Annotated in this window: 206 protein-coding genes and 3 tRNA genes (2 of these 209 cut by a window edge); 77 read left to right on the top strand and 132 right to left on the bottom strand. The window is 38.2% G+C overall.

Translation table 11 applies throughout. From position 1 onward, the window contains the following. From FEDK69T_RS11245 to FEDK69T_RS11185, 13 genes are all read right to left on the bottom strand, one after another. A protein-coding gene (locus tag FEDK69T_RS11245; RefSeq protein WP_023574291.1) for a competence/damage-inducible protein A crosses the window boundary here: on the bottom strand, window positions 1-1046 show its 5' portion. Its footprint begins 202 nt before the window's first position; only the first 1046 of its 1248 coding nucleotides appear in the window; the start codon lies at window positions 1044-1046; its stop codon lies off the left edge, out of view. Window positions 1047-1177: 131 nt separating this feature from the next. Next, window positions 1178-1528, bottom strand: a complete 351-nt coding sequence (locus FEDK69T_RS11240; RefSeq protein WP_023574290.1) for a hypothetical protein — start codon at window positions 1526-1528, stop codon at window positions 1178-1180. Between the two features lie 11 nt (window positions 1529-1539). Continuing rightward, window positions 1540-1884: an Hpt domain-containing protein gene (locus FEDK69T_RS11235; protein WP_023574289.1), complete on the bottom strand. Its 345-nt coding sequence runs from the start codon at window positions 1882-1884 to the stop codon at window positions 1540-1542. A 5-nt stretch (window positions 1885-1889) separates the two neighbouring features. Continuing rightward, window positions 1890-2501, bottom strand: coding sequence for a fumarylacetoacetate hydrolase family protein (locus FEDK69T_RS11230; RefSeq protein WP_023574288.1), 612 nt, complete (start codon window positions 2499-2501; stop codon window positions 1890-1892). A gap of 46 nt (window positions 2502-2547) precedes the next feature. Beyond that, complete coding sequence (locus FEDK69T_RS11225; protein WP_023574287.1) at window positions 2548-3321, bottom strand: 3'-5' exonuclease; 774 nt, start codon at window positions 3319-3321, stop codon at window positions 2548-2550. Window positions 3322-3435: 114 nt separating this feature from the next. Further along, window positions 3436-5079, bottom strand: a complete 1644-nt coding sequence (locus tag FEDK69T_RS11220; RefSeq protein WP_023574286.1) for a T9SS type A sorting domain-containing protein — start codon at window positions 5077-5079, stop codon at window positions 3436-3438. 72 nt (window positions 5080-5151) lie between these two features. Further along, the gene (locus FEDK69T_RS11215; protein WP_035656368.1) at window positions 5152-6432 is read right to left on the bottom strand and encodes an NHL repeat-containing protein; all 1281 of its coding nucleotides are present in this window, start codon (window positions 6430-6432) and stop codon (window positions 5152-5154) included. A gap of 507 nt (window positions 6433-6939) precedes the next feature. Further along, entirely contained in the window at window positions 6940-8511 is a 1572-nt protein-coding gene (locus FEDK69T_RS11210) for a T9SS type A sorting domain-containing protein (RefSeq protein ID WP_162147247.1), read from the bottom strand. Between the two features lie 201 nt (window positions 8512-8712). Next, on the bottom strand, window positions 8713-10320 hold the full coding sequence (locus FEDK69T_RS11205; protein WP_035629675.1) for a T9SS type A sorting domain-containing protein: 1608 nt from the start codon (window positions 10318-10320) through the stop codon (window positions 8713-8715). 149 nt (window positions 10321-10469) lie between these two features. Then, window positions 10470-11666 carry a hypothetical protein gene (locus tag FEDK69T_RS11200; RefSeq protein ID WP_023574282.1) on the bottom strand — a complete coding sequence of 399 codons (1197 nt, stop codon included), beginning with the start codon at window positions 11664-11666 and terminating at the stop codon, window positions 10470-10472. A 239-nt stretch (window positions 11667-11905) separates the two neighbouring features. Further along, a complete protein-coding gene (locus tag FEDK69T_RS11195; RefSeq protein ID WP_023574280.1) occupies window positions 11906-13201 on the bottom strand; it encodes a dihydrolipoamide acetyltransferase family protein in 1296 nt (431 codons plus the stop codon). Between the two features lie 110 nt (window positions 13202-13311). After that, window positions 13312-14493, bottom strand: coding sequence for a glycosyltransferase family 2 protein (locus FEDK69T_RS11190; protein WP_023574279.1), 1182 nt, complete (start codon window positions 14491-14493; stop codon window positions 13312-13314). A gap of 37 nt (window positions 14494-14530) precedes the next feature. Next, complete coding sequence (locus FEDK69T_RS11185) at window positions 14531-15718, bottom strand: BamA/TamA family outer membrane protein (RefSeq protein WP_023574278.1); 1188 nt, start codon at window positions 15716-15718, stop codon at window positions 14531-14533. Window positions 15719-15925: 207 nt separating this feature from the next. On the opposite strand from FEDK69T_RS11185, the gene abc-f reads away from it, so the two are divergent. The 10 genes from abc-f (at window position 15926) to FEDK69T_RS11135 (ending at window position 26974) form a co-directional block, all read left to right on the top strand. Further along, a complete protein-coding gene (gene abc-f, locus FEDK69T_RS11180; protein ID WP_023574277.1) occupies window positions 15926-17785 on the top strand; it encodes a ribosomal protection-like ABC-F family protein in 1860 nt (619 codons plus the stop codon). Window positions 17786-17865: 80 nt separating this feature from the next. Then, on the top strand, window positions 17866-18636 hold the full coding sequence (locus FEDK69T_RS15520; RefSeq protein WP_023574276.1) for a hypothetical protein: 771 nt from the start codon (window positions 17866-17868) through the stop codon (window positions 18634-18636). A 6-nt stretch (window positions 18637-18642) separates the two neighbouring features. Beyond that, window positions 18643-19032 (top strand): hypothetical protein, encoded by a 390-nt coding sequence (locus tag FEDK69T_RS11170; protein WP_023574275.1) that lies wholly within the window; start codon window positions 18643-18645, stop codon window positions 19030-19032. An 81-nt stretch (window positions 19033-19113) separates the two neighbouring features. Next, window positions 19114-19890 carry an O-methyltransferase gene (locus FEDK69T_RS11165; RefSeq protein WP_023574274.1) on the top strand — a complete coding sequence of 259 codons (777 nt, stop codon included), beginning with the start codon at window positions 19114-19116 and terminating at the stop codon, window positions 19888-19890. A gap of 34 nt (window positions 19891-19924) precedes the next feature. After that, a complete protein-coding gene (locus FEDK69T_RS11160) occupies window positions 19925-20554 on the top strand; it encodes a carbonic anhydrase (protein WP_023574273.1) in 630 nt (209 codons plus the stop codon). Window positions 20555-20801: 247 nt separating this feature from the next. Beyond that, window positions 20802-21491 carry an ABC transporter ATP-binding protein gene (locus FEDK69T_RS11155; RefSeq protein WP_023574272.1) on the top strand — a complete coding sequence of 230 codons (690 nt, stop codon included), beginning with the start codon at window positions 20802-20804 and terminating at the stop codon, window positions 21489-21491. Between the two features lie 410 nt (window positions 21492-21901). Further along, a complete protein-coding gene (locus FEDK69T_RS11150) occupies window positions 21902-22474 on the top strand; it encodes a cob(I)yrinic acid a,c-diamide adenosyltransferase (protein ID WP_023574271.1) in 573 nt (190 codons plus the stop codon). A gap of 166 nt (window positions 22475-22640) precedes the next feature. After that, on the top strand, window positions 22641-22862 hold the full coding sequence (locus FEDK69T_RS11145) for a DUF2795 domain-containing protein (protein ID WP_002986941.1): 222 nt from the start codon (window positions 22641-22643) through the stop codon (window positions 22860-22862). Window positions 22863-22951: 89 nt separating this feature from the next. Then, window positions 22952-26317, top strand: a complete 3366-nt coding sequence (secA, locus tag FEDK69T_RS11140) for a preprotein translocase subunit SecA (RefSeq protein ID WP_023574270.1) — start codon at window positions 22952-22954, stop codon at window positions 26315-26317. 78 nt (window positions 26318-26395) lie between these two features. Continuing rightward, entirely contained in the window at window positions 26396-26974 is a 579-nt protein-coding gene (locus FEDK69T_RS11135; RefSeq protein ID WP_023574269.1) for a hypothetical protein, read from the top strand. Between the two features lie 91 nt (window positions 26975-27065). Here the strand turns inward: FEDK69T_RS11135 and FEDK69T_RS11130 are convergent, their stop codons facing one another. The 3 genes from FEDK69T_RS11130 to FEDK69T_RS11120 form a co-directional block, all read right to left on the bottom strand. Further along, the gene (locus FEDK69T_RS11130; protein WP_131494726.1) at window positions 27066-28340 is read right to left on the bottom strand and encodes a sialidase family protein; all 1275 of its coding nucleotides are present in this window, start codon (window positions 28338-28340) and stop codon (window positions 27066-27068) included. Next, entirely contained in the window at window positions 28327-30495 is a 2169-nt protein-coding gene (locus FEDK69T_RS11125; RefSeq protein WP_023574268.1) for a TonB-dependent receptor, read from the bottom strand. Before FEDK69T_RS11125 ends, FEDK69T_RS11130 begins: the two co-directional genes overlap by 14 nt. Window positions 30496-30712: 217 nt before the next feature. Further along, window positions 30713-31081 (bottom strand): hypothetical protein, encoded by a 369-nt coding sequence (locus FEDK69T_RS11120; RefSeq protein ID WP_051385127.1) that lies wholly within the window; start codon window positions 31079-31081, stop codon window positions 30713-30715. 166 nt (window positions 31082-31247) lie between these two features. On the opposite strand from FEDK69T_RS11120, the gene FEDK69T_RS11115 reads away from it, so the two are divergent. Continuing rightward, a complete protein-coding gene (locus tag FEDK69T_RS11115; protein ID WP_023574266.1) occupies window positions 31248-31649 on the top strand; it encodes a hypothetical protein in 402 nt (133 codons plus the stop codon). A gap of 61 nt (window positions 31650-31710) precedes the next feature. Here the strand turns inward: FEDK69T_RS11115 and FEDK69T_RS11110 are convergent, their stop codons facing one another. The 5 genes from FEDK69T_RS11110 to FEDK69T_RS11090 form a co-directional block, all read right to left on the bottom strand. Continuing rightward, the gene (locus FEDK69T_RS11110) at window positions 31711-35037 is read right to left on the bottom strand and encodes a T9SS type A sorting domain-containing protein (protein ID WP_023574265.1); all 3327 of its coding nucleotides are present in this window, start codon (window positions 35035-35037) and stop codon (window positions 31711-31713) included. 309 nt (window positions 35038-35346) lie between these two features. Beyond that, window positions 35347-38664 carry a T9SS type A sorting domain-containing protein gene (locus tag FEDK69T_RS11105; RefSeq protein ID WP_023574264.1) on the bottom strand — a complete coding sequence of 1106 codons (3318 nt, stop codon included), beginning with the start codon at window positions 38662-38664 and terminating at the stop codon, window positions 35347-35349. A gap of 280 nt (window positions 38665-38944) precedes the next feature. After that, window positions 38945-40354, bottom strand: coding sequence for an FAD-binding oxidoreductase (locus FEDK69T_RS11100; protein WP_023574263.1), 1410 nt, complete (start codon window positions 40352-40354; stop codon window positions 38945-38947). A gap of 148 nt (window positions 40355-40502) precedes the next feature. After that, complete coding sequence (locus FEDK69T_RS11095; RefSeq protein ID WP_035629671.1) at window positions 40503-41714, bottom strand: MFS transporter; 1212 nt, start codon at window positions 41712-41714, stop codon at window positions 40503-40505. Next, a complete protein-coding gene (locus tag FEDK69T_RS11090) occupies window positions 41714-42625 on the bottom strand; it encodes an AEC family transporter (RefSeq protein WP_023574261.1) in 912 nt (303 codons plus the stop codon). Before FEDK69T_RS11090 ends, FEDK69T_RS11095 begins: the two co-directional genes overlap by 1 nt. 181 nt (window positions 42626-42806) lie before the next feature. On the opposite strand from FEDK69T_RS11090, the gene meaB reads away from it, so the two are divergent. After that, on the top strand, window positions 42807-43898 hold the full coding sequence (gene meaB, locus FEDK69T_RS11085) for a methylmalonyl Co-A mutase-associated GTPase MeaB (RefSeq protein ID WP_023574260.1): 1092 nt from the start codon (window positions 42807-42809) through the stop codon (window positions 43896-43898). A gap of 35 nt (window positions 43899-43933) precedes the next feature. Here meaB and FEDK69T_RS11080 read toward each other — a convergent pair whose 3' ends face one another. The 7 genes from FEDK69T_RS11080 to FEDK69T_RS11050 form a co-directional block, all read right to left on the bottom strand. Beyond that, window positions 43934-45175, bottom strand: coding sequence for a hypothetical protein (locus FEDK69T_RS11080; protein WP_023574259.1), 1242 nt, complete (start codon window positions 45173-45175; stop codon window positions 43934-43936). Window positions 45176-45182: 7 nt separating this feature from the next. Then, a complete protein-coding gene (locus FEDK69T_RS11075; protein ID WP_023574258.1) occupies window positions 45183-46865 on the bottom strand; it encodes a S8 family serine peptidase in 1683 nt (560 codons plus the stop codon). Window positions 46866-46876: 11 nt separating this feature from the next. After that, window positions 46877-47257, bottom strand: coding sequence for a hypothetical protein (locus FEDK69T_RS11070; protein WP_023574257.1), 381 nt, complete (start codon window positions 47255-47257; stop codon window positions 46877-46879). Between the two features lie 3 nt (window positions 47258-47260). Beyond that, a complete protein-coding gene (locus tag FEDK69T_RS11065; RefSeq protein WP_035629668.1) occupies window positions 47261-47617 on the bottom strand; it encodes a hypothetical protein in 357 nt (118 codons plus the stop codon). 227 nt (window positions 47618-47844) lie between these two features. Then, on the bottom strand, window positions 47845-48564 hold the full coding sequence (locus FEDK69T_RS11060) for a hypothetical protein (protein ID WP_023574255.1): 720 nt from the start codon (window positions 48562-48564) through the stop codon (window positions 47845-47847). 23 nt (window positions 48565-48587) lie between these two features. After that, window positions 48588-48986, bottom strand: a complete 399-nt coding sequence (locus tag FEDK69T_RS11055) for a hypothetical protein (RefSeq protein ID WP_023574254.1) — start codon at window positions 48984-48986, stop codon at window positions 48588-48590. 11 nt (window positions 48987-48997) lie between these two features. Continuing rightward, window positions 48998-49849: a DUF1269 domain-containing protein gene (locus FEDK69T_RS11050; RefSeq protein ID WP_023574253.1), complete on the bottom strand. Its 852-nt coding sequence runs from the start codon at window positions 49847-49849 to the stop codon at window positions 48998-49000. Window positions 49850-50333: 484 nt separating this feature from the next. On the opposite strand from FEDK69T_RS11050, the gene FEDK69T_RS11045 reads away from it, so the two are divergent. Together FEDK69T_RS11045 and FEDK69T_RS11040 are read left to right on the top strand one after the other, a co-directional pair. Beyond that, window positions 50334-51092, top strand: a complete 759-nt coding sequence (locus tag FEDK69T_RS11045; RefSeq protein WP_023574251.1) for a sensor histidine kinase — start codon at window positions 50334-50336, stop codon at window positions 51090-51092. Between the two features lie 5 nt (window positions 51093-51097). Then, a complete protein-coding gene (locus FEDK69T_RS11040; protein WP_023574250.1) occupies window positions 51098-51739 on the top strand; it encodes a response regulator in 642 nt (213 codons plus the stop codon). Here the strand turns inward: FEDK69T_RS11040 and FEDK69T_RS11035 are convergent, their stop codons facing one another. Next, window positions 51740-51967, bottom strand: a complete 228-nt coding sequence (locus FEDK69T_RS11035) for a hypothetical protein (protein ID WP_023574249.1) — start codon at window positions 51965-51967, stop codon at window positions 51740-51742. A gap of 394 nt (window positions 51968-52361) precedes the next feature. Between FEDK69T_RS11035 and FEDK69T_RS15515 the strand changes: the two genes are divergently transcribed. After that, a complete protein-coding gene (locus FEDK69T_RS15515; protein WP_023574248.1) occupies window positions 52362-53858 on the top strand; it encodes a TlpA family protein disulfide reductase in 1497 nt (498 codons plus the stop codon). Window positions 53859-53945: 87 nt separating this feature from the next. Here the strand turns inward: FEDK69T_RS15515 and FEDK69T_RS11025 are convergent, their stop codons facing one another. Continuing rightward, window positions 53946-55322 (bottom strand): MATE family efflux transporter, encoded by a 1377-nt coding sequence (locus FEDK69T_RS11025; protein ID WP_035629665.1) that lies wholly within the window; start codon window positions 55320-55322, stop codon window positions 53946-53948. 217 nt (window positions 55323-55539) lie between these two features. On the opposite strand from FEDK69T_RS11025, the gene FEDK69T_RS11020 reads away from it, so the two are divergent. Next, window positions 55540-56109, top strand: coding sequence for a hypothetical protein (locus FEDK69T_RS11020; protein WP_023574246.1), 570 nt, complete (start codon window positions 55540-55542; stop codon window positions 56107-56109). 135 nt (window positions 56110-56244) lie between these two features. Here FEDK69T_RS11020 and FEDK69T_RS11015 read toward each other — a convergent pair whose 3' ends face one another. Further along, entirely contained in the window at window positions 56245-57120 is an 876-nt protein-coding gene (locus tag FEDK69T_RS11015) for a PPK2 family polyphosphate kinase (RefSeq protein ID WP_023574245.1), read from the bottom strand. A 156-nt stretch (window positions 57121-57276) separates the two neighbouring features. On the opposite strand from FEDK69T_RS11015, the gene FEDK69T_RS11010 reads away from it, so the two are divergent. Both FEDK69T_RS11010 and FEDK69T_RS11005 read left to right on the top strand, forming a co-directional pair. After that, the gene (locus FEDK69T_RS11010; protein WP_023574244.1) at window positions 57277-58113 is read left to right on the top strand and encodes a DUF6929 family protein; all 837 of its coding nucleotides are present in this window, start codon (window positions 57277-57279) and stop codon (window positions 58111-58113) included. Between the two features lie 175 nt (window positions 58114-58288). Continuing rightward, window positions 58289-58777, top strand: a complete 489-nt coding sequence (locus tag FEDK69T_RS11005) for a YybH family protein (protein WP_023574242.1) — start codon at window positions 58289-58291, stop codon at window positions 58775-58777. Between the two features lie 78 nt (window positions 58778-58855). Here FEDK69T_RS11005 and FEDK69T_RS11000 read toward each other — a convergent pair whose 3' ends face one another. The 3 genes from FEDK69T_RS11000 to FEDK69T_RS10990 all read right to left on the bottom strand — a co-directional run bounded on the left by FEDK69T_RS11000 (window position 58856) and on the right by FEDK69T_RS10990 (window position 65792). Next, window positions 58856-60061, bottom strand: coding sequence for a hypothetical protein (locus FEDK69T_RS11000; RefSeq protein ID WP_023574241.1), 1206 nt, complete (start codon window positions 60059-60061; stop codon window positions 58856-58858). A 260-nt stretch (window positions 60062-60321) separates the two neighbouring features. Then, the gene (locus FEDK69T_RS10995) at window positions 60322-63804 is read right to left on the bottom strand and encodes a T9SS type A sorting domain-containing protein (protein WP_023574240.1); all 3483 of its coding nucleotides are present in this window, start codon (window positions 63802-63804) and stop codon (window positions 60322-60324) included. 353 nt (window positions 63805-64157) lie between these two features. Then, complete coding sequence (locus FEDK69T_RS10990) at window positions 64158-65792, bottom strand: ABC-F family ATP-binding cassette domain-containing protein (protein ID WP_023574239.1); 1635 nt, start codon at window positions 65790-65792, stop codon at window positions 64158-64160. Window positions 65793-65936: 144 nt separating this feature from the next. Here FEDK69T_RS10990 and FEDK69T_RS10985 point away from each other — a divergent pair, with 144 nt between their 5' ends. From FEDK69T_RS10985 to FEDK69T_RS10970, 4 genes are all read left to right on the top strand, one after another. Continuing rightward, complete coding sequence (locus tag FEDK69T_RS10985; protein WP_023574238.1) at window positions 65937-66374, top strand: SRPBCC domain-containing protein; 438 nt, start codon at window positions 65937-65939, stop codon at window positions 66372-66374. 140 nt (window positions 66375-66514) lie between these two features. Next, window positions 66515-68404: a PKD-like domain-containing protein gene (locus tag FEDK69T_RS10980; protein ID WP_023574237.1), complete on the top strand. Its 1890-nt coding sequence runs from the start codon at window positions 66515-66517 to the stop codon at window positions 68402-68404. 326 nt (window positions 68405-68730) lie between these two features. Further along, window positions 68731-70539 (top strand): T9SS type A sorting domain-containing protein, encoded by a 1809-nt coding sequence (locus FEDK69T_RS10975; RefSeq protein ID WP_023574236.1) that lies wholly within the window; start codon window positions 68731-68733, stop codon window positions 70537-70539. 162 nt (window positions 70540-70701) lie between these two features. After that, on the top strand, window positions 70702-71859 hold the full coding sequence (locus FEDK69T_RS10970; protein ID WP_023574235.1) for a DmpA family aminopeptidase: 1158 nt from the start codon (window positions 70702-70704) through the stop codon (window positions 71857-71859). A gap of 63 nt (window positions 71860-71922) precedes the next feature. On the opposite strand, the gene trxB is transcribed toward FEDK69T_RS10970, so the two are convergent. Continuing rightward, window positions 71923-72897, bottom strand: a complete 975-nt coding sequence (gene trxB, locus FEDK69T_RS10965; protein ID WP_023574234.1) for a thioredoxin-disulfide reductase — start codon at window positions 72895-72897, stop codon at window positions 71923-71925. A gap of 165 nt (window positions 72898-73062) precedes the next feature. On the opposite strand from trxB, the gene FEDK69T_RS10960 reads away from it, so the two are divergent. The 3 genes from FEDK69T_RS10960 to FEDK69T_RS10950 all read left to right on the top strand — a co-directional run bounded on the left by FEDK69T_RS10960 (window position 73063) and on the right by FEDK69T_RS10950 (window position 76545). Continuing rightward, a tRNA-Pro gene (locus FEDK69T_RS10960) sits at window positions 73063-73137 on the top strand. A 511-nt stretch (window positions 73138-73648) separates the two neighbouring features. After that, window positions 73649-75991 carry an arylsulfatase gene (locus FEDK69T_RS10955; RefSeq protein ID WP_023574233.1) on the top strand — a complete coding sequence of 781 codons (2343 nt, stop codon included), beginning with the start codon at window positions 73649-73651 and terminating at the stop codon, window positions 75989-75991. Window positions 75992-76185: 194 nt separating this feature from the next. Next, window positions 76186-76545 (top strand): heavy-metal-associated domain-containing protein, encoded by a 360-nt coding sequence (locus FEDK69T_RS10950; RefSeq protein ID WP_023574232.1) that lies wholly within the window; start codon window positions 76186-76188, stop codon window positions 76543-76545. A 74-nt stretch (window positions 76546-76619) separates the two neighbouring features. On the opposite strand, the gene FEDK69T_RS10945 is transcribed toward FEDK69T_RS10950, so the two are convergent. Continuing rightward, window positions 76620-78236 (bottom strand): NAD-dependent malic enzyme, encoded by a 1617-nt coding sequence (locus FEDK69T_RS10945; protein ID WP_035629663.1) that lies wholly within the window; start codon window positions 78234-78236, stop codon window positions 76620-76622. A gap of 413 nt (window positions 78237-78649) precedes the next feature. On the opposite strand from FEDK69T_RS10945, the gene udk reads away from it, so the two are divergent. Genes udk through scpA form a run of 4 tightly spaced genes read left to right on the top strand, consistent with a single transcriptional unit; the run spans window position 78650 to window position 83158 of the window. Continuing rightward, the gene (udk, locus tag FEDK69T_RS10935; protein WP_023574228.1) at window positions 78650-79258 is read left to right on the top strand and encodes a uridine kinase; all 609 of its coding nucleotides are present in this window, start codon (window positions 78650-78652) and stop codon (window positions 79256-79258) included. Window positions 79259-79276: 18 nt separating this feature from the next. Beyond that, the gene (locus FEDK69T_RS15855; protein ID WP_023574227.1) at window positions 79277-79618 is read left to right on the top strand and encodes an FtsB family cell division protein; all 342 of its coding nucleotides are present in this window, start codon (window positions 79277-79279) and stop codon (window positions 79616-79618) included. Between the two features lie 15 nt (window positions 79619-79633). After that, window positions 79634-80998: a methylmalonyl-CoA mutase subunit beta gene (locus FEDK69T_RS10925; protein ID WP_023574226.1), complete on the top strand. Its 1365-nt coding sequence runs from the start codon at window positions 79634-79636 to the stop codon at window positions 80996-80998. A gap of 18 nt (window positions 80999-81016) precedes the next feature. Beyond that, window positions 81017-83158 carry a methylmalonyl-CoA mutase gene (scpA, locus tag FEDK69T_RS10920; protein WP_023574225.1) on the top strand — a complete coding sequence of 714 codons (2142 nt, stop codon included), beginning with the start codon at window positions 81017-81019 and terminating at the stop codon, window positions 83156-83158. A gap of 43 nt (window positions 83159-83201) precedes the next feature. Here scpA and FEDK69T_RS10915 read toward each other — a convergent pair whose 3' ends face one another. Genes FEDK69T_RS10915 through FEDK69T_RS10905 form a run of 3 tightly spaced genes read right to left on the bottom strand, consistent with a single transcriptional unit; the run spans window position 83202 to window position 85826 of the window. Continuing rightward, window positions 83202-83756 carry a hypothetical protein gene (locus FEDK69T_RS10915; RefSeq protein ID WP_035629661.1) on the bottom strand — a complete coding sequence of 185 codons (555 nt, stop codon included), beginning with the start codon at window positions 83754-83756 and terminating at the stop codon, window positions 83202-83204. Continuing rightward, entirely contained in the window at window positions 83740-84432 is a 693-nt protein-coding gene (gene prfH, locus FEDK69T_RS10910) for a peptide chain release factor H (protein ID WP_023574224.1), read from the bottom strand. Before prfH ends, FEDK69T_RS10915 begins: the two co-directional genes overlap by 17 nt. 2 nt (window positions 84433-84434) lie before the next feature. Beyond that, on the bottom strand, window positions 84435-85826 hold the full coding sequence (locus FEDK69T_RS10905; protein WP_023574223.1) for an RtcB family protein: 1392 nt from the start codon (window positions 85824-85826) through the stop codon (window positions 84435-84437). A gap of 741 nt (window positions 85827-86567) precedes the next feature. On the opposite strand from FEDK69T_RS10905, the gene FEDK69T_RS10900 reads away from it, so the two are divergent. Next, complete coding sequence (locus FEDK69T_RS10900; RefSeq protein WP_023574221.1) at window positions 86568-87098, top strand: GNAT family N-acetyltransferase; 531 nt, start codon at window positions 86568-86570, stop codon at window positions 87096-87098. Between the two features lie 82 nt (window positions 87099-87180). On the opposite strand, the gene FEDK69T_RS10895 is transcribed toward FEDK69T_RS10900, so the two are convergent. Then, window positions 87181-87501 carry a panthothenate synthetase gene (locus FEDK69T_RS10895; RefSeq protein WP_035629657.1) on the bottom strand — a complete coding sequence of 107 codons (321 nt, stop codon included), beginning with the start codon at window positions 87499-87501 and terminating at the stop codon, window positions 87181-87183. A 189-nt stretch (window positions 87502-87690) separates the two neighbouring features. Between FEDK69T_RS10895 and FEDK69T_RS10890 the strand changes: the two genes are divergently transcribed. The 10 genes from FEDK69T_RS10890 to FEDK69T_RS10845 all read left to right on the top strand — a co-directional run bounded on the left by FEDK69T_RS10890 (window position 87691) and on the right by FEDK69T_RS10845 (window position 97446). After that, on the top strand, window positions 87691-88917 hold the full coding sequence (locus FEDK69T_RS10890; RefSeq protein WP_023574219.1) for a BamA/TamA family outer membrane protein: 1227 nt from the start codon (window positions 87691-87693) through the stop codon (window positions 88915-88917). Between the two features lie 137 nt (window positions 88918-89054). After that, entirely contained in the window at window positions 89055-90185 is a 1131-nt protein-coding gene (locus FEDK69T_RS10885; protein ID WP_262488010.1) for a methionine aminotransferase, read from the top strand. 68 nt (window positions 90186-90253) lie between these two features. Continuing rightward, entirely contained in the window at window positions 90254-90763 is a 510-nt protein-coding gene (locus FEDK69T_RS10880; RefSeq protein ID WP_023574217.1) for an SRPBCC family protein, read from the top strand. 60 nt (window positions 90764-90823) lie between these two features. Beyond that, complete coding sequence (locus FEDK69T_RS10875; RefSeq protein WP_023574216.1) at window positions 90824-91705, top strand: SDR family oxidoreductase; 882 nt, start codon at window positions 90824-90826, stop codon at window positions 91703-91705. Between the two features lie 422 nt (window positions 91706-92127). Then, window positions 92128-92895: a ParA family protein gene (locus FEDK69T_RS10870; RefSeq protein ID WP_023574214.1), complete on the top strand. Its 768-nt coding sequence runs from the start codon at window positions 92128-92130 to the stop codon at window positions 92893-92895. Between the two features lie 9 nt (window positions 92896-92904). Continuing rightward, entirely contained in the window at window positions 92905-93804 is a 900-nt protein-coding gene (locus tag FEDK69T_RS10865) for a ParB/RepB/Spo0J family partition protein (RefSeq protein WP_023574213.1), read from the top strand. Continuing rightward, window positions 93804-94376, top strand: coding sequence for a DUF5683 domain-containing protein (locus tag FEDK69T_RS10860; RefSeq protein WP_051385126.1), 573 nt, complete (start codon window positions 93804-93806; stop codon window positions 94374-94376). The genes FEDK69T_RS10865 and FEDK69T_RS10860 overlap by 1 nt, the downstream gene beginning before the upstream one ends. 10 nt (window positions 94377-94386) lie before the next feature. Further along, entirely contained in the window at window positions 94387-95088 is a 702-nt protein-coding gene (gene dapB, locus FEDK69T_RS10855) for a 4-hydroxy-tetrahydrodipicolinate reductase (protein WP_023574211.1), read from the top strand. A gap of 128 nt (window positions 95089-95216) precedes the next feature. Beyond that, on the top strand, window positions 95217-96761 hold the full coding sequence (gene lepB, locus FEDK69T_RS10850) for a signal peptidase I (protein ID WP_023574210.1): 1545 nt from the start codon (window positions 95217-95219) through the stop codon (window positions 96759-96761). Window positions 96762-96834: 73 nt separating this feature from the next. Beyond that, window positions 96835-97446, top strand: coding sequence for a WbqC family protein (locus FEDK69T_RS10845; RefSeq protein WP_035629655.1), 612 nt, complete (start codon window positions 96835-96837; stop codon window positions 97444-97446). On the opposite strand, the gene FEDK69T_RS10840 is transcribed toward FEDK69T_RS10845, so the two are convergent. The 6 genes from FEDK69T_RS10840 to FEDK69T_RS10815 form a co-directional block, all read right to left on the bottom strand. Continuing rightward, on the bottom strand, window positions 97447-98484 hold the full coding sequence (locus tag FEDK69T_RS10840; RefSeq protein ID WP_023574208.1) for an endonuclease/exonuclease/phosphatase family protein: 1038 nt from the start codon (window positions 98482-98484) through the stop codon (window positions 97447-97449). It lies immediately after the preceding gene. A 37-nt stretch (window positions 98485-98521) separates the two neighbouring features. Next, complete coding sequence (locus FEDK69T_RS10835) at window positions 98522-99391, bottom strand: rhomboid family protein (protein ID WP_023574207.1); 870 nt, start codon at window positions 99389-99391, stop codon at window positions 98522-98524. A 67-nt stretch (window positions 99392-99458) separates the two neighbouring features. Further along, window positions 99459-100211: a rhomboid family intramembrane serine protease gene (locus FEDK69T_RS10830; protein WP_117612536.1), complete on the bottom strand. Its 753-nt coding sequence runs from the start codon at window positions 100209-100211 to the stop codon at window positions 99459-99461. Continuing rightward, the gene (gene mutL / locus FEDK69T_RS10825) at window positions 100208-102115 is read right to left on the bottom strand and encodes a DNA mismatch repair endonuclease MutL (protein WP_023574205.1); all 1908 of its coding nucleotides are present in this window, start codon (window positions 102113-102115) and stop codon (window positions 100208-100210) included. The genes FEDK69T_RS10830 and mutL overlap by 4 nt, the downstream gene beginning before the upstream one ends. Before the next feature lie 194 nt (window positions 102116-102309). Continuing rightward, window positions 102310-102804 (bottom strand): 6,7-dimethyl-8-ribityllumazine synthase, encoded by a 495-nt coding sequence (gene ribH, locus FEDK69T_RS10820; protein ID WP_023574204.1) that lies wholly within the window; start codon window positions 102802-102804, stop codon window positions 102310-102312. Window positions 102805-102866: 62 nt separating this feature from the next. Further along, window positions 102867-103658 carry a tetratricopeptide repeat protein gene (locus FEDK69T_RS10815; protein ID WP_023574203.1) on the bottom strand — a complete coding sequence of 264 codons (792 nt, stop codon included), beginning with the start codon at window positions 103656-103658 and terminating at the stop codon, window positions 102867-102869. 132 nt (window positions 103659-103790) lie between these two features. Between FEDK69T_RS10815 and recF the strand changes: the two genes are divergently transcribed. From recF to FEDK69T_RS10775, 8 genes are all read left to right on the top strand, one after another. Then, entirely contained in the window at window positions 103791-104870 is a 1080-nt protein-coding gene (gene recF / locus FEDK69T_RS10810; protein WP_023574202.1) for a DNA replication/repair protein RecF, read from the top strand. Window positions 104871-104896: 26 nt separating this feature from the next. After that, window positions 104897-105589: a thioredoxin domain-containing protein gene (locus tag FEDK69T_RS10805; protein ID WP_023574201.1), complete on the top strand. Its 693-nt coding sequence runs from the start codon at window positions 104897-104899 to the stop codon at window positions 105587-105589. Between the two features lie 141 nt (window positions 105590-105730). Then, on the top strand, window positions 105731-106774 hold the full coding sequence (gene murB, locus FEDK69T_RS10800; RefSeq protein ID WP_023574200.1) for a UDP-N-acetylmuramate dehydrogenase: 1044 nt from the start codon (window positions 105731-105733) through the stop codon (window positions 106772-106774). 6 nt (window positions 106775-106780) lie between these two features. Next, window positions 106781-107503, top strand: coding sequence for a phytanoyl-CoA dioxygenase family protein (locus FEDK69T_RS10795; RefSeq protein ID WP_023574199.1), 723 nt, complete (start codon window positions 106781-106783; stop codon window positions 107501-107503). Window positions 107504-107510: 7 nt separating this feature from the next. Beyond that, complete coding sequence (locus tag FEDK69T_RS10790; protein WP_023574198.1) at window positions 107511-108128, top strand: FMN-binding negative transcriptional regulator; 618 nt, start codon at window positions 107511-107513, stop codon at window positions 108126-108128. A 135-nt stretch (window positions 108129-108263) separates the two neighbouring features. Beyond that, window positions 108264-109370, top strand: coding sequence for a glycosyltransferase (locus FEDK69T_RS10785; protein WP_023574197.1), 1107 nt, complete (start codon window positions 108264-108266; stop codon window positions 109368-109370). Beyond that, window positions 109361-109930 (top strand): RNA polymerase sigma factor, encoded by a 570-nt coding sequence (locus tag FEDK69T_RS10780; protein ID WP_035629654.1) that lies wholly within the window; start codon window positions 109361-109363, stop codon window positions 109928-109930. Before FEDK69T_RS10785 ends, FEDK69T_RS10780 begins: the two co-directional genes overlap by 10 nt. A gap of 161 nt (window positions 109931-110091) precedes the next feature. Then, window positions 110092-110928 carry an energy transducer TonB gene (locus FEDK69T_RS10775; protein ID WP_023574195.1) on the top strand — a complete coding sequence of 279 codons (837 nt, stop codon included), beginning with the start codon at window positions 110092-110094 and terminating at the stop codon, window positions 110926-110928. A 28-nt stretch (window positions 110929-110956) separates the two neighbouring features. Here FEDK69T_RS10775 and nhaA read toward each other — a convergent pair whose 3' ends face one another. Beyond that, the gene (nhaA, locus tag FEDK69T_RS10770) at window positions 110957-112117 is read right to left on the bottom strand and encodes a Na+/H+ antiporter NhaA (protein WP_023574194.1); all 1161 of its coding nucleotides are present in this window, start codon (window positions 112115-112117) and stop codon (window positions 110957-110959) included. A gap of 157 nt (window positions 112118-112274) precedes the next feature. On the opposite strand from nhaA, the gene lipA reads away from it, so the two are divergent. The 3 genes from lipA to FEDK69T_RS10755 are packed head-to-tail and all read left to right on the top strand — an operon-like array spanning window position 112275 to window position 116388. Continuing rightward, window positions 112275-113147, top strand: coding sequence for a lipoyl synthase (lipA, locus tag FEDK69T_RS10765; protein ID WP_023574193.1), 873 nt, complete (start codon window positions 112275-112277; stop codon window positions 113145-113147). 6 nt (window positions 113148-113153) lie between these two features. Continuing rightward, window positions 113154-114155 carry a type I glyceraldehyde-3-phosphate dehydrogenase gene (gene gap / locus FEDK69T_RS10760; RefSeq protein ID WP_023574192.1) on the top strand — a complete coding sequence of 334 codons (1002 nt, stop codon included), beginning with the start codon at window positions 113154-113156 and terminating at the stop codon, window positions 114153-114155. A gap of 37 nt (window positions 114156-114192) precedes the next feature. Then, complete coding sequence (locus FEDK69T_RS10755) at window positions 114193-116388, top strand: tetratricopeptide repeat-containing hybrid sensor histidine kinase/response regulator (RefSeq protein ID WP_023574191.1); 2196 nt, start codon at window positions 114193-114195, stop codon at window positions 116386-116388. Here FEDK69T_RS10755 and FEDK69T_RS10750 read toward each other — a convergent pair. Both FEDK69T_RS10750 and lpxK read right to left on the bottom strand, forming a co-directional pair. Next, window positions 116375-117187, bottom strand: coding sequence for a purine-nucleoside phosphorylase (locus FEDK69T_RS10750; RefSeq protein WP_035629651.1), 813 nt, complete (start codon window positions 117185-117187; stop codon window positions 116375-116377). The two genes, FEDK69T_RS10755 and FEDK69T_RS10750, sit on opposite strands and share 14 nt — an antisense overlap. Continuing rightward, complete coding sequence (gene lpxK, locus FEDK69T_RS10745) at window positions 117159-118184, bottom strand: tetraacyldisaccharide 4'-kinase (protein ID WP_035629758.1); 1026 nt, start codon at window positions 118182-118184, stop codon at window positions 117159-117161. Before lpxK ends, FEDK69T_RS10750 begins: the two co-directional genes overlap by 29 nt. Before the next feature lie 82 nt (window positions 118185-118266). On the opposite strand from lpxK, the gene FEDK69T_RS10740 reads away from it, so the two are divergent. Genes FEDK69T_RS10740 through FEDK69T_RS10730 form a run of 3 tightly spaced genes read left to right on the top strand, consistent with a single transcriptional unit; the run spans window position 118267 to window position 121033 of the window. Next, entirely contained in the window at window positions 118267-119361 is a 1095-nt protein-coding gene (locus FEDK69T_RS10740; protein ID WP_023574189.1) for a Nif3-like dinuclear metal center hexameric protein, read from the top strand. Between the two features lie 3 nt (window positions 119362-119364). Next, window positions 119365-120144 (top strand): zinc ribbon domain-containing protein, encoded by a 780-nt coding sequence (locus tag FEDK69T_RS10735; RefSeq protein WP_023574187.1) that lies wholly within the window; start codon window positions 119365-119367, stop codon window positions 120142-120144. A gap of 34 nt (window positions 120145-120178) precedes the next feature. Beyond that, window positions 120179-121033 carry an alpha/beta hydrolase gene (locus FEDK69T_RS10730; protein WP_023574186.1) on the top strand — a complete coding sequence of 285 codons (855 nt, stop codon included), beginning with the start codon at window positions 120179-120181 and terminating at the stop codon, window positions 121031-121033. A gap of 2 nt (window positions 121034-121035) precedes the next feature. On the opposite strand, the gene FEDK69T_RS15510 is transcribed toward FEDK69T_RS10730, so the two are convergent. Further along, window positions 121036-122697, bottom strand: a complete 1662-nt coding sequence (locus FEDK69T_RS15510) for a S8 family peptidase (protein WP_051385125.1) — start codon at window positions 122695-122697, stop codon at window positions 121036-121038. Window positions 122698-122789: 92 nt separating this feature from the next. Here FEDK69T_RS15510 and rluF point away from each other — a divergent pair, with 92 nt between their 5' ends. Beyond that, window positions 122790-123611, top strand: a complete 822-nt coding sequence (gene rluF / locus FEDK69T_RS10720) for a 23S rRNA pseudouridine(2604) synthase RluF (RefSeq protein ID WP_023574184.1) — start codon at window positions 122790-122792, stop codon at window positions 123609-123611. A gap of 92 nt (window positions 123612-123703) precedes the next feature. Here rluF and FEDK69T_RS10715 read toward each other — a convergent pair whose 3' ends face one another. From FEDK69T_RS10715 to argS, 10 genes are all read right to left on the bottom strand, one after another. After that, window positions 123704-124195, bottom strand: coding sequence for a GNAT family N-acetyltransferase (locus tag FEDK69T_RS10715; RefSeq protein WP_023574183.1), 492 nt, complete (start codon window positions 124193-124195; stop codon window positions 123704-123706). Beyond that, a complete protein-coding gene (locus FEDK69T_RS10710; protein ID WP_023574182.1) occupies window positions 124196-125077 on the bottom strand; it encodes a bifunctional 5,10-methylenetetrahydrofolate dehydrogenase/5,10-methenyltetrahydrofolate cyclohydrolase in 882 nt (293 codons plus the stop codon). A gap of 61 nt (window positions 125078-125138) precedes the next feature. Then, a complete protein-coding gene (gene ffh, locus FEDK69T_RS10705) occupies window positions 125139-126476 on the bottom strand; it encodes a signal recognition particle protein (protein ID WP_023574181.1) in 1338 nt (445 codons plus the stop codon). Between the two features lie 120 nt (window positions 126477-126596). Then, a complete protein-coding gene (locus tag FEDK69T_RS10700) occupies window positions 126597-127064 on the bottom strand; it encodes a hypothetical protein (RefSeq protein WP_023574180.1) in 468 nt (155 codons plus the stop codon). A 110-nt stretch (window positions 127065-127174) separates the two neighbouring features. Then, window positions 127175-127366: a hypothetical protein gene (locus FEDK69T_RS10695; RefSeq protein ID WP_023574179.1), complete on the bottom strand. Its 192-nt coding sequence runs from the start codon at window positions 127364-127366 to the stop codon at window positions 127175-127177. 67 nt (window positions 127367-127433) lie between these two features. Continuing rightward, entirely contained in the window at window positions 127434-127766 is a 333-nt protein-coding gene (locus FEDK69T_RS10690) for a hypothetical protein (RefSeq protein ID WP_035629649.1), read from the bottom strand. A 65-nt stretch (window positions 127767-127831) separates the two neighbouring features. Further along, window positions 127832-129517: an MBOAT family O-acyltransferase gene (locus FEDK69T_RS10685; protein ID WP_023574177.1), complete on the bottom strand. Its 1686-nt coding sequence runs from the start codon at window positions 129515-129517 to the stop codon at window positions 127832-127834. 1 nt (window position 129518) lies between these two features. Then, complete coding sequence (locus FEDK69T_RS10680) at window positions 129519-130940, bottom strand: GDSL-type esterase/lipase family protein (protein WP_035629647.1); 1422 nt, start codon at window positions 130938-130940, stop codon at window positions 129519-129521. Further along, window positions 130930-132384, bottom strand: a complete 1455-nt coding sequence (locus FEDK69T_RS10675) for an SGNH/GDSL hydrolase family protein (protein ID WP_023574175.1) — start codon at window positions 132382-132384, stop codon at window positions 130930-130932. The genes FEDK69T_RS10680 and FEDK69T_RS10675 overlap by 11 nt, the downstream gene beginning before the upstream one ends. Window positions 132385-132486: 102 nt before the next feature. Further along, window positions 132487-134262 carry an arginine--tRNA ligase gene (gene argS, locus FEDK69T_RS10670; protein WP_023574174.1) on the bottom strand — a complete coding sequence of 592 codons (1776 nt, stop codon included), beginning with the start codon at window positions 134260-134262 and terminating at the stop codon, window positions 132487-132489. Window positions 134263-134514: 252 nt separating this feature from the next. On the opposite strand from argS, the gene FEDK69T_RS10665 reads away from it, so the two are divergent. Next, the gene (locus FEDK69T_RS10665; RefSeq protein ID WP_023574173.1) at window positions 134515-137007 is read left to right on the top strand and encodes a TonB-dependent receptor domain-containing protein; all 2493 of its coding nucleotides are present in this window, start codon (window positions 134515-134517) and stop codon (window positions 137005-137007) included. 80 nt (window positions 137008-137087) lie between these two features. Here the strand turns inward: FEDK69T_RS10665 and FEDK69T_RS10660 are convergent, their stop codons facing one another. Both FEDK69T_RS10660 and FEDK69T_RS10655 read right to left on the bottom strand, forming a co-directional pair. Then, window positions 137088-137753, bottom strand: coding sequence for a sterol desaturase family protein (locus tag FEDK69T_RS10660; protein ID WP_023574172.1), 666 nt, complete (start codon window positions 137751-137753; stop codon window positions 137088-137090). Window positions 137754-137843: 90 nt separating this feature from the next. Continuing rightward, entirely contained in the window at window positions 137844-138851 is a 1008-nt protein-coding gene (locus FEDK69T_RS10655) for a 3-oxoacyl-ACP synthase III family protein (RefSeq protein WP_035629753.1), read from the bottom strand. Between the two features lie 192 nt (window positions 138852-139043). Between FEDK69T_RS10655 and FEDK69T_RS10650 the strand changes: the two genes are divergently transcribed. Continuing rightward, the gene (locus tag FEDK69T_RS10650) at window positions 139044-141458 is read left to right on the top strand and encodes a S9 family peptidase (RefSeq protein ID WP_023574169.1); all 2415 of its coding nucleotides are present in this window, start codon (window positions 139044-139046) and stop codon (window positions 141456-141458) included. Window positions 141459-141498: 40 nt separating this feature from the next. Here FEDK69T_RS10650 and FEDK69T_RS10645 read toward each other — a convergent pair whose 3' ends face one another. Next, window positions 141499-141885 (bottom strand): hypothetical protein, encoded by a 387-nt coding sequence (locus FEDK69T_RS10645; protein ID WP_023574168.1) that lies wholly within the window; start codon window positions 141883-141885, stop codon window positions 141499-141501. Between the two features lie 2 nt (window positions 141886-141887). After that, window positions 141888-142832, bottom strand: coding sequence for an ABC transporter ATP-binding protein (locus FEDK69T_RS10640; protein WP_023574167.1), 945 nt, complete (start codon window positions 142830-142832; stop codon window positions 141888-141890). Window positions 142833-142973: 141 nt separating this feature from the next. On the opposite strand from FEDK69T_RS10640, the gene FEDK69T_RS10635 reads away from it, so the two are divergent. Then, window positions 142974-143600, top strand: coding sequence for an outer membrane beta-barrel protein (locus FEDK69T_RS10635; RefSeq protein WP_023574166.1), 627 nt, complete (start codon window positions 142974-142976; stop codon window positions 143598-143600). Window positions 143601-143676: 76 nt separating this feature from the next. On the opposite strand, the gene FEDK69T_RS10630 is transcribed toward FEDK69T_RS10635, so the two are convergent. Together FEDK69T_RS10630 and FEDK69T_RS10625 are read right to left on the bottom strand one after the other, a co-directional pair. Further along, window positions 143677-144363, bottom strand: a complete 687-nt coding sequence (locus FEDK69T_RS10630) for an OmpA family protein (protein WP_023574165.1) — start codon at window positions 144361-144363, stop codon at window positions 143677-143679. Window positions 144364-144382: 19 nt separating this feature from the next. Then, window positions 144383-144898 carry a lipocalin family protein gene (locus tag FEDK69T_RS10625; protein WP_023574164.1) on the bottom strand — a complete coding sequence of 172 codons (516 nt, stop codon included), beginning with the start codon at window positions 144896-144898 and terminating at the stop codon, window positions 144383-144385. 155 nt (window positions 144899-145053) lie between these two features. On the opposite strand from FEDK69T_RS10625, the gene htpG reads away from it, so the two are divergent. Next, complete coding sequence (gene htpG, locus FEDK69T_RS10620) at window positions 145054-146934, top strand: molecular chaperone HtpG (RefSeq protein WP_023574163.1); 1881 nt, start codon at window positions 145054-145056, stop codon at window positions 146932-146934. Window positions 146935-146967: 33 nt separating this feature from the next. Here the strand turns inward: htpG and FEDK69T_RS10615 are convergent, their stop codons facing one another. After that, window positions 146968-147555, bottom strand: a complete 588-nt coding sequence (locus FEDK69T_RS10615) for a murein L,D-transpeptidase catalytic domain-containing protein (protein ID WP_035629751.1) — start codon at window positions 147553-147555, stop codon at window positions 146968-146970. A 208-nt stretch (window positions 147556-147763) separates the two neighbouring features. Here FEDK69T_RS10615 and FEDK69T_RS10610 point away from each other — a divergent pair, with 208 nt between their 5' ends. From FEDK69T_RS10610 to FEDK69T_RS10590, 5 genes are all read left to right on the top strand, one after another. Further along, window positions 147764-148657: an EamA family transporter gene (locus tag FEDK69T_RS10610; protein ID WP_023574160.1), complete on the top strand. Its 894-nt coding sequence runs from the start codon at window positions 147764-147766 to the stop codon at window positions 148655-148657. A gap of 30 nt (window positions 148658-148687) precedes the next feature. Continuing rightward, window positions 148688-149287, top strand: a complete 600-nt coding sequence (locus FEDK69T_RS10605; RefSeq protein WP_023574159.1) for an alpha-ketoglutarate-dependent dioxygenase AlkB family protein — start codon at window positions 148688-148690, stop codon at window positions 149285-149287. 153 nt (window positions 149288-149440) lie between these two features. Further along, complete coding sequence (locus tag FEDK69T_RS10600; protein ID WP_023574158.1) at window positions 149441-149722, top strand: TIGR03643 family protein; 282 nt, start codon at window positions 149441-149443, stop codon at window positions 149720-149722. A gap of 96 nt (window positions 149723-149818) precedes the next feature. Next, window positions 149819-151675 (top strand): M61 family metallopeptidase, encoded by a 1857-nt coding sequence (locus FEDK69T_RS10595; RefSeq protein ID WP_023574157.1) that lies wholly within the window; start codon window positions 149819-149821, stop codon window positions 151673-151675. 147 nt (window positions 151676-151822) lie between these two features. Beyond that, window positions 151823-152545, top strand: coding sequence for a DUF4369 domain-containing protein (locus FEDK69T_RS10590; RefSeq protein ID WP_023574156.1), 723 nt, complete (start codon window positions 151823-151825; stop codon window positions 152543-152545). A gap of 159 nt (window positions 152546-152704) precedes the next feature. Here the strand turns inward: FEDK69T_RS10590 and FEDK69T_RS10585 are convergent. From FEDK69T_RS10585 to FEDK69T_RS10545, 9 genes are all read right to left on the bottom strand, one after another. Then, window positions 152705-152778 (bottom strand) — tRNA-Thr (locus FEDK69T_RS10585). A gap of 59 nt (window positions 152779-152837) precedes the next feature. Continuing rightward, a tRNA-Thr gene (locus FEDK69T_RS10580) sits at window positions 152838-152911 on the bottom strand. A gap of 79 nt (window positions 152912-152990) precedes the next feature. Continuing rightward, the gene (locus tag FEDK69T_RS10575) at window positions 152991-153257 is read right to left on the bottom strand and encodes a hypothetical protein (protein WP_023574155.1); all 267 of its coding nucleotides are present in this window, start codon (window positions 153255-153257) and stop codon (window positions 152991-152993) included. A 57-nt stretch (window positions 153258-153314) separates the two neighbouring features. Further along, on the bottom strand, window positions 153315-154286 hold the full coding sequence (locus FEDK69T_RS10570; RefSeq protein ID WP_023574154.1) for a type I phosphomannose isomerase catalytic subunit: 972 nt from the start codon (window positions 154284-154286) through the stop codon (window positions 153315-153317). After that, entirely contained in the window at window positions 154287-154745 is a 459-nt protein-coding gene (locus FEDK69T_RS10565) for a peroxiredoxin (protein ID WP_035629646.1), read from the bottom strand. After that, window positions 154745-155155 (bottom strand): 6-pyruvoyl trahydropterin synthase family protein, encoded by a 411-nt coding sequence (locus tag FEDK69T_RS10560; protein ID WP_035629645.1) that lies wholly within the window; start codon window positions 155153-155155, stop codon window positions 154745-154747. The genes FEDK69T_RS10565 and FEDK69T_RS10560 overlap by 1 nt, the downstream gene beginning before the upstream one ends. After that, window positions 155155-155682 (bottom strand): isopentenyl-diphosphate Delta-isomerase, encoded by a 528-nt coding sequence (idi, locus tag FEDK69T_RS10555; RefSeq protein WP_035629644.1) that lies wholly within the window; start codon window positions 155680-155682, stop codon window positions 155155-155157. Before idi ends, FEDK69T_RS10560 begins: the two co-directional genes overlap by 1 nt. Window positions 155683-155926: 244 nt before the next feature. Continuing rightward, complete coding sequence (locus tag FEDK69T_RS10550; RefSeq protein ID WP_023574150.1) at window positions 155927-157486, bottom strand: NAD(P)/FAD-dependent oxidoreductase; 1560 nt, start codon at window positions 157484-157486, stop codon at window positions 155927-155929. A gap of 62 nt (window positions 157487-157548) precedes the next feature. Further along, window positions 157549-158616: a DUF2891 domain-containing protein gene (locus FEDK69T_RS10545; RefSeq protein WP_023574149.1), complete on the bottom strand. Its 1068-nt coding sequence runs from the start codon at window positions 158614-158616 to the stop codon at window positions 157549-157551. Between the two features lie 98 nt (window positions 158617-158714). On the opposite strand from FEDK69T_RS10545, the gene FEDK69T_RS10540 reads away from it, so the two are divergent. Continuing rightward, window positions 158715-158951, top strand: a complete 237-nt coding sequence (locus tag FEDK69T_RS10540) for a hypothetical protein (protein ID WP_023574148.1) — start codon at window positions 158715-158717, stop codon at window positions 158949-158951. 158 nt (window positions 158952-159109) lie between these two features. Here the strand turns inward: FEDK69T_RS10540 and FEDK69T_RS10535 are convergent, their stop codons facing one another. After that, complete coding sequence (locus FEDK69T_RS10535; protein WP_023574147.1) at window positions 159110-161308, bottom strand: RecQ family ATP-dependent DNA helicase; 2199 nt, start codon at window positions 161306-161308, stop codon at window positions 159110-159112. Window positions 161309-161395: 87 nt separating this feature from the next. Here FEDK69T_RS10535 and FEDK69T_RS10530 point away from each other — a divergent pair, with 87 nt between their 5' ends. The 5 genes from FEDK69T_RS10530 (at window position 161396) to FEDK69T_RS10510 (ending at window position 164644) form a co-directional block, all read left to right on the top strand. Beyond that, window positions 161396-162361, top strand: a complete 966-nt coding sequence (locus FEDK69T_RS10530; protein WP_023574146.1) for a KpsF/GutQ family sugar-phosphate isomerase — start codon at window positions 161396-161398, stop codon at window positions 162359-162361. Then, window positions 162361-163179 (top strand): twin-arginine translocase subunit TatC, encoded by an 819-nt coding sequence (gene tatC, locus FEDK69T_RS10525; protein WP_240473155.1) that lies wholly within the window; start codon window positions 162361-162363, stop codon window positions 163177-163179. Before FEDK69T_RS10530 ends, tatC begins: the two co-directional genes overlap by 1 nt. A gap of 2 nt (window positions 163180-163181) precedes the next feature. Beyond that, entirely contained in the window at window positions 163182-163529 is a 348-nt protein-coding gene (locus FEDK69T_RS10520) for a carboxymuconolactone decarboxylase family protein (protein ID WP_023574144.1), read from the top strand. Between the two features lie 102 nt (window positions 163530-163631). Beyond that, window positions 163632-164372, top strand: a complete 741-nt coding sequence (gene lptB / locus FEDK69T_RS10515; RefSeq protein WP_023574143.1) for an LPS export ABC transporter ATP-binding protein — start codon at window positions 163632-163634, stop codon at window positions 164370-164372. A 41-nt stretch (window positions 164373-164413) separates the two neighbouring features. After that, window positions 164414-164644, top strand: a complete 231-nt coding sequence (locus FEDK69T_RS10510) for a DUF5808 domain-containing protein (RefSeq protein ID WP_023574142.1) — start codon at window positions 164414-164416, stop codon at window positions 164642-164644. 21 nt (window positions 164645-164665) lie between these two features. On the opposite strand, the gene FEDK69T_RS10505 is transcribed toward FEDK69T_RS10510, so the two are convergent. Both FEDK69T_RS10505 and FEDK69T_RS10500 read right to left on the bottom strand, forming a co-directional pair. Beyond that, a complete protein-coding gene (locus tag FEDK69T_RS10505; protein WP_023574141.1) occupies window positions 164666-165541 on the bottom strand; it encodes a glycoside hydrolase family 25 protein in 876 nt (291 codons plus the stop codon). Window positions 165542-165544: 3 nt separating this feature from the next. Continuing rightward, complete coding sequence (locus FEDK69T_RS10500; protein WP_023574140.1) at window positions 165545-166288, bottom strand: CDP-alcohol phosphatidyltransferase family protein; 744 nt, start codon at window positions 166286-166288, stop codon at window positions 165545-165547. Window positions 166289-166560: 272 nt separating this feature from the next. Between FEDK69T_RS10500 and FEDK69T_RS10495 the strand changes: the two genes are divergently transcribed. Together FEDK69T_RS10495 and FEDK69T_RS10490 are read left to right on the top strand one after the other, a co-directional pair. Then, the gene (locus FEDK69T_RS10495) at window positions 166561-167631 is read left to right on the top strand and encodes a putative type IX sorting system protein PorV2 (RefSeq protein WP_023574139.1); all 1071 of its coding nucleotides are present in this window, start codon (window positions 166561-166563) and stop codon (window positions 167629-167631) included. Then, on the top strand, window positions 167631-168764 hold the full coding sequence (locus FEDK69T_RS10490; protein WP_051385124.1) for a lipoprotein N-acyltransferase Lnb domain-containing protein: 1134 nt from the start codon (window positions 167631-167633) through the stop codon (window positions 168762-168764). The genes FEDK69T_RS10495 and FEDK69T_RS10490 overlap by 1 nt, the downstream gene beginning before the upstream one ends. Before the next feature lie 320 nt (window positions 168765-169084). Here FEDK69T_RS10490 and FEDK69T_RS10485 read toward each other — a convergent pair whose 3' ends face one another. The 27 genes from FEDK69T_RS10485 to FEDK69T_RS10355 form a co-directional block, all read right to left on the bottom strand. Beyond that, window positions 169085-170470: an exopolysaccharide biosynthesis polyprenyl glycosylphosphotransferase gene (locus FEDK69T_RS10485; RefSeq protein WP_023574138.1), complete on the bottom strand. Its 1386-nt coding sequence runs from the start codon at window positions 170468-170470 to the stop codon at window positions 169085-169087. Between the two features lie 149 nt (window positions 170471-170619). After that, window positions 170620-171630, bottom strand: a complete 1011-nt coding sequence (locus FEDK69T_RS10480; protein WP_035629642.1) for a glycosyltransferase family 4 protein — start codon at window positions 171628-171630, stop codon at window positions 170620-170622. Continuing rightward, window positions 171578-172945, bottom strand: coding sequence for an O-antigen ligase family protein (locus FEDK69T_RS10475; RefSeq protein WP_035629639.1), 1368 nt, complete (start codon window positions 172943-172945; stop codon window positions 171578-171580). The genes FEDK69T_RS10480 and FEDK69T_RS10475 overlap by 53 nt, the downstream gene beginning before the upstream one ends. Continuing rightward, the gene (locus FEDK69T_RS10470; RefSeq protein ID WP_023574135.1) at window positions 172935-174005 is read right to left on the bottom strand and encodes a glycosyltransferase family 4 protein; all 1071 of its coding nucleotides are present in this window, start codon (window positions 174003-174005) and stop codon (window positions 172935-172937) included. The genes FEDK69T_RS10475 and FEDK69T_RS10470 overlap by 11 nt, the downstream gene beginning before the upstream one ends. A 37-nt stretch (window positions 174006-174042) precedes the next feature. Then, window positions 174043-175194: a glycosyltransferase gene (locus tag FEDK69T_RS10465; RefSeq protein ID WP_035629636.1), complete on the bottom strand. Its 1152-nt coding sequence runs from the start codon at window positions 175192-175194 to the stop codon at window positions 174043-174045. Then, window positions 175194-176192 carry a glycosyltransferase family 2 protein gene (locus FEDK69T_RS10460; RefSeq protein ID WP_035629633.1) on the bottom strand — a complete coding sequence of 333 codons (999 nt, stop codon included), beginning with the start codon at window positions 176190-176192 and terminating at the stop codon, window positions 175194-175196. Before FEDK69T_RS10460 ends, FEDK69T_RS10465 begins: the two co-directional genes overlap by 1 nt. After that, on the bottom strand, window positions 176189-177733 hold the full coding sequence (locus tag FEDK69T_RS10455) for a glycosyltransferase family 2 protein (protein WP_035629631.1): 1545 nt from the start codon (window positions 177731-177733) through the stop codon (window positions 176189-176191). Before FEDK69T_RS10455 ends, FEDK69T_RS10460 begins: the two co-directional genes overlap by 4 nt. Beyond that, window positions 177714-178871, bottom strand: a complete 1158-nt coding sequence (locus FEDK69T_RS10450) for a glycosyltransferase family 4 protein (RefSeq protein ID WP_035629629.1) — start codon at window positions 178869-178871, stop codon at window positions 177714-177716. The genes FEDK69T_RS10455 and FEDK69T_RS10450 overlap by 20 nt, the downstream gene beginning before the upstream one ends. Beyond that, window positions 178868-180262 (bottom strand): UDP-N-acetyl glucosamine 2-epimerase, encoded by a 1395-nt coding sequence (locus tag FEDK69T_RS10445; RefSeq protein WP_035629627.1) that lies wholly within the window; start codon window positions 180260-180262, stop codon window positions 178868-178870. Before FEDK69T_RS10445 ends, FEDK69T_RS10450 begins: the two co-directional genes overlap by 4 nt. Then, window positions 180249-180989, bottom strand: coding sequence for a hypothetical protein (locus FEDK69T_RS10440; RefSeq protein WP_131494724.1), 741 nt, complete (start codon window positions 180987-180989; stop codon window positions 180249-180251). The genes FEDK69T_RS10445 and FEDK69T_RS10440 overlap by 14 nt, the downstream gene beginning before the upstream one ends. 146 nt (window positions 180990-181135) lie before the next feature. Then, on the bottom strand, window positions 181136-182572 hold the full coding sequence (locus tag FEDK69T_RS10435; RefSeq protein WP_035629621.1) for an MBOAT family O-acyltransferase: 1437 nt from the start codon (window positions 182570-182572) through the stop codon (window positions 181136-181138). Beyond that, entirely contained in the window at window positions 182572-183696 is a 1125-nt protein-coding gene (gene neuC, locus FEDK69T_RS10430; RefSeq protein WP_023574128.1) for a UDP-N-acetylglucosamine 2-epimerase, read from the bottom strand. Before neuC ends, FEDK69T_RS10435 begins: the two co-directional genes overlap by 1 nt. Before the next feature lie 2 nt (window positions 183697-183698). Next, window positions 183699-184739, bottom strand: a complete 1041-nt coding sequence (locus FEDK69T_RS10425; RefSeq protein WP_035629618.1) for an N-acetylneuraminate synthase family protein — start codon at window positions 184737-184739, stop codon at window positions 183699-183701. Window positions 184740-184765: 26 nt separating this feature from the next. Beyond that, window positions 184766-185422, bottom strand: coding sequence for an acylneuraminate cytidylyltransferase family protein (locus FEDK69T_RS10420; protein ID WP_023574126.1), 657 nt, complete (start codon window positions 185420-185422; stop codon window positions 184766-184768). Window positions 185423-185424: 2 nt separating this feature from the next. Next, complete coding sequence (locus FEDK69T_RS10415) at window positions 185425-186441, bottom strand: glycosyltransferase family A protein (RefSeq protein ID WP_023574125.1); 1017 nt, start codon at window positions 186439-186441, stop codon at window positions 185425-185427. A gap of 20 nt (window positions 186442-186461) precedes the next feature. Next, window positions 186462-187292, bottom strand: coding sequence for a polysaccharide pyruvyl transferase family protein (locus FEDK69T_RS10410; protein ID WP_244875460.1), 831 nt, complete (start codon window positions 187290-187292; stop codon window positions 186462-186464). Beyond that, a complete protein-coding gene (locus tag FEDK69T_RS10405) occupies window positions 187285-188202 on the bottom strand; it encodes a glycosyltransferase family 2 protein (protein ID WP_023574123.1) in 918 nt (305 codons plus the stop codon). The genes FEDK69T_RS10410 and FEDK69T_RS10405 overlap by 8 nt, the downstream gene beginning before the upstream one ends. Before the next feature lies 1 nt (window position 188203). Next, window positions 188204-189166, bottom strand: coding sequence for a glycosyltransferase family 2 protein (locus tag FEDK69T_RS15505; RefSeq protein ID WP_023574122.1), 963 nt, complete (start codon window positions 189164-189166; stop codon window positions 188204-188206). A 2-nt stretch (window positions 189167-189168) separates the two neighbouring features. Further along, on the bottom strand, window positions 189169-190584 hold the full coding sequence (locus FEDK69T_RS10395; protein WP_035629616.1) for a hypothetical protein: 1416 nt from the start codon (window positions 190582-190584) through the stop codon (window positions 189169-189171). After that, window positions 190584-191078 carry a KdsC family phosphatase gene (locus FEDK69T_RS10390; RefSeq protein ID WP_023574121.1) on the bottom strand — a complete coding sequence of 165 codons (495 nt, stop codon included), beginning with the start codon at window positions 191076-191078 and terminating at the stop codon, window positions 190584-190586. Before FEDK69T_RS10390 ends, FEDK69T_RS10395 begins: the two co-directional genes overlap by 1 nt. Further along, window positions 191075-191824: a crotonobetainyl-CoA--carnitine CoA-transferase gene (locus FEDK69T_RS10385; RefSeq protein WP_035629613.1), complete on the bottom strand. Its 750-nt coding sequence runs from the start codon at window positions 191822-191824 to the stop codon at window positions 191075-191077. The genes FEDK69T_RS10390 and FEDK69T_RS10385 overlap by 4 nt, the downstream gene beginning before the upstream one ends. Beyond that, window positions 191818-192855 carry an N-acetylneuraminate synthase family protein gene (locus FEDK69T_RS10380; RefSeq protein ID WP_035629610.1) on the bottom strand — a complete coding sequence of 346 codons (1038 nt, stop codon included), beginning with the start codon at window positions 192853-192855 and terminating at the stop codon, window positions 191818-191820. Before FEDK69T_RS10380 ends, FEDK69T_RS10385 begins: the two co-directional genes overlap by 7 nt. After that, window positions 192852-193616, bottom strand: coding sequence for a cytidylyltransferase domain-containing protein (locus FEDK69T_RS10375; RefSeq protein ID WP_051385122.1), 765 nt, complete (start codon window positions 193614-193616; stop codon window positions 192852-192854). Before FEDK69T_RS10375 ends, FEDK69T_RS10380 begins: the two co-directional genes overlap by 4 nt. Then, the gene (locus FEDK69T_RS16170) at window positions 193607-194242 is read right to left on the bottom strand and encodes an acyltransferase (RefSeq protein ID WP_035629608.1); all 636 of its coding nucleotides are present in this window, start codon (window positions 194240-194242) and stop codon (window positions 193607-193609) included. Before FEDK69T_RS16170 ends, FEDK69T_RS10375 begins: the two co-directional genes overlap by 10 nt. Further along, entirely contained in the window at window positions 194223-194786 is a 564-nt protein-coding gene (locus FEDK69T_RS10365; protein WP_023574117.1) for an acyltransferase, read from the bottom strand. Before FEDK69T_RS10365 ends, FEDK69T_RS16170 begins: the two co-directional genes overlap by 20 nt. Before the next feature lies 1 nt (window position 194787). Beyond that, window positions 194788-196071, bottom strand: a complete 1284-nt coding sequence (locus FEDK69T_RS10360) for an ABC transporter ATP-binding protein (protein ID WP_023574116.1) — start codon at window positions 196069-196071, stop codon at window positions 194788-194790. Between the two features lie 44 nt (window positions 196072-196115). Next, window positions 196116-196988 (bottom strand): ABC transporter permease, encoded by an 873-nt coding sequence (locus FEDK69T_RS10355; RefSeq protein ID WP_023574115.1) that lies wholly within the window; start codon window positions 196986-196988, stop codon window positions 196116-196118. A gap of 273 nt (window positions 196989-197261) precedes the next feature. On the opposite strand from FEDK69T_RS10355, the gene FEDK69T_RS15850 reads away from it, so the two are divergent. Further along, window positions 197262-197438, top strand: coding sequence for a hypothetical protein (locus FEDK69T_RS15850; RefSeq protein ID WP_155959279.1), 177 nt, complete (start codon window positions 197262-197264; stop codon window positions 197436-197438). A 260-nt stretch (window positions 197439-197698) separates the two neighbouring features. Continuing rightward, on the top strand, window positions 197699-198433 hold the full coding sequence (locus FEDK69T_RS10345) for a tyrosine-protein phosphatase (RefSeq protein ID WP_023574113.1): 735 nt from the start codon (window positions 197699-197701) through the stop codon (window positions 198431-198433). A gap of 47 nt (window positions 198434-198480) precedes the next feature. On the opposite strand, the gene FEDK69T_RS10340 is transcribed toward FEDK69T_RS10345, so the two are convergent. From FEDK69T_RS10340 to recR, 23 genes are all read right to left on the bottom strand, one after another. Next, a complete protein-coding gene (locus tag FEDK69T_RS10340; protein ID WP_023574112.1) occupies window positions 198481-200874 on the bottom strand; it encodes a GumC family protein in 2394 nt (797 codons plus the stop codon). Window positions 200875-200878: 4 nt separating this feature from the next. Further along, window positions 200879-201610: a polysaccharide biosynthesis/export family protein gene (locus tag FEDK69T_RS10335; RefSeq protein WP_240473154.1), complete on the bottom strand. Its 732-nt coding sequence runs from the start codon at window positions 201608-201610 to the stop codon at window positions 200879-200881. A gap of 142 nt (window positions 201611-201752) precedes the next feature. Continuing rightward, window positions 201753-203507: a polysaccharide biosynthesis protein gene (locus FEDK69T_RS10330; RefSeq protein WP_023574110.1), complete on the bottom strand. Its 1755-nt coding sequence runs from the start codon at window positions 203505-203507 to the stop codon at window positions 201753-201755. Window positions 203508-203731: 224 nt separating this feature from the next. Further along, window positions 203732-204874, bottom strand: coding sequence for a DegT/DnrJ/EryC1/StrS family aminotransferase (locus FEDK69T_RS10325; RefSeq protein ID WP_035629603.1), 1143 nt, complete (start codon window positions 204872-204874; stop codon window positions 203732-203734). A gap of 84 nt (window positions 204875-204958) precedes the next feature. Further along, entirely contained in the window at window positions 204959-205522 is a 564-nt protein-coding gene (locus tag FEDK69T_RS10320) for a sugar transferase (RefSeq protein ID WP_023574108.1), read from the bottom strand. 1 nt (window position 205523) lies between these two features. Further along, the gene (locus FEDK69T_RS10315; protein ID WP_023574107.1) at window positions 205524-206129 is read right to left on the bottom strand and encodes an acetyltransferase; all 606 of its coding nucleotides are present in this window, start codon (window positions 206127-206129) and stop codon (window positions 205524-205526) included. A 1-nt stretch (window position 206130) separates the two neighbouring features. After that, window positions 206131-206733 (bottom strand): sugar transferase, encoded by a 603-nt coding sequence (locus tag FEDK69T_RS10310; protein ID WP_035629601.1) that lies wholly within the window; start codon window positions 206731-206733, stop codon window positions 206131-206133. Then, complete coding sequence (locus tag FEDK69T_RS10305) at window positions 206723-207874, bottom strand: glycosyltransferase family 4 protein (protein WP_023574105.1); 1152 nt, start codon at window positions 207872-207874, stop codon at window positions 206723-206725. Before FEDK69T_RS10305 ends, FEDK69T_RS10310 begins: the two co-directional genes overlap by 11 nt. Further along, on the bottom strand, window positions 207871-208968 hold the full coding sequence (locus FEDK69T_RS10300; RefSeq protein WP_035629599.1) for a hypothetical protein: 1098 nt from the start codon (window positions 208966-208968) through the stop codon (window positions 207871-207873). The genes FEDK69T_RS10305 and FEDK69T_RS10300 overlap by 4 nt, the downstream gene beginning before the upstream one ends. After that, window positions 208965-210113, bottom strand: a complete 1149-nt coding sequence (locus FEDK69T_RS10295; RefSeq protein WP_131494723.1) for a hypothetical protein — start codon at window positions 210111-210113, stop codon at window positions 208965-208967. The genes FEDK69T_RS10300 and FEDK69T_RS10295 overlap by 4 nt, the downstream gene beginning before the upstream one ends. A gap of 65 nt (window positions 210114-210178) precedes the next feature. Then, the gene (locus FEDK69T_RS10290; protein ID WP_035629593.1) at window positions 210179-211228 is read right to left on the bottom strand and encodes a glycosyltransferase family 4 protein; all 1050 of its coding nucleotides are present in this window, start codon (window positions 211226-211228) and stop codon (window positions 210179-210181) included. Continuing rightward, window positions 211225-212418 (bottom strand): glycosyltransferase, encoded by a 1194-nt coding sequence (locus FEDK69T_RS10285; RefSeq protein ID WP_023574103.1) that lies wholly within the window; start codon window positions 212416-212418, stop codon window positions 211225-211227. Before FEDK69T_RS10285 ends, FEDK69T_RS10290 begins: the two co-directional genes overlap by 4 nt. Before the next feature lies 1 nt (window position 212419). Further along, a complete protein-coding gene (locus FEDK69T_RS10280; protein WP_023574102.1) occupies window positions 212420-213481 on the bottom strand; it encodes a glycosyltransferase in 1062 nt (353 codons plus the stop codon). Window position 213482: 1 nt separating this feature from the next. After that, complete coding sequence (locus FEDK69T_RS10275; protein WP_035629590.1) at window positions 213483-214511, bottom strand: ATP-grasp domain-containing protein; 1029 nt, start codon at window positions 214509-214511, stop codon at window positions 213483-213485. A gap of 1 nt (window position 214512) precedes the next feature. Beyond that, window positions 214513-215100 carry an acyltransferase gene (locus FEDK69T_RS10270; RefSeq protein WP_051385120.1) on the bottom strand — a complete coding sequence of 196 codons (588 nt, stop codon included), beginning with the start codon at window positions 215098-215100 and terminating at the stop codon, window positions 214513-214515. Window position 215101: 1 nt separating this feature from the next. Further along, window positions 215102-216235: a glycosyltransferase gene (locus FEDK69T_RS10265; protein ID WP_035629587.1), complete on the bottom strand. Its 1134-nt coding sequence runs from the start codon at window positions 216233-216235 to the stop codon at window positions 215102-215104. 75 nt (window positions 216236-216310) lie between these two features. Next, window positions 216311-217753 carry a lipopolysaccharide biosynthesis protein gene (locus FEDK69T_RS10260; protein WP_023574097.1) on the bottom strand — a complete coding sequence of 481 codons (1443 nt, stop codon included), beginning with the start codon at window positions 217751-217753 and terminating at the stop codon, window positions 216311-216313. Between the two features lie 93 nt (window positions 217754-217846). Beyond that, window positions 217847-219124, bottom strand: a complete 1278-nt coding sequence (locus FEDK69T_RS10255; RefSeq protein ID WP_023574096.1) for a nucleotide sugar dehydrogenase — start codon at window positions 219122-219124, stop codon at window positions 217847-217849. 15 nt (window positions 219125-219139) lie between these two features. Next, window positions 219140-220528: a UDP-glucose 6-dehydrogenase gene (locus FEDK69T_RS10250; protein ID WP_023574095.1), complete on the bottom strand. Its 1389-nt coding sequence runs from the start codon at window positions 220526-220528 to the stop codon at window positions 219140-219142. 4 nt (window positions 220529-220532) lie between these two features. Further along, window positions 220533-221513: an SDR family oxidoreductase gene (locus tag FEDK69T_RS10245; protein ID WP_023574094.1), complete on the bottom strand. Its 981-nt coding sequence runs from the start codon at window positions 221511-221513 to the stop codon at window positions 220533-220535. A gap of 89 nt (window positions 221514-221602) precedes the next feature. After that, window positions 221603-224062, bottom strand: coding sequence for an exopolysaccharide transport family protein (locus FEDK69T_RS10240; protein ID WP_023574093.1), 2460 nt, complete (start codon window positions 224060-224062; stop codon window positions 221603-221605). A 3-nt stretch (window positions 224063-224065) separates the two neighbouring features. Next, on the bottom strand, window positions 224066-224860 hold the full coding sequence (locus tag FEDK69T_RS10235) for a polysaccharide biosynthesis/export family protein (protein WP_035629730.1): 795 nt from the start codon (window positions 224858-224860) through the stop codon (window positions 224066-224068). Between the two features lie 84 nt (window positions 224861-224944). Continuing rightward, on the bottom strand, window positions 224945-225565 hold the full coding sequence (gene recR, locus FEDK69T_RS10230; protein WP_023574091.1) for a recombination mediator RecR: 621 nt from the start codon (window positions 225563-225565) through the stop codon (window positions 224945-224947). Between the two features lie 84 nt (window positions 225566-225649). On the opposite strand from recR, the gene FEDK69T_RS10225 reads away from it, so the two are divergent. Continuing rightward, complete coding sequence (locus FEDK69T_RS10225) at window positions 225650-227146, top strand: sodium:solute symporter (RefSeq protein ID WP_023574090.1); 1497 nt, start codon at window positions 225650-225652, stop codon at window positions 227144-227146. Here the strand turns inward: FEDK69T_RS10225 and FEDK69T_RS10220 are convergent. Continuing rightward, window positions 227143-227499 (bottom strand): CoA-binding protein, encoded by a 357-nt coding sequence (locus FEDK69T_RS10220; protein ID WP_023574089.1) that lies wholly within the window; start codon window positions 227497-227499, stop codon window positions 227143-227145. The two genes, FEDK69T_RS10225 and FEDK69T_RS10220, sit on opposite strands and share 4 nt — an antisense overlap. A 144-nt stretch (window positions 227500-227643) precedes the next feature. Here FEDK69T_RS10220 and FEDK69T_RS10215 point away from each other — a divergent pair, with 144 nt between their 5' ends. Continuing rightward, window positions 227644-228267, top strand: coding sequence for a MarC family NAAT transporter (locus FEDK69T_RS10215; RefSeq protein WP_023574088.1), 624 nt, complete (start codon window positions 227644-227646; stop codon window positions 228265-228267). A 55-nt stretch (window positions 228268-228322) separates the two neighbouring features. On the opposite strand, the gene ctlX is transcribed toward FEDK69T_RS10215, so the two are convergent. Next, window positions 228323-229279: a citrulline utilization hydrolase CtlX gene (ctlX, locus tag FEDK69T_RS10210; RefSeq protein WP_035629585.1), complete on the bottom strand. Its 957-nt coding sequence runs from the start codon at window positions 229277-229279 to the stop codon at window positions 228323-228325. 4 nt (window positions 229280-229283) lie between these two features. Then, the gene (locus tag FEDK69T_RS10205) at window positions 229284-230255 is read right to left on the bottom strand and encodes an arginase (protein WP_023574086.1); all 972 of its coding nucleotides are present in this window, start codon (window positions 230253-230255) and stop codon (window positions 229284-229286) included. A gap of 248 nt (window positions 230256-230503) precedes the next feature. Here FEDK69T_RS10205 and FEDK69T_RS10200 point away from each other — a divergent pair, with 248 nt between their 5' ends. After that, window positions 230504-230686, top strand: partial view of a hypothetical protein gene (locus FEDK69T_RS10200; RefSeq protein WP_023574085.1) — the beginning only. It continues 267 nt past the right edge of the window; the window shows 183 of its 450 coding nt (coding positions 1-183); the start codon lies at window positions 230504-230506; its stop codon lies off the right edge, out of view.

The raw sequence follows: 230686 nt of genomic DNA, 5'->3' as shown, positions 1-230686 counted from the left end.
TCGGTTTTCATAATTTTCTGAATATTCAGCGCCATTGCTTCGGCCACTTCCTTACTCACCACCGAATAATCGTCAATCGTTTTTTGAGAGATTCCAAGTACATTTACCTTAGTTTCGGTTGCATAACTTACCACACTGCCTTTAAAATAATTCGACGAACCTGAAACAGATGTCAATGTTGCAGCTATTTTCCCACCGGTACAACTTTCTGCCGTAGAAATCGTAAGTCCTTTTTCTGTAAACAATTTCCCTAAAACCACTTCGATGCTTTCATCGTCGTCATAACCAATGATAGCCTCGCCGATAATCATATCTAATTTCGCCACCTCATCCGAAATCGCCTTATGCAACATTGCTTCATCTGTTCCACGGGCAGTAAGACGCAAACGCACCTGCCCCGCATGTGGCAGATAGGCTAATTTGATAAATTCCGGCAGATTACCCTCCCAGGATTCAATTTTTTCAGCCAAAAGGCTTTCCCCAATCCCGTAAGTACGAATGGTTTTATGGACAATATAAGGGCGTTTAAACTTTTCCACAAGCCTTGGAATCACCTCGTTTTCAACAAGATGCTTCATTTCAAACGGTACGCCAGGCAAGGAAATAAAAACAGTATTTTCGTTCTCCATCCACATGCCGGGGGCTGTTCCGACAGGGTTAAACAACACCGTACATTTCGAAGGAACCAACGCCTGATCTTTATTGATTTGGGTTATGGGACGTTTAAAATAATTTTCAATCAGATTGGTAACGTGCGCCAAAACCGTTTCATCGGTAACCAACTCGTCCCGAAAATAGTCACAAAATGTTTTTTTGGTAATATCGTCTTTGGTAGGGCCCAATCCACCCGTCATGATAACAACATCCGAATGGTTTTGAAGTTTGGAAAACGTATCCAGAATATGCTGCTTATCATCTGTTATGGACAGCATTTCATAAACACCGATACCAATTTTATCTAAGGCCTTGGCAATAAACCCCGAATTAGTATCGATTATTTGTCCGATGAGTATTTCATCGCCTATAGTCACAATAGTTGCTTTCATTTTGTCTTTAGCAGATAAGCAACAAATATACTATGCTTTACGCACAATAATGCATGGAAAAAACAATCATTAACATTATATTAGGAATCACCAATAATTTTGGATTTTCGCATGATAATGCATTGAAAAAACTAAGGTTTTACGATAGCGTCTACCACTTTAAGCATTACAAGCAAAACGATAAATACACCAACCAATTTAATATAAAGCCCCATAAAATTTTTCTGTTCGCTCAAATTAGCAAATTGGAGTGTTTCATAATTGGCGACAATCTCGTTTTCCTGAAGCAAATCATCAACTGCGGATCTGTCTTTTTCGAACAAATAATAAGACACTAAAGAACATTGTGAAGACTCGTCCTTACAATTTAAATAAAAATCCAATCCTTTATTGTTCAATTCGTTCTCGAATGAAACAACGTCTTTGTATTGAACCGCTACTTTAAAATGTTTTCCTAATTTTACTCTAATGGTTTTAGGCATTTCTCTGAAAGTTAAATATTGTACTCTTTCTTAACTTCTTTCAGGGCGTTTTCAATGTGTTCTTTTAAGCTTTTAAAAACTTCTTTTATTTCTTTTTTCTTGCCTTCGGATTTTGTCCATTCCATAACCTGTAGGTTTTCTTCATAGGCAGCATCCATTCCCAATAAATCCAGGGTAGGTTTGATTTTATGGGAAGAGGCATATGTTTTTGCATAATCTTTTTCTTCAATACCTTCTTTGATGGATTTTAATTCCACAGGCACTTCTTCAACAAAAAGATTTATGATTTGTTGAGCGAATTCGGTATCATTATCCGAAATTTCGTAGACTTTTGATAAGTTATAATGTAATGGCATCTGCTTTACTTTACCTGAATTTTAAAAAGTTGTTTTCCTTCTATAAAACCTTCCAAAACGTCATCCGGCTGCACTTTCGCTACTCCGGCAGGTGTCCCTGTAAAAATAACATCTCCAGTTTTCAAGGTAAAATATTGTGAGGCGTAGGCAATCAATTCGTCTATTTTCCACAACATCTGACTGGTATTTCCACTCTGAACGACCTTACCGTTATTTGTTAATTCAAAGTTAATATTTTCGAGTGAACTGAAATTTTTTTTCGATAAAAAGTCACTTATTATCGCTGAATGGTCGAATGCCTTCGCTTTTTCCCACGGAAGTCCTTTGCTTTTTAACTCAGCCTGTAAATCACGAGCGGTAAAATCGATACCCAATCCGATTTGATCATAGTATTTATGAGCAAATTTCGGATCGATATACTTCCCCACCTTATTGATTTTTACCAAAATCTCAACTTCGTGATGCACATCATTACTAAACTCAGGAATCACAAATGGTGTTTGTTTCGGCAAAACAGCAGTATCCGGTTTCATGAAGATTACCGGTTCGCTCGGGCGTTCGTTTTGCAATTCGGAAATGTGGTCGGCGTAATTCCTCCCTATGCAGATTATTTTCATTTTTTTTTAGTGGCTAAGTTACTCGGTCGCTGAGTTACTAAGTTTTCTACAGTTTTGTATTAAGTTTTCGAAGCTTGATTGCGGTTAACACCTTTTTGGTATATAATGGGAAATCAGCGTTTTGAATCCATCCAAAATAACCGGGTTCTTTTTCCAATACTTCATCTACCAAAGCACCTTTGTGCTTTCCGAAAGTAAAAATTTCCTTTCCTTCATTATTCAAAGCGATAAAGCCGGCAAAATCAACAGATTTTTTTCTGGTCGTAAATTCCGACAAGGTTTTCATATCGTTTTCCAGTTCCGGATATCGCTCTAATTGGGCTTTAAGAATTTCGTAAGTAGCCATAGTATCAGCTTCCGCGCTATGGGCATTGTTTAGGCTCTCACCACAGTAAAATTTATAGGCAGCACTTAAGGTACGCTCTTCCATCTTATGGAAAATGGTCTGCACATCCACCGAAACACGGTTTTTCATATCAAAATCAACCTCAGCACGAAGTAATTCTTCTGCCAAAAGCGGAATATCAAAACGATCCGAATTGAAACCGGCCAAATCCGAATCCTTAATCATATTGTGGATCTGAGAAGCCAACTCCTTAAAAGTAGGTTCATTGGCTACCTTTTCGTTGGTAATCCCGTGAACTGCCGTGGCATGCGCCGGAATAGGAATTGTAGGGTTTACCAACCAAGTCTTACTTTCTTTATTTCCGTTGGGATATATTTTTACGATTGCAATTTCAACTATTCGATCCTTACCCACATCAATACCAGTGGTTTCCAAATCGAAAAAACAAATCGGTCTGTTTAATTTGAGTTCCATTTTTACATTTTGAATCGGTACAAATGTAATTTTTAAACCCAAATATTACTAATTTATTTCTGTAAAAAAAGAAAGGCGGTATTTGTAAAACCGCCTCTCATTTCCTTTAATTTGCTATCTGTTCACGGTGATACACCGAACCTCTCTTTTCCCTTCATTTTGAAATTGAATAAAATAAACCCCGGTATTAAAATCTTGAGTATCCATGACCAGCATATTATTGGTTACGGAAGAATAACGGATATTCATTTTTTGCCCTAGGGAATTATACATTGAAACCTCATACTGGTTAATTCCTTCCAATTCTACAATTAGTTTATCATTGGCAGGTACAGGATACAGTTTGATGTTTGAGGCCACGTTTCCGTAAGTCCCCAAGGAAGACTGAACCCCAACGGTGTGTAACAAATTATTGTATCCGGTAGTATTCTCCCAAATAGACTCGTTGGAAAGACGTACTGAATATTCGGGACGCAGTGCTAAACTCCCTTTTTTATCAGGAAGATACAGGTACATTTTATAATTCCCGGCGACCATATTGGATGGTAGCACTACCGCTTCATTAATGACCTGTTCCGTTTTACTCGACCAAAATCTAGGGTCGGTATTCAACGGAATACGATACTCCTGACTATTGGAAGTATTCCTTAAAACCAAAAACACCGTTCTCGAATTATATAATGAGGAAAAACCTGAATTTTTCACTCTAAAAGCAATAGTCATTGGAGCGTTGGCGCGGGCCGTTTGCGGATAAGTACCACTAACCAATTCATAACGGTATCCCAACCTTTTTTCTACATCGGGAAAACATCCTCCAGACTGAAAACCACTGAGTACTGAACGATTGTAATCAATATTCAAATAGGCCCAGTGAAATTTCTCCATTTCAGCCAATGCTGTGGGACATTTCGTTCTTGGTTCGTATACAGCACAGGTTTCTCCTCCCATTGCCAAATATTTGGTTTCCTGTTCCAGATAAGGATATTCGGTAGATGTATTTTCATACGTCCCATAATCTGAGGCACTAGCTAAAAAACAATCATTATGATGGCCAACTCTTGCCAAAGTCGTCCCATTATAAGCCTGATCCTGAGACAAAGGAGTAGAGGTATTATAAACTCTCTGTTTTAACTTAGGAGTCCTGATCTGAACCATTTTTGTACTAGGCAACGAAGCCAATATTGCATCAACTACCTCTCTTCGATTGGCATAATCTGCAGAAGAAGGCGGCATTCCAAAGTGATCTGTATAATACCATTCGCCCCACGAACCTATAAAACCAGCTTGCATCGCACAAATAACATCCTCATTTGAAGTTAATACGTTTTTCAATTGGGAAATATGCTGCAAAACAATGGCTTTGGGAGCATCTAAAACCCCTACCTTTTCGTCGGAATAAGCAAAACGGATAATGCATTTCAACCCTGCATTTCTGATTTTATTAAAATCGGCCTGCATATTACTTAAATAAGAATCCGATATGGGCCCATTTACAAAATTTTCCAGGTAAAAAACCCGCAATATCAAAGTGATGTTATTAGCTCTGTAACCATTTAATGTTGATTCACTTAAACCTGTATAACTAGGAGAATGCACCTCAGTATGTTTATAAAACCCTCTTTCCGGATTAGCAATAACCGCCAAAGACGAAGTATAATTTACCGTAGCTGTTGTTTGAGCAATTCCCACAAAGGGCAAATGTAGCAAGGCCAGAACAACTCCTTTGAAATATCTCTTAAATATGGTTGTATTTCTCATTTCTAAATCGTTTAATTCTACTTTTTAGCATATCATCATTACATTCTGAAAAACTTCATGATTTTTTTGCTACTATCTTCCTGATCCTGAGTCATATCGCTGTATCACAAAATGAGGGTGGTATGACATGAGCCCTTCCCCGGACTCACCTCCAATTAAAATCTTCCCGTCCGGCTGTATCAGAACACAATTAGCCTGACTGCTGGTTTCCGGGCCATCAGTAGTGACTACAACACCGTTAGTCCCAAATGTGGTGTCCGGGCTGCCATTGGGCAGCAAACGAATTATTGCAACATCATAAGCGCTAGTTGTTGCTACTGCACCCACAACCAGTATTTTAGCATCGCTCTGAATCTGAATAAGTTGTTCATGTGAATTAAATATAATTGGCGAACTGAACACCCCTGATTCACCGAAAGCAGTATCGATATCGCCATTTGGAAAAAGCCGAATTACCTGAAAGGAAGTCGTTTGTCCCGAAATGGAAGAAGACCATCCGCTGAATACTATTTTACCGTCAGACTGCACTTTTACAGATTGTGCTTCATCCATTTCATCAATATTTATTATCTTGATTCCGTTGGTTCCAAAAGAAGTATCCAGATTTCCGTCGCCAAAATATCGGACAATAGCAAAATCACTGTGATATTCTCCATCACTATTTTTAACCGCTCCGGCCAACACTATTTTTCCATCAGCTTGTAATGTAATGTCATGCGCAAAATCTTTTGCCCCTATTGATGTGGTCACCACGCCGTTAGTCCCAAAACTGTTGTCAACGCTTCCGTTGGGATTGAATCGAAGCAATACAAAATCCCTGTCCGGTGTGGCAATCGAAAAGCCGGCTACCAGAATTTTCTCGTCCGGCTGTGCAATTATCGATTTTATATTCAGAAAATTTCGCAAAACAAGCCCAGCTGTTCCAAAAGAGTTATCAAAACTACCGTCGTTGTTAAAACGAGTTAAGACAAATTGTGAATCCAGATAATCATTATATACAATCCCACCGGTTACTATCTTCCCGCTTGACTGTAATAATGCGGAGCTCAATGAAATCTGAGCGGTTGAAAAATTTCCGATCACTAACCCCCCGGTTCCAAATGTTGGATCGGGAGTGCCGTCGCTAAAGAATCTGGCTAATCCGAATTGGGAAAAAAGACCATGATTTGATACGGTTCCTCCTGCAATTATCTTTCCATCCGGCTGTAGAAGCATGGAATGTACTGCAGAATCAAATACATTAAACGTAGCCAAAACCCTTCCGTTACCATTAAAAGTAGCATCAAGAGTCCCACCCTGCGCGACCATTATTTCTGTTACCAGAAACAGCAGTAAAAAAAAACAATATTTCATCTTTCTTACAATTTAATTTACCGATCGATTTATGTTATGCTGTGATAACCTGCATCTGTAGGTAATAATTAATAAACTACTTCAAATATTATTTCCGTTCACAGGTTCAAAAAAGGATTTATGTTCAAAAAGCATCAGGCATTAATTAACCTATCTCTTGTAATAAAGTATCCGAATTATCGCAATTTTCAATACTCATCCTATTTACATCTGAACCAAAACACTCACTTGAAAACCATTAATAACTAATCAAAAACAGTCTCAATTACACCGCTTAGTTTCAAAAGAAAACACTCTGAATTTGGGGGATCACTATCGTTACGATGTACAGTTACATCACCGTGATTGGGGGCTTGTTTGAAAGATATGAGTTGAATCCTTTATCATAAACAACTCTATTGAGGGCAAAATCCCTAAGAATGGTTCGTTATCGAATCCGTTATAAGGAGTATTAAATCCATTTTCAATATAAGATGAAAGGTAATTTATAGCTTCATTTCTCTATGCTTATTTTTTTACAATCCTGAAATTTTTAGTTTCGTTCTCACCGGAAACCTTTAAGAAATAAATCCCGGCAGCCACCGTTTCCGGAAAATCCAGTTGCTGAGAATTGAATCCAGCCTGAAAATCCTTATCCTTCATTATATTGGCCACTTTTCTACCATCATTACTGTACAAATCGATTGACAACACTTCGGATTGTCCGAGTTCGAAATCTATATTTACTTTTTCCTTCACCGGATTAGGATAAACAACAAACTCTTTTTTAGCCAAGCCAAATTCAGATTGCCCCAAAAGCCGTGAATTATATCTTAACAATAAGGTAGCTGGATAAGATGCACCACCTGCTGACGTAAATGTGGCTCCTGCAATGATTTTTCCATCAGATTGCAATGCAATACTATTAGTATACGCTACCGTGCCGTCCCCTGCTGAAGTGGCAGCAGTCCCGTTAACCCCAAAAGCAGTGTCCAAGCTCCCATCGGTATAATATCGAGTAATCCCTACGTAAACAGGATTATGAGAAATTCCCGAATCGTATTGCACACCAGCAAGAATCTTCCCGTCGGACTGCAATTCCAGGGCATCAATGGTCTCTTCCTGATCTAATCGCCCGTTAACGCCAAAATCTGCATCATATTCACCATTGGAAAGAAGCATTATCAATTTTCTATGCACAATAGGCAAAGAATTCTCATAATGGTAAGATGTTACGTAAAATAAAATCCTGCCATTACTGAGAATCTTCAATAAAGAACAATCATCGGTAATATCCTCGTCAAACAGCCGAAAACCATAATTTCCAAAACTAGTATCCAACACCCCATTGCTTCCAAATCTTGCAATAGCTACATCTTTTGCATCATCGGTTCCAAATTGGCCAATGATTGTTAACCTCCCATTTGAATCTGACTTAACACCAGTTACCAGTAAGCCGGATACAACTGGCTCGGTACTAACAACTCCATTTGAGCCAAAGCCCGTGTCGACTTTCCCATCGGTCTTGTACCGTATTAATCCACTGTTATTAAAAGCATTAGTCAATTGATAACGCGCTACAACTATTTTTCCGTCAGCTTGCAAACAAGCAGTGCTAGTCCTGAAATCATCATTAAGCACCAAGCCGTCTTCCCCAAAATCAGCATCAGGCGTTCCGTCGGCATTATACCTTGCTAAAAAGGATTGAGTATCATAATTTGGTGTATTAAAAGAAATATAACCCGCAACAATTATCTTATTATCCGGCTGTAAAATCATAGTTCTTAGGAAAGGTGTACCCGTAAAGTTAGTTTCAACCTTACCGTTCGCACCAAAACTGCCGTCCGGTGTACCATCGCCTTTATAGCGCACTATGAAAATCTGCTGATCGATACCATGGTTATGAAGCACTCCTGCTGCCACGATTTTATCGTCCGGCTGGACAAGTACTGTACCCATTTTCGATTCGGAATAGCCATTAAAGTGAAGGTACAGTTTTCCGTCTTCATCAAATGTTGTATCAAGTACGCCATCTTGGGAATAGGAAACCGAAAAAGCTAAAATCAGAACCCCGAAAAAAAGGAAAGTAATTTCACTCATGATTCCTAACTTTTTGATTGCCATAAAGTTACAAAAATAAAACCCTCCCTAAATTCGTTTTGGTGTTAAAAAAAAGACCTCAATAATGAGGTCTTTTACAAAGCTATTAATGTCATCATGGGATTTGGATAGTAACTAATATTTGAGATGTCAAATTCTGCAGAATCCTAAAAAGTACCTTAAATAAACATTACTTTCGTCCTACTTCACAATTTTAATCGTAACAGCGTCATTTCCGTTGAAAACCTTCAAAAAATAAACGCCATCCGCCAGAGTTCTCGGAAAATCCAGTTGCTGCGAATTGAATCCAGCCTGAAAATCCCTGTTCTCCATTAAATTGGCTACTTTTCTTCCATCATTGCTGTACAAATCCATCGAAAGTACTTCAGGCTGATCAAGAGTAAAATCTATTGTTACTGACTCTTTGAAAGGGTTTGGGTAAACCAGAAAAGCATTCTTTTTATCAAATTCTGTAGCTGCAAGTCTTTCTCCCGAATCATATCTTAAAACCACAGTATACGGATGACAGGACATCCAGGCTTCGCAAAAAGTAGCCCCGACAAGAATTTTATCATCACGCTGAATAACTAATTGGCCGCGTAAGGCCCTGCTATTGATCAACGTGGTGGTTATGTGACCATTTTGACCAAAAGTCGTATCCAAATCTCCATTCCAATTATAGCGTGAGATTACTATGCCATCCGGTTCCTGAGTATTTTCCGGAGTCGGATTTTCAATTGTCTGATAAGTTCCGATAGTCATTAGTTTTCCGTTTTCAAGTTCTTCAAACGACGAAAATAAAGGGGGATATTCCATTATTCTAATTCCGTCTGTACCGAAAGTACTATCTAAATCTCCATCCGCATTAAGACGTATTAGTCTTATTACACGTTCACTACTGTCTGACGGTAACCCATAACTCAAAGTTAAAAACACCATTTTTCCATCGGAGTTAACCAAAACTTTTGAAGCATAATCAGCATCGTCAAAATTAAAACCCCTCAACCCTTCTTCACCGAAAGTTGCATCGAAACTGCCATCCTCATTTAATCTCACAAAAAGAATGTCAGTTCGATAGTCATCCGGACTGGCAGCTTTAACAAGAACATTTAGCAAGATTTTTCTATCCGCCTGGCTTACAATACCCAACAACGACACATTCGCCTGAGGCAGTGAAAAATCAATTGCTCCATTATTTCCGAAATCAGTATCCGGCGTTCCGTCCGGTTTGCATCTTTCGACTGTAAAACTCGGGTAAACCCAGTCATATCCAATGGTTTTACCAACCAAAATTTTATCGTCTGACTGAATTGTTAATAACCGCAGAGGGTTTAACGTATCTGTTACGATTCCATTAGTTCCGAAAGAGTTATCAGGCGAACCATCGGCATTGTAACGGAATAAATAAGGAGTTATAGGGGGATAAATTCCTTCCGTGGCTAAACCAATAATCTTTCCGCCCGATTGCAGTTCGATAGCACCAACACTAGTATTCACAGCACTGATAACAAAACCGTATTCTCCAAATGTCGGATCTAAAATTCCATCTTTATTGTACCGGATTAATGCATATCTGTTATCTGCACCGTGATGATGAAAATTTGTAGCCGTAATAAACATACCATCTGGCTGCAAAACAATTGATGTAAAGCCAGACTCCACACCTAAATCAATCGAACCTGTATAGTTTCCCCCCTGCCAAATGATTCCATTTGTACCGAAAGTTGGGTCAAGAAATTCATTTTGGCTAAACAACCAAAAAGGATTAAAAAAAAGGTTGACAAGCAAACATAAAGTAATTCTACCCATGATTAATAACTTTTTGACTACCATAAAGTTACAAAAATAAAACCCTCTCTAAATTCGCTTCAGGTAAAAAAAAAGACCTCAAAATTGAGGCCTTTATAAAGCTATTACTTTCTTGCTCCATTAAAAAGCGTTCATGAATTATCATTTACTTAAAATCTCCTTACCTGCCAAGCCACATTTGAGTAATATTTATCGGTAGTACTAACCGTACCATTAGCTGCATTCAAAACAAAACACAGTGAATTGGAGGATTGGGAAGAACTCAACAAATAACTTGAATCCATATTTACAAGACCTATTGCATCCAATTTATACAATTGTTTCAACTCATCAATTGAAGGTAAAAACCAATCCGTAAATCCGTTTAAAGACGTTACTCTGCACATTGTAGCCCCTACATTAGTATAATTACAACTTGTAAGAATCAGATTAGAGTTGTTATAACCATCGCCAATGGCATTTCCTAACCCGGAAACAAATGAATAACCACAGGTAGAATTAGTCCATCTAAACAAGCTGTAATTTGTTGTTTCTAATCTGGATGGCGCTGCTTCCAAATATCTCCAGCCGTTTGTGGTTTCACCCTTATCGAAAAACACATAACCTCCTGAACCGCCAACGTATCCGGCAGTTTTAAACGAAACCTGATTTCCATAATAAGTAAATCCGTTTATAACAACAAAACTTCTCAAGTAATAAGTTGTATTAGGAGAAACGTAGTAATCAGGATAAAATGTATTAATACCATCTACCGAAACAGAAAAATTCCCAGAACCTGATGTAGGATCATGAATCACTTCATTGTCTGTAGTTGGGTTTTGACTTGTACTGTAACAAACCCCTCTATTGTCGTTGGAAGACAACGAACTTCCAACATTAACATCTACCGAAAACCCTGTCGGGGAGATATTTTTCACGATACCGGTAGACAACGACATTGGAATATTTACAGAAACCTGGTTGCCATATTTAACTTCACCAGTTGTATGTTTTTGCATGTAAGCCCTAACATAATAAGTTTGCCCGAATACCAAATTACTTACTTGATTTCTAAATTCACTACCGGTTATATCGTAGGATTGCATTGAACCACCTGCTATAGTCGGATTAGTATTTGTATCATAACACACTCCAACAGAGTATTCAGAATTTGAAATAGTTGCAGAAGACTTCCCTCCTGTAGTGAAACTCAAATAATCACTGCTTAAGACTGGCTGCTTAGTGGTTATGGTTATCGAATTAAAATCGGGTGGTGTATTTGTATTTGTTTCCGGATCATCTTTACTACAAGATACCAGCACAACTAAGGCACAGCATAAAGAAAAAAATGCTTTAAAATTTTTCATACTTATTTTTACAGTTTAGGATTATACTCTCTTGATATTCTATTTATTTCTTAAACTTTTGCACAATAACAACCTGTTATCAGGCTTTGTCTATCCCGGCCATATTTCATTTCTATACAGATTCACTGGAGAAAGAAATAGAAAATAATTTAACAAAATATTTCTTTCACGTTCCAAATATAAAAAAAACCCGATTAGAAGTATCTAACCGGGTTTTTATAATTTATTAACAATTTATTTTAGAAATCTCTATTGATATCCCAAGCTTCCAAATATTCTGCGACACGTTTCACAAAACTTCCTCCTAATGCACCGTCCACAACTCTGTGATCGTAAGAGTGCGACAAGAACATTTTCTGACGGATTCCGATGAAATCACCATCCGGAGTCTCAATAACCGCCGGTACTTTTCTGATGGCACCTAAAGCCAAAATACCTACTTGTGGCTGGTTGATGATAGGGGTTCCGAAAACAGAACCGAAAGTCCCAACGTTAGTAACCGTATATGTTCCGCCTTGCGTATCGTCTGGTTTCAATTTACCAGCTTTAGCACGGTTTCCTAAATCGTTTACCGCTTTAGCCATACCTACAAGGTTTAACTGGTCTGCATTTTTGATTACCGGAACGATTAAGTTTCCGTTTGGTAACGCGGCAGCCATACCTAAATTGATATTTTTACGCTTGATGATGTAATCACCATCAACAGAAATATTCATTCCAGGGAAATCTTTTAACGCTTTGGCAACAGCTTCCATGAAGATTGGCGTAAACGTTAATTTTTCTCCTTCTCTCTTTTCGAAAGCATTTTTCACTTTATCTCTCCATTTTACGATGTTGGTAACATCCACTTCAATGAACGACTGAACGTGAGCCGAAGTTTGTATCGATTCAACCATGTATTTGGAAATCAGCTTACGCATTCTGTCCATTTCCACGATTTCGTCACCACCGTTAACAGAAACAGGAGCTGCTTTTGAAACCTCAACTGCAGGAGCTGCAACTTTTGGAGCCGTAGGAGCTGTAACCGGAGCCGGTTGGCTTCCTCTATTTTTAACGTAATTTAAGATATCTTCTTTATTTACACGACCGTCTTTTCCGGTCCCTTGAATCGATTCTAATTCAGCTAATGAAATTCCTTCTTCTTTAGCAATGTTTTTCACTAGTGGAGAGAAGAATTTATCAGAACCTGAAAAATCTGCAGGAGCTGCAGCTTCTTTCGCTGCCTCAACCGTTTTAGCTACTTCTGCAACAGGAGCCGCTACAGCTTCTGCTTTTGGAGCTTCCACGGCACCACCTTCAGTTTCGATGATAGCAATGGTTTGTCCTACTTGTACCACATCATCTGTGTTGAAAAGAATTTCAACAAGTGTTCCCGCCACTTCAGAAGGCACTTCACTGTCTACTTTATCGGTAGCAATTTCAAGTACTGCTTCGTCCATTTCAATTTTATCTCCAACCTTTTTTAACCAGTTGGTAACGGTTGCTTCAGCAACACTTTCTCCCATTTTGGGTAATTTCAATTCAAACTTTGCCATATCTTTAAACTAAAGTTGTGTTTTCGTCTTTGGTTTGCAAAATTAATAAATATTTTGAGCCTTAGCGACGAATTAAACAAATTTGCGCGATTTTTTTATATTTTTCAGAATTACGAATCTTTTAAATCCGAATTTTGCAACACAATAATCTCTCCCCTGTCGTTGCTGCTGTTGCTTCCAATCATAAAACGAGCCTTATCAGGAATGATTTTAAAGGTAAACCCTTTGTTTTTATTTTTCTCCAGAAAGCCGATGATTTCCTTAAACGAAAAACTACTGTTATCCAATACTATTTCCCTTCGGTCTCCTTTCGAATTTTCCTGCGAAAATAAGGCATTTTCATTAATATCAGCAGCCTGAGACACCTTTTTTTGCAACTGTTTTTCCAATTTACCCTTCATACTTTCATTGAAAGAAAACAACATGTATTCATCTGGTTTGGAAACGATTTGTTGCTGTTGCTGTTTTTTTAATATCGCAAACAGGAAAGCCCCGATTCGCATGAAAACGTCAAAAACAAAAGAACCTCCGAAATGCTTTTTATAGAAAAAGTGCATGGCTTCGCGGAAACGCTTCATGTAGGTTCCGTCGCGCACTGTGCTTTCTCCTTTATAATGTATTACCGAAGTTTCGTGGAAATAATAATTCGATTTTCCGGATTTTAAAACCGTATAACTCAAATCGATATCATCCGAATACATAAAACAGTTTTCGTCAAACCCTCCGACTTCAAGGTACAAATCGCGCTTCATCACCATGAAAGCTCCGACGAGTATATCTACTTTCCCGGTTTGGTTTTCGGATAAATGCTGGGCATAATATTTATTGAAAAAACCTGATTTTGGAAAGAGTTTATACAATCCGAAAATTTTGGTAAAAGCCACCCAAGGTGTTGGGGTTCCGCGTTTGCATTCCGGAAGAAAATTTCCCGTACCGTCAATAAGTTTGCATCCTACAATCCCCAAATCGGATTTTGATTCGGCGAAGGCCAGAACTTTTTGAAATGTATCTTCAGCTACGACGGTATCCGGATTTAAAATGCAGATATATTTCCCTTTTGCTTCGTCCACGCCTATATTATTTCCTTTTGGAAAACCGAGATTGGCTTTGTTTTCGATCAGTCTTACATTGGGGAATCGCAGCTTCATCATGTCGCAGCTGCTATCCGCAGAAAAATTATCCACGACGATAATTTCGCCTTCAATACCCACAAGTGCTTTCTGAACACTCAAAACACATTGCTCGAGAAAATAGCGGACGTTGTAATTAAGTATGATTACCGATAGTTGCATCGGACAAATATAATGCGAAATTCGTCGATTCTGAAAATTAGAAATTCTCAGCCAGACTCACACGCAATGACCAGTCGTTTTTACTCACCCCAAAATCCAGGGTCACATTGTTATTGTTTTTCTTATTCCATTTCACACGCAATCCCGTCCCCACGGCAGGGTGCCATTTGGTAAATTCAGAAGTATACAATTTTGAAACTGAAGAAACATTCGCAAAAAAAACGGCTCCAAAAAAACCATCTCTGGTAATATCTGTCCTGTATTCACTCTCAAAATACAACAAACCATTACTTCTGAATCTGTTTCGTGTAAAACCTCTACCAGTTTTCCCAAAACGGTCCCAACCGATACTCGGCAAATCCAGATAATGCGGATCACCCCAAAAGGTAGACCAGTAAAAGAACCTGCCTGCCAATACTCTATGAAGTTTTTTATGCAATGAATAATACTTTCTCAAGTCAACATATATGGATTTCCACTCCTGATTATCCAAACCACCATTAAAATTATTACGATAATCGAGCTCTGCATAAAACCCTTGCTCCGGATTGATTACATTGATTCTTGAATCGTATAAAAGCTGAAGCGCAATGCCAAAAGAACTCACATTAGAGAAATCCCCTTTCATGTATTTAACGTAATCGGTTTCTTCCTCAATAAACGATTCCTCTGAAATACCTTCATAACTATCAAATAAAACCCCGAGCCCCATCCTGAAATTCCCGGCAACTTTTCGGGTAGCAAACTGATAAAAACGCCACTGTTTGTACTCTAATCTTGATATTTCCGTTTCCGAATTATTATTTCCTAAACCATACGTAGGTTGAGGATAGATCATATAACGGTAGTCACCGGTAAAATTGTAAATGTTTTTATTGGTATATAAATAAGTTGTAATCGGAAAAACATATTGGCCATCCAAACTGAAATAAGGAGTGAAAATCACCTCAGACATCCTGGTATTTTTGGTGTCTTCACCGAGGTAAAAGGTTGTCAAAAATGAAATTACAAATCCACCGCCAGCATCTGATCCTGCCGGAGAAGGAAACAAGGAAAATGCAATTCTTTTATCTTTAAACTTGTTAATCGAGTCGCTTTTTACAAAAATCTTTTTGTAAATATCCCGAATATCTTTACTGTTATACTTAATTGAATCGCTTTGCGAATAACCAATATCCGTAGAAAAAAGAAATATCGCCAGTATCGCAACAAATAAATGATTCATCTTTTCTTTTTTTACAACAGCGTTATTACAAATTTAAGCTATTTATTGAACTGTACGTAAACACTTAATAACCCAAATCAAAATTATCTGTAACCGCAATCGTAATTTGCCTATAGAAACATAAACACTTCTTAATAGCTGTTATTTGATTACTTTTGCACCCAAGACCCTTTTAGGTCGAATTGTACGAAGTAAAAAATATACCACGTGAATTATCTATCAGTCGAAAATATATCAAAGTCATTCGGAGAGCGTACGCTGTTTGAAAACATTTCATTTGGGATTAACAAAGACCAGAAAATAGCTTTTATTGCCAAAAACGGTTCAGGAAAAACCTGCATCATGAAGATTATCAATGGTGAGGATGAACCAGATACGGGGCAGGTTGTGGTGCGCAAAGACATTAAAATGGCATTTTTGTCGCAGGATCATAATCTGCAGGATGAACTTACGATTGAGGAAAGTATTTTCGCTTCGGACAACGAGATTCTGAAGGTGATTGAGCAATATGAAAAAGCATTGGAACATCCGGAAGACGAAGAAGCCTATCAAAAGGCATTCGATAATATGGATCGTCATAATGCCTGGGATTTTGAGACGCAATTCAAGCAGATTCTCTTCAAACTGAAGCTGGAAGATTTCAAACTGAAGGTAAAAAACCTTTCGGGAGGACAGAAAAAACGCCTGTCATTGGCCATTATCCTAATTAACCGCCCGGATTTATTGATTTTGGACGAGCCTACGAATCACTTGGATCTGGAGATGATCGAATGGCTTGAAAGTTATTTTGCAAAAGAAAACATCACGTTGTTTATGGTGACGCACGACCGTTTCTTTTTGGAGCGCGTTTGTAACGAAATCATCGAATTGGACAACGGAAAATTATACCAATACAAAGGAAATTATTCCTATTATCTGGAGAAAAAAGAAGAGCGTATCGCTTCGGAAAATGCCACTATCGACAAGGCGCAGAACCTTTTCGTGAAGGAATTGGCCTGGATGCGCCGCCAACCAAAAGCGCGTACGACCAAATCGAAATCGCGCCAGGATGATTTTTACAAAATTAAAGAAGTAGCCGAAAGCCGCAGAAAAGAAAACGTGGTCGAACTGGAAATCAACATGGAACGTATGGGAAGCAAGATTATCGAGCTTCACAAAATCTCTAAAAAATTCGGCGATAAGGTAATTTTAAATGATTTTACTTTTGATTTTCAACGTGGAGCCCGAATCGGAATCATCGGGAAAAACGGAACCGGAAAATCGACTTTCCTGAATTTGTTAACCGGAACGATTCCTGCCGATAGTGGAAAAGTCGTTGTGGGTGATACAATTAAAATAGGCTACTACACTCAAAGCGGTATCAACCCGAAACCGGGACAACGTGTCATTGATATCATTAAAGAATACGGAGAATATATACCGTTGGCAAAAGGAAGGATTATTTCGGCTTCGCAATTGTTGGAACGATTTTTATTCGATGCTAAAAAACAATACGATTATGTTGAAAAACTAAGCGGTGGCGAACTGAAACGTTTGTACTTGTGTACCGTTTTAATTCAAAACCCGAACTTTTTGATTCTCGATGAGCCTACGAACGATTTGGATATCGTAACACTCAACGTTCTGGAAAGCTTCCTTTTGGATTATCCGGGCTGTTTATTGGTGGTAAGTCACGACCGCTACTTCATGGATAAAATTGTAGATCATTTGTTTGTTTTCAGAGGTCAGGGGGAGATTGAAAACTTCCCTGGAAATTACTCAGATTTCAGAGCGTATGAAGACAGCATAGAACCTGTAAAAGAAGAACCGAAGGAAAAAGTCAACTGGAAACAGAACAACACAGCTTCTTCAGGTTTATCGTTTAATGAGCAGAAAGAATTCCAAAAAATTGAACGTGAAATCAAAGATCTGGAATTCAAGAAAAAGGAAATCGAGCAATTGTTTTCGGACGGGAAAGTAGCCGATGCTGACATTGAGAAAAAAGCCAACGAATTGCAGAACGTTATCAAAAAAATAGAAGAGAAAGAAGAACGCTGGTTTGAACTGTCGGCTAAGATGGAAGAATAATCTTAGTCGAAGCAGACAGCCGTGTATCAAACACAATTTAATAAGGAGGCTGTCGTTTTTATTGCAAAAAACGCTACAAAATGAATTGTATAAACCAACTTTGCTTTTTTCTTTTTTTTCTACTGTCAACGCTGAAAGTTAGCGCCACAGGACAAGTCCCTGATTATTTAATTCAGGGGAAAGACACCCTGGCCATCCATGCCAATCCCTTAGAACCTTATTTTAAAAAGAACCCAATAAAAGACGGTTTAATAACTTCTTTTAGCACAGGTAATTGGAGAGGATATATTGCCTATTTCAAAATAGAAAACAACAAGTTAGTGGTTCATGATCTGTATAAAGAAGAATATATAGAAGATGAAAAAGGCAGTACTCAAAGAAAGTTAATTTCAATTTACAATGATATTTTTGGAGAAATCAAAGATTTTGAATGCAATTTCTACAATGGGGTTTTGATTTGCCCTTATGGAAAATTAATCAACTATGTCCACATGGGATACAGTTCCACTTACGAGAATTACCATTTAATTGAAATCAGTCAAGGAAATTTCATTAAAGAAGTTAAGGTTACTGCAGAAGAGTTTACCCAATTAAAATTCAAGCATTTCGAAAAATTCAAGCAAACCGAAGAATACAAAAAAATGCTTGAGGAAACCATCAATCTAGTTAAAGAATCAGACACATATCTTCAGTCTGAGTTTAAAGATTTGGAAAAAGAAGAGAAAAAAAGAAAAAAACAGAATAAGTATCTTTATGAGAAGGAAAAAGAAATGGAGCGCTTAAAATCTGCAGAGAATTTCATTTTTATTTTCACTACTGACAATATAAAAACAATAGATATCCCTAATTAATAAATCATGAAAGCAATTAAAATATTTGCAGCTGTTATAGTGCTGATTCTCACAACTTCAGCTACGACGAATAAAATTTCAGCAAACGACAAAAAACTGGTAGGAATTTGGAAAGGTTTTGAAATCGAAAAACAGATTAAGGGAATTGAAAAACATTGGATTGTTCAAAGATTCAGCAACGGAACATATACAATTATGTTTACTACCAAGGAAAACTGTGAAATTGAAACTTTTACAGAAAAAGGAAAATGGTGGACAAAAGGGGATACATTTTACGAACAACAGGAGGACAGTGAAACTTTTGAATCCTATAAGTATAGCATAAAAGAAGGATTGGTAGTTCACTTTAAAAGCATTACAAGCGAATACGAATTCGATGATTATAAACTAGATTAGTAAATTAGAAGAATCTTTAATCGGAATTCACCGGACTGTAAACGGAGACAACAAGAAAACTGTAAACTGAGACCGTAAACTGTGACTATACTAAAAGCTTATCTGAAATTCCTTTGGCACTCCAAAAATCAGCATGGTGTACATTCGCCGTTTGTATATTCTTTGGTAACCAAGTGCTTTTATGATAAAAAACCGAAAGCGGAATATAAAATACTGAAACAATACCGAAACGATCTGCTTCAAAACAAAAACACAATTGAAGTAACCGATTTCGGAGCCGGATCCCGTGTTTTCAAGTCAAATAACCGTCAGATTTCCAAAATTGCACAAACAGCCGGAATTACTGAAAAACGAGCCGAATTATTATACCGAATCGTAAATTACTTCCAGCCTGAAAGCATTTTAGAAATCGGAACTTCTTTAGGATTGGCCACTTCTGCCCTTTCTTTAGGAAATCCGAAAGCAAAAATCACAACTTTGGAAGGCTGTCCGGAAACTTCGGGTGTTGCACAAGGGCAATTCAAAAAATTCAACTTCAACAATATAGAAAGCGTTGTAACCGAATTTAAAGACCATTTCTCAAAAACCTCTCCTGAAAACAACAGTTGGAAACTCATCTACTTCGACGGTAATCATTCCAAAAATGCCACTTTGGAGTATTTCGAATTGCTTTTACCAACCATAACTAACGATACGGTTTGGATTTTCGACGACATACATTGGTCAGCCGAAATGGACGAAGCCTGGGAAGCCATCAAAAATCATCCTAAAGTAAAAGTAACTATTGATACTTTCCAATGGGGACTGGTATTCTTCCGCTACGAACAGGAAAGGGAAGATTTTATTATCCGAATCTAAGTTTTTAGTAATTTTGATGTTCAAAACTACGCACATGGACATCAATCAGATTTTCGAAAACAACCGCTCCTGGATTGCCAAACAATTACAAAACGACGAACACTATTTTGAAAAATTGTCCGAAGGACAAGCACCCGAATTTCTTTACATCGGATGTTCCGACAGTCGTGTTTCAACTGAAGAATTAATGGGCGCGGCACCTGGTCAGGTCTTCGTTCACCGCAACATTGCCAATATGGTTCCGAATACCGATTTGAATTCGATGTCCGTCATCAATTACGCCGTAGAGCACCTGAAGGTCAATCATATAATCGTTTGTGGCCATTACGGTTGTGGAGGTATAAAAGCGGCCATGCAACAATTGGATTTAGGAATTTTGAATCCCTGGTTACGAAACATTCGCGACGTATACCGAATCCACAAAAAAGAACTTAACGCTATAAAAAACGAAGAAAGTCGATATCGCAGGCTGACCGAACTAAACGTTCAGGAACAGTGCATTAACATCATCAAAACCGCCGACGTTCAGAAAGCAAACTACGAAAGAGGCCTAAAAGTACACGGGTGGATATTCGACATTCATACCGGAAAACTCATCGATTTAAAAATTGATTTTCCAAGAATCCTTGAAGTAATAAAGGAAATTTACAAGGTTTCGCCATAACTATTTAAAAATCAGAATTTTAACAAACAAATAACACTAATGGAAATCGTAACTGTCTAAAAATCAATATATTTGTATCGCGTTAAAATCACATCTGCAGATGATTAACTGCAATCATACTTTTTTGGAACTCCTCATCTTAACAATGGGGAGTTTTTTTATGTTTTATTGTAACAATATTCTGCATTTAACTACTTATATCCTATCCAATTCGTTTTTGGACTTCTAAAACCGAAAAACTACGAAAATGTCAAAACCTATCATTGAAATAAAAGGTATTACACGAGACTTCCCACTTGGAAATGAAACCGTTTACGTGTTGAAAGGTATCGATTTACACATCAATAAAGGCGAGTATGTTGCCTTAATGGGACCATCTGGTTCAGGAAAATCAACACTGATGAACCTCTTGGGGTGTTTGGACACGCCTACAGCAGGTTCGTATGTTTTAAACGGAAAAGACGTAAGTAAAATGAAAGACGACGAACTGGCCGAAATCCGAAACAAGGAAATCGGGTTCGTTTTTCAAACCTTTAATCTCATGCCGCGTACGACTGCTTTGGACAATGTCGCACTACCCATGATTTATGCCGGGTACGACAAAAACAGCCGAAATAAACGAGCCACTACTGTTTTGTCGCAAGTCGGGCTGTCAGATCGCATGGACCACAAACCCAACCAGCTTTCCGGAGGACAACGCCAACGTGTAGCTGTTGCAAGAGCTTTAGTAAACCATCCTTCAATCATCCTTGCGGATGAGCCTACAGGTAACTTAGACAGTAAAACTTCCGTGGAAATCATGAACCTTTTTGACGAAATTCATGCCAACGGAAATACTGTAATTCTGGTTACACACGAGGAAGATATCGCCAAACACGCCCACCGTATCATCCGTTTGAAAGACGGTATGATTGAAAGCGATAATCCGAACAGGTAGCAGGAGACAGTATTCGGTGATCAGATTGCAGAAAGCAGTTAACAGTGGTCACTTAGCAGTAAACAGATTGCAGTATTCAGTGGTCAGTCAAAAGAAAATTCTAAATAAAAATCAATAATAGCCCACATAGCTACATTTTTTTGGAGCGAATGGCTCTAGCTTTATTAACAGTCCTCATTCCCGCTTTCCACTTTACTTCGTGCCATCCCAAATGCAAAGCATTCACTGAGCTCCTATGAAAAACAAAAGTTTAGTGAAGTAATCGGGGCTAGTCAGGAATTGTATTTAATTTTTGTAAACTTCTGAAAAAACCTCAGTAACTTAGCGACTCACTAACTCAGAAACTCTAAAGATGAAACGAGCTTTCGGCGAGTTCCATCGAATACCAATAACTAATAAACCATAATGAGATGAAAGTATATACCAAAACCGGAGATAAAGGAACCACGGCACTTTTTGGCGGAACACGCGTTCCCAAACACCATATCCGCATCGAAAGTTACGGAACCGTAGACGAATTAAACTCCTACATCGGACTTATCCGTGATCAGGACATCAACCCTCTTTACAAAAATGTATTGATCGAAATACAGGACCGACTTTTTACCGTTGGAGCGATTTTAGCCACGCCGCCGGAAAAAGAAGTACTCAAAAACGGGCAACAGCGCCTGAACATCAACCGTATTTCAGAAGAAGATGTGAATTTTCTTGAAAACGAAATAGATACTATGGACAGTTCATTGCCACAAATGACACATTTTGTGCTTCCGGGTGGTCACACAACTGTGTCATATTGTCATATAGCCCGCTGCGTTTGCCGCCGCGCCGAGCGTTTAGCCACACATCTTCACGAATTAGAGCCGACAGATATGCAGGTTCTTACCTATTTAAACCGACTTTCTGACTACCTTTTTGTATTGGCACGAAAGTTGTCCAATGACCTGAACGCTGACGAAGTGAAATGGATTCCCAGAAAACAGTAATCAGTCGCAGTATTCAGCTGGAACACACAGTGTAAGAAAATGCCAACCATTACTGAAAACTGAACAAAAAAAATGACGTTCTTAACTTTTTTTAAAATAAAAGAAATTTTACTTGATTTTTTCAGTATAAAATTTATTTTTGCATAAAACTATAAATCAATCAAAGATGTATTGGACATTAGAATTGGCATCATATTTAAGCGATGCCCCGTGGCCAGCCACAAAGGATGAACTTATCGACTATGCTATCCGAACTGGAGCTCCTCTTGAAGTAGTGGAAAACTTACAGTCGATAGAAGACGAAGGTGAAATCTACGAATCAATGGAAGAGATATGGCCAGATTATCCGACCGACGAAGATTACCTTTGGAACGAGGATGAATATTAAAAAATAAAGCACAGCGAAAAAGTCTCTCACGAGGCTTTTTTTTTGTGTAAATTTGCACACTATTATCAGAATATAAACCAAACCAGATTATGAGTTTCATAAACAGCATATTAAAAGCTTTTGTGGGTGACAAATCCCAAAAGGACGTAAAAGCAATTCAACCGATTATTGCCAAAATCAGATCATTTGAACCTGCTTTATCAGCCTTATCAAATGACGAACTGAGAGCGAAAACAACCTATTTTAAAGAGCAGATCAAAGCCGCTCGTGCTGAAAAAGATGCTAAAATAGAAACATTAAGACAAGAAGTTGAAGCTACGGAAGACATCGACAAAAGAGAAGATATCTATGCTACTATCGATGCTATCGAGAAAGAAGCTTATGAAATCTCTGAAAAGGTATTAAACGATATACTGCCGGAAGCGTTTGCAGTGGTTAAGGAAACGGCTCGTCGTTTCAAGGAAAACACGCAAATCACCGTTACAGCAACTCCTAAAGACCGCGAATTATCAGCAGCAAAATCATACATCACCATAGAAGGAGACAACGCCATTTGGGCAAACTCATGGGATGCTGCCGGAAAAGCCATCACTTGGGACATGATCCACTATGACGTACAGTTAATTGGTGGTACTGTTTTACATCAAGGTAAAATTTCAGAGATGCAAACGGGAGAAGGTAAAACATTGGTAGCAACCCTGCCAATCTATTTAAATGCCTTGACCGGAAACGGAGTACACTTAGTAACCGTGAATGACTACCTTGCAAAACGTGACAGCACCTGGAAAGCGCCTTTATTCGAATTCCACGGATTGACTGTTGACTGTATCGACAACCACCAACCGAACACCGACGCAAGACGTCGCGCTTACGAGGCTGATATCACTTACGGAACCAACAACGAATTCGGTTTCGATTATTTGAGAGATAACATGGCCCATACGCCTGGTGAATTGGTACAAAGAAAACACAACTACGCGATTGTCGATGAGGTGGATTCCGTATTGATTGACGACGCACGTACGCCGTTGATTATTTCCGGTCCGGTTCCGCAAGGTGACCGTCACGAATTCAACGAATTAAAACCGAAAATCGAAAACTTATACAACCTTCAACGTCAATTAGCCAACGGTTTCCTTACCGAGGCAAAACGTTTGATGAAAGAAGGAAATGGTAAAGATGCCGGATTCCAATTATTAAGAGCGTTCCGTGCTTTACCGAAAAACAAAGCATTGATCAAATTCTTATCTGAAGAAGGCGTTAAACAATTACTTCAGAAAACGGAAAACGAATACATGCAGGACAACAACCGTAAAATGCCGATTGTTGACGAAGCTTTGTATTTCGTAATCGAAGAAAAAAACAATCAGGTTGAATTGACAGATAATGGAATCAAATTCCTTTCTCAGGATACTTCCGATGATTTCTTCGTCCTTCCGGATATCGGAACCGAAATCGCCAACATCGAAAAACAAAAACTTTCAAAAGAAGCCGAGGCGGAAGTTAAAGAACAACTATTCCAGGATTTCTCTGTAAAAAGTGAGCGCATCCACACGTTAACGCAGCTTTTAAAAGCTTATACCTTATTCGAAAAAGATACGGAATACGTTATCATGGATAACAAAATCCTTATCGTAGACGAGCAAACGGGACGTATCATGGATGGCCGTCGTTATTCTGACGGTTTGCACCAGGCGATTGAAGCGAAAGAAAACGTAAAAATCGAAGCTGCTACCCAAACGTTTGCTACTATTACTTTGCAGAACTACTTCCGTATGTACAGCAAATTAGCAGGTATGACCGGTACAGCAGTTACAGAAGCAGGCGAATTCTGGGAAATCTACAAATTAGACGTAGTAGAAATTCCAACCAACAGAGGAATTGCCCGTAAAGATAAAGAAGATTTAATTTATCGTACAGTTCGTGAGAAATTCAACGCAGTTGCGGAAGATGTTCAGCAATTGGTTGCCGAAGGCCGTCCGGTATTGATCGGTACGACTTCGGTTGAGATTTCCGAATTATTGAGCCGTATGCTTAAAATGAAAGGCATCCAGCACAACGTATTGAACGCGAAATTACACAAACAGGAAGCACAGATTGTTGCTGAAGCAGGTAATGCCGGGGTAGTAACCATTGCAACAAACATGGCAGGCCGTGGTACCGATATCAAATTATCTCCAGAAGTAAAAGCAGCAGGTGGTTTGGCTATCATTGGTACAGAACGTCACGATTCACGTCGTGTAGACCGTCAGTTACGTGGACGTGCGGGACGTCAGGGAGATCCGGGAAGTTCTCAGTTCTATGTATCTTTGGAAGACAACCTTATGCGTTTGTTCGGTTCTGAAAGAGTAGCAAAAATCATGGACCGTATGGGAATCAAAGAAGGTGAAGTAATTCAGCACTCAATGATGACCAAATCCATCGAAAGAGCTCAGAAAAAAGTAGAAGAAAACAACTTCGGCACACGTAAACGTTTATTGGAATACGATGACGTAATGAACGCACAACGTGAAGTAGTTTACAAACGTCGTCGCCATGCATTGCACGGAGAACGCTTAAAAGTGGATTTGGCAAACATGATGTATGACTTGGCTGAATTGGTTGTGGAAAACAATAAAATTGCCAAAGATTTCAAAAATTTCGAATTCGAGTTAATCCGTTACTTTGCTATTGAGTCTCCGGTTTCCGAAAGTGATTTCAACAGACTTTCCGATATGGAATTGGCTGGTAAAGTATACAAAGCGGCATTAAAACATTATGACGAAAAACAGGATCGCAATGCCAGAGACGCTTATGCTGTAATCAAAAATGTATATGAAAACAACAATGGTCAGTTTGAACGTATTGTTGTTCCGTTTACTGATGGCATCAAGACACTTAATGTAGTGACCGATTTGGAGAAATCTTATATTTCACAAGGAAAAACGCTTTTGACTGATTTCGAAAAGAACATCACTTTAGCCATTGTTGATGAAGCATGGAAGAAACACTTGCGTAAAATGGATGAACTGAAACAATCGGTTCAGTTAGCTGTTCACGAACAAAAAGATCCGTTGCTGATTTACAAATTTGAAGCATTTAACCTGTTCAAGAAAATGTTGGACGGTATCAATAAAGAAGTAATTTCATTCTTGCTTAAAGGTGATTTACCTTCACAAAATCCTGACAATATTCAGGAAGCACACGAAGAGCCAATACAAGAAGATTATACTATTTCAAAAGAAGAAGTGTTAAACACTGACGAAATGGCTGCCAAACAACGTGAAGCTGCTCAAATGCAACAACAGCAACATCATCATCACGTCACTGAAACCATCGTGCGTGATCAACCTAAAATCAACCGCAACGACAATGTTACAATTAAACACGTTATGAGCGGAAAAACAGAAACCATGAAATTCAAAAAAGCAGAACCTATGTTAGCTTCAGGAGAATGGATTGTCGTTAGCGAGTAAGTAAAATCTTAAAAAATATTAATCCCCAATTACAATGTAGTTGGGGATTTTTTTTATATTTATCCAAAATTTCCCCCAATGAAATTAAAAATTACATTCTTAACGCTATTTATTGTCACGGGTATTTTCGCACAATCAATAGAAGATTTAAAACGTGACAACGAAGCGCTTTATGAAGCTACCTATAACATGTCATTTGACACAATGCTCGATTTTACCTACCCGCTTGTTTTTAGATTTGTGGAGAGAGCAGATATGTATGCAGCCTTAGACAGTTCTTTCGATAACGACACTTACAGTATTCAATACCTGTATACCACACCTCATTTTTCATATTCTAACATTCAAATGAGGGAAAATGGTCTATATTGTGTCATAAGTTATGAAAATTCAATGGTTATGACCTATAAGCAACCCATAAACAATGAAGCCACATTAAAAAGGATTATGGAAACGTTGCATAAAAACTTTCCGAATTCGACCATCCGCTTTTCAAAAGAAATCAATGCCTTTAACATCATTAAAATAGACAAGTTGGTTGCCATTTCTGATGATTTTACTGAAGGCAGATGGAAATTCGTAAGCTTCGACCCTAATTACAAGGAATTACTTGACGCTGTTATTACTGAAAAAGTACGCAAACAATTAGGTTTATAAATGGGTTCAGATTTTGACAAGTTAAATCATTCAATCCAAAAAAAATCCCCAACTACAAACGTAATTGGGGATTTTTTATAGCGACTATATATTATCTTTCCACTACACTTTTATTTTTTACTGATTTACTGCTTTTCTGATTCCCAATACGAACTGTCTTATAACCCACTTTCGCTTCTTTCCCGCCCTGGCTCCATGCTATCAAAACTTCAGTTTCGCTCAAAGCTTTCACGATGGGAAATGTAGACATACCTTCGGCAGATGAAGTTACGAATTCGGTTTCCATAACTTTACCATTTTTAGCTCTGTGCTGCAGACCGATTCTGTTGAAATAATTACCGTTAATTTCAGCACTTTCGTCCCATACGATAACAACATTACTATTTTTTAAAGCAGAAATTTGCGGATGTTTTGCAGAGGCATTTGCGCTGACATTATCCCTTTTCGAAAAGCTCTTTCCGTTATCGGATGAATTGGCATAAAACACCCCTGCTCCTCCTCCCATGGTAAACCAGGCAAAGTGCAATCCGTTTTCGTTATGCGTCATGGTCGGACCCGTATGAGGACAGCCGTTTATTTTCCAATCATCTGCGCTTATTCTTTTTGGCTTTGAAAATGTTTTTCCGTTATCCGAAGAATAACTGAGTACCATATCGCGGATTTCTTCGTTGATAATATCCCTGTAAGCCGCATAAATAACACCGTTTTTCCCCACAAATAAATCCGTACGACAGCACTGGCATGTAGTTTCCCCTATGACTTTTTCATTTTGAAAACCTTTCTTCCCTTTGGTAACCGCATAATACAATGTAGAACCATCCAAATCCGTTTTAGTGCGGTTATCCAACCAGATAATAGCCACTTCTCCACTAGGAAGCAGGTCAATATCAAAATAGCGCTGATCGATTCCGTTTTGATCATTCACTAACCGTTTTGCCGGTGTCCAGTTTTTTCCGCCATCAAACGACTGGGAATACTGAATCAAACCGCCGTATTTTTTCTTAGGTGTCGGGTTATCGATTCCCCAAACTGCAATGATTTCACCATTGGGTTTGAATACCATCTTCGGCATATTCTCCCCATGAAGTTCCACTCCTTTACTAGATGGGATTTCAATTGGGGCACCGAAACTTTTTGTTTTAGCATTGAAAACCGCATAGTTAAGAACAGCATCCTTTCCTGTAGTTTCTTTTCCGTAGGTCATCACAGTCCGTCCTTTTCTGTCAGAAGTGAAAAAAGGACAGCTTGTTGTAGACCCATTTTCTGAAGAAATATATTTTGTTTCGGTTTCTTTGATTTGGGAATTACTGTTTTGCACAGCAAACAATGCCATTGCAAATACCAAAAGAAGTTTATTTTTCATCATTTTTTTTCTTGTTAAGTTGTAAATGATACTGCAAACCAAAAACGAAAGTGCGTGGTGCTGCAGGGCTATAACTAGGTGTGGATGTAGGCGTATTGCCTCTGGTCACATTATAAGCATACAATTTATCGGTGAAATTCATCACATTAGTATAAAATTCAAACCCCTTATACTGATAACCGATACGTCCGTTAAACACATTATATCCATCATATTTTACGGTATTGATCTGGTCCTGATACCAACTGGAAACCAATTGCCATTCTACTCCTGCTCTTAAATTTGGCAACCATTTCGGATAATAAGTTACTTCCGAATTCGCTACCCAATGGGGAGCCGATGGCATTTCCTTTCCATCTAAATTCTGAATCGGATCAGTTGGCTTGTCGGACAATTTAAAATCGACAAACTCATGTATCGCATAGGTTCCACCTGCTCTGATTTTAAATTGGGAATTCGGAATATAATTAACAGCCAGCTCAACTCCTTTGTGAAGCGTTTCTCCGACAGAACGATAATCAGTTGAATTGTCAGGAAGGCGAACATTCAGCAGTTCGTTTTTTCCCTCCATATAGTAAACTGAATACTCAATATTCATCTTTTTCTCAAGACAGCCTATCCATCCTCCAACTTCATAATTATCAAATTCTGCCGGCTTTAAATTATAATAAAATTCTGCTGGAGTACCTGTACTCCCACCAGTTCCCGGTTTAGCCCTGAAAATGGAAGTCAGTCCCGGAGGCGCAAATCCCTGCGAATAATTGGCATAAAACCCTGCACAACTGAATGGATTGTAATTAACTCCTCCCTTAAACGTAAATTGGTCGTATACTTTACTTCCTGTAGAATGGTCAATATTATTGTTGTAGTCGAAACTCATATTATCGTAGCGTGCACCACCAGTAATAATCAGGTTACTTACTGGGCGGAAAGTCAACTGCGCGAAACCGGCTGTATTGTAAATTCTGGCATTATAGTCTGCCAACTTAATATCAGGACGTTCTGCAATAATTTCATAACTGCTTACTGTTTGCCCTCCCGGATTTAAATTGGCTTTCAAATCCAACTGATGGGCATTATAATCCACTGGGGAATTGTCGTACAAACCGCCTGCAACCAAGGAACCGTCAAGAAAATCAAACTTCTGATTGTGCTGAGCCAATACGCCATAACTCTTAAAATTATTGGAGTTGATTTCCCCTTTGGCAGTGGTCTGCCCCGGCGTCCATTTAATGCCTCCAGTATATGCCGGGCTTTGCCCTAATTCATTGTCTCTCGTGAAAACCGTTAGCGATGATTGTGCATTAGGATTCCATTCCTTTTCAAAAGTTACTTTGCTTCGCAAAGCATCCGATTTTCTATAGGTGAAATCGGTAGTGCTTTTATAGGTTCTGTTGTAAAAATCGGCTTCATTAAGAGGGCTGCTCATATCTGAATAATATCTACCTGAGAACAAAGTCCAGATTAAACGGGTGCTTTTATTAATGTTGTAGTCAATTCTCGCGTTGATGTTGTCTTTGTTGTAATCAGAGTATGTCATCCAGGAATCGCGTTGTGCACTGGTCAAACCGGCAACGTACACTCCGACCTTTCCAACGGTCGCTCCTGCAGCAGCCTGTAACCTTATATACCCCCATTGATCAGCCTGAATCCCCACTTTCATTTCCGGCTGCAGTGATGGTTTTAGCGAAATCAAATTCACTGCACCGCCGACTGCTTCCGGGCCGTAAAGAGATGAAACAGGTCCTCTGACCACTTCGATGTTCTGCAGGTTGAACTGATTAATCTCTAAAAGCGCATTGTGATTGAAAACCCCCATCGGACGAATCGACAAACCGTCTTCCAGATACAAATAATAAGGATTGGTGGTCATCGGCTGACGAATAGCCATCGAATGCTGTTCATTCCCCAGGTTAACCATTAAAACACCCGGCACTTTGTTCACGATTTCATAAACTGCAGTGGCTTTGGTTTCATTTATTGTTTTTTGTGTTACTTTCGAAATCGCTACAGGCACTTCTCTTTTCAGACTAGCGCCTCTGTTAGCCGTAATCACAACATTATCAAGTTGTTTTGCATTTAACGAATCTTTATTAACCGGATTTTGACCGTACAGTATTTGTCCCAAAACCAATACGGCAAAGAGGATCTTTTTCATTTTTCTGTATAATTATTACGTAATGTACCCCATCGGTTTTAACCAGAGGAAACAGTTTCCTGGCTACAACAACGGAATTAAAAAGGTTAAATGATTATCGGGGTATCTGAACCAAATACAGTCAGAGCTAAATCTATCTGAAACAGATATTAATTCGTAAAGCTGTGACTGAAAAGACAGACCTAACGCAGATAAACATTAAAGGGTAAAGCAATAATTAAACGGCTGGCGGATGAAAAACAACAATGGTGTTTTCGTAAAAGTACAAATCGGAGTATTTCATGTTGATTTCTTTCTGAACAGGAAAATTCAGATTTGCGATTTCAAATGAAGGCGATTTTTCTAAAAAGAGGATTTCAAATTCGGCATGTGACGTTTTTTTATCCTGAGAAACCGGATTATCCGTATCGGAAGCTTTTGCCAATTCCTTCATCAAGTGGCATTTACCGTTACATTTCATTTCCGGCTTAGCTTTGTTCTCACAAAGTTCTTTAACAATATAATCGTAATTGAAAACGTATTCCAAAACCGGAAGGATCGGTTTAAGGAAGAAAAGGAATACAACTATTACAATTACTTTTTTCATGAAGTAAAGATAGTTCATAATTCTTTTTATAAAACTGATTTTTATCAGATTTCTATAAATTCAACATGGTAATCTATTTAAAAAGAAACAAAACCACTTTGACCAAGATCAAAAAAGTTATTTTTGCAATACAATTACCATTACAAATCCATACAGAAAGTAAAAAATGATAAGCAATCCGACCTATACCGAATTTTTCGACAGCGTAAAAGCCAGCATTCAGGATGGGACTTTTGCAAAACTGACATTGACCAAAACCATTGGCCGTCCCGAACTGCAAAACATTTATGTGAGAACTGCGGTAGAAAACGGCGTTTTAAAATTATCCGTGATCCACAAAATCTATAAGGAAGGTTTGCAGGAAATCGAAAAGATTGTGGAACTGGACGCAATGGAATCCGAGCTGATACCCTACATCAACAATCCGTTCATGTGGGTTTTACTTTTTACGACCGAAGCCGACATTACAATGAAACTAAACAAAAAGCGAATTGCCAACATTACAGAACATCCGCCCACTTTTAAGCATCCGGATGCAGTTTTGGAGGAATTCAGAAGCAATAATTAAAAAGAAAGAGGCTGTCTTTTGAAACAGCCTCTTTTTTTTATTTCAACATATGAAAGCATCACTATTTTTTGATCAATTTGAACTGTTTGGTTTTCTCTCCGTTTTGTAAACGAACAAAGTAAATGCCGCTGGCAACTCCGTCCAGAGAAAATCTTGCTTCCTGCTGTCCTTTGTACTGCATTGATTTTATGGTTTTGCCCAATATGTCTGTAACCACAATCGCTACATCCTCCATTGAATCAGCCCAGCTGATGGTAAGATTACCCGTTGTCGGATTAGGATATAGCTTCACTGATGCCATTTCTTCCTCCCTGACGCCCAATACCGTTTGACAGGCCGAAGTGCTTTGGCAGCCTCCCATTGTTAACACCACGGCATAATTTCCGCTCACCACAGGAGTGAACGACTGGCTTGTTGCGTTTGGAACCGGTGTATTTCCGTTATTACAATCAATCCACTGATATACATCTGCAGTACTGTTTGAAGTCAAGGTAGTACCTGTTAGCGTTATTGTAGGTATCGTAGTGGTAGTGCACTCAAGATACTTAGCCAGGAACATGTCCCCAGAACCCAACGTAGTCAGACTACCGCTTGTATTTGAAGGTTCAAAATCGCATGTACCTTCAAATTCCCCCGTAACATACACCTGCTTATCGTTCACCACAAGGGCAGTAGCACCATCTTGACCTCCTCCCCCAACAGCTTTCGCCCAAAGGTAATTACCACTACTGCTGTATTTCGCTATGAAAATATCGTCACTCCCAACCGAAGTGAAATTGGCCACTGCTGCAGACGGATCAAAATCGTCGGTCCCTCGAAACATCCCGGCCATATACACCTCCCCTCCACTGTTTAGTGCAAGGGAATTGCGGGTATAATCTAAATCAAACTCATGATCTATCACTCCCAGAGCTTTTGCCCAAATATAATTACCGCTACTATTGTATTTCGCAAGAAATACATTTGACACTCCTTCTGATGTCAAATTAGCTGTGGCAGCCGAAGGATCAAAATCGACTGTACTGGCAAAATACCCCGTTACATACAAGTCTCCACTGCCGTTCACAGCAATGAAATTGACCATATCATTACCTGTTCCGCCCACTGCTTTTGCCCAAAGGTAATTACCACTGCTGTCGTATTTGGCAATGAAAATATCGAAAACTCCAACAGAAGTTAAATTGGCAACATTTGCCGAAGGATCAAAATCAGCAGTTTCCTCAAAAGATCCCGTAATGTATACTTGACCACTACTGTTTACCGCGAGGTTCGCCACACGATCATACCTTGATCCTACAATGGATTTTACCCAAAGATAGTTGCCGTTACTATCATATTTCGCAATAAATATATCAGAAAAAGAAAAAGTTTGAGAAAGATACGCTGTAGCTCCCGAAGGATCAAAATCTATATTCCCAATAGAACCACCAACTCCTGTGAGATATAGCTCCCCACTGCTGTTGGCAGCCATAGAATGGACACCTAGGTCAGCATCGGGCCCTCCAATGGCTTTCGCCCACAGATAGTTCCCGTTACTGTCGTATTTTGCAATGAAAATATCGCTCCTTCCTGATGAGTTCAAATTGGCCACGGCGGCCGAAGGATCAAAATCGGCAATCTGATCAAAATAACCCGTTATATACACCTCCCCACCACTATTTACCACGAGCGACCCAACATTGTCAAAACCCGGTCCTGCAACAGCTTTCGACCAAAGATAGTTTCCGTTGCTGTCATATTTCGCAATGAAAATATCTCGAGATCCGGCAGAAGTCCAATAGGCCGTATTTGCTGATGGATCAAAATCAACCGTACCATAGAAAATACCGGCAACATAAACATTCCCAAAAGCATCTTTGGCCATACAATTTCCTTGTCCTCTAAAACTATTACTTGAATATCCTCCTATAGCAAATGCATTTATGTAACTGCCCGATGTAGTATAGGTTGAAACAAAACAATTCAAACCACCTCCAGTTGTTAAATTGGCCGTTCCCGCTGAAGGATCAAAATCCGCAGTCCCGCAAAAATCCCCCGTGGCACTAATCCGACCGTTATTGTCTACTACCACAGAAAAACCGCTTTCGTCACATTCCCCTCCCATACCTGCCGCCCAAAGGTAACCGCCGTTACTGTTGTATTTCGCAATAAAAATATCTCTGCTTTGATTCACTGAGGTCAGAGTAGAGGTGGCAGCCGAAGGGTCAAAATCAACTGTCCATGAAAAAGTTCCCGTAATGATTACTTCCCCACTGCTGTTTACGGCAAGGGAAAAGCCCAAATCACTTTCGAACCCGCCCATAGCTTTCGCCCAAAGGTAACTGCCGTTATTGGTGTATTTCGCAATAAAAATATCATTATACCCAGCTGAAGTTAAATTGGCCGTAGCGGCAGAAGGATCAAAATCAACTGTATTTGAAAAATCTCCCGTAATATATACCTCACCAATGCTGTTTACAACAAGAGAACGCGCCGAATCACTGGCAGCCCCCCCCATAGCTTTTGCCCAAAGGTAACTGCCGTTGTTGGTGTATTTCGCAATAAAAATATCACTATACTCAGCTGAAGTTAAATTGGCCGTAGAGGCAGAAGGATCAAAATCAACCGTATTTGAAAAATATCCCGTAATATGTACCTCTCCACTGCTGTTCAAGGTTATGTCATTACTAGCATCAAATCCTGTCCCTCCTATACCTTTGACCCAAATGTAACTACCGCTGCTACTGTATTTTGCGATGAAAATATCGTCATATCCAGCCGAAGTTAGATTGGCCGTGGCAACTGAAGGATCAAAATCGGCAGTATCCCAAAAAGACCCTGTGAGGTACACCTCCCCATCGGTGTTTACGACAATCGAATTAACATAATCACTATTGGTCCCCCCAAAAGCCTTCGCCCAAATATAGTTGCCGTTACTGTCGTATTTTGCTATGAAAATATCTTCATTTCCAGTTGAAGTTAAATTGGCCGTGGCAGCTGAAGGATCAAAGTCGGCAGTTGCCGAAAAAAAACCAGTAACATACACCTCCCCATTGTTGTTTAAGGCTATTGAAATAGCAGAATCATCCAACCCCCCACCAAAAGCTTTCGCCCAAAGATATTTACCATTACTGTCGTATTTCGCAATGAAAATATCTCCCCAACCTACCGCAGTCAGGTTGGCTGTGCCTACCGAAGGGTCAAAATCGGCAGTTCCCTGAAAATATCCAGCTACATAACGATTACCCGAGGCATCGACAGCAATACATCTTCCAAAGTTCGTACCTCCCCATATAGCCGTATTTGCCGCATTAAAAACCCACTGTAACTGTGGGTTGACCTGTGCATTTGAAGGGAAAAAGTTTCCCAAGCCCAAAACACATACCAATAACAAGTAATACTTCTTCATCTCATAATCATTTTAGGTCTCATACAAAGTTATGAATTAACAATGTAAAACCTTTAAAATCAATCAATTAAAGATTATAGATATAAAACACGAATGAGGATTACAAATTATAAGTTATGTGCTACGGTTTGGGAATTGGAAGTTGAAGGGTAAAAATGTGAAAAGCAATGCCTGACTAGTACCCTGAACCTGTTAAAGGGTCGAACAGCGGGTGACTGAGGTTCCCGAAGCTACTTATCTATTTCTTAAAATCAAAAAAGGCCTTCCCAATATGGAAAGACCTTCTTTTAAAAAACATGAAAAACAATACTATTTTTTAACCAGTTTAAACTGTTTGGTTTTCTGCCCGCTCTGTAAACGAACGAAGTAGATGCCTTTTGCAGCGCCATCCAGAGAAAGCCTTGCTTCCTGCTGTCCTTGGCACAGCATTGTTTTGATAGTTTTACCCATGATATCGGTAACGACAATCTCTGCCGATTCCAACGCATCAGCCCAGCTGACAGTAAAGTTACCTGTTGTTGGGTTTGGATATAACACTATTGACGCCATTTCCTCTTCATGAATGCTCAATACCGTTTGACAAGCCGAAATACTTGCACAACCTCCAACCGTTAAAATTACGGCATAATTTCCGGGTACAGCAGGGGTAAAAGACGGACCTATTGCCCCTGGTACAGGTTCATTCCCATTACTACAATCAACCCATTGGTAATTACCTGCTTGCCCATTTGCGGTTAAGGTAGTACCTATTAGTGTTATTGTTGGTGTTGTAACAGCATTACATTCAAGATACTTAGCCAGGAACATGTCTCCACTGTTTAACGTAGTCAAGCTGCCGCTTGCATTTGAAGGTTCAAAATCGCATGTATTTTGAAAACTCCCTGTGACATACATCTGATCGTTGTTTCTCATCACAAGGGATTTAACATTATCATAACCTGCTCCTCCTATACTCTTCCCCAAAAGGAAGTTACCACTATTACTGTATTTCGCAATGAAAATATCCCTGCTTCTACCTACAGAGGTGAAATTGACCGTCGCAGCTGAAGGATCAAAATCACCAGTCCCTTGAAACATACCGGCAATATACATATCACCATTATTGTTTAACGCAAGGGAACTGGGGGTCTCGAAGAATGCATTTTTTATAACTTCTATGGCTTTCGCCCAGATGTAATTACCATTGTTATCGTACTTCGCAATAAACAAATTCCCACCTCCTCCTACTGGGGTCAAAGTAGCTGTGGCTGTCGAAGGGTTAAAATCGGCTGTAGCAGAAAAAGTCCCTGTGATATATGCCTCCCCACTGCTATTTACAACAACAGCATCACATATATCATAACCTGTTCCCCCCATCGCTTTCGCCCAAAGGTAATTACCATTGCTGTCGTATTTGGCTAGGAAAATATCAAAATTCCCGGCCGAAGTCAAATTGGCAACGTTGGGAGAAGGATCAAAATCGGAAGTATCTGCAAAATATCCCGTGATGTATACCTGACCACTACTGTTTAACGTAATGGATGCCACAATATCACCCTCCGGCCCTCCAATGCCTTTTACCCAAAGGTAATTGCCGTTACTGTCGTATTTGGCAATAAAGGTATCGCTAACCGAATGGGCTGGCAGAAAGACTACAGCCCCTGAAGGATCAAAATCTATATTTCCAATAAAAATTCCGGTGATATACAACTCACCACTGTTATTGATGGCCATAGAATAGACACCTGTATCACCATCAGGTCCTCCTATTGCTTTCGCCCAAATATAGTTCCCGTTGCTGTCGTATTTCGCAATAAAAATATCCATACCTCCCGACGAATTCAAATTGGCTACGGCGGGCGAAGGGTCAAAATCGACAATCGGGCTAAAATACCCCGTAATGTACACCTCCCCACTGCTGTTTACCACTAGAGAAGCAACATTTTCATGGCTTGTCCCGCCAATGGCTTTCGACCAAAGATAGTTTCCACTGCTGTCATATTTAGCAATGAAGATATCGTCAATTCCTGCTGAAGTCCAATAGGCAGTACTTGCTGATGGATCAAAATCGACCGTACCCTGAAAAGTACCTGCAACATAAACATTCCCAAAAGCATCCGTGGCCACACTTTTCCCTTCTCCGTGAAAATTATAGACCGAATACCCTCCTATAGCCAATGCATTATTATAACTGCCGGATGATGTATAAGCCAAAACAAAACAATCTCCTTGACCGGATGTTAAATTAGCCGTTCCCGGTGAGGGGTCAAAATCGACAGTTCCGACAAAATAACCCGTGGCACTCACCCGACCACTATTGTCTACTACCAGAGAAGAACCTCCTTCGTCATACATCCCTCCCATTGCTCCCGCCCAGAGGTAGGTGCCATTGGTTCCGTATTTCGCAATAAAAATATCACGACTGCTATCTACAGAAGTAAAATTAGCCACCGCAGCCGAAGGATCAAAATCAACAGTACCTTGAAAAGATCCGGTAACATGAACCTCCCCACTACCGTTTAACGCTAGAGATTCTCCCCTGTCACTTCCAGGCCCTCCCATAGCTTTCGCCCAAAGGTAGCTGCCATTACTATCGTATTTTGCAATAAAGATATCTTCCATTCCGGCCGAGGTCAGATTGGCTGTAGCAGCAGAAGGATTAAAATCGACTGTATTTTGAAAAAGACCTGTGACATATATCTCCCCGATGCTATTTACAGCAATAGCATCACCTTGTTCATAACCTGTTCCCCTTACCGCATTCGCCCAAAGGTAGTTGCCGTTACCGTCGTATTTCGCAATAAAAATATCTCCACTTCCTGCCGAGGTCAGATTGGCCGTGGCAGACGAAGGGTCAAAATCGACTGTATTTTGAAAATACCCTGTGATAAGTACCTGACCACTGCTGTTTAAGGCTATCGAATTACCTACATCATTTTCTGTACCCCCTATACGTTTCGCCCAAATGTAACTACCACTGCTGCTGTATTTCGCAATGAAAATATCAGCCTGTCCTGCCGAAATCAAATTGGCCGTGGCAGCTGAAGGGTCAAAATCGACTGTATCCACAAAATACCCCGTGATATATGCCTCACCGCTACTATTAACCGCAACAGAATCACCTTGATCATAACCTGGTCCCCCCATCGCTTTTGCCCAAAGATAATTGCCACTGCTGTCGTATTTCGCAATGAAAATATCGCCATCTCCTACTGAAGTTAATTTAGCCTTGGCGACCGAAGGATCAAAATCGGCAGTATCGTAAAAATACCCCGTGACATAAAGCTCCCCAATACTGCTTAAGGCTATTGAATTAACGGATTCACCCGAAGCACCCCCAAAAGCTTTCGCCCAAAGGTAGTTGCCGTTGCTGTCATATTTGGCAATAAATGCATCGGTACTCCCGACCGAAGTCAGATTAGCCGTAGCATCAGAAGGATCAAAATCGGCGGTTCCCTGAAAACTCCCCGCAACATAACGGTTACCTAAGGCATCGACTGCTATACTGCTCCCATAGCTGCCACCTCCCCATACCGCTGTATTTACCGCATTAAAAACCCACTGTAACTGCGGGTTGCCCTGTGCATTCGAAGTATAAGTGCTCACTATACTCAAAACGCTCACTAATAACAAGTAATAGGTCCTCATAAGATAATTATTTTAACTTCACTATAAAGTTAAAAAATATCTAAACACCTAACAATCAGTAAATAAAGTCTTTTACTTTTGAAATTATTAATGAAGAATTACGAATGAGGAATTCAAAATTACGGCAAAAAAGGGATGAATTTTTCGAGCAAACAGGAATTAAAACTCAAAAAAGAAAACCGTGAAATAGTAAAATTGAAAATTGAAGAAAATTTAAAGATGTAAGAAAAAAAAAGGACATACTATAATGCATGTCCTTTTTGTGTTTATCCTCTTATTTTCAAATAGTATCCGGAAAAATTTTCCCAGGATTCAGAATATTATTCGGGTCGAAGACTTTTTTAATATTTTTCATCAGAACCAGTTGCGAATTATCGAAGGCAATGTCCATAAAATTCTTCTGTACGTAACCAATTCCGTGCTCACCCGACAAAGTTCCTTTCAAGGAAACCGTTAGTTCGAAAATTTCACGGATCCCTTTGGGAACTTCGGTTTTCCAGTTTTCATCGGTCATATCTGCCTTGATGATATTCACGTGTAAATTTCCGTCTCCGGCGTGACCGTAACAAACCGATTTGAATCCGTATTTGTTCCCGATTTCTTTAATCCCTTTTAATAAGGTTGGCAGTTCATAACGAGGCACTACCGTATCTTCTTCCTTGTAAACCGAATTTGATTTAACGGCTTCGGCAACACCGCGGCGCATTCTCCACAACGCGTTTTTCTGGTCTTCGGTATCGGCAAAAAGAATTTCATCTATTTCAAATTGCTCGACTACACCCATTATTTTTTCCGCTTCCAGCATTAAGATTTCAGGGTAATTTCCGTCGACTTCAATTAACAAATGCCCCTGAATATCGTCTTTGATATCCACGTTTACGCCTTCAATGAATCGGATGGCCCAATCGATGGCATCGCGCTCCATGAATTCCAAAGCGCTCGGCACTATTCCAGCCATGAAAATAGCTGAAACCGCTTCACAGGCCTGCTCTGCCTTGTAAAAAGGAACAAGCATCAGTACGTTATGCGAATTTTTAGGCCATAATTTCAGTACGATTTTGGTGATGATTCCCAACGTTCCTTCGCTGCCCACCATTAATTGCGTCAGATTGTATCCTGTGGAATTTTTAAGTGTATTGGCTCCAGTCCAGATGATTTCTCCTGTTGGCAGAACCACTTCCAGATTCAGTACGTAATCTTTGGTAACGCCGTATTTCACTGCTCTGGCACCACCAGCATTTTCGGCTACATTACCACCGATGAAACAACTTCCGCGGCTGCTTGGATCTACGGGGTAAAACAAGCCTTTTTCCAAAACCTTGTCCTGTAAAACCTGGGTGATAACAGCCGGTTCGGTGATTACCTGTAAGTTTCTTTCGTCGATTTCAAGGATTTTATTCAAGCGGTCGGTTGACAAACCAATGCCCTGATGAATGCTCAATGCGCCACCGCTCAACCCTGTTCTTCCGCCAATGGGAACCACAGGGATTTTATATTCGTTTGCTAACTTAACAATTTCTGATATTTCTTGGGCCGAAGCCGGTTTTACCACAACACTCGGCGGAAAGACATAATCCTCGGTTTCGTCGTGACCGTAATTGTTTCGGGTTTCTTCGTCGGTAAATACGAATGATTCACCAACAATATGTTGTAATTTTTGAAGTATTTCGGGTGTGATTTGCGTTGTCATAACTATGCTACAAAGATGTTAGTGTCAAAGTTACAAAGTTATTTCATCAATTCACAACACTAGCCCCGATAGCAGCGGCATCCTTTTGTCTCGTTTTTTTTTTAACGAGACAAAAGATATAGCGAAAAGCGGGAAATAGCTCCAAAAACTATTTCTTCTTCAAATTAGGCAAAAAGTAAGCAATGATACCGATTAACGGCAGGAACGAACAGATTCCGTAAACGAATTCAATCGAGGTCACATCGGCCAGATACCCCAGAACTGCAGAACCTAACCCTCCTACTCCAAAAGCAAAACCGAAGAACAATCCGGAAATCATCCCCACTCGTTCAGGCATTAATTCCTGTGCATACACCAAAATGGCGGAGAAAGCCGAAGCGATTATGATTCCGATGGCAACCGAAAGAATTCCGGTCCAGAACAAATTGGCAAATGGCAACATCAGTGTGAACGGTGCGGCACCTAAAATGGAAAACCAGATGATGTATTTTCGTCCGAACTTATCGCCTAACGGTCCGCCAATTAATGTTCCCAAAGCTACTGCTCCCAAAAACCAAAACAAGTGGTACTGTGCCTGCAATACGGAAATATGGAATTTTTCTATCAGATAGAACGTGAAATAGCTTGACATCGAGGATGTGTAAAATGATTTCGAAAAAATCAGGATCAGCAGTAAAACCACCGACATTTTTACTCTTGCCGGAGAAAGATCATGATGCTTTTCTACGGCCTTTTTCTTTGCTTTTAAAGAGATCAGTTTCTGCTGATACCAAACGGCAATTTGACTCAACACGATGATTCCGACCACGGCTACCAATACAAACCAGAGAATATGCGACTGTCCGCGCGGCACAACGATTAATGCCACCAATAACGGTCCGATGGCCGTTCCCGTATTTCCGCCCAACTGGAAAATGGATTGTGCCAAACCTCGTTTTCCTCCTGAGCCTAAGAAAGCTACTCGGGATGCTTCGGGGTGAAAAATGGACGACCCAACTCCAACCATTGCAACCGACACTAAAATCAGGGGAAAGCTGGAAGCCTGCGAAAGCATAATGATTCCGCTTAACGAGAACAGCATCCCGAAGGCTAACGAATACGGTTTTGGTTTTTTATCGGTGTAAATTCCAACAAAAGGCTGCAATAATGAAGCGGTTACCTGATACGTAAAAGTGATCAGGCCGACCTGTGTAAACGTCAGGCCGTAATTTGCTTTCAAAACCGGGTACATCGCCGGGATTACCGCCTGTAATAAATCGTTGATCATGTGTGCAAAACAGATCGAAAACAAAATGGAATACACAGTAGTCTGTACTTTGTTTTCTTTCTCGATCGTTGCTGTTGCCGTTGCTGTTTTCATTAGATAAGCTGTAATATATAATACCAGAAAATTAATGTGATAAACGAAATCGGAATACCGAAACCGATCATCATACTGCTGAGTTTAGGTTTTAATCCGTAAGTGGATGCCACTATGGTTCCGGTTATCATGGGAGCCATTGCAGCTTCAAATATCGAAACCTGTACTTCCAGCCCCTTTCCATTTAATAACATCACATACAACAAATAGAAAAAAGCCGGAGTTATGAATAATTTGAAAAGTAATCCCAGGGTAAGGAACTTATAATGCTTACTTTTTCTGTCGAATTCCAACTGCATTCCGACCGAAACCAACGCTATCGGGGTTACAGTACTCCCTAAACGCTGAAAAACGGATTGTAGTATCAGAGGGAAATCCATTTCTAAAAAGATTAAACAGCATGAGATGGCAAAGGCTATGAATGGCGGAAAGAACAATATTTTTTTCAGAATCGCATTGGTGCTGGCAGTTTCGCGGGAACACATTGTCGCCACGAGCACCGCTAAAGTGGAAACCACTACAAATGACCCAGGCTGATCTACGATAACCGCTGTTTCAAGTCCTTGCTTTCCATAAACGGCTTCAACCAATGGGAAACCCACGAAAGATGTATTTCCCAATCCGGCCGTGATAATCAAACAACCTATAAGTTTTTTGGACCAGCCAAGTAATTTCCCTAAACCTGTAAAAAAAACATATGACAGCGCAAATCCCAACCATGCGATTCCCAGCGGGAACAACAATTTTGAACTGATTTCCAGTTTCGGGATATAATACAGCGCAATGGACGGAAGCGATATGTAAATCACAAACTGATTGAGCGTTTTATAACTTAATGGAGGAAATGCCGTAACTTTTTTGAGCAAAAAACCCAAAAGCATGCAAACGAAAATGAGTAAAATATTATCCATGGTAATGTAAAGCAGGGCAAAATTAAGAGTTAATCCACTATCTGACGGAGGTTTTCGTTTTTTAACGAAATTTTAATCCAAATCAAAAACATGATCTTACGGATCCGAAAACCACAGAATCTTTAAATATCCTTGAACATTGTGCCCTTTTTCCTTATTTTTACTGCTCTAATTCATTCTTGTGGCACTTAAAAAAACACATCCATCGGCTTTAAAAGAAAATGACGGCATTGAACAGCCGGACAGCATTAGCGCTTCTTCTGTGGAACATATTCAGCAATTCCGCAGAAAGCAACCCTCTGCCGATGAATTAATTGCCAACATTCTGAAAGGAGATAAAGTCGCCTTGAGCCGTGCCATTACTTTGGTGGAAAGCACCAGCGCTTCCCATCTGGAAAAAGCCAATGAAGTCATCAAAGGATGTTTGCCGCACGCAAATAATTCGCTGAGAGTTGGAATTACAGGTGTTCCCGGAGTTGGAAAAAGTACGTTTATAGAAGCTTTCGGAAAATACCTGACTTCAATTGGGAAGAAAGTCGCTGTTTTAGCGGTAGACCCGAGCAGCTCGATTTCGCATGGAAGTATTTTGGGGGATAAAACCCGAATGGAAGAATTGGTTAGAGACGAAAATGCGTATATCCGTCCTAGTGCTTCAGGTGAAAGTTTAGGAGGCGTGGCACGAAAAACACGTGAAGCGATTATCCTTTGTGAAGCTTGCGGATTTGATACAATCCTTATTGAAACCGTTGGTGTGGGTCAGAGTGAAACAGCCGTTCACAGTATGGTTGATTTCTTTTTACTGCTGAATCTGGCTGGCGCCGGAGATGAATTGCAGGGCATTAAACGAGGAATCATGGAAATGGCAGATGCCATCGTAATCAACAAAGCCGATGGCGACAACATCAAACGCGCCCGATTGGCTAAAGTCGATTTCAATCGCGCGTTACACCTGTTCCCGCTAAAAAGTTCAGGCTGGTCTCCGAAGGCAAATACCTGCAGTGCACTAACAAACGAAGGCATTTCAGACGTTTGGGATACAATTATCGAATATTTCACGCTTACCAAAGAAAACGGTTTCTTCGACAAAAAACGAAAGGAACAGAGTCAGTACTGGATGCTGGAAACCATCAACGAACAGTTAAAGTTGAATTTCTACAATCATCCTGAAATCCAAAAACTGCTGGAGGAAAACAAAAAAGCGGTGCAAAACAATGAAATTTCACCGTTTGCAGCCGCTCAAGTGCTTTTAGAAAAATATTTTTCAAACCATTAGCAATTAATTTTTCCAAAAAAATAATCACAGGGATCTTAAAAATTGACTCTGGTAGCCAATCTTGTTGCTCCAATAGAATTCGGATGAATTTCATCTCTCCAATAATTTGAAGAATTCAAAACTCCCCTCAAATCAACTATTTGGGTTTGAAACCCAAAATTATTCGTTTGAAAAGTATGTTTTATATAATGCAGTAAAGCATAAAACTTGTCTATCAACCTGATAATGATGTAACTCTTCAGAATAGCATCGGTAATTCCGTAATAGGTAAAAACCGGGTTAATCCAAGGACCTAAAGGCAAATTTACAGGACCAATACTTGGCCTAACTCCTAATTTGTAAAGAGGGTAATCGTAACTGTGCATATAAAACTTTAAATTAGAAGAACAATGCAAGTTTACAATGCTTCCAAATCGTATATAATTATTGGCGATGGTACTGAAAATAGAATTTAAAAAGACACCATTAAAAGCATCGTTATCAAAAACCAGTGTGTTCAAATAATTCTTATACTGAATACATTTTCTGTATAAATCATCACCGACAGGCATATTCCTTAAGTCATTTAACTTAGAAGCATCGGTAAAATAATTGTTGCGGAATGTACTTAAGCCACTCTTAACAATATTTCCTAATTGAGGAAAAACATCATTCCCTCCTCCACTGAAATAAATCCTGTCGATTCTGTAATTGGTAACATATTGAACAAAATGAGAACGGTCCCTGTACATATCCGTTGTGGTTTCGCCAAATTTGGCCAGATGCAAACTGTTTAGATTCAACCTTTGATTTCTATCACTTATGGTATCGTAGAGATCTAGTACTCTTGGAATTGGGTAATCCAACCAAGAATCGCCTTCAAAAATCACATTTAAAGTATTGGGATTATTTGCGTTTCGTCTAAAAAAGAATGCATTCGTAATAAAGGGCTGGTGTATGGACTCGTCATCCGCTTCACTAAAAGAAGGCAGATTATCGACATGATTTTTCAGAAAAACAAAAGTTTCATCATTGGGGCTAATCTGTCCAGTTATCCTTAAGCTGTTATTTGCCTGAAAGTTCAATATAGACGAAACGGTTGGATCTGTTTCTCCATTCCTTATAACTCCATTCACGGTAACAGGATAAGCGCAAAGCCTTAATAAACGCTGTATAATTACCACATCGCCGGATTCATTATTTGCATTTAATCCAACGCTCCTGTTTATGTCCGTGCGATTATTCGCCGCACCGTTGATATTTCTTACCGGACGGTTATTCAGTACATTATTTTGCATGATTAAGCTATTTTTTAGGTACAATTTTATCAGGATCTATATAACCGAATCCTGATCTGAAAACGTCTAAAGCATTCTCTTTATTGACTTTAAAACTTCGACAGGATCTAAAAAGTTTTTTTCGGATCTGATAAATATTCAATTTAGGTTCTTTTTCCAAAATTTTCACAATCAAAGAGGCGACAAAAGGGGCCGCCATGCTGCTTCCGCTTTTGGAACACAGTTTATTGGATGCTCTTTTTTGTAAACTTGAAGAGGAACAGGAAGAAACGATTTTAAATCCCGGAGCCAAAATTTCCGGCTTCATCCTGCCATCAACCGTTGGGCCCGAACTGCTGAAAGGCAATATTGACTCTTCTGGGGCATTTTGATTATAAGCCCCTACCGCAATTCCGTATCTGGAGTTACAAATTGAGTTTGTTGTGTGAGTTGTCTTTACAGTTTCAGGAAAAAAAATGGATTGTCCCTTATCGTCCCTCTCGATGTAACAATGAAATTTACCATTCCTTATTTTCGCCCCCGTTAATTCAACCGTTAAAAATTTCAGTTTTAAATTTCCGTTTAATAAGATATTAATATGATTAAGCCCTGTATTAGGCTCGTGTTTCCTTTGAAGGCAGATTCCAATTTCATCATTGTCCCGAACAATGATTTTGTCTTGAAAAGGTTTTACATCTAATATTGTTTTATTAAACTCATCAATTATCCTAACGTTTATTCTGTCTTCGCCTTCATACCATATTTCCAATTCATTGGGAGTTATATCATCCTTCTTGAATAACCAAGGAATACTCACTTTCTCATTTTGTTTTACATTGCCAAAAGTATGAGCTTTTGACTGACAATAATTACCACCGCTATGAACTGCGGCAACGCCATTCCAATTCGTCAGAATATTATCTATTGCCAATTCCACCAACGTTTTTCCCATATGAGCATCTCCATGTCCCCCTAAACTCATATTTATGACTAAAGGCCTGTTTTTAGCCTCCGTAATAAGAAAATGTAATCCCTCGACCAATTTCACAGAATCTCCCAATGAAAAATTGGAACCATTGACATAATTACTCCCCATATCTACAGCCAAAATTGGAGAATCGCTTGCGAAACCTTTTTTTGAAACACTGCCATTACTGCAGGCTATCCCCAGCACATGGGTACCGTGAGTTCCTGTTCCAAACAAATCGCTTTTTCCCGGGTGGTACTTTACCTTTCGGAACGGATATTCTTCATTTAATGATGCATTGATTAAATTAGCGTCAATCATACTGCCATATCCATAGTGATTACCATCATATTTATTTGATTGCACCCAAATTTTCTCAAAACGGGTTTTTCCTGAATCTATAAAATCTTGATGTGTGAAATCAAAACCAAAGTCAATAATTCCAAAAACCACATTTGATTTTGGCTTATTCGATTGTTGTTCCGTTTGATTCTCAACAATAAAATCATTGTGTTCAACGACATTTGAAACCGGGATCACTTTTGGTGCCTTTAAACTTTTGACTTCTTTTGAAGAATAAACCTCCTGGATGTATTTTCGTTTTATTCTGCAACTTACGATATCTCCAAATTGGGTTATTATTTTACTGTGTTTTGGGTAAAACGAAGGATTTGTCAATCGCATGAGAAGGGCCAATTCTTCTTCGGGATTTCCGTGAAGAATTATTTTTAGTCGGGAATCCATTATTTTAATTTTTAAAGACTTTTAATCGTAAATTCTATGGATGATATTTTTTGAAATAATGCATTTAAAAGGATAAAATCATTGGTAGCCTTATCTTTATGATTTGAAACCTCTTCCAGATATTTACTTTCTGTTGCAAATTTTAGGAGCGCTAAGTTTTTTTTATCTTCATCTGAAAGGCTGGAAAATTTTGGATGATTGAGCAATTCATTAATTCTTTCCTTGTAATCTTCTAAATCAAAAATCAATCCCATAAAACCACCTAAAATTTCAAATTTTTCTTTTTTTGCCTGCGGAGTCAACTTTACAAAAGGAAAGCAATCTTTTAAATAGTCTAAGATTTCCTTATTTTGTTTTTTTATTGCGCTCACATCTTTAGCTAAACTCTCCATCTCTTATCCATTTTGGTTTCTTGAATTTGCAGTTCTCCTACCTTTCTGCTGTTGGGTACTTATATCCGTTTCTGGCTCCGCCTGTGGGACAGGGTTTAAACCGGCAGAATCCGAAATTGCAGCTTTCGGTTGATCAGCTTCCTCAGGTGGTAAAGAAGCAGCCACTTCAATTTTCTTTTCCATATTCTTTTCCATATTCTTGGCTAAATAATCCGTAAGTAAAGCACTCAAACCTAAATTTGAAGAAAACATACTTGTCAGAAGAGCTTTGTTCTTCAGTTCATTCGGATTGGAAAGGTTATAATTTTCTGCAGTTTTGGTAGCAAAAAAATAGATCAACATAATATTTACTGGATTCATAATTATTGCTTTAAATTTTGATTAATACGAATCTTATTCATGAACGACATACGTCAATCGCATCATCCATTCTCATTTAATCTCTTATCGAAACCTTCTCAATCTGTTTTTATTAAAATGAAGGGCCACTAATTTTCCTGTGAGGTCATTTGCAAAAAGCAGCATTAAAAAAGTTAGTAGCCCTTAATCTTGTCTTTAATCAGTAACATCGTGATGCTTGTGTTGTTTTACTTTTGATTTTGCATCATCATCAATAATACAATTGGCAATAGATTATTATTATCATTGCTTCCACCTTTATTTTGATTGCTCAATATCACTACTAAAGGCAGCATCATGCTCAAATTGTCTGATTTACCAGAACCGGAATCCCCCATGGTGGTCATCATCGGCAATAACAACGACATGGTTTGATCCACTTCAATTGCCTTTGTATCTGGTTTTTCCTCAATCTTAGTTGACGTGATAGCACCATTAGTATCTTTCTCGTGGACAACTACAAGATTGGCAGTTTTCAATTTTGGCTGATTGAACAATGATCCGATGACGCCCATCATTTGCATGTTGCGTAAAACCTTAGTCTGATTTTCATTTTTACGAAGATCAATCTTAGCCAATTCTGTGTGTTTGGCATCCAAAGCTGCTAAAGTTTTATTTGTTGCAATTGAAGTTTTCTTTAATTCGTTGACGTCGTTAGAAATACTGTCCAACGCTTTTTTCAACTCGCTTTTGGTAGCATAATCAGCAGCGTTACCACTTAAATTTCTTCCAAAATTAGATTGTTGGGCTACATTTGGACGAACGCCTGGTCTGATTGGCTGAAAAGGTCTTCTTCCCGAAGGTCTTCTTGCTTCAGCCAGATCTTCGACGATATCTTCGAATAAATCTTCGTTCAATAAATCTTCATTCAACAAATCTTCATTTAAATAATTTTCTGATGAGTACATAACTTTATAATTTAGAATTAATATTAATTTTTATTGAAATAATGCTTGTTATACCGCTGAATGGCTGGGCTTACGTATTTATTATACAGGATGAAATCGGGGACATTTGTACCGGATTTACCGCTTCCAAAACATTCCGGACATTCTTTATTTTCTCCGAAACATTCTTTACAAGCCCCGATAGCCTTCGCCAAATCATCATTTTGAAGAAGTTCGGATTCTAATTGCGTTTTTAATCCTTCAATTATTGAAAACAGCCTCCGGTTGATTCTTGTCAGTTTTTCAATTTTTTTTTCGATTTCAGGATCAACGGCAGAAACATTTTCTTCAACGCTTTTATTATCCATCATTGGCTGTAACATATCTATGTATTTGGCCATTTCGGGATTTTGTTCTCTTAATAAATTAAAATAAGCTTCCATTGTTAAGCAATTTAAATTGTTGCCAAAATAGATTGAATCCTATCTACTCGTTGCGGAGTATAGGAAGCCACAAATTGACCATAATCATCAACGTGGTAATCTTCTGTCGGTATTAACCCATTATTATAATATTCATAAAGAATGCTTTCTGTCAAATAGTTCAGTGATTCCACCAGTTCGGCAAATGAAACATTTTCAATTGGCGCATTCGGACTTGCAGTTCCTAACGATTGTTGTGCCTGACCGGCCTGAAACTGCGGGTTGTTGATAATGCTTCCCAACTGACTGTAAAATCCCTGAACCCTGTTAACATCCTGCTGAACCTGTGGTTCCAATGGCACCGGATTGTTTTGCACATACTGGTTAACTGCCGGTAAAACCGCTCTACCTGCATTAGCTAAATATCGGGTTGTATTTTGCCAAGTTTGCCCCAATTGTCCATTGCCCGGTCTAGCTTGAGCCTGAGGTCTTCCTTGTTGAGGATATTGGGGTCTTGGGCGTTGAGTATTTGTATTTGATAACGCCGAACTTGCCGATCCCGCCAGATTTCCCACTACCCCGCCTAAAGCTGCCCCTATCTGCGGAGCTCCAAAATAGGTACCCACAGCAGTTCCGGCTATTGGTGCGATGGCAGATACCCCTCTTAATACGCCAGAACCAATATTTCTGGCAACATTCCCCAAACTGGACCAAAAACCCTCTGCTTCGCTCTCAGACATTTGTCCTACTCTTCCCAATAGTTCATTTTCCAATTGATTTTCTGAAAGGGATGAATATTCCGGCCCAAGAACATATCTTACTGCTTCGAAATAATCTTGTTCTGTAAAAGTTTCTCCCTGATAAATTTGATTATACAAGCTCATAATTAAAATTTTTATAGATTTCGCCTACTCTTTACAGTTTTCGGCTACCCTGTTTTATTACATTTTTAAATACTTCAAATTCCATTACGACATACATATCTGACAAAAGAAAATGCATACATTATGTATTACAAATTTTAAACGTTATAAGTCAAAATAACAGAGTCATTAAACCCATTTTTCCAAAGAAAAAAACGGTTTTAAAAAGGTGTTTTTCCTGTAGTTCGATAATTTTTTTTGAGGTAAGTTTGTTTAGAAACCAAATAAAAAAACAAATACCATATATCTGACAATCAACACAATAATAAAAAAAACAACTAAAACCCATAGAAACAAAAGAAGAATAAAGCATTTCATTTCCGTAGCTATTTACTCGATAGTTTATTTTAATATTAAGAGTACAATTATCAAATAAACCTTCATATATTTGTAATAAATAGTTTACTTTTTAAGTTATTATTTATTACTAATACTTTGGTTTATTATGTGGGAAGAAGGAAGCATCGGGGTAGTTACAGCCATTTTAGGACTTACAAGTTTAGTTGTGGTTTCCACCATGCTGATTATTTTTTTTCAAAGAAAAAGAAATATGATTCTGATCAAACAAATTGAAGGGAAAAAGCAGTTTGAACAGGAAATAATAGAATCACAAATTGAAATCAGGGAACAAATCCTAAAAAATATTAGTTGGGAGCTTCATGATAACATCGGCCAATTGCTTACTCTCGCTAAAATTCAATTGCAGAAAATTCCCGGAAACCCAGACAATATTAAAGACGTAAATGATAACTTATCAAATATATTAAATGAAGTACGCGCATTGTCCAAGGTAACGAATCCGGATTTCATCTGTGAAATAAACCTTGAAGATGCCGTAAAAATAGAAATCGACAGGTTTAATCGTTTGGGTTGTATCGAGTCAAAATTGGAAATTACGGGTACTCCCTTTAGTTTGAATACAAAATCTGAAATAATCATATTCAGGATTCTACAAGAATTCTTTGTCAATACAATTAAACATTCGAAAGCTTCTAAATTAGATGTATTCATCAGTTTCGATGGGAACAAGCTATCGATTGTAGCTGAAGACAATGGAAAAGGCTTTGAAAAATCCGATACATTTCAAAATGGTATTGGATTAACAAATATGAAAAAAAGAGGCTTTCTGATAAATGCAGAAGTCAATCTTGAATCAACACTAAATCAGGGGACAAAACTTACAATTATCTATTTTCAATACTGAAAACAATGAAAAATTATTCCATAGTTATCGTAGAAGACCATAGACTGCTATCTGAAGCCATAGCTGGAGTTATAGATAATTTCAATCAGTTTAACGTATCCTATCAATGTAAAAACGGAAAAGATTTAATTGAAAAATTCAATCAAAACAGAACATACCCGGACATCGTTCTTATGGATATAAATATGCCTGTCATGAACGGCATAGAAACAACAAAGTGGCTTAGCAAAAATCATCCGGAAGTCAATGTCCATGCCTTAACTGTCGATGAAGACGAAAACACCATCCTGAAAATGATCCAGGCAGGAGCAAAAGGCTATCTCATTAAAGATATTGACAAAAAAACACTTGAAATTGCCCTCTTAAAAATAATCAATACCGGCTTTTATCATTCTAACATTGCTATTGATGCATTGGTAAATTCAGTTACAGGTAAATCGACCTCTAAGGAAATTTTGAAAGAATCGGAAAAAGAATTTTTAAAATTACTCTGCACTGAATTTACCTATAAAGAAATTGCAAACAAAATGTGTCTCAGCCCAAAAACAATAGATGGGTATAGAGATAATTTGTTTGTAAAATTAAATGTAAAAAACAGGATTGGCCTGGTGATGTATGCTATAAAGCATAAAATTTATGTTCCCTGACTATTCCTCGTAACGTTTCATCTCCCTGTCATAGAACTCGCCTGCGTGGTTGATTAGTCTTTCCATTTCCGCTTCGATTTCTTCCTCTTCTTCTTCATCCAATTCTTCTAAAAACTCAATTTCATCGTCTTTTAAATTGATGATAAAGCGAGGGTAATCCAAATGAATGATGAAGATATCGTCCGGGAAATCGGTGTTATCTGCTAAAACGAATTTTGGTAATTCCATATATTTTGAATTTGATTATTTGTTGATTTATCTATTCGTTGAGCAAAGAAACGAATAAATTCGGCATAAAAAAACCGCCTGAATCATCATACGGTTTTTGAAATAAGTAAATATTATGAAGTAATTACTTTTTAATCACTTTAATCGTTATATGCTTTTTTACAGCTTCTTCTCCTTGATTGGGATGACAAAAAGAAATAATACAACACGGAAGATTAAATAATGTCTTCAAATTATCTTCCGTGTTGTTACACTAGTCTTCAGAAGGGTTTTGATAAGGTTTCGCGAGGTTATAAATATTTCTTGTAGGTTATTACCTTAAAATAATTGACCAAATAGATTATTTATGTCAAAAAATAGCTACATTCGTGTCCTAACCCAATAAATTGAGTTTATGAAAAAATCAGTAGTAACCCGTTTGTATAAAATCTCAGATACCACCCTTGTAACTTTAGGAAAAGAAAAGATTGCATCAAAAATGAAACACTTTATTATTGCCGGGCTATTATTTTTTGGAATCTGCATAACTGCAAATTCGCAGACAAATAAAGTTAATTATGAATTATCTGCTTTGTACAATAACAATTTTAATAAATTTACACGTAATGAGCATAATGCAGATTCAGCATTTTACTATGTCAAAAAATTAGCTTCAGACAAACTCTTTGAACCATCTTTGAAGGATTTAATGCATAATCAATTTGTTCAACCGTTTATTAAAAACATCTCAGAAGGCATAACTGATGTAAATCAAATAAATCAAATGAATAAGACAATTGCGGTAAGCAAATTGGTCTTGTCAAAAATAAATGCTGATACCACTCATCTACTCAAAGAAGTAGCGAAACCGATCATAATTTGGACTAAAATTCAGGACAATCCGAATGATATACCACTTTTAAAAAATCTTGCAACGGAGTTTCTTTCACACAATCTTACACCATCCCAATTCTATTCTAACAAAACTGGTCGGTACGGGTTATTGATTTACAAAATCATAAATGAGAAACCCGAATTAAAACCGTTGGCTTTAAAAATATACAATTCTATTAAAGATCATTTGAAAAACAATCAAATAGCTGCCACAGAATTAACTACAAGAGAAGAGTTACAAAAAAGAGCATATTACAGATATTTATATGCTTTTATTAGCGATAATGAAGCCTCCACAACTACTGATCAATTTCAAAAGCAAGCTTTATTGAAAACTGCATTTGATTTTAGCCCCGATTTTAATGATAAAAATAATCGACAGGGATATTTTTATGATATGTTCTTTTTTGGCGGTAAGGAATCTTTTGAAGAGGATTATCTGACATTTCTCATTAAAAATAACACTGATAAAAATCAAGTTTTGCAAACTCTCCTCAAAACGGCATTAAAAGAGCCTAATTATAAAGAAAAACTTCGACAATTTTATACTGAAATTTATCCCACCGACTCAAATTTTTCCAAATTTTGGGCTGAATCAATAGAAAATAAAGCCGAACCATCGCCAGTAATTATAGCAAATCAGATTGATAAAAAACTATTTTCAAGCAAGGAATTCCACGGGAAATGGATACTAATTGACTTTTGGGGAACCTGGTGTTCACCATGCAGAAAAGAACATCCCGATTTACAAAAATTTTACAACCAGCTTGTCTTACAAAATTCAAATAAGATTGCATTATTAACTTTCGCTTGCAATGATACAGAGGATATGGTTGCAAAATATATGAAAGAAAAAGGCTATTCATTCCCAGTTGCAATGTCTGACGGGAATTTTGAAACTAATTTTAAAGTTCAAGGCTATCCAACAAAAATTTTAGTAACACCCAAAGGGAAATACATTAGAATCCCTTTTAACACTGATTGGGTAAATTTTATAAAACAGTACAGCGAGTTGTAAAAACACATACACAACTACCGTTTAAAAAAAACAACCACATAAGAACTGGCGTTTTTATGTGGTTATTTTTTAATCACGAATTATGAATTACGAATTACGAGTTATCAGCTTATTACTTAAATGATTGAATCGGAGATACAAAAATATTGCAGCTGCCGTCAGTCCAGCTAAAAGTCCAATCCAGATTCCTACCGCTTTCAAATTGGTGTACAATCCAAGATAAATTGAAATCGGAAAACCAATAAGCCAGTATGAAACAAAGGTCATGTACATTGGGATTTTAACATCCTGCAAACCACGCAGCGCTCCCAAAACTACGACCTGGATACCATCGGAAATCTGGAAAATGGCTGCTATAATTATTAATTGAGACGCGATTGAAATCACTTCAGCATTGTCTTTCAAATGTGCCATATTCTCGGCATTCATGAACATCTCCGGCAGGTAACTATGGAAAATCACGAATACCAAAGCGAAAAACACTTGAACAATAAGAGCCAGCAACAATATTGAACGCGCCACGATTCGTAACCCTTCAAAATCCTGTGCTCCTTTAAAATTACCCACACGTACCATCCCCGCTACTCCGAATCCGGACACGAACATAAAGGTAAATGTCGCCAGGCTCAATGCAATCTGATTGGCCGCCTGACTAGTTGTTCCCACTACGCCGGAAAGCCAGACAGCACCGGTAAACAAGGCTACTTCAAAAAACATCTGCATGGCAGAAGGCAAACCAAGGTTTACAATTTTCTTCACGATATCTTTCCTGTATTCACTGAATGAAAACTGTTCAAAATAAGTTTGGAAACGTTCTTTATGTTTTAAAGAAAGGTGAATGAATATCAACATCACAAAACGGGAAATCACAGTCCCATAAGCTGCGCCCAGCATTCCCATTTTCGGGAAAAACCAAAGTCCGTAAATCAGTACGATATTTAAAAATACGTGAACAATATTACAAAGCAGGTTCGCCCACATGGCCACTTTCGTCTCCGATTTACCATCCGCAAATTGTTTGTATCCTTGGAACATGATTAACGGGATCAATGAAAAGGCCACTACATCCAAAAACGGCTTGGCCATTTCCACAACGGCTTCCGGCTGACCCATATAAACAATCAGCGGTTTTGAAAAGTAGATTATCGAAAACAACGCTATCCCCAAAATGGTACACAAAACCAATCCGTGATGGAAAATGGTTCGCTCTTTCTCTACGTTTTTTTCTCCGTCGGCTTCAGCAACCAAAGGCGTAATCGCTGTAGAAAACCCTATTCCGATCGACATGGCAATGAATACGAAACTGTTTGCCAAAGAAGCAGCCGCCAATTCAGTCGGACCTAATTTTCCAACCATGATGTTATCGACAATCCCCACTAAGGTATGGCCCAACATTCCGAGAATAATCGGATAGGCTAATTTTAAATTATTGGAGAACTCTTTGGTATATACAGACAAACGCATTTTTTAAATTTTGCGCAAAGGTAATCACTAGATTTTCAGAAAATGTTATTAAAAATTAAAAAATCAATCCAATTTTGATTTTTACGTAAAAATTTAGCTGTCAAAACAATACACCCTCCCGACAGTAAACCTTAAGAAACTTTAACATTTCCCTACAAACTAAAAAGCCGATTTTTCTGTTCTCATACTGAAAAACTAACCGAAAAGAATTTTTAGCATGAGAACGATCCCCAAAATCTCAAGTCTGTTTGCTGTTGTGGCTGCAGTATTATTTACTATCGAAACCAAAGCACAAGCACAAGAGGAACAGCCACTGAAACCCGAATACCTGCGTCACTGGCGCATCGGGTACGGACTCAACTTAGGCATCCCTTTCAACAATGATTACAATTTCACTTTAGGAGCCGATGCCCGTCTGCAGTATGATATCACTACCAAAACCTCTTTAGCTTTTACCACCGGGTACACCCATTTGTTCAGCCCTGATAAAGATTCCGGGTTTATCCCTGCGAAATTAGGCTTCAAGTCCTTTTTAGGCAATCAGTATTATGTGCTAGGAGAAGCAGGTGCTGCTTTCGGAGTTACAAAAGAACTTGGCAACTCATTTTTATGGGCACCGGGAGTTGGAATAGCAACCAAACACATAGACATCAGTCTGCGTTATGAAAACTATTCCGATTTTGATTTAGGACAAATTTCACTGCGTTTGGCATATGGTTTCAGTTCTAAAAAAATCAACAACTATCAAAACAGCAAGTTGAAAAACAAGACGCAGTCTAAAAAGTAAAATAAAAAGCTTGGTTTGTCATTTCGACCATAGGGAGAAACATAAGTTCAGCGGAGCTAAATCTTATAATCACGATGTTAAAATTATTAGATTCCTCCTTTCGTCGGAATGACAATCTTTTTAGACAACCTCTTTTTATTTCTTTAACTGTTGGCGATACAGAGCAAAATTAGCTTTCACTTTTTCGTCCAGTTCCGGTTCTTTAATATCCTTATGCTGTTTCATTTCTTCCCATATGATTTTAGCGACCATATAACGGGCCATTTCCTTATCATCAGCCGGAATCACATACCAAGGCGCATGCGGTTTTGAGGTTTTGTTGATGGCTTCTTCATAAAACTTCATATAATCATCCCAACGTTCACGTTCTTTCAGGTCTCCAGGAGAAAACTTCCAATGATGCTCCTCTTCTTCCAGTCTTCTCAAAAGGCGTTTGCGCTGCTCTTCTTTACTCATATGAAAATAAAACTTCAGTACAATGGTCCCGTTTTGTGAGATGTGTTTCTCAAAATTATTAATCTGCTCAAAGCGGTTTTCCCAAAAATCAGCCGGTATATCTTCTACTTTTTCAATTCCGGGCAGGTTTTCGTTTAAAATATATTCCGGATGCACACGGGTAACCAATACATTCTCATAATGCGTACGGTTAAAAACCGCAAATTTTCCTTTTTCGGGTAACGCCAGATAATGACGCCATAGATAATCATGTTCGAGTTCGGAAGAATTAGGCGTTTTAAAACTGTGTACCACCACACCTCGCGGATTGAACTCTTTGAAAACTTCACGAATCAGACTGTCTTTACCCGACGTATCCATTCCCTGAAGGCAAATTAACACCCCATAACGATTGTGCGCATACATCGCGTCCTGCAACTCGCTCAATTTAGCCTGAACTTTATCGAGTTTCTCCTCTTTTTTTTCATCGTCGATATGGGTTTGCAATACCGTTGGAAAATCATTGATATAAAAAGGAACGGTAATTTTAAAATTGTCGGGATTAAATACTGCCATAACTTTCAGTTTATATTCGTAAATATAAGTATTTTTAGAAGCTTTTTAGCTACGCTGAATCTAAAGATTTCCCGCTAGAAGTATTATTATTTTGCCATTTATCATTGCAAGTAAAGGATTTTCACTGCAATCGGGGCTAAACCAAAAAAACACAAGATGCATAAATTCACCTTAGAAATATTGTTTCAAATTATTGGGATTGGCTCGGCCTCCGGACTTATCTTTAAAGACAACCAATTGTACATTATTGGAGACAACAGTAATTACCTTTATGAATATGCGATAGGAGCCCAAGAACTGAAACGCCATCCTTTACGCGAAAATCCATCCGAAAATATCCCAAAAGCAAACAAACCCGATTTTGAAGCGGTAACTGAATACGATGGCAAAATATACGTTTTTGGTTCCGGATCTACCGAAAACCGAAATAAAATGGTGACCCTTGATTCCAGCTCGAAGGAAATAATCGCGACCACCGATTTGAGCGATTTGAATCTCGCTATGCAATCATTTGCCGGACTACCGCCAAACGACCTCAATATCGAAGGCGCTATTTACAATGGAGCCGAGTGGTTTTTCTTCAATCGTGGTAATGGAGTCAGTGGAAAAAATATTGTTTTCACGGTTCAGGGAAAAAATCTCACTGAGGAGTTCAACATCATTTCCACCGAATTTAAGCTTCCGAAAATCAAAGGCATCCGCTCCAGTTTTACCGATGCTATTTTGGTGAAAAAGAAAATTTACTTTTTGGCCACTGCAGAAAACACGACTTCAACCTATAATGACGGAGAAGTCTTGGGCAGTTTTATCGGCTGCATCGATCTTGAAAAAATGAAGATTGATTTCACTCAAAAAATAACAGATACGCTTAAATTGGAAGGACTGACATTTTACGGAGAAACTGATAAAGAAATCACCTTTCTGTTATGTGAAGACAACGATACCTCCGAACTAAAAACTGCAGTTCACAAACTCGTTCTCACAAAAAAATAAGAAGCTTCTTTCCTCATCATTAAAACTAAATAGTATTCTCTATCCGGCTCATCTATGCGCTTTATTGGCAATTCGGAATTTTCTGTTTTGCACAAGATAATATTTTTCCTAACAAATTACCTGATATTCAATTTTTTATAGTAATTTTAAGTATGTGTTTTTAAATCTTTACTCTATGAAAAATATGACCATTAAAGGAGTGTTATTAGGAAGTATGCTAACCTTACTGTTTTCCTGCAATAACAAGAAAGAAGAAACCGCGGCGCCGGTGGTTGACAAAGAACAAATAAAGAAAGAAATACAGGCTAAGGAAGATGAATTTGCGGCAACATATAACGCCGGAGAACTTAAAGACATTGGCTATTATGCAGACGATGCGACGACTTTCTTCCAAAACAGACCTCCTTTAGTAGGCAAACCGGCAATCATAGAATTTTTAAAATCCGATTTAAATGGAGGTTCCAAAAACAAAATCTCATTCCAAACTAACGATGTTTTCGTGTCAAACGACGGAAATCAAGTTGTGGAAGTAGGCTCTTATAAAGTAGTTGACTCCACCAACACTACCGTTAACAGCGGAAATTACATGAGTCTTTTTGAAAAGAGAGACGGCAAATATGTGTGTGTGAGAGATATGAGCGCTTCTGATATGCCTCTTCAATAATGGTTTCAAAATGATATAAAAAGAGTGGGAGAATAATTATTCTCCCACTCTTTTTATTGTCTTTATAAATCCTGCAAGCTATCTTCTTCGGCCTCCGCCTCCGCCTCCGCCGCCTCGCATTCCGCCACCGCCACTATATCCGCCTCCGCCGCGACTACCACTATAGCTACCACCACCGTAACTGCCGCTGCTTCTGGTACGACCTGAGCTGCTTGAACTCATCGAACTCGTAGATGGTCGTGATGACGAGCCTGAGTACCCTGAAGACTGACGTGTTGAAGGAGAAGTCCCTGCTGAAGGACGACTTGAAGAGCGATCAGATGTTCCCGCAGATGGACGATTTCCACCTCTATCAGAAGTCCCCGCTGATGGACGATTCCCCCCCCGATCGGAAGTCCCAGCTGAAGGGCGATTACCACCTCGGTCAGAAGTCCCTGCAGAAGGGCGATTAGAACTCCTGTCGCCAACACTGGAGTTGTTTCGGTAACTTCCATCACGGTTGTATTGGTTTACAGTATTGGAACGGTTTCGGTTACTATTATAGTTATTGTATGTATTATGATTGTGCACCACGGTAGTATTGTGATAGTACCCACCATGATGGTGATAATAATGATTACTGGCATAAATCCCCCATGCCATTACCGTAAATGCAGCGAAATAAGGAGGGTAATATCCGTAATAATACGGCGGGTAATAAGGAACATAGGCAGGTGAATACACATATTGCACGATTGGAGTCTGTTCTACGACAACAGTGGTTGTTGACTGTTGGGTCTGCTGGGTCTGTTGAGGTTCTTTTGTAGACGGCTCTTCACCGGTATAGCCGGGATTGGGAGTTTCTTTACCTCCTTTCGGCTCAACAATATAATCCTTTCCATACAAATCCTCATCGCCGACTATCTGCATTGTAACTTTTCCATTTTTATCTTTATCCAATAAGATTGCAGCCACATCCTGCGTTTCGTTTTCTTTGACATCGACCTGCAGAACGAACGTAAAGTTTTCCCCGTCTTTCTTAGTAGTCACTTTAATAAAATCAACTTTCTTGTCGTTGTTCAGGTCCAGGTTATTAACTTTTTTTTCTGAATCGTTCAGTGATTTTTCAAAGGCCTCGATGGTTTTCGATTTTTGGAAAACATCCAAAACCGCATACAAATCCAAACCATCCCCCGGCAATCCTAAACTTTCAGGTTCCTGACCTTTTTTCTTGTCTTGCGGATAAACGGATATACTCAGAAAACTAATCACCAAAAGAACGAATATACTTAACTTGTTTTTCATAAAACTATAGTCTTTTAATTATACCATATTTAACTAAAGTTACAAAAAAAACTTTTACCTCATTGAAAAACAAACAGTTATTACTTATATTTTCCTACAAAGTTTATTTTTAATCGTTAAAAAACATTTTTTGCATTCAAAATAGCGATACCTAAATCGGTTTGCTTTTCAACATTATGGTGGCTAAAAAATGCAAACAAAAGAAAACCCCCAGACAATACTTGATTGCCTGGGGGTTCCAGCGTTGTGTGTAAAGGTAATTAGTTCACGATTAATTTCTTAACTTCAACTTGTTTGCCTTTTTGTATTTTAACCATGTAAACACCCGTTCTTAAGTTGTTTTGGTTAAACTCAACAAGATTTTCATCCGCTGTTCTTTCAGCTACTTTTTTTCCTAAAATATCGAAAACAACAATTTCAGATCCCATCAAATCCTCTCCTTCCACTGTAAAGTGTCCTTTAGATGGATTTGGATATAAATTGATTTCTTTTTTAGCAATGATATCATCAGTAGAAAGCAGTGTATTCACAGAGAAACTATAATCAAGTCCACCTCCAAAATCAGGATTTAATGTTTTAACTACATTGTCGTTTGCGTCCAGGATCTTAAGCGTACCAGACCCTTGATTAGGAGAGAAATAACTATACAAACCGTCTTTACCTGTATCATTTACCCTCAAATGGTAGCAACTGCTTGGAGCCTGAGGTAATTGATATGTGAAGGTATGAATTGTATTGGCATTACTAAACGTTTGTGTCTCTACTTCATATCCATAAGCATCATACAATGTAAAATTGTTTTGATTCGGATAATTGTTTGTTCTGAACTGAATTTTAAACGTCGATGGAATAACATTTGGCAAGCTGAAGCTAGAAACCACTTTGTTATTGTTCGCATAACCATCTGCAGCACCGTTAGCTGTATTTATTTTTACAGTAAACTTATTATTTGTACTGTTAACTCCTACATTCCATAAGTTACTTATAGGCAAAAGAACATCTGTAGTGGCCATTGATGCCAAAGAACCTGTCCAAGTGTACGTTTGATGCGTGCTTGCGTTATTGATCCAATATTCAAATACAATTGAAGTTAAGGTATTTGCACCTGTATTTCTGATTGTGATGATTGGTCTTTCACACATCGGGTTGATTCTGGTGAATTCAGCATTGGCATTGTTTGGCGCTTTAATTTGTTCGATTGAAGCATCCACCGTGAAGTTAGGCGCTCCATATCCAACAATTTGATGTGTTACGATATAATTATAAGTACCGGAAGGTTTCACAGGGTTGGAAGTTCTATAGTCTAACGCAACAGTGCTTCCCGGTGTAACGTTTGGCGTCAAATTATGCTCTTTCATAAGCGTTCTTTGGCCCGGACACCATCCTTGTCTGTCAAAAATCCATGATCCTCCCTGAGGGTAAATAGGGTTTTCAGAACACGGCACTGAAATCACCCAATTATACTTCTCCACGTTATTCAATAAAATCTTGTGATTAACCTGTCCTCCATTTTGCTGGAACTCACCATCACTACCATGTCCTGTAATAGACGATTTCAATTTGAATGATGTGGCCGACGGACTAAAAGCAAAGTTATTTGTTGTGAATTTTGAACCATTATTGATATTAGCAATACTAACATTATCCATGCGGTACTGCCCTTGCCATACCTGATCATATTGTATTACATTTCTTGGAGGTGTTCCTACGATAAATAAAAACTCCAAATCCATTTCTTCCTGCAACTTACCTCCGTTAACTACCAATCGCTTGTTACCTTTTAGCAATTTCACATAATCAGACATGTCAAAGTACCATGTTTTTCCATTCGGACCTAAATCCAATCCATTACCATAAGGCGAAACAAACGACATTATTTCATTATAGAAAGGATATCTTTTGTAATAATCCAAATCCACAATCGATAAAGTACCTTCCGGTGTAACAGGAATTGTGCTTACCAAGGCTCCTGTAGTTCCATTATAAACGTTTTCCGCAGTTGTATCGAACAAGAAAGTCGTAGACACCGTATTAATAACATCATTTTTCATAGGCATCACACCTTCCATAGAAGTGATCGAGTGGTTTTTAACCGTTCTTTTGCTTCGTGGATTAGAAAAACGAGTTATCACATCTGTAACCGTTTGGTTATACGTTCCGCGGAAAAAAGTAATATTTGGTAATACCGAAGATTCAGTAAAAGTTGTTGTTAACTGATCGCCTCTTTCGAAATCCCAGCTAAGATTTGCTCCCTGAGACACTACACCATTTTTAGCGTCGTTCACAGTTTGTCCAGTCTGTTCATCCAGCTTGTAATAAGCAACCAGATTAGCATAATCAGGGTGTGTATTATCGATTGTCTTATTTTTCCACGCCAATACAGTTGCTGCAGGCAATTCTTTATTCCAAACAGATAATTCTCTGATTTTACCCATGTAGTTATTATTATAGACAGGAGTATATAATCTACCCAAAACAAAGTTCATGATATTCATAACTTTTGTTTTTCCAGTACCGGAAAGCCACAAAGAACCATTTAAATAAATATTCATCACACCTGTACTAGCATTTTTAGTAAAAGTCCAATGATTCCAAACATCTTTAATTACACCAGCTGTACCATATGGCTTTTGTAATCTGTCGAAAGTAGCACCCACATAACCACAATCAAAATAAACATCCGAATTCCATGGCATGTGGATATTTAACTGTCGCTCATCAGTATTATTATTTGAATATCCATAAATAATACTGTTACTTACCGGCATAACGCTATCTCCTTTAGTCCAAAAACTCACTGTAATCTCACTGTTGATCGTGTTAAAAAATTGCGTACCGATGTCAACATATCCACCACCTGAAACATTAATCGCAGAAATATTACTTGCAGTAAGCACACGGCTTTCAGGATTCGAAAATCCTAAGAACTCAATATTAGAACCGTTTGTTCCATTAGTAAAGGACATCTCAATAATGATGTTACTGGTTCCGTCCCAGTTAAACGGTGTATGGAACTGAATTTTGTTTGCACCATTCACGAAAGTATAATCTCTGAAATACACGTCGTTAAAACCTGTAAAGTCAAGTCCGCTAGCCTGCATATTGGTTGCAGCACTGTTTTTCATTCTTATTTTCAGGAATTTCGCAAGTCCGCCACTATTTGCTACATTTAATCTGATGGCATTAATATTACCTGCAGTAAACCCGGCAGCTGTCAATTGAGCAGCAGTAATAAGCATTTGTGATCTTCCACTTTTCAGGTTAGTTTTAACCAAATTTGACATTAAAACAATGCCACTACCAACCTGATATGCATTTTCAGAGGTCGTGGAATTTACCACTACATTTTTCTGAGTAAAATCATAATGATCATATGTTTGTTGAGAAGTGTAAGGAAAAGAAGTCCCAGTAAAGCCGGTAATCGTGTAGTTAGGCTGTTTTGCAAGCGCTTTTTCGACTTTTGCACTATCGGCTATAAATGTATTAACCGAGTAATCCCATTCGCCACAACCGGTAACACCGTCTTCTGCCCCATATCTCACCGTTGCGTTACGACATCTCAAGTTGTATTTAAGAATGATTTTCTCAAAAGTTAAATTGGGATTGTTCGGAAAGCTGACCATCATATCCCTGTTGGTACTGTTGCGAGTAAAGCCCTGTACCCTAATGGTATCCCCGACACTCTGTGCCGACATCAGATTGACCTGAATCAGAACAAAGAATAAGAGTAGTAATTTCCTCATAGTAAATTTGTTTTTAGTTGCTAATTGATTAAGCCCCAATATTAACAAAAAACAAGGTTCAAAATTTTCGGAATAAACTGAAAAACAGTATAGTATATTTTTACAACAAAAAAAATACACCCTGTTTTTTAACATAATAAAAAGTTAAAATTTCATTTTTAATTCACATAAAAAATCTGGTTTTTCAACTTTTTTTTCACTTTTACACACACAATTAAGAATATTATAACAAGGCCTAAACTGATTTTTTTCCCAAAAAAAATACTTTATATCCCTATTTATAGAAAAAAACAAACCCGACAGCTATTATACTATCGGGTTAAATATTTTTTGAACGCTAAATTATTTTTTATCTATTTTTCAATCTCCTTCAAACTTTCCATTTTCTTGTGAGCCAGGAAACCTCTGATGTCTTCGAAATGTTCTTTCACGCGTTTGTGTCCAAATTCGAATACTTTTTCAGCTAAACCGTCAAGGAAATCACGGTCATGGGATACCAATATCAATGTTCCGTCGAAATCTTTTAAAGCGTCTTTGATGATATCTTTGGTTTTCATATCAAGGTGGTTCGTTGGCTCATCCAGAATCAGAACGTTAACCGGCTCCAATAACAGTTTTATCATAGCTAAACGAGTTTTCTCTCCTCCGGAAAGCACTTTTACTTTCTTCTGGATATCATCTCCTTTGAACATGAATGCTCCCAATAAATCTTTGATTTTGGTACGTACATCCCCAACTGCAATCTGGTCGATAGTATCAAAAATAGTGAATTCTCCATCCAGCAAAGAAGCCTGGTTTTGAGCAAAATAACCAATCTGAACATTATGTCCGATCTCAAGTTTACCACCTTCAAAATCGATTTCTTTCATGATGGCTTTAATCATGGTCGATTTTCCTTCCCCGTTTTTCCCTACGAAAGCTACTTTCTGACCACGTTCAATTACCATACTGGCATTATTAAAAACCACATGATCGCCATACGATTTTGACAATTCTTCCACCACCACAGGATATTGACCTGAACGAGGTGATGGCGGGAATTTAAGTTTTAATGCCGATGTATCTATTTCATCCACTTCAACAGGAACTAATTTTTCCAGCATACGCACACGTGATTGCACTTGCTCGGTTTTAGAGAATGTTCCTCTAAAACGTTCAATAAAAGCTTGATTATCGGCAATAAATTTCTGCTGCTCATCGTACGCTTTTTGTTGATGAATTCTTCGGTCTTGACGTAAAACTAAATAATCGGAGTATTTTGCTTTGTAGTCATAGATTCGACCCATGGTAACTTCGATAGTACGATTCGTAATATTATCAACGAACGCTCGGTCGTGGGAAATCACCATTACCGCTTTCGCCTGATTGATAAGGAAATCTTCCAACCACTGAATACTGTCCATATCCAAGTGGTTTGTCGGCTCATCCAGCAAAATCAAATCTGGTTTCTTCAAAAGGATTTTTGCCAATTCAATACGCATTCTCCATCCTCCTGAAAACTCGGAAGTGGAACGGGTGAAATCCTCTCTTTCAAAACCTAACCCTTTCAGCACTTTTTCAACCTCAGCTTCGTAATTCACTTCTTCAATCGAATAGTATTTCTCGCTCAATTCGGAAACGCGCTCGATCAGTTTCATATAACTGTCGCTTTCATAATCGGTACGAATCGTCAACTGCTCATTGATTTCGTCGATTTCCTTCTTCATGTTCAAAACATCGGCGAAAGCCTTGGACGTTTCTTCCATTACCGTACAATCATCAGCCGTTAACAAATGCTGCGGCAAATAAGCTATTACAGCATCGCTTGGCGCGGAAATTCCTCCACGGCTTGGTTTGTTTTCACCGGCAACTATCTTTAACAACGTAGACTTTCCTGCGCCGTTTTTCCCCATAAGGGCAATTTTATCATTTTCGTTGATGGCAAAAGTCACGTCACTGAACAATGTGGTTCCGCCAAATTCTACCGCGATATCGTTTACTGTAATCATTGCTGAAGTTTGAATTTAGAGGTTAGAAATCAGAAGAGTTCCAACCATTTTTAAAGGTGCAAAGATAATTTAATTTAGAAAGGAGACAATTTCAATTTTGAAATGATTTTTAAGTAACTTTAATACAATCAAAATTCAGCAGTCATGAAAAAAGAAAAATTCACAGTCGTTATCGGTGCCCCAAAAGAAAAAGTATGGAATGTGTTATGGAACGACGACACCTACAGAAAATGGACTACGGTTTTCAGTGAAGGTTCAAAAGCTGTCACAGATTGGAAAGAAGGCAGTAAAATTCATTTTCTTGATGCCAACAACGACGGAATGAACAGTTTGATTGATAAATGCATTGAAAATGAAGTCATGAATTTCAAACATATCGGAGTCGTTAAAAACGGAGTTGAACAACCTTTGGATGAGGCCACCAAAAATTGGTCAGGCTCGTCCGAAAATTATGCACTGAGTGAAACAGACGGAATTACGACACTGAGTGTTGAGATGGACATCATTCCTGAGTATCTGGACTACTTCAACAAAACATTCCCTTTGGCTTTGGATTTAGTTAAAAAACTGGCAGAAGAATAAAACTCCTGCAACCTTTAATAAACAAAAAGCTTCAACATTGTTGAAGCTTTTTTTATGCAATCTTTTGAAATTCTACTTTCAATTAAACTGTTCGATATAAAAAATAGACTACATTTACCTTATAAAAACTAATACCGCTTATGGGAAAAATCTACTCTTTATTATTGGTATTCTTGGGATGCACTTTATGGGCTTCCGGAAGTAAACTAACCTGCCCAACCGCTATAGCGTCGCCTACATCTGAAACTCTATGCAGCGGACAAACAACCAATATCCAACTTAGCAGTAATGTAGCCAACACAACATTTACCTGGACTGCTGTTCAAACCGGAGTAACCGGTGCCAGTAATGGTTCCGGAAACGTAATCTCCCAGGCACTTAGTACAACTTCGGTTAATGCAGGTCAGGTTGTTTACACCATTACTCCATTTGGTGATAGTTGCTCCGGCAATCCTATTACTGTGACAATATTTGTAAACCCTGTTCCGGTAGTAAACGTTAATTCAACTCAATACTCTATTTGCAATGGAAGCTCTACGAATATTACTATGAGTAGCAATGTAAGCAACACTACTTTTAGCTGGAACGTTGCTCAAACAGCAGGTGTAACCGGTGCAACAAGCGGAACAGGAACATCTATTAATCAGGTTCTTACAACTTCAGGAACAATTATAGGTCAAGCTGTTTATACAATTACACCGGTTGTCAATGGTTGTCCTGGTACCCCAAAAACAGTTACGGTTACTGTTACTCCAAAGCCAATTGTTAGAGCAAGTGTTTCGTCATCAACCCTCTGTTCAGGAGAAACAACCAATATAGTATTGACCAGTAATGTTCCCGGAACTTTTTTCAATTGGACTGTAATACCAACAGGTGTACTGGGAGCGATGTCCGGAACCGGAAACCAAATCAATCAAACCTTAGCTACAATCAGCATGTCTCAAGGTGTAGTTACTTATATCATAACACCAATCGTTAACGGATGTACAGGCGATCCATTCACGGTTACAGTAACTGTTAATCCTGCACCAGAACTGTTTTTTTCTGGCGGCTGGCAAAGTATCTGCAGTGGAGAGTCTTCAGGAATTTCTCTTTACACAAATACCCCAGGAACTACTATTACATGGACAGTAGTTCAAAATGGCGTTACAGGTGCTTTTGACGGTAACGGAACTGAAATTACTCCCGGAGCGGGAATACCAATCAATCAGGTTTTAACCGCAACAGGTAATGCCCCCGGAACGGTAACTTACACCATTATACCATTGAACAATGGTTGTTCCGGAAATACTATAACAATACCAATAACAGTCTACCCTTTACCGCGGCTAAATATTCAGGACGGAATTATTTGCGTGGATGAAATCACAAACAATGTCCTTACACCATATGTGTTAGAAACCGGGTTATCCCCTAATGATTATCTTTTCGAATGGCGTCTTGACAACGATATGAATACCGTGATTGGGGAAAGCAGTTCGTTTACAGCTTCCGAAGCGGGTATATACACTGTGACCGTTTCAAGTATGGCAACAGCATGTGTAGCAACTGCATCGGTTAATGTAGTTGAATCTTCTCCCGCACAATCGGCAAGTGCAACTCACCATGAACAATTCGACGGAAATTATACCGTAGTCGTGACTACAAATGAAATCGGAAATTATTTATATCAAATTGATGGAGGAGAATTACAGACTTCAAATACATTCAGCGACATAACTTTCGGACAACATGAAATTCATGTAACAGATGCAAATGGCTGCTCCGATATTACCATTACTATTGATTTACCCGAAATCATCCAACATGATTTAACAATCAGTCCGAATCCTGTAACCGACATATTGAGCCTACAGAACGATCAAATCATCTCCAAAGTAAACGTCTTGAATCACTTAGGTCAACTTATTATTGAAAAGGAATCCAATAGCAAAAACGTACAGATCGATTTATCTGTCTTAAATACCGGAATCTATTTTATAATCATTGATTCCGACAAAACAAAAAACATCAAAATTGTAAAAAGTTAAAAACCTCATTTCATACGAATAAAAAAAGCTCCGATACTATCGGGGCTTTTTTGTTTCCATCACTTTTTCAAACAGCATTCCTGATTTGGATGATACTGCAAAAAACGGTTGGTCTTCCGAAAATTATGTACTGAGTAAAGTAAACTAAATCACACATTGAACGTTGAAAAGGGAATTAATCTCGAATATTACAATTATTTAACAAAACACCCCCTTATTTCCTGTATACATTAAAAAACCAAAAAAACAAACACCTAAAACAACAAAAAAACATTGCTTTGTAATAAAAAGATTATATTTGCAGCGAATTAAAAAAAATTCTTTGCATGAAAAAAATCTTTACTCTTTTATTCATTTTGTCCTTTGGGTTACTTTTTTCAAATACACTCAAAACAACAGAAACCGAAACAGTTGCTTGTCCAACAGCAACAATAATCTATAACGGATCTCCTTTTTGTCCAGACATCAGTACTCCTCAACCCGTTACCATTACTGGAACCGACAATTACACGGGAGGCACATTTACCAGCACACCAGGTTTAGCGTTAAATTCCAATACCGGAGCTATCACTCCAAGTATGAGCACTCCGGGATTTCATGTTGTTACCTACACAATTCCATCCGACGGAACATGTCCTGACTTTGTAATCAATACAACCATCAGAATATCTGATTCTCCAACAGCCACAACCGCTATAACATCCAATCAAACCGTTTGTTACGGAAGTTCTGCCACACTTAGTTTCTTTGGAACACCAAATGCAACCATCACCTATACTATAAACGGGGGTGCAAACCAGAATATCATATTAAATTCTTCAGGGACTGCAACGTTATCTACAGGTTCCTTAACATCTACTACTGTTTATAACCTGGTAAGTGTCACATCCTCGACAGGGTGCTCAAGTTCGCTTGCAACATCAGTGATGGTAACTGTTAATCCAACACCAACAATTTCCGGCTCTGCATCGGTTTGCGTGGGCAATACAATTCAATACACAGGTACCGGAATACCCGCAGCAAGCAATCCATGGATATCATCAGATGCCTCAGTAGCCACAGTAAATTCAACCGGATTGGTTTCCGCAATGTCTGCAGGGACTACAATGATTACATATACAAATAATAACGGGTGTACTATTATGCAGATAATTATGGTTAATCCAAGCACGACGCCTACGTTTGCGGCGGTGGCACCAATTTGTACAGGAGAATCGTTAGCGGCATTACCTACAACTTCTAATGAAGGTATCAATGGAACGTGGTCACCGAGGCTGGATAACACAACTACAACGATGTATACTTTTACACCGGATCCGGCAGATCCATGTGCAGTACCAACTGCGATGATTATTAGGGTTAATCCAATACCAACAGTAACAGTTAACAATTCAACTGTTTGCAGCGGTTCAAGCACCACGGTTACCGCCACAACAGGCACTACAGGAACATATACTTATGTATGGACGGTTCCTGCAGGAGCTGCAAATCCTGGAAATGCTGATAGTTTTACCACTACAACAGCAGGTACTTATAGTGTGATCGCAAGCAATAACGGGTGTCAGAGCGCGAGTGCTTCCGGCATAGTAACAGTTTTAGAGTCTCCAGACATTACAGCTACAGCAACAAATCAATCCATAAATTCGGGAGATTTGACTGATATTTCACTTTCAAGTAATTCCCCTGAAGCTACATACCAATGGACAGTTACCCAAAATAACGTAACAGGAGCAACTTCCGGAAGCGGAAATACAATTAATCAACTACTTTCACTGGTAAACACAGCATTGCCGGGAAGTGTTACTTATACAATTACCTCCTCTATGTCTGGCGGCGCATGCTCAAGAAACGTAACTGATATTACAATAACGGTAAACTCAAATTTAGGCACAAATGATTTCAATTCTCAAAATTTCATAGTAAGTCCAAATCCGGTTGCCGATATTCTGAACATCAAAAACAACCAAACCATCAACAAGGTTACCGCTTTTAATCAGCTGGGACAAATGGTACTTCAGAAAGAATACGACAACAACGAAGTACAGCTTGATTTTTCAGCATTAAAAACAGGCATTTATTTTATTTCGGTAGACTCTGGTAAAAAACAAAGCACTTTTAAAATTGTAAAAAATTAATAACTGTCTTTTTTACTCATAAACAAAAGCCTCGATACTATCGGGGCTTTTTTGTTCCCGTCACTTTTTCAAACAGCGTTCCTGATTTTAAGATTAACAAACTTTTAGTTGCACTATTTTGAAATTTTTAGTAAAATTGCTTGATATATCAAAAAATAAAGAATGAACAGGATTATACTTTCGGCCTTCCTTCTGTTTACAACACTTATCGGACTGGCACAGACAAAACCAAGGGCACGCGATTTGGGAATTCCACTCGAGGGAACGCCCGGAAAAAACAATGCGATTACCGACGTTCCGGGTATTGAAGTCGGCTACAAAACAATAATTGAGGGTACCGGAAAATTAGAAACAGGCAAAGGCCCTGTTCGCACCGGAGTTACCGTAATCCTTCCTAAAGGAAAAACACCCAAAAGTTACGCAGCAGCCTGGTTCAGTTTAAATGGCGACGGTGAAATGACCGGAATCCCAAATATCGAAGATTACGGTTTAGGCTACGGCCCCATCGGAATCACCAATACCAATAGTGTGGGAACGGTTAGAGATGCCATTGGCGAATGGAATTACAAGAAATTTTCAGAAGGTGATTTCATTGATTTTTCATTCGGACTACCTATAGTAGCAGAAACCTGGGACGGAATGCTGAATGACATCAACGGATTCCACGTAAAAAAAGAACACGTTTGGGAAGCTCTGGACAATGCAAAAGCAGGTCCTGTACAGGAAGGCAATGTAGGAGGCGGAACCGGAATGGCACTATATCATTTTAAAGGCGGCAGCGGAACGGCTTCCAGAACCTTCACCATTGATGGCAAACAATATACATTAGGCGTCTTCATTCAGGCCAATTTTGGTGGAAGATCAGATTTAATGATTTCAGGAGTACCAGTCGGAAAACAAATCAAAGAGTACAAACCCGTTTTACACAATCCGACGCGAAAAGACGGTTCAGCCATTGTAATTGTAGCCACCGATGCACCTCTCTTACCTAGTCAGCTAAAACTGGTAGCTAAACGCGTCACCCACGGAATCGCACGAACAGGTACGTTTTCCAATGACAGTTCCGGTGAAATCTTTTTAGCGCTTTCCACAGCGGAGCCAAAAACAGATGAAAACGAAACCATGCAGACCTGGAACGCTCTCCCAAAAGAAAAATTAAACCCGATTTTCAGAGCTACGGTAGAAGCTACAGAAGAAGCGATCATCAACACTTTGGTAGCTGCTGAAGACATGGAAGGCATCAACAACAATAAATTTTTTGCCCTGCCTCACGATGTCTTGCAGACTATCCTGAAAAAATACAACCGCTATAAAAAGTAAACAAAAAAGCTTCAACAATGTTGAAGCTTTTTTTATGCAATATTTTGAAATTGTTCTTTTCAGTTAGGCAGTCGCCACGTCTAAATTAGCATGCTCTTTAGCAGCCAAATAACGCTCGGCATCCAAAGCAGCCATACAGCCTGTACCCGCAGCTGTTACAGCCTGACGGTAAACATGATCAGCAGCGTCCCCACCAACGAATACTCCCGGTACATTTGTTTTGGCAGTACCCGGTTCGTTAATGATGTAACCTGTTTCATCCAAATTCAGATAATCTTTAAAGATGTCCGTGTTTGGTTTGTGTCCGATTGCCACGAAAAATCCGGTTGCAGGGATTTCAATGATCTCTCCTGTAGCTTTGTTTTTCGCAAGAACACCGGTTACCACGTTTCCGTCGCCCAATACTTCTTCGGTTTCAGTGTGAAGCAAGATTTCGATGTTTTCTGTTTTTTTCACGCGCTCTTCCATGATTTTAGAAGCACGGAAAGTTTCACTACGCACCAACATTGTTACTTTTTTACACAATTTGGATAAATAATGTGCTTCTTCACAAGCACTGTCCCCTGCTCCAACAATCACTACCTCCTGGTTTCTGTAAAAGAAACCGTCGCAAACCGCACAGGCAGAAACTCCGCCACCCATTTGAAGATAATGTTGTTCTGAAGGCAATCCTAAATATTTTGCAGAAGCTCCTGTTGAAATAATTACGGTATCACAGTGAATTTCTTTGGTATCGTTAATCCAAACTTTATGAACATCTCCTGAGAAATCAACCTTTGTTGCCCAACCGTCGCGAACGTCAGTTCCGAAGCGTTCTGCCTGTTTTTGCAACTCGATCATCATTTCAGGACCTGAAATCCCGTCTTGATAACCTGGAAAGTTTTCCACTTCATTCGTTGTTGTTAATTGGCCGCCCGGTTGTGTTCCTTGGTACAAAACCGGATGCATGTTTGCTCTGGCAGCATAAATTGCGGCAGTATAACCTGCTGGGCCAGAACCTATAATAAGGCATTTTACTTTTTCTATAGTATCAGACATAATTGTATTGTGTTTTTATTCATTTAGTAGGCCACAAATGTAAGTTTTAATTAAAAAAGATTTTCAAAAAATATATCAGATTTAACTATTCGAAAATAATTTCAATTTATTTGTAAAAATATTTTGGGAATAAAATTTTAGCTCTATATTTGCACCACAATTACACGGGGTGTAGCGTAGCCCGGTCATCGCGCCTGGTTTGGGACCAGGAGGTCGCAGGTTCGAATCCTGCCACCCCGACAAACAAATCCTTTCAGCTCTGCTGAAGGGATTTTTTGTTTTTGGTAAAATTCAAGTTCGCTTGAAATTTTATTAAAAACAAAAAAGACCAAAAGTTTCACAGAAACTTTAAAGGATTTGTTTAGCAACAAATCCAAATCAGGATCATAGAATAATCCTGCCACCCAATTTTACAAGCAAACACGCTTTTTCTCAACATCTCAAATACCTTAGAAACGAATACTTCCCGTATTTAATACAATCCTTAATTTATTTGACCAGAAAGCAATTCGCTGGAATTTAGACCTTGTTAGACTCTAAACACCCCTGCTAAACTAGAAAAAGGCTATTAGACACCTAAAAACAAGACAACGGTTAATTTTCATTCTATCAGTGGTATTCAATACACCAATAGACCAAATATTCCGCAACTAAAACATAATCAACAACATAACTTAAAAATGTATTTTATTTTTTGTAAATTTATACACCGTTTTTTTGTTTTTTTTTTAGTAACTAAATCCTATTTAGTATGAAAAAGTTTTTCTTTTTGTATTTAATATACATTTTATTCCAACCTATATCATTATTGGGGCAGGATAAAAAAGGGGAAGTTCTTCCAATTCTTCCTCCAAAACAACCTCAGATAACCGAACAAGATTGGCGTAAAGTCCCTCCTCCAAAGCCTTTTGAAGTAAAACCTCCTGCAGGTGCACCCAATATTGTTATTGTGCTGATGGATCAGACGGGTTATTCAGATCCATCAACAATGGGAGGCGGCATTAACACACCAACGATGGATAGGGTCGCGAAAAACGGCTTACTCTACACCAATTTTCACGTAAATGCTTTATGCTCTCCAAGTCGTGTAGCTTTACTAACTGGCAGAAACAGCCATCAGAATCACATGGCGGGAGTTACTGGTACCAACACATCTTATCCGGGGGATGATGGAATTTGCCCTCCTTCCATTTCTTCAATTGGCCAAATTTTACAGGCCTGGGGCTATTGTACCGGTTATTTTGGCAAGTGTAACGAGGTTCCCGATAATCAGGTTAATATCAGTGGTCCATACAATCTTTGGCCCGCCAGAAGAGGATGGGACAAGTTTTATGGTTATCTCGCAGGTGAGCAGTCATTATTTTTCCCAAGCCTAATCGATGGAACTACTTGGATTGGCACGCCCAAAGAGAAGAATTACCATTTTAACTCAGACCTTACTACTAAAACTTTGGAATGGGTTAGAGCTACACGTTCTCTGACTCCTGATCGCCCTTTCATTGTTTACTATGCACAAAGTGCGAGTCATCCGCCCCATACCCCTCCAACTGATTGGATGAAAAAAGAAAAGTACAAAGGAAAATTTGATATGGGTTGGGATAAATACAGGGAAGAAGTATTGGCTCGACAGATAAAATTAGGCATTGTTCCACCTGGCACCAAATTAGCCAAGAATCCTGAGACTGTTCAAAAATGGAATGAGCTTTCAGCCGATGCCAAGAAAGTTCTAACCCGTCAAATGGAAGTTTATGCAACTCTTACAGAACATGCCGATTACGAAGTAGGCCGATTGATGGACGGATTACAAGATATTGGCGTACTTGACAATACCTTATTCATTTACATCTTTGGCGATAACGGTTCTTCTGTAGTTGGGGATTTAAACGGAACATTTGTGGAATGGTCCGGATTGAATGGAGCTCCAGAAGAAATTCCTTATTTATTAAGCCGTCTCCCTGAATATGGCGGACCAAACTCTTATCCGAATTACGCTGTTGGATGGGCAATGGCAGGTGGCACACCATGTACTTTGGGAATTACTTTTGCTCACGGAGGAGGTAACATAGCAGGAATGGCACTTCAATGGCCCAAAGGAATAAAGGCAAAGGGAGAAAAACGCAGACAATACACGCATTTAATAGACATTGTCCCGACTATACTGGAGACTATAGGTATACCAGAACCTAAGATTGTCAACGGAATTGAGCAAACTCCTATAGCAGGTGTAAGTATGGCTTATTCATTTGAAAATGGTAATGCTAAAGAAAAACATACCATCCAATATAATGAAACTGCAGGCAATAGAAGTATTTACCACGACGGTTGGCTAGCAGCTACCATACACAGTGCTTTATGGGAACCTCAGCTTCGTACCAATGATTTTAATAAAGATAAATGGGAGTTGTATAATATGAAGGAAGATTTTGGATTGGCCAATGATCTTGCTTCCAAACATCCTGAAAAACTGGAGGAAATGAAAGCACTCTTCACCAAGGAGGCACTGAAGAATAATGTGTTTCCACTAGACGATCGAAGAGCCGAAAGGTTAAATCCAGTGGTTGCAGGCAGACCAGACATTATGTTTGGAAGGAAGACGCTCACAATTTATCCAGGTATGCCCGGTTTAACAGAAAATAGCTTTATAAATACCAAGTCCGTTTCGATGACCATTACAGCACATCTCGAAATACCTGAAACTGGAGCTGAAGGCGTTATTTTTTCACAGGCCGGAAAATTTGGAGGCTGGAGTTTATATGTAAAAGATGGAAAACCCAAATATGTTTATAATTGGCTTGCCCGCGAAAAATATGTTATTGAATCTAATGAGAAGCTTCCGAAAGGAAAGGTGACTCTGGTTTATGATTTCGATTATGATGGAGGCGGAATCAATAAGGGAGGAACCGGTAAAATATTAGTCAATGGAAAACAGGTGGCGCAGGGCAGAATAGAGAAAACAATGGGACAGTTGTATTCACTGGCGGCAGAAACCGCAGATATTGGTAAAGATGCTTATTCACCAGTTACAGATGACTATGACGAATGGAATAATGCATTCACAGGCAAAATAGATAAAGTAACTTTTAAACTAAAATAACAGGTTTGATGCCGCTCGGAAATGTGTTTTACAATCTGTGTTCATCCTGGTTATCTTACAATGGAAATAGGATTTTTTACTTGATTACATTTTGACTTTCCAAAATAAAACGAAAGGATTGATTTAGTATATTAGCACTTTTAAAAGTAAAGTCAATTTCAAACAAAGAAACACAAACAATAATCTATCTTGATATGAAATCCATTTTCAAATTAGCAATAGCATTCCTTTTATTAACATCGGTTTCAAACACAGCGCTTGCCCAGCAGTCCAAAAAAACGCAAAAAGCAGTTATCAAAACAACCATCACCTGCGATCACTGCAAAGAATGTGAAACCTGCGGACAATTATTTCAAAAGACATTGATTAAGGAAAAAGGAATACAAATGGTCACACTTAATGTCGAAGAAATGACAATAGAAGTAATTTTCAATTCCAAAAAAACCGATTTAGCAGCAATTAAAAGAGCTATCAGCAACTTAGGATACGACGCAGACGACATTAAAGCCAATCCTGAAGGTTACGAAAAACTAGACGGATGCTGTAAAGTTTAAACTAAAATATTAAAAACTTAAAATCCCTTCTGTTTTTCAGAAGGGATTTTTGTTTACTTTAAATAATACCTTTTTTATTTATAATCTGGTTCATACATTTTGCTTTTGATAAAAGCCCGGATGTCTTCCGGTCTGTCAACATCAGCCAATCCACTATTGAAAATTTCTTCGGCTATTTTTTCAGCAACATTTAAGGAAACCTGAGCGATATTGTCGACATGAGGATAAATCAAACCTTTTTGAAAATCTTCATCGGATATTTGTTCCGCGACGGCTTCGGCGGCAACGATGAGCATTTCATCGGTAATCCTTTTGGCTTGAGTCGCAAATATTGCCAATCCCATTGCCGGAAAAATAAAAACATTATTACCCTGCCCAGGTGTAAACGTTTTTCCCTCATAAGTCACTGAGGCAAACGGACTCCCGCTGGCAAAAATAGCCTTCCCTTTACTCCATTTATAGGCGTCTTCAGCAGTACATTCTGAATGTGAAGTAGGATTGGAATACGGAAAAATAATCGGTTGATCGTTTACCAGACTCATATTCTCAATAACCTGCTGATTGAAAGCTCCTCCAACGGTACTCACCCCTAGGATTGCTGTTGGTTTAATTCTGAGTACAGCCTCAGCAAAATCATCACAGGCTTCACTTTCATGCGCAAAAGCCTTTTGATGTCCTGCCAAATCTGTTCGCGATTTCACAAGCAATCCGTTAACATCAAACATCCATATTTGTCCGAGTGCTTCTTCTTCACTTAAGCCGTCTTTCTTGAATTTCTGCACCAGCATATTAGCTATTCCAAACGCTGCAGCACCTGCACCCAAAAAAAGGAAACGCTGCTCACGAAACTTTTTTTTCATAAGCCGGCTGATGGCAATAAAACCGGCAGTAGCAATGGCTGCGGTACCTTGTATATCATCATTGAACGTACTGATTTTATAACGATACTGATCCAAAATACGAATGGCATTTACCCCGGCAAAATCTTCCCACTGAATACAGATTTTAGGAAAAACTTCATTTATAGCATCGACAAAAGCCTCGATGAAATCATCATACTCTTTACCGGTAACCCTTTTTTGTTTTATACCTGGATAAAGCGGATCTTTTAAAAAATCTTCATTGTTAGTCCCCACATCCAAAACTATGGGCAGCGTGTGTTTCGGAGGCACTCCGGCACAACTGGTATAGAGAGCCAGCTTACCAATGGGGATACCAATACCGAAAACACCTAAATCACCAAGCCCGAGGATACGCTGCCCATCAGTGACCACGGCAAATCTGACATCAGTGGTAAACCAATTTCTGAGTATTTCCTTGATACGGTCCTTTTGATTAATGGAAATATAAAGGCCTCTCGGACGCCTTGCAATATGCCCAAATGCCTGACAGGCTTCCCCAACAGTCGGCGTATACACCAAAGGCAGGTAAACTGACGGTTTGCTTGCAACAGCCCTAAAAAACAGGGTTTCATTCGTGTCGTACAAATTCATCAGATAAATATACTTATTAATCGGTTTTTCAAAATTATTTAGTTGCTTATGCACCCGCATCATCTGGGTTTCAATAGTCTCTACACTATCTGGCAGCAAACCTTCCAAACCGAATTCCCGTCTTTCTTCCATTGAAAATGCTGCCCCCTTATTTTTTCCTGGGTTGCGCAACAATGAATAACCTCTGCTTTTTTCCATTCTTCAATGATTTTAGTGATTATCAGTACGCCAAAAAAACATCCTTCAAGATAAATTTCAACTTGATCTTCTTTCAAGAAACGAAAATGGGGCTTTCAACAAAAAAAGACTTAAACTACTGATTATGTATCAGTTCAATATAGTAAATTTAGCAATAATATTTTTTAATCGTAAGAAAATCCATTTTTTATTATCCTCAGACAGATTCAACAAACACAAATTTTATCAGCTCTATCTACAATGACCTCATCAACAAAGAGAATTATGAAAAACAGTAAGAATACTGTAAAAAACAAAGCCTTCAAATCCTTTCCTGATTCGGCGGGGATTTTTTGTTTGTATTCCGTTCCGATAATCGTTTTTTTCAATTGATAAATTCCTATTTTTGCCAAGACAAATTAACAAACGATTTTATGCTGATTATTGGAATTGCCGGTGGTACGGGAAGCGGAAAAACAACCGTAGTTCATCAGATCATGAATGAACTTCCGGAAACCGAAGTGGGAATCATTTCTCAGGACTCTTACTACAAAGCCTCTCACGGCCTGAGTTTTGACGAACGCGCCCTTATCAATTTCGATCATCCGAGAGCCATCGATTTCGAATTATTGGTCAGCCATTTGAAAGATTTAAAAGAAGGCAAAACCATCGAACAGCCCATCTATTCCTTTGTAACGCACAACAGAACAGACGATACCATCGTTACGCATCCGAGAAAAGTAATGATTGTTGAAGGCATTTTAATTCTTACGAATCCCGAATTACGCGAAATGTTCGACATTAAAATCTTTGTTCACGCTGATTCCGACGAGCGCTTAATCCGCCGCCTAAAAAGAGATATTGCCGAACGCGGACGTGACATGGAAGAGGTTTTAAACCGTTACCAAAACACCCTAAAACCAATGCATGAGCAATTTATCGAACCTACCAAAGCATTTGCCGACATCATTATTCCGAACGACAAATACAATACAGTAGCCATCGATGTGGTTCGCGCGGTCATCAATCAGCGTATTGGTTAATTTTCATATATTTAAACAATGAAAAAAGCATTTCAAAATTTAGCCGTCAAACATCCGTTTCTGAAAGTTTTCGGAAACCGATATATATTGGTGTTGCTTTTTTTTACGATCTGGATGCTTTTTCTGGACAACTACTCCTACCTGGAGCATCGTGTTTTAGACAAGGAAATAGAAGAACTTGAAGACAACAAACAATACTACCAGGACGAAATCCGAAAGGATAACAGTAATATAAAAAAACTGAGAAATCCGGCACAGGTAGAAAAATATGCTCGCGAGAAATACTACATGAAACGCGAGAACGAAGATATTTATATAATAGAATTTGAAGATGAAGCTCCTAAAGAGGGTGCGGAATAACTCAAAACACACACTATGAGCGAAAAGCTGTTTACTGAATTTGAAGGCGTTTCTTCCAAACAATGGAAAAATCAGATTCAATATGAACTGAAAGGTGCCGATTACAATGAAACTTTAGTTTGGGAAAGTCCGGAAGGCATAAAAGTACGCCCGTTTTATCACGTTGACGAAGAAACAAAATCGTTTTCCGCCAATACGGAAGCGACCAATTTCAAAATCGTTCAGGATATTTTTGTACACGATTTAGACAAATCCATTGCAAGAGCCTTGGATACCTTAAACCGAGGTGCCGAAAGCATCCGTTTTACTTTAGAAAATGATTCGGTTGATATCAATAGATTATTGACTGCCTTTCCGCTTGCAACTACGCCGATATATATTTCGATGCATTTTTTATCGGAAGATTTCATTAAAAAGATTGATGAAATTGCCTCCAACCATTCGGCTACCATTCACGTTTTAGTAGATCCAATCGGACAATTCGCTAAAGAAGGCAATCTGTTTTCTAACGTAGAAGGCGATTTTGCTGTCTTAAACAATCTGGTAAAAAGCTGCAGGAACATTTCGTTTTTAAGCATTAACGCCGGATTGTATCAAAATGCAGGTGCAAATATGGTGCAGCAATTGGCTTACACTTTGGCACACGCTAACGAATATTTCAACCGCGTTGCAGATTTCAGTCAGCAAGTAACCGTTCAGGTGGCTGTCGGAACAAATTATTTCTTTGAAATTGCCAAACTGAGAGCATTGCGCATTTTATTCAACACGTTGGCCAAAGAATACAATAACGAAATCAGCTGTCACATCATAGCTACACCTACAAAACGTAACAAAACCTTATACGATTACAACGTAAACATGCTTCGCACTACAACCGAATGTATGAGTGCAATTTTAGGAGGAGCCGATGCGGTTTCGAATTTGGCATACGATGCCATCTATCATAAAGACAATGAGTTTGGTGACCGAATTTCGCGTAACCAGTTATTGGTTTTAAAGCACGAAAGTTATTTTGACAAAGTGAACAACCCGGCCGACGGTACTTATTACATTGAAACCCTAACCCAGCAGTTAGCTGAAAAAGCGTTGCAATTATTCAAAGACATCGAAGCGAATGGCGGTTTCATTACACAGTTAATTGAAGGGACTATCCAGCGTAAAATCAAGGAAAGCGCTGATAAAGAACAGGAATTATTCGACAATGGAAAAGAAATCTTATTGGGAACCAACAAATACCCGAACAAAGATGACCGCATGCACCATGAGTTAGAATTGTTCCCATTCGTAAAAACTAATCCACGTAAGACGTTAATCACACCAATTATCGAAAAACGATTGGCAGAGAAAATGGAACAGGAACGTTTGGAAACGGAAAAGTAATAAGCATTTGCACTGAAAATGAGAAAAGACATTCAACATATAAATTTTAAGCAATCAGCCATTAGCGACCAGCCATTAGCTGAAAGCCAACAGCTAAACGCTGAAAGCTTCTTAACCGCTGAAGGCATCGAAGTAAAACCTACCTATTCCGAATCAGATCTGGAAGGTTTGGAACACATTGGTTTCGGAGCCGGTTTTGCACCGAATTTACGCGGACCATACGCTACTATGTATGTACGCCGACCTTGGACTGTACGCCAGTACGCAGGATTCTCTACCGCAACAGAAAGTAACGCGTTCTACCGCCGTAACTTAGCAGCAGGACAAAAAGGATTATCGGTAGCATTTGACTTAGCGACACACCGCGGATATGATTCCGATCACGAGCGCGTTGTGGGTGACGTTGGGAAAGCCGGAGTAGCCATCGACTCAGTAGAAGACATGAAAATCCTTTTCGACCAGATTCCACTGGGAGAAATGTCGGTTTCCATGACTATGAACGGAGCGGTATTGCCAATTATGGCTTTCTACATCGTAGCTGCCGAAGAACAGGGCGTTGATGCCAAATTGCTTTCGGGAACGATTCAAAACGACATCCTTAAGGAGTTCATGGTGCGTAACACGTACATCTACCCTCCTACACCATCAATGAAAATCATTGCTGATATTTTCGACTATACCAGTAAAAAAATGCCAAAATTTAACTCGATTTCAATCTCGGGTTACCACATGCAGGAAGCCGGAGCTACTGCCGATATCGAGTTAGCTTATACTTTAGCCGACGGATTGGAATACATCCGCACCGGATTGGCAGCCGGAATGAAAATCGACGAATTTGCTCCGCGTTTATCGTTCTTCTGGGCGATTGGTATGAACCATTTTATGGAAATTGCCAAAATGAGAGCCGGACGTATGCTTTGGGCTAAATTATTGAAGCAATTCAATCCGCAGGACGAAAAATCATTGGCATTGAGAACACACTGCCAAACTTCGGGTTGGAGTTTAACCGAGCAGGATCCTTTCAACAACGTTGCGCGTACAGCCATTGAAGCAGCAGCTGCGGCTTTCGGGGGAACACAGTCCTTACATACGAATGCATTAGACGAAGCGATTGCTTTACCAACCGATTTCTCTGCGCGTATTGCCCGAAACACACAAATCTTTTTACAGGAAGAAACGAAAATCTGTAAAACGGTAGATCCTTGGGCAGGAAGTTATTACGTAGAAAGCCTAACGAAAGAAATAGCCGACAAAGCCTGGGCATTGATCGAAGAAGTGGAATCTTTGGGCGGTATGACCAAAGCGATTGAAGAAGGAATTCCGAAATTGCGTATCGAAGAAGCGGCGGCACGTAAACAAGCGCGTATCGACAGCGGACAGGATATTATTGTTGGGGTGAATAAATTCCGTCTGGAAAAAGAAGACCCTTTACATATTTTAGAAGTAGACAACCAAACCGTTCGAAGAGAACAGATTGAGCGTCTGGAAAACATAAAAGCGACCCGAAACACACAAAAAGTACAGGAATGTTTAACAAAACTGACAGCTTGTGCACAAGGTGGTGAAGGAAACTTATTGGATTTGGCGGTAGATGCAGCACGTCACAGAGCCACTTTAGGTGAAATCAGTGACGCATTGGAGACCGTTTTTGGAAGATACAAAGCACAAATCAGATCATTTAGCGGCGTGTACAGTAAAGAAATTAAAAACGACGACAGCTTTGAAAAAGCTAAAACGCTGGCCGACGAATTCGCATCAAAAGAAGGCCGTCGCCCACGTATTATGATTGCCAAAATGGGTCAGGACGGACACGACCGTGGCGCGAAAGTAGTAGCTACCGGTTATGCAGATGTAGGTTTCGACGTAGACATTGGTCCATTGTTCCAAACTCCTGCCGAAGCTGCGAAACAAGCAGTTGAAAATGACGTTCACATTTTAGGCGTTTCTTCATTGGCTGCCGGACACAAAACTTTAGTGCCTCAGGTGATTGAAGAACTGAAAAAATACGGCCGTGAAGACATCATGGTGATTGTGGGCGGAGTTATTCCGGCGCAGGATTATCAGTATTTGTTTGACGCGGGAGCGGTTGCGGTTTTCGGACCTGGAACTAAAATCAGTGAAGCGGCCATTACCATTTTGGAAGTTTTATTAGAGGATTAAATAAAAAAGAGTGGCAATGCCACTCTTTTTGTTTCTAACAAGTTTACTTTTTCTTGCTCTCTTTTTTCTTAGACTTAGAATCGTTTCCCTTTTTGTTTTTTGCTTTCTTCTTTGGCGCCAGCAATTCTTTCTTAGCCTTTAATCGCTTTTCGATTTCTTCCATTTCATAGGAATTGTCGTTGGTAAAAGATAAAAGCTTCACTTCTTTAAGTGTTTTTAATGCTTTTTTGATTTCTCCTTTTCGTTCCAAAAGCAATACGGTTTTCAGTAAAACCTCAGCCTTATTGATTCCTTTGATTGTCAATGCGAATGTTATCAGTTTTTCTGCTTCCTCAAAATCTTCATTTACCAACAAGGTTTGGATATAATGCGGGTAAACTTCCAAGGCATGGATATCAACAGCAATAGCCTGTTCGAAGTAACCTTTAGCTTCTTCATATCTTAGTAATTGCTCAGAATACACACGACCGTACAAACATAAAGCCATAGTGTTTTTGGCATCATAAGACAAAGCATAATCCAGAGATTCCACCGTTTCCTCCAAAGAATACGGATAGTTGTCCAAAGCCTGAAACAAGTATTTATCTATTGATTTCATTATACAATTCTTTTTTTAATCGCTGTCGTTCAGCTTTGATTTTCTTTTCTTCTTTTTGTTTCTTAAAATCAGAACCTTCAAAAGTCCGGATTGGATTGCCTCTTTCAATCTGAAGTTGATTCGTCCACTGTGCCTGAAACTGATTTTTTATCTGTAAAACCGATTCCTCCTTCAGTTTTTGCAGTAAACGTTCTGTCGCCAGTTTTTTATTCTGATGCTGTGAGCGCGAATCCATGCTGACAACACTCAAACCCGTAGGCAAATGTGTGGCCCTGATGGCAGAGCTCACTTTATTGACATGTTGTCCGCCCGCTCCAGAACTTCGCATCGCCTGATACTGAATATCCTTCTCGGAAAACACAATCTCTTTTGTCTTCTCAATTTCAAAAATCCCGATAAACCAGTTTTTTCGTTTATGAAATTTCCTGAAAGCACTCTTTCCGATCCACTGAATTGTACCAATCCATGAAGTTACAAAGTCTACAGCCGTATTGCCTTCAAGCAAAATTATCGCCGACTCCACCGTTCCATTTTCCGAACCTGCCTCGTGTTGCAGAACCGTAGCTTTAAGATTCAAAGCCACAGCCTCCTGCAACACTTTCTTTAGTACCTGAGCCGCCACCCAAGTACATTCCGCAGGTCCTCTTCCAGAGGTTATTTGAATTATTTTTTCCATAATTATTTGTCCATTCTTACAATTTTCGGTGTAAATATTCCCAGAACATCCACCAGTTCCGCTTGTAAACTCATTACTGTATTGATGTCTTTGTAAGCCATTGGCGCTTCGTCTATATTGCCGCCTATAAGCTTCACATCATTATTTTCTAAAATTTTATTGATCTGACTTTGCGTGAAAGAAGCTTTACACTTCGCTCTCGAAAACAATCGCCCTGCCCCGTGTGAAGCTGAATTGATGCTCTCTTCATTCCCTTTGCCCATCACAATAAAACCCGGAGCCGTCATCGAACCAGGAATAATTCCCAATTGTCCTTTACCCGCAGGCGTTGCCCCTTTTCGGTGCACAATACATTCTTTGCTGCCAACCATCTCCTTCCATGCAAAATTGTGATGGTTCTCGATCGTAACCACAATGCGTTTACCTAAGGCTTTGGCTATACGTCGGTGAATGTCTTCGTGACAGGCTTTTGCATAATCCCCGGCTAAATTCATGGCCAGCCAATACTCCTGTCCGTCGTGAGTATTCAAATCGAGCCAGGCTAAGTGTTGAACGTTCTTAGGTAATGGACATTGCTTGGTCGCCAGATAGGTGTAATGTTTTGCAATGTTAGCACCCAATCCGCGAGAGCCGCTGTGAGACAAAACCGCCAGATACTCTTTAGGCTCCAATTTCCATTCCGGCAGCGGGTTGTTCAGCTTAACGATTCCGAATTCGACAAAATGATTACCGCCTCCTGAAGTTCCCAATTGCTTGTATGCCTTGTCCAAAAGCTGTTTCACAACCGGAATATCCTTGAATTCATTTCGGTAAAAAACCTCATGATCCGCCTTTATTTTATGGGTTTCGGTCATGCCGAATTTGGTGTTGTCTTTCAAAATCGCCTGTAACTGATGATCTTTTCCCTTCAGAAATGAAGCCGGCAAATCAAAAATCGACAAACTCATTCGGCAGCCGATATCCACTCCTACTCCGTAAGGAATTATAGCATTATCTGTTGCCAACACTCCCCCAATTGGTAATCCATAACCCGAATGTGCATCGGGCATTAAAGCGCCTTTCACGGCAATGGGCAATTTCAAAGCGTCGTACAATTGAAACTTTGCCTGCTCATCGATTTCATTTTCACCGAAGATGGAAAAAGGAGCCCTTGTGTTGTTCAATTGATTGAATTTCACCTGAACCGGATTCAGCAAACCCTCTACTACTTTTCCCCAGGTGCCATCTCCCTTAAACTTTTCAGGGTGTAACAGTACTTCTTTAGCTTCAGCAAGAATGCGTTCCTTTTTCTCTCTTTTACGATATCTGTTAATTTGCCCTAAGGCAATATTTATTGCATTATTTTTTGGAAAGCCCAATTTAATCAGGTCTTTCCCGGATAATTTATTTCCCATGATATTTTTAAAAACTAATTATAACTGCCAATGGAAATCCAAGGCAAATTTTTTATTCATTTGAATAAGTAGTTTTCGGGAAGTAATTTTGTAGGATCTAGAATAAACAAAAAAAAAGCCCGAAACTAAATGTCTTCGGGCTTTTTCATATAGTATTGATTATCTATGATTGCAGAAAGCCACGAAGAAGAGCCACACCAGTTCCAACTGATGAATTGCTTTGAGGTAATGATTTAAATACAAACATTTTTCTTCGTTTTATGAGTTATTAATTTTCTGTTGCAAAGATTTATTTTTATTTTTCTAATTTCCAAACAATTACAGCAATTTCTTGTTATTTCAAATTAATCTGAATAACATTATTCGCACCAAACACCTGTAAAATCAAGTATTCCAAACGCCATCTGAAGCATTGGAAAGACGCATCCATTTTAGTCTATCTTTGGTAACAGAACAGAAAAATATGGCCGAAAAGATATAATGGTGATTGTGGCAGGAATGATTTCAACTCAGGATTACTAGTATTATTTGATGCGGGAGTTGTTGCAGATTTTGGTCCAGAAGCTAAAATCAGTGAAGTGGCGATTACCATTTTGGAAGTTTTATTGGAAGATTAACATCAGTCGCTATTGCAAAGAGACGTGATGAAGCAATCCCAAACAACAGACTGATTCTGAAAAGATTCAGGCTTTCTTTTTTTAAATTTGTTTCAAAAAGTGCAATATTTCAAAACAGAGAATAATGGAAATCAAAATACGGCAAGAAAATGCTAACGATTATGCAAAAGTTTCCGAACTCATTGAAGCAGCGTTCCGTGATTTGGAATACAGCGACCACAGGGAACATTTTTTAGTGGAACGTTTGCGAAAATCGGATGCTTTTATTCCGGAACTTTCCCTTGTAGCTGAAATTGATAACGAAATCGTCGGTCATATTTTACTAACTAAACTGCTAATTATAAACGAGACCGAATCGTTTGAATCCCTGGCTTTGGCTCCTGTTTCAGTAAAACCGGAATTTCAGGGACGAGGAATCGGCTCCAGATTAATTACAGAAAGTCATGTCATCGCAAAAAAATTAGGCTACAAATCTGTTATTCTTTTGGGACACGAAAACTACTATCCTAGATTTGGATACGAACCCACAAGAAAATATGGCATTACAATGCCGTTTGATGTGCCCGAAGAAAATTGCATGGTAGTTTCTTTAACAGAAAACGGACTTCTTGGCGTAAGTGGAGAAGTAAAATATCCTGCAGTATTTTTCGAATAACAAAGACTGTTGCATTTCATAACAGAACATAAAAAAGCCACTTTATCAAATGAAAAGTGGCTTTTTTATCTTTATTATCTTTCTACAACAGATGAACATCATACCATTTGGCGGCTAGTTTATCCAAATCCGCACGCATCAAATCATCAGGGGTCATTACAGGTTTGAATTCACAGGCGGCTTCAAAATTCAAAAACCATGGCTCGGCTACGACCGGAATCTGGGAGGCATCTGAAATCTCAACAATCATTGTGGCTGCACGATTGCCCTCTATTTCGGTAAAATGAATACTCTCTGGCTTTATGTCGTCAATGATGCGACCTAAAATTTCACTTGCTTTACCACTTCTCACCAGCGAGTTAAACGGCTCTATAGGCAGAATAATATTGACTAACATTTTCATAAGGAATAGGATTTAGAATTAACATACTTAAAGATACGAAATATCTTAATCTATATAAAGAAGTAATAAACTTATTATCAATGACCTTTGTCAAATCTAAATTTGACGGATATTTATTTGAAAACCAGCTTTTTTGTAGTAAATTTATTCAGGTTTAATGATTGTCAACTGTTTTTAGCAGCAAAAAATATGGTTTTTACACAAAAAAGACTTTATATCGCCTCCAACATTTTTTCAGCAAACAGTTATCTCAAAAAATCAGTTTCCCTTTTCCTTTTTGTATTTTTTTCCATTCTGACATCTTCAACTTTATTGGCTCAGGAAGAAAATAAAATCAAAAACGACAGCATTACAAACAAGGCTTCTAACGATACAATCCCAAAACCTAAAAGCCGGAGTGAAAAAATGGAGCAGTTCTTTAAGAAATACCCGGCTCCCATGTACAGCTATTCTCAGGAAGGCGGACATCTATTCGGTCTGGCGAAATACAATTTGTTCAAGATTTACGCCGATACCATAACCAGTCTATCCAAAATTTCAGGTACGGCGTATGTTACCACTAATGGACGCTATAATTTTTACATTTCTTCTGAAATAATCTTCAGGGAAAACAGGTATATTTTATTGAATTCTTTCAATTATAAAAGAACTCCCGAATTTATTCTGGGCATCGGAAACGATGTCAAAGTTGAAGATGCAGAAGAAATCTCGGTAGACCTAATAAAAGGAACGGCTTACTTTATGACTAAAGTCGCAAGCAAAACCTATTTCGGAGGCGGACTTGATGTTTCAAGTTATTACAATGTGGAGTTGGTACCTAACAGTATCCTGTTAACCAGTGATGCCGTTGGTCTGGACGGAAGTACCAATATCGGTATTGGGGCTGCTTTTGCCTATGACACACGGGATAACAGATACTATTCCACAAGCGGAAGTTATTTTTTAGCCACATCGGCCTTCTTTAATAAAGCCTACGGATGCACTTATAATTATTCCAAAATAATTCTTGATTTTCGGAAATTCTTCATCCCTTGGAAAAAACATGTATTGGCATTCCAGGCCACTACCACGTATTCAGTAAATGATGTTCCTTTTTTTGAACTCGCTCAATTGGGAGGTGATTCACAGATGAGAGGTTATTATAAAGGAGCGTTAAGAGACAAAGTACTGATAGATGGTCAAACAGAATACCGTATGCCTATTTGGAAAGCAATCGGTGTTGTAGCGTGGCTTGGGGCCGGTAGAGTCGCTCCGGCTTATGAAAAACTTTCCTTTGACAGAGTGTGGATTTCCTATGGAACAGGGCTTCGATTCAGAGTAGATTCCAAAAACAACACTAACCTTCGTCTGGATTTCGGTTGGGGATCAAGCAGTAAAATTCATGCTATCAATTTTGGCTTTGCAGAAGCTTTCTAACTGCAATTTCTTCAAAAACCATTGTACCCTTTAATTATTAATGATTTGCAAATAACTATATTTGTTAAAAGCCTATTGAAGTAAATCAAAACAGTTCTTTTTTTAAGACCACAAATAACAAACGTAAGATTCAACAGATAATGTCCAAATTACCCAACGTAACAAGCAGTATTTTTTCAGTAATGTCGCAATTAGCGAATGAACACGGTGCCATCAACTTATCGCAAGGGTTCCCTAATTTTCCGGCAGACGAACAACTGCTGCAAATTTCCGAACGACTGGTACACGGAAATATACACCAATACACACCGATGGCTGGTTTACCCTCATTAATGGAAAAAATAGGTAAATTGACATTTCAGTATTATCATCGAAACATAAACAGCTCAACAGAATTGCTGATAACTGCCGGTGCTACGCAAGGAATTTATACCGCCATAAATACGTTTGTAAACAAAGGAGAAGAAGTAATTCTGTTGGATCCAAGTTACGACAGCTATGAACCATCCGTTATCATGGCAGGCGGAGTTCCGGTTCGCATTTCGTTAAACGATGATTATTCACCCGACTTTAACCGAATCGAAGCTGCACTTTCTCCAAAAACCAAAATGATTATCATCAACAACCCGCATAATCCAACGGGAAGAATCTGGACCGAATCCGAATTCGAGGTCTTGGAATCATTACTGGAAAAACACCCTCAGATACTAATTTTAGGGGATGAAGTATACGAATACATTTCATTTTCACAGCCTCATATTTCATTTCACACCAGGCCTAAATTAGTGGAACGAACCATTATTGCCTCCTCCTTCGGGAAATCCCTGCATGTAACCGGATGGAAAATTGGTTATCTCATAGCTCCGGAAAATCTGATGAACGAAATTAAAAAAGTGCACCAGTTTTTGGTTTTTAGCGTGAATAGTTTTTCCCAACATATCATTTCCGAGTATCTCGATATTGTCGATTTTCATGCGATTTCCAAAATGTACCTTCAGAAGCGCGATTTATTCCGTGAACTGATAAAAGACAGCCGATTTGAATTATTGCCCTGCGACGGCACATATTTCCAGTTGGTAAACTATCAGAATATAAGTAAGCAGAATGATGTAGATTTTTCAAGAGAGTTAATAGCAAAACATGGTGTGGCAGCCATCCCACTGTCGGTATTTTACAAGGATGGTACCGACAGAAACGTACTACGATTTTGTTTCGCCAAAACCGACGAAACACTTATTGAAGCAGCAAAAAAACTCAAAAGGGTTTAAAATACCGGAAAAATAACATTTTGTAATATTTTTTTTTTAACTTTATATTAACAAAAAAAAATATAACCATGTCGCACCACAATCTTTACATTGACAACAAGCTTGTCATTTCAAGAGATTTTAAAGCCCCAAAAAATCTTGTTTTCAAAGCGTGGTCGGAAGCAGAACGTTTCGAACAATGGTGGGGCCCTGCGGGTTTTTCTACCAGCGTGATTAATTTTGATTTCCGTCCACTAGGTTTCTGTCATTATTGCATAGAATCGCCCGACACACTAAAAATGTGGGGCCGATTTATATACAAAGAAATCATACCCAATAAAAAAATAGAGTTCCTAAATTGTTTTTCTGATGAAAACGTCGGGGTTATCCGCGCCCCTTTCAATGAAACCTGGCCATTGGAAATGTTTAACATCCTGACACTTGAAGAAGACAACGGTATCACTACCTTAACCTTAATAATAGCCCCATATAATGCATCCGATACAGAAATAAGAACCTTTGGAGAAAACCATGAAAACATGGAATTAGGCTTCAAAGGCACCTTTGACCGTTTGGAAGACTATCTTCTCAAAAATTAATACTTATTATGCAAGCATAGCATTTTTAATTATCTTTACGATTCTAAAAAAACTGACATTATGAATTTTTCAGCAAAAATGCTACGCGATAACGCATTGGCAGACAAGGTTATTGTAGTAACAGGAGGCGGAAGCGGATTAGGAAAAGCCATGACCCGATATTTCATGGAATTGGGCGCAAAAGTTGCTATCACTTCCCGAGATCTGGAAAAACTGCAAACCACAGCCAAAGAATTAGAATCGGAAACCAACGGAAAATGTCTTGCCGTTCAATGTGATGTACGCCATTACGACCAGGTGGAAGCTATGCTTGCCGAAGTTTTGAAAGCTTACGGAAAAGTAGATGTCTTGCTGAACAATGCCGCCGGAAACTTTATCTCTCCAACCGAGCGACTATCAGCCAATGCCTGGGACACTATTATTGATATCGTTTTAAAAGGTTCCAAAAACTGTACATTGGCTTTTGGCAAGCACTGGATTGAAAACAAACAAACCAATACCAACGTATTAAATATAGTAACTACTTATGCCTGGACAGGTTCTGCTTATGTAGTTCCAAGTGCCACAGCGAAAGCCGGAGTTTTGGCCATGACGCGCAGTTTAGCAGTAGAATGGGCAAAATACGGCATCCGAATGAACGCTATCGCACCAGGCCCCTTCCCTACCAAAGGCGCATGGGACCGTTTATTACCCGGTGACTTAAAAGAGAAATTCGACTTATCTAAAAAAGTGCCATTAAAGCGTGTGGGAGACCATCAGGAATTAGCCAATTTAGCAGCCTATCTGGTTTCGGATTTCTCTGCCTACATTAACGGAGAAGTCGTTACCATCGATGGAGGCGAATGGCTACAAGGTGCCGGCCAATTTAATCTACTCGAACAAGTCCCTACCGAATTATGGGATATGCTGGAAACGATGATTAAATCGAAAGGAAATAAATAGTACTTAGTAAGCAGACGACAGAACACAGATAGCAGAATACAGAAACAGAACATCAAAAAGTCAGATCAGAGAAATTAGGTCTGACTTTTTTCATTTGAAGAATTACAAAAAAAAAAAAAAAAACCAAATCTAATTAAATTACAGCACTACATTTCATTCTATCTTGCTGATTTTGTGCTTTTCGGATAACCCATCACACTTACTATTTACCATTTTCAAGTATCTATTATAAATATTTATTTTTAATCCCTGCCTCCACTGACTGCTGTTTGCAGTCAAATTCTGCCCCCGCTTCCTGCTCTCTGCCGTCTGAATTCTGCTGTCTGCCATCTGAATCCAAACTTTAGAACATTGTTAACAAATAACATTTTCATAAACCATAATAAATTGTATTTTTACGCTTCAAAATTTGAGAAGAAAAAATGGGGAAAATCATTGCGATAGCCAATCAAAAAGGTGGCGTTGGAAAAACTACAACTTCAGTTAACTTAGCGGCTTCTTTAGGCGTTTTAGAAAAGAAAGTTCTTTTAATTGATGCTGATCCTCAGGCAAATGCATCATCTGGATTAGGTATAGATGTTGAAAACGTAGAAGTAGGAACATACCAGATTCTGGAACACAGCAACACACCCGACGAGGCTACAATGGAATGCTCGGCTCCGAATGTTTCGTTGATTCCGGCGCATATTGACCTTGTTGCTATCGAAATTGAGTTGGTAGACAAAGAAAACCGCGAGTACATGCTGAAACAGGCATTGGAAAGCGTAAAAGAAAAATACGATTACATCATTATCGACTGTGCTCCTTCATTAGGATTACTGACGCTAAATGCATTAACCGCAGCCGATTCAGTTGTAATCCCGATTCAGTGCGAGTATTTTGCTTTGGAAGGTCTTGGTAAACTTTTGAATACCATCAAGAGTGTGCAAAAAATCCACAATCCGGAATTGGATATCGAAGGTTTATTATTGACGATGTACGATTCGCGTCTGCGTTTATCAAACCAGGTCGTGGAAGAAGTACAAAAGCACTTCAACAATATGGTTTTTGAAACCATCATTCAAAGAAATATCAAATTGAGTGAAGCTCCGAGTTTCGGCGAAAGCATCATCAATTATGACGCAACAAGCAAAGGTGCTACCAATTACCTGAACTTAGCGGAAGAAATAATCAAGAAAAACAGCAACTAATACTATTTTATGACAAAAGCGATAAAAAAACAGGCATTAGGAAGAGGATTATCGGCGTTATTAAAAGATCCTGAAAACGATATCAAATCGGTTGAGGATAAAAATGCAGACAAAGTTGTCGGAAATATTATTGAACTTGAATTAGACGCGATTGAAATCAATCCGTTTCAACCCAGAACCAATTTCAATGAAGAATCGCTTCAGGAATTGGCATCATCAATCCGTGAATTAGGCGTAATTCAACCCATTACAGTTAGAAAAACCGATTTCAACAAATACCAGTTAATTTCAGGAGAGCGTCGTTTACGTGCTTCAAAATTAATCGGTTTAAAAACGGTTCCTGCCTATATCCGCCTTGCGAATGATAACGATTCACTGGTAATGGCCTTGGTGGAAAACATCCAACGCCATGATTTGGATCCGATTGAAATCGCTTTGTCATACCAAAGGTTAATTGACGAAATTCAGCTGACTCAGGAACAAATGAGTGACCGCGTTGGTAAAAAACGTTCTACGATTGCCAACTATTTACGTTTATTAAAATTAGACCCTATTATCCAAACCGGTATCCGTGACGGATTTATCTCAATGGGACATGGCCGTGCCATCATCAACGTTGAAGACCTTGACGTACAAACCGATATCTATCAGAAAATTGTAAGCCAAAATCTTTCCGTTCGTGAAACTGAAGCACTAGTCAAAGCTTATCATGAGAGTTTAAAACCTGCTCCGGCTAAGGCTCCAAAAGGAACTTCTTTTGATGTTGATGCTGATAAGAAAAGAACCATTACGAATTTCTTCGGTGCGAAAGTTGACGTAAAAGTGGCTGCAAACGGAAAAGGAAAAATTACGATTCCGTTCCATTCTGAAGAAGACTTCAACAGAATCTTAAAACTAATTAACGGATAGTGAATAGGTTACTTCTAATATTCTTTTTCTCACTGTTCTTTACATCGCAAACAGTTCTCTCTCAAACGGAAGCTCCGCTGCTGATCGCCAAAGACTCTGTCAAATCGGATAAAATTGACGTTTTGGCTCCGGCAAAGGCAGCTTTCTACTCGGCATTGGTTCCGGGATTGGGACAGATTTACAACAAAAGATACTGGAAAGCCCCCATAATTTATGCCGGACTTGCCACTAGTATTTATTTTTATGTTGACAACAATAAAAAATATCAGGAATTCCGAAACGAATATAAAGACAGGTTAAATGGCACCTCACATTATCAGGATGACGATCCTTATTATGGGCCATTGGACAATAACCGCCTGATCGAAGGACAGAAATTTTACAGAAGAAACCGTGATCTATCAGCTTTCATCACAATTGGCATTTACATCTTAAACATTGTTGATGCCAATGTTGATGCACACCTGATGCAGTTCAACGTAAACGAAAATCTTACTGTCCGTCCGGACATCTATCAAAACGAAATCAATTACAAACAAAATGTCGGTTTGACACTGAATTATCAATTCTAATCTGAACATCATGAAAATTGCACTTTTAGGCTACGGAAAAATGGGTAAAGTAATCGAACGTATTGCTTTAGAAAGAGGTCACGAAATCGTTCTTCGAAAAGACCACGGCGACACTTACGACGGATTGGAAAATGCCGATGTTGCTATCGATTTTAGTGTTCCAACTGCTGCAGTAAGTAACATTTCTCAATGTTTTGCTACTAATGTACCGGTTGTATCCGGAACCACAGGCTGGTTGGAGCAATATGACGAAATGGTAGGTTTGTGCAAAGAAAAAAATGGAGCATTTATTTATGGTTCCAATTTCAGTTTAGGGGTTAATATTTTCTTTGAACTGAACAATTATTTAGCAAAAATGATGGCTAACCTCGAAGAATACAAGGTTTCCATGGAAGAGATTCACCATACGCAGAAACTGGATGCACCAAGCGGAACAGCAATTACATTGGCTGAAGGAATTATTGAAAATTCAGACTATTCCTCTTGGACGTTAGAACAACCAAGTGCTGAACAAATTCATATCGAAGCAAAACGCATCGAAAACATACCTGGCACGCACAGTATTTTTTACGATTCTGCTGTAGATCAGATTGAGATAAAACACACAGCACATAGCCGCGAAGGTTTTGCGCTAGGTGCCGTTGTAGCTGCCGAGTGGATTCAAGACAAAAAAGGTGTTTTCACCATGAAAGACGTTTTAAATTTAAAATAATCAGCCGATTCGTCTATTTAGGATTAACGGATTGTTCGACATCTGAATCATTAAATAAGAAGATTCTAAAACAATAAATAACCGATTAGCCGAATCAATTAAATAAAAAAACAAAAAACAACCGGATTATGACCCTAATACAATGGTTTATTTTTTTCCTAATCATACAAGTTGTACATTTTTTAGGAACATGGAAATTATACGAAAAGGCAGGCAGAAAAAAATGGGAAGCAGCTATTCCTGTATACAATGCCATCGTTTTAATGAAAATCATTGACCGTCCTACATGGTGGACTATTTTGTTGTTTATACCGATTGTTAACCTGATTATGTTCCCGGTTATATGGGTGGAGACCCTGAGAGCTTTCGGAAAAAAGTCAGAAATAGACACAGCTTTAGCCGTAGTTACTCTTGGATTTTATATCTATTATATCAACTACACTCAGAACGTAACCTATATCCCGAACAAAAACGCAGTAAAGAAAGAGAACACATTAAGTTCCTTACTTTTTGCTGTAATTGTGGCGACATTGGTTCACACCTATTTCATACAGCCTTTTACAATTCCTTCATCTTCACTTGAAAAATCATTGTTAATTGGTGATTTTTTATTCGTTAGTAAATTTCATTACGGAGCAAGAACGCCTATGACTGCCATCGCAGCTCCTATGGTTCACGACTCTATCCCGGTGGCAGGAGTAAAATCTTATTCGAAATGGCCACAATTACCGCATTTCCGTTTTCCTGGTGCCCAAAAAATTAAACGTAACGACATTGTGGTATTCAACTGGCCGGCCGATACAGTGTATCGATTTTTTGACCGTTCCGGAAGAAAAGCCGACAAACCGATTGACAAAAAATCAAATTACGTAAAACGTTGCGTGGGAACACCTGGAGATAATTTATCCATTAAAGACGGTATTATTTTTATTGACGGAAAAGAACTGGTGCTTCCGGAAAGAGCAAAGCCACAATATTCATACAACATTTCCATTGATGGTCAAACGCCCATCAACTTTGAATATCTTTTAAAAGAGTTAAACATTACCGATCCTGCCGGACAGACTGCAAAGGACACAATTTTCTTCAGCGCCTTAACATCTGAAAGTGCTTTGCGATTAAAAAACACGCCGGGCATTACTTCCGTGACCAGAATTATCGACAAAACGGCTGACAAAAGAATCTTCCCGCATACTAAAGCGTGGAGCCAGGACAATTTAGGTCCGATTTACATTCCGGAAGAAGGAAAAACAGTAGAATTGAATGCCGAAACACTACCTTTTTATAAAAGAATCATAACCGAATACGAGCACAACGATTTAAAAGTAACCGGCACTGATATCCGAATCAACGGCCAGATTGCTAAAAACTACACTTTCAAACAGGATTATTACTGGATGATGGGAGACAACCGTCACAACTCGGAAGATTCAAGATACTGGGGATTTGTTCCTGCAGACCATATCGTAGGAAAACCGGTATTCATCTGGATGAGTTTAGATCAGAACATTCCATGGAGTAAGGCTATTGATAAAATCCGTTGGGAGCGCTTGTTTACCACTGTGGGTGGTGACGGACAACCTGTTTCGTATTTCAAGTATTTCATGTTAGCGCTTTTGGGCTATTTCGGGTACAATTTTTACAAAAAGAGACAGGCAAAGAAAAGAGCATAAAGAATTATAATTTAGAGTTTGCAGTAGATTATTCAGCATGCTGCAAACTTTAAAAAAATAAGGATATACAAAAATGAACATCTTAATACATCCTACCTATTTCCCGTCTATCAGCCACTTTGTTGCGATGGCAAAAGCAGATACGATTACATTTGAAATGGAAGATAATTTCCAGAAACAAACCAATCGTAACAGGATGTATATTTATTCTCCAAACGGAATTCAGATGCTGAACATCCCTGTTAAGCACGGTTCAACAGCCCACCAAAAATTTAAAGATGTACGCATCGAAAATGATTTCGACTGGAAAAAGAACCATTTCAAATCTTTAGAGGCGGCCTATAGAACTTCTCCTTTTTTCGAGTATTTCGAAGACGACATCAGACCAATTTTTGAGAAGAAACATGATTTCATGATGGACCTAAACTTCCAGACCATCGAGATCGTAAACGAATGCTTAGGTGCAAAATTCAACTTCGAAAAAACCATTGAATATTTTCATGATGCCAATGGCTTAACCGATTTTCGTCCTTTGGCTAATGGAAAGAAGGACACTTCAGTTTTTGAATCTTACACACAGGTTTTTGACGAAAAACACGGCTTTATAAACAACTTGAGCATTTTGGATTTGTTGTTTAATGAAGGGCGCTACGCAATGGATTATTTGAAGAATCAGGTTTTATAATTACTCTTCCGGCTTCAGCATAAGTCGGGTGGTAATCGGAAAGTGATCGGAATTGACGAAGTTATCAAAGTTCTTGAAATTCTTCACTTCAAAGTCCTTATCCACTAAAATATAATCGATTCGGGTAGGGTAAAATTCAAAATCATATGTTTTCCCAAATCCTTCACCAGCTTCTTCGAAAGCATCTTTCATATTCCCTTTGATATTGCGGTACACATACGAAAAAGCGCTGTTGTTCATATCTCCGCAGACAATTATCGGATATTGGCAATCGGTTTTATGTTCTTTTATCAACTCCGACTGAACTTGCTGTTCGGCAAAAGCTTCACTCATACGGCGGAAAATCTTCTTTGACTTAGCCTCATCAATCTTCTCATTGATATCCGGACTGATTTTAGTCGACTGCAAATGAATACTGTACACCCGAATCGTGTCGCGTCTCATTTTAATATCAGCAAAAATCACATTGTTGTCGGAATTCGGAAAATCTATCTCCCCTTTATCTATCATCGGGAATTTGGAAAAAATTGCCTGACCGGTACGGATATTATCGCCCTGCATCAGGATATACTTGTATTTGTATGCTTTCAAATCAATTTTAACTGAAGTCGAATATTCCTGAATACACAAAATATCAGGGTGCTGGGAAGCTATAAAATCGGCAATATCTTCCGGGATGTTCTGTTTGCTCATCCATTCAAAAACATTAAAAAGACGAACGTTATAACTCATCACCGTAAAATCATTATCCTCTACAATCAGATCTTTTCCGGAAAATTTATAAAACTTATTAAAAAAGGTAATCCCGATTAATAAAACTACAGCCGAAAGCAAAACTTGTTTCTTCAACTGAATTCCCCAATAAAACACAAAGACAACATTAAGTATCAGCATCAAAGGCAGTATCAATGTCAACACTGATAAAAAAGGGAACATCTTTGGAGCCAAGAATGGGAGCAGATAAGCCACAAAAGTCAATATCATCAGGATGATATTGAAAAAAAAAGCTATTTTATTTAACCAAGATAAGTTTTTCATTAATTGAAAACTGTCTGCACAGATTATTAAATACTCGTTATTTGTTATTCCCTACTTTGAACAAAAAATCTTTTTCTTCTTTAGTCAGACTATCGTAACCCGATTTACTGATCTTATCCAAAATCTCATCAATTTTCTTCTGAGTACTGTTTTTGTCAATTATAGGCCCGGTAGTTTTTGTGTATTGCGGAGTGACATTTTTATGCACTTTCTTAAACGGGGTTGTCCTTCTTGGGGAAAACAAATTCACAAAATAATCGATAACATTAGACACAATTTTACTCATATCAGTCCCACGCTGCAATGTTTTGATGTATATAAACCCAAACAGCGATCCTCCCATATGTGCCAGATGCCCTCCTGTATTGTTCATGGGAACCTGTATCAGATCTAAAACCAGCAGAACCAAAGCAATATGCCATAATTTTACATTACCGATTAACAATAACCTGATTTCCGAAAAAGGAGCATAGGTCGCCGCTGCAACCAACACAGCCATAATAGCACCGGAGGCACCGACTAAAATCGTATCCTGGTGCAGAAACAAATCCGTAAGCACAAAAACCAATCCGGCAAAAATGGCGCCCAGTAAATAGGCTCCGAATAATTGCTTTTGAGTGAAGTACGTAAGAAATAAACGGCTGGTGAAATTCAGCACGATCATATTAAACAACAGATGCCAAAAATCGGCATGTAAAAAAGCGTAGGTGACTAACGTCCAAGGCTTAACGATAGCGGCATTAATATTTGAAGGCAAACACAGCCACGTCTTCAGAATCTCAAACAAAGACGGGAAAAATGATTGTATAACAAAGAAAGGCAACGCAATACCCACATTCCAGAAAATAAGTTTCTGAGTGATATCGCCTGCTTTATACTGCAATTTAAAATCGTCTATAATATTCATCCTCAAAGTATGATTAAATATTGAATTTCACTAACTGAGCACCGTTAACTTAAAACTACCTTCGGTATTAATTCCACCGGTTATCATTAAACTGGTTTTTCTTCCAATATGACATCATAATAAAACCGATTATCGCGCCACCAATGTGTGCAAAATGGGCTATTCCGGTACCACCTCCAAAAATAGAATTCCCCTTAACACCAAGGAACAAATCCAGCAACAATAGTCCCGGAACGAAATACTTCGCTTTCACCGGAACCGGCAAAAAGATAAGTGCCAAACCGGCATTAGGAAACATGAAAGCAAAAGCAACCAACAGTCCGTAAATGGCTCCGGAAGCCCCTAACATTCTTCCATTATAAATTTCTAAAATCGCTTGTAAATCACTCCTTCTTATCAATTCATCATTATATTTGATCGAACCCGTATCCAAGAACGAGCTGATTTCACTCGGCTTTAATCCTGAATTGATCATTGTATCATAAATAGAATGGAACGCATAATAATTTATCGCATTATGAAGAAGCATTGCTCCCAAACCACATGAAATGTAAAAAAACAAAAATTTCCTTCCTCCCCAAAAATGCTCCAAAGAACTTCCGAAAGAATACAATGCAAACATGTTAAACAAAATATGCATAAAATTAGGAAACGGAGCATGCATGAACATGTGCGTTATTACCTGCCAGACTTTGAAATTCGGGTTTTCAAAATAGAACATCGGCAAAAAATCCAAAGCCGCAGGAACCATAATTGTACCCACATAAAGAAGCACGTTAATAATAATCAACTGTTTAACAGTTTCGGTCATGTTCATCATATGGCAAAACGTTTGTCTAAATCTTCCACACCCATAGTAATGAAAGTTGGTTTATTAAAAGGGGAAACATTGGGGTCTTTACATGCAAATAACGAATTTACAATGTTTTCCTGTTCTTTTTCGGTTAAATAGGTTCCGGTTTTCACCGAAAGGCTTCGTGCCATCGATTTAGCAATACGGTCGCTCTGACTGAAACTGCTTTCCGGAAGGTCGCCCTGCAAATCGCGGATCAATTCTTCCAAAAGCCCGTTCACTTCGCTTTCCGCAACATTAACAGGAAGTCCTGAGATAACCAGAATTTCTGACGTCATGGCATCAAATACAAAACCTGTATTTTCCAAAGAAGACCGCAACTCTTTAATCATAGCCATTTCCGATTGCGAAAAATGTAATTCCAAAGGAAAGAGCAACTGCTGACTTGCAGCGTGATGCACCGTGATATTGGTCAGAAACTGTTCGTATAAAATACGCTGGTGTGCCCGTTCCTGGTACAAAATCATCATTCCGGATTTAATCGGACTGACAATATATTTTTTCTGAATCTGATAAGTACGTTTCCCTGCCGATTCCACTTCGGTATCGTCAAATAGCGAACCGGTCACTTCTTCGCTTTCAAACTGGATTTCACCCAAGTCTATTTCTTCGGTAGCGGTTTTCAATCCAACATACAAGCTTTCCCAACTTGCGTTGCTTTCCTGCTTTTTATATCCTGAATTATAGTTTGACCCACCTGATCCAAAAGAATGCGAACCTCCCGAAGACGATGAAAACGACCTCGAAGGAGTTTCAGTTTCAGTGGCAAACGGATTAAAATTGGCATCCACCTGAATTAAAGGAAATTCGCTTTCCTTTTCTTTATAATCGTAAGGGATATCCAGAGAAGAATCTCTTTCGAAATCCAAAACCGGAGCTACATTGAATTGCCCTAAACTGTGCTTGATGGAAGACCTTAAAATGGCATACATAGCCTGATCATCGTCAAATTTAATTTCGGTTTTGGTCGGATGGATGTTGATATCTATCGTATGCGGAGGCACATCGAGATATAAGAAATAACTCGGCTGACTCCCGTCTTTCAACAAACCTTCATAAGCCGCCATTATCGCATGATGCAGGTACGGACTCTTGATAAATCGGTCATTAACAAAGAAAAACTGCTCACCGCGATTCTTCTTCGCAAACTCCGGTTTACCTACAAATCCCTGAATTCCCATTATTTCAGTACTTTCCGTAACAGGAACCAACTTCTCATTCGTCTTACCTCCGAAAACATTCACAATACGCTGACGTAGATTGGATTGCGGTAAATTAAACATTTCACTGCCGTTATGATAAAGCATGAAATGAATGTTCGGATGTGCTAAAGCCACACGTTCAAAATCGTCCACGATATGACGAAACTCCACCGTATCAGATTTTAAGAAATTACGTCGCGCAGGAATATTGAAAAATAAATTTTTTACCGAAAATGAAGTACCTCTAGGCAACACAGCCACATCCTGGGAGACAAACTTACTCCCTTCAATAACAATGTGCGTACCTAATTCTTCCTGATCCTGTTTGGTTTTAAGCTCCACATGGGCAATTGCAGCGATGGAAGCCAATGCCTCTCCTCGAAAACCTTTCGTGTGCAGTGAAAATAAATCTTCTGCATGACGGATTTTGGAAGTTGCATGGCGTTCGAAACACAAACGTGCGTCGGTAACCGACATTCCTTTTCCGTTATCAATTACCTGAATCAGGGTTTTTCCCGCATCTTTTACGATAAGCTTGATTTCGGTAGCGCCAGCATCAACCGCATTTTCCACCAATTCTTTCACTACGGAAGCAGGTCGCTGCACTACTTCTCCGGCAGCAATCTGGTTCGCAACGTGATCGGGTAGTAATTGAATTATGCTTGACATTGATATTAAGTAAGTTAAAAGTTATGGATTGTAAGGGAGCCCATGTTTACAAATTTAAGCAAAAGGTTTCTGTTATTCTACCTAACAGAATCATAAAAAACAAAAAAACCTACTCTTTCGAATAGGTTTTTTCTAATAGTATTTTTTAGCTGTCTGCGTCTTATTATTTCGGATGCAAACTTAAGAATTACAACTTATTGAGCCGTTTGTCTTCTCAAATCAGCCATTTTAATTGCTGCAATAGCCGCTTCGATACCTTTATTTCCGTGTTTCCCTCCGCTTCTATCGATGGATTGCTGTTCGTTATTATCGGTTAAAAGACAGAAAATTACCGGAACATCGGTTTGCACGTTCAAATCCTTAATCCCTTGTGTTACACCTTCGCACACAAATTCAAAATGCATCGTCTCCCCTTTAATAACACATCCGATCGTAATAACACAATCAACTTCCTGAGTTACAATCATTCGCTGCGCACCATAAACCAGCTCGAAACTGCCGGGCACGTTCCAACGGATGATGTTTTCCGGAAGTACACCACAATCTAAAAGCGCAGCTTCGGCTCCCGAATACAATCCTTCAGTGATTTTATCGTTCCATTCTGAAACAACAATCCCAAACCGAAAATCTTTCGCGTTTGGGATTGTGTTTTTATCGTAATTGGATAAATTTTTATTTTCTGTTGCCATAATTTTAATTTAGAAATTAGAAGTTAGATAAAAGAAACTGAATTCTAACTTCTGCCTTCAATTTACTCAACCATTGCAATCATTGCGTCAATAGTAGCTCCTTCCTGAGAAGTTTCATATTTTTCTTTGATTTGAGTAAAGAATTTTAAAGCTTCTGCTTTTTTACCCATTTCCAAAGACAACTGACCAGCTTTGTATAAATATCTCGGTGTAGTAAATTCATTTACGTTAGCATCAGCTGCTTTTTGGTACTGACTTAAAGCATTTTCTTTCTGACCCAATTCTGAATAAGCATCACCGATAGCTCCGATAGAAATCGCTTTCAAGAACATATCGTCTGATTTGAACTGCTCTAATTGCTCAACTGCTTCTTTGAATTTACCTGTGTTTAAGTAAGCCATACCAGCATAGTAATGCGCAAGGTTAGCCGCTTTTGTTCCAGAATAACTATCCGCAATTCCGACGAAACCTAATTTCCCTTCACCACCTTTTAAAGCAAGGTTATACAAAGAATCATTCGCCGTTTGACCGTCTACCGCTTGTTGGAAATATTGCTGAGCCTGAAACATTTCATTGGCAGCCTCATTTTCTTTTGGCTCTACAATAACCTTATCGTATAACAAATATCCGGCAGCCGCAACTGCAATAGCACCCACAACACCGAAAATATATTTTTGGTTTTTAGCAACCCAATCCTCAAGTTTATTAGCACTTTGGTCCAATGTGTTAAACACTTCAGCCGTAGCACTGTCTTCCTCTTTAACGCTGTCTAATACATCAACATCAACTTGTTCTACAACTGCTTCGTCTTTTGGTTTTGGAGCTTTATACCCTCTTTTGTTATATGTTGCCATCTATTTTTAATTTAATGAACGGCAAAAATAAAATTTTTATTCATATATGAAAATCCTTTTTGTCGATATTTTTCAATAATTTGCACCCTACTTAAAAAAGCTATTAATTTTCTGAAATAATTCGGATTTCAAGTGCACCTCAAACAACTCTCCCTTTTTAATTACAAGAATATTGCAGAAGCAACGTTTGACTTCGATGCAAAAATCAATTGCTTCGTAGGGAAAAACGGCATCGGGAAGACCAATATTCTAGACGCTATTTATCATTTAGCTTACGGTAAAAGCTATTTTAACCCGTTAGCAGTTCAAAATATAAAGCATGGGGAAGAGTTTTTTGTAGTCGATGGCGTCTTCGAGAAGAATGAACGCACTGAACAAATCGTATGCAGTTTAAAAAAAGGGCAGAAAAAAATCCTGAAACGCAACAACAAACTTTACGAACGTTTTTCAGAACATATCGGATTTATTCCGCTGGTTATCATCTCCCCTTCCGATCAGGACCTGATCATTGAAGGAAGCGAAACCCGCAGGAAATTTATCGACAGCGTTATTTCGCAACTAGACAGCACTTATCTTCAGCAATTGATTCAATACCAAAAAAATATTGCACAGCGCAACGCCTTGCTGAAATATTTTGCTGCAAACCAAACTTTTGACAACGACACCCTTTCCATTTACAACGAGCAACTGGACAGCTTGGGAACGTCAATTTTTGAAAAAAGAAAACAATTCCTGGAAGATTTTATTCCGATTTTCAATCAGCACCATCAAGCCATTACCGATTCGGCGGAAACGGTACAAATCGTATATCAGAGCCAACTTTCTGAAAAACCTTTATTAAAACTTTTCGAAGAAAACCTAACCAAGGATCGCGTACTGCAGTACACCAGCGTAGGAATACACAAAGACGATCTGTCGTTTGAAATCGATTCGTTCCCGATAAAGAAATTCGGCTCACAAGGCCAACAGAAATCATTCCTAATCGCATTGAAACTCGCTCAGTTTGAATTCATCAAAAAACAGAGCGGCGTATTACCTATATTATTATTTGACGATATTTTCGACAAACTGGACGAAACCCGCGTGAGCAAAATCGTAGAAATGGTAAACAACGAAACATTCGGACAATTATTTATTTCCGACACCCATCCGGAACGTACCGAAAACATCGTAAAATCCACCCATCAATCATATAAGCTATTTAATTTGTAAATTTGCATAATAAATACCACAGTAAAATGAAAGCAATAAAAATTTTAACAATACTTACAATCGCTTTATTTTTCAGCAACTGCAGCAAAGGTCAAAATGCAGAAACAATTTCTGTTACCGATTTCGAATCGAAATTAAACGCCGTCGAAAATGCACAGTTGCTCGATGTAAGAACAGTCGGAGAATACACCGAAGGCCATTTGGACAAAGCCAAAAACATCGACTGGAACGGAAATTCCTTTGAATCCGAAGTTCAGAAATTAGACAAATCAAAACCCGTCTTTGTATATTGCCTTGTCGGAGGACGAAGCAAAAAGGCAGCCGACAAATTGAAAGACATGGGCTTTACAACTGTGTACAACATGGATGGCGGTTATATGAAATGGAGCGAGGCTCATCCAAAAATGCAGAAAAAAGAAGACGCAGGAATGACCAAAGCCGATTACGATAAACTAATCGCTTCTGATAAAGTCGTAGTAATCGATTTCTATGCGGAATGGTGTGGCCCTTGTAAAAAAATGACTCCGTATCTAACCAAAATGGAAAAAGAATATCAGGGAAAAGCCAAGATAATTCGTGTGGATGCCGATAAAAACAAAGCACTTTTTAACGAATTGGGCTATCAGGCACTTCCCGTAGTTCTTGTTTTTAAAGACGGTAAAGAAGTTTGGAAGAAGAACGGATTTGTATCGGAGGCCGAATTGAAATCACAACTATAAAATTTATTTGGAGCGAATGGCTTGGGTTTTACCGGCCATCGCATTTCCCGCCATACGCTTAATCCCGTAAAAACGGGACCGCTGCTGTCGGGGCTATGAGACAACCCATTTGTTTGTTTGAAAACGAAAAACCTGCACAGAATGAAAACTCTGCAGGAAAACAAAATCACTATGCAGATAGAACACAATTTTTCATTAAAAAACTACAACACATTTGGCATCGAAGCCAAAGCAAAATCATTCGTAGAAGCTACCAATACTGACGAATTAGCTCAAATTTTAAAAGAGCACAAAAACGAAAAACTGTTCATACTGGGCGGCGGGAGCAACATGCTTCTGACAAAAGACATTGATGCTTTGGTGGTTCACATCAATCTGAAAGGCAAAAAAGTCCTGAAAGAAGACGATGATTTTGTTTGGGTTCAGGGAAATGCAGGTGAAAATTGGCATGAATTTGTATTGTGGAATCTGGAACAGAATTTCGGAGGCATAGAAAACATGTCACTAATTCCCGGAAACGTCGGCACTACTCCTATCCAAAACATTGGCGCGTACGGAGCAGAGATCAAAGACACCATGGTTTCCTGCGAAGCTATGAGGATTGACACCCAGGAAATACATACGTTTACCAATGAAGAATGCCAATTCGGGTACCGCGAAAGCATTTTTAAAAACGAGGCAAAAGACCAGTACGTTATTACTTCGGTAGTTTATAAACTCACCAAGAAAAACCACAAAATCAATACTTCATACGGTGCAATTGACGGCGAACTGGCGAAACACAACATTACAAATCCTTCCATTAAGGACGTCAGCAATGCAGTAATCGCTATCCGCCAAAGTAAATTACCAGACCCGAAAGAACTGGGCAACAGCGGAAGTTTCTTCAAAAACCCGATTGTAGCTAAAGAACTTTACGAAAAAGCCCATGCCGAACATGCTGACATGCCACATTATACTGTAGGCGAAAACGAAGTGAAAGTTCCTGCCGGCTGGTTAATCGAACAGGCCGGATTCAAAGGAAAACGTTTTGGCGATGCCGGTGTACATAAATTACAAGCTTTAGTTTTGGTAAACTACGGAAACGCTACTGGACAGGAAATCTTCAATCTATCTAAAGAAATTCAAAGAACAGTGTTGGAGAAATTTGGTATTCCTATAGAAGCGGAAGTGAATATAATTTAGAAAACAATGGGATTTTTTAAGAATAAAAATGAGCTTGAAACTTTAGGTTTTTCTGTTATCAATGATATTTATTCGAATGAGGAAGTAGAACAAATCACTTCTTTAATTGAACATTCTTGTTCCGAAAGTGACAACTTCCTCAAATCGGAAGATTTATATGCGATAAGACAGTTTGTAAAAGAAATTCCAGAAATCAAGAACCTCATCTTCAATCAAAAACTCAAAAAAGTCATTTCAGATATCGGTGACGACAATTTCTTTATAATAAAATCAATTTATTTCGACAAACCCGAAACCTCCAACTGGTTTGTATCATATCATCAGGATTTAACCATTTCTGTAGACCGAAAGGAAGCCGTTGAAGATTTCAGGGGATGGACCACCAAAAACAATCAATTTGCCGTTCAGCCTTCATTGGATATTTTGGAAAATATTTTTACTGTCCGAATTCATCTTGACGAGACCAATAAAGAAAACGGAGCTTTGAAAGTAATCGACAAGTCACATCTTAAGAAAATTTACCGTCCAGAAAACATTAATTTTGAGACTGAAAAAGAAACCTTTTGTGATGTTCAAAAAGGAGGTATCATGCTTATGAAACCACTTCTTCTGCATGGCTCAAACAGAACAAAGAACAAGAAAAGAAGAAGAGTAATCCATATTGAATTTTCAAGCAAAGTTTTACCAAATAATTTAAACTGGTCCGAATATTCCCCCATCAACAATTAAACATTTTATGTACATCCCGGAACTTTACAAAAACGAAAACGCAGCCGAAATCAAAAACTTTTTAAAAAGCAACAGCTTTGGCGTTCTGATAAATCAGACAGAAGGAAAGCTTTGGGGAACACACATTCCATTAGAACTGGAAACCAACCAGCAGGGAAAGGAAGTGTTGTTCGGACATATTTCAAAAGAAAATCCGCAATGGAAAGCTTTTGAAAACAACAATGATGTTTTAGCTATATTCTCCGGCCCGCACTCCTACATATCTTCTTCCTGGTACGACCACGAGAACGTTCCTACATGGAATTACATCGCCGTTCATATATATGGCAAAACACGAATTATTGAGGGAGACGAAATGCTATTTGCTTTAAAAAAATTGGTTGACAAGTACGAAGCCAATTCCAAAAATCCGGTGAGAATTGAGAATCTTTCTGAAGAGAGCATGAAACAGACAGAAGGCTTTGTGGCTTTTGAAATTGAAATCACAGAAATTCAGGCTGTTAAGAAGCTGTCACAAAACCGGGATGATAAAAACCACGCACTGATTATTTCGGAACTGGAAAAAAGCAACGACCAAAATTCCCGCACAATTGCCTGTGAAATGGCACGTGAGCGCAAACAATAATTCGTAATCTGAAAGGCAATTTCTACTTTCTGCCGACTGTTAAAAACTCTTAAAAAACACTAAATACATATTAGGGTTTAGTAAACACTTTTTCATAAATTTGCTGCACACTTTTAACATCGATTCAGATTATCCATGCTGCAAATTTTACTTTACGTTTTTATCGGAATCATTGCCATTCAACTTTTTTACTACCTTATTGTTTTTGGGAAATTTGCATTTGCCAAGGCTCAAAAAATCACTCCGAAACGCATTCCGATTTCGGTAATTGTCTGTGCAAAAAACGAAGAAGAAAACGTAAAGAAATTCATTCCGCTTTTAGCAGAACAGAATTATTCTGATTATGAAATTGTACTTATTGACGATGCTTCAAGCGACGAAACCCTGGAAATCTTTGAAGCTTTCCAACGTAAGTATTCCAATATAAAATTGGTTAAAGTAAAAAACAACGAGGCCTTTTGGGGCAACAAAAAATTTGCCTTAACACTGGGAATCAAAGCCGCTTCCAAAGAATACCTTCTTTTTACGGATGCCGACTGCTACCCTACTTCCAAAGACTGGATTTTAAACATGAGTGCGCAATTCACCATGCACAAAACCATTGTTTTAGGTTATGGCGCTTATGAAAAAATCAAAGGTTCGTTCCTCAATAAAATCATCCGTTTTGAAACCATGCTTACGGCTACCCAATACTTTTCGTGGGCTAAAATGGGTAAACCCTATATGGGCGTCGGAAGAAATCTAGCCTACAAACGCGAAGAATTTTTCAGGGTAAACGGGTTTATAGACCACATGAATGTACGCTCTGGCGACGATGATTTATTTATCAATCAGGCTGCTAAAGCAAGAAACACAACAGTTTGCTACACTCCGGACAGTTTCACCGTTTCCGAACCAAAACAAAACTGGAAAGACTGGTTTAAACAGAAGCGCCGACATGTATCAACCGCCAAACTATATAAAGGCTTCGACAAATTTCAGTTAACGCTGTATTATTTCAGTCAACTGTCATTCCTACTTCTCGCTATCCTTTTGCTTGCATTTCAGTTCCAATGGATGATTGTGGGCGGATTAGTTATTTTCCGATATTTATCTGCATGGATTACCCTAGGCTATGCCGCCGGTAAACTAAAGGAAAAAGACGTAATATACTGGTTCCCTGTAATTGAAATTATCCTTATCTTCACACAATTGAATGTTTTCTTAACTAATTTAGTTTCAAAACCCGTACATTGGAAATAACTTCGGAAATCATACAGAAAAACATTGAAAAGGCTAAAAAGGGCGACCAGATAGCCTTTACTTTTTTATTGGATTTTTTTTGGAATGAAGTTTACGGGTTCATGCTTAAACGCACAGAAAACGAAACCGACACCGAAGACATCGTCATTGAAACTTTTGCAAAAGCATTCGATAAAATCGCAACCTACAATCCTGAATTCGGGTTCAACACCTGGTTAATTGCTATCGCCAAAAATGTACATATCGACATGCTTCGAAAGAAGAAATCGTCATTATTTGTAGACTTCAATGATGAAGAAGACCGACAGGCTTACGATATAGCCGACACCACTCCAAGTGTTGAAGACGAAATAATCAAAGAACAAAACCTTGCCCGACTGCTTTTGTTCATAAAAGAATTGAAACCAGCCTATCAGGAAGTAATACAATTACGTTATTTTCAAGAAATGAGTTATCAGGAAATTGCCGATGAGCTCGGCGAACCTTTAAATAATGTAAAAATCAAGCTTTTACGCGCCAAGAAACTCCTAGCGGAAATCATTCAGCAAAAACACAAATAAACTGTTTTTCTTTTACTAAATTACCACCTTCACACACCTTATTCTTATCTCAAATGTTAACAAATGATTTTTCTTATGTTTTTTTAACATTTTAAATACTATGATAGCATAGTTTTTCGTTATTTAATAAAACTATTTATTTAACCTTAAAACTATTTATCATGTCCAAAATCAACATTTACGAAACCGGTTGGCTTAACATGGTTTTCGAAGGTAGAAACAAAGCCTATGGCGCTTATCAGTTAAGATCTGAAAATCCAAAAACAACAGTAAAAGCCTTTTTCTCTGCAATCCTTTTATTAGGTGGCGTGGCAGCAATCCCGATGTTAATTAACTATCTGGAACCTAAAAAAGTTACTGCAGATGTCACTCCCTTCACTCCCGATGACGATATCATACTGGTAGATGCAGATACATTTATAAAGGAAGAACCTGAAAAAAAAGATATTGGTCCTGCTGATTCAAAACCTTTAACAAACGAAAAAGTTATCAAATATGTCAACATAGTTACGGCGAAAAAGGAGAATGTGACGGAAGAGGCAACACGAAACGAAGAATTAGAAACAGGAAAAATCGGAACGATAAATCAGGATGGCAATGAAAGTAACAGTAACACTGCAGCCGTAACAGCGGTAACTGATTCCAAAGGTTCTGAAAATGGAGACGGAAATAATTCCACTGTTGAAATACCCGGAACATTAGAAGTGATGCCTCAGTATCCGGGCGGCGTAGCTGCTTTCCTAAATACTGTCGGAAAAAAATTCAAAACACCCGAGGTAGACGAAAACGTTAAATCGTTGCGAGTGATCGTTTATTTTGTCATTGAAAAAGACGGAACACTTTCAAATATTAAAGTAACGAAAGATCCGGGGTACAACCTTGGCAAAGAAGCGGAAAGGGTTTTAAAAAGCATGAATACAAAATGGACTCCGGGTTATAAAAACGGAAAGCCCGTAAGAACCGCTTACACCCTGCCCATCACCGTTAATATCCAATAAAAAAGCAAAACTCCGGTTTTGCTTTTTTTTATAATTCTTCTTCATGAACCTCATTCCCTTTAAGGGTACTGTTAAGAAAAGCATATCCGATAATCCCCGCAACAAGAGACGAAATCATAATCGCTATTTTAGAAACCGTAACAGCTTCAGGATATGATTTAAATGCCAAAAGAGTGATAAAAATAGACATAGTGAAGCCGATACCCGCCATAAAACCGACAGCTAAAACATGCTTCCATTTTACCCCGGGAGGCAAACTACACCAACCCAAAGCGACAGCAAGAAAACAAAATATCAAAATTCCGAGAGGCTTACCTGTTACTAATCCCAGAAAAATACCAATGCTGTTCTCATGAATCAATCCTTCAACCCAGCCACTTTCAATAAAAATAGCCGTATTAGCCAAAGCAAAAACCGGCAAAACAAAAAAGGCCACCGGCTTATGAAGAAAATGCTGCACCTTTGAGGAAATCGTTTTCTCGCTTCCATCCCCAAACGGAATCACAAACGCCAGCAAAACCCCTGAAATAGTAGCATGAATTCCGGAATTCAGCATAAAATACCACATTCCTATTCCGCCAATTATGTAAGGAATCCAATTGTGCACTTTCATCCGATTAAAAATGAATAACACTCCCATAATCCCTGAAGCAATGCCTAAATTGAACAGTGAAAGATTATCGGTATAAAAAAAAGCAATTACTAAAATCGCCCCAAGATCATCAATAACAGCCAAGGCGGTTAAAAAAACTTTTAAAGATGTCGGCACCCGATTTCCCAGTAACGACAAAGTACCCAAAGCAAAAGCAATATCGGTTGCCATCGGAATCCCAGCACCCGGCTGAGTAGGAGTACCGAAATTAAAAACCATATAAATTCCCGCCGGAATCAACATCCCTCCTATGGCAGCAATTATAGGCAAAAGCGCATTCTTAATCCTAGACAGTTCACCAATATAGACCTCTCGTTCCAACTCCAATCCGATCAATAAAAAGAAGATGGTCATCAGTCCGTCATTTATCCAATGTTCCACCGAATGATGCCCCAGTTGGTAATGCCATATTTGCTCATAATTTTCCCTAACTATAGAATTCGCCAGAACCAGAGAGACAATTGTGCATATAATCAAAATAATTCCGGAGGCTTTTTCACTTTCAAAAAAGTCTGCGAACAATTTGGTTACTTTCATCGGATTTTGGCTTTTAAAATGATTAACCGCTAAAATAGTATTTTTTATCCGGACAGAAAAAACACCGGAAAACTATCCAACCTATCCTATTAAAAATGCGTTAAACGAATCGTCAGATTAACAACAATGCTTATCTTTGCACAAATATTTTGAGAAGATGAACACGGTTTTAGAATCCAATATAGTTCCCACAGGAAAACCAAAATGGTTGCGCGTAAAGCTTCCTACCGGCAAAAAATACACTGAATTAAGAGGATTGGTTGACAAATACAGCCTAAACACTATCTGTACTTCAGGAAGTTGTCCTAACATGGGCGAATGCTGGGGGGACGGAACCGCTACTTTCATGATTCTTGGAAATGTTTGTACGCGTTCATGTGGATTTTGCGGTGTAAAAACAGGAAGACCGGAAACAGTGGATTGGGATGAACCGGAAAAAGTTGCCCGTTCCATCAAAATCATGAACATAAAACACGCGGTAATAACAAGTGTTGACCGTGACGATATCAAGGATATGGGTTCCATCATTTGGGCGGAAACCGTAAAGGCTATCCGAAGAATGAATCCGGAAACAACTCTAGAAACACTGATTCCAGATTTTCAGGGAGTGGAAAGAAACATTGACCGAATCGTTGAAGTTAGCCCGGAAGTTGTTTCCCACAACATGGAAACCGTTCGTCGATTAACCCGCGAGGTGCGCATCCAGGCAAAATACGACAGAAGTTTAGCTGTTTTAAAATATTTAAAAGATCAAGGTATCCGCAGAACCAAGTCAGGGATCATGCTTGGCCTTGGCGAAACCGAAGAAGAAGTAATCCAAACAATGAAAGATTTGCGCGAAGCCAACGTGGATATCGTAACTATCGGACAGTATTTACAGCCAAGCAAAAAACACTTACCGGTTAAGGAATTCATCACGCCGGAACAATTTGCAAAATATGAGCAGATCGGAAAAGAGTTAGGCTTCCGTCATGTTGAAAGTGGCGCGTTAGTACGTTCCTCTTACCACGCTCAAAAACATATTTTATAATTCCGAATGTCTAAAACACGAATAGCAATAAACGGATTTGGTCGTATTGGCCGTAATCTGTTCCGATTATTACTCAATCATCCCACGATTGAAGTAATTGCTATTAACGACATTGCCGATATAAAAACCATGGCTCATCTGGTGAAATACGACAGCATTCACGGAGTATTGCCTTATACCGTTACCTCAACCGATGACACGATCATTGTTGACGGAAAGCCCTTTTTATTCTTCAATGAAAAGAAAATTTCAGATCTTGACTGGAGCAGTTCCAATATCGATTTTGTAATTGAATCCACGGGAAAACATAAAACCTTTGAGGACATCAGTCAGCATATTACGGCAGGAGCAAAAAGAGTTATCCTCTCGGCCCCTTCGGAAACAGAATTGATAAAAACGGTCGTTTTAGGCGTAAATGAACACATCCTGGACGGAACAGAACAGATTGTATCCAATGCAAGCTGTACAACTAATAATGCGGCTCCGATGATTAAAGTCATTGAGGAGTTATGCGGCATTGAACAGGCTTATATTACCACTGTCCATTCGTTTACAACAGATCAAAGTTTACATGACCAGCCGCATAAAGATTTAAGAAGAGCCCGAGGCGCCTCGCAATCCATTGTTCCCACAACCACTGGGGCTGCAAAAGCTATCACAAAAATCTTTCCTCATTTAGAAGGAAAAATGGGAGGCTGCGGTATCAGGGTCCCGGTTCCGGACGGTTCTTTGACCGACATAACTTTCAACGTAAAAAGAGAAGTTTCGATTGAGGAAATCAACAACGCTTTTAAAAAAGCATCTGAAAACGAACTTAAAAACATCCTTGATTACACGGAAGACCCCATTGTTTCTGTTGACATTTTAGGCAATACTAACTCCTGTCTTTTTGATGCCCAACTGACATCTGTAATTGACAAAATGGTTAAAGTTGTCGGATGGTATGACAATGAAATTGGCTATTCTTCACGAATAATTGACCTCATAAGTTTTCTTTCTAAGAAATAATTTCCTATATTTATGCGAATTTCGAGCATAATATAACATGAGGCATTTATACATTTTACTCTTTTTATTAATAGCAAAACTTAATTGTTTTTCACAAGAGAAAAATGCAACTATTAATGTTGACAGTGTACCCTATTACCTAGAAGTTTCAAATTTCCACAAGAGCAGCTTTGATTACGACAAAGCACTTCTCTATGCACGAAAAGCAAGACGGTATGCCATTAAAAACAAGCTTCAGCGGGAACTGGCAGACAGTCATCTTTCCATCGGAAGTATTTACAATGAATTGGACAGACAGGATGAAGCCATTGAAAATTACATCCGCAGCATAACTATTTACAATGACTTAGAAGCTTCGTCAAACAGCGCTTTTTGCTACTATTCCCTTGGAACAAGTTATCTTAGAAAAAATAATCTAAATCTTGCCGATAATTATTTCAACAAGGCTTTGGCCGAATATAAAACGGTAAATGTTCCGGAAGCAACCGATTTAATTGAACTTCAAAAGGGGATTATAGAAAAACGCAAGAGCAACACCAAAGAAGCTATAAAAAAATTCAATGCCATCATAGCCAAAGGTTCGCTTGAAACCGTTCCCGACGCAAAAGTGGAAGCTTATTTTGAATTAGCCGAAATTGACGCTAAACCTAATCCGCAATCGGCTATCATCAATCTGGAAAAAGCCTATGAAATTTCAAAAGAAGGCGCCAATACCAATCAAAAATTACGGATACTCAAACGTTTGAGCACTCTATACGAATCAACTGATAACATAGTCAAAGCCCACAACTACTTAAAAAAGCTCAATGTTCTTCGCGATTCTATTTTCAACATCAGAACAAAAACGACTGACGTACCAGCTTATGAAAGGTATATTGCAATGGAACAATTAAAATCCATTGACAAGACAAACAGAGAAAACAAAGCACAGGAAAAATCAATTAAATTCTCCAAACTAATCAGCATCCTGAGTATCGCCTTAATATCCATTCTATCCCTTTTAAGTCTTTCGCTGTACAAAAACAATATAATCCGAACAAAAACAAATCAACTCCTGAAAGACAAAAACCAGGAGCTTGAAATTGAAAAGGAAAAAGCGGAAAGAGCATCAAAAGCACGTGCAGAATTCCTTTCAACGGTAAGCCATGAATTACGAACCCCGTTGAACGCCATTAATGGAATCACGCATATCCTGATTGAAGACAACCCGAAACCCACCCAGATGAATTACCTTAATTCATTGAAGTTTTCGGGAAATTATCTACTGACATTCATAAACGACATCCTTGAAATCAACCGTGTTGAATCCGATGCCGTGGAAGTAGAAAACATCGACTTCGACTTAAGGGATTTACTTGAAAATATCGTAGGTTCATTCTCAGAAATAGCGAACAAAAACAAAACAGTTTACCATCTTGAAATTGATGAAAAGATTCCTTCCACTTTAATTGGGGACCCAACAAAATTGTCTCAGATTTTCATCAATCTTATCAACAACGCCATTAAGTTCACAACAAACGGAAATGTCTGGGTTTCAGCAACAATCAAAAAAGAAAAAACAAATTCTGTCAAGATACATTTTGAAGTACGCGATACCGGAATAGGAATACCTAAAGACCGACTGAACACAATTTTTGACAGTTTCACCCAAGGCTCCGTAGAAATAAACCGAAAATATGGCGGTACCGGTCTGGGACTTGCCATTGTCAAAAGACTTGTCGCTTTACTGGGAGGCAAAATCAAACTGGAAAGTGAAGAAGGTAAAGGGTCGCGCTTCCATTTTGATGTTTCTTTCAACATCAGCAATAATGTAATCGAGAAAAGAACAGAGCCTGTCTATGATGAAAGTTTACTGGTAGGCAAAAAAATCCTTTTGGTTGAAGACAACAAAATCAATCAGATGATTACGCAGAAAATGCTGGAAAGAAAGAAAATGCATTGCCATATAATTGAAAATGGCGAAGACGCTGTAGAACATATGCGTGACAATGCTTATGATTTGGTTTTAATGGACGTCCATCTTCCAGGAATCAACGGAACCATCGCTACAGAACATATTCGAAAATTTAATCAGGAAACCCCCATCATTGCACTTACAGCAATTTCTTTGGATGAAAACAAGGAAATGCTGCTTTCTTACGGAATGACTGATGTAATTACAAAACCGTTTGATCCGGACAAATTCTATGAAGTCATAGCAGTCACCATCTGCCAAAGAATCAATACTGTATAATTAAATTTTTGATTAGGCTTCTGACTTTAGGTTCGGCTTCTTTTGCTGCTTCCAAAACTTCAGCATGAGAAACCGTCTCGATATTTGCTTCGTCTCCCATATCTGTAACCACAGAAATACCAAAGGTTTCCAGCTCCATATGCCTAGCCACAATAACCTCAGGAACTGTTGACATCCCGACGCAATCACAACCTAATACTTTAACCATCTTGTATTCCGCCAACGTTTCGAATGTAGGCCCCTGCAACCCAAGATAAACCCCTTCCTGAACCTCAATACCCAATGAAACGGCAATTTCTCTGGCTTTATCAATCATTTTTCGACTGTACGGCTCACTCATATTTACAAAACGAGGCCCAAAACGTTCGTCGTTTTTTCCTCGAAGCGGATGTTCCGGCATCATATTCACATGGTCTTTTATCAATACGACAGAACCCACTTTATAATTTGGATTTACCCCTCCGGAAGCATTAGAAACGATAAGTTTATCAACCCCCAAATATTTCATTACTCGGACCGGAAAAGTAACCTGCTTCATATCATATCCTTCATAAAAATGAAAACGGCCCTGCATGGCAACTACTTTTTTTCCTCCGACAGTCCCAAAAACCAAAGCGCCCTTGTGACCTTCAACAGTAGAAACCGGAAAATTTGGAATCCTACTATAAGGTAATGTATGTTCTATTTGGATATCATCTGTAAATCCACCCAAACCAGAACCCAAAATCACACCGTATTCCGGAGTAAAACCAGTGGCCTCTTTTATATAATTAACGGTTTCCTGCACTTGTTCCCACATATTGCTTAATTGTTTTATCAAAATCTTCCTGAGCGGTTATAAACGAACTCTTTATTGGCAAATAGTATAATTGTTCTTTTGGCAATTTCCCTTTTAAACGAACAAAATCCTTTTCGGTTGTAATGATAATACTGCCTTTTGCTTTTGCTTTTATGATTTCTATATCCTGCAGTGTAAAATCGTGATGATCCGGAAAGACCAAGGTTTCATTCTTTTCAGCCTGCAAATAATTAAAAAAAGGCTCCGGCTTAGCGATTCCTGCCAATATCAATTTATCTTTCGATATGATTTCTTCTAACGAAAATTCCCCTTCTTCAGAAAACACACGACTGTCGTAGTCGATAAATGTAAAGAAGACCTGCTGATCCTTAGTAGCCTTCAATCGCGATTTAATGTCATTCTGTTGTTCTTTATTTAACTGCGGCGGGCATTTAGTAACCACTATCACATCAGCACGCTCCGCTCCGCTCCTGCTCTCTCTTAAATTTCCTGCCGGCAATATCAAATCATCACAATACAAATCACTGTAAGCCGTAAGCAAAATGTAAAACCCTGCCTTTACCTTTCGGTGCTGAAATGCATCATCCAACAAAACAACTTCAGGCGCATCCTTCTTCGAAAGAAGCTGCGTAATCCCATTTACCCTGTTTGCATCTACCGCTACCTGAATTTCCGGGAATTTTTGCCAGAACTGGTACGGCTCATCGCCTAGAATATCTGCGTTGGAAACAGCATCTGCCAAAACAAAACCTTCCGATTTTCGTTTATACCCGCGGCTGAGCGTTGCTATTTTATAGTTTTGCGACAATAATCGGATCAGATATTCAATCTGAGGCGTTTTACCCGTTCCTCCCACACTTAAATTCCCAACAGCAATAACCGGAAGATCAAAAGACACGGATTTCAAAATCCCCTTATCAAACAAAAAATTGCGTATGGAAGTGACCAACCCGTACAAAACGGAGAACGGAAAGAGTAATTTACGAAGAAAATTCATAATACGAATGTAGCTATTTTTTATCTTTTTGAAAAAAGTAATAGGTTTATTCGTTACTTTGTTATTCAGAAAATTATCCCACATGAAGATAGCAGAAATCCTTTCCCGTTTAGAAGAAATGGCGCCACTGGCCTATGCTGAAGATTTTGACAACGTCGGACTATTAGTCGGAGACTCCAATACCGAAGCCACCGGTGTTCTGGTCTGCCATGATACCTTAGAATCAGTCATCGACGAAGCCATTGCCAAAAAATGCAATCTGGTTGTTTGTTTCCATCCGATTTTATTTTCGGGATTGAAGAAAATCACCGGAAAAAACTATGTGGAGCGCACTGTAATCAAAGCCATTAAAAACGATATTGCCATTTATGCCATCCACACGGCTTTGGACAATCACAAACAGGGAGTCAACAAAATTTTCTGCAATGCTTTAGGACTGACCAACACTAAAATACTTGTTCCTAAGCAAAATTTCATTCAGAAACTGGTCACCTACACTATTCCAGAAAATGTGGAAGAACTGCGCAATGCGTTATTTGATGCAGGAGCGGGAAAAATCGGCAATTATGAAGACTGCAGCTTTAATTCTAAAGGCATCGGGACTTATATGGGTAACGAAGACAGTAATCCGCAGGTTGGTGAACGCTTTGAATTCGTGGAAAATGACGAAATCAAAATCGAAGTGACTTTCGAGAAACATTTACAGGGAAAAATCCTGAAAGCGCTCTTTAGAAACCATGCTTATGAAGAAGTAGCATATGAAATTTACAATTTAGAGAACCAACATCAGAATATTGGCCTGGGAATGATTGGCGAATTAACGACCGAAATGCCGGAACATGATTTCCTTCAATTTGTAAAAGAAAAAATGGATTGCGGCGGCATCCGACACAGTCAGTTTTTAAACAAACCGATAAAAAAAGTAGCTGTTTTAGGCGGGTCAGGAAGTTTTGCCATAAAGAACGCCATAGCTTCCGGAGCGGATGCTTTCCTTACTGCCGATTTGAAATACCATCAGTTTTATGAAGCCGAAAACAAGCTCTTATTAGCAGATATCGGACATTTTGAAAGTGAAAGATTTACAAAAAACTATATAGTTGATTATCTTACCAAAAAAATTAGTAATTTTGCAATCATTTTATCGCAAGAAAATACAAATCCAGTTAAGTACTTTTAAAATATGGCAAACATCAAAGAACTAAGTGTAGAAGAAAAATTAAGAGCTCTTTATGATTTACAGCTAGTCGATTCAAGAATCGATGAGATCAGAAATGTTAGAGGAGAACTACCTCTTGAAGTGGAAGATTTAGAAGATGAAGTTGCTGGATTAAGCACTCGTTTAGAAAAATTAAAAAACGATTTAGAGACTATCGAAGAGCAAATCAAAGAAAAGAAAAACGCTATCGAAAGCCACAAAGAATCGATTAAAAAATACGCACAGCAGCAAAAAGAAGTTCGCAACAACAGAGAATTCAACGCTTTAACAAAAGAAGTTGAGTTCCAGGAGTTGGAAATCCAATTGGCTGAGAAGCACATTCGCGAGATGAAAGCTTCTATCGAGCACAAAAAAACAGTTTTAGCTGAAACTAAAGAAAGATTAGACGCTAAACAAACACACTTAAAACACAAAAAATCCGAATTGAGCGACATCATGGCTGAAACAGAAAAAGAAGAAAACTTCTTATCTGGTAAATCAGTAGAATTCCGCGATCAAATCGAAGAGCGTTTATTAAACGCTTACGACAGAATCAGAACCAGCGTGAGAAACGGATTGGCTGTTGTTTCAATCGAGCGTGGTGCTTCTGCAGGGTCATTCTTCACTATTCCGCCTCAAACACAAATGGAGATTGCTTCCAGAAAGAAAATCATCACCGATGAGCACAGTGGAAGAATTTTGGTTGACAGCGCTTTAGCCGATGAAGAAAAAGAAAAAATTCAGCAATTATTTGCGAAATTATAAGTAACTTAAAGTCTCCAAACGGAGGCTTTTTTTTATGGAACAAATCGACAAAATATCTTATTTTATCCTAACAAAATCCATCGGGCTATACATTAACCTGATGAGCTATGTTTTTCCCGAAAAAGCAGCGCTTTTGGCCTACAAATACTTTACGGTGCCACGTGAAGGAAAGCTGCTCCCCAATGCCATTCCGGATATCCTGAAAGAAGCAGAACACGAAGTCCTCCTACACGAAGATCACAGCATTCAAACCTATACTTGGAGAGGCAATGAAAAAAAAATATTACTTGTTCACGGATGGGAAAGCAACGCATCCCGATGGGAGCAATTCATCAAATATTTAAGAAAATCGAAAAGCACTATTATCGCATTAGACGGTCCAGGACAAGGACTCTCCAGCGGTATTGAGTTCAACATTCCACAATATGCAAAACATGTCAATGCTTTGGTTGAACGATTTCAGCCACAGTACATAATCGGACATTCCATGGGAGGCGCTACGTGTTTATACTATCATTTCAAGTACAACAATCCGATTTTGCAAAAAATGGTGATTTTAGGAGCTCCGAGCGAGTTTGAAATTCTTCTGAGCAACTACAAAAAAACAATCAGCCTTAATAACAAAACTTTTCAATTACTGACCGAAAAGTTCACAGAACGCTTCAACCTACATCCATCTGAATTTTCAGGAAAAAAATTCGCATCCACTTTTAACCTTAAAGGTTTAATAGCGCATGATGTTGACGATGATGTTGTTTCATTCAACGAAGGCAAAGAAATTGCCAACGCATGGAAATCGGCAAAATTCATTGAAACCAAAGGATTAGGACACAGTTTACATGATGAAAAACTATATCAGCTAATCAACATCTTCCTATTTGAAGAATAAAATTATCGCTTTATGATTTTTTTAGTGTGTGACCTTTTTCCGTCGGTTATTTTCACAAAATACAATCCCTGAGACAGTTTTGCTACATCATATCCATTATAACCTGACTGCAGTGGTTGCTCCACAACTTTCTGCCCTAAAGCAGTGTAAATTTCCAATTTAGCAGTATCTCCAACAGATTGTGGCACAACTAATTCCAAATGATTAGCCACTGGATTCGGGAACACTGTAAAAGCCAAGGTTTCATTTTCAGAAACATTCAGAGTCTGATTGATTCGTAAAATGGCAGCTTGCATGTTAGGCAAAGGCCCAATATTACCAGCTACACCAGTTCCTTGCGGAATTCCAGTCAACTGCAATAATTGACGCATCGCCAACGGAGTCATATAATTTCCGGTTAGACTGTGATAATATGACTGCAGCACAACCACACAGGACGCCACAATTGGAGTAGCAGAACTGGTTCCCGAAAAATTAGTGTACGCTTGATTAAAATCACCTCCAATCATGATCAGATCACCATAACCGGAAGCACGAACATTAGCAGCCCAACCCTGAACATCTACGCGGGAACCATATGTACTGTATGTAATCCTGTTATGCGAAACATCTGGCAATCCACCACCTACAATAATTGCTCCCGAATTTCCTCTACCCATATAAGATGTGTAATACGCCGAATCCAGGTCCTGATTCCCGTTAGCCGCCGCCGCCACAATAATGATTCCGGCATCGGTTGCCGCTTTGGTCAAATTCCAAATCACACTGTCAAACTCTGCAGGAACATAATTATTGCCTTGCCCATATGTCTGCATCTCATAAACTACGACATCACCAGCAACTGAATTAGCAATAGCCTGAGTAACTGCATTTACTCTATTATATCCAATTTGCTGCCACTCCGGAAACAATATCATTTCAGTTGCGCCATGAGCCATTCCCGAAACCCCATAAGCACCTTTATCAGCATACATTATTCCGCAAACCGATGTTCCATGTTCCGTATAGGACGTTTCGGCACTTGTGGAAACCGTCATACCAGCAGCAATAAAAACATTACGATCTACCAATTCTTCGTGATTTTTATTGAATCCGTATTCGACATCCCGAATTCGGATTCCACTTCCGGCCAGCCCTAATCCCCAGGCATAGCGCAGATTCACACCAGGATTGGCATCCAAATACGTTTGATTAGATTCGTAATTCGGTGTAGCCGGAGCAATATCACCAGGAGGTAAAATCGGCTGTAAAGACATTAAACTGCAATAGTTAACCTCATCAAGTTCTTCCAGACGTTTTGCCAAAACCAATAAACGTTCATTAGAAGGATTATCGACAACAACTTTAAGTATATTCCGTAATTTCAAAACGGATTTCCCGTCATGCCCATTTTGTTTGGCTGCCAAAAAAAGCTTTTCAATTTTTTCATTCGGAATCGAAATCCCTTTTTGGAATCCGATGCTGAATTCCGCCATGAGAGACTTAATTTTATCAACCCGCAATAGAACTTCTGTATAATTTTCATCTTTAAAAATAAACTCTTCAGATAAAGACACATAGAGTTCATGCCGATCTGAATTAGGCGCTAAACGAAATTCACCTTTTTGGTTTTGGGCAAAAAGGGACAAGTTTAAAAAAAGGAATAATAGTACAGTTTTTTTCAATTTGCTAACGTTTTAAGATTCAAAGATATTAAAAAGTTAATCTGCAGCTTGGCAAAGAATGCTATTATTTAAATAAGTACTATTTTTGCACTATGGAAGAAAACAAAACACGCATCAACAAATTCCTTTCGGAAACAGGCTATTGCTCAAGAAGAGAAGCCGATAAACTCTTGGAAGAAGGCCGCATAACCATCAATGGAGTAGTTCCTGAAATGGGCACAAAAGTGTCGCAGGAAGACGAAATCCGCGTGGATGGAAGGCTGATTCGTGAAAAAACCTCCAAACCGATATATTTAGCATTCAACAAACCAGTCGGAATCGAATGCACCACAAATCAGAGTGTTAAGAACAATATCGTTGACTATATCAATTATCCTAAACGCATCTTTCCTATAGGACGACTGGATAAAGCCAGTGAGGGCTTGATTTTCATGACTGATGACGGGGATATTGTAAACAAAATTCTTCGTGCGCGTAACAACCACGAAAAAGAATATGTCGTAACTGTAAACAAACCTATCACTGAACGTTTTATTCAACGCATGGGTAATGGCGTACCGATTTTAGACACCATTACCAAAAAATGTAAAGTTGAGCAAATCAGCAAGTTTGTTTTCCGAATCATACTCACACAAGGTTTAAACCGACAAATTCGCCGCATGTGTGAATATTTGGGCTATGAAGTAACTGCCTTAAAACGTATCCGAATCATCAATATTTCATTAGATGTCGCTATCGGACGCTACCGAGATTTAACAGATGCTGAAATCCAGGAACTAAACCAACTTATTGAACCTTCCAGCAAAACGGAAGAAGCGAGTCTGCCAAAAGTGGAAACGAAAAGACCCGTTCAACGTGAATTCAAAAAAACGCTCCCACCGAGAAATAACAATCGCAGACCTAACCGAAAGTAAACGGGAATCAATGTTTTCATTTTCCCGGGCGAATAATCTCGACTCACTTAAAATAAAAAACCCAAGATTTAAATCTTGGGTTTTTTATTTTTCTATAAAGGTTTTTCCATAACGAAATCTTCCATGAGATACCCCTGACCAATTTCGATATCTTCCTGATGAATAATTTCAAAACCCAGGCGTTTGTAAAATTCCTGAGCATTGTTATATCTGTTTACATTAAGAAAAACATGTGAGTTGCTAGCTTTAATGGCTGCCTTTTCCACTGCTGATAAAAGCAGTTTCCCAACTCCTTTTCCCTGTGTTTCAGTAAGAACATAAATTTTATGCAGTTTGGTTTTCCCTGTGGATTTGCAATTTACTTCGTATGAGGCAAACCCGTAAAAAACATCATTTTCTTCGGCCAATAAAAACACATGCCCCATTTCCATTTGCTTTTCCAAAGCCGGTATGGCATAGAAATTCTCGAGCATATAGTCCAACTGGGCTTCCGAGAGAATTTCCCCGTAAGCATCCGGCCAGATTTTATATGCTAAATCGCGAATGACGGTCAATTGGCTTTTATCAGCAACGAAAATCTGCATTTATTTCGCCATTTTTTGTTCTCTGGCCAATAAAGTGTTCTTCATCAGCATGGCGATGGTCATAGGCCCAACTCCGCCCGGAACAGGCGTAATGAAAGATGCTTTCTTAGATACATTTTCAAAATCAACATCACCGGTGATTACATATCCTTTAGGATTGTTTTCATCCGCTACACGCGTAATTCCTACGTCAATTACCACTACATCGTCTTTAACCATTTCGGCTTTCAGGTAATTTGGCACCCCTAAAGCAGTAATGATAATATCTGCCTGACTGGTAATCTGAGTAATGTTTTTTGTATGACTGTGCGTTAAGGTAACCGTTGAGTTCCCAGGAAATCCTTTGCGCCCCATTAAGATACTCATCGGACGGCCCACAATATGACTTCTTCCGATAACAACAGTATGTTTTCCAGCAGTATCCACATTATAACGCTCCAATAATTCCAAAATTCCGAATGGAGTCGCAGGAATGAACGTACTCATATCCAACGCCATTTTTCCGAAGTTTTCAGGGTGGAAACCGTCTACATCTTTACTCGGGTCGATTGCCATAAGCACTTTCTGTTCATCAATCTGATCCGGTAACGGCAACTGAACAATAAATCCGTCGATATTATCATCCTCGTTCAATTCTTTGATTTTTCTAAGCAATTCAGTTTCCGAAGTAGTGCTTGGCATTTTAACCAATGTCGATTCAAAGCCCACACGCTCGCACGCTTTTACTTTGCTTCCAACATAGGTCAAACTTGCACCGTCATTACCTACGATGATTGCCGCCAAATGAGGCACTTTTTCCCCTTTAGCTTTCATCTTCTGAACTTCGGCAGCAATTTCCACCTTAATATCTTCTGCAGTCTTTTTTCCGTCTAATAGTTGCATTTTATATTGTTGTATTTTATTAAAAAAAGAAGACGCGATTGCTCACGTCTTTATTATTCCTCTATCTCATTCCTTTCATTCCGCCCATCATTCGCATTAGGTTTTTACCTCCTGCTCCCTGCATCATCTTCATCATTTTGCTCATTTGGTCGAACTGTTTCAGCAACTGATTTACCTGTTGAATATCAGTACCCGAACCTTTTGCGATTCTCAGTTTGCGTTTCGCATCTAAAAGTGCAGGTTTAGTTCTTTCTGCCGGTGTCATCGAATGAATAATTGCCTCAATATGTTTGAAAGCATCATCTTCAATTTCAACATCTTTTAACGCTTTTCCGGCTCCAGGGATCATGCCGACTAAGTCTTTCATGTTACCCATTTTTTTCACCTGTTGGATTTGCGTTAAGAAATCATCGAAACCGAATTCGTTTTTGGCAATTTTCTTCTGTAATTTACGAGCCTCTTCTTCATCGTATTGCTCCTGTGCTCTTTCTACTAAGGAAACAACGTCTCCCATTCCAAGAATACGGTCTGCCATACGAGATGGGTAGAAAACGTCAATCGCTTCCATTTTTTCACCCGTACCGATAAATTTAATCGGTTTATTCACTACGGATTTGATGGAAATCGCTGCTCCACCACGGGTATCACCATCTAATTTGGTCAATACCACTCCGTCGAAATTCAATCGATCATTAAACGCTTTAGCAGTATTCACGGCATCCTGTCCTGTCATGGAATCCACTACGAATAATGTTTCCTGAGGCTGGATTGCTTTGTGAACGTTTGCGATCTCGGTCATCATCTCTTCATCTACCGCCAAACGACCGGCCGTATCGACAATTACAACATTGAAACCGTTAGATTTAGCATGTTTGATTGCATTTTCAGCAATGGAAACCGCGTTTTTATTTTCAGGCTCTGAATATACTTCAACACCAATCTGCTCACCAACTACGTGCAACTGATTAATCGCCGCCGGACGGTAAATATCACAGGCTACCAAAAGCGGTTTCTTTCCTTTTTTGGTTTTTAGGAAATTAGCCAGCTTACCGGAGAAAGTGGTTTTACCCGAACCCTGTAAACCAGACATTAAAATCACGGTAGGGCTTCCCGTCAAGGTAATTCCTGACACATCACCTCCCATCAATTCCGTCAACTCGTCTTTTACAAGTTTCACCATCAACTGACCCGGCTGTAATGTTGTTAATACATCCTGACCGATAGCTTTCTCTTTTACGCGAGTGGTAAAATCTTTGGCAATCTTAAAGTTAACATCGGCATCAAGTAAAGCACGACGAACCTCTTTTAAAGTATCCGCAACGTTTACTTCGGTGATTTTTCCGTGCCCCTTTAATATATGAAAGGCTTTATCGAGTTTATCGCTTAAATTATCAAACATGATAGTTTTTGTTTAATGAGGTGCAAAGATAATATAAAGTCGCAAAGGTGCAAAGTGACAGAGGCGCAAAGTTTTAACTTCCTTACACTAAAAAACCAGTCTGCTGACTGGTTCTGTGTATTAATTCTTTTCAAAAGTGAGATAATCAGTTCCTCCTCCACCACCGCTAACATCGGTTAACTGTATTTTTGTGGAAGTATTTCCCATCACTTCCCAATCGTCTGTCAAATCCTCGAAGTCAGGCGGAGAATCAAAACCAACATTAAAGTGAACGTCTTCCGGACTGTCATCGCTACTGCTGCTCTCCGTAACTGACCATGTCCCGGTATAGGTATTGCTTCCATTGGTCGCTGTTAAAGCACCACTCGATCCAAAGGTAAAATTGTATCCTGCAAAATGGGACGTTTCATTAGTATCTGAATCGAAAAAATAGGTTATTCTCCAGGTTCCCGACGTAACGGCACTTTTTATCTCATTGATGGTCTGACTGTTGTTTGACGATGAACTACTACTGTCGTTACTGTCGGAACAACCAAAACTAACCGCAAGCAAAACAACTGCTATTGAAAGGTTCATTATTTTTCTCATGATGTTGACTTTTAATTACTTGCATAAATATACTGCTTTTTTTTAAAACAAAACCATTCAAAAAAAAACGCCCCGATTTCTCGGGACGTCTAACTGATAATCTTAAAAAATTATGCTTTTTTAGCAGCACAGCAAGATTTTTTCTCACCTGATGCACATGCTTTTTTCTCTTCTGCAGAACAAGCTGCTTTTTTAGTGGTTGCCTCTTTCTTAGCTGGGCCAGCTTGTTTTTTCTCCTGAGCAGTTACGTTCATTGATACTGTAAATAATGCTACTGCTAAAATTGCTACGATATTTTTCATAATGTTTTTGTTTTAAAATTATTTAATTGTTTGTTTTTCAATTTGTTTCTTGATTGATGTTTAGTTATTAGGCGTTTGTTTCCGGCGGATGCCAAAACGTATTGTAATAATTAGGTATAAACGTTTTTTCGTAAATTAACTTATTCTGTTTATTATCATCAAAAACATCAGGTATAGATAGATTCTGAATCTGTTGAACGATAAACTGTCCGGCCGAAAAATTCAGATTCAAAACACATTTCTCTTTCTGACAGCCTTCAGGCACACCACCAGTTTGACAACAACCATTATCCGCCAAAGCTTCGCAACAGTCGGAAAAATGCGACTTTACCACACGCAGTGTAGAGACTCCTGAAAGAAGCACAAAATAAAAGGTTAGTATGGTTGTTAAAACTTTCATCGATTCAAATATAAAAATAAATTTGAATCACAAAATTTTTTAAAATCTTATAATTTTCTTAAAAATTAGAATTGGAAATAAATAAAAGGCTGAGGACCTGCAGAAGCGGTAGCATAAACCAACCAATACACCAATCCTAAAAGTATCGCTTTCAAAATAATCGGTAAGGCTTTGAAAATACCCTGCATTTTTTCCACCAACTTTTCAGGAAGATAATGCCATGCGAATCCTATTGCCATAAGCAGAAATACATTTTTATACCCTTGCCCGACAATTTTCCATTGTTCCCAATCAAACGTTACTTTCCCAATATTGTTGATTAATTCCAACGCGGTAGTAAAATCTTTAGCGCGAAAGAAAATCCAACAGAACGTTACAAAATGAAAGGTCAGCAATACTGACACTACCAGCCAAACAGTGCCTAAAAAAGATGGTTTAGCATCCTTTTTGGAAGGAAAAAACTCCATAATAATCTTATGCACCGCCAAAGCCATTCCGTGCAATGCCCCCCAAATGATGAAACGCAGACTGGCTCCATGCCATAATCCCCCCAATAACATTGTTGTCATCAGATTGACATTGGTAAACAGTGTGCGTTCTTTTTCTTTAGACAACAAACAGGTCAGTGCAAAAAGAACTGTAGCGCCAACAGCTACAATAAGCGGAATATTACTGATAGGCGACTGCGTAATTCCCCACACAATCAATCCGAAGAAAAATAAGGCCGGGAATAAAAATCCTGCAAACGTACCATTACGGTTACCTCCTACCGATATATATAAAAAGTCTTTTAACCACGTTGACAATGATATGTGCCATCTTCTCCAGAATTCGGTTATAGATGCCGACTGATATGGCGTTCTGAAGTTGGTTGGCAATTTAAAACCAAGCAATAAAGCCACACCTATAGCCATATCGGAATATCCCGAAAAGTCACAATAAATCTGAATCGCATAACCATAAGACGCCATCAGATTTTCAAAAGCTGTGTAAGCAGAAGGAGCATCAAAAACACGGTCCACAAAATTGATGGATATATAATCGGAAATTACTGTTTTCTTAATCAATCCGCCTATAATCAACAAAAAAGCCCTGTTGATATCTTCCTTGGTTACATTTAATTTCTGATAAATCTGCGGAAGAAAATCCTTTGCACGTACGATCGGCCCCGCTACCAACTGAGGGAAAAACGACACGAAAAACAAGTAATCCACATAGTTCTTAGTAGGTTCAATTTCTTTACGGTAAATCTCAATAATATAACTTATCGACTGAAAAGTGTAGAACGAAATCCCGACAGGAAGAATGATTTTCTGAAATTCGAAATGACCGCCGGCAACAGAATTATAGGTGTCAATTATGAAATTCGTATACTTGAAATATCCTAAAAAACTTAAATTCAGAACAATACTGAAAGCCAAACACAATTTCTTATTCAATACACTTTGCGTTCGGTGTACCAGATTCCCTAGATTATAATCCACTATAGAAGAACCTACCAGCAACAAAAAGAAAACGCCACTCGATTTGTAATAGAAAAACAAAGAGAACAAGATAACGTATACCAGTCGTGGGTAAAATGTATTTTTAAGCGCAATATAAATACTGTAAAACACCAAAAACAGCCCTAAAAAAAGACCTGTATTGAACAAAATAGGCTCTTTCGGATTATAAACAAACCAATTCTGAACTGTTTCTGCGTTTATGGATGTAAAAAGTGAGGCAATATTTTGGGCAAACCAATCCTGCATATTATTTCTTCTTTGTTGCTTTAAAATTTTCGTAAGCGTCTATCAATGCCTGACTGAATAACGCTCCCTGTTTTTCATACCCTGCCTTAGTGTAATGTACCTTATCCCCCGACATTAAACCCTGACGGTAATTACGGTTCACGCCATACATTCCGCCCATAATGGCAAATAAATCCCAAGATGCATGATTGCCCGCTACAGCCTGATTATTGATAGCTCGTGCATAATCATCAGCAAAACGATTCAGCGAACGACGGTACAACAAGGAAGGCGGGGTTGACATCACTAAAACTTCCGCATTTGGGTTTTTAGCTTTAATGTTCGACAGAAAAGTGCTCAGCTGATTCATATAATCCTGAACCGGCATTTTGTCGAATGTTTCGTTTGTTCCCAATGAAACGATTATCAAATCAGCCTCCAATGCAGGAACCTGATCGAAAAACATTGGGCATTTATTGTAATCCGATGCTTTAGCACCATTTACACCGATCGCGCTATAGGTAATTCCGGGTTCGTTTTTTTCAAAAATCAATCCGTTTAAGGCAAAAGTCGATGCACTTTTATTCGGAATCAGGTAAATCTTGTCCATCAGCGTTTCCGAATAAAAACTATGCGTAGCAGCATCTTGAGTCAGCGGAAGCGGAATAAATTCAGAATGCTTCACGCTTCTTTTCTGCATTTCATTCGTTGGGATTTTCAATGTTTTTCCGGCACGGATCTTATCCGATTTCAAACCGTTCGCTTTTTTTAACTCGGCTACGGAAATATTGTATTTATCGGCAATTGTTGAAATAGCTTCACCGTTTTTAATTTTGTGAACAATTTTCTTCGGCACATTCGATTCTAAAACAATGGTTTTAGAACTGGTTGCCATATCAAATTGAGCCGCATTACCCGGAGTCACGATTTTCATCGTATTAAACTGATAATTGTTGTCCTTAACATTGATTTCAACCGCAAAACCTTTACTTTTTGTGGTAAGCGAGATGCCGCTCAAACCAACAGGACTGCCGTTTCTTTCTTTGGTAATTTTATGCGTATTCCAATCGGCATTAGATGAATATCGCATAAAATAACTTCCGTTAGTTCTTGCCAGATTGTGTGGAAATGAAAACCCTAAACCACCGTTTCCGAATTTCTCCTGAAGATTTTTTCTGATAACCCCTGTAAACAAATCAGCCTGTATGTGAGAATCCCCAATATGAACTACACGTACTTTTCCTGTTTTAGTCGTCTCCAGCAGATACAGTTTCTCGAAGAACTTTTCTAAGGCTTTGGTGTTTGAAATGGCATTTTCACCATAACTCACTTTGGATTCCATATCCAATGTATCGACTTCCACCATAGTAGAATCGACCACCTGAGCAGTTACTGTTGGCGAAAATAACAAGCCAAAAAGCACTATGAAAAGCTTACTCCACATGAACACTATCGGTTTTAACGCTGATACTATCTGTTGTTTTCTCTACAGGTTTCGGTTGCTTTCTGTTGGCACGCAAGCGCTTAAATTGCTCGTAACCACCATAAACCTGATTGTAAATCATGCTTGAAATCTTCTTGGCGCCTCGGTAATTAAAATGCGTATAATCTTTATTGGCCGATGCAGGTACTTCTTCCACCCATTTCACCATCGAACCATCACCTCCCATTAAAGTGTACAAATTCACATAACCGGCTCCAGACTGAATAGCATATTTTTTCTGTGCTTTAGTCAACGGAACTACCGCCGAGTCCGTTTTCATGTCCATATCGTATTTAGTGGCTTTATCAGCTGTGGAAACAATCAAAATAGCAACACCCGGGAAACATTCTTTCAAATGATTCACCACGTTTTTCATGCGTTTTTCATACCAGGTATAATTTAAGGAACCGTAATTCAACACGTTGGTCCCGTAATGCAGAACGATTAAATCGTATCCCAATTTCTCATGAAACTGACGCATTACCTGGGTATTGAAGGTAGAAATCGGTAAACCGGAATTCCCTCTGTTCGAGAAATTATCTACATGAACGCCTTTTCCGTCATCGAAATTCAGTCCGTAAACTGGAATGGAATCCGCTTTAATGAAATCAAGTTTCAAATTTTTAGTGGTGTTTCCGAGTACCAAAGTATTAACCAGCTTATTTGGAGAGAGTTTCTTGTAAACCGTATCATTCCCCACTTTGAAAGCAATTTTCCCGCTTCGGTTATTTGATTTTCCGTAGAAAAGAGTCGGATTGTACAATTCAGATAAGTTTGGCAGATTACTTGCCTTATATTTTACCCATTCCACGTTAGACGTATCATTTGCAAAAAATACATGACCATTCACACCGAAAGGACTGCGCGGTTTTTTCACGTTCAGGTAGGATTGGGTTTTCCAGTTCCCCGAAAATTCATGTTTGATGGAATTACGCGATGCTGCAGATTCCGAAGTAATATTCACAAAACCTACACCCTGACCGCCAAATTTATTTTGAAAATTGGCTCTAAAATCCTGAACAATCATATCACCATCGGTCATGGAATCGCCGAAATATGCGATGCGAACATTTCCTTGATGCTTGGTTTCCAACTGAAACAATTTCTCATAAAACTGAATCAAATGCTGAAATCCTTTATAATCCTCAAATTTTTCATCAGGAAAAGTGATGCCGTCCACAGCTGTAAAAGAAATGGGCTGATTGGAAAGCGTGTCTCCATCGGCAGCATTTTTATCTTCTTCTAAAGCTTCCAAAAGCAAACTGTCAATTACCACATTTTTGGAATTAACCGTACTCTCCGAAAAAAGTTTCTTTGGCAAAATCGATTTAAAAACAAGGAATGCCGCTATGGAAACAGCAAAAATTGTAAACGATTGAACAAAGTAGGATTTATTTTGACTCATTTTATTTATTTAGGGATTAGTTAGAAGGGATAAGGGAATAGTTAAAAACTTGTACCTGTAATTCTCTTCTCCCTTTTCCCTTTTCTCTAGCCACTTTTATTTTTACATTCTCTCTGGAACATCGATTCCCAACAAACCAAATGCCGATTTGATTACTTCGCCCACTTTTTTGGATAATTGAACGCGGAATACTTTCTTCGCCAGATCCTCTTCCCCTAAAATAGAAACGGCCTGATAGAATGAATTGTATTCTCTTACCAAATCATATAAATAGTTTGCTATTAACGCAGGACTGTGGTGTTTAGCCGCATCTTGGATTACCACTGGAAATTCCTCCATTAGTTTTAGCAGTTCTTTTTCTTTTTCGTGAATTTCCACTGCTGCATCTGTATTCAAGTCGAAGTCGGTTTTTCTTAAAATCGATTGGATACGCGCATACGTATATTGAATGAAAGGCCCTGTATTACCAGCAAAATCAACTGATTCTTCCGGATTGAACATCATTCCTTTTTTCGGGTCCACTTTAAGCATATAATATTTTAAAGCGCCCATTCCGATGGTTTTATACAACTTCGCTTTTTCCTCTTCGGAATAACCTTCCAATTTCCCTAATTCTTCAGATATTTCACGTGCCGTTACGACCATTTCTTCGATCAAATCATCAGCATCCACAACCGTTCCTTCACGGGATTTCATTTTTCCGGATGGCAATTCCACCATTCCGTATGACAAATGATACAAGCTTTCAGCCCACTCGAAACCTAATTTTTTCAGGATCAGAAACAATACTTTAAAGTGATAATCCTGTTCATTTCCGACAGTATACACCATTCCGCCCACATCCGGATTGTCTTTCACACGCTGAATCGCCGTACCGATATCCTGTGTCATATAAACAGCTGTACCATCTGAACGCAATACAATTTTTCGATCTAAACCATCTTCGGTCAGATCAATCCAAACTGAACCGTCCGGATCTTTTTCGAAAATGCCTTTTTCCAATCCGAAGCTCACGACTTCTTTTCCTAACAAGTACGTATTGCTTTCATAATAGTACGAATCAAAACCAACACCCAAATCATTATAAGTGACTGCAAAACCGTCGTAAACCCATTGGTTCATGGTTTTCCAAAGTCCCACCACCTCCGGTTTACCAGCTTCCCAGTCCAAAAGCATTTGCTGAGCCTCCAAAATCATCGGGGCCTGTTTTTTTGCTTCTTCTTCCGATTTACCTTGTGCCATTAAGGCTGAAATTTCCGATTTATAAGCTTTATCGAATTCCACGTAATATTTCCCAACCAGTTTATCACCTTTCAAACCAGATGTTTCAGGCGTTTCTCCGTTTCCGAATTTCTGCCAGGCCAACATCGACTTACAAATATGAATTCCTCGGTCGTTGATAATTTGGGTTTTGTATACTTTTTTGCCCGATGCCTTTATAATTTCAGCCACGGAATATCCTAAAAGGATGTTTCTGACATGGCCTAAGTGTAACGGTTTGTTAGTATTTGGTGAAGCAAATTCCACCATGGTCGCTTTTGCATCTTCTTTCGGAGTTACAAAACCATAGTTGTCGATATTTTTTATACTGTTGAAAAAATTCAAGTAATAGGCATCGGAAATTACGATGTTCAAAAATCCGGAAACTACATTAAAACGGGCTACTTCTGTTACATTTTGAACCAGATAATCGCCGATTTTGTTTCCTAATTCAACCGGATTGCTTTTCACAAGTTTCAGAAGCGGAAAAATTACAACGGTAATATCACCTTCGAACTCCCTGCGGGTGGCCTGAAATTCCACTTTTTCAAGTGTCACATCAAATATATCCTGAACCGCTTTCTGGATTTTTTCCGTAAGAATTTGTTGAAGCATCATATTTTTTGATTTTTTAAGGGTGCAAAGATACGTTTAATTGCAGAATTTGAAAATTCGAAAATCAGAAATTTTAACATTGAAATTCAGCGCTTTGTCGAATAAAAATCACAAATAAACATTTTTTTCAGAGTTATTTGTAACAAAAATACACTTTTGGAGTCTACTATTGTCATGCAGCAGGAGTATTTCTGCAGTAATGAATTTTATCATAACCCTAATTAATCATCAATCAAATCAAATCAAATCAAAAGTATGAAACTTAAGTTGTTTATAATTTGTTTCCTGAGCTCACTTGGGTCGGCATTTGCACAGGCACCTTCAGCAGCACTAGGGAGTGTATCGGGAAAAGTAGTCGACAAGGCCACAAAGGAACCAATCGGCTATGCTTCGGTTTCCGTAAAAGAAGGCGATAAAGTAGTAACGGGAGCGGTTACGCAGGATAACGGAAACTTCAACATTCCCAACCTCGAATTAAAAAGTTATACTTTAGTAGTTCAATTCATCGGATACAAAACTTTTAGCAAAGCATTTACGTTAACCAGTGCCGATAAATCGATAAATTTCGGCACGATCGCCATTGAATCCGAAGCCACGCAACTGGAAGGCGTTAACATTGTAGCCGAACGTTCCAACATCGTACAGAAAATCGACCGAAAAGTGGTGAATGTGGGGAAAGACTTGATCGCATCAGGTACGACTGCTTCTGAAATCATGAACAATATTCCGACGGTAAGCATCGACCCACAGACCAAAGAGTTAAGCCTTAGAGGAAACTCCAATGTTCGTGTATTAATCGACGGAAAACCATCAAACATTGAGGCATCTCAGTTATTACAGCAGATTCCGTCTTCTTCCATCAAACAGATTGAACTAATCACCAGTCCGTCTGCAAAATACAATCCTGAAGGAATGAGCGGTATCATCAATATCATTTTACACAAAAACACAAGCAATGGTTTCAATGGAACGATTAACGCCGGGGTTACCTTTGGAATAACACCAAAAACAAACACGGCCCTAAATCTTAACTACAGAGTAGGAAAAGTGAATTTCTACTCAAATTATGGTTACAATCACGGTATCAACGCGAATCACGGCTGGGTAAACAGTGCTAATCCCGGTCAGGAAAATTTACAAAATTTTGAATTCAGAAACCTGGGCAATTCGCACGTTTTAAAACTGGGTATGGATTATTACATCAACGATAAAAACACATTATCCATATACTCGAATCAGAACATCGCACACACTGATGGTTACGGAAAAACAATCGTAGACTATTTCGACACAACTAACAACGACACCTACCAGCATTTCGACAACGAAAATGAGAACAAAACACAAACGTACGATCTGGCTTTCAAACATGATTTTGATAAAAAAGGTGAAAACATAGAGTTCCAGGCCAACTATTCGAAAACTAAAAACAATGAGAATACGGACTACGACAATACTGCAACCATAACCAATGGTCCAATATCCAAAGAATCAACAGCATTAAACCTGATTGACGGTGTTACGAATTATGCCCAGTTTAATATTGACTACGTGAACCCATTATCAGAATCTCTGAAAATGGAATTGGGTGCGGAAAGCCGAATTCAAACAACTGAAAGCGATTTCATCTCTACAGAAGACGGAAATGAATACATTACACCATATATTTTCTCCAAAGATTCTAACTACGATTTTACATTCGACAGAAACATTCATGCCGTATATTCTAATTTCAGCAAACAATGGAATTCTAAATTGAGCTCTCAACTCGGACTAAGAGCAGAGTACTATGAAATCAAAGGAGATTTCCACAGATTTGACTACAACTTCCAATCCAATCTGACCCCTCAGACTAAGACAGAAACGCAGGATGATACTGTAACAGATGAAATCTTTACTGTATATCCTTCCCTATTTGTAAATTACGCGGCTAATGAAAAAGACTCCTATAATTTCAACTACTCCAGACGTGTAGATCGCCCTAGTATCGGACAATTAAGTCCTATCAGGGAATGGACTACACCATTGATGGAATCAAGAGGTAATCCGACCTTAGAACCGCAATTCACTAACTCCGTTGAAGTAAATTACACCCGAAACACTAAAATGGGTTCCATTACTTCTGGGGTATTTTACAGACACATTACTAACGAAATTTCAAGAGTGGTTTACGTCGACCCTAACGATGAAACTAGAAAAATTCTTTCCTACGACAATTTTGATGATAACAACGCCTATGGAATTGAGTCGTCCGCTAACTTGAAATTCACAAAATGGTGGGCTGCCAATGTTAGTGCTGATGCTTATTTCAAGACAGTTAAAGGTACCGTTCAAAATGCTGTTACATTTGAATTGGAAAATGCACAGGCTGACGTAACGACTTTCAATGCCCGAATGAATAACACGTTTACAGCTACGAAAGACCTACGCTTCCAGTTGTTCGGAATGTACAGAGGTGAAGATTTAAGTTTACAGTTCGAGCGTGCAGCAATGTATAAAGTTGATTTCGGGATGACTTATAACGTTTTAAAAGGAATGGGAACATTTACGTTACGATTCAACGATGTTTTCGACACGATGCATTTCGCCTTCGACGGAAACATTCCATACAGACAGTACGGTGAATTCTACTGGGAGAACCAAACAGTTTATATGGGCTTCAACTATATGTTTGGTGGAGGAAAAAACAAAGCCTTACAACACAAACAACGTGACGCCAACGAAACACAAGGTGGCGGAATGTTCTAAAAATCGAGTTTTTTAGTTTTTCAATATTTATATTTCAAAAAAACCTCGGAGAATGTCAACTCCGAGGTTTTTTGTTTTTGTTATTTATCAAATTTCAGTGCGTCCGCTTTTTCTTTATCCTCTTTGTGCTTTCGGAAGTCAAAAGTAGTTCCGAAAACTTTATCCCAAAAAGTGTTACTTACTCCGTATCCCAAATGCTCGTCTCTGTAATGATGCATCTGGTGGTTGCGCCACAAAGGTCTCATAAATTCAAAAGGCGGCTCAATGGCATGAATGGCGTAATGCATCGAAGCATAAAGCAAGTAACCAAACATAAAGCCTGGAAAAAATGCCCAATTGTAGTCCCATAAAATAAGATAATGCAACCCGAACAGTGTCGAAGACAAAATCAGGCTTGGAACTGGAGGCATAAACAAACGGTCTTTATCTTTCGGATACTCATGATGATTGCCGTGCATGATGTATGCGACTTTTTTCATCTTGATATTCTCGCTTACCATATGAAACAAATAACGATGCGCCACGTATTCAAAAAAAGTCCAATAAAGCATTCCGCCCACAAACAAACCCGCTGTTAACAAAACCGATAATCCATAAACTGAATGGGCACGATAGACCAAATAGGATAATATCGGAATATACATGCTCCATATCAATATCGGATTGCCCTTGGTGAGCATTTCCAAATACTTGTTCTCAAATAGTCTTGCCTGACCTTCGTTGAACACTGCTACTCTTCTTGCCATTTGTTTCGCATTTTAAAATTAGTTTCCTAAAATTAATAATTAATTTCAAAAAATAGCAAACAAAACTCAGCGAATTAACACAAAAGTAAATTACCAGCGAATAATAACACTTCCCCAGGTAAATCCGCTTCCGAAAGCCGCCAAAACAACCAGATCACCTTCTTTAATCTTTCCTTTCTCCCAGGCTTCGGTTAAAGCAATCGGAATTGAAGCTGCTGTCGTGTTACCGTATTTCTGGATATTATTGTAAACCTGATCGTCGGTCAATTTAAATTTCTGCTGAATGAATTGTGAAATTCTCAGATTAGCCTGATGCGGTATCAGCATATTTATATCGGAAACCTGCAAATTATTCGCTTGTAAACCTTCGTTGATTACCTCGCTGAAACGAACCACTGCATTTTTGAACACAAATTGACCGTTCATATACGGATAATAGCTCTCGTCGTTCGGATCGTTGTCTGCAATGATATCGGTTATCCAACGTTTCCCCATTCCCGGAGCCTGCAACGCGAGTTCTTCTGCATGCTGCCCTTCCGAATGAAGATGAGTGGAAAGTATACCTTTCGTAGTATCTTCTTCACGACTCATAACGGCAGCTCCAGCTCCGTCACCAAAAATAACAGAAACGCCACGGCCTCTCGTGCTCATATCCAATCCTGTGGAATGTACTTCAGAACCGATAACCAAAATATTTTTATACATCCCGGTTTTGATGTACTGATCGGCAATAGAAACCGCATACACAAATCCGGAACACTGATTTCTTACGTCAAGCGCTCCAACAGTGCGCAATCCTAAATCACGCTGAACCAAAACTCCAGGACCCGGAAAATAATAATCCGGACTCAAAGTAGCGAATATTACGAAATCAATATCCTCTTTGGCAACTCCCGAACGTTCAATGGCAATAGCGGCAGCTTTCACGCCCATTGATGTTGTAGTGTCTTCTCCTCGAATAATATGGCGACGTTCCTGAATTCCGGTTCGCTCCTGAATCCATTCGTCATTAGTATCCATTATTTTAGAAAGGTCGTCGTTGGTAACAATATTATCTGGGACGTAATAACCTAATCCCGTAATTTTTGAGTGGTACATCATTTTAGTTTTTATTAAAATAGGGTTCTTCAAATTTAAACATTATTGGCACCGGAATAAGTAATAGGCTACTTTTTTTCAATGTATAGCGAACATATCCGATAAATCCTTCATTTTTAACATCGTTTTCATCTGATTTATTATCCGGTTGTAGTATTTTAGAGGCGAAATTCATTAAATCAATCACTTTTTATGAAACTACTTTATAAATTAGTGTTTTTTTTACTTTTAGGATCTCCTCTGTTTGCCCAGGAAAACCTTAAGTATCAGAAACCTTCCAAGGAAATTTTAGCTCTCGCAGACTATGAAAGAGCTCCATCGGTAACCATGGATACCAAAAAAGAATGGATGCTTTTAACCTATCGCAATACTTACAAAAACCTCGAAGATTTAAACCAGGAGGAAATGAGGCTGGGTGGTTTACGAATCAATCCGATAACCAATATTTCCAGTACGGTAACTTACGTCAGCAATCTGAAAGTCCGCAGAATAAAAGACAAAAATGAAACGCAGGTTATCGGTTTGCCTGAAAATGCTAAAATCACCAACCTTTCCTGGTCTCCGGACGAAAAGAAAATTGCTTTCACACACACCACGAATTCAGGCGTAGAGCTTTGGGTATTGGATATTGTTTCCGCGAAAGCAACAAAGCTTACTTCCGCAACCCTTAATGCCAATATGGGCAACCCTATTAACTGGTACCGAGACGGACAAAACCTTCTGGTAAAAATGCTTGTTCCAAACCGACCTGCCCTGATTGATCCTAAAAAAGATTTGCCGACAGGCCCAACAACTTCCAACAGTGAAGGAAAAGTATCCCAAAACAGAACGTTTCAGGATTTGCTTAAAAATAAAACCGACGAAACCAACTTCGAAACACTGGTACGTTCGGAATTATACAAAATCGATTTAAACGGAAAAGCCGAATTGTTTAAAAAAGCTGATATGTATGCAGGTGAAAGTTTTTCTCCGGACGGTAATTACCTAATGATTTCCATGCTTCAGAAACCTTTTTCCTATATCGTACCGCTTGGCCGTTTTCCACAAAAAACCGTTGTTTATGATAAATCCGGAAACGAGGTTAAAACCGTAAACGAAGTTCCGCTTAACGAAATTATGCCTAAAGGTTTTATGGCCGTGCGTACCGGAAAAAGAAACATGAGTTGGAGAAACGACACTCCGGCTACTTTATATTATGTGGAAGCTTTGGACGGCGGCGATCCTGCAAATAAAGTTGATTTCAGGGACGAAGTTTTCCTGTGGAATGCTCCGTTTACTTCGGCACCGGTTTCCTTAGTAAAAACTCCGCAGCGCTATGAAGGAATCATTTGGGGCAATGACAGAATTGCCGTGGTATATGACAATTGGTATGATACCCGAAACGTTAAAACGTATTTAATCAATCCTTCAAATCCAACGGAAACCCCAAAAATGATTTCCGACAGAAATGCTCAAGACATTTACTCTGATCCGGGTAATTTTGAAACAAAAAAGAATAATTACAACAGACATGTTCTTGCTTTAGAAGGAGATAACGCTTACTTACTTGGAGACGGTTTTACAAAAGACGGTCAGTTCCCTTTTATTGACGAATTCAATACCAAAACCTTAAAATCGAAACGTTTATATCAGTCGGCTTTCAAGAATAAAAAGGAAGATATCGTATCCATTGAAGATTTTAAAAAGGGATTGGTTTTGGTGCAAATTCAATCGCCAACGGAATTCCCGAATTACTATTTCAGAGATATCAAATCGAAAGACAAAATCACTCCAATAACGACGTTTAAGAATCCGTTTGAAAGCATCAAAAATGTTCACAAGGAAGTTCTGAAGTACAAACGCAAAGACGGTGTGGAATTATCCGGAACCTTATACCTTCCGGCAAACTACGACAGAAAAACAAAGACAGAAAAACTTCCTCTTTTAATTTGGGCCTACCCTGCTGAATTTAAAGACAAGAATTCGGCCGGGCAATCCAGTCAAAACCCGAACGAATTCACATTTCCAAACTATGGTTCTTTTGTTTATTGGGTAACCAAAGGCTATGCCGTGTTGGATGATGCGTCTTTCCCAATAATCGGGGAAGGGAAAACAGAGCCTAACGACACGTTTATTTCTCAATTGGTGGCCAATGGAGAAGCCGCTATTGATGCCGTTGACAAATTAGGGTACATCAACCGTAAAAAAGTGGCTGTGGGCGGGCATTCGTATGGTGCTTTCATGACCGCTAATTTATTGTCACATTCCAATTTGTTTGCCTGCGGAATTGCGCGTAGTGGAGCTTATAACCGAACTTTAACACCTTTCGGATTCCAAAACGAGCAGCGAAATTACTGGGAAGCTTCAAACATTTACAATGAAATGTCTCCGTTCATGAATGCGGAAAAAATGAAAACCCCATTATTATTGGTTCATGGTGAGGCAGACAACAACCCCGGTACATTTACATTACAGACCGAACGCTATTTCCAGGCGTTGAAAGGATTGGGCGCACCGGCCAGAATGCTGATTTTACCTAAGGAATCACATGGTTATGCAGCTAAAGAAAATATTTTCCACCTGTTGTGGGAACAGGATCAGTTTTTGGAAAAATACCTGAAAAACTAATACAAAAAAAACCCCGAACTGTTTAATTCGGGGTTTTATTTTATAAAAATCGTTCTTTTATCATTTTTATTTTCAGATTGCGTTCCATCGAAAAAGTGGCTGTTTTGCTATCGATATGCTCATAAATCTTCAAAGCTTTTTTAGAAAAATCTTCCGCATTGGTTTTTACTAAAATATCAGCAAACAATTCGAGATTTTCTACACTGAAATATTCATTTTGAAGTAAAAAAGGAACCACTTCGTGTAACTGCAACTTCTGAATATCATTAAGATCAAAGCCTAAGGTTTCTTTAAACACTGTACTATTTTCAGAAACTGATTCAGTCATTTCACATTCAGAATCAGCACCGGTCATCTTCTCAAGCACTTTTCTGAGAAAGAATCCCAACTGATTTATCTGTTTGGACAATAAGTCTTCTTTTGCCATGATTAACTTATCATTAGAGTTACTTCTGCATTGATTTCCAATTCAGTTTCGTGCTCGAAGAAAATTACTTTCCGATCCGAAACCGATTTAATCAGATAATGACTCCCTTTATAATAACACTGTCTGACATTCGCCTTTAAAAAACCATTTTCCACAACTTTTAACTGATGAGGATACAGTAAAAGCGTTTCATCCTTGTCAACCTCATCTGTCAGTTGCGACAATTGCAGCTCATTAACCTCTCCAAAAAGTGAAGCTACGTATTTTGTTTCAGGATTATTATAAATAGTGGCCGAAGCACCTCTGGCAACCACTTTACCATTTCTCAGAATAATAGTCTCATCCGAAAAAGAAAGAGCGTCCACACTATCGTGTGTGGCAATTATAACGGTAATCCCTTTGGATTTGAGATAAGCGAACAAATTTCTTCGCAAGGCATTTTTTCTGAAATTATCAATATGACTGAAGGGTTCGTCCAGCAATAAAACCTCTGGCTCCAAAGCTAAAACTTTTGCCAATGCCACTCGTTGCTGCTGCCCTCCGCTAAGGTATTTTGCTTTCACATCGGCAAATTCCGTCATCTCTACAATTTCAAGCAATTCCTGAATCCGCTGTTTTTTTTCTTCAGGATAAAAATTGGAAAGATATTTACCTACGTTCTCAGCAACAGTTATGTAAGGCATCAAATCAAAATCCTGAGCAAGGTATTTCATAAACGGCATGCCGGGCACCAAATTAAATTTCGGCCCCAAGACTTCAGTTTCATTCCAAAAAATATGGCCTACATCCAAATCATGCAAACCATATATCAGTTTCAGCAACGTACTTTTTCCACAGCCGCTTTCGCCCAGAACTGCCACGTTTTTCCCCTTGGGAACAGCAAACGCGATGTTGTGAATAATTTTCTTTTCTGTATATCCGAAAGAAATAGTTTTTACCTGTAACATTGTTTTTTATTAGGCCTGCAAATTTAACTGGTATTACACTATATCTGAATTATTGACTACTTTTTTTTAACAAATCTATCAGATATTTAAAAGTTTATATTTAATATTGCGTTCCCTAAAAACTAAAAAACCTACAAATGCATGAGTTTTTCAACTAAAAAACTGGCCTTGGTATTACTATTTACCTCTTCATTGACTTTTGGCCAGCGCACACATAGTACTGTATCGATAGACGCCAATTTTGGAATATCAGGCGTGAAAGACCCTGAACTCATTGATCCGGTTCATTTCGATTTCGGTGGGAGATACATGTTTGGAGAAGTCTGGGGTATAAAACTGGATTATGGTTTTGATAAATTCAGAACACAGAAATCACCCCTGGAAATGGGTCTCAATTCCAACAGAATTTCCCTCCAGGCAGCCTGCAACCTGACTAACCTAGTAGACCAGAGAAGTTACTTTTACAACCGCAGTTTCAATTTGCTGACGCACGCGGGAGTTGGGTATTCATGGCAAAAATCGGTAACTATTAAAAGAGGTGGCACCGATGAAATCGGACATCTAATTGTCGGCATTAATCCTCAGTATTCAATTACTGAGAACCTTGCCATTGGAATTGATTTTACCACATTGATTCATTTTTCCCAACATTATTGGTTTGACGGAACATACACCTACGTTGACCCCGTTTTTAACGGAACCCCTAACGGAACATCGACGCTTATTTATAATCTGAGTGCTGGATTATCTTATACTTTTGGAGAATAGCCATAAACAATAAAAACATATTACAATAAAAAAATCCCGATTGAGTCGGGATTTTTTTATGATTTAATACTGAAAATTAATTTCCAGCTTCTTTCTTAGCCTCCTGAATCATTTTCTCGTTGGCTGTAATAGCAAATTCTACACGTCTATTCATACTTTGTCCTTCTTTAGTATCATTAGACGCAATTGGTTGCTCCATTCCCATTCCTTTGGTTACAAATCTTGTCGATACCAACCCTTTTGATATCAAATATTTTTTAACTTCATCTGCTCTTTTTTGAGACAAGGTCAGGTTATACTCCTTTGCACCAACATTATCGGTAAATCCGTAAATATTAATATTTGTTTCGTTGTATTCATTAAAAATCGGAATCAACTTATCCAGATTTGCCTGAGCCTGCGGAGTAAGTGTTGATTTGTTTGTGGCGAAACGAATAGCATCCTCTTTTAAAGTAATATGGATGGCCTCACCTACTCGTTCTACGTCAGCGCTTGGCAATGCCTCATCGATGGCGCGAGCCTGTTTATCCATTTTGTTACCGATAACTGCTCCGGTACCTCCACCAACAGCAGCTCCGATGGCAGCACCCCACGCAGCTCCTTTTGAACCACCTGCCAACGCTCCTATCCCGGCACCCAAAAGAGCACCTCCTGTAGCGCCATACACCGCTCCTTTTTGTGTATTGCTTGCTGATTTACAACCTGTAAACAACACACTGATTACTAACAATATCGCTAATGCTGAAATTTTATATGTTCTCATGATACTTGTTTTTTAATAATTAATTTCTTTGAAAATAATAGGTCACATTTTTTTTCTGTCCGGCTACATCGATGACATCCACCAACTCAAAAGAGTTTTCCGTTGCGTTCTGGAACTTGGACCAATACCCTTGCGTTTGGTTTTTGGCTTTTGTTCCCTCTCCGATAAATTTCAAACCGAATTGCCCTTCTTTACTTACTTGCCATTTAATAGCCGATGTAAACGACGGACAACCTGACTGGTTTAAAGTAACCGTACCGGTATTATTGTTCTGAACAAAAGTCCACGCACTGCCTTCAAAACACTTTGGTTCGGCAACGCCAAAAGCATTTACCTTGAAATAACCGCTTCCCGGAAAGTCAACTTTGACAATTTTCCAGTTTCCATTCAGATTTTTCTCCGATTTCGTATCCAGTTTCACTGCATTGGACGCAGTGGCCGTTGCAGGTTTTGGAGGTTTTTCAGCACTGCTGCTTCCTGACTTACAACCGATTGCCAATGTCAATAAACAAACTAAAAGACCAATTCTTTTCATATTTCTCTTTTTTAATATCGATTTTTAAAATTACAAAAAAATCTTAAAAATCGAATACTTTAAGCAAAATAAGGCAAATGCCATTTTGACATACACGCTGCAATGGTATATTATTTGCAAAACCACATCGAAAATAATTTAAAAACTACATACCTATGACAACAGGAAAAATTAATGTATCGGTTGAAAACATCTTCCCGTTAATCAAAAAGTTCTTATATAGCGACCATGAGATTTTTCTTCGCGAATTGGTTTCAAATGCAACAGATGCTACTTTAAAACTTAAGCACCTGACTAGTATTGGAGAAGCCTCTGTAGAATACGGCAATCCGATAATCGAAGTAAAAGTCGACAAGGAAGGCAAAAAACTGCACATCATTGATCAAGGACTGGGAATGACTGCCGACGAAGTGGAAAAATACATCAATCAGGTTGCTTTTTCAGGAGCAGAAGAATTTCTTGAGAAGTATAAGGATTCGGCTAAAGACAGCGGCATCATCGGACATTTCGGCTTAGGTTTCTATTCGGCTTTCATGGTAGCTGAAAAAGTGGAAATCATCACCAAATCCTATAAAGAAGAACCCGCAGCACACTGGACTTGCGACGGAAGCCCGGAATTCACTTTGGAGACAGCCGATAAATCAACCCGCGGAACCGAAATCATTCTTCACATTGCAGAAGATTCATTGGAATTTTTAGACGATTCCAAAATCCGTCAGCTTTTAACCAAATACAACAAATTCATGCCTGTACCGATTAAATTCGGAACCCGAAAAGAACAAAAAGCTTTCGGTGTAGGAGAAGAAGAAAACATGGAAGAGATTGAGGTTGACAACATCATCAACAATCCAACTCCAGCCTGGACAAAGCAACCTACCGAATTAAACGATGATGATTACAAAGATTTCTATCGTGAATTGTACCCGATGCAGTTTGACGAACCTTTATTCAACATTCACCTTAATGTGGACTATCCGTTCAACTTGACGGGAATTTTGTATTTCCCGAAAATGTCAGCCGATTTACAAATTCAGAAAGATAAAATCCAATTATACCAAAACCAGGTGTATGTTACCGACAATGTAGAAGGTATCGTACCTGAATTCTTAACCATGCTGAAAGGGGTAATCGATTCTCCGGACATCCCACTAAATGTATCGCGTTCCTATTTACAGGCTGATGGCGCTGTTAAGAAAATTTCAAACTATATTACCCGTAAAGTAGCCGACAAACTAAAATCACTATTCACTGAAAACAGGGAAGATTTCGAAAAGAAATGGAACGATATCAAAATCGTTTTAGAATACGGAATGTTATCGGAACCTAAATTCTACGAAAAAGCAGGCGCATTTGCATTATACCCAACAGTTAACAATAAATTCTACACTTTAGAGGAATTAAAAGAGCTTATAAAAGACAAACAAACCGACAAAGACGGAAAATTGATCGTATTGTATGCCTCCAACAACGATGCACAGCACAGTTATGTTGAAGCAGCCGAAGCCAAAGGATACGAAGTTCTTTTATTGGATTCTCCAATTGTTTCGCATTTGATTCAGAAACTGGAAGCAGACAACGAAAATCTTCAGTTTGTACGTGTTGATTCGGATCACGTTGACAGTTTGATCAAGAAAGAAGAAAGTCCGATTTCAAAACTTTCCGATGAAGAACAAGAAAGTTTAAAAACAGCCGTTGAAGGCATTGTTCCGGCAACAACATATACGGTACAACTGGAATCTTTAGACAGCAAAGCATCTCCGTTCATGATAACGCAACCGGAATTCATGCGTCGTATGAAAGAAATGAGTCAGAGCGGAGGCGGAGGAATGTTCGGCATGGGTAACTTCCCTGAAATGTACAATCTGGTAGTGAACACCAATTCGGATTTGGCATCTGCTATCTTAAACGAAAAAGACAAAACAAATCAGGAAAACTTGGTAAAACAAGCTCTGGATTTAGCAAAACTATCACAAGGCTTATTAAAAGGTGAAGACCTGACAGCCTTTGTAAAACGCAGTTTCGATTTGATCAAATAAAAAAAGTAAACCCGCAATAAACTTGCGGGTTTTTTATTCAATTATCCATAACAAAACAGGTTTGTCCGAAGCCTTCAGTTTTACATCCAGTTTTCTCATAAAGGCATCCGAAACCGCCGGACACCCCCAGCTTAGCGGACTGTAATCCGGAAATATTTCTTTATCGGCAACTTCTTCCCAGGAATGAAGAACGACCACCCTATCCACAGCACTTTTATTAGTTTCCTCCAATCCTTCCAGCCAATATTTCACATTGATCCCCCAGGAACTGTAATCCCGTTTTCCTACTCTGTATTTTCCTTTCATCGAACAATGACTATTGGTTTTTACATCGAATTTAGCCGTAGCATAATTTGTAGGATTCGTTTCAAAAACATTACAGGATCCGTGTGTTACAAGGTTTTGATCGACTATTGCGCCTTTTTTAAAATCATAGATGAAAAATCGGTTTTTCCCGGAATGAATACTTAAATCAAGTAAAAAATAATACCTTTCATTAAACCCGTTGACCTGGCAATACTTTTTAGCATTTAAATGATAATCGCTATAATTCTTATTAACTTTATTGGAATTATTGCAACAGATAACCAACAGAAAAAGCAACAAAACAGTATGTTTCATAGTAACAGCCATAAAGTTAGACATCAATAGCATAACACGATTTAAAGAATTTTATTATAATTAATACCTGTAAAAAACCCAGTTTTTCTCTTCTTATAAAACAACTCATTAACCAAACTTAACTGAAACACAAAATCAAGATTCATCACAAATCCCCTGAAAAACATGACAAAAGGAGTATATTTACCAGCTAATCAAAATTAAAATCGTGATTCAAAACAAAGTAATTAAAGGGGCTTTCCAGGTAGGCTTAGGTGCGACAAGCTATGGCATGCTGGCCACTTTCGTGAAATTAGCCTATAAAGAAAATTATACGACCGCCGAAGTTCTTTCTTCTCAATTCATATTGGGGATCATCGGTATATTACTTATCAATTACTTCCGGAAAACAAAAAAAAGAGACGAAGTAATAAAGGCTTCCAAAAGCAATATTTTTCATCTGATGCTTGCAGGCACTTCCACTGGAATGACAGGCATTTTCTATTATCTTGCCGTAAAATACATTCCGGTATCCATTGGAATTGTATTATTGATGCAAACAGTCTGGATGGGCGTTTTACTGGAATGGATACTCGACAAAAAAATACCGTCATTGCAAAAAACAGCAGCTGTGATTATCGTTTTAATCGGAACCATTTTAGCAACTAACCTAATAAAAACAAACATTCAGTTGGATTGGCGAGGCATCGTTTGGGGAATATTGGCTTCAATATCCTTCACCACAACCATGTTTACAGCCAACCGAATCGCAATCGGCATCTCATCGGCACAACGCAGTCTGTACATGCTTTTAGGGGGGACTATCATTGTTTTGGGATTTGCAATAGCTACCCAGACTACTCCTTATAACATCAATATCTTCATGAAATGGGGAATTATCTTGTCTCTTTTCGGCACTATCATCCCCCCTCTGTTAATGAATGCCGGTTTTCCAAACACAGGGATTGGTTTGGGCAGTATTGTTTCGTCTTTGGAATTGCCTGTTTCTGTAATGATGGCCTATTTCATTTTGAATGAAACCGTAATTCTAAGCCAATGGATTGGAATTCTGCTTATCATTGGCGCAGTCGTTATAATGAATGTGAATTTTAAAAAGAATTAAGCCTATCATCGCTTTTACTATTTTTGAGGCATGGATTTATTCGCAACCGATAAAATTGTCTTCGATTTACCTGATGCCGAAATCGAATACTACCCGAATTTCTTCCCTGAAATTGAGGCAGATATTTTGTTTCAACAACTCCTGACTGAAATTCAATGGCAACAGGATGATATTACCATTTTCGGAAAAACATATAAACAGCCCAGATTGACCGCCTTTTTTGGCAATGAAGGCAAACCCTATTCCTACTCCAATATCACCATGCAGCCTCACCATTGGAACGAGCTTTTATTGAGGATTAAATCGAAAGTGGAAAAAACCACAGGACATTCTTTTTCATCAGTGCTGCTCAATTTATACCGCGACGGCAAAGACAGTAACGGCTGGCACGCCGACAACGAAAAGGAATTAGGACAGAATCCAGTGATTGCCTCGGTAAGTTTCGGAGAACAACGAATCTTTCAGTTAAAACACAACACCTTAAAAGACCAAAAACAAAATATCGTATTGGAAAACGGAAGCCTTCTATTAATGAAAGGCACTACACAACACTATTGGAAACATCAGATCCCAAAAACATCAAAACCCATCAAACAGCGAATAAACCTAACCTTTCGAACCATTTTTTAATACAAAATGCAAATACAAATCTTTTTTGTGACGATTTTTTAAAAATTCAAAAAAAATAATAATCCGCGATTTACAAATTCTTTTTTTTAGTAATATTGAGTATTGAACTATTAAACATTATTAAAAATTATTATTGAATTAATTTTTCATCTGATGAAAAAAAGTAAAATTTCAGAAATGGACAATGAGACATTAAATCGTCTTGTTACCATGGCACAAGAGGAAAAAAAACCTTTTGAAGTAATTAAAGAAGAATTTGGGATTTCAGAAAATGATGTTACTGAAATGATGCGAAAAAAATTGTCAAAAGACAATTTCGAACTTTGGAAGAAAAAAGTCACTGCAAGTAAACCAAAACCAAAACCTCAAAAATTTAACGATCTCGAGGATGACGATTTAGACAGCAAGTATTATTTTAAAAATAAAATGGATTAAAAAAAATCCTCCTATTAAAGGGGGATTTTTAAATTTTAAGCTAAATTGTAACAAAAAAAGCATCTTAGCTACATATAATTTATCAAAACATCAATAATGAAAAAATTTATTTGCACGTTGGCATTAGCCGCGGTACTTATGAGTTGTAAAACAGCTCAAGGGACTTCAAAAACAAACGACGTTGGTGTCGCTATTGACTTGGTAAACGTAAACGATGACAAAGTGATGGTGACAATCACACCGCCAGCTTTTACAACAGAAACTGCGACGTTCCATATCCCTAAGACCGTTCCCGGGACCTATTCTGAAGACAATTACGGCAGATTCATCGAAGATCTAAAAGCTTTTGACGCGAAAGGAAATGCTTTATCCATAACAAAAAAAGACGAGAATTCCTGGACCATATCCGATGCAAAAAAAATAAGCAAACTGACCTACCTTGTAAATGACTCGTTTGACACAGAAACTAGTGGCGGCATCGGAGGTAAAGACGTATTTTCCCCAGCCGGAACCAATATTGCTGCCGGTAAAAACTTCATGATAAACACACATGGTTTCGTGGGTTATTTTGAAGGAAAATCAGAGTTACCTTATAAAGTTACTGTTTCGCATCCAGCCAACTTATGGGGGGCGACATCCCTAACTGACACTGATGCCAGTAAAGACAGAGATGTATTTACCGCTTCCCGTTATGCCGAATTGGTGGATCACCCGATTATGTATTCCGAACCGGATTATACAACGTTTAAGGTGGATGACATGGATATCTTGATCAGCGTATATTCTCCAAACGGAAACTACAAAGCGGCAGACATAACTCCGGCCATGGAAACAATGATGCGCGCTCAGAAAAAATTCTTAGGCCCTGTGAATGCAACTAAAAAATACAGTGTTTTATTGTATTTGTCAGATATGAAAAAAGCCGATGCTAAAGGATTCGGAGCTTTGGAGCATACTACATCCACAACTGTCGTTATGCCTGAGATGATGCCAAAAGCAGCATTATTAGAACAATTGAAAGACGTGGTTTCGCATGAGTTCTTTCATATTGTGACTCCACTTACCGTTCATTCGAATGAAATCCAGTATTTCGATTTCAATAATCCTAAAATGTCTGAGCACTTATGGATGTATGAAGGGGTTACGGAATATTTCGCAAATCTTTTCCAGGTTAACCAAGGTTTAATCACCGAAGATGAATTTTACAACAGAATGGTGGACAAAATAGATCAATCCAAACGTTTCGACGAAAAGATGCCGTTTACGACCATGAGTAAAAACATCCTGGACAAACAATACAAAGACTCTTATTACAATGTATACCTGAAAGGAGCATTAATTGCCATGTGCATTGACATTCAAATGAGAGAAAGCAGCAACGGAGAAAAAGGCATTTTAGATTTGATGCATGCTTTATCATCGGAATACGGAACTAAAAAACCATTTAATGACGACGAACTGTTTGCAAAAATCACTTCATTGACTTACCCCGCGGTTGGTGAATTCCTTAAAACGTACGTTGCCGGCGAAACTCCGATTCCTTACGATAAGTATTTTGCAAAAATGGGCGTTACCAATGCCAAAGTTAAAAAGCCGGGCAACCCTTTTATCAAGGACCAAACGACTCCATACATTACAGTAGATCCATCGACAAAAGAAATCAAAGTTCTTCCGGATGTTGATTTGAACAAATTCATGACAGCACTTGGAATCAAAAACGACGATACTATTTTAGCTGTTAATGACACAAGCTATAATCTGGACAACATTTACGATTTGCTTATGTTGAGTTCTGAGTGGAAAGAAGGCGACCCAATAACGGTAAAAATCAAACGTGCAGGTAAAGAACAAACTTTAAAAGGAAAAGTTACGCTTCCAACGGATGAGATTGAAGGCTATCAGGCAACAGATAACAGCAAGACCAAATTAAGAGAAAGCTGGCTGAAAGGCTAATTACCTCTCACAACAACAATAATCCCCGATATACTATGTATTTCGGGGATTTTCATTTAATAGTATCAGCTTGAAAAACTGTACAAACGTTAATTTATAGGCGTTTCAATTTATTTTCTTTACTTTGCAGCCATTAAACAAAAAAGCATGAAAAAATTACTTATTGCAGCTTTGGCGCTTACAGCTTTAGTTGCCTGTGATAAAAAAGAAAGTGATAAAAATTTGCATCTTTCCGGAAAAGTAGAAGGATTGAAGCAAGGTAAATTATACATACAGCATATCGTCGATACATCATTGGTAACACTTGACAGCATTACTGTGGAAGGCGATTCCAATTTCAAAAGCGAACTTCAGATAAGCGAGCCTGAAATGCTTTATTTAACCTTAAACCGAGGCGTTTCTAAATCAATAGACAACGTTTTACCATTTTTTGCTGAGCCAGGAACGATGACTATCGAAACAACACTAAAAGAATTTTACGCAAAAGCAAAAATAACGGGATCAAAAAACAATGACTTGTACAGCGATTTTATGAAAATCCGTATGCGTTACAATGATGAGCAAAACAAGACATTAAGTCTTTCGTTATTGGCTAAAAAAGTAAATAATGCTCAAAAATTAGATAGTTTAAACCAACGTGCCGACAAATTAACAGTCAGAAACTATCTGGATGCTATTAATTTCGCCGTAAATAACGGAAAACATGAAGTAGCTCCTTATATTGCTTTAACCGAAATACACGACGCAAACATCAAATATTTGGACACCATCCAAAAATCAATGTCTCCGGAAGTAGCCAAATCCAAATACGGAAAACAGCTCACTACTTTTATTGCCGAAAGAAAGAAACTGGAACAAACTCAGAATTAATAGAAAAGCGACCTTAGGGTCGCTTTTTTTTTATTTGATGTACTTTTAATTTATTGTAAATACACTAAAAATTAGTTTCTGTGTGGTAAAATGAATTTTCAACCTATAACTGGAATACTACCAAAAACAAAAAAGGTCTTCATTTCTGAAGACCTTTTGAGCCGATGGAGGGACTCGAACCCACGACCTGCTGATTACAAATCAGCTGCTCTAGCCAGCTGAGCTACACCGGCAACTATATTGTTGCTTTTTGCATCATGAAAAAACCACTTTGAAAGTGGTAAAAAAATTGAGCCGATGGAGGGACTCGAACCCACGACCTGCTGATTACAAATCAGCTGCTCTAGCCAGCTGAGCTACACCGGCGTCTCAATTCGAGTGCAAATATAAAGGAGTTTTTTAAACTTCCAAATAGTTACCTGCACTTTTTCAAGATTTTTTCCGACTATAATTTATTGATTTTGTCAACCAATTGAGTAGCAACATCTTCCAAATCTTTATTTATTTGTCTGAAATGCGCTTTTTTATTCTCCACATCCTTTTGGTTCAATTTTGAGATTAACCCATCGAAAGATGTGATAGCTTCTTCAATCAACGCATCAGTTTCAGCAGTTGGTTTTCCTGTTGTTGTCATCTCATGGATGTAAACTGCTTCAATAATATCTCCTAATACGAAGTTGATGTCTTTTTTTAAGTTTCTTACGCTTGCCATTTTATTTTATTTAAAATTTCGTTTACAAAATTACAATTATTCTTCACATATAATCAGTTAGGAAATAAATATTTCCAACAAGGTCGCAAAACCAACCAATTCAAAATCAGTAAGTGCCGCAGGAAGTAAAATGGTATCACCCATTTTAAATTTAAATTCCACCCCAGATCCGTTTACAACCGAAAAATCACCTTCAGTACAAACCAAAACAGTGAAAGAAGTTCCGTTCTTGGTAAAATTCATTTTCCCTTCAAGCGGAATCACATTCGTCGTAAAATAAGCACAGTCCACTACCGGATTGCTCTTGTTTACAACCATTTCATACTTCTTTTTCGATGCTACCACATCATAGGTAATCGCATCCAAAGCCTGTTCGATATGTAATTCTCTTGCATTCCCCTGAGCATCTACCCTGTCCCAATCATAAATGCGGTAAGTAATATCAGAAGTCTGCTGAATCTCCGCAATAACAGTTCCGGCACCGATCGCATGAATTGTTCCGGTTTCAAGAAAAAAAACATCTCCCTTCTTTACCGAAACCTTATTCAAAATGGATGGCAGTGATTTATTCTCCAAATGATACAAATACTCATCTGCCGATGATTTCTCTTTAAAACCAACAATAATTTCTGCCCCAGGATCAGCTTGCATCACGTACCACATTTCGGTTTTGCCAAAAGAATTATGACGCTTTTTAGCCAATTCATCATTAGGATGCAACTGTATCGACAAATCTTCTTTGGCATCCAAAAATTTAAAAAGCAAAGGAAATTCGGTCCCGAAATTATCGCAGACATTCTTTCCCATTATTTCTTCTGGAAATTTCGAAATCAGATCGTTAACCGTTAACCCGGCATAGTTGCCATTGGCCACAATGCTAACATCACCCGGAACGGTGGACAATTCCCAACTTTCACCTGTCGTGTCTGTCGGAATCGATTTATGTAAAAGGGAACTGAGTTTTGCCCCGCCCCAAATTCTCTCTTTCAAGATTGGTTTAAAAACCAAAGGATATACTTCAAAATTCATCTACATAAGACTTTTTACCATTTCCAACACCTTGGGAAAATGATTTTCGGCATTCATACTATCAAAAACCAATCGGACAATCCCCTTTTTATCTACCACATAGGTCACTCTTCCCGGAAGCAGTCCCAATAAATTTGTGGGTACTCCAAAAAGTTTTCGCAGGCTTTTATCATCATCGGAAAGCAAGGTAAACGGAAGATTGTATTTTTTGGCAAACTGTTTATGAGATTGCACACTGTCACCGCTAATACCGATAACTTCAGCGCCCATGTCTTTAAATTCTTCAAACTGGTCACGAAAAAAACACGCCTGCTTTGTACAGCCCGGAGTATCGTCTTTTGGGTAAAAATAAATCACCAAAACCTTTTTATGCAAAACAGAAGCGATATAAAAATCATGTCCGTTTTGGTCTTTAGCACCAAATAATGGCAGCTTATCGCCTACTTTGATTTCATCCATTATTTGCCGGAATAGGTTACAAAATTACGCGGCGTTTCATATAAAACAACCTCCAAATCATTTTCGGGAGTGATTCGTTTACGGATCAGATTCCAAATCACCACTACAATATTTTCAGCAGTAGGATTTAGTTCCTGAAATTCAACCACATCAAGATTCAGGTTTTTATGATCGAAGCGGGATTCGACTTCCTCATAAATGATATCGGCCAAATCTTTAATATCCATTACATATCCCGTTTCCGGATTGATTTTTCCGGTCACGCTCACTATCAGTTCATAATTATGTCCGTGAAAATTAGGGTTGTTGCATTTACCGAAAACACGATTGTTTTGCTCATCCGACCAATCTTTACGATACAATCGGTGAGCCGCATTAAAATGGGCTTTTCTTGAAACGGTTACTCGCATTACAACTTATGATCTTCCAGATAATGATAAAATTCGTCAAATATGATTTTAAACCAAACGGTATAGATATCCGGATTTGACTGCATATCTTCTTTGACAGCCTCAATCGACATCCACTTCCAGCTTTCCACCTCATCGGGATTAATTTTCGGCTCTCCATTATAATAACCAATCAAAACATGATCCAACTCGTGTTCTGTTAGGCCATTATCAAACGGAGCTTTATAGATAAACGAAAACAAATCCTTCAAATCAGTTGCAAACCCCATTTCCTCATACAAACGACGCGTTCCTGCCTGAATATTAGATTCACCTTCCCTTTGATGACTGCAACAAGTGTTAGTCCACAACAATGGCGAATGATATTTCTGACGCGCGCGCTGCTGCAACATAATTTCATTCTTATCATTCAGCACAAACACCGAAAAAGCCCTGTGAAGCAAAGCCTTTTCATGCGCCTCCAGCTTTGGCATCAAACCAATCTGTTCATCTTTTTCGTTGACTAATATAACGCGTTCTTCCACAATCGATGTATATATAATTGGTCAAAAATACAAAAAAAGAAATGGTTACATGGATAATTCAAACAATTCTTCACCGTTGAAAAATCACCAAAAAGGCACACTTTTCACTCCTCTAAATAGAGCAATTCTTACTTCAAATCAGTGAATCCTACAGCAATATTCAGAGTAATAATAGCAAAATATGAACAGTGCAAAAAAATCATGCATTCAAAAACCTTCAGACTCAAGTTTCCCAGGTTTTCCTTTCCTACTTCATAGTCTCCACGCACTTAATTGCACACTTCTCACCATCAATAGCCGCAGAAATAATTCCACCCGCATACCCTGCACCTTCTCCACACGGATAAAGCCCTTTGATCTCAAGATGCTCTAAAGTCGCATTATCTCTTGGAATACGAACCGGTGAAGATGTTCTGCTTTCCGGCGCGTGTAAGATAGCATCGTTGGTATAATAACCTCTCATGGATTTTCCGAACTGCACAAAACCTTCCCTCATGATTTGCGTAAGGAAGGCTGGAAACACTTGTCCGAGTTCCACCGAAGTCGTACCGGGAACATACGAAGTTTTAGGAATATCACTGGAAACTTTGCTTTGCGTAAAATCCACCATGCGTTGAGCCGGCACTTTTTGTGTTTCTCCCGCCAAATGCCACGCTTTTTGCTCTATAGCTTTCTGAAATTCCATTCCGGCTAAGGCCCCGAATTTAGCAAACGGTTTAAAATCTTCCAGTTTCAGTTCGACCACAATACCCGAATTAGCAGTAGCCTGATCACGCTTGGAAGGTGACCATCCGTTAGTAACAACCTCGCCCGGACTGGTTGCACAAGGCGCAATCACACCTCCCGGACACATACAGAAGGAATACATTCCGCGCCCATTCACCTGTTTTACTATCGAATAAGGAGCCGGAGGCAAAAACTCTCCTCTGAAATCACAAGAATATTGAATAGTATCGATTAAACTCTGCGGATGTTCAGCACGAACACCCAAAGCGAAAGGCTTAGCTTCGATCAAAACCTTCTTTTTATCTAACAGCTCAAAGATATCACGAGCGGAATGCCCTGTCGCCAAAATGATTTTTTTAGCTTCAATCACATCACCGTTTTGAGTTATAACCCCCTGAATCTCTCTATCTTTTATTAAAATATCGGTTACACGGGTTTCAAACAACACCTGACCACCGCATTCGATAATTTTTTCACGGATATCCTGAATAATCTGCGGTAATTTATTGGTCCCAATATGAGGATGAGCCTCCACCATAATCTCCGGTGTAGCGCCAAAAGCAACCAATAAAGCCAATATACGGTCTACATCGCCACGTTTTTTCGAGCGGGTATATAATTTTCCATCGGAATAGGTTCCCGCTCCGCCTTCTCCGAAACAATAATTAGAATCTTCGTTTACAATGCCATCTCTATTGATTGCCTTTAAATCACGGCGACGGCCTCGAACATCTTTTCCTCTTTCAATTACAATCGGCTTCACGCCCAATTCAATTAATTGCAAGGCAGCAAACAATCCGGCCGGACCCGCCCCAACAACAATCACTTCCTGAGCATTGGCTACATTTTTATAATCCGGGAGTTCAATTTTACTTTCCTCAAAGGATTCGCCCTGAAAAAACACATTGACTTTCAGGTTAATCTTGACGGCACGCTGACGTGCATCAATGGAGCGCTTAAGAATGGCAACATGCTGTATTTCTGCAGTTTTAACATGCATCAACTTGGCCAAATGCTCGTTCAGCAAAGTTAAATTCGCAGCGACTTCCGGCGCCACCTGTATCAGTAATTCTCTAGGCATAACGTAGGTAAATTTTTATTTTACAAACAAATTCTTTGACAAAAGTACGAATTTGAAATCGATTATTCCGGAAGCCCCTTTCTTTGCTCAAAAGCTCTCAATGCGAAAGAAGCCAACCAATGTTCCCCTTCATAATTTCCATCCGTCAAAAAAGGCAATGAATGTTTCAAATGCAAATCACCTACCCCTTTCAAATGCCTGAACTTATCAAACTGAATGGCAAGGGCATAAAAATGCCAGGCACGACTGAAATTCAATCCGTCGAGATGCACTAAGTGTCCATCTGTCCTGTCGGATACTTTTGCAGTTTCCCACCCAAACTTTTTTTCAAATAAGGGCTTGGCAAACTTTTTTGCCCATTTTAAGAAATCTTCCTCTGTCAAAATACGTTGCATGATTCCCATTTCTTCCATACAGGGCGATAAAAAATCGATACCACTCGGCTCCCAGGCAAAAGGACAACCCTCATCTTTCTGAAACATTCGTAACGCATTTTCTTTCAGTACTTTTTTAAATTTTTCATTTTTAGAATAAACCGCATAATCCCAAGCCAATGTCATCCCAAAAGCCGTATTGTTATGGGTTCCAACTCTAACCGGATAGTACAGTTTGGGTAAAAATTCGGTATACATTCCAATCAATAAATCAGATAGCGGCTGGAGATTTTGTGACAATTCCTGCGCAAACGGTTCGTTGCAATCTGACAATTCCTGCTGCAATTTCAACACCCAGGCCCAACCATAAAGTCTTTCAAAAGATTTTTCGTGTTTTTTATTCAGATATGCCACTTCTTTCTCAATATTCGCTTTAGAAAGATTGATTTTCAGTTTCTGAATGATTTCCTGGCGATTATTTAAATCAGGAAACTGCTTCAAAAGATAAACCAACGACCAATGACCGTGAACGGATGAATGCCAGTCAAAACAACCGTAAAAAGAAGGATGCAATTCTTTTGGCGACACAATTTCCGTGGAATCCTGCAATAACTGCCCTAATTTATTGGGATACTCCTGCTGCAGACATTTTAATGGCAGTGATGCTAATCGATTGGCTTGCTCCAGATTCAACAGTTGGGAAAAACCGGTAAATGAAAATAAAAAAACGAAGGTTGTGACAAGTAAATTTCTCATTGCAAAAAACTAAGATTCGCAAAGCTAACGAATTAAATTTTAGAAATTTCAACCAGTCCTTAGTACCTTTGTTCTTCAGAACTTAAAATGTTTCAAAAATGAGCCGTCAGATAAAATTGATTTGGGATTTCAGGGGTCCAGGTGCCGCAAAAACCGCCGAACATCATGAAATTCACCTAAAAGAATATATTGAAATCGAAAAATTACCCATTACCATAACCGGGTTTAAGATCATAAATGAAATGTATGCCATTGCTTTTATCGTAGTTACAGATGAAATCATGATTCAGGTAAGAGACGCACTGAAACCACACCGGGGAGAACTTTTTGAGTAGGTATTTTTCAGAAGGCAAAAGGCAGGAAGAACAATTCTTTTTATTTTTAAAACATTAAAAAAACCGATTGAAATTCAATCGGTTTTTTCTATATATTATTTTCTTATTTCTTTGTTCTGTTATCTACTATGTTCATTCTGCAGTCTTCAACCTGAACACTAGTTTGCTACTTCACTAATAAATTTGATACGCATCAATCGCAATTCTTCCGTATCATAATCCCCTTCAAATTCATCGAGAGCATCCTGAATTTTGTCGGAATGCGATTCCATAAAGTAATCGTGAATTTCTTCCTGCTGATCTTCGTCCAGGATATCATCCAACCAGTAACTAATATTTAGTTTGGTACCGGAATACACGATCTGTTCCATTTCTTTCAGAAGCGTATCCATGTCTATTCCCTTGGCTTTGGCAATATCATCCAAGGGCAGTTTTCTGTCAATATTCTGAATAATATACAGTTTCAGTGCAGAGTTGGCTCCTGTGGATTTCACCACCAGGTCATCTGGTCGCATGATGTCATTATCTTCCACATAGCGGGCAATCAATTCGACAAATTCCTTACCATATTTTTTAGCTTTTCCTTCTCCAACGCCATGAACATTGCTTAATTCATCGATAGAGATCGGATATTTCAGCGCCATATCTTCCAAAGAAGGCTCCTGGAAAACGACAAACGGTGGAACACCTAATTTTTTGGCTACTTTTTTTCGCAAATCCATCAGCATGGTCATCAGCGCTTCATCAGCCGTTCCAGAAGATTTGGCTGCTGTTACAATTGCCTCATCTTCTGTTTCACTATATTCATGGTCTTCCGACATCATAAAAGAATACGGTTTTTTAATAAAATCCTTTCCTTTTTGCGTCAGTTTTATAACTCCGTATGTTTCAATATCTTTAGAAAGCAATCCATCCACCAATACCTGACGGATTAACGCCATCCAGTATTTTTCATCGTGATCATTCCCTTTAGCGAAGAATTTCTGGGCATCCGTTTTATGAGCTTTAATGGTAGCATTGATTTTTCCGATCAGCGTAAAAATCACTTCTTTAGACTTATACAATTCTTTGGTGTCACGAACGGTTTCCAAAAGCGTTACTACCTGATCCTGAGCTTCGACTTTCTTCTTCGGATTACGGACATTATCATCCATATCGGCTCCTTCACCGTCCACATCATCAAACTCTTCACCAAAATAGTGGAGTAAAAATTTACGGCGTGACATTGACGTTTCTGCGTAAGCCACTACCTCCTGCAGCAAGGCAAAACCGATTTCCTGCTCTGCCACCGGCTTTCCAGCCATGAACTTTTCAAGTTTCTCGATATCTTTATAAGAGTAGTAAGCCAAACAATGACCTTCACCTCCATCCCTACCTGCCCTACCGGTTTCCTGATAGTAACTCTCCAGAGATTTTGGTATATCGTGATGGATTACAAAACGTACGTCCGGCTTATCAATTCCCATACCGAAGGCTATAGTAGCCACCACCACTTCGACATCCTCCATAAGGAACATGTCCTGGTGTTTGGCCCTAGTTTTGGCATCCAATCCCGCATGATACGGAACCGCACTGATGCCGTTCACCTGTAAAACCTGAGCTATTTCCTCAACCTTTTTACGGCTCAGGCAATAAATTACTCCAGATTTTCCTTTATGCTGTTTGATGAAGCGGATAATATCACCCTCAATATTTTTAGTTTTGGTGCGTACCTCATAGAATAAATTCGGACGGTTGAATGATGCCTTAAAGGTATTGGCATCCGTCATATCTAAATTTTTAAGAATATCTTCCTGAACTTTCGGCGTAGCGGTTGCGGTCAATCCAATAACAGGGATTTCTTCCCCCAACTGCTTAATAATGCTACGCAGGTTTCGGTATTCCGGACGAAAATCATGTCCCCATTCCGAAATACAGTGTGCTTCATCTATGGCCACAAAGGAAATAGGCACTCCTTTTAAAAAGTCGACATATTCTTCTTTTGTTAACGATTCGGGGGCGACGTATAACAATTTGGTCAATCCGGAAGTAATATCTTTCTTCACCTGATTGACCTCAGTTTTGGTAAGCGAAGAGTTTAAAACATGCGCAACACCAAACTCAGAAGACAAACTCCTGATGGCATCCACCTGGTTTTTCATCAAGGCAATCAGCGGAGAAACAACTATAGCTGTACCATCCAGCACCAAAGCCGGCAGTTGGTAACATAACGACTTACCACCACCCGTAGGCATAATCACGAAAGTATTGTTATGGGTAATGATACTTCTGACAACACCTTCCTGTAAACCTTTGAACTGGTTAAAACCAAAAAATTTTTTTAACTCTTTATGTAAGTCAATTTCGCTTGGCTTCATTATCTATTAATAGGTATTTTTACATAAATTTGCAGAGAATAAAGATACGAAAATCTTTCATATTCACAAATTAATAAAATTTCTATTTTGACAGTCAGGGAAACCATTTTAAACACGGCAAAAAAAACGATATTATCAGAAAGCGAGAGCGTTGCTAATCTAATAAATTTCATTGATGATGATTTTGCAAAAGCAGTAGAGTTAATTTACAATTGCAAAGGCCGTCTAATAGTTACCGGCATTGGAAAGAGCGCCATCATTGCTACTAAAATGGTAGCGACTTTCAATTCTACAGGCACACCTTCCATGTTCCTTCATGCAGCCGAAGCCATTCACGGCGATTTAGGAATGGTTCAGCCCGGAGATGTAATCATATGCATTTCCAAAAGTGGCAATAGTCCGGAAATCAAAGTACTTGTTCCTTTATTAAAGCGTTTTGGCAATACCCTTATCGGTATGACTGCAAACCAAAATTCTTTCCTAGGCAAAGAATCCGACTGCGTTTTAAATGCTCATGTAGATACAGAATCCTGCCCGAATAACTTAGCGCCAACCAACAGCACTACGGCGCAATTGGTTTTGGGTGATGCGCTTGCCGTTTGTTTGATGGAAATACGAAACTTTGGAAGCGAAGACTTTGCAAAATACCATCCGGGAGGTGCGTTAGGCAAAAAATTATTGCTTCGCGTGGTCGACATGCTGGATCAGACACATCGCCCGCAGGTGACTCCGGATTCAGATATCAGACACGTAATCATGGAAATTTCCGAAAAACGTTTGGGAGTAACTGCTGTAGTCGAAAACAATCATGTGGTTGGCATCATAACCGATGGCGACATCCGAAGAATGCTTGAAAACAGAGACAGTTTTGGAGATTTAACCGCCAAGGACATCATGACCAAAAATCCGAAAACCGTACAATTATCTGACATGGTTGTAGATGCATTCAACACCATGGAAAATCACTCCATCACACAAATGATCGTTATCGACAGCAACCAATACAAAGGCGTTCTTCACATTCATGACATTTTAAAAGAAGGAATTATATAATGGCAACAAATAAATCCGGAAAAGAAATGTCTTTTTTAGAGCATTTGGAGGAATTCAGATGGTTGTTGGTTCGAAGCACGATTGCCATTCTTATAGGCGGCTGTATAGCCTATTACTTTAGCGATTTCATTTTCGACACTATAATATTCGGCCCGAAAGACGGTAATTTCATAACCTACCGTTTCTTTTGCGAGATGGCCAACCAATACGATTTGGACAAAAGTTTCTGCATTCAGGAATTACCGTTCGAATTGCAAAACCGAACCATGGAAGGACAGTTCTCAATGTTGATTTGGACTTCTATAACAGCAGGCTTCATCGTCTCTTTCCCTTTTATCCTTTGGGAATTATGGAAGTTTGTCAGCCCGGCTCTATATGATAAAGAACGAAAAAACATTAAGCTTTTTATCTTTATTGCGTCAATCCTATTCTTTATGGGAGTGGCATTCGGTTATTTTGTACTGACACCGCTCTCCATTAATTTCCTGGCCAACCTAACCATTAGTGACCATGTCAAAAACGCCATCGACGTAGAATCATACATCGGATTGGTAAAAACAACCTCACTCGCTACAGGTTTGGTCTTTGAATTGCCAATCGTAATTTATTTCCTTTCAAAGCTAGGAATCGTAACACCTCAATTCTTGAGGGATTACCGAAAATACTCGTATGTTATCATCCTAATTATAGCCGCAATTGTTACACCTCCTGATGTAATCAGTCAGACAATTGTAACCATTCCGCTTGTAATTCTCTATGAAATAAGCATTTTCATATCAAGTTTTGTAACCAAAAAGGAAGAACTTAAAACCATTTAATTATGGCTGATTTAGTAAAAGAATTCAACGACTACCGTTCGAAAATGAACGAAAAGTTATTGGCCGATGACAACAAAGTTATCAAACGTATTTTCAATTTAGACACCAATGCCTATATGGAAGGCGCTTTGGATGTAAAAACCAAAGAACTTTTGGGACTTGTCGCTTCCGCTGTTTTGCGTTGTGACGATTGTATCAAATATCATCTGGAAACCTCATACAAAGAAGGGATTACCCGTCAGGAAATGATGGAAGCCATGGGAATTGCCACTTTAGTTGGCGGAACCATTGTAATTCCGCACCTGAGAAGAGCTTACGAATTTTGGGAAGCTTTAGAAAATCAGGAATAATTATTTGTTAATTTGTTGATGCAAATATCCTGTTATTCGTTTATTTGCAAACACAAAAATTTAGTCACTCAGCAACTTTGATTACGCTGCAACTTAAAAAAGATGAAATTAAGAGCCGATAATATTGTTAAAACCTACAAAGGAAGAAGCGTGGTAAAAGGCGTTTCGGTAGAAGTAAATCGTGGAGAAATCGTTGGTTTATTAGGTCCGAACGGAGCCGGAAAAACCACTTCCTTCTACATGATTGTTGGTTTGGTAAAGCCCAATGCAGGAAACATTTACCTGGACGACACCAATATTACCGACTTCCCTATGTACAAACGTGCACAACACGGTATCGGATATCTGGCTCAGGAAGCTTCGGTTTTTCGAAAACTGAGCATTGAGGACAATATTTTAAGCGTATTACAGCTTACAAACCTTTCCAAAGCGGAACAGGAAGCCAAAATGGAATCACTGATTGACGAATTCAGCTTACAGCATATCCGAACCAACAGAGGGGATTTACTTTCGGGAGGAGAACGCCGTCGTACGGAGATAGCACGTTGTTTGGCAACTGATCCGAAATTCATTTTATTGGATGAGCCGTTTGCAGGAGTTGACCCGGTGGCGGTAGAAGATATTCAGCGTATCGTAGCCCAATTGAAAAATAAAAACATCGGAATCCTGATTACTGACCACAACGTACAGGAAACCTTAGCCATTACTGACAAAACCTACCTGATGTTTGAAGGAGGCATCCTAAAAGCCGGAGTACCGGATGAGTTAGTGGAAGACGAGATGGTACGCCGTGTATATTTAGGTCAGAATTTCGAGTTACGTAAAAAGAAACTGGAATTTTAATTAAGATAAAAAGCAAGCAAACCTATATCTTATAACAGCAAATGGAAAATCCCGACAAGGAAACTTTGGACAATTGGCACAAAGACCCTAACAACTGGAAATGGGGAATTTTCTATTACAATCCGAAAGACACTCGCGGCATGGTTCCTAAAAAAATCGAATGGATGGGCTGGACCATCAATTTCGCCAACACCAAAGCCGTTCTTTTATTCTTTGGAATGACTCTTTTCTTTATTTTCGTGGTAACACTGATTACTAATCACCAATCCTAGCTTTTTATCTCTTATCCCCAATTACTGAATACAAAGCGCTTTCAAATCTTCGCTGTCTCCATTAAAAACATTAACATCAACCATTCCTTTTATACCAGGAACTTGTGCTTTTTCGGTAAACTGCCAAAAATGCCAATCTTTCTGAATCCGTTCCACAAAAAAATTGTAATTGGCAATCCACAATGGATACCCTTTAAATTCTTTCTTTAGAAAATCGGTATAATAGCTCTCTCCGGAATAAATAATCGGCTTTACCTTATAATGTTTTTCGACGTGCTTTAACCAACGGCGTAAGCCTACTTTCAAACTGTCGACAGATTGTTTTCTGGGTAATTTCTCAATATCAAGTACGGGAGGCAAATCTCCTTTTTTGAGTTTTACGGTTCGAATAAAATTTTCAGCCTGAGCGATAGAATTCTCGTTAGGACGATAATAATGGTAGGCTCCCCGGACAAAATAATGTTCTTTGGCTGCTTCCCAGTTTTCCTTGTATCGCGAATCCGTTTTGGCACTTCCGGCGGTGGCCCGGATAAAAACAAAAGACAATGGAAACTCTTCTTCTATCTTATCTATTTTCCCCCATTCTATTTCCGACTGGTATTCGGAAACATCAAAACCTACAAGTTGGGTATCATGTCTGCTTAGGACTTCAAAAATGCGGATATCCTCAATTTCACGTTCGTCTTCGGTGAGTTCGTTTACATTTTTATCGGTTTTAAACCCAAGATAATAAAGCAGTCCGTTTCGGTAATTATAAACTACTCCGACAAACAAAACCACGAAAAGCACTCCAAAAGTAAATAACAATAATCGTCCAAAAGGAGTTTTTCCTGTTTTTGAAGATTTTGACCGTGATGTTCTTTTCGGTGGAGTTTTCTTTGCAGAAACGCGTCTCATGAATTAAACCTGCTTGTTTAAGACTTTGTTGTTAATCACCGAAAGCAATACATAAAAAAGAATAATCAGTGGAATGGCCAAATACTGGAACGCCACCAACAATATTACGCAAACGGCTAAAAAGAACACCTGAAGTTTATTTTTCTCCCAGCTGAAATACTTCACTTTCAATGAAAACAAAGGAATTTCGGCGTTTAACAGATAAGCGCTTAAAAAACTTAAGCCGACAAGAAAAAAAGGATTGCTTAAAATATCTGAAAGCCACTCAAACTGATTGGCAAACAAAATCATCGGAATACTCATGATCAGCAATGCATTCGCAGGTGTTGGCAATCCGATGAAAGAATCCGTTTGGCGCGTATCGATATTGAACTTTGCCAAACGATAGCATGATGCAATCGTGATTATGAAACCGATGTAAGGCACAATTGCCATGTAATTGGTTTCAGGCGTTAAGGTATAAATATCTTGGTTCTCCTGAATATCAGACAGCATTTTATACATAACTACCCCAGGAACAACTCCGCTGGTTACCATATCGGCAAGCGAATCCAACTGTACGCCCAAAGCACTCTGTGCATTATAAATACGTGCAAAAAAACCGTCCCAAAAATCAAAAAAGATACCAAGGCACACTAAGGAAAACGCTTCATTATAACTACCATTAAAAGCGTGTATCAAGGCCAAAAGTCCTGCGGTAAGATTTAAGAAGGTGATAAGATTTGGAATCTGTTTTTTAAATGACATGCGTTTTCTTTTTAAACTGACACAAAGTTATACAATAAGTTAATATAAAATGGAGTTTAGTAATTGAGTTTTTTAATTCTTACGAATAAAGTTGTTGCTACCATATAATCAAGCACTGTGTCCTTATTGCAACAATTTGAAAGAATGTTTTTTAATGTCCGTTTCATCTTATTATACTATATTTGCGCAGAGCAGAAAGGATACGCATATTAAAAACATTTTGTAAGTAATTATCACTCTGGCTTGTTTCACATTAGTAATAACAAATGACTTTGAAAAAGACCTGCCTTTTATTGGTGCTTTTTATATCGGTAATCACTCACTCACAGGTTGTTAGAAAATACTCCAACGAATTCATGAGCATTGGTGTAGATGCTGCAGCACTGGGCATGTCGAATGCGGTGGTATCCCATACTGCCGATGTTAATTCCGGATACTGGAACCCCGCCGGACTTTTAAAAATGGAAGACAATCAGCTTTCGTTAATGCATGCCAGCTATTTTGCTAACATCGCCCAATACGATTATGCGGCTTTTGCTATGCCATTGGATGACCGAAGCGCTGTCGGAGTATCGTTAATCCGTTTTGGAGTGGATGACATCTTAAATACCACCCAACTTATAGACAGTCAGGGCAATGTCGATTATAACCGCATCAGTTTATTTTCAGCGGCTGATTATGCTGTTACGGTGTCGTACGCAAGAGCCCTTCCGGTTCAGGGATTCAACTATGGCATAAACGCAAAAATCATACGTCGCATAATAGGTGATTTTGCCAGTTCATGGGGTTTTGGATTTGATCTGGGATTACAGTATGAAACACAGGACGAATGGAAATTCGGACTAATGCTTCGCGATATCACTACCACATACAACACTTGGGCAATAAACGACGAGGAGTTCCAAAAAATAAAAGATGCTGTTCCTGGTGAAAATCAGGAAGCTCCGGAAACTTCAGAAGTTACTTTACCAAAGGCACAATTAGGAATGTCCAAAAAGTTTATTTTCCACTATGACTACAGTCTTTTGACGGCAGCGAACCTAAACATGCAGTTTGCACGAACCAACGACATCTTCTCATCAAACTTGGTGAGCATTGACCCCGCCATCGGATTGGAAGGCGGGTATCTTGATTTGGTATTCCTTCGCTGTGGTGTGGGTAATTTCCAGAATCAGTTGGATATATTGGACTCAGAAAAAATAAGCTTCCAGCCCAATATCGGCATCGGATTCAAATACAAAGGCATTCAGGTAGATTATGCCTTGACTGATTTAGGCGACCAGAGTGCTGCTTTATATTCCAATATTTTTTCACTAAAAGTTGATTTAGGTATTTTCAGATAATGATATCACATTTTTCATCCGTTAGGTTTTTCAAATATTTACTGATCGCTTTCTTTTTTATTACCTCGGCAGGAGCACAAAATGCCAATTTATCAGAAAAAGCTACAGTAAGCCTGCTCACCTGCGGAACTGGAGCAGAATTGTATTCTTTGTACGGACACACAGCGCTTCGCATTAATGACCCTATAAACAATATCGACATTGTTTATAATTATGGAACTTTCGACTTCACCACACCCAATTTTTACGGAAAATTCGTAAAAGGTGATTTGGAATACTTTGTTAGCACCAGCAGTTTTGAAGAATTCAATTACAGTTATGTATATGACAACCGCGATATTTTCGAACAGAAACTAAACCTCACCCAGTCGCAAAAACAAAAGATTTATACTGAATTAAGCGACGTTTTGGCTTCTGATAAACGTTTCTACACATATAAATTCATAGACCGAAATTGCACCACAATGGTACGCGATGTGATAAACAAAGTACTGCCGCAGCCGATTTCGACCAATGTTCCTGATACACAAAAAAAATACCGCCAGATCCTTTACGATTATCAAACGGATAAATTCTATGAAAATTTAGGAATTAACTTGATGTTTGGGGCTAAGACCGACAAACAGTGCGACCAGTTATTCCTTCCAATCGAATTATTACAGGGCATTGAACAGACAAAAATTGATGGTGAAAAATTAAGCACGAATACGGCAACAGTTTTTAAAAGTCAGCAAAACGGTGCACAAAAATCGCTTTGGAATAACATTTACACTTTTGCACTTGCCTTGTTAGCTATAGCTTATATCGCTTACAAAAATAAAACCGCAGCAATTGTATATTTAGCTGTTGCGGGAATGATGGGCCTTTTCTTTTCTTTAGTGGGATTGTATTCTCTTCATCAGGAAGTATTGTGGAATTACAACGCATTAGTCATGAGTCCGCTTTACATTCCGTTAATTTGGTTTGCAATCCGAAAAAATACGATTTGGACTAACCGCTTAGTAGTTGTGAGTGTTGGCTGTATTGGGATTTATGTTGTTTACATGCTCAACAAGGCTCATTTAGTAATGATGCTTCCTATAATCGCTGCAACATTAGTTTCTCTTTGGAAAGTAAAAAAATCTACGGTTTAGGGCTATCTCCGGAAGACAATCTGTTCTTACGAAACAAAATCTGAAACCAGTATATAGATTTTTACATGTTTTTTAGGCATCATTAAGCACTTAGAAGGTTTTAAAGTATCTCTTTTAGCCCGGATGGGAGCGATATCCTTTTGTGGAGACCCGCGGAACAAAAGATAAAGCGTACAGCAGGAACATGGTTTACAAAAAAGCCCAAACCATTCGCTTCAAAAATTCTAACTTTCTAAAATTCTAAAAAGTCAACCACTTTTTCCTTTATCCCTTATTTCTTATCCCTAAAATCTAATTTTCTTAAATTCTAAAGATCTAAATTATTGTCCCCTAAAAAACAAAACGGTACTGAGTGTTTTCAGGACAATATTCACATCCAGGAACAAACTGCGATGTTTGATATAATACAGGTCGTATTGCAGTTTAATCAGACTATCTTCGATAGTTTCCCCGTAAGAATGTTTTACCTGAGCCCACCCGGTAAGTCCGGGCTTGATAACGTGGCGTGTCTGATAAAAAGGCATGATTTCGGCAATCTGGCTCACAAAAACAGGGCGCTCTGGACGTGGCCCTATTACTGCCATATCCCCTTTTAAAATGTTGACAAACTGAGGAAATTCGTCGATTCGGGTTTTTCGCAAAAACTTCCCAAAAGGGGTAATTCTGGTGTCGTTCGCAGTGGCAAATACCGCTCCGTTAGCCTCTGCATTGGTTACCATTGAACGGAATTTATAGATTTTGAAAGGCACACCGTTTTTGCCTACACGCTCTTGGGTATAAATCAAGGCTCCCCTATTAGCTACCAAATTCCCGACCAGCAGTAAAGGCGTCAGGAGCAAACCAATAGATAACCCCATCAGCGCTACTACAATGTCAAACAAACGACTAGTATAGACGTACAATTTATTCTGATTGCTTCTGCTGAAAGGAAAATACTTGTAAAAATCTTTTTCAGAAAACTGAACAGGAAGTCGGTAGGTACTCGTTTCATACACTTGGGAATACTCCCGTATGACAATACCTCGTTCCAAAAACGACAATAACTTATCATAAACCGCAACAGGGACTTCCTCGTTTGCTTTATTGGCAATTACAATTTCCGATATAGAATTTTCCAAAATAAACAACTCAAGGTCTTCCGGAAGTATTTTTGCTAGATTCACTTTTCGCTTATGCGATTCCCTTGTACTCAAATATCCCATTACTTTGTAGTTTGGGTCGGCCTTCTCAAGTTCACCGACTAAATCTTCAACTGTTTTATCATCGGCCAGAAAAAGCACCTTTTTATAAAAATGATGCGAAGCCAAAAACTTCTGATAGAACATACGCCATAAAAACAAGGCGCCTAAAATAGCGACGTAGAAAAATATGATCTGTAGTCTGTTTTTTGGCAATGGCGGAGTAAAAACAGGCGTCAGCAAGTATACGAACACGGTTGTCGTAGCAGTTAGGATAATACTTTTAATAACCTGCAACTGGCTACCGGCCACCTGAAGGTTATACATTTCAAATATAGTTCCGAAAAACAACGTATAGAACGCCAAAATAAAGGTCCAATAATAACTGTGTATGGAAATGCTGAAGTAATCAAATTCGAGATAAATCCCCAAAAGATACAAGGTCAGAAGCACTAACAATACATCAAAACCACGAAGAAGAATCTTTCGCTCGGATATTTCGAAATGTATTTTTTTGTTTTTTATCATCTTCCCTAAGTGTCGCCGCAAATTAACAAATAATTATAAAGAAAAACACTAGTCTGTAACAATTAACAAAAAAATTGTGGAATCTCTCTCATCCTCACTTCACTGCCATCATGGCACCTGTCCTTCCTACGAAGGAGGGGGCTCCTAAATCATTGCAGCAAGGACATCCACTGTTCCTTCACCACTTCCCAATCCCAGGATTCCGCTTTTTTTCTTGCATTATTCGTGATCCTTTGGGAAATCTCAGATTGTGTTATCAGATCTTCAACCGCCCTTACCATACCTTTCACATCGTTATCCTTTACCAACAATGCATCTTCATTGTCATTTAAAAGAAACGGAATTCCTCCTACATTCGTTGTAACCACAGGAAATCCAAGCGCCATGGCTTCCATAACACTTACAGGGGTATTATCAAAATGTGTGGTATTGATAAAAATATCGTAATCCGATGAAAGCAAAATCCATTCTTCTTTGGACAAACGGCCGGTAAAATGAACAGAAACATCTTTCTCTTCGGCATAACTTTGCGTTGTTTTCATGCTTCCGTCTTTATCCGGGCCTACCATACATAATTCAGCTTCAGGATATTTTTTTTGCAATTCATACAATACGTCCACCGCCATTTTCGGATTGTAAATCGTAGCAAAAGCGCGCACCCAAAGTAACTTCGGTCGCAACTCATCCCTTTGCTTGAATGGATAGTTGCCCATTTCAATGGTATTGGGAATAAATATGAGATTTTCAAAACCGGCTTTCCTGAATGCTTCTAAAAGATAATAAGAAGGCACCACATTTTGATAAGCATATTTAAAAACCATTTTCGAAAGTCTCGGGCTTGCCTTAAGACGTTGCGGCAAATTACCTCCCCGAAGTATTGGCACGTAAGGTAATCTGAAAAACCTGCACAACTGACTGGTGACAAAAGCGTACCAAAAACTGGAAGTACTATAAGTGTCGATAATCACAAATTCAACCTTTCGGGATTTGGAAACCACCGCAAAACACATGTCCAGCAAACGAACAATTTGGTTTTTCTTGGAAGAGAAAAAGAAAACCTGATAGCCTTCCTGCTCCAAAAAAGCCCCCAATGTCTCGATTGAGGTTTTATTCAATCCGTGACCCGACAGTTTGTTCCCTATGTACAACAGGTTCTTCATTTATTGTAACTTTTAAAAGTGCAAGAGCGTAAATAAAGGCTGGCGCAGCCAGTCGCATCGCGGCGTGATTAATGGTTAAGAGCCAGAAAACCATAAAAGACAACATAAAAATATGCTGACGATTATCGAGGCACAATACCATTGGTGTAAATAACAATATTAATAGACAGAGTATTCCCAACGCCCCGTGTTCAGCCATCATGCGGGTGATCTCATTATGGGAAGCAGCTTCTATACCGGTCATTTCTTCACGGTATTCCTTATTCTTTCCGACCCCGATACCCAATATGGGATTCTCCATAAACATCTCAAACTCCGATTCGATTAGTCGCTCTCTTCCGGTAAGTGCACTTTGCTTTTTTCTTCCTCGGGCGTCTTCATTAGCATAACGTTTGTCAATCATTCCACTGGTTTGCAAGGAACTGTAAGTCCAAACCCCTAACGCAGCAAAAACAGTAAAAACCAAAATCAGCATAAGTTTGAAACGTCCTCGCACATTGGTTTGAAAATACAAGACTATCAGCAACAGAACAATCATCACGCCCGCCGTCATAACTCCTCCACGAGAAAAAGTAACAATGCTTCGAAAAGCAAACAACAATACTAGTCCACCATTAATAACTTTCAGTTTTGTAGTAGACGAACGCAACAAAAACTGTACAAAAAAGATAAAAATACCAAAACCCAATATAGTGGACATCTGGTTTGGACCAAACCCTCCAGAAGTTTCAAAATTGGATTGCGTACCAGTTATTGTATCCTTAATACTTGGATTGTACAGATACACATAAGTAAGAATTGAAATCAAGGGAAAACCAAATACTGTAAGAACATCCATAAGGCGGTCAAATTTAATTTGTCTTCGGTAACAATATATTGCCGAAATCCCCAAACAAACAGGTCCTGAAATATTAAAAGCAATTGCCTTTCGGATATCAACCTGATATGACAAAGTAAATGTTGACAAAATTATTCCTGGAACAAGTAATAATAAAAATATCCAATACATTGCAGAACTTTTCTTAAATCCTGTAAAAAACATTCCCATCAGCATATAAAGAATAATAGAGTATTTTCCATACTCATTAAAATGCATCCCGTTGGTCATACGCAACAACACCTCAACACTCATCACATAAGCAGACAAAACCAAAGCTTCATTATTCCTATTTTGAGTTTTTATAAGATAATAAACCCCAAAACCAAAAATAGATATACTGAAAATTTTACTCAAAAAGGGAACAATAAAAAGCAGGACACCAATGCCTATATGTATCATCAATAATGATGTATAATTGCTTCTATTATTTTCCATCCTGAATATATTTCAAATAACTATCAACAACTGCTGTTTCTGTATACTTTAAATGTATAGTTTTTTTCAGTTGCTCTCCTAAACTCGCCCTCAAATCACTACTCACAATAAGTGTTTCTAAAGAATCAACAAAAGACCCAACATCTTCAGAATCAGCCAACAAGCCATTACTCTCATTTATCAACTTTGGAATTTCTCCAACTGTTGTAACCAATACAGGTAAACCGAAATAACCATACTCTAATAATGAGACAGGAAGTCCTTCAGACAAGGATGTTAATACTCCTATATCTGACTGTTCAATTGCAGAGACTATGGCATTAGAAGAACCATAGATAAAAACTGTTTTTTCTAATCCATCACGAACAATCTTTTCATGCAAACTTTTGGAATATTCATCATGAAAATCTTTCCCTATCAAATGAAAAGTCCATTCAGGGAATTTTATTTTAATTTTAAGAGCCACATCAAGCAACATTTCGTGATTTTTCTGTTGTCTGAGGTTAGCTAGACAAAGGATTCTTTTTCCTGTATTTCCTTTCAAATCAATAGGAGCCGTTTCTTTTGTTAACAACACAAAATTTGGTAAAAAGAGTACTTCTTTACAGAATAGGTTTTTAAGTCCCCAAGCCAATAACAACTCATTTACAACAATGATCTTATAAAAAAACAATGATCCTATCTTAAGTAACATTGCTTTTCGCTTTTCCAAAAACTCACTGTTTCCATAGTGGTCATGCCAAATGACTTTAATCTTAGGCAATGTTAATTTTACCAAAACCGCCCAAAAGAAAGAAGAACTATGTGCATGGATATACTGAACCTGATGCCGTTTACAAAACTGACGTAAGTTCCACAGTGCTTTCCAATCTGACATCCCTTGTTTGTTCAAAAAAGTAAAACTAACATCTGGATGTAACTGTTCTTCCAACAGCCCTTTCTTACGCGTGGCAATTAAACCCGAAAAGGCAATTTGATCCGCTAAGGAATTGGCATAATTCACCGCCATGCGTTCAGCTCCCCCTCCTTCTAGACTATCTATTAACTGAAGTATTCTCACTTTTTCCTATTTTTTAATCCCAACTCTTCTTACTTTTTTAAAGTTTGTCCTCTTCTTTCAATAAGGCTTTAACCTCAGATTCAAAATAATCAAGCGTATATTGGCGAGACCAATCCATGGCTTTAGAGGCCATTTTTTCATAAATTAAATCGTCTTCAATACAAAACATTAAATTTTCCACATCTTCTATAAGATTCATAGTAAGTAGCCCCCCCCTATTCCCTCTATCGACCATAAATGGGACACAGGATACAGACGTTGCAACAGGAACACACCCCCAAAACATTGCTTCGGCAACTACTTTAGGCCAACCCTCACTTTTGGAAGGAAGAATTAAAAAATGGCTCTCTTGATAGGCATTTAAAACAGTTTCTGCATTTTTATTGCCATGCAAAATCACAGTATCCTTCAAGAGCTGTGCGTTTATATATTCTTCTACTATAGCTCTTTGGTTTCCTTCTCCATATATATCAAGTGTAACAGCATATCCTTTATTCTTTAAAGCCTGAACCAGCTGTACTGCATAGAACGGCCGTTTCCCTTCAGACAATGTTCCGACGAATAGAAACTTAATCAGTTCTTTACGGTTTTCACTTGGAACTAGAAGCTTTCTTATCTGAACATCTTTCTTGTCTTTTTCGCTGTATGACGCTGTAAAAAAAGGCATTATATTCCTGCTGCAGTTCTCCCATTCGCCATACACCAGGACCTGCATGTTTCTTGTTAAAAAAGTATTATTTAAAATCCATTTCTGAAAGCGGTAACTCCAAGGCTGCTTAGATTTCATGTCCCAATTACCAGCATATTTAGCTGTCTTTATTTTAGAAGGAAACAATATTTGAACCAGACAAGCAATCAAACCAACATTACCAGGGCAACGAAGATGCAAATGATCTGCCCTTTTCATACTCTTGTAGATTACCCAAAACAAAACTGGTAGCTTAAAAAAAGTTTTTAAAATTTCACTTTTCGATGTTAAACTAAAAAGCGGTATCCTACGGTATTGCAACCTGGAATGCCTATATGCTAAATCAATTTCGAGAACATTCCTATCTGTAAAAGGTCCAACCACTTCAACTTCATCCACATAATTTAGCCAAACATTCATTTCACGAATATATGGTCCGTATCCATAAATCTTTCCTTCTTTATGCACATGATTCACATGAGTATATATTGCAAACTTCATTAACGGTGTTTTGGTTTACTAAAAAAAAGAGAAATCCAGCCTAATAAACGACCCGCAGACTCAGTGAAGGCTTCTTTTCGTTTTGTGGTAGTTAAAACATTCCCCATTCTTATGGCAGTTAATAGTAAAGTAATTAAATGCCATTTCAATATAGATTTTAAAGAGGGAGCGGAATGCTTTGCACGCCAAACAAACCAACCATTACGCACCACCATTTTACCATAACTGAATTTATTTGGCCGGCCTGCTGAATCATGATAGTGCCCCAGTCTCGCTAATGTGTTTACAAACAACTTACCTGTTTTAGATAGTCTAAGAGTAAATTCAGCATCTTCATACAATCCATAACCTTCAAAATAGGTAGAAAACTGAAAATGATCAAAAACTCCTTTACGAAATGAAGAAACTCCTCCCATCAATTGCTCTACTTCATAAACCTTACCTGAAGGTGGTAAGAAACCGATACTTCTTCCATGGGAAAACTCAGGCAGATATCCTGGCGGGCGATTACTGTCTAACCCAAGTTTCTTTCTCCAGACAAATCTGCTACCTTCTTTACGTTTCCATCCGTCATAATAAAATTCTTTTATGCATGGAACATGGTTGGATTCTATTTTTGTCCAGCTCACTTCATTTGTAATATAACCTCCTACCCCTAAGGCTAGTGGATTGGACACATAAGTTTTAGCTATCTCTTCAAAGTAATTGGGTTCTAAAATGGTATCGTCATCTAAAAAACAAACAATCTCACTTAATGAATCCACTTTTTTAATTCCATAATTTCGCTGCTTAGTCAATCCCCGATGTTCAGCTGGCACTAGATAATATTTCAAATTTTCAAATGAATTCTGGCTCAACATATCCCTAGTGAACTCATCAGGGGAACCATCTACAATTATGATTTCACCAGGATATCTAGTCTGACTTACAACCGATTGCAACAGTTTATAAAGTGCCTCCGGTCGTTTGTGCGTACAGATTATTAAGGTAAACTTCATATTGAATTATTCTTCAGGTTATTGGCCCAATGCACACTTCTACTCCATTGCTTATTGACAAAACGGATATACTTGATAGGTTTCTTTATATTTTGATGTTTATAATGTTTATAAAACAATGTGGTCTTATACCCTAATAATTGCTCTGGAGTGTGATGTAATAATCTAAAAAGCATCACCGTGGGAGAAGGCTTAGGCTGAATTGCATCTTTATGCCATGCTAAAACGGGTTTAGTACGAAACCCGCCGACAGGAGCCTTAAGATGAAGAATTTCAGGCTGTGGAAAATAAATGACATCAATGCCTTGATTTCGAATTTGCATCCCGAAATCTGCATCTTCACCATACCCGAATTCCATTGCCATATTAAAACTCACCTTTTCTAAATAAGCTCTTTTAACAAAACTATTTCCGGCACCAAAAGTACCCCATTGTATAGGACAATTGTTTATCATCCGTTCCCCTTTCTGTAAATAAGATGTCGTTACAGCTTCAACACCATATGTTTCAATATTATCGAATACTTTTTCTAGTAAATCAGATTCGAAACGATTATCATCATCAGCCAAAAACACCCATTCACTTTCGGTTTTGCTTAAAGCCAAATTACGGGCATTACAAACACCTGCCTGATGAATAAAAATATGTTCTATCGAAAAAGGCCAATGCTCATTATCCAGATAATCAAGCTCGGATGTGCTGCCTGTTTCTGGATTTTGTTCCACTATAATTATTTTTTTAGGCAAAAGCGTCTGTTTGGAAAAATCTTTTAACACATCATGCAAATAAGTTTTTCTTCCAATAGTGGGAATAATAACATCCAATTCCTTGTTTGTTAAGACCTTTTTTGAAGATTGAACTTTTAGTGCACTCAATTTTTTACCTTCCAGTTTTCTTTTGTTGTAAAAAAAGGAATTCAAAAAAGGAAGTAAAAGAATTCTTCTTTCGTAAAGGAACAAATTTAAAAACAACAAGAAAACCCATCTAGCTCTGTAATGTTGCTTAACGAATTTAAAAAGCGTGTAATCCGATGCTTCTTTATTGTAAAAAGAAATTGCTTCTGAAGTCAACAACTTTGGCTCGGAATAACAAAAAATTCCAAAAGTCACCAATAATTTAGCTGCAGAAGTTAAAAAATAATCAAAATCCACATCCGTCTTTAAATGTTCTTTTACCGAAAGTAAAACAACTGCTGCAACCCCTCCAACCATACCGGACATTTGCCAAGTTGGACATGTAACTCGCTTATTAACATTGATGTTGACGGTTTCATCAGCATAACCAATAGCATCTGGTAGGTAATTTGATACTGGATTATAAGACATTAGCATTTTTTCATGATGAAAAAGCGAAACAATCTCAGGAACATTAAGTGATTTCTTCGCTTCATCATAACACCAAACTAATAATCGGTCAGGGAATCTTTCAGCTAAAACCAAAAGCCCTTTCGAAACGACCACCTCCTCACATTCAACAACTTTCTGAGCATCAAAATCAAAGACACTGCTTATTGTATCATTTTTATGATAAACTATTATCATCGACTACTTTTTTATAAAATTGGATACTCTCATCCGCCACAACTGAGCTATCAAAATGATTCAGAACCTTTTGGCGGGCCATCCTTTCTATTCCCTGTCTCTTTATTTTATCATTCAGCAGTTCCAAGATACAATTAGCATTTTTTGTGTGGTCTGTCGGATGTGCTAAAAAACCATTTATCTGATCATCAACTATCTCTTTTCCCCAACCAATATCTGAGGCTACAATTGCCTTTTCCATAGCCATAGCTTCCAACCAAGAAACCGGCAAAGCTTCCGCAAAAGTAGGAAATATACAGACTGTTGTCTCGGCTATGTGGTTTTGCACTTCTTCATAAGGAACCTTCCCCAAATAATGAACCCTTTTTAAAGCCTTCTCGTTAAAAAGCGGCTGCATTAATGCCCAAGTTGAATTACTACCCGTTTTTATATCTCCACTATCACTTCCTACCAAGAAAAGTTCTGCATTTGGATTTTTTTTAATCACCTCATTAAATATAAGAGGTAACTCGAAAGCTCCTTTTTTCCGAATTAATGTCCCAAAATAAAGTATCTTGTTTTCAGAATCATAATCCGCTTTATTTCTTTTAAAAAGTGCAGTCGAAACTCCATTAGGAATGACTGTAAAGTCTATGTTAAATCCAAAAACCTTATTGGTCATCATTGCAGTAAAAGTACTCACAGATATATGAGCTTTTGCTTTACTAAGTGCTCTTTTTTCGTGAAACTTATTTAACCATTTTACCGGACGGTTATCTAAATGACAGAAATAAGTATCCGAACCGTTTAATCTGACAATTAAAGGAACCTTTGGTTGGATAAACGAAGTCATCCCTGTCCAGTCCGGGGCTTCAATCAAATCCACTTGCCCCTCATCATACAACCCATTTATCAGTTTCTCGATCTTCTTTTGAGTGAGATATCTTGAAAGTCCTTTAATCTTTATATTTTTAATACGCTGAATAATTACCCCATTCTCTTCAAAAACTTCATCCTCATTCTGATTGTAAACCAAAACCCTAACCGAAACACCTTTTGAGATCAGGCTAACAGCTAAGTTTTTTATGCTAGTCCCAATTCCTCCTGATTTTCCTGTTCTAACATGAGGATATTCCGGGGTAAGAAAAGCTATTTTCATTCAACAATTTTTTTAATTGATTCCCAAATTCTTTTCGATGCCTCAAAAGGCGGATGTTGATTGATTGTTTCAAACCAATTTTCGGCATCTTTTAACGACACATCTTTTTGAGCCAGCAAATTTTTTATTTTTATCTTAATCTCTCCAACATTGTTAAACCATATTACCGATTTATCAGAAGGCATGGATCTAAAATGAACATATTTATAGGGCTGTACTACTTTCCAATCCTTATCAATCGGATTTTCAACATCATAATTAACATAAACACAATGTTTTTTACGAGCTACATAATCAAACACCATGGATGAACCTAAGTTTATTACAAATTCAGTATAAGCTATGGTGTTGGTTTGCAGGATTAAATCATCCGGTGTTGGTAAAACAGCATCCCAATTTACTCCAATCTTCTCCCATTTTGGATTAACCGGCACAACCACATCCTTAAATCTTTCCAGGACATCATCAAATCGGTTGGAAAAATCAACTGGACATCGCCTGAAAAGAATTCCAATGTTTTCCCCTTCTTCATTTAATTCCCTGACCGCAAAAGCCACATCTTCCAAATATCTGGAATCATTTGGTGAGGTAGTTACATCATCACCGGAATAACAAATGTATTTTTTATTCAAATCAAGATTATTCTCCTTGAAAAATTCTTCTCTGGTTTTAAGCAAATCAGGATTATAATGATTCTCAAACTGCGGGGTTCCGGTAACAAAAATCTGACTATCTTTTATAAATGGGTAATATTTTCGTAATTCTTGCCGCATCAAATCACTCCATACAAAATAATAATCGGTTTCCACAACCATAGTTGCTTTGGGTAAATTATCCCAAGAAAAAATAAAAGTTGCGGTAGGAATGTTCAATCTCTTAGCTGCCTGAATTGGAGCGATTGCAGTGACTGGTCTTTGGTTGGTACAAAAAACCATATCGGGCTTTTCTCTTTTTAAAACACTCAGGCAATCTTCAAAATACTTTGTTGACTCTTCTAATGCCTTCATTTTATTACTTACGATCACAATTCCTTTTTCAGAATCATTCAGTTTTATGAGGCATTTAGAAGCAAACGTTTTTATCTTGCTTTTAAAGGTCTTGGTATTGAATGGAAATCGATATCCATTGTATATATTATCATTAAAACGATTTTCAAATTGATTTAATTCAATATGTTTGCGAGAATTCTTATATATATCCGTTAAAGGATGGAGCTGACAATTTTCAATTTTAATGTCTCGAAAATTAAGAGCCGATAAATCAAAAGGAGTGTTGTTCCAATACACTATATCAAATCCATAGGATCTGCTCAATCCATGAAAATTACCATATGCGAAATTGCGAAGCCCTACCCCGTCAGGAAGTAAAATAAAAATTTTATTTTTTTTCATTGATACACTCATCAATTAACATTTGTGTGAACTTATATGCCCCTTTTTCATTTAAATGCCCACAATCTTTAAAATATTTCTCCTCAGGTATTGATTTTGAAAAATCCTTCAGTTCTGGTATTTTAACTTTTAACTTTTCAATAAAATCAGAGTCATATACACGGGAGCAAAAAGGAGCACAAAAATAAGTTATATCAATATTGTTTAATTTACAAAACTCGTCAATTTTAATAAAAACAGTATTTTTTTGAATAATGGAATCTGGTAGTTTGTAATTTATATCTTTAAATTTCTCGTTTTTCCCTTCAAAACCATCTTCCAAGTTCAATTTGGTTTTTTTTCCTAACAATGAACAAAAAAACTCCCTAAACCCTATTTTAAAATCATTAGAGGCATATCTATAAAAAGGGATATAGTAATTGAATGCAAAAGAGGGATTGTTTTCTTTAATATGTTCCTTAACGATCGGATTTGTTTTAATATAAGGCAACGACTCACATCCTACAATTACAGATGGTCCCTCGAAATTATAGAGATAATCTACTTGAATAAAAACTTTTTCTGGAAAAACTTCATTTTCTTTTAAAATTTTCAGCATTAAAAAAACATCATCAAGTCTTCCGCCCTGAACCCCTAAATTCAATGCCTTCTTAGATGTTTGAGATTCAACCAACTCCGTAACGATATGGTTTTGAACTCTGGAAGATCCTAAAAAAACAAAATCCAATTTTTCATGCTTTAACTGAAACAGATATTGTGTCTTATTTCTCGGTGCAGAATACTGATAAACATAAGTATACGCATAATCCAACACGTACATGCATCCAACAACCGTAATAAAAACCAATACCAAATATTTTATAAACCTTTTCATTAAAACTGAAAATAAATAAAATCACTTGATTGAGAGTATACTCCAAAGGCAACCAAAGCAACAATTACGATCACTAATTTAACCCACTTCAATTTCCCGAAAAAAGGATGCTCTTTCTCACGTGAAATCCATTCAAAAAACATAAAGAAGAGCACTAGAAACAATAATTCTACGGAATACCTCTCTATAGATAAATACTGAACCCCTCCGGAAAAATTTAAAGAAAACATCCTTTTCAGATAAATTATTGCCTGCCCGACCGTTTCAGATCTAAAGAAGACCCAAGCAATCACAGCCAAAAAGAATGTTGTCAACATGCTCAAAAACTCTCTAAAAGATGGCAATATCTGCCCTTTTGCAACTATTTCCATATTGATTCGGTTTCTATCTGTCAGTAATAGTGGTAAAAAATAAACCGCATTTAAAAGCCCCCAAACAATAAATGTCCAATTCGCTCCATGCCAAAAACCACTTACCAAAAAAATAATAAAAGTGTTCCTTACCTTCATCTTCATTCCTCCCTGACTGCCTCCCAAAGGGATATACAAATAATCTCTAAACCAAGTAGATAATGAAATATGCCATCGCCTCCAGAATTCAGCTATATCTCTGGAAAAATACGGAAAATTAAAATTACGCAACAAATTAATTCCGAATAACTTAGATGTCCCCAAAGCGATATCTGAATATCCACTGAAATCACCATAAATCTGAAATGTAAAATATAATGCTCCCATGAATAAAGTCAAGGAATTTACACTATCATATTTTCCAAAGATTTCGTTAGCATAAATTGCGCAACTGTCAGCAATCACAACTTTTTTAAACAATCCCCAGATTATTTGATGCACACCATCTATGGCTAAATTGCTATTAAAAACCCTTTTCCTTTTTATTTGCGGTAATAAGTGAGTAGCTCGCTCAATAGGACCGGCTACCAAAAGGGGGAAGTAACTCACAAATAAAGAATAAGCCACTATATCGCGTTCAGGCTCAATTCTTTTTTTGTAAATATCGATAACATAGGATAACCCGTGAAAAGTATAAAAGGAAATACCTACAGGTAAAATCACCTCCAGTACCAATAAATTAATCTGAAAACCAAAACCTGATAAAAGTTCAGCAAATGAAGAAGCAAAGAAATTATAATACTTAAATACCCCCAAAAAACCAACATTAATACCTATACTTAACCAAAACCAAAACTTTTTTAGTTTCTGGTTGGGAGCATCGTGCATCTTCAAACCTGTGAAATAATCCAATCCTGTTGAAAACATTAGTAAAAAAAGAAATCGCCAATCCCAGCAGGCATAAAAATAATAACTGGCAATCAGCAACAACAGATTTTGCAGAGACAAACTTTTTTTATTAGCTGTCCAATAAATGGCAAAAACTAAAGGAAGGAAAAATAAAAAATCAACAGAATTAAAAAGCATTATATGTCTCTGAATTGTTTTTGGTGATTCAGCTGCCAAATATCGCCTTTTTCCAATGATTTCAAAAATAATTGTGCGCTGTCACCTTTGCCAAAATCAGCTGACGACGGCAGGGTTTTATGAAAATCTATTATCCTGAGCGCCCCTTCGATACTTTTTTTATTGTAATCAACATTGATGATATCCGCATGAAGTGCTCTGTTTTGCTGACGGGTTCCTATGTTGATGATTGGCAGGCCGTAATAAGGTGCTTCACGGATACCCGCGCTACTGTTTCCTATAATAAATTGTGATTTTTTCAATAAAGTTAGAAAATACTCAAAGCGCAAAGATGGAAAAACCCTAAAACGCGGATTCCCTTTAAGCCTTTCATACGCTTTTAAAATAGCCTGGCTTCCTAAATCGTTATTCGGATAGATAACAACATAATTATGGTCATCCTCTAATAATGCACTTACAAAATCATTTGCGTACTGTTCCATGAATTTAGCTTCGGTTGTAACGGGATGAAACATAACCACTGCATATTGTTCAAATTGTATCTCGTAATAATCCTTAACCGTAATTAAATCCGGTAAAGTATTTGAGAACATGACATCTACATCCGGAGAACCTATTGAAAATATGGATTCTGTCAGTTCCCCCATTTGCTCCAATCGTTTCCTGGCCTGACCGTTGGAAACAAAATGCACGTGACTCATTTTGCTTGTGGAATGACGGATCAATTCATCAATAGTACCTGACAATTCTCCTCCTTCAATGTGTCCGACCAAAATATTGTTCAGGGATCCGACAATAGCTCCAGCAAGTGCTTCCACTCGGTCGCCATGAATAATAATCATATCCGGATTACATTCTTTTACATATAGCGACAAACCTTCTATGGTTTTAGCCAAAGTCAGATCCATGGTCGTTTCGTGCGTATGATTTTCAAAAGTGTGTACATTGGAAAAACCACATCGCTCTATTTCCAGCAATGTGTAACCATATTCTTTTTGCAGGTGCATCCCGGTCACAAATACAAACACTTCAAAATCCGGGTGAGTCTCCAAAATTTGAATTAGAGATTTTATTTTTCCAAAATCAGCCCGTGTGCCTGTTAGAAACAGTATTTTTTTCTTCATTATTATTCGATGTCGCTCCAATCCAACTGCTGATCGTTCTCGATATTTTTTATTGCTTTCTTACCAATTAACCCTTCAAAATGTTCAGCTAAAATTTCACCTGTTCCCGGTCGCTTAACCCAAATATTTTCTTTTGTGAACACTTCTCCGGCTTTTATAGGAGCTATGGAACAAACCGTTGCAAAGGCAAAGTCTATAGTTACTTGTTCTTCCTTAGCAGGTTTTTTAGTCCCTCCACGCATTAATGCCATTTCAGCACTGTTCAAAATCAACTCCCGGCATGCCTGCTCATCCATACTGCAGACAATATCCGGACCTGTTCTTTGCATATGATCAGTGAAGTGACGCTCCAGAATAGAAGCCCCTAAGGCAACAGATCCTAAACAGGCATTATTATTCAAAGTATGGTCAGATAATCCGAAAACTTTATCCGGAAAAGCATTATGCATCTCCATCATCGCGCCAAAACGCACCAAATGGATTGGTGTTGGATACAAATTGGTAGTATGTAACAGTGCTACCGGAATAGCATGCTTATCGAAAATGGCAACCGCTTTTCGAATACTCTCTATAGTATTCATTCCAGTACTTAAAATAACAGGTTTACCAAATGAAGCTATGTGCTCCAATAAGGGATAATTATTGCATTCTCCCGAACCAATTTTGTAGGCCGGGATATCAATTTTTTTCAATCGTTCAGCTGCAGCTCTGGAAAATGGAGTAGAAATGAAAATCATGCCTTTTGATTCCACATAATTTTTCAATTCCAATTCTTCTTCTTCGTTTAAAGCACAACGCTCCATGATTTCGTAAATCGAAACATCTGCATTTCCAGGAATCACTTTTTTGGCTGCACCACTCATCTCGTCTTCAACAATATGAGTTTGATGCTTCACTACCTCAACACCTGCCCTAAAAGCAGCATCTACCATCTCTTTGGCTACTTGAAGGGAACCCTCATGGTTAATTCCTATTTCGGCTATTACTAAAGGGGGAAAATCCTGTCCTACTTTCCTACCTGCAATTTCTATGTATGGGGTCATAGTCAAACTATCTATTTTTCTATTCTCTATTTTCTATTCAAAAGATATTCGGCATAATCAAAATCTTCCTGCGTATCAATATCAATATTGCCAAAAGGATGAGTAACTTCCATCGGAAAAGCATTTTCACAAAGAATAATATCATTCATAACCAGTGAAGTCTTACTGATATACAGCAATCCATTTTCAAAATACAAGGGTTCCAAATCCTGAGAGCGTTGGCCGATCATATAATTAAAAGGAATGAATTTGTTATTTTCAATTTTACCTAATTTTTGATGATTTCTGGAAACGGTAAATAAACTGTCATGGTTTCCTTTTTGAAATATTCCAAAAGCCTCTTTTAGTAAATTATCCGGACGCAACGGATTTGTAGGCTGTAATAGAATTACATTTTCAACTTCATCATCAACGGTTTCCAAAACATGTTTTAAAGCTGAGACTGTTGGTTCGAAATCTCCCGAAATCGAATCAGGTCGATCAATCACTTTCGCACCATATTTTAAAGCTATAGTTTTAATGGCTGCATCATCTGTGGAAACATACACTCCGTCAATAAAATTCTGTTTTTGGGCATTAAGGATGCTATGTGCTATCAAAGGAATTCCTCCAAGCAACCGTATGTTTTTACCAGGTAAGCGTTTTGAGCCTCCTCGGGCCGGTATTATGGCTACAGTTTTCATAATTAATAGTTACTTGCCTCTTCTTTAGACAGTCCTTTATAACGTAAAAATAATTGCCAAATGCCTTTTTTGAACAAAATTTTTGGAACCAACTTAAATTTTAGCCAATTAACTACATTTTTATCTTTTATCCCCTTAACCACAATAAAATTATCATTATTTTTCGTATCGTAAAAAGCACTTTCAACTTCTAATTCCATCCAATCTTCTTTTGTATTTCCCATATGATAGACATAATTATCTAATGTAGAAAGTCTCCAAAATCCATTTTTGATGGTAGGTTCATCTAAAAAAACTCTTTCACTATCTCCTCCCATAGAAAACCCTGAATATTTTTTTAAAGTATTAAATATCTCACCTCGATACGTTGCTACAAAATGTCCAGATCCAACAACGGCTTTAAATGAGTTATTCTGAACTGTTAAATATTTATCTAAATTAAATTCATTGAATAATCCAACATTATCTATGCTTTTAGCAAATTTCTTTAATGCTAAAGGATTCTTAACATTCGAAAAAAACAACTTCTTCGAAAAAATATTTTCCATAAGTATGTTTGAAGTTAAATATCGTACCATTTTTGGATTAGGCAAAGGGCTGACCGCTCCTGCTTTTGGAAAATTTTTAAAAACCTCGTATGTTTCATTTTGCCACCCGTTTAGAAATAAAGCATCGGCATCGGCAATAGTTACTAATTCGAAATTATGCCCTCCCAATCCTTTTAAAATGGCATTAAGTTTACCAATCTTGGAAGTGTGTATTATTTCATTAATTATTTTTTTATGATATAAATCATCTAAATAGGAAATTACCTCCTCACAACTTCCGTTGTTTACGATAGTAAAAAATGTTTTATTATGTGTTGTTTTTTTTAATGAAGACACACACAATTTCAGGATAGAAAGGCTATCTCTAAAATAATCCTTTTCATTAGGAATATACACAGGTATAATTATTTGATGAAAAAACGAATTTTCTTCAAGTTCTTTGTCTTTTTGTGGATTAAAGCCTACTCTCATAAAAAAATATTTTATTTTTTTTAAAAGGGACAACTTTTCAATAAACTATCCTGCCTTTTGGCTAACAATATATTATCAGGCAACAATAAATGTCTATTTGCTTCAATCCTGTTAAGTAATTCCTCATAACATGAATGCAGAGGGTTTATTTGAAACTCACTTTCGTATGTGATACCAACTGATTCAAAATAATCATAAAATTTAACATTGTCTCCTGCCAATTTTTCGGAAAATTTAACCCACAATGAAGGAATTGAATATGCTTGAGAGACTATAACCCCATGCAATGAAGAAGAAATTATATTTTCACACTCTAAGATTTCACTTATGGTTCTTTCGACATCATCTGTCATCAAATCAATAATTTTGATCCTATCATCATTTCCAAAAGAAGCAAGAACTTCTTCATAATTTATATAATGAGGTATTATCCCAATTTTATACTTCTTTTCAACTTTTTTTTGCAAATATAGGGGTAATAATATTGCTGGATCTCCATATATTTCAGGCACTTTATAGCCTAGTTCCAACAATCTACTCCTGGTTCGCGGTCCTCGTACCGCTAAAAACTTAGCTTCCCTTACGAATTGGTTTTCTCTGATTATCCCACTACCCCAAACTATTGAATTTGAATTTGCTACTTCAAGTATACTCCCTATTGTCAAATAATGTTTCAAAAAAAGCTTATACCTTCTCATTGAAGGATGAGGAACTTTAATAATTTTCCTATTTGTCAGTTTCTCGACAAGAAATTTAGACAAAATATCTCCAAAATTATCTTTTCCCCCATTATTGTTAGTAGTCCACCAAAAAAGTCTGATACCTACAAAATAATACATCCATTTACTCATCAAGTTTCCAATATAATTTTACCGCCGGTAATTTAATAAATTCTTCATATTCTTCAATCGTGAAACGATTACTCCCTCTCATTAAGCGAGGTAAATTAATAAAAACATCCCATAAGGCTTGCAAAACAACCGTAAAAAAGAAAAAAGACCTGTATGCTATGACTTTAGTCTTGACCTGCATCCATAAAGTGTATACAACTTTTTTAGGTAAAAATTGCCACGGGCAAAACATAAAATAAAGATACCAGCCTGCCCGTAAGGCTCTTCGCTGCCTTAATCTATAATCTGTTCCTCCAATCCTATTTTTTAAATCCACTCTATGATTAACCAATATTTCAGGAACATAATGTACTTCCCATCCTTTCTTGTACAACTGCTGTGATGCAAAATTTTCTTCTCCGTAAAAAACAAACCAATCCGGATAATCCGGAATTTCTTTCCATGCTGTCCTTCTAAACACATGGGCTCCACCTGCATAACCATTCACAATTTCAGAGGTTTGTGTTGTTGCCGTACGCTCAGGTTCATTTTTATCCCAGAAAATCCTAAAACTCTGAACGGCACATTTAGGGTGTTTCTGAAAAAAAACTTCGATTCTTTCAAAGGGATTAGAAGTGATGAAATGCAAATCATCGTCGATAGAAATCGCATAATCACCGACCGATGCTTTCATCAACCGGTTGCGACTGTATATTAATCCTTTGCTGACCTTATTTTTAAGTAGTTTAATTTCAGGAAAAGTTGCTTTTATGGTTTGGTAGGTTTGGTCATCCGAGCCATCATCACAGATAACACATTCCGTATCTTCCCGTTCCAACAGGTATTTTATTTTGGAAAGCGTATAAAGCAAATCCTCCAACCTGTTTTTGGTTGTAATTAATATGCTGAATTTGATTTGATTTGATCCCAATCTAGATTTTTTTTGCAATAATGCCGTAAATATAAATACCTTTTCCGGTTCGATGATATAAAGCCGCGAGACCTAGTAATACATTTATCTTTATTTTTTTTTCGAAAGACAAATTCTTCCGAAGTCTTTTCATATAACTTTTATACTCTTCATAGTACCTGTTAAGAAGTAAAGCTCTGAGGCTGTAGAGATACATCACCAATACTCGTTGCTGAACGGTTTGAGAAACCTTATTATTGAAGTAATTTTCTTGAAAAATACGCCCTCGCACCCTAATTTCAGAATCTAGTGAGCTGATATCACCTTTATGATAAGTTCCGGTAATTGAATTAGAGTGAGCTCGTATCTGAACAAGAACATTATTTTGCAACACTATTGAAGAAGAGCATTCTTTTAACACCCGATATAAAAAATCCAGATCCTGTGCCCTGAAAAGAGATTCATCAAACCTGTAAGGTTCCACGAGTTTTTTCTCAAATAAAATAATTTGAGTATTCAAGGTAATACCTCCAGAAATGTAAGTTTGGAACAAATTCTCAACTTTATCATTTTCATATTGTGGAACTATTTGCTCTGCTAACCTGTTCCTGAACAAATGATATTGACAAACCGCTATTTTTTTTTCTGTATTCTTTAAAACATCTATTTGCTTCTCCAATGCATCGGGCAAAAGCAAATCATCACTATCAAACCATTTCACATAACTGCCACTGCTCTTCTCAAAACCAAAATTGCGACAAGAATTAGCTCCTTTAACCCTATCCGAGGGGCGGTCAAAATATTTAAAACGCTGATCTTTTTCTACAAAATTTTGTATTACATCTTGAGAATTGTCACTAGAACCATCATCTACAATAATGCATTCCCAATTTGAATAAGTTTGGTCCAATAAAGAATTGAGCGTTTCTTCAATAAGATCTGCCCTGTTATAAGTTGGAATTATAATCGAAATTAAAGGTTGCAAAATCAAAGTTTGTTTAAAATATTTTCAAAAGAATCTGAAAATTGGTTGTCAATTGGCAAATATATCGCTTTTTGATTTTGTATGATTTCTTTAAAAGTATCTTCACCCAATTTATCCAAAATAATTGAGTATTTATTCATCATTGAAGCCTCTATGGCAGATCCCGAAAAATGTGTAAGGTGCACCAGACAGTTTTCCAGCAAAACAGGCAATGGGACAGTATAGGCTTCTTCAAGATTTACCATATCAAAAGCACCATGTAGTTTTAAATAGTCTGAAATTTCCTTTTTCTGATTCCACTGTCTTGGATGCAATCGGATGTACCACATCCATTTCCGCGTTCGAATCAAAGTCAACAATCCTTCCGGAAACAGAACTTCAAAAGCTAATGGCTGTAAGGTATACAAAACCATGTTTTGGGGCAAAGCAACAGACTGTTTGTTTTTTTTCAAATAATCCAACCAAGGATTCCCCCCAAGAAAAGCAGAATGTTTCTGAGTTTTATTGCACCAGGAATCCATATTATTTAAACTATCCTGATCCCAGCACCAAAATTCATCTGGTAAAAACACATAGCCTTCTTCAGGCACTTTATTCCAATGGGTATATGATAAATGGGTATTGGACATAGGCCCATGTTGAACTTCAATTACTTTTATACCTTTTCTTTTGGCAGACAACAGCAAAGAATGCATTATCGGGTTATAATAACAGATGATGTAAACCTGATTAGGTTTCGTTTTTCCTAGTATTTTATCAAAAAAATGCTCATTCTCAAATATGGCATTAAAATATTGCGTTAAAAATGACGTATTGTATTTATTGGCCAAATGAACCGTTTCTGGAAATTTTTGCAGGTAGATCAAAAAATCGTCATATCCGTTCAAGTCGAATGACAGTATTTTTTTTTTGCGTAATCCAAATTTCCTCAACAATTTGTTCCATCTTTTGTAGCCGGTGTTATAGGCCAAAAGAGAGTGAAAGACCTCCTGATTTTCAACTAACCATTCCGATTTGTTTTCCTGGTGATAATCAAAAACATAAGATGATTTTTCAAATCCCTTTAAACGAATCAGGCTATCAAAAAAACGGTTAAAGAATCTGTTATTATAATTTACCCGTATATGATTTGGCGAAAAAAATAATTGCTGTTTTTTTTGCAGGATAAAGGAAAACCAAATCCATTTTAAAACTTGTTTGAATCCATTAATCAAGTTAGTGGATTGAGTATTATCAGATGAAGTCTCCTCTTTCTTTTCAAACCTCAATCTGTCATTTTCTATGGTGTAAATCAATCCAAAAAACACGTGATAGCGCAGTATCGGCCAAATATGAACAGTATCAACTTTCCAACTGTTAACCGGAAAATCATTTTCAATTTCTAGAATAAAATTTTTAATATCTATACGGTCTTTCATTACAGACTTTTCAAAATATTATCAATATTTGCATCCCCTATTACAGTTTCCACAAACTCTCTAAAAGCCCCATCTCCTCCATTTTTTTTGGTGACAAAATCAACTTTACTCTTAATGTAATCCGGAGCATTATTGGGAGCCGAACTTAATCCGACTTGATTCAGCAGCGTCAAATCTCCAATATCATCGCCGATATAAGCGACATCCTCTAAAGAAATTTTTAACTCTTCACATATTTTTTTAGCTACTGTTAACTTATCGGAAACACCTTGATGCAAAAAATCAATTTTTAATTTATCCGCTCTACGCTTTACTATTTCTGTAGTTTCACCTGTAATAATCCCAACGGGGATATTTAACTTTTTACAAAACAAAACCCCGGCACTATCAGAGGTATTAAATTTTTTCCATTCGTTGCCTGTTTGGTCATAATACATACCTCCATCGGTCCAAACACCATCTATATCTGTTAAAACTAACTTTGGTATTTTCATAAGAACTCGAAATAAGATTGTATCCCACTATACTTACTTCTTTTTATAGCAACATTATTAAGCCCTAAACTTTCTTTAAGTGCGACTGTTTCTCCTGGAAATTGCGGATCATTTAATTCATCAAAACCAATAATTGAACCTTTTGTTAAATAAGGCTTAATTAATTCCAAACACTTCTTTGTAGGCTCATATACATCAAAATCAAAATAAGCAAATGCAATTATAGTTTCAGGATGTTCTTCTAAATATTTTTCCAACATCTCAACTGCATCTCCCTTAATTAGAATATTTTTCTTTATATGGGAAACAGGACATTCTTTTTCATGATAATCCAAAACTTCATCTAAATACTTTTCGTACTCATTAGTAACCGAAAAAGCTCCTTTTTTTATAATTTTATGATTACCATCTTTTTCACTAACATTTGCAAAACCAGTAAATGTATCAAATCCAATTATTTTTCTACTGTAATTAAATGGCTCATGAATCCCTCTCAAATTATTTAAAGTAACTAAATTTTGCCCCCATCTAACTCCAAATTCCATTATAACCCCATGAACACCGATGAATTTCGAATACAAATCATTAAAAAAAAGCTGCTTAGTTAAATCCTGTCTTTTAACGAACAAACCTGAATTTGCCAATCTTTCATCATCAGGTATTGGACAATTATTAAAAAGGTAATTTAATTTATTTCTATTCTCTAATTCCGTTAAAGAAGCTATACTCTTTATTTCTATTACCATATTAAATTTTTCTTATAAATTACTTCATTTGTATCGATATCCTCTTTCAAAACCTTCCCTATTACCTTTTCTTTATCAATCCATTTAAAACCATCTCCCGGTGAAAGCATATGAATATCATTCTCTGTAATTATTTCTCCTACTTTCATATCCCTATTAGTTGCAATAGAACGTTCCAACTTCACTTTGGCTGCTATGGTTTCTGGAACTACAAAAATATCTTCAACACCCATAGACATGTCCAAAATACGAATATCTCTCACCATTCGATGAACTCCGTCCGGCCCTAACGATCCAGCCTGATCGGTACCTTTCATTCTTCGGTCTAACGTTATATGTTTCTCGATGATTTTAGCTCCCATAGCAACGGCAGCAACGGGAGTTGCGATGCCTATGGTGTGATCAGAATACCCTATCTCATAATCAGCATAGTATTTCTGAAGGTAGTTAATCGTATTTAAATTTACGTTCATAGGTTCCGTAGGATATTGGGAAACACAGTGCAAAATTGACAAATCATCATGATATTTAGTAATAACATCAATAGCATTATCCAACTCCTTTTTCCCGGCCATTCCGGTTGAAATAATAATTGGAATTTTAGTCTCTGCCAGAGCTACCAATAATGGCAAATTGGTTAAATCCCTACTGGCAACTTTCAACTTATCAGGGTTAAAATATTTTAACATCGATAAACACCCCACTGCACAGAGGGTTTCCACAAAGTCTAATCCTTTTTCTTTAGCATGCTTGTACACCTCAAAATGTTCTTCATCTGACAATTCAAGCTTCTCACGATGCTCACCATAGGTTCTTCCAAAAGAATGAGGGGAATCATAAACCCTATCCATTTGCGACTTAGACAGCTCTTGTTTTAAATCTCGCTTTGTTAATTTTACGGCATCCATCCCCTTTAAAACATTACCAAAAACCTCATCTCTAATCTCTCTTGAAGCCAAATCTATAATTACTTTTGCTAATTCAACAGAACCATTATGGTTTTGACCTATTTCCCCTATTATATATGTCATTTAGAATATTTTTTTATGTTGGCAATCATTTTGTTTTTTATTCTACTATTCCCATCTACAAATAATATGGTTTTTTGAATATCTTGATTGTTGTTTTTATAATATTGATAAACTGGTTTCAAATTTTCAAAATCATCTATATCATCTATAGTAAATCGCAAATCAGTCCTATTCTTTAAATAATGAGGTAACGATTTAAGTTTTACTTCAAAACCTGATTGTGAATAAATAAAATTGGTAACATGTTCTAAATACAAATTGTCATCCGTTTCCTCTAATACGGCTTGCAAAGCCTTTTTTGATACTATTTCGGCAAAAAAACCATAATGAGTTTTTATAACCGGAATACCTTCATCGTTCTTAAAACTCCAATAATCCGCATTTGGATTATCAAAATAAAAATCTAACAACTCTTTCAAAAACAAAATATCCAAAAAAGGGTTGTCTGCACATACCCTAACAATAGTAGATACATTATAAAAATCAGAAGCCTCCAAAAATCTGCCTAAAACATTATTTTCACTTCCTCTAAAACAGTCAATCCCTTTTTTTTTACAAAAACCAGCAATTAAATCGTCTGAGTTATTTATTGAAGTACACAATACTAGAGAAATATTAGAAAAATTACTCTTAATATTCTGAACAAGTAAATCCAGAATCGAATTGTTTTCATAAAAAGGCAATAACACTTTACCTGGTAACCTCGTAGATCCGAGCCTGGCTTGTATAAAAAATGCTATTTTATTTTTTTCTATTCCCAACTACAATTTTCTTTAATTACTCTGGCTGGCACTCCTGCTACCACAGTATTTGCGGGTACATCTTTTATAACTACTGCCCCCGCCGCTATCACCGCTCCGTCACCAATAGTGACTCCTTTTAAAATAATGGCTCTGAGCCCTATCCAAACGTGGTTGCCAATAACAATGGGAGCGCTCATTTTATTAGCATCGCCATTCAGAACATGATTATCGGAATCCCTAATAATGACCCCTTTAGAAATAGCAACCTGATGGCCAATCTTAATGGATTTGAAACAATTTACCTCTACATCATTATTAGTATAACCACTACCTAAAACAAGTTCTGCATTCTTGTTCACAACAATAAAAGCTCCGGTATGTATATCGAATTTCCCTTCAACTTTTAAAACCGAATTTTCTTCCATTTTGAAAGTGGTATTTTGAAATGCTGTATTTTTCCATGCTGAACCGACTTGCAGAAAAGCACCTTGCTCAAACAGCAGCTTTGCCTTTTTACTTATAAAAAAAGAAACATTCTTATAAACATAAATCCGGACTTTATCATAGGCTAAATTCACCAAAAATGTCCTGAACCTGTTTACTCCGCCACCCTTCAAAAACATTTTAATCAAGGATTTCAGCATAGTCGCAGTTTTTTTTCCTTATCAGTTTAGCAGGAATTCCTCCGTAAACTCCATCTGTTTCCAAATCTTTTGTCACCACCGAATTCGCTCCGATTATCGCATTACTCCCTATTGTAATTCCTTCTTTTATAAAAACATTAGCTCCAATCCAAACCCCGTCTCCTATTATTACATCGCCAAAAACTTTTTGTTTGGAAGCTATTGTATTCATGTCCTGATCCGTTTTATTTGAACAAGTATAAATTCTTACATTATGAGATATTGAGCAGTTATTACCTATGACAACTTTTTGATTAGGCGAAACCTGAACCGTGGAATAGTTTCCTATGTAAGAGTTCTCTCCGCAAACAATCTGCCCCTTCCCATAGAATACTATATTCAATCCGTTAAACCTGAAAGTATCTGCAATTGCATATTTTCTTCTATATGAAAGATACTTAGCATCAGAATGGCTGTTCTTTAAAGAATCATATAATCTCCTTTTTAAATCAGCATCTGCTTTAAGAAGCAACCGAAGCAAAATATTGCCCAAAAATTTTTTCATCTTATTCGATTTTCATCATTTCCCATTTCGTCGGCAAAAAAAGGCTTCCTTGTCTTGAGTTTCTGATGGAACTTAAATCTTCAATTTTATATTTCAAAATATCAAACTGGTGGTCATTTGCGCTGGAATATTGATTGGCCAACCCTAAAGTAACATAGTATACATCCGGTTTTAGAAGCGGGTTTTGTATTTGAACCAATGCTTTATACCTGCCAGTTTGGGCAACAAAGAATTCCTGATAAAAATCACTTCTATCAATAAACAGTACCACTTCGCCAGCGGAATTTTTAATTATTAACGTTAAATGACATTTAGGAACGTCTTCTTTAAACTTATAATCAATCTCAAAAAAATACGATTGATTCGTAGGAACTACACATTCCGGAAAAAGAACCCCATTTTCATCTACCAGCTTTGCTTCCAAGAACTGAAAACGTTTTTTTTCATTATCTTCAAACATAATCTTTGGCACCATCGCTTCATCACTTGAAGAAGACAAATAATAGGGTACTATTTCTGCAGTCGGGCCAGACTTAAAAATCCTTCCTTTGTCCAATAGGATGGAATTTTCACACAGATTATTAATCGTTGTCATGTTATGACTTACGAAAAGTACTGTCCTTCCTTCCCCTTTCGCAATATCCTGCATTTTTCCGACAGCCTTCTTCTGAAACTCAGCATCTCCAACGGCCAAGACCTCATCCACCACTAAAATTTCTGGCTCTAAAAAAGCAGCTACCGCAAAGGCTAGACGCACCGTCATCCCACTGCTGTAGCGTTTAGTTGGGGTATCGATATAACGTTCACAACCACTAAAAGCAATAATCTCATCAAGTTTTGAGGTAATTTCAGCCTTTGTCATCCCTAAAATAGCGCCGTTCAGGTAGATATTTTCTCTACCCGTCAGTTCAGGATTAAAACCTGTACCTACTTCCAGCAGTGAAGCAATCCGCCCTCTGGATTTAATGGTTCCTGTGGTGGGGGCAGTTACCTTAGACAAAATTTTAAGTAATGTAGATTTTCCTGCACCGTTTTTACCGATGATCCCCAACACTTCACCTCGTTTTACTTCAAAATCAATATCTTTCAAAGCCCAAACATACTTGCTATTCCCTTTGGAAGCCCTGTCATTGGTTTCCCCAACTTTTAAATAAGGATCTTCCTTTCCCCGAACCGCATGCCACCATCGGTTTAAATCATGGCTCAGCGTACCTGTTCCAATTGTACCCAAGCGATACTGTTTCGATATATTTTCTACTTTTAATATGATATCTTCGTCTTTCATCTTTACCGTCTTTAAAAAACCTGGTTTTTCTTTTTCATTACTCATTACACCGTGTCAATAAAACTTTTTTCTGTTTTATTAAAAACAACCAAGCCTAAAAAAAACACAACGACTGAAACTAAGATAGTATAAACAAATCCGCCCAAAGATAAAGAGCCTTCTCCTAAAAGTAGATATCTTGAGGATTCCACTACATAGGCCAAAGGATTATACTCAATCAACCAACCGAATTGCGGTAATTTCTCTTTTATCAATCCCATAGGGTACATCACAGCAGACACATACATAAGCAATTGTACTCCAAAGGAAACCAAAAAAGTAAGATCGCGGTATTTAGTGACCATAGAAGAAATAATCATCCCCAAGCCTAACCCTAAAAGCCCCATTACAACAACCAAAAACGGATATAGCAAAAGAAGTGTCCAACTGAGATTAGCTTCCATTCCTTTTAGCAGATAAAAGACATAAAAGAATATAAAAATCAAAAGCTGAATTCCTAACTTGACCAGATTGGTAATTACTATAGACATTGGCGTGATTATCCTTGGAAAATAAACCTTCCCAAAAATGTTGGCATTTTTTTTAAAAGTATCCGAAGTTTCATTTAAACAGGAGGTAAAATAATTCCACACTACTATTCCCGCCAGGTTGAAGAGAAAAGAAGGCACTTTCCCGGTTTGAATTCCCGCTACATTGTTAAAAATAATGGTAAATGTAATAGCCGTAAACAAAGGCTGAATGAAGTACCATAAAGGTCCTAATATGGTCTGCTTGTACACCGTAACAATATCTCTTTTTACGAAAAGCAGCAACAAATCGCGATAACGCCAAACTTCCTTCAGATTTAACGAAAAAACGTTGTTTTTTGGGCCAATTTCATAAAGCCATTCCCCTTCGGCAAAACTCCTCTTTTCCATTTATATTGAACCGTTTTTTTTATGAGCTTCCAAAATTAAACTATTTTAACCATTGTCCAAATCTATGGCGTTAAATTAAACAGCATGTTTTTCACAATTACACCACATTCTGTTTTATTTTTATTGTTACTTTTATTACAAAATATATTTTATAGATACTGTAAACCCAAAAGGATAACAAAAACTGAAAGAAGAGAGGAATTCAGATTACGTCCCAAAATCCTGATTGGCTTTGAAGGCAACAGAAACCGTCCTTTACACAAAACATTGAAGATGGCTTTCAGATATTACCCCGAAAAGAATACAATTTTGCTTCCGGATTTCAGTCCTCAAAACCACCTGGACTGGCATCAGAAGAAGCTTCGCACGTCCATTTACAGATGGCCGCTTCCGACTGGGACCCCATCAATGAAACATTCAACACCTGTTACAGTGAAGAAATTAAACTGAAAAAGAACCAAATCGAAACAATAACCCTATCCACAGAAATACCCGAAGGCAGCGGCTGGAAAATCATATTTTTCTATATTGGCTTTACGCAGGAACTGCGCAAAAAACACAAACATCTTAACAGAAAACACAACACAGTCACTATAATTGCATGCCACAAACACAACCCAAAATGTTCATCATGAGTAAATTGTATTGCCATCCCTTGACTGTCATCCCGTGCAAGGAAGGATCTCCCAAAAAATCCATACCTTTGCGCCATGTTATCATTGTTAAAGTCAAAGCCTGTTTTAAAAGACCTGATCCCCAACGGTTATGTGGATATTCATTCACACATCTTATTCGGAATAGATGATGGTGCCAAAACCATAAAAGACTCTAATTTCTTAATGCAGTCTCTTTTGGATTTAGGATTCGAAAAGTGTATTACCACACCACACACGAATGAGCACATTTGGGACAATACCCGGGAAAGCATCCTGAAAAAACATCAGGAAGTCAAATCCCTTTCTCCGGAACTATCAGGAAAACTTTCATTGGAAGTAGCTTCAGAATACATGATAAATGAGAATTTCACGCAATTGTTTGAAACCAAACAATTATTGACACTCAAAGATAATTATGCATTGGTAGAACTGTCTTACATGACCCCTCCGATTCAACTGTACAACACTCTGTTCCAGTTACAGCTGAACGGATACACACCCATTTTAGCACATCCGGAACGATACAGCTACTACCACTCCAACTTCTCAGAATACGAAAAATTAAAAAAAGCAGGTTGTTATTTTCAGTTAAACCTATTGTCGACTGTTGGGTATTACGGCCCTGAAGTAGCGGAGACAGCGAAAAAACTGCTAAAAAAAGGCTTGATTGACTTCACTGGTTCAGACGTCCATCACAAAAATCACATTGAAGCTTTTTCCAAAAAAGTAAAATTAAAAGATACGGCTCCATTGATTGAAGCCATGAAAAACAATAGCATTTTTAAATAAGGGTTGCAGCCTGGAAAGTTAAAACAACTAAAGCGGTAAACTATTTTTCAGACCGTAGCTTTTATTTTGTTCAGCAACTGTCTGTACAACGGCATTTTCTCCTCTTCCCGTTCATAACCATAACCGTAACCATAGGCTCCATAACCATACCCGTATCCCTTTTTCACCTCGGTATCATTAAGAACGATTCCGATATTAGGCATTTTCTTTTCGGTATGTAATTGATGCGGAACCCTTAAAAGATCTTTATCCATATAATTGGCCCGGACAACATAAACAACCGAATCGGCATGATGTGCCATAAGCAAAGTATCGGTAACCAAATGCACCGGCGAAGTATCCACAACGATATAATCAAATTCCTGCTTCAATTTAGTAAACATTTCATTCACTTTTTGGCTCATTAAAAGCTCTGCCGGATTGGGAGGAATCACCCCGGATGGCAACACATACAACTCGCTGAAATTTGGAATTTTATGAATAAACGAAAATAAATCAGCATCTTTGGTTGACAGATAATTGGTCACCCCTTCTTTTGGCAAATCCAGGTAACCGTCAATCTTAGGGTTCCTGATATCCATTCCGATAAGCAATACTTTTTTACCCGAAAGCGCAATGGTACTGGCAAGATTTACGGATAAGAACGTTTTCCCTTCTTTAGGGATGGTAGAAGTCACAAATACCGTTTTTGCCATTTCATCAGGCACCTGATTAAGCATAAACTCAAGATTGGTATTCACAATACGGATAGCTTCAGCTGTACTGGAACGGTTACTGGCATTGATAATAGCCTCACTTGCGTTCGATGTCGGAATATCCCCCAGGAAAGGTATAGACAATTTACTTTCAACATCCTGTCTTGCTTTAACTTTATTATCCAACATATTGAGTAGATACAAAATCCCGAAAGGCAGAAGCAAAGCAATACCAAAAGCCGACAAATAGATTGTGCCCTTTACCGGAGAAATAGGCGCTCTTGATGACAAAGCAGGATCTATAACTTTGGCATTAGGCGCTGTAACAGCAAGCGAAATTGCCGTTTCTTCCCTTTTTTGCAATAAATAAAGATACAACGACTCCTTTATTTGCTGCTGACGTCCTAATATTTTAGCTTCCCTTTCCAAAGTCGGAATTCTCGATATTTTTCCGTTGAACAGGGCGTTCTGATAAGCCAGATCCTTCTTCTTGATTTCCAATGATGTATTCAAACGGGAAAGACTGGACTCAATATTCTGTTTTAGCGACTCGATTTTCCCATCAAGCGTTTTCACGACTGCATTTTTCGGACCTGCACTTTTAAGCAATCGGTTACGCTCCAGGACCATTTGATTATACTGATCGATTAATCCGGAAGCATTAGCGTCTGAGGTTAAAATATTGGCAGGAATCAATTCGTTATTTCGGCTGCTGTTCACATAATCAGCCATGGTAGCCACAATCTTAAGCTGCGTATCCGTTTCAATTTCTTTGCGTTCGAATTCGCTGGCGTTAGCCAAAAACAAATTGGCCTCCGAAGTAATATCGGTTACGTGATTAGTCCGTTTGAAGGTTTCAGCATCGCGTTCCACATCGCCCAGATCACCTTCAATTAGCTTAAGTCTTTCGCTGATAAATTTAGACGTATTTTCAAAAACCCTATTTTTGTCGGCCACCACATCTTCATTATATACTCTGATCAGTGCATTTAAAAAGTCCTCTGCTCTTTGCGGTATAGGATCCACTATAGACAGTTCCACAATACTTGTCCGATCCCCCACTTTTTTTATATTCAGCCTTCCTTTATAGCTTCCGGCAACATCGGCAACAGTTCTTACTATTACCGATATTTTATAGGGACGCTTCACAAAATTCTTTTTATCGTTTCGGGCCAAAACCACAGCTTCCCCCTCAGGTAATCGGATAGTTTCACCATAATAAAAAACGCCTAGTTTTCCACCGACACTGTCAAACAGTGTAAATTGGTTATCAGAAGCACTGCTCAGACGATAATTTATCGTTCTGTTTTCAGAGCCCGGCTGTTGTGTCACAAACATGAAATTTATGGGCGCTTTATTGTACATCTCCTCCGATTTCACCCTCCCCTCATTTACATAGGTAACGTTAAGCCCCAAATCTTTAACCGCAGCTTTAACGATGGTCAGTGATTTAATCACTTCAATCTCATTATCCAAATTACTCTTTACACTTGATAAAACGGCAAGATCGGAAAAAGCAGTTTGCTCAGAATCAACACCACCTTTCTTATCGTCCTTAATCATCAATATTGATGTTGCACTGTACTGGGGAACAGAATACCGCACGTAAAGATAAGCTGCCAAAACCACAGCTAAAATACTAACCACAAACCATTTCCAGTTTCGGATATAATAAACCACCTGGTCCTTTATATCAAAACTATTGTCAAACGGATTATTTTGCTGTGTTAAAGGATCGTTCTGCATAGTTTTAATTTACAGCTATTAAAATAATTCCGAGAGCTATCGATAATACAGAAAGCCCCACGGTAACACTTGGGCCAACAAGTGACGATCCCATTTTTACCCTGTTGGCTTCCACATAGATGACATCGTTTTGGGAAAGATAGTAATAAGGTGAATGTATAAAATCAGCTTTGGTAATATCTACGGTAGCAATCGTCTTTTCTCCGCTTTTTTCTCTGATAACCATAATATTTTCCCTTTTGCCATACACCGTTAAATCTCCTGAAAGACTTAAGGCTTCCAAAAGAGTAATACGTTCTGAGGAAATGGTGTGGGAACCCGGTCTGGTAACTTCTCCCAGAACCGAAACTTTAAAATTCACAATACTGATATATACCGTCGGATTCTGAATATAATCCGTCAGCTGTTTTTTTATTTTCTCAACCGCTTCCAATCGGGTTAATCCAGCCAACTTCATTTTACCCAGCTGCGGAAATTCGATTTCGCCATTTTTGTCTACCAGATACGCCTCTAATTGATTCTGGTTGATATTAGTGTTTCCCGTAACATTATTTACTGAGACCGACTTTAGATTATAAGGAGCAGCCACTTCCGGATTTTCGGCAGACACGATGATATGAAGCAAATCATCATTTTGAATTATTGGTTCATACAGCGATTTTTCCTTTTTTTCATTTATATCTTCGTTCTTCAGATTTTTTTCACTCTTAACTTCCGAAGGTTGTAAATAAGCCATTTTTTTTCGGCTGGCACAGGAACACATAACAGTCAACACCGTAAATGCCAAAAAAAATCTTATTTTATTTTCCATTCTATTATTGGGATATTTTCTGCAAATATAATTTTTTCACTTAGTAACCTTTAAAAACAGACAGTGTTTAATTGTCAAGTTTTTCATAAGATGAATTCATACTTAAGAATTCAGGAACAATTTCTTTCATTTTCATCACAATGTCGTGGGACACAAAATCAGAAGTAATCGATAGAAGTGCTTTTATCTCACGGTTCAGAGTTTCGAATTCATCGGTAACCTCTTTTACGATCATTATCTTTTCGTGGTGTGTTGGCAATGTTTTGCTCGAATCATTTAACAGTTCCTCATACAACTTCTCACCCGGGCGCAGCCCAATGATCTGGATTTTAATATCTTTTTCGGGGCGAAGTCCGGCCAGTCGAATCATTTTGGTAGCTAAATCAATTATTTTAACCGGTTTGCCCATATCAAAAATAAAGATCTCTCCTCCATTACCCATGGCGCCAGCTTCCAAGACCAGCTGACAGGCTTCCGGAATAGTCATGAAATACCTAATGATTTCAGGATGGGTTATGGTTATTGGACCGCCATTCGCAATTTGCTGTGAAAACAGAGGCACAACCGAACCATTGGAACCCAATACATTTCCGAAGCGGGTTGTGATGAATTTTGTTGTGTGTCTGCCTGAACGGTTCAAAGATAAAAACAATGATTGAACATATTTTTCGGCAATGCGCTTGCTCGCCCCCATAACATTGCTTGGGTTTACAGCTTTATCAGTGGAAACCATAACAAAACGGTCAACACCGTATTTTACAGAAAGATCTGCAAGGTTTTTTGTCCCCTGAACGTTCGTATATATAGCCTGAGACGGGTTTTCCTCCATTAAAGGAACATGCTTGTAAGCCGCAGAATGGTACACAAAATCCGGTTGGTGAGATTTAAAAACAGATTCAATGACACTGTAATCCCTGATATCGGCAATTATGGAACGAACCAAAACATCGGATTTCAGTTTATCAATCTCGATGCTTAAATGATGAAGAGGTGTTTCGGCCTGATCAACCAAAATAATTTTCTCGGGTTGAAAAGCATGGATCTGCCACACAATTTCGCTTCCTATAGAACCCGCTGCACCGGTAATCAAAACAGTTTTCCCTTTAATCTGATTGGAAATAGTATCATTATCGAGTTGAATAGGCTGGCGTTCCAATAAATCGGATATCTGTACGTTTTTAATCTTGCTTAAGATGCTCTCCTTATCCTCGAAATCAGTAATTTTCGGAATAGAAAATACTTTCTGATTGTATTCAAGGCAACTGTCGATGATTTCAAACTTTTCTTCATTTGACAGTTCTTCATCAGCAATAATAAGCCCCTCTGCCCCATTGTAGCGCAATAATACCGGAATCGGTTTATTCAACTCAATAATCGACAAATCTAAAATTCTTTTAGAGGTATTCTTATTAGCTTTGTCTATGAATCCTACAACTTTAAATCGGGCAGGACTTTCCATTTGCAGTGCATTGGCAACGGCTATCGCGTTTGCTTCCGTACCGAAAATAAGCACTTTGGAAACTTTATTGTTCTTGACTTCCCGGATATAATTTTCAAATGCAATTTTTGCTATCATCCGATACAACAGTAAAAATGAAAATGACAGCAAAACAGATATAAAAAGATGGGTATTCAAAAATAATTTACCTCCCTTAAAAATATCCCAGGAAGTATTAAGCAACAGTAAAAACAAAAAAGTCGAGGACTGTGCCATAAACAATTTTACAGCATCGATAAAAGACGAATGACGAATAATCCCTGAATAAGTCCTGAATACCCAAAAGAAAAAAACGGTGATGCTTAAATATAAAAATAAGATCATCCACACATTTTTATTTACTAGAAAATCAAAGCCGATTCCCTTAAGCAGTAAATGACCCAAAAAACCGGACAACAGTACCATTAAAACATCAATGGAAAGTACAATCCATCGGGGTAAATAGCTTAAGTTTTTAACATTAAAGCTAAAACTGGCCTTTTTCAAAACCTGCCAAAAACCACTTTTTATTTTAACTATACTACTCGTTCTCAAATCCTGTTCATTTTTTAGAAAAAGAAACCATTCAAAACATCTTCCAGTCTTGCATAGTCATTATCGGTTAAGTTAGAACTGGAAGGAAGACATAACCCGTTTTTAAATAGGTTCGCAGAAATATCTGTTCCGTAATAAGGATATTTTTCAAAAATTGGCTGCAGGTGCATTGGTTTCCATAACGGACGGCTTTCTATGTTTTCTTTTTCAAAAGCAAGACGAAGGTCTTCCGAAGTTTTACCGGTCTTTTCCTGATCAATCACAATACCGGTCAGCCAATGATTCGAAAACCAATCGGAATTAGGTTCTTCCAGAACTTTCACTCCGTCAATGGCCGAAAAATAATCCGAATAAAAGGCATTGGCTTTTCTTCTCAGAGAAACATGTTCATCCAAAACTTCCATCTGCCCTCTTCCAATACCGGCACAGATATTACTCATTCTGTAATTGTAACCTATTTCACTGTGTTGATAGTGTGGTGCATTATCACGTGATTGCGTTGCAAAAAAAACGGCGCGGTCCTTAAGTTCTTTTGACCTAACCACAATAGCACCTCCTCCTGAAGTGGTAATGATTTTATTTCCGTTAAACGATAAAACGCCAATATCACCAAAAGTTCCGCATTTTTCCCCTTTATAAGAACTTCCAAGCGCCTCGGCACTGTCTTCAATAAGCGGAATTTGGTATTTTTTAGCAATAGCTGTAATTTCATCGGCTTTAAATGGCATTCCGTATAAATGCACTGCAATGATTGCTTTAGGCTTATTGCCTTTTGCTATCCTGTCTTTAATGGCTTCTTCCAACGATTCAGGACACATATTCCACGTATCCGGCTCGCTGTCAACAAAAACAGGCAAAGCGCCCTGATATAATATGGGATTGGCAGATGCTGAAAAAGTCATACTCTGGCAAATAACTTCATCACCAGAGGAAACACCTAAAAGAATTAGTGCTAAATGAATGGCAGCTGTACCTGAGCTTAAAGCCCCAACAAAAACAGAAGTCCCATTTTGTAAATAATCTTCAAGATCCGATTCAAAACCTAAAACATTAGGCCCTAACGGAGCTATCCAATTGGTATCAAAAGCCTGTTGTATATAGGATTGCTCACGACCTCCCATGTGAGGTGACGAGAGCCATATTTTCTCTTTACTCATTATCTAAGGGCTAAGCTAAGTTTGGGGAAAACCTTGAAACAAATGTAATGAAACTTTCAAAAAAACCGCATTATAAATGTTAAATTAACCTAATTTATAAAACAATGTTTTAAAAATAATTTTTAAGTCTCCCAGAAAGGAACGTTCATAATAATACTGCAGATTTAAGCTTACTTTATCCGGGAAAATCACTTCATCGTTATATTCCAAGGGATTATCCAGTACTGCCAAAAGCTGTTCTTCGTTATAGTACTTTAAAGAGGCCTCACTTGTCAGTCCCGGACGCAATTCGAGTACTTTTCTGTTTTCACCTTCAAGACAGTCATAATACCCCTGTAAATCAGGACGTGGCCCCACGATACTCATATCGCCAACTAAAACATTTATAAATTGAGGTAATTCATCAATTTTTGAATTTCTCAAAAAAGCGCCAATTTTAGAAATCGAAGCAATTCCCTCTTTATTTCTTCGGATGGTTCGAAGTTTTATAATAGTAAACGACTTTCCGAACTGTCCTACTCTTTTCTGAAGAAAAAAGCCATTGGTTTTTGTATCCAAAGTTGCTACAAGCCAACTCAGAACAATAATCCATCCCATTAAAACAAGGGCTGCAATTGAGAAAACAATATCGAAAAAGCGTTTTACCATATCAAAATGCGGTATTGTATTTCTTTACTTTACCCGGATTCCCCACGACCACAGCATGATCTGGTACGTCATTAATAATAACGGCGCCTGCTCCGATGATGGCCCATTTCCCGATTCTCACCCCTTGAACAACTGAAGCACCAATCCCCACATGACATCCCTCTTCCAAAATAACACCTCCTGCCAGAGCGGCATTAGGAGAAACGTGAACAAAATTTCCCAAAACACAGTCGTGTTCGATAACCGCACCTGAATTAATGATGCAATGGTTTCCTATGCTGGCAAACGCATTCACAACTGCATTAGGCATTATCACGGTTCCGGGACCTATTTCTGTTTTTTCGGAAACAAAGGCCGTAGGATGAATAGCGTTCGGAAACTTCATATCCAAACGCGCTGCAATTTTTTTACGGACAGCATTGTCTCCGATGGATATGATTACGGAATCTTGAGTTTTAAAATCTTCGTTTGAAGGAATTAAAACAGGAATATCATAAATTGAAGTAACCGAAGGCGCATCATCAAAGACTGCCTTGACTTCTATAGCATGCGCCTTGAGTATATCAATAACAACTTTGCTGTGTCCGCTTGCACCGTATAAATACATCTTAATTTCCTTTAAACTTTTCCATTGTGACCACTTCATCCGCATTAATCCCTTCAGGGACAAATACTTTTTTAATAGTCATAAAAATAATTTTGAGATCCAATATTAAACTTAAATGCCTTACATACCAAACATCGTATTCAAATTTTTGATTCCAATCGATGGCATTCCTACCATTTACTTGTGCCCAACCTGTAATTCCAGGACGAACAGCATGCCTTTGCTTTTGGAATTCATTATACAAAGGAAGATATTCCGGCAGCAACGGGCGCGGGCCGATCAGACTCATATCACCAAGCAGTACATTAATCAACTGAGGGACCTCATCAACGGATGTTTTACGGACCAAACGACCTATAGCGGTAAGACGCTGTGCATCAGAAAGAAGATTTCCTTCTAAGTCTTTCTTATCGTTCATCGTTTTAAACTTGATAATTTTGAAGAGTACTTCATTTTTACCTGGGCGGTTCTGAATAAAAAACGGTTTTCTGTTATTGACAAAAAACAGTCCGATTGTGACCACAACAAAGACTGGACTTAACAAAATCAAGCCCGTCAAAGAAAGTAACACATCCAAAAACCGTTTTAAAAAACTACAATACATTATTTTCCAGACTTTGATATTCATTTAAAATAGCCTCCCAGACCAAAGCCTGCTGAAAGCGGTTAACAATCATTTCGCGTGCGTTTTGCTTCAAACAAGTATACAAATGCACATCGTCCAATAATCGCAACATCGCTTCATAAATTGCGTTGGTTGATTTTGGACTGATAATGATTCCGTTTACACCTTCGGAAATAATTTCATTGCAGCCGTTTATATCACTCACAATAGAAGGAAGCCCCATCGCGCCGGCCTGCATCACTACATTGGGAAAACCTTCACGGTAACTTGGAAAAACCAGACAATTGCTAATGGCAAAATAAGGCCGTACATCTTTCTGATAGCCAACCGAAATAATATTTTCGTTACTTTCAACCGCTTTTTCTGTTTCAGGAAGCAAAGGATCAAGTTCATTTTCAAAAGGCCCCACTAGTAGTAATTTGTAGTTTTTGTGCTGCAATTTTGAAAAAGCTGCCACTAACTCATTGATGCCTTTGTCGGCAACAATTCTTCCTACGAAAACAAATACGAAATCATCATTCTTGATCCCCAGTTCAGCTGTCAGCTTTGCTTTTTGTCCTTCCGAAACAGCCTGTGCCGCAAAATATTCTGTATCTATCCCATTGGAACTCCCCTTACCTATTACCTTTAATTTGCCCGGTCTACAGAATTTCTCCTCGAGTATGATTTCTTTTAATCCGTTAGAATTAGGATACACTTTAGTTGCCGAAGCATACGTGATTTTTTCAACAAAGTTTAGCAATCTCCTTTTGTTGCCGCTGGCCTCTAAAAGTGGCAAACCGGCAACCGTGTGCAAACGATTTGGAACTCGGGCTAATTTCGCCGCCAGCATACCTACAGTTCCTGCCTTTGGAGTGTGCGAATGAACAATATAAGGCTGTTCCCTTCTAAAAAACCAATACAACTGCCACAACGCCTTTAAATCCTGAAGCGGAGTTATTTGTCGGGTCAGACCCGCTTCAAACGTTTTAACCCCCTGATCTTTACCAAAATTACTCAAACGTTCCTTCTCTGAAGAAACAGCAGTCACTTCATAATGATCCTTCATGTACCCTAACTGGTTCTCCAGCAATTTTTCAAGGGAAATTGGAACGGTAGTAATACGGACTAGTTTTTTCATTTGACTCTATCAATCGTTAAACTTCTTACTTCGGCGATTATCCAAAGCGACACTAATAAAACAAAGGGCTGCATCATGATTTTTGTCCTCGCAAAAATACCCAACCCAGAATAACGTTGTACTATGAGAAGTCCCGAAAGTAATGCAAAACACAAGATTATTTTAAAAACCAATGGGAAATCTATTTTTTTATAATTCAGAAAAAACAAAAGCAAAGCACCGATGTGCAACAACAATACGACTACATTTTCCAGTCCCAACGCCAATCCGTACACAGTGGGAATTTCATTGATGAACGGCCGGAAATAAAATGTGAAAATTTTATAGGGATAGGAATATTCTATGATCGGGACGTAGCTTCCCGAATTTTTAAACGACAACAATGAAAATTCGTTAAAATACTTGATTCTATCAAAATCAAATCGCTTTATTTTCGAAAGTTGTAAAAACATATAAAACAATCCAGAAAACAAAACCAAAGATCCACAAGCAATGAGTATTCGTTGTTTCAAATTTATTTTATTACTGAAAAAATAAACGACAGCAACAGAAAACAATAATAAAAGGGCAATATGCGGTCGGATAAGGATTAACAAAAAAGCCGATAAAAGCATCGCTGGGGATTTAAAATTGTCCTTTGCTAATTCCAATAAAATTGTTGCTATGAATAAAAAACACAACGATTCTTTTCCTAAACCAGCGGTCCAAAAATGAAGATTGGGCAACAACAGCAGTAAATAATAGCTTTCAAAGCCTTTAAATAGGTATTTCTTGTTTAAAAAAAGTTGACATAATCGGTAAAATTGAAGGATTCCGAGGTAACCAATGAGGCTGTAAATAAAAAATCCCCAACCAATATTCAATCCCAATAGTTTTGCGAAAGGGTAATTCAACAGCAATACAAAATCGGAGCCATAATGGAATAAATCAGAGAATGACTTGGAAACCGATGATTGTATTTCAAACCAATAAAAGGCAGCATCACCACTTTTTCCAGAAAAGTAATCCCAGGTTAAAAAGGTAAACAAAAGATGGTAACCTGATAAAAAAACCAGGAAAACTTTCTCGCTATGACGTTTCCATCCCGCTATCATTTTTTCTTCATTTCGAGTTCTTTCCGATAAGAGAAAGACCAAAGGATAAACAACAATAAGCCAGGCAGGAACATGTTTCGCATACGGATCATAATCCCTAAATTCCCCAATGACTGAGAGAAAGCAATCGTTCCGATAATCAGGAACAATATAAGGCCCTTGATGATAAACGGAGCAGCTTTAACAGTTTGCAAAGGTTTATTTCGAAAGACATTTACAGTAATAATCAAAAGCAGCAGATTTTCTATCGAAGCAATTGCTGCCGGAATTCCATTGATATCAAAAAACAACGGGCGGAATAAAAATGTAAATACTTTCAAAGGAAAGGGATATGAGGAAATATCAATTCGGGAACCTGAGTTAGCACGACTTAGCAAGTCTGCTTTTTTTTCTGAAAACTGCTCGAAACTATCGATGGTGGTTTCCTCAATTTTGGCAAATTCCATTACAGAAGGCAAAATAGCAATCCCGATTCCGATTAAAATAATTGAAAGAAAAAACCTTTTCGTACGTGAAACCTTTGAACTTACTATGTAAGACATTCCAAAAGCCACCAATAAGAACAACGTAATGTGCGGTCTGATAATATAAGACAACAACAACGCAATAATAAGAAGCAATAAACGCCTTGATACAGCTAGCATACCATAGGAGAACATCCCGATGCACAAAAACAATAAGGTATCCTTCCCTACCGCCGAACTCCAAAAGTGCAGATTAGGCATGAAAAAAACCATTGGAAAAAGTGTATAATTGCGGAATTTAGAATTGTATGGTATTGTTTTAACGGCAATTACATAAAAAAACATCATCCCGATAAACCCCAACAAAGAATATAGCATCGTACCCGAAAAATAGGAAAGCCCGAGTATTTTGGCCGGGAAATAATTCAGCGCAAATAAAATATATGTTCCTTTTTCCCCAACAATAAACGTATCAAAATCTTCTGGAGTCATACTTTGGGCTACTCTCCAATAACCGGCCGCATCGCCCGTAACAAAAAAGCAGTAGTACATTCCGAAGATCAAATGAAAAAAGAACAATTTCCTAAGATGCTGCAAATCGATCGGGTCCAGCTGATTTTTAAATGAAGCTATGAACCCGAGGCCTAAAATTATGACTGCTATCAGGAAAATTATGTCCAAATTCGTTAGGATATTTATTATTTGAGGGCTGGCGGTAGATTGTAAAATCTATATAAAGCATTTCATCATTTCTTCAGAATCGCAGCTACTTTTGAAAAGTTACCCTGCACAGTGTACTCTCTTTCGACAAGCTGTCTTCCGGCAAGTCCAAATGTAAAACATTTTCTTTTATCCGATAATATTTCTTCTATGCATTTAAACCATTGCTTCTGGTTTTCCGCTAAAAATCCGTTTTTACCCGGTTGTACCACCACAGTATTCATGCTCACCGGGGAAGCCACAACAGGAATCCCACAAGCCATGTACTGAATCAGCTTATACGCACATTTCCCTTTTTCCCATGATGAATTTTCCAAAGGCATGATTCCGATATCAAAACCAGCTATGGAAGCTGCTTCGGTATCTTCTGACCATTTGATAAATTGCAACGGAAAAGAAACGGACACATTTTCCATGGCTCCAACAATATGTACTTCTATCGGATACAACCTTGACAGTTCTTCAAAAACAGGAAAAATGTTTTTTACGTATTTAAAGGTCGAAGGAGAACCAATCCAACCTATTACAATTTTATCCCGGTCTCTTTTTTCAACAACGTTATATCGAAAAATATCGATAACCGTAGGCAGAATCACTACTTTCTTAGCGCCGGAAATTCTTGCTTTTTCCGCCAAATAATCATTTCCGGCAACAACGGCTTCAGCCTTATTCATGACAATACCGATTTTATTGCTTAGAAAATAACGGATCAACTTACTGGAACTCAAATCATAGTTATGAAAAATAGCATCATCATAATCCACAATATAGGCAACATTTAGGGCCGTTAAAATTCTCTCAAAAAGAGCCGGAAAATAGGGAAACAACTCTTTTTCTATAACTATTTTATCGTATTTAAAAACACTGAACAGTATTACAAATCTTTTCAGGTAGGCCCAAAAAACTGCCAACACAGATTTTTTACCGCTGTACAACGCTTCAAGATAAGCGTCATTAAACAGCGGGCTTACAGCCACTTCCACACCTTCCTCCTCTAAAAAAGGAAAATACTGAAAACTCCTCAAACGGCTGCTGGCACCTAACCGGCTGTATTTGGTAAGATAGAGTACTTTCATATTTTCTGTAATGCGGTTTGGTAACTTTCGGCACTTTTCTCCAATGAAAAATAATGCAAAGCGGCATTTCTAATTTCTTCTTTGGACGAATAATTCTTTATTTCAGATGAGAAGCTAACAGCTAAATCTATTGTACTGGCATCACAATGATCAAAAAGAAAACAATGCGGCACCTTTTCCAAAATAAGATCGGTATCACCAATTCCTTTTGAAGCAATCGTAGGCAATCCCATCAGGAGGTATTCACCCAGTTTAATCGGAGCCACGCCCTGCATGCTGAAAGTAGGTTTTCGAATAGCAAAAGCACAATCGGCAACATTCAGATACTTCGGAACCTCATCAAACGGAATACTTTTTACGATTACCGCCTCTTTGAGTTTTGCCGGAATACGCTGCAACGCATATTCGGGATTTCCAGATAAAATCAGAAACTTTGTCTTTGGGTCGTTCAAATAACGCTTTTCAAAAACAGTAATCATTTCCTCCCAACCGTATTGGGGTCCGAGTGAACCACAATAAACAAAAACAAAGTCAGATGGATCGAGTCCCAGTCCCTGTCGAACTGATAGCCTCAAACTTTCATTAGGTTCAAAAAATGACGTGTCTCTACCATTAAAAACCACCGAAAATTTATCATTATACTTTTCATCAATGGTTTTCCGGTGTATTTCAATCGCTTTTTGGGAACGGGTAATTACAGCATCAGCCTTGAAAAGCAATTTTGTTTCCTCCCTCTTCAGCCAAAGATACTGTTTGCTTTTGGGAGATAAACCGGCAAAGTCAATGCGTTCTTCCAGAGACAACCCATCTGCATCAAACAAAATTTTTACATTTTTATACCTTAATCGATTAACCATCACAGCAGGCATGGTACTTCGAGGCATTACAATCGAAATCCCATTCTTTTTTATATAATCATCCAGAAATTTTATCCCTTTAAACAAAGTGCAAATACTTCCTAAGGCACTGGAAGGTTTTCGGTGAACTTTAATACTTGTATATTTTATATTGAATGCTTTGGCTAGTTGAGACACTTTTTCATTCTTAGCCGCATCTGCCCAAGTAAATTGTATCACATGAAAATCAACCGCCTGCTTCTTTCCTATCTCATTAAAAATGGGCAAAAACAAGCCTTCCATATAGTTGGTTTGAGGCCCATCCCAAGTAATGAAAAGTACTTTTTGCTGCATTTTAATTTTTATAAATATTCATTAAGGACGTAAGGTGGTTCTCCAGGGAATAATTTTCCAAAATAGTTTTTTTCCCTTTATGCCCAACGGTATTTCGTTGAATTTCGACAAAGCTAATAACTTCTTTCAGTTTTAAAAATAAGTCGGTATCATTATTGGGTTCTACAAGCCAGCCATTATGTCCGTCCATAATTATATCTCCTGCTGCTCCCACTTTGGTGGAAAGAGACGGGGTGCCACTGTACATCGCTTCTGCCAATGAATTGGAAAAACCCTCCGTATAGGAACTCAGCACATACAAATCCGATTGCTGCAGGAAAGGATACGGATTATTTTGAAACCCAGCAAAAGTGACATTGTCTTTGATTCCTAGTTGAGCAACCAGGTTTTCAAGAGAAGAACGCTGAGCTCCTTCCCCTACAATCACATATTCGACATTTATATTCTCGGAAACCAGTCGGGACACGGATTTCAAAATGCTTTCAATATTTTTCACTGCTTCCAGGCGGGAGACAGAAACTATTCTAAAAACATCGCTTCTTGTTTTTTCTGTCTGTGGGAGTTCAGGAAACAGCATCGGGTTCGGAATTAATTTCAGTTTTCGTTTAGAAACTTTATTTTCGGTCTTTAAATAATCTATAACCGGTTGCGAATTACCCACTACAAAATCAGACAGCCGGTAAATCAACCCAAAAATGGATTTGGCTGTTCGGCTTTGCGACGGTATTCCGATTTCTTCTGAAACTACCACTGGAACCCGAGCCAATTTGGCGGCAAGCACTCCATGAAAATTAGCTTCTGCTCCTGATGTATGCACCACATCAGGACTTTCTTTTTTAAAGTATGTATATAATTTATAAACAGTTTGCAGATTCGGAATCTTGTAAGCCCAGTTAAAAGAAATCACCTTTTTGCCCTGCTCTCTGATTTTAGTTTCAGCTTCGCCTCCTTTATTGATGGCACAAAACACCCAATCGTTCCCATCATTTGCATGGGAAATATTGACGAGTCGTTTTTCAACCCCGCCAAAATCAAGGAATGTGGTCAATCGGATAATCTTCATTTTAGAACTTATTTAAACCACAATGAATCGCATTGGCATATTCGGTTTCCAAATTGGACTTTGCCATTATTTTTTGCCAGTTTCCATTAAACTTCTGATAATAAAATGAGGAACCAATTAAGGTCAGCGGACCAAATCCAATTCCCTGAAATTCAACCAGCGCACAATAATCGGCGGTTTCAACAATATCCAGAGAATTGAACGGGACATTCATTTTTACAATCACGCTTTCCGCATAATCCAATACTTTCTCTGATGGTTCAACCCATTCGAATTTTCCGCTGCCGCTGGCTTTAAAATCGTTATCGCGAACACTTCTTTTTAGAACAAAATACTTCTCTCCGAATTGAAGTACTTTGTAATCGCATTCCAATCCGGGAACAAATTGCTGAACTACAAAAGGATTCCGTTTCGTAAAGAATTTTGAAAAATTAACGTCACTGTATTTTTCTACTGGCTGCAGAGACTGGTCTTTGTGTTTCTTTCGCTCCTTTTTAAGCAGGCGAAGCCTTTCTACCAATCCAATCTTTTTGCCTTTTCGAACAATCCGATGGAATTCCTCTCCAGTATTAATCAGCTGAACGCCACTGGACATGGCACCTCTCAGGCTTTTATACACAAAAGGGTAACTAACATCGGTTGCTAAAAAATCATCAGTATCGCCAAAATAGGATCCAGGAACATTTTTTATCCCGATTCGCTTTTTATACAATTCCTGATAGCCTTTATTTTCGAAGGAATACAACTGATCGATATTGGGCAGCAACAAAACATCAGGACGGCTTTGACTGATATCGAAAACCACATCTTTAATGAACTGATTGTAGTTTTCATTATAACTGGCCGTATAAAACAAAACCGCATTATATGGCAGTACCGAATAATCACCCGCAATTTTTGCAAAATCAACAATTTCGACGGTATGACCGAAGCCCGATTCGAGTGTTGTCTTAATTGTTTCAATATCCAGCCCCATCCAGATGCGGCCGGAAAAAAAAGTATCATGTATAGGGGCTATGATTATGTGCATGTTATATATATGATTTTACAAGAACCGCAGGATTACCTCCATAAATAGACATCGGCGGGATTTCGCCCTTTACCACGCTCCCTGCGGATATAATGGTTCCATATCCAATCTTGGTTCCTCCTAAAATGATACAATTAGCGCCAATCCAAACGTTGTCTTCGATAACGATCGGATTACCATAATCGGTCGTATTTATTCGGTTTTCCACATCAGGAAAAGATAAGGCGTGCCCTTTTCCGTCGATGATTTGGGTATTAGCGGCAATTAGGCAATTGTTTCCGATGACAACCGATTTATAAGCATGGATACAGGTTCCGTGAATCCGGCAATTGTCGCCAATCTGTATTACAGCGCCATACCGGTCCGCCATCAGCTTACATTTACTGTGCATATTGATATGATAGTTGTAATTATTGGAATTAATCAACGTATTCCTTCCGATACTGATTCTGGCGGTTTTTATTTTAAAGAAAAGAGGTCTTTTATTAAACATTGTCGAATTGGATAATTCAATCCCTTTCGATTTGTATAAAACGATTAATAAAGCATTATTTATTTTCGATAATACAAAAAGTAATCTTGCCAGCATATCAGTTTAGTTCCTTACTGTTTATTAAATCATCGTAAAGTTGTTCTATTTTCCTCACGTAAATGTCTTCTGAGAATTCCTTAACAACCCTTTCATAACCATTTTCTCCAAATGTTTTCAGTTTTTCGCGGTCGGTGTACAAGGATCCCAATGCCTGAGAAATAGCCTGAACATCAAATTTTTCAACCAGAAAACCGGTTCTGTCGTGTTCAACAATATATTGCATTCCGCCAACTCTTGTAGCTACCACCGGTAATTTACAGTACATCGCTTCTGCAAGTACCAGACCAAAAGCTTCCATCCCGGAAACCAGTGAAAAAACATCCATAATGCTGTAATATTTATCAACATCATCCTGGTATTTTGTAAAAAGAACGTGTTCTTTTATACCAAGATCCTCTGCAAGTTTTTCATAATGCGGCCGCTCCTTCCCATCACCAACGAGAACCAGTTTTACATTGCATCCTTTTTTCAGAAGTAAAGATACAGCTTTAATCAAATCTGAAAAGCGTTTGTGTTCGTCAAGCATCATCCTTCCAACAGATCCAACTACGAAATTTTCAGGTGTAATCCCTAACTGCTTCTTTAGTTCTTCTGTTTCGGAAACAGAAACAACTCGGGGTGCTTTCACCCCATTATTAATCAATCGGATTTTTGATGATTTTACTTTAGCGGTATGTCGTAAATAATCACAGGTTGCAGGCGATACACCTACCACTTTATCTGCAAAAAAAGAAAAGATTCTCAACAACAAATTCGCCTTCCACGAACGATTGACTGGATCGGAAGTTTCTTCTATAATAACATAGGGAACTCTTTTAACAAACCCATTAATTGTTGCCATTGTAACTCCTTCAAAAACGGCTCCATGGATTATATCCGGACAGAAATCAGCAATCACTTTTTGTACTTTTCGGTGTACTGAAAAGTCGAAAGGATTTTTCAGTTTTCCGACAACCACAATTTCAATTCCCAAAGCTTCAAACTCCTCATGCAAAACACTTTGAAGCTGTGTACAAACAATTTTTATTTCGAAGCGATCTTTGGGCAGCTGTTTTACTATGGAAAGACGTACTCTCTCTACTCCACCGGGCCCCAAAGTCTCTATACAGTGTAAAACCTTTATTTTATTCATTATTAATTTATTTCTCAAAAAACGATTTTCTACATTTATTTAGGATTTCAAAATGCCGATATTTTTTTTAACTGTTTATTTTTTAACCAAAGCTATTAATCCTTTAACTACGGATTTTTTAAAAACAAGAATTAAAATTCCGTATAATAATACACCTGTTGATACTGACACTATTAAACTGACAACTTCTGTAAACCCGATGCTCAACAACATTTTATGCGTAGCTGCCGATGACAAGCTTGAAAATAAGGAAATTACAACAAACTGCAATAAAACAGAAACCGTTTCGAAATAAGCTAAACGCAAATACTTCGAAGTATAATAATTGATAATACAATACCTTATGATGGCCGAAATGGGAATGATCATCACAAGTATCTTTATAGAAAACCCCATGGCAATGACAGTTGCAATTAAAAAAATGATTTGCATCTTGTTGAAAAATTCGACTTTTAAAACCAGGCCAGATTCGCCTTTGATTTTTAACATTGTCAAATTAAAATTACAAACAACGAAAAACATCCCTGCCAGAGAAAGTGGGATCAAGAAGGAAGCAGTGTCTTTCCATTTTTCGGTGTATAAGAGAACCACTATAGGTTCCGAAAAAACAGCCAAATACGCCAGAATAGGCACAACAATCAACAACAGTACAGAAAAAACCTTCTTGTAGGTTTCTTTAAAACGTTCCTCCTCATCCTGTAATTTTGAAAAAATAGGCAAAAACACTTTTCCTGCCGAACCGTAAACATTGGATATCGGCATCTGCCTTAAAGTAACGGCCTGGGTGTAAAAACCTACTTGGGAAATAGCATAAAACTTACCGATAACAATTTGATATATGTTATCAAAAAAGCTGTTCAGGATTTCAGTAATAGTGAGTTTGTATCCGTACCCAAAATGAGACTTGAACAGATTTTTATCAAATATAAACAGGGGTTTCCAATCACTAAGAACCCAGTGAAACATTGCCCACAGAAAAGACTGAGTCAAAGACATGAAAACGAGACTCCAAATCCCATAACCCTTAAAGGCCATCACAATCCCAACGGCTGAACTTAGCAACAGCGACGGAATTTTCATCAGTGCCTGCCTTTTAAAGTTCAGATTTTTAAGTAAAACTGCCGACTGGACTACAACAAAAGCCTGTATCAGAATCGTCAGGGAATATACCCTCAAAATACTTTGCAGTTCTGGTTTATGGTAAAATTCAGCAATAAATGGAGCAGATACAAACAGTACACAGTAAAGAAAAAGACTTACCAGTATATTAATGAAGAAAACGGTTGAAAAATCTCTTTCGTCTGCATCTTTTTTTCTGATTACCGAAACCGTCATCCCTCCATCTATAAGGACATTAGCAATGCCCGTAAAAACAAACAGCATTCCCAAAGTCCCGAAATCTTCAGGAAACAAAGTTCTTGTTAAGACGATGTTGACAAGAAAATTAATTATTTGTCCGCTAAACTGTTCTGTATATGTCCAAATAAAACCATATACCGCCTGTTTCTTCAACGACATTGGCAAATGTATATTCTGATCTGCTTATTCAAAAGTGTTGTTTAAAACCTAATGGCATCTGCAAAATCAATAAAATTAAAACCTTTAAAAAAATTAGAGTTTTGCATCTGCTAAATCCCCCAATATCCCTTTCACATCAAACACTAAACTGTTTTCTTTTTGCAAAGTACTGAAATCCATTTTCAGGAATTCTTTATGGGCTACGCCTAAAACTATGGCATCAAACTTCTCGGTTGGAATTTCACTAGTTGTTGTCAGGCTGTATTCATGCATAACTTCTTCCGGATTTGCCCAAGGATCATAAACCGTTACTGCTGTCTGATAATCTTTCAACGCATTGATCACATCTACCACTTTAGTGTTGCGAACATCAGGACAATTCTCCTTAAAGGTAATCCCTAAGATTAAAATTTTGGAACCGTTTACTTTGATATTTTTCTTAATCATCAATTTAACCACCTGTGAAGCCACGTACTCTCCCATGCTGTCATTTAAACGACGCCCTGCAAGAATAATTTCGGGATGGTAACCGTGTTCCTGTGCTTTTTGAGCCAAATAATACGGATCGACGCCGATGCAATGTCCGCCAACCAATCCGGGTCTGAAAGGCAAAAAGTTCCATTTTGTCCCGGCAGCCTCTAAAACGGCATGCGTATCGATATCCAAAATATTAAAGATTTTTGCCAGTTCGTTGACAAAAGCAATATTGATATCTCGTTGAGAATTCTCGATTACTTTAGCGGCCTCGGCAACTTTTATGGTTGGTGCCAGATGGGTACCCGCGGTGATTACGCTTTTATACAGCGCATCTACTTTCTGTCCTATTTCAGGAGTAGAACCCGATGTTACTTTTAAAATCTTTTCTACTGTATGTTCTTTATCTCCGGGATTAATTCGCTCTGGTGAATACCCGGCAAAAAAATCAACATTGAATTTCAATCCTGAAATTTTCTCCAATACCGGAATACACTCCTCTTCGGTAACCCCTGGATAAACGGTCGATTCATAAATGACGATATCTCCTTTTTTGAGTACTTTCCCAACCGTTTCACTGGCTTTGTATAAAGGCGTTAAATCCGGTCTGTTATTTTTATCAACCGGTGTGGGAACCGTTACAATAAAATAATTGCAATCATGGATATCTTCGATAACCGCCGAACAAAAAAGTCCGTTTGCATCTGTTGGTTGTTCTTTTAAAACCGTTTTCAGTACATCATTATCTACTTCTAACGTTGCATCGACTCCTTTATTAAGTTCTTCTATTCGTGTTGTGTTAACATCAAACCCAACTACAGGGTATTTTGTGGCGAATAATCTTGCCAGGGGCAAACCAACATACCCTAGCCCTATGACTGCGATTTTTATATTCATTCTGCTTTTATTTGTTTAAGATCCGATCGATTGATAAACAAATCCAATTTTTTCAAGTTCTTTTCTGTCCAATAAATTTCTTCCGTCAAATACGAAAGCCGGTTTCAGCATGTTGTCGTAAATTTTCTTCCAATCGTAATTCTTAAACTCATCCCATTCTGTTAAAACCGCAATAGCATGAGCATCTTTACAGGCTCCATATGGGTTGTCGCCAACAGTTATTCCATTCTTGTTATCCGATTCCGAGCGGGTTTCAAGATAATTCAAATCCAATAAAATCTGTTCTTCTTTCACTTTCGGGTCGTAAACAGAGATAATTGCCTGTTCGCTCAATAAATCATCGGCAACGTAAATCGCAGCCGATTCCCTGGTATCATTGGTATCTTTTTTGAAAGCCCAACCCAGGAAAGCGATTTTCTTTCCGGAAACCGTATTGTACAATGTACTGATGATATTTTTGGCAAAACGACGTTTCTGATGATCGTTCATGATAATAACTTGTTCCCAGTAATCGGCAACTTCATTCAAACCATAGGTTTTAGCGATGTATACCAAATTGAGAATATCTTTCTGAAAACAAGATCCTCCGAAACCTACAGACGACTTAAGAAATTTTGGTCCGATTCGGCTATCCATACCGATTGCCCTTGCCACTTCATTGACATCCGCTCCGGTTTTCTCACATAATTCGCTCATGGCGTTGATGGAAGATACTCGCTGCGCCAAAAAAGCATTCGCTGTCAGCTTTGACAATTCGGATGACCAAACATTAGTGGTCAGGATTCGATCCTTAGAAACCCAGTTCGCATAAATATCTACTAAAGCCTGAATTGCTTTTTGTCCTTCCGGAGTGGTGTCTCCTCCAATCAATACCCTGTCCGGAGACAGCAAATCACTTACGGCTGTTCCTTCGGCTAAAAATTCGGGATTTGATAAAATTTGGAATTGAACTCCGTTCCCTGTATGATCTAATATATCTTTGATGGCACTTGCGGTACGTACCGGTAATGTTGATTTTTCAACCACTATTTTATCGGTCTTGGCGACACGGGCAATTTGACGGGCGCACAATTCAATATATTTTAAATCGGCTGCCATCCCTTTTCCTACACCATAGGTTTTTGTTGGGGTATTTACCGAAATGAAAATCATATCCGCCTCTTCAATAGCTTTATCCACTTCTGTAGAAAAAAATAAATTTCTGCCACGGGCTTCTGCTACTATAACGTCTAATCCCGGTTCATAAACCGGTATGTTGTTTGTATCAGCATCATTCCATGCTGCAATTCTTTTTTCATTCAGATCGACAACCGTCACTTTTATATGCGGACATTTTTGAGCAATAACCGCCATTGTAGGCCCTCCAACGTATCCTGCACCGATACAACAAATACTCTTTATCATGCTTTTATTTAAGGTTATCCCAATACCATTTAACAGCTTCTTTTAAACCTTGCGAAATGGAAAATTGCGGATTGTAATTTAATAGTCTTTTTGCCTTGTCAATACTGGCAAGGGAATGTGGAATATCGCCCACGCGGTTTGGCCCGTGAATAACTTTCACATTGGCAATCTCCGAATCGAATTCAGAAAGGGATTCTATCAGATACTGAACTAAATCATTCAAAGTGGTTCTGTCACCAAAAGCTGTATTGTATACTGTATTAATTGCTTCCGGATTCTTGGTCAACATCGCCAGTTCATTCATCTGAAGCACATTATCAATATACGTAAAGTCCCTGGAATAATTCCCATCTCCGTTAATGACCGGGCTTTCATGCTGCATTAGCTGCATCACAAATTTAGGGATTACCGCAGCATAAGCTCCGTTTGGATTTTGCTTACGTCCAAAAACATTGAAATAACGCAGCCCAACGACTTCCATCCCATATGTTTTACTGAAAATATCAGCATACAATTCGTTTACATATTTAGTAATAGCATAAGGTGACAAAGGTTTCCCTATAACATCTTCTTCTTTAGGCAAACTCTCCGAATCTCCATAAGTAGAAGAACTGGCTGCGTAAACAAATCGTTTAATACCCGCTTCCTTTGAAGCGTGCAGCAGGTTCAGAAATCCGGACACATTGACGTCATTCGTTGTAATCGGATCCTGGATCGATCTTGGCACCGACCCTAAAGCGGCCTGATGCAAAACATAATCAACCCCGTCAAGAGATTTCAGACAAGTCTCATAATCCCTTAAATCGCCTTCTATCAGCTGAAAATCAGGATTTAAAAAAAAGCTTTCAATGTTATGCCTGAATCCTGTTGAAAAATTATCAAGACAAACTACCTTATACTTCTTTTCAAGAAAGTACTCACACAAATTAGAGCCAATAAATCCGGCACCACCGGTTATCAGTATAGTTGCATTAGTGTCAGACATCTTTTATAATTTTATTAGACAAAGGTAGTTCAATTTTATCAATGCTTTTATGGAAAAACAAGTCTGCAAATCACTATTTTATTTGAAAATTAATTTTTAAATAAAACGGATTTTACTTTCCCCATGAATGTTTTTGGAAGTTCCATTTCCATATAACTGTTACCATAAGCTCCGTAGCCATAGCCATAACCATAGCCATAACCGTAACCATAGCCATATTTCGCCAGGTTTTCAAAGTCATTTAACAGTATGCTTATATTGTGTAACTCGCCTCTTTTATGTTTTTCATTTACTATGGTAAGCATTCCTTTTTTTGTAAAATTCTGACGGGTGACATACAGCGTCGCGTCGCAATACTGGGCCAGTTCGAGTGCATCCGCAACCAGTCCAACTGGGGGTGTATCCAATATTATATAATCATACATCTCTTTTAGCTCTTGAATCATTTCACCCATGGCATCACTCAGAATCAATTCGGAAGGATTGGGTGGAATAGGCCCAGATGTGATAACATCAAGATATGGAATATGGGTCCCCTGAACAATTTCATTGATTGATCTTTGACCAATAAGATAATTAACTGCTCCAATGTTATTTTCAATATTAAAATCACCAAATATTCTTGGCTTTCTCAAATCCAGTCCAACAATTACCGTTTTCTTTTCACCCAAAGCAAAAACCGTCGCCAAATTTATGGAACAAAAGGTCTTTCCTTCTCCTCCTACCGAAGAGGTAACCATTAAAATCTTTGTTCCTTCCGCCTTCTGTTTTTTGTACAAAAATTGCAGAGACGAACGAACAGCCCTGAAGGATTCTGCCAGAGGTGATTTTGGTTTTTCAAAAACCGCAAGATTATTTTCAGTGTTCTTTTTCCCGATTACTCCGATTACAGGAATTTTTGTCAGTCTCTCAATTTCCTCGGTCGTATGAAGGGTATTATCTAAAAGGGCAATTACTAAAACGATTACCAATGGCACTAAAATCCCAAGCAGTAAAGCCAAAATGTAATTAACGCTGGTTTTAGGACCTATTAGACCTCCACCAACATCTTTTGCAGTATCAATAAACTCTATATCTGAAACGTTGGCTGCTTTAACAATATCTGCTTCACTTCTTTTCTCTAAAAAAGTACTGTAAATATTATCATTTAGGTCGTATTTTCTTTTGATTTTAGACAACTCTTGTTGTTCTTCAGGCAACTTTTTTATAGTCCCCTCCGCTTCATTGATTTTTCTGTCAACAAGTGCCAGATCGTATTCCAATGCTCCTTTTGCACTTTTGATATTCTCAAGTAAAACCTGTTTAATGGCTTCCATGTCTTTATCAAATTCCTTGAAAAGTTTTTCACTTTTTAAAGAATATGCCTTTTCAGAACGCTCGGTAGAAAGCATGATCAACTTACCTACGTTACCAACAATATTGGGATCATCAATACCGGCAACCGTAGGGGCAGGCAGCCTCGAATAGTCCGTGCTCTTTCTAAGATAACTGCTCAGTGAATTATAATACACCATTTTGCGCTCAATCGCATCGCGCTCGATATCAAAATTCGAAAGTCGCTCTGTTAATTTCTCACCACCGCCTTCAAGCTCAAATACGTTCTTATCCTTTCGGAAATCCTCCAACTCCCTTTCGGTATTTTTCAACTGTCCTTCCATCGCCAGCAGCGTACTATCAATAAATGCAATGGTATTGATAGCAAACTGATTCTTACTGTCCAACTGCTTCTTTCTTAGGATTTCTACAGTCGCATTAAGATAATCAACTAATCTTGCTTTATTTGTTCCCTGAAGTCCCAAAGTAATAACAGATCCGGCTTTGTCGCCGGCCTCTATATCTATCCCTTTGTACCTTGCCACGGTCCCGTCAAAATCATTGAAGCGGATATAATATTCGCTGCCCACGTAGCTACCCGGATCTTCATTGATTTGCAGCTTAAAATTCAGAAAAGGCAAATCAACAGCCTCCCCTACTTTATATTTTTTAGTAATCTCACTGTCACGAACCAGCTTTGAACCGCGGGAATTTGTAGCATAAACTAAAGTTTTCACTTCATTGGCTTCAAAATTAACGGTCAACTGATACTCACTCTCACTTAAGAATTTAATACGGACCGGAATTCCAGCCAACTGGTCTCTCTCTTCATCAATTACAATATAAAAGGGAACTTGCCCATAGGCATCGAGTAATTTGTATTTCCCCTGAATAAGATAATCAGTATAATAATTAAGTTTTTTCACCACTGCCTCATTATGTGATCTGGATTTTAAGGCTGTAATGATAGTCTGTACTTTATCTGAAGTCCCGCCCCAGTTAAAAACCAAACTTGTATTGGATGTAAAAAAAGGATTATTCTCATCTTTTACGACAATGGAAGACTCCATCTCGTAAATTTTCTCCTTGCGGATATTGACCTGATATGCAATTGTAAACGCGATAACCAGGGAAACCACAAACCATTTCCAATAACTGGAAACTTTCAGCAGAAAACCTTTAAAATCAAAACTGCTCTGATTTTCGGTAAAAGAAAAATCTTTGATATCCAGCATAAATTATAGACTTTTAAGTAACACAAGCGTTGTTGTAAACAAAGACAATGCCGTAATAATGGTCGCTACGGACTGCATTCCGGTTGTACCCGTTCCCCATGTTTTTTGTCTTAACGGCTTAACATAAATATAGTCATTAGGCTGTAGAAGGTAATAGGGTGATTGCATTGCCTTTGCATCGGTCAGATCAATACTATGGGTTTCTGTCCCGTGTGGATACTGTCTGATAATCGACACTTCTTTTCTGTTTCCGGTAAGGGTAATATCCCCTGAGTTTGCTATAGCTTCCATAATCGTAGCTTTGTCCTGAAACAAAATTTTGGTACCGGGACTGCCGATCTCACCATTAATCGTATATCGTAATCCCGCTAATTTAACGGTAACGAAAATATTGGCCTCTTTTTTAAAATACTCATCCAAAAGCTGTTTTTCCACTTTAAGACGGATTTCATCCAATGTAAATCCCAAGACATTCATCTCACCCAAAATCGGCATTCTGATATTTCCGTGATCATCCACCGTAAACCCTTCAAAATACATGGCTTGCTCCGACTGACTCCCTCCTTGAGATCCTGATAGTGAAAATATGTCCACCAGTTTCTGATCTAAAGCCTTAATATTTACGCTCAATATATCATTTACCTGAACTCTGTAAGGTTTACTACCAATTGGGTGAACGTTTACAGACAAACTGTCGTCCTGATTTTTATTCTGAAGGTATGTCAATTCTTTTGTAGATATGCACGAAACCGAAGAAATTCCTATAAGTAACAGCAAAAGAAATAATTCTTTTTTCATCATTCTCATTTTAAAAAAAACAAATATAGTTTTTCAATTGATATTTTTAAACATATTCGGGGATATTAAAGAAAAAAGTAACAACTACATATTCTTTAACGAATTCTCGAATGGAATTCTATGAATTAAACTGCGCCCTAATGTCACTTCGTCTGCATATTCCAGTTCATCCCCAATGGCTATTCCACGCGCAATAGTAGAAGTGATTACCTCACAATCCTTAATCTGCTTATAGATATAAAAATTAGTGGTATCACCTTCCATAGTCGAACTCAAAGCAAAAATAATTTCCTTCACCGCGCCGGATTTTACTTTCTCCACCAGTGAATTAATATTTAACTGACTCGGCCCAACACCATCAATCGGAGAAATTTTACCACCCAAAACATGATATAATCCTTTAAACATTCCGGTATTTTCCAAAGCCATCACGTCGCGAATGTCTTCCACCACACAAATAACCGAACCGTCACGAGATGGGTTCGAGCAAATGTCGCAAATCTCCACATCCGAAATATTGTGGCACTTTTTACAAAATTTTATTTCCTCCCGCATCTTGAGCAATGCTGATGTAAACTGTTCTGTCTGTTCTTTCGGCTGTTTTAATAAATGCAATACAAGTCGCAATGCCGTTCGTTTTCCGATGCCGGGCAGCTGAGCCATTTCGTTTACTGCTCGCTCTAATAATTTTGAAGAAAATTCCATGTCGCAAAAGTAAATAATTTGAGAATTATCCGATTTGTCTATTTGAATATTATTTGTGTAAATTGGCGCAATAAAATTTAAACAATGACATCGGCAACCATACTTACCATTATCATCATTTACTTCGGACTTCTTATTCTGATTTCCAACATCGTAAGCAAAAAAGATCACAGCAACGATACTTTTTTCAAAGCGAATAAAAATTCGAAATGGTACCTGGTGGCTTTCGGAATGATCGGAACCGCACTTTCCGGCGTCACCTTTATCTCGGTTCCGGGTGAAGTGGGAAATCCCGATTTACAATTCAAATACTTCCAGTTCATCCTAGGAAACGCGATTGGATTCATTATTATTGCCAAGGTACTTCTACCTTTATATTACCGAATGAACCTGACATCCATTTACGGTTATATCGAACAGCGACTGGGAACAATAAGTTACAAGACTTCAGCAATCATTTTCTTAATCAGCCGTACCATTGGATCCGCTTTCCGTTTGTATTTGGTGGTAATTGTGCTTCAGCGTTATGTTTTTGACGATTTCAACGTGCCTTTTGCAGCTACCGTCCTGATTTCTCTTGGTCTGATTTTCGCCTACACCTATCGCGGCGGACTGAAAACCATCATCATAACCGATACATTACAGACATTTTTCCTGGTTTCCTCCGTATTCCTGACGATTATATTTGTTTGCAGAAGTTTGGATTTCAGTGCAATTGAAGCTTTTGAAGCCGTTAAGAACAGTAATTATTCCAAAATATTTTTCTACGAAGATTACCTTCAGGGGAATTATGTCGTAAAGCAGATTTTGGGCGGAATGTTTGTGACAATTGCAATGGTGGGACTGGATCAGGATCTGATGCAGAAAAACCTGAGTTGTAAAAACATCGGCGAAGCACAAAAAAACATGTTTACCTTCACGGGGATTTTTGTACTGATTAATATTTTCTTCTTAAGCGTAGGAGCATTACTTTATATGTATGCCGAAAAAAATGGTGTTGCTATCCCAATGGTTGATGGAGTTACCCGAACCGACTATCTTTTCCCCGAAATCGCCTTCAAACATTTAAGCATTATTCCAGCGGTAATCTTCCTTCTGGGACTGACAGCAGCAACTTTTGCAACAACAGACAGTGCGCTAACAGCTTTAACCACATCTTTTTGTGTTGATTTTCTTGGGATGGACAAAGCCGAGAATGCCAATAATATGCAAACGGTTAAAACAAGGCATCTGGTTCACCTTGCCTTCTCATTTTTGATGTTTTTGGTGATATTGGTTTTCAATTCGCTTAACGACAAATCAGTAGTAACGATGATTTTTACAGTTGCCGGTTATACGTATGGTCCGCTTTTGGGATTGTATGGATTTGGACTTTTCATAAAATCGAAAACAGTTAACGACAAGCTTGTTCCTCTTATCTGTATAGTGTCACCGCTGATTACTTATTTCATCAATTCCAATTCGAAAGACTGGTTTGGCGGCTATGTATTTTCATTTGAATTGATCATTGTTAACGGATTGATAACACTGCTTGGTTTATTGCTGATAAGTAAACCCGCTACCGGAGAAACCCGATTCTAATACTGATTGGTAGCTAATAACACCAACGTACAAGCGGCTTCAAACGGAATATGTGCCTTTTTGAGCAAATCAAAAAACTCATTATTCTCTGCTCCCGGATTGAAAATAACCCTTTGTGGTTTAAGGCGGATTACATAATCATAATATTCCTTTTGCCGCATTGGGTTCAGGTATATTGTGACAGTGTGAACATTTTCAAAGGGTAATTTTTCGGTTTCAATTTTCACATTTCCGATATTGTCCTTATGACCACCTATAGCCACAACTTCGTGACCATGCTGAAGCAGGCTGTCAACCGCCAAAAAAGAAAAACGTTCCGGATGCACCGAAGCTCCAATAACCAGTGTTTTCATCTGTATTATTTTTTTAATAAAGTTACTGTTTTTATCCTTTTTTTCCTATTTTAGTGAATCAGGGAATTTTCAATATAATAATTATTGGTTAACCCAATATTTACACGCATCTTTACTAATCGATTTAATTTTGCAACAAAACCAATGGAGTTATTTATTTACATTTTCGCGGCCGTATTTTCAGTTTTAAACCCCTTAGGAGCCGTACCCATTTTTGTTGGATTAACACAACACGACAGTAAATCAGAGCGTTCCCGAACTTCGCTTTGGACAGCCATCAACGTTTTTATTATATTAATCATCTCCTTTTTCATCGGTGAATATGTTTTAAAATTCTTCGGAATCAGCATTGATGCATTACGTATTGCCGGAGGACTTGTAATCGTAAGTTCCGGTTTTGCCCTGTTAAGCGGGAATTTAGGAAAAAAAAGAGGGGTCAACAAAAAGGTAGCCAGCGATGCTCAAAAAAGAAACGACATTGCCCTTACCCCATTAGCCATCCCAATGCTTGCAGGACCGGGTTCCATTTCGCTACTGATTGCATTTTATCAGGACTACCCCGACTACACAGATAAAGCCATTGTTTGCGGAGCCATTTTAGCCGTAGCACTAGCCATTTTTATTATTTTACATAGCGCTCATTATTTATCTCGAATTTTGGGTGCCTCGGGTATTGTGGCAATTTCAAGGATTATTGGATTTATTGTTATTGCCATTGGAGTTCAATACATCAGTAGTTCGGTCGTTAACATTTTCAAAACCATTTAATATAAAAAAAATGGCCTCAATTGAGGCCATTTTTTATTAGATATTTTAAACAAAATTAATCTAAATCTTCTTCATCTTCTGTATTCGGCAAAAACACTTCTGCCATCATGCAGCGCGCACTTCCGCCCCCGCATGACTCGATAGTATCCAGGTTTGAAGTTAAAATTTCGCAATGTTTTTCAAGAGTAGTGACCTGTTTCGGAGTCAAACTTTGGCAAGCTGCCGTACTCATAACCAAGTAACGTTTATCATTCGTGCCTCGTACCTGAAGCATATTTCCAGCAAAACTGTTCATTTGATCTTCTGTTATCAGAATAATTTCTTTTCCATCCGATTTAAGACAATCCAAAACCATCTTTCGTTCTTTATTGTCGTCGATACAATCAGCACAAATTACCGCAAAAGTTTCCCCTATACTCATCATCACATTAGTATGATAAACAGGTTTACGCTCACCATTTACCGTTTGAAAAGCTTCAAAAATCACCGGGTTCATTTCAAAGTCTTCGCAAAACTCGATCATGAGTTCTTCATTGGACCTTTCGGAAAGCGCGCAGTATGCCTTAATATTTTCACGATCTAACACCAAACTTCCTGTTCCTTCAAGAAAAAGCCCCTCTTCTTCTGCCGAACTGTAGTCAACAAGCTGTTCGATATAAAAGCCATTTTCTTCCATGATATCCAAAACATCTTCTCTTCTTTCCAGACGGCGGTTTTCTGCAAACATCGGATACAAAGCCACATCGCCTGTTTGATGGAAAGAAATCCAGTTATTTGGAAAAATACTGTCCGGTGTATCCGAATCTAAAGTATCGTTCACAACAATAACGTTTACGCCAACACTGCGCAACTTAGCTACCAAATCATCAAACTCAACCTGTGCTTTAGCATTAGCTGTTGCCGGCAATAACGTTTCACCTGTTTTTTGGTAGAAATTATTAACCAAGGTCTGCTCGTTCCTGCGAAATGCCACAGGACGAATCATAAGGACAGTGTTTGTAGTTTGCTGCATACTTTTACTTTTTTAATGTTTGCACTATATTTTCAACCAAATCCAAGGTTACTTCTGCCATAGTATTTATCTTTTCGTCCAAACATGGATTTACTTCAACAAATTCAACACAAACTGTTTTATCGTTATTAGCGAAATGGTTAAGTATGGCTTTTGCCTCATCCGGTGTTAAACCATCTGCAACCGGTGTTCCTGTCCCGTGAGAGGTTAGCTCAGGATCCATCGAATCGACATCGAAAGACACGTAAATACAATCGCAGTCTTTCAGTTTTTCATCAATAGCTTTTACTATTTCGGAAACACCTTTAGATCGTACATCAGCCACCTTATAATTTTCGATATTGAATCGACTCAAGACATTATCCTCCTGGAGTTCCGTATCTCTTACTGCAATATAAACCAAATCTTGCGGGTTTATCTTTGGGGAAACACCTCCGATTTGCTTCAATTGATTCCAAAGAGAAATTGTTTCTGGAGCAACTTCATTCTTTTGGCACTCCAAATTATCAATCCCTAAAGCCGTCGCTAAAGGCATTCCGTGCATATTACCGGAAGGAGTTGTATATGGAGTATGAATATCCGCATGTGCATCAATCCAAACCACTCCTATCCTTTTGTCTGGAAAAGCCGATTTAATTCCGGCAATCGTTCCTCCGGCCGAACCGTGATCCGCTGCCAAAATTATAGGAAATTCATTATTTCCCAATACTGAAGCAACTTTGCTGTTCAATACCGAATACACTTCAACCAAACCATCTATGCGTTTTGCAAACTGGTGAACTGTAGGCTGATCCAATAACTCATTTAAGTTTTTAATTTTTTCGACGGGATGTTCACCAAAAATAAAACTTCCTTTTTTTCTTGCTGCCGTAATAACAGCGTTAGGTCCTAAAGATGCTCCGCGTGTACCGGCTGTAATCTCAGAGGTGTTTATTAAAAAAACTATATTCTTACTCATAGCATACTTCGCTACCATTATCTTTTTATCCCTTCCAGGGCACAACCGGCTCACTATGAACACGATATTAAATGACGCTGTAATATTGGGCTTTTTACAAAGATAGAAAAAGGGCAACGATAAAAGAAAAACTTATCCAAAAATAACCAGCCCTTACAACACGCCTTCAAATATCCTGATTATCAATTCATTACACCAAACAAAACCAAACAACTATAAAGCAATTCTTAAAATTTTTTAGTAAATTTGATAAAAATCAATCAACCATGGGACTATTAAGTTTTTTTAGTTCGCTTTTCGGCAAAGCCAAAAAGAGCACCGAAGAGTTAGGAGAAAATGCAAGTGAGATGGCAAATACAGCAATCAACAAGACAGAATCCTTTACTAAAGAAGTTGTTGAAAAAGTTACTGATGCCGCCGAAAGCGCTGCGCATAAATTGGAAGAGTTG

Source organism: Flavobacterium enshiense DK69, assembly GCF_000498495.1.
GTDB classification, from domain to species: domain Bacteria; phylum Bacteroidota; class Bacteroidia; order Flavobacteriales; family Flavobacteriaceae; genus Flavobacterium; species Flavobacterium enshiense.
The sequence above is the reverse complement of the archived record's forward strand: the minus strand, read 5'-3'. Positions and strand labels throughout refer to the sequence as shown.

What these genes read in the sequence shown, in the direction of transcription:
- FEDK69T_RS10635 (WP_023574166.1), top strand. Translation starts at nt 142,974, where the DNA reads ATGAGTTTTTCAACTAAAAAACTGGCCTTGGTATTACTATTTACCTCT.
- FEDK69T_RS10365 (WP_023574117.1), bottom strand. Translation starts at nt 194,786, where the DNA reads ATGAAAAAATTTTTGGGCAATATTTTGCTTCGGTTGCTTCTTAAAGCA.
- FEDK69T_RS10280 (WP_023574102.1), bottom strand. Translation starts at nt 213,481, where the DNA reads ATGAAGATTATCCGATTGACCACATTCCTTGATTTTGGCGGGGTTGAA.
- FEDK69T_RS11155 (WP_023574272.1), top strand. Translation starts at nt 20,802, where the DNA reads ATGTCAAAACCTATCATTGAAATAAAAGGTATTACACGAGACTTCCCA.
- FEDK69T_RS11235 (WP_023574289.1), bottom strand. Translation starts at nt 1,884, where the DNA reads ATGCCATTACATTATAACTTATCAAAAGTCTACGAAATTTCGGATAAT.
- FEDK69T_RS10240 (WP_023574093.1), bottom strand. Translation starts at nt 224,062, where the DNA reads ATGCTGGATATCAAAGATTTTTCTTTTACCGAAAATCAGAGCAGTTTT.
- FEDK69T_RS10445 (WP_035629627.1), bottom strand. Translation starts at nt 180,262, where the DNA reads ATGAAAAAAAATAAAATTTTTATTTTACTTCCTGACGGGGTAGGGCTT.
- FEDK69T_RS10465 (WP_035629636.1), bottom strand. Translation starts at nt 175,194, where the DNA reads ATGAAGTTTGCAATATATACTCATGTGAATCATGTGCATAAAGAAGGA.
- FEDK69T_RS10220 (WP_023574089.1), bottom strand. Translation starts at nt 227,499, where the DNA reads ATGAAAACACTGGTTATTGGAGCTTCGGTGCATCCGGAACGTTTTTCT.
- FEDK69T_RS11160 (WP_023574273.1), top strand. Translation starts at nt 19,925, where the DNA reads ATGGACATCAATCAGATTTTCGAAAACAACCGCTCCTGGATTGCCAAA.
- FEDK69T_RS10715 (WP_023574183.1), bottom strand. Translation starts at nt 124,195, where the DNA reads ATGCAGATTTTCGTTGCTGATAAAAGCCAATTGACCGTCATTCGCGAT.
- FEDK69T_RS10845 (WP_035629655.1), top strand. Translation starts at nt 96,835, where the DNA reads ATGAACATCTTAATACATCCTACCTATTTCCCGTCTATCAGCCACTTT.
- FEDK69T_RS11205 (WP_035629675.1), bottom strand. Translation starts at nt 10,320, where the DNA reads ATGGGTAGAATTACTTTATGTTTGCTTGTCAACCTTTTTTTTAATCCT.
- FEDK69T_RS10575 (WP_023574155.1), bottom strand. Translation starts at nt 153,257, where the DNA reads ATGGCAAGCGTAAGAAACTTAAAAAAAGACATCAACTTCGTATTAGGA.
- FEDK69T_RS10840 (WP_023574208.1), bottom strand. Translation starts at nt 98,484, where the DNA reads ATGAAAAACTTATCTTGGTTAAATAAAATAGCTTTTTTTTTCAATATC.
- FEDK69T_RS11055 (WP_023574254.1), bottom strand. Translation starts at nt 48,986, where the DNA reads ATGGAAGCTTATTTTAATTTATTAAGAGAACAAAATCCCGAAATGGCC.
- FEDK69T_RS11080 (WP_023574259.1), bottom strand. Translation starts at nt 45,175, where the DNA reads ATGCAAAATAATGTACTGAATAACCGTCCGGTAAGAAATATCAACGGT.
- FEDK69T_RS10420 (WP_023574126.1), bottom strand. Translation starts at nt 185,422, where the DNA reads ATGAAAACTGTAGCCATAATACCGGCCCGAGGAGGCTCAAAACGCTTA.
- FEDK69T_RS10985 (WP_023574238.1), top strand. Translation starts at nt 65,937, where the DNA reads ATGAAAAAAGAAAAATTCACAGTCGTTATCGGTGCCCCAAAAGAAAAA.
- FEDK69T_RS10925 (WP_023574226.1), top strand. Translation starts at nt 79,634, where the DNA reads ATGAGCGAAAAGCTGTTTACTGAATTTGAAGGCGTTTCTTCCAAACAA.
- FEDK69T_RS10640 (WP_023574167.1), bottom strand. Translation starts at nt 142,832, where the DNA reads ATGTTACAGGTAAAAACTATTTCTTTCGGATATACAGAAAAGAAAATT.
- FEDK69T_RS11100 (WP_023574263.1), bottom strand. Translation starts at nt 40,354, where the DNA reads ATGACAACGCAAATCACACCCGAAATACTTCAAAAATTACAACATATT.
- FEDK69T_RS10905 (WP_023574223.1), bottom strand. Translation starts at nt 85,826, where the DNA reads ATGGGAAATAAATTATCCGGGAAAGACCTGATTAAATTGGGCTTTCCA.
- FEDK69T_RS11005 (WP_023574242.1), top strand. Translation starts at nt 58,289, where the DNA reads ATGAAAAATATGACCATTAAAGGAGTGTTATTAGGAAGTATGCTAACC.
- prfH (WP_023574224.1), bottom strand. Translation starts at nt 84,432, where the DNA reads ATGGAAAAAATAATTCAAATAACCTCTGGAAGAGGACCTGCGGAATGT.
- FEDK69T_RS10475 (WP_035629639.1), bottom strand. Translation starts at nt 172,945, where the DNA reads ATGGAAAATAATAGAAGCAATTATACATCATTATTGATGATACATATA.
- FEDK69T_RS11000 (WP_023574241.1), bottom strand. Translation starts at nt 60,061, where the DNA reads ATGAAAAACAAGTTAAGTATATTCGTTCTTTTGGTGATTAGTTTTCTG.
- FEDK69T_RS10510 (WP_023574142.1), top strand. Translation starts at nt 164,414, where the DNA reads ATGGAAAATCCCGACAAGGAAACTTTGGACAATTGGCACAAAGACCCT.
- lptB (WP_023574143.1), top strand. Translation starts at nt 163,632, where the DNA reads ATGAAATTAAGAGCCGATAATATTGTTAAAACCTACAAAGGAAGAAGC.
- FEDK69T_RS10645 (WP_023574168.1), bottom strand. Translation starts at nt 141,885, where the DNA reads ATGGCAAAAGAAGACTTATTGTCCAAACAGATAAATCAGTTGGGATTC.
- argS (WP_023574174.1), bottom strand. Translation starts at nt 134,262, where the DNA reads ATGATGCTTCAACAAATTCTTACGGAAAAAATCCAGAAAGCGGTTCAG.
- FEDK69T_RS10340 (WP_023574112.1), bottom strand. Translation starts at nt 200,874, where the DNA reads ATGCAGAACGATCCTTTAACACAGCAAAATAATCCGTTTGACAATAGT.
- FEDK69T_RS11105 (WP_023574264.1), bottom strand. Translation starts at nt 38,664, where the DNA reads ATGAGGACCTATTACTTGTTATTAGTGAGCGTTTTGAGTATAGTGAGC.
- FEDK69T_RS11070 (WP_023574257.1), bottom strand. Translation starts at nt 47,257, where the DNA reads ATGGAGAGTTTAGCTAAAGATGTGAGCGCAATAAAAAAACAAAATAAG.
- FEDK69T_RS11225 (WP_023574287.1), bottom strand. Translation starts at nt 3,321, where the DNA reads ATGGAACTCAAATTAAACAGACCGATTTGTTTTTTCGATTTGGAAACC.
- FEDK69T_RS10870 (WP_023574214.1), top strand. Translation starts at nt 92,128, where the DNA reads ATGGGGAAAATCATTGCGATAGCCAATCAAAAAGGTGGCGTTGGAAAA.
- FEDK69T_RS10415 (WP_023574125.1), bottom strand. Translation starts at nt 186,441, where the DNA reads ATGAGAGTAGGCTTTAATCCACAAAAAGACAAAGAACTTGAAGAAAAT.
- FEDK69T_RS11095 (WP_035629671.1), bottom strand. Translation starts at nt 41,714, where the DNA reads ATGAAAACAGCAACGGCAACAGCAACGATCGAGAAAGAAAACAAAGTA.
- FEDK69T_RS11010 (WP_023574244.1), top strand. Translation starts at nt 57,277, where the DNA reads ATGCATAAATTCACCTTAGAAATATTGTTTCAAATTATTGGGATTGGC.
- FEDK69T_RS10435 (WP_035629621.1), bottom strand. Translation starts at nt 182,572, where the DNA reads ATGCTTTTTAATTCTGTTGATTTTTTATTTTTCCTTCCTTTAGTTTTT.
- FEDK69T_RS10660 (WP_023574172.1), bottom strand. Translation starts at nt 137,753, where the DNA reads ATGGCAAGAAGAGTAGCAGTGTTCAACGAAGGTCAGGCAAGACTATTT.
- FEDK69T_RS10700 (WP_023574180.1), bottom strand. Translation starts at nt 127,064, where the DNA reads ATGAGAAAAATAATGAACCTTTCAATAGCAGTTGTTTTGCTTGCGGTT.
- FEDK69T_RS10265 (WP_035629587.1), bottom strand. Translation starts at nt 216,235, where the DNA reads ATGAATAAAATAAAGGTTTTACACTGTATAGAGACTTTGGGGCCCGGT.
- FEDK69T_RS10995 (WP_023574240.1), bottom strand. Translation starts at nt 63,804, where the DNA reads ATGAGGAAATTACTACTCTTATTCTTTGTTCTGATTCAGGTCAATCTG.
- FEDK69T_RS10875 (WP_023574216.1), top strand. Translation starts at nt 90,824, where the DNA reads ATGAATTTTTCAGCAAAAATGCTACGCGATAACGCATTGGCAGACAAG.
- FEDK69T_RS11120 (WP_051385127.1), bottom strand. Translation starts at nt 31,081, where the DNA reads ATGAAAAAAGTAATTGTAATAGTTGTATTCCTTTTCTTCCTTAAACCG.
- FEDK69T_RS11035 (WP_023574249.1), bottom strand. Translation starts at nt 51,967, where the DNA reads ATGGAATTACCAAAATTCGTTTTAGCAGATAACACCGATTTCCCGGAC.
- lipA (WP_023574193.1), top strand. Translation starts at nt 112,275, where the DNA reads ATGAACACGGTTTTAGAATCCAATATAGTTCCCACAGGAAAACCAAAA.
- FEDK69T_RS15850 (WP_155959279.1), top strand. Translation starts at nt 197,262, where the DNA reads ATGGCTTTCAGATATTACCCCGAAAAGAATACAATTTTGCTTCCGGAT.
- FEDK69T_RS15520 (WP_023574276.1), top strand. Translation starts at nt 17,866, where the DNA reads ATGAATTGTATAAACCAACTTTGCTTTTTTCTTTTTTTTCTACTGTCA.
- FEDK69T_RS16170 (WP_035629608.1), bottom strand. Translation starts at nt 194,242, where the DNA reads ATGCTGAAATCCTTGATTAAAATGTTTTTGAAGGGTGGCGGAGTAAAC.
- FEDK69T_RS10490 (WP_051385124.1), top strand. Translation starts at nt 167,631, where the DNA reads ATGATATCACATTTTTCATCCGTTAGGTTTTTCAAATATTTACTGATC.
- FEDK69T_RS10680 (WP_035629647.1), bottom strand. Translation starts at nt 130,940, where the DNA reads ATGTGGAGTAAGCTTTTCATAGTGCTTTTTGGCTTGTTATTTTCGCCA.
- FEDK69T_RS11065 (WP_035629668.1), bottom strand. Translation starts at nt 47,617, where the DNA reads ATGAATCCAGTAAATATTATGTTGATCTATTTTTTTGCTACCAAAACT.
- FEDK69T_RS10655 (WP_035629753.1), bottom strand. Translation starts at nt 138,851, where the DNA reads ATGTACCACTCAAAAATTACGGGATTAGGTTATTACGTCCCAGATAAT.
- FEDK69T_RS11200 (WP_023574282.1), bottom strand. Translation starts at nt 11,666, where the DNA reads ATGAAAAATTTTAAAGCATTTTTTTCTTTATGCTGTGCCTTAGTTGTG.
- FEDK69T_RS10900 (WP_023574221.1), top strand. Translation starts at nt 86,568, where the DNA reads ATGGAAATCAAAATACGGCAAGAAAATGCTAACGATTATGCAAAAGTT.
- FEDK69T_RS10225 (WP_023574090.1), top strand. Translation starts at nt 225,650, where the DNA reads ATGACATCGGCAACCATACTTACCATTATCATCATTTACTTCGGACTT.
- FEDK69T_RS11020 (WP_023574246.1), top strand. Translation starts at nt 55,540, where the DNA reads ATGAGAACGATCCCCAAAATCTCAAGTCTGTTTGCTGTTGTGGCTGCA.
- FEDK69T_RS10380 (WP_035629610.1), bottom strand. Translation starts at nt 192,855, where the DNA reads ATGACATATATAATAGGGGAAATAGGTCAAAACCATAATGGTTCTGTT.
- FEDK69T_RS10625 (WP_023574164.1), bottom strand. Translation starts at nt 144,898, where the DNA reads ATGAAAAGAATTGGTCTTTTAGTTTGTTTATTGACATTGGCAATCGGT.
- FEDK69T_RS10970 (WP_023574235.1), top strand. Translation starts at nt 70,702, where the DNA reads ATGAACAGGATTATACTTTCGGCCTTCCTTCTGTTTACAACACTTATC.
- dapB (WP_023574211.1), top strand. Translation starts at nt 94,387, where the DNA reads ATGAAAATTGCACTTTTAGGCTACGGAAAAATGGGTAAAGTAATCGAA.
- htpG (WP_023574163.1), top strand. Translation starts at nt 145,054, where the DNA reads ATGACAACAGGAAAAATTAATGTATCGGTTGAAAACATCTTCCCGTTA.
- udk (WP_023574228.1), top strand. Translation starts at nt 78,650, where the DNA reads ATGCTGATTATTGGAATTGCCGGTGGTACGGGAAGCGGAAAAACAACC.
- FEDK69T_RS11240 (WP_023574290.1), bottom strand. Translation starts at nt 1,528, where the DNA reads ATGCCTAAAACCATTAGAGTAAAATTAGGAAAACATTTTAAAGTAGCG.
- FEDK69T_RS10915 (WP_035629661.1), bottom strand. Translation starts at nt 83,756, where the DNA reads ATGAAATCAATAGATAAATACTTGTTTCAGGCTTTGGACAACTATCCG.
- FEDK69T_RS11040 (WP_023574250.1), top strand. Translation starts at nt 51,098, where the DNA reads ATGAAAAATTATTCCATAGTTATCGTAGAAGACCATAGACTGCTATCT.
- FEDK69T_RS10390 (WP_023574121.1), bottom strand. Translation starts at nt 191,078, where the DNA reads ATGAAAATACCAAAGTTAGTTTTAACAGATATAGATGGTGTTTGGACC.
- FEDK69T_RS10740 (WP_023574189.1), top strand. Translation starts at nt 118,267, where the DNA reads ATGAAGATAGCAGAAATCCTTTCCCGTTTAGAAGAAATGGCGCCACTG.
- FEDK69T_RS10485 (WP_023574138.1), bottom strand. Translation starts at nt 170,470, where the DNA reads ATGATAAAAAACAAAAAAATACATTTCGAAATATCCGAGCGAAAGATT.
- FEDK69T_RS10500 (WP_023574140.1), bottom strand. Translation starts at nt 166,288, where the DNA reads ATGTCATTTAAAAAACAGATTCCAAATCTTATCACCTTCTTAAATCTT.
- FEDK69T_RS10270 (WP_051385120.1), bottom strand. Translation starts at nt 215,100, where the DNA reads ATGCTGGCAAGATTACTTTTTGTATTATCGAAAATAAATAATGCTTTA.
- FEDK69T_RS10250 (WP_023574095.1), bottom strand. Translation starts at nt 220,528, where the DNA reads ATGATAAAGAGTATTTGTTGTATCGGTGCAGGATACGTTGGAGGGCCT.
- FEDK69T_RS10710 (WP_023574182.1), bottom strand. Translation starts at nt 125,077, where the DNA reads ATGCAACTATTAGACGGAAAAAAGACTGCAGAAGATATTAAGGTGGAA.
- FEDK69T_RS10320 (WP_023574108.1), bottom strand. Translation starts at nt 205,522, where the DNA reads ATGGTAAAACGCTTTTTCGATATTGTTTTCTCAATTGCAGCCCTTGTT.
- FEDK69T_RS10735 (WP_023574187.1), top strand. Translation starts at nt 119,365, where the DNA reads ATGGCAAACATCAAAGAACTAAGTGTAGAAGAAAAATTAAGAGCTCTT.
- FEDK69T_RS10805 (WP_023574201.1), top strand. Translation starts at nt 104,897, where the DNA reads ATGAAAGCAATAAAAATTTTAACAATACTTACAATCGCTTTATTTTTC.
- FEDK69T_RS10790 (WP_023574198.1), top strand. Translation starts at nt 107,511, where the DNA reads ATGTACATCCCGGAACTTTACAAAAACGAAAACGCAGCCGAAATCAAA.
- FEDK69T_RS10865 (WP_023574213.1), top strand. Translation starts at nt 92,905, where the DNA reads ATGACAAAAGCGATAAAAAAACAGGCATTAGGAAGAGGATTATCGGCG.
- FEDK69T_RS11130 (WP_131494726.1), bottom strand. Translation starts at nt 28,340, where the DNA reads ATGATGAAAAATAAACTTCTTTTGGTATTTGCAATGGCATTGTTTGCT.
- FEDK69T_RS10755 (WP_023574191.1), top strand. Translation starts at nt 114,193, where the DNA reads ATGAGGCATTTATACATTTTACTCTTTTTATTAATAGCAAAACTTAAT.
- FEDK69T_RS10300 (WP_035629599.1), bottom strand. Translation starts at nt 208,968, where the DNA reads ATGATAGCGGGATGGAAACGTCATAGCGAGAAAGTTTTCCTGGTTTTT.
- FEDK69T_RS10305 (WP_023574105.1), bottom strand. Translation starts at nt 207,874, where the DNA reads ATGAAAAAACTAGTCCGTATTACTACCGTTCCAATTTCCCTTGAAAAA.
- FEDK69T_RS10595 (WP_023574157.1), top strand. Translation starts at nt 149,819, where the DNA reads ATGAAAAAATTTATTTGCACGTTGGCATTAGCCGCGGTACTTATGAGT.
- FEDK69T_RS11090 (WP_023574261.1), bottom strand. Translation starts at nt 42,625, where the DNA reads ATGGATAATATTTTACTCATTTTCGTTTGCATGCTTTTGGGTTTTTTG.
- FEDK69T_RS10570 (WP_023574154.1), bottom strand. Translation starts at nt 154,286, where the DNA reads ATGAATTTTGAAGTATATCCTTTGGTTTTTAAACCAATCTTGAAAGAG.
- FEDK69T_RS10605 (WP_023574159.1), top strand. Translation starts at nt 148,688, where the DNA reads ATGGATTTATTCGCAACCGATAAAATTGTCTTCGATTTACCTGATGCC.
- FEDK69T_RS11195 (WP_023574280.1), bottom strand. Translation starts at nt 13,201, where the DNA reads ATGGCAAAGTTTGAATTGAAATTACCCAAAATGGGAGAAAGTGTTGCT.
- FEDK69T_RS10830 (WP_117612536.1), bottom strand. Translation starts at nt 100,211, where the DNA reads ATGATGAACATGACCGAAACTGTTAAACAGTTGATTATTATTAACGTG.
- FEDK69T_RS10355 (WP_023574115.1), bottom strand. Translation starts at nt 196,988, where the DNA reads ATGGAAAAGAGGAGTTTTGCCGAAGGGGAATGGCTTTATGAAATTGGC.
- FEDK69T_RS10730 (WP_023574186.1), top strand. Translation starts at nt 120,179, where the DNA reads ATGGAACAAATCGACAAAATATCTTATTTTATCCTAACAAAATCCATC.
- FEDK69T_RS10520 (WP_023574144.1), top strand. Translation starts at nt 163,182, where the DNA reads ATGGCTGATTTAGTAAAAGAATTCAACGACTACCGTTCGAAAATGAAC.
- FEDK69T_RS10890 (WP_023574219.1), top strand. Translation starts at nt 87,691, where the DNA reads ATGGTTTTTACACAAAAAAGACTTTATATCGCCTCCAACATTTTTTCA.
- FEDK69T_RS15515 (WP_023574248.1), top strand. Translation starts at nt 52,362, where the DNA reads ATGAAAAAATCAGTAGTAACCCGTTTGTATAAAATCTCAGATACCACC.
- FEDK69T_RS10615 (WP_035629751.1), bottom strand. Translation starts at nt 147,555, where the DNA reads ATGAAACATACTGTTTTGTTGCTTTTTCTGTTGGTTATCTGTTGCAAT.
- FEDK69T_RS10990 (WP_023574239.1), bottom strand. Translation starts at nt 65,792, where the DNA reads ATGATTACAGTAAACGATATCGCGGTAGAATTTGGCGGAACCACATTG.
- neuC (WP_023574128.1), bottom strand. Translation starts at nt 183,696, where the DNA reads ATGAAGAAAAAAATACTGTTTCTAACAGGCACACGGGCTGATTTTGGA.
- FEDK69T_RS10335 (WP_240473154.1), bottom strand. Translation starts at nt 201,610, where the DNA reads ATGGCTTATTTACAACCTTCGGAAGTTAAGAGTGAAAAAAATCTGAAG.
- FEDK69T_RS10290 (WP_035629593.1), bottom strand. Translation starts at nt 211,228, where the DNA reads ATGAAAGTACTCTATCTTACCAAATACAGCCGGTTAGGTGCCAGCAGC.
- secA (WP_023574270.1), top strand. Translation starts at nt 22,952, where the DNA reads ATGAGTTTCATAAACAGCATATTAAAAGCTTTTGTGGGTGACAAATCC.
- scpA (WP_023574225.1), top strand. Translation starts at nt 81,017, where the DNA reads ATGAGAAAAGACATTCAACATATAAATTTTAAGCAATCAGCCATTAGC.
- FEDK69T_RS10945 (WP_035629663.1), bottom strand. Translation starts at nt 78,236, where the DNA reads ATGGAAAAAAGCAGAGGTTATTCATTGTTGCGCAACCCAGGAAAAAAT.
- FEDK69T_RS10560 (WP_035629645.1), bottom strand. Translation starts at nt 155,155, where the DNA reads ATGCGAGTAACCGTTTCAAGAAAAGCCCATTTTAATGCGGCTCACCGA.
- FEDK69T_RS10695 (WP_023574179.1), bottom strand. Translation starts at nt 127,366, where the DNA reads ATGAAAAATATCGTAGCAATTTTAGCAGTAGCATTATTTACAGTATCA.
- FEDK69T_RS10545 (WP_023574149.1), bottom strand. Translation starts at nt 158,616, where the DNA reads ATGAGAAATTTACTTGTCACAACCTTCGTTTTTTTATTTTCATTTACC.
- FEDK69T_RS10285 (WP_023574103.1), bottom strand. Translation starts at nt 212,418, where the DNA reads ATGCAGCAAAAAGTACTTTTCATTACTTGGGATGGGCCTCAAACCAAC.
- FEDK69T_RS10460 (WP_035629633.1), bottom strand. Translation starts at nt 176,192, where the DNA reads ATGAAGTTTACCTTAATAATCTGTACGCACAAACGACCGGAGGCACTT.
- FEDK69T_RS10205 (WP_023574086.1), bottom strand. Translation starts at nt 230,255, where the DNA reads ATGGTAGCGAAGTATGCTATGAGTAAGAATATAGTTTTTTTAATAAAC.
- FEDK69T_RS10505 (WP_023574141.1), bottom strand. Translation starts at nt 165,541, where the DNA reads ATGAGACGCGTTTCTGCAAAGAAAACTCCACCGAAAAGAACATCACGG.
- FEDK69T_RS11135 (WP_023574269.1), top strand. Translation starts at nt 26,396, where the DNA reads ATGAAATTAAAAATTACATTCTTAACGCTATTTATTGTCACGGGTATT.
- FEDK69T_RS10540 (WP_023574148.1), top strand. Translation starts at nt 158,715, where the DNA reads ATGAGCCGTCAGATAAAATTGATTTGGGATTTCAGGGGTCCAGGTGCC.
- FEDK69T_RS10675 (WP_023574175.1), bottom strand. Translation starts at nt 132,384, where the DNA reads ATGAGTCAAAATAAATCCTACTTTGTTCAATCGTTTACAATTTTTGCT.
- murB (WP_023574200.1), top strand. Translation starts at nt 105,731, where the DNA reads ATGAAAACTCTGCAGGAAAACAAAATCACTATGCAGATAGAACACAAT.
- FEDK69T_RS10410 (WP_244875460.1), bottom strand. Translation starts at nt 187,292, where the DNA reads ATGAGTAAATGGATGTATTATTTTGTAGGTATCAGACTTTTTTGGTGG.
- FEDK69T_RS10795 (WP_023574199.1), top strand. Translation starts at nt 106,781, where the DNA reads ATGGGATTTTTTAAGAATAAAAATGAGCTTGAAACTTTAGGTTTTTCT.
- FEDK69T_RS10980 (WP_023574237.1), top strand. Translation starts at nt 66,515, where the DNA reads ATGGGAAAAATCTACTCTTTATTATTGGTATTCTTGGGATGCACTTTA.
- FEDK69T_RS11220 (WP_023574286.1), bottom strand. Translation starts at nt 5,079, where the DNA reads ATGAGAAATACAACCATATTTAAGAGATATTTCAAAGGAGTTGTTCTG.
- FEDK69T_RS10895 (WP_035629657.1), bottom strand. Translation starts at nt 87,501, where the DNA reads ATGAAAATGTTAGTCAATATTATTCTGCCTATAGAGCCGTTTAACTCG.
- FEDK69T_RS11060 (WP_023574255.1), bottom strand. Translation starts at nt 48,564, where the DNA reads ATGTACTCATCAGAAAATTATTTAAATGAAGATTTGTTGAATGAAGAT.
- FEDK69T_RS10215 (WP_023574088.1), top strand. Translation starts at nt 227,644, where the DNA reads ATGGAGTTATTTATTTACATTTTCGCGGCCGTATTTTCAGTTTTAAAC.
- recR (WP_023574091.1), bottom strand. Translation starts at nt 225,565, where the DNA reads ATGGAATTTTCTTCAAAATTATTAGAGCGAGCAGTAAACGAAATGGCT.
- lepB (WP_023574210.1), top strand. Translation starts at nt 95,217, where the DNA reads ATGACCCTAATACAATGGTTTATTTTTTTCCTAATCATACAAGTTGTA.
- FEDK69T_RS11145 (WP_002986941.1), top strand. Translation starts at nt 22,641, where the DNA reads ATGTATTGGACATTAGAATTGGCATCATATTTAAGCGATGCCCCGTGG.
- FEDK69T_RS10665 (WP_023574173.1), top strand. Translation starts at nt 134,515, where the DNA reads ATGAAACTTAAGTTGTTTATAATTTGTTTCCTGAGCTCACTTGGGTCG.
- FEDK69T_RS10310 (WP_035629601.1), bottom strand. Translation starts at nt 206,733, where the DNA reads ATGTATTGTAGTTTTTTAAAACGGTTTTTGGATGTGTTACTTTCTTTG.
- FEDK69T_RS11185 (WP_023574278.1), bottom strand. Translation starts at nt 15,718, where the DNA reads ATGAATCATTTATTTGTTGCGATACTGGCGATATTTCTTTTTTCTACG.
- FEDK69T_RS10360 (WP_023574116.1), bottom strand. Translation starts at nt 196,071, where the DNA reads ATGAAAGACGAAGATATCATATTAAAAGTAGAAAATATATCGAAACAG.
- FEDK69T_RS10775 (WP_023574195.1), top strand. Translation starts at nt 110,092, where the DNA reads ATGTCCAAAATCAACATTTACGAAACCGGTTGGCTTAACATGGTTTTC.
- tatC (WP_240473155.1), top strand. Translation starts at nt 162,361, where the DNA reads ATGGCAACAAATAAATCCGGAAAAGAAATGTCTTTTTTAGAGCATTTG.
- FEDK69T_RS10480 (WP_035629642.1), bottom strand. Translation starts at nt 171,630, where the DNA reads ATGAAGAACCTGTTGTACATAGGGAACAAACTGTCGGGTCACGGATTG.
- ffh (WP_023574181.1), bottom strand. Translation starts at nt 126,476, where the DNA reads ATGTTTGATAATTTAAGCGATAAACTCGATAAAGCCTTTCATATATTA.
- FEDK69T_RS10600 (WP_023574158.1), top strand. Translation starts at nt 149,441, where the DNA reads ATGAAAAAAAGTAAAATTTCAGAAATGGACAATGAGACATTAAATCGT.
- FEDK69T_RS11190 (WP_023574279.1), bottom strand. Translation starts at nt 14,493, where the DNA reads ATGCAACTATCGGTAATCATACTTAATTACAACGTCCGCTATTTTCTC.
- FEDK69T_RS11125 (WP_023574268.1), bottom strand. Translation starts at nt 30,495, where the DNA reads ATGAAAAAGATCCTCTTTGCCGTATTGGTTTTGGGACAAATACTGTAC.
- FEDK69T_RS10455 (WP_035629631.1), bottom strand. Translation starts at nt 177,733, where the DNA reads ATGATAATAGTTTATCATAAAAATGATACAATAAGCAGTGTCTTTGAT.
- FEDK69T_RS11210 (WP_162147247.1), bottom strand. Translation starts at nt 8,511, where the DNA reads ATGAGTGAAATTACTTTCCTTTTTTTCGGGGTTCTGATTTTAGCTTTT.
- ctlX (WP_035629585.1), bottom strand. Translation starts at nt 229,279, where the DNA reads ATGCAGCAAACTACAAACACTGTCCTTATGATTCGTCCTGTGGCATTT.
- FEDK69T_RS10590 (WP_023574156.1), top strand. Translation starts at nt 151,823, where the DNA reads ATGAAAAAATTACTTATTGCAGCTTTGGCGCTTACAGCTTTAGTTGCC.
- lpxK (WP_035629758.1), bottom strand. Translation starts at nt 118,184, where the DNA reads ATGAATTTTCTTCGTAAATTACTCTTTCCGTTCTCCGTTTTGTACGGG.
- FEDK69T_RS10245 (WP_023574094.1), bottom strand. Translation starts at nt 221,513, where the DNA reads ATGTCTGACACTAATGCAACTATACTGATAACCGGTGGTGCCGGATTT.
- FEDK69T_RS10425 (WP_035629618.1), bottom strand. Translation starts at nt 184,739, where the DNA reads ATGACCCCATACATAGAAATTGCAGGTAGGAAAGTAGGACAGGATTTT.
- nhaA (WP_023574194.1), bottom strand. Translation starts at nt 112,117, where the DNA reads ATGAAAGTAACCAAATTGTTCGCAGACTTTTTTGAAAGTGAAAAAGCC.
- FEDK69T_RS10630 (WP_023574165.1), bottom strand. Translation starts at nt 144,363, where the DNA reads ATGAGAACATATAAAATTTCAGCATTAGCGATATTGTTAGTAATCAGT.
- gap (WP_023574192.1), top strand. Translation starts at nt 113,154, where the DNA reads ATGTCTAAAACACGAATAGCAATAAACGGATTTGGTCGTATTGGCCGT.
- FEDK69T_RS10950 (WP_023574232.1), top strand. Translation starts at nt 76,186, where the DNA reads ATGAAATCCATTTTCAAATTAGCAATAGCATTCCTTTTATTAACATCG.
- FEDK69T_RS11215 (WP_035656368.1), bottom strand. Translation starts at nt 6,432, where the DNA reads ATGAAATATTGTTTTTTTTTACTGCTGTTTCTGGTAACAGAAATAATG.
- FEDK69T_RS10565 (WP_035629646.1), bottom strand. Translation starts at nt 154,745, where the DNA reads ATGGATGAAATCAAAGTAGGCGATAAGCTGCCATTATTTGGTGCTAAA.
- FEDK69T_RS10685 (WP_023574177.1), bottom strand. Translation starts at nt 129,517, where the DNA reads ATGCAGGATTGGTTTGCCCAAAATATTGCCTCACTTTTTACATCCATA.
- FEDK69T_RS10955 (WP_023574233.1), top strand. Translation starts at nt 73,649, where the DNA reads ATGAAAAAGTTTTTCTTTTTGTATTTAATATACATTTTATTCCAACCT.
- FEDK69T_RS10650 (WP_023574169.1), top strand. Translation starts at nt 139,044, where the DNA reads ATGAAACTACTTTATAAATTAGTGTTTTTTTTACTTTTAGGATCTCCT.
- FEDK69T_RS11025 (WP_035629665.1), bottom strand. Translation starts at nt 55,322, where the DNA reads ATGCGTTTGTCTGTATATACCAAAGAGTTCTCCAATAATTTAAAATTA.
- FEDK69T_RS10330 (WP_023574110.1), bottom strand. Translation starts at nt 203,507, where the DNA reads ATGATCTTATTTTTATATTTAAGCATCACCGTTTTTTTCTTTTGGGTA.
- FEDK69T_RS10785 (WP_023574197.1), top strand. Translation starts at nt 108,264, where the DNA reads ATGCTGCAAATTTTACTTTACGTTTTTATCGGAATCATTGCCATTCAA.
- FEDK69T_RS10880 (WP_023574217.1), top strand. Translation starts at nt 90,254, where the DNA reads ATGTCGCACCACAATCTTTACATTGACAACAAGCTTGTCATTTCAAGA.
- rluF (WP_023574184.1), top strand. Translation starts at nt 122,790, where the DNA reads ATGGAAGAAAACAAAACACGCATCAACAAATTCCTTTCGGAAACAGGC.
- FEDK69T_RS10345 (WP_023574113.1), top strand. Translation starts at nt 197,699, where the DNA reads ATGTTATCATTGTTAAAGTCAAAGCCTGTTTTAAAAGACCTGATCCCC.
- FEDK69T_RS10535 (WP_023574147.1), bottom strand. Translation starts at nt 161,308, where the DNA reads ATGAAGCCAAGCGAAATTGACTTACATAAAGAGTTAAAAAAATTTTTT.
- FEDK69T_RS10815 (WP_023574203.1), bottom strand. Translation starts at nt 103,658, where the DNA reads ATGGCAACATATAACAAAAGAGGGTATAAAGCTCCAAAACCAAAAGAC.
- trxB (WP_023574234.1), bottom strand. Translation starts at nt 72,897, where the DNA reads ATGTCTGATACTATAGAAAAAGTAAAATGCCTTATTATAGGTTCTGGC.
- FEDK69T_RS11150 (WP_023574271.1), top strand. Translation starts at nt 21,902, where the DNA reads ATGAAAGTATATACCAAAACCGGAGATAAAGGAACCACGGCACTTTTT.
- FEDK69T_RS11230 (WP_023574288.1), bottom strand. Translation starts at nt 2,501, where the DNA reads ATGAAAATAATCTGCATAGGGAGGAATTACGCCGACCACATTTCCGAA.
- FEDK69T_RS11050 (WP_023574253.1), bottom strand. Translation starts at nt 49,849, where the DNA reads ATGAGCTTGTATAATCAAATTTATCAGGGAGAAACTTTTACAGAACAA.
- FEDK69T_RS10385 (WP_035629613.1), bottom strand. Translation starts at nt 191,824, where the DNA reads ATGGTAATAGAAATAAAGAGTATAGCTTCTTTAACGGAATTAGAGAAT.
- FEDK69T_RS11075 (WP_023574258.1), bottom strand. Translation starts at nt 46,865, where the DNA reads ATGGATTCCCGACTAAAAATAATTCTTCACGGAAATCCCGAAGAAGAA.
- ribH (WP_023574204.1), bottom strand. Translation starts at nt 102,804, where the DNA reads ATGGCAACAGAAAATAAAAATTTATCCAATTACGATAAAAACACAATC.
- FEDK69T_RS11015 (WP_023574245.1), bottom strand. Translation starts at nt 57,120, where the DNA reads ATGGCAGTATTTAATCCCGACAATTTTAAAATTACCGTTCCTTTTTAT.
- FEDK69T_RS10275 (WP_035629590.1), bottom strand. Translation starts at nt 214,511, where the DNA reads ATGCACATAATCATAGCCCCTATACATGATACTTTTTTTTCCGGCCGC.
- FEDK69T_RS10260 (WP_023574097.1), bottom strand. Translation starts at nt 217,753, where the DNA reads ATGTCGTTGAAGAAACAGGCGGTATATGGTTTTATTTGGACATATACA.
- FEDK69T_RS10315 (WP_023574107.1), bottom strand. Translation starts at nt 206,129, where the DNA reads ATGTATTTATACGGTGCAAGCGGACACAGCAAAGTTGTTATTGATATA.
- FEDK69T_RS11110 (WP_023574265.1), bottom strand. Translation starts at nt 35,037, where the DNA reads ATGAAGAAGTATTACTTGTTATTGGTATGTGTTTTGGGCTTGGGAAAC.
- FEDK69T_RS10395 (WP_035629616.1), bottom strand. Translation starts at nt 190,584, where the DNA reads ATGAAAGACCGTATAGATATTAAAAATTTTATTCTAGAAATTGAAAAT.
- FEDK69T_RS15855 (WP_023574227.1), top strand. Translation starts at nt 79,277, where the DNA reads ATGAAAAAAGCATTTCAAAATTTAGCCGTCAAACATCCGTTTCTGAAA.
- FEDK69T_RS10450 (WP_035629629.1), bottom strand. Translation starts at nt 178,871, where the DNA reads ATGAAAATAGCTTTTCTTACCCCGGAATATCCTCATGTTAGAACAGGA.
- FEDK69T_RS10325 (WP_035629603.1), bottom strand. Translation starts at nt 204,874, where the DNA reads ATGAGTAAAGAGAAAATATGGCTCTCGTCACCTCACATGGGAGGTCGT.
- FEDK69T_RS11170 (WP_023574275.1), top strand. Translation starts at nt 18,643, where the DNA reads ATGAAAGCAATTAAAATATTTGCAGCTGTTATAGTGCTGATTCTCACA.
- FEDK69T_RS10550 (WP_023574150.1), bottom strand. Translation starts at nt 157,486, where the DNA reads ATGCCTAGAGAATTACTGATACAGGTGGCGCCGGAAGTCGCTGCGAAT.
- FEDK69T_RS11115 (WP_023574266.1), top strand. Translation starts at nt 31,248, where the DNA reads ATGATAAGCAATCCGACCTATACCGAATTTTTCGACAGCGTAAAAGCC.
- FEDK69T_RS10835 (WP_023574207.1), bottom strand. Translation starts at nt 99,391, where the DNA reads ATGAATATTATAGACGATTTTAAATTGCAGTATAAAGCAGGCGATATC.
- FEDK69T_RS10975 (WP_023574236.1), top strand. Translation starts at nt 68,731, where the DNA reads ATGAAAAAAATCTTTACTCTTTTATTCATTTTGTCCTTTGGGTTACTT.
- FEDK69T_RS10235 (WP_035629730.1), bottom strand. Translation starts at nt 224,860, where the DNA reads ATGAAAAAAGAATTATTTCTTTTGCTGTTACTTATAGGAATTTCTTCG.
- FEDK69T_RS11045 (WP_023574251.1), top strand. Translation starts at nt 50,334, where the DNA reads ATGTGGGAAGAAGGAAGCATCGGGGTAGTTACAGCCATTTTAGGACTT.
- mutL (WP_023574205.1), bottom strand. Translation starts at nt 102,115, where the DNA reads ATGTCAAGCATAATTCAATTACTACCCGATCACGTTGCGAACCAGATT.
- FEDK69T_RS10255 (WP_023574096.1), bottom strand. Translation starts at nt 219,124, where the DNA reads ATGAATATAAAAATCGCAGTCATAGGGCTAGGGTATGTTGGTTTGCCC.
- FEDK69T_RS10750 (WP_035629651.1), bottom strand. Translation starts at nt 117,187, where the DNA reads ATGTGGGAACAAGTGCAGGAAACCGTTAATTATATAAAAGAGGCCACT.
- FEDK69T_RS10690 (WP_035629649.1), bottom strand. Translation starts at nt 127,766, where the DNA reads ATGAAAGTTTTAACAACCATACTAACCTTTTATTTTGTGCTTCTTTCA.